We start from the raw sequence: 222,711 nt of genomic DNA on the forward strand, positions 1-222,711 counted from the left end.
CGTATTTTTCGGATAAATTTGGAACAGGGGCGCAACACGACATGGCGCAAGAAGAAGAATTGGTGTTCTTGCCGCTCGGCGGCGTCGGCGAAATCGGCATGAATCTTGGCCTGTACGGCTACGGACGGCCGGGCAGCCGCCAGTGGATCATGGTCGATTGCGGTGTGACGTTCCCGGGGCCAGAGCTCCCTGGGGTCGACCTCGTGCTCCCCGATATCGGCTTTCTCGCCGAAGAGCGCCGCAATCTCAAGGCGATCATCATTACCCATGCGCACGAGGACCACTATGGCGGTCTGAACGACCTGTGGCCCGGTCTCAATGTGCCGGTCTATGCCTCGCCGTTCACGGCAGGCATGCTCGAAGCCAAGCGGGATTTCGAGAAGAGCCGGGGCGAGATCCCCATCACGATCTTCAAGCAGGGCGACCGCATCAATGTCGGCCCCTTCGAGATTGAGGCCGTCGGCGTCAACCACTCGATCCCCGAGCCGATGTCGCTGATCATTCGCACGCCGGTCGGCACCGTGGTTCATACCGGCGACTGGAAGATCGACCTTCACCCGTCGCTCGGACCGTTGACCGACGAGACACGCTTCCGCCAGATCGGCGATGAAGGTGTGCTTGCGCTCGTCTGCGATTCCACCAATGCGATGCGCGACGGCGTTTCGCCGTCGGAGCAGGAGGTTTCCGAAAGCCTGACGAAGATCATCGCCAACGCTGAGGGTCGGGTGGCGATCACGACGTTCTCCTCGAATGTCGGGCGCATCCGCTCGATCGCCGAAGCGGCGGAAGAGGCCGGCAGGGATGTGCTTCTGCTCGGCAGTTCGATGAAGCGGGTCGTCGCCGTCGCTACGGATCTTGGGCTGATGGAAGGCATCAAACCTTTCCTCGCCGAAGACGAGTTCGGCTACGTGCCGCGCGACAAGGTCGTGGTCATCCTGACTGGCAGCCAGGGCGAGCCGCGGGCAGCCCTTGCCAAGATCGCCCGTGACGAGATGCGAAATGTCGCCTTCTCGGCTGGCGACACGGTCGTGTTTTCCTCACGCACGATCCCGGGCAACGAAAAGGCGATCAACGACATCAAGAACGGCCTGGTGGAACAGGGCATCCACATCATCACCGACAGCGAGGCGCTGGTGCACGTATCCGGCCACCCGCGTCGCACCGAGCTGCAGCAGATGTACCAGTGGCTGCGGCCGCAGATCCTCGTACCTGTTCATGGCGAGGCGGCGCATCTGACGGCGCATGGCGAATTGGGCCGGCAGTCCGGCATCGCCAGCGTTCCGCGTCTCAGGAACGGCGAAATGCTGCGTCTTGCGCCAGGTCCCGCCGAAGTGATCGACGAAGCGCCCCATGGCCGCATCTACAAGGACGGCAGCCTCATCGGCGATTTCGAGGAGATGGGCATCGGCGAACGCCGCAAGCTCTCCTTCGCCGGCCATGTCGCCGTCAACGTCGTTCTCGACAGCCGCTACGATTTCCTGGGCGACCCGGATATCGTCGCGATCGGCTTGCCGGAGTTCGACGACGAGGGCGAGGACATGGAGGACACGCTCTATGACGCCATTCTTGGCGCCGTCGAGAGCATTCCGCGGGCAAAGCGCAAGGATCTGGCAATGCTGCAGGAGGCGGTCCGCCGCGCCGTGCGCAGCACCGCCAACCAGATCTGGGGCAAGAAGCCGATCGTCACGGTGTTTGTCACCAAAGTCTGATTGGCCGGTCGCCCGTGACCATGTAAGCGGAACCGGACGTCAAAGCGGGAGATCGCAATGCTTGGAAGAGTGAACCACATCGCCATCGCAGTGCCGGATCTTCACTCCGCCGCCGAAAGCTATCGCTCGACGCTCGGCGCCTCCGTCACCGAGCCACAGGCTTTGCCCGAACACGGCGTCACCGTCGTGTTCGTCACGCTTGCAAACACCAAGGTCGAGCTGCTGGAGCCGCTCGGCGAGGGCTCACCGATTGCCGCTTTCCTGGCGAAGAACCCTTCGGGCGGGATGCATCACATCTGCTACGAGGTAGAGAACATCCTGTCGGCGCGCGACGCGTTGCGCGCCGCCGGAGCGCGAGTGTTGGGCGATGGCGAGCCGAAGATCGGCGCCCATGGCAAGCCGGTGCTCTTCCTGCATCCCAAGGATTTTCAGGGTACGCTGATCGAACTCGAAGAGGTGTGACAGTAGATCGCGCGATGCCGGTTTGTGCGATCGGGCGGTCAGCGCTATAAGGCGGACGGAATGTCGCGGAAGTCGCGGCGAAACGCGGGTTGCTCGCTGTCTTGCCGATCGCCTTCACCGGGAGCTTGAAATGCCGCTTTTTTCGACCTTTGCCATCTACTTCATCATCTGGTGGATCACGCTCTTTGCCGTGCTGCCCCTCGGCGTGCGCACTCAGGCTGAAGAAAACAGCGTCGTTCCGGGGAGTGTCGAGAGCGCCCCGGCGAAGTTCAACGCCAAGCGTGTCGTGCTTTTGACGACGGTGATTGCGGCCGTCATTCAACTTGCCTGGTATATCCTGTCCGTCAGGCTCGGCTACGGCATAGATTCCATTCCGCGTTTCTACCCAAAATTTGATTGATAAGTTCATCGCGGCCGCCGCGTGAGCCGGTCGCTCTCAATGCGACATGTTCTGTGCAATTTGATGGGCACATCTGTGCCTTGACGGAGCCTGCGCGCATGCCCGTGGGCAGAACCCGGGCAATTGCAGGATTGACCGCCGTGAAATTGACATAGTTCAATTTTGTAAGGTGCTTCGCGCGTCTGTCTCTTGCTGAAAAGCAAAAAAAAACAAGGCTAAAAGCCTTGTTTTTCAAGTTTCGCGTGATCTTTAATCCGTTTCCGGCGGCAGCGACGAAGCGCGCCTAAGATCTTATCCTCCCAAGACTTGACCGCGAAAGTCGGCAAGAATTTAGTCTTCATGCCTGTTTTGTGAGCCGAAACTAGCCCAAACATTGGGCTCTGTCATCCTGTTTTTTTGCATTTTTGCTACAGTCGGGTAAAATATTCCCGTTGACAATTACTGTCGTAATCTTGTTACTAGCGTGCTCTTTTGACGCAGGAGCGGCGTCGAGTTCCCCCTGAAAATCCGTGGATGCTTTCTCTGTCCGTGACAACGGAGAGCAGGGTTTTCTTCCGCCGGCGAAGCAGCTATGAACGCAAGGCTCCTAAAGGTTCCTGCCGGCTTTGCCGGTGATGGAAAATGGAGAGCCCGACCCGAGAAGCAGCGGTCGCCTTTACCAATCAAAAGGTGAAGCCGGCATCTCGCTCAACGTCATTTCGCCCGAATCCGCCGATAGTGCGACGTTCATCAAGTTCTGGAACCCGTCATGCGCCTGTCCCGCTTTTTTATGCCCATCCTGAAGGAAAATCCCAAGGAAGCGGAAATCGTTTCCCACCGCCTCATGCTGCGCACGGGCATGGTCCGGCAGCAGTCTTCGGGCATCTATACCTGGCTGCCACTGGGCAAGCGGGTTCTCGACAAGGTCAACGCGGTCATCCGCGAGGAGCAGAACCGCTCCGGCGCGATCGAGCTTCTGATGCCGACCCTCCAGTCTGCCGAGTTGTGGCAGGAAAGCGGCCGCTACGACGCCTACGGCAAGGAAATGCTGCGCATCAAGGACCGGCAGGACCGGCCGATGCTCTACGGTCCGACGAACGAGGAAATGATCACGGACGTCTTCCGTTCCTACGTGAAGTCCTACCGCGACCTGCCGCTCAATCTCTACCACATCCAGCTGAAGTTCCGTGACGAGATCCGTCCGCGCTTCGGCACCATGCGCTCGCGCGAATTCCTGATGAAGGACGCCTATTCCTTCGATCTCGACCGGGAAGGGGCCGAACACGCCTATAACCGGATGTTTGCCGCTTACCTGCGTACCTTCGCACGCATGGGCCTTCGCGCCATTCCGATGCGCGCCGATACCGGCCCGATCGGCGGCAATCTCAGCCACGAATTCATCATTCTTGCCGATACCGGCGAGTCCGAAGTGTTCTGCCATAAGGATTTCCTCGGCTTCGACATTCCGGGCGAAGACACGAATTTCGATGACGTTGCCGGCCTGAAGACGATCTTCGACAAGTGGACCTCGCGTTATGCGGCGACGTCGGAAATGCACGACGAGGCAGCCTTCAACGCGGTTGCCGAGGGCGACCGACTGTCGGCCCGCGGCATCGAAGTCGGCCACATCTTCTATTTCGGCACCAAGTACTCCGAAGCCATGGGCGCCAAGGTTCTCGGCCCCGACGGCAAGGAGCATGCAGTGCACATGGGCTCCTATGGCATCGGTCCGACCCGTCTGGTGCCGGCGATCATCGAAGCCTCGCATGACGACAACGGCATCATCTGGCCAAAGTCGATTGCGCCGTTCGATGGCGTCATCATCAACATGAAAGCGGGCGATGCCGCTTGCGACGGCGCCTGCGAGACGCTCTATTCCGAACTCGGCAAGGCTGGATTCGAGGCGCTGCTCGACGACAGGGACGACCGCGCCGGTGCGAAGTTCGCGACGGCTGATCTGATCGGCGTTCCGGTCCAGATCATCGTCGGACCGCGTTCGATCGCCAATGGCGAAGTCGAGGTCAAGGACCGCAAGACCGGCGAGCGCGAGACGATGACCGTCGAAGCGGCGATCAACAAGCTGATCGCAACGAAGTGACGAGGCGAGGGAAGGCAGGATGACCGCCGTGACTGAAAATCAGGTGCAGGCCGCAGAGCGGCCTGAAAAGTCCTCCAGCCGACCCTTTTCCGCCTTCGAGCGCATGGTGGCGTGGCGCTACCTGCGCTCCAGACGCAAGGAAGCCTTCATCTCTGTCATCGCCGGCTTCTCCTTCATCGGCATCATGCTCGGTGTGGCGACGCTGATCATCGTCATGGCGGTGATGAACGGCTTCCGCACCGAACTCATTTCCCGCATACTCGGCATTAACGGCCACATGATCGTCCAGCCGATCGATGGTCCGCTCAACAACTATCCGGAACTGGCGACTAAATTTTCGGGCGTCAAAGGCGTCACCATGGCGATCCCGATGGTCGAAGGCCAGGTTCTGGCGCAAGGGGTCGGTGACAGTTCGACCGGCGCGCTGGTGCGCGGCATCCGCGCCGACGACTTGAGCAAGATGAAGTCGGTTTCTGACCACATCCAGTCCGGCGATCTCGTCGGCTTTGCCTCCGGCTCTGGCGTGGCTATCGGTTCGCGCATGGCCGAGCAGCTTGGCATAACGGTCGGCGGAACGATTACGCTGACCTCGCCCAACGGCGACGTGACACCGCTCGGCATGAACCCGCGTGTGAAGGCCTATACCGTCTCGGCGATCTATGAGATCGGCATGTCGGAATATGATTCAACAATCATCTTCATGCCGCTTGAAGAGGCACAGCTGTTCTTTAACGCCGAGGGACTGGTCCAGTCGATCGAGATCTTCGTCGAACATCCAGATGTCGTTGAGGAGTTGCGCCAGCCGATCGAGGACGCGGCCGGACGGCAGATCTTCATCACCGACTGGCGCGACCGCAACAAGACCTTCTTCTCCGCGCTCCAGGTGGAGCGCAACGTGATGTTCATGATCCTGACGCTGATCGTGCTGGTCGCGGCACTCAACATCATCTCCGGCCTGATCATGCTGGTGAAGGACAAGGGCAGCGACATCGCGATCCTGCGGACCATGGGCGCGACCTCCGGCTCTGTCATGCGCATCTTCTTCATGACCGGGGCTGCAATCGGCGTTGCCGGAACGGTCGCGGGCGTGGCGCTCGGCGTCGTCGTCTGCCTCAACATCGAATCCATCCGACAGTTCTTCTCCTGGATCTCCGGAACGACGCTGTTTAGCCCAGAGCTTTATTTCCTCAGCCAGCTTCCGGCCGACATGAACGCAGACGAGACTGCACTCGTCATCGTCATGGCGCTGACCCTTTCCTTCCTCGCCACGATCTTTCCGGCCTGGCGCGCCTCGCGCCTCGATCCGGTGCAGGCCCTGCGTTACGAATGACAAGGACATCACCTCAATGAATGCGCGCGTGGCACTGCAGCTTTCCGGCGTCGAACGACACTATGGGGAAGGCGAGACGTTCCTTTCCATCCTCAAGGGTGCTGACTTCACGCTGAGAAGCGGCGAGACCGTGGCGCTGGTCGCGCCGTCAGGGACCGGAAAATCGACGCTGCTGCATGTGGCGGGTCTGCTGGAGCGCCCCGATAGCGGCGAGGTGCTGGTCAACGGGGTGTCCTGCGGCGGGCTCAACGATGATCGGCGCACGGCGATCCGTCGCAACGAGATCGGATTCGTCTACCAGTTCCACCACCTGTTGCCTGAGTTCTCGGCACTCGAGAACATCATGATGCCGCAGTTGATCGCCGGTCTGCCCAAGGCGGAAGCCGCGGAGCGGGCTGGGGCGTTGCTCGACTATATGCGCATCGGCCACCGCGCCGATCACCGCCCGGCGGAACTTTCCGGCGGCGAGCAGCAGCGCGTTGCGATTGCGCGCGCCGTTGCCAACGCGCCGCTCGTTCTCCTTGCCGACGAACCGACAGGCAATCTCGATCCGGAGACCGCCGGTTATGTCTTCGAGGCGCTGGAAGCGCTGGCACGGCAGTCGGGCCTCGCGGCATTGATCGCGACACACAATCACGAGCTCGCCGGACTGATGGATCGGCGGGTGACGATCGAAGACGGCAAGGTCGTCGAGATGAAGTGAGTGTGCCGGAGGGCGGACGCGACAACCACTCGGACGCCGCCACGTCAGCCTGCCTTTCGCTGGCGCACGTACAAGTTTCTCGACGTAAATCTAGACCGCCCTCGATGATCGTCGAAGCGGTGATCGACAAGCTGGTCGCAACGAAGTGATGAGGCGAGGGAAGGCAGGATGACCGCCGTGACCGAAGATCGGGTGCAGGCCGCAGAGCGGCCTGAAAAGTCCTCCAGCCGACCCTTTTCCGCCTTCGAGCGTATGGTGGCGTGGCGCTACCTTCGCTCCAGACGCAAGGAAGCCTTCATCTCTGTCATCGCCGGCTTCTCCTTCATCGGCATCATGCTCGGCGTGGCGACGCTGATCATCGTCATGGCGGTGATGAACGGCTTTCGCACCGAGCTCATCTCCCGCATTCTCGGCATCAACGGCCACATGATCGTCCAGCCGATCGACGGTCCGCTCAACAACTATCCGGAACTGGCGACTAAATTCTCGGGCGTCAAAGGCGTCACCATGGCGATCCCGATGGTCGAAGGCCAGGTTCTGGCGCAAGGGGTCGGTGACAGTTCGACCGGCGCGCTGGTGCGCGGCATCCGCGCCGACGACTTGAGCAAGATGAAGTCGGTTTCTGACCACATCCAGTCCGGCGATCTCGTCGGCTTTGCCTCCGGCTCTGGCGTGGCGATCGGCTCGCGCATGGCCGAACAGCTTGGCATAACGGTCGGCGGTACCATCACGCTGACCTCGCCCAACGGCGACGTGACGCCGCTCGGCATGAACCCGCGTGTGAAAGCCTATACCGTCTCGGCAATCTACGAGATCGGGATGTCGGAGTATGACGCGACGATCATCTTCATGCCGCTTGAAGAAGCGCAGCTCTTCTTTAACGCCGAGGGACTGGTCCAGTCGATCGAGATCTTCGTCGAGCATCCTGATGTCGTTGAGGAATTGCGCCAGCCGATCGAGGATGCGGCCGGACGGCAGATCTTCATCACCGACTGGCGCGACCGCAACAAGACTTTCTTCTCGACGCTCGAGGTCCAGAGCAACGTGATGTTCATGATCCTGTCGCTGATCGTGCTGGTCGCGGCACTCAACATCATCTCCGGCCTGATCATGCTGGTGAAGGACAAGGGCAGCGACATCGCGATCCTGCGGACCATGGGCGCGACCTCCGGCTCTGTCATGCGCATCTTCTTCATGACCGGGGCTGCAATCGGCGTTGCCGGAACGGTCGCGGGCGTGGCGCTCGGCGTCGTCGTCTGCCTCAACATCGAATCCATCCGACAGTTCTTCTCCTGGATCTCCGGAACGACGCTGTTTAGCCCTGAGCTTTATTTCCTCAGCCAGCTTCCGGCCGACATGAACGCAGACGAGACTGCACTCGTCATCGTCATGGCGCTGACCCTTTCCTTCCTCGCCACGATCTTTCCGGCCTGGCGCGCCTCGCGCCTCGATCCGGTGCAAGCCTTGCGTTACGATTGACCCCACGCTGTGACTTGCAACGTCGTTTCTTGAATGAATGCGTGCGTCTGACACAGCGATTACCACCTTCGCCGGCCATCCGCGGCGTTTGGCGTCCAAAGCGCGCCGCGATCCATCAGATTCGCGAACCGCTGCGCCCTCTTGCGTCACTTGCCGCGGGCCTTGCCCTCAACGCCTGATCAGACCGCCGCGATAGTCGAGCTCGTAGGCTTCCTCGCCGTCGACGAAGATGACCTCATGCCCGGAAAAATGTGCGGTGTCGCCGCGGCTGTTGTCGATGTAGTAGCCATGGGTGTGTCGGAACTCCGTGCCGCCGAGGAAATGCCGCTTGTCGCGGTACATCGCCTGAAGCGCCGCCCTGATGACGACGCCTGCCTTTTCGCCGTTTATGAGGTCAGGACGGATGATCCGCCCGAAGTAGTTCATCGCCCAGTGCGGCTCGTCATTCTGCCACACGGTCTCCTGGCCTGCGAAATCGGTCCCGCCGAAATAGCTGTCGAGGTAGCTCCAGCTATCCCGCTCGTAGCCGATGTCGTGAGAACCCGGGCGTGACGACGGTCGCTGCCCGCCGCCGCCGACATAGGTTTTTGATTTGGCTTCAACGATGAATTCTCTGAGTGCTTCGAGCGCGGCCATGATTGTTCCTCATACGTTCGCGCCGGAGGATGTCGCGATCCGCTGAAGTTGTAAAGAACAAATAGAGAACAATCACCCGGTTATTACAGGCCGCACGCCTTCTGCCCGCGATCGTCGCTCCAGTCCTTGAGAAGGATGAGCTCGCCTTTCGCGGTGATTGGCTTGTCGTTCGAATTGCCCTTGCCCGTCAGCACGTTGAGGTCGCATTGCGCGGTGTTGTCCGGATCGAGCGTATCGTAGGACGAGTAGGTGTAGCCCGCCACGACGAAGTCGAAGTTGCGATAGGCGACCGTCAGCTTCTGTTCCCAGCGGTCGCGCCCGATGGCATCGTTCTGACTGGTGATGAGCAACGAGCCGCTCGGCAGCGCCTCGATCGACGGCGCTTGGCCGACGAGTTCGAACTGACCCCAGACCTTGTTCGGAATGGCCGACTTTAATGCCAGCGCGCCGTTGTCGCCGGTGAGGTAGAGATAGATGCCGTTGTCCTCGTCGCTGCCTTCGGCGGGTCGTACGATGAGCGCGAGATCCTGGCTCCCGTCCTTGTTCCAGTCGCCGGTCGCCGCCGAGACGATGCGGGCGGGGTCTATCGTCTCTGCTGCGGAGACGGTGGTCGGAAGCAGGATCAGCAAGGGGAGAATCAGGCGTGCAAGCATGTCGGAGCGCTCCGCGTGGTCGTTCCTCTTGATATGCGGGCGCCGCGCTTTCCTCAAGCGGCTTCGTCGTCAGTTAACCTGCATTCGGGCGCGATGTTAACCATCGTGAACAGAATGCCTGTGCACTGCTTGACGCGTGAACAAAAATGGAACAAAGTAAAAACATAACGGAAAAGGAGCCATGTTATGACTGATTTTGTTCGTGACCTCGCCGCCTTCGCGTCGATGAGCCTGTTCATCGCAAGCATCTCTTTCATTGCGCTCGGCCTCTGAAGGCGGGCGTCAACATCTTCTCTCAAGCACCTCCGCAAAGCGTCTCATCCCCGTTGAATAAGGGGGACGACATGCCAGGGGAATCTGGACATGACGGGCGATAAACGGGATATCCTTCCGACTGGACAGGAATCAGGGTGCGACAATGGCAGACGACAGCAAGGCAGCATCGAGTGAGGCGCTCGGCACGGATCCGCAGTTCGTGCATCTGCGCGTCCACTCTGCCTTCTCCTTGCTCGAAGGCGCTCTGCCGCTGAAGAAGGTCATCGGCAAGGCGGTCGCCGATAACCAGCCGGCGATCGGGATCGCCGACACCAACAATCTCTTCGCAGCCCTCGAATTCTCGCAGAAGGCAGCCGGTGACGGGCTGCAGCCGATCACCGGCTGCCAGCTGTCGATCGACATGGAGGACGAGACCGAGGGGGATCGGCGCGGCCATGGGCATCAGCTCGCCAAGCTGCCATCGATCGTGCTCATCGCCGCCACCGATGACGGCTATACGCGCCTCGTCGATCTCGTCAGCCGTGCCTATCTGAGCGGCGAGGGCAGCCAGGCGACGCGCATTACGCGCTCCTGGCTTGGCGAATGCGGCACCGAGGGCTTGATTGCGCTGACCGGCGCGTCCGGTGGCCCGGTGGATATCGCCATGAAGGCGGGCTCCACGGCGCTCGCCGAAGCGCGTCTCGAAGCCTTGCATGATCTCTTTGGCGATCGGCTCTATATCGAGCTGCAGCGCCACGGTGGCCATGACCGGCGGCACGAGAGCCGGATGATCGAGCTTGCCTACAAGTTCGATATTCCGCTTGTCGCCACCAACGAAGCCTTCTTCCCGTCGCCCTCCGACTATGAGGCGCATGACGCCCTGATGGCGGTAGCGCACAACGCCATGGTGTCGGACGACAGCCGGTTCCGCCTGACACCGGACCACTATCTGAAGAGCCGCAAAGAAATGGCGGCGCTGTTTGCCGATCTGCCCGAGGCACTGGAAAACACGATCGAGATCGCCCGGCGCTGCTCCTTCATGCTGAAGACCCGTGGGCCGATCCTGCCGCGCTTTACCGGCGCGACGGCGGATCCGGAGGAGGCCGAGCGCGCCGAGTCGGACGAACTGCGTCGCCAGGCGGAGGAGGGCCTCGAAGACCGTCTCGCGAGACTCGGTATGGCGCCCGGCTACACCCAAGAGGAATACCGCGAGCGCCTGGCCTTCGAATTGAGCGTCATCGAGCGCATGAAGTTCCCCGGCTACTTCCTGATCGTTGCCGACTTCATCAAATGGGCCAAGCAGCACGACATCCCCGTCGGGCCGGGCCGCGGCTCGGGCGCCGGCTCGCTTGTCGCCTATGCGCTGACGATCACCGACGTCGATCCGATGCGCTTCTCGCTGCTGTTCGAACGCTTCCTCAATCCCGAGCGCGTCTCGATGCCCGACTTCGACATCGACTTCTGCCAGGACCGGCGCGAAGAGGTGATCCGCTACGTGCAGCGCAAGTACGGTCGCGAACAGGTGGCGCAGATCATCACCTTCGGTTCGCTGCAGGCCCGTGCCGCCTTGCGCGACGTCGGTCGCGTGCTCGAAATGCCCTATGGTCAGGTCGACAAGATCTGCAAGCTGGTGCCCAACAACCCCGCCAACCCGACGCCGCTTTCCAAGGCGATCGAGGAGGAGCCGCGCCTGCAGGAAGAGGCCGAGAAGGAGCCGGTGGTCGCCCGCCTTCTCGATATCGCCCAGAAGATCGAAGGCCTTTACCGCCACGCCTCGACCCACGCCGCCGGTATCGTGATCGGCGACCGGCCGTTGTCGCAGCTGGTGCCGATGTATCGCGATCCGCGCTCCGACATGCCGGTCACCCAGTTCAACATGAAGTGGGTCGAGCAGGCCGGTCTCGTCAAGTTCGACTTCCTCGGCCTGAAGACGCTGACGGTGTTGAAGGTCGCGGTCGATTTCGTCAAGCAGCGCGGCATCGAGGTCGATCTCGCGAGCATCCCACTCGATGATCTGAAGACCTACGAGATGCTGTCGCGCGGCGAAACGGTCGGCGTGTTCCAGGTGGAAAGTGCCGGTATGCGCAAGGCGCTGATCGGCATGCGGCCCGACTGCATCGAGGACATCATCGCACTCGTGGCGCTCTATCGCCCAGGCCCGATGGAGAACATCCCGGTCTATAACGCCCGTAAGCATGGCGAGGAAGAGGTCGAGTCGATCCATCCGAAGATCGACCACCTGCTCAAGGAAACGCAGGGCGTTATCGTTTACCAGGAGCAGGTGATGCAGATCGCCCAGGTGCTCTCTGGCTACTCGCTCGGCGAGGCCGATCTTCTGCGCCGCGCCATGGGTAAGAAGATCAAGGAGGAGATGGACAAGCAGCGCGCCCGTTTCGTCGACGGCGCCGTCAAGAACGAGGTGTCGAAGCCGCAGGCCGACCTCATTTTCGACCTGCTCGCCAAGTTCGCCAACTACGGCTTCAACAAGTCGCACGCGGCGGCCTATGCGATCGTGTCCTATCAGACCGCCTACATGAAGGCGCACTATCCGGTGGAGTTCCTGGCGGCGTCGATGACGCTCGACATGTCCAACACCGAAAAGGTCAACGACTTCCGCCAGGATGCCAAGCGTCTGGGCATCGAGGTGATCGCCCCGTCGGTACAGACCTCGTTCCGGCACTTCCAGACGGGCGAAAGCCGCATCTATTACTCGCTTGCAGCGATCAAGGGCGTGGGCGAGTCAGCGGTCGAGCACATCGTCGAGGTTCGAGGCGACAAGGCCTTCGCAAGCCTCGAAGACTTCTGCCTCCGGATCGACCCCAAGCTGCTCAACCGTCGCGTTTTTGAAAGCCTGATTGCCGCCGGCGCCTTCGATTGCTTCGGCTACGACCGGGCGGAGCTGGTCGGCGGGCTCGATCGTATTCTCGGGTTTGCCCAGCGGGCTCAGGAAAACAAGACGAGCGGGCAGAGCGACATGTTCGGCGCAGGGGCGGCCACCGGGCCGGAGCGCATTGCGCTTCCGACCTACACGCCGTGGCTTGCCTCGGAAAAGCTGCACCGCGAGTTCCAGGTTCTGGGCTTCTATCTGTCTGCCCATCCGCTCGACACCTACAATGCGCTGCTCGCCAAGATGCGCGTGCAGACCTTCGGCGATTTCGCCGGCGCTGTGAAGAAGGGGGCGACGGCCGGAAGGCTCGCCGGAACCGTAACCTCGAAGCAGGAGCGCAAGACGCGCACCGGCAACAAGATGGGAATCATCGCCTTCTCGGATTCCTCCGGCCAGTTCGAGGCGGTACTGTTCTCCGAGATGCTGCACCAGTATCGAGACCTGCTAGAGCCCGGCAAGTCGCTGGTCATGACCGTGGCGGCGGAAGAGCGGCCGGAAGGCATCGGCCTGCGCATCCAGACGCTGCGGTCGCTCGAAGAAGAATCGCTGCAACTGCAGAAGGCGCTGCGCGTCTATGTGCGCGATTCCGGGCCGCTGAAGTCGATCGCCTCGCACCTCAACATGAAGGGCGACGGGCTCGTCTCCTTCGTCGTCATTAAGGACAATGGCCAGCGCGAGATCGAGGTTGAACTGAACGAGAAGTTCCGGATTTCGCCGGAGATCGCTGCAGCATTGCGCTCGGCGCCGGGCGTCATCGACGTCGAACTGGTGTAATCCGAGGCGGGGCTCCACTGAATTGCAGTGGAGCGGCGATTGAGCCGGCTTGGAACCTATCGACCCGCGGCGGGACGCTCGCCGGGTGCTTGTCTGCCGGTCTCGCAGATCAGTCGCCGGGACGTGTCCGAGTAATGGTGATGAAGTCGGTGCCCTGACCGGTCTCCAACCCGCTTTCCACATCGGCAATCGAGAGCGATGAGCCCTCGGCGAGCAACGTTTCCACGCGCTTGCGCACATCGTCGGAGATCGTCACGCGCGCCAGCGTGCGCTGGATGCCGTTATAGGCGAAGGGCTCGGCCTCCGTGGAGATGCCGAGCCGCTTCTTCGTCGAGGCGGGCAGGTGATTCTCGAGCGAGACGCCGAACCATTTGCCTTCGGCACCTTCTTCTTCATTGTGCCGGAACTGGAGGAAATGCGTTCCGAGCGCCTCTTCCGGCTTGTCGATCGTAAGCCCGGCTTCAAAGAGCGGCTTGAACCCTTGTCGCACGAGGATCTTGCCGTTTTGCGGCGGCGTACGTCCGGCCTTGCGAAGGAGCCTGTCGGTCAGGTCCGGTGTCAGCTTGCCGTCGCTGTCAATGCCTTCGCTTGCCTGGAAGGCACGCAGGGCCGCAATCGTCGCCGGCCCTGCATGGCCGTCGATCGCGCCCGGCGCGTAGCCGAGGAAATCCAGGGACGTCTGAACCTCGCGCATGGTGTCGCGGGTATCGCTTCGGGTGATCAGGATACGGATCGGCTCCTCGGTGGATCGCGCCGAATTGGCGCCGCCGGGCGGCTCCCGCATCGCCACTTCCACCGGCGCATCGCCGGCCTGGCTGATCGCCGGTCTGAGCGGCACGTCGGAAAGCGGCGGCTGGAGATCGATCGGGGCCGGGCGGAAGAGTAGGGCGCTCTTGACCTCCAAGGGCGTTATCTGCCGGTCGGAGATCAGCACGTGCACGCCGCGCTCGGTCAACTTGTAGAGCGAGGCAGCAAATTCACTCGGCAACCGCACGCAGCCATGGGACGCCGGATAGTCCGGCACATGGTTGGAGCCATGCAGAGCAATGCCCGACCAGGTGAGCCGCTGCATGAACGGCATCGGAGCGTTCGAATAGATGTTCGACTTGTGATGACGCCGCTTTTCCAGGATAGAAAAGATGCCCGATGGCGTCGTGTGGCCCGCCTTGCCGGTCGAGACCGGTGATGTCGCAATGACAGCGTCGCCGTCATAGACGACGAGCGATTGCTGATCTTTCGAGACGATGATCTGCAGCGGCCCGCGACTGCCTGCAAAGCCGGTAGCCGGCGACAAAAGCAGTGCGACGACGCTGGCGGTGAGAGCGAAACGCGATACCATACACTCAACCCAACACGTGACTTGGCGAACAAGCCTAGCCTTCAATCTTTAAGGAATTCATCCTGCTGTGTGGGCTGTCGGTCAAGGTTGCGTGATCGCTTTGCGAAGCGTGCCTGCTCGGGCAAGCACGCTTGCGGTCTCACGGATCGCGTTTTCTGGTGCCGAAAGTGTAGCCGGTTTCGACGCTCGCCTTGCCGAATTTGTCGCGCAGCTTGTTGATCGCGTCCTCGGCCGCAGCGCGCCTGGTGGCCGCGGGATCGACGAGATCGGGCGGATCGGCGAGATCCGGGGCGGAGAGATCGCTGACGCCGATGCCGATCAGCCGATACTTCGTTCCGTCCGCCTCTTTTTCGAGAAGTTGCAGGCCGATGCGGAAAATGCGGTCGGCAAGGCGGGTAGGGCTATCCAGGCGCCGGTTGCGGGTGCGGATCTTGAAGTCGGCGGTTTTGAGCTTGAGAACGACCGTCTGGCCGGCGAGTTCCGACTTTCGCAGCCGGTGGGCCACTTGCTCGCTGAGGCGCCGCAGATGCGTGACCAGGTCGTCATAGCGCGCGATATCGTCGTTGAACGTCGTCTCTGCGGAAACGCTCTTGGCTTCGCCGTCGATTTCGACCGCTCTTTCGTCGAGCCCGCGCGATAGGCGAAAGAGCCGCTGCCCCATGGTGCCATAGCGCCGCATCAGGTCGCCTTCCTCCATGGTCTGCAGTTGCCCGATCGTGCGCACGCCGTCACGCTCCAGCGTGGCGGCAAAGGCCTTGCCGACGCCCCAGATCAGGGTCACCGGCTTCTCGCGCAGGAACTCCAGCGCCTCGGCTTGGCCGATGACGGAAAAGCCGCGCGGTTTTTGCAGGTCGGACGCCACCTTGGCGAGAAACTTGCAGTAGGAGAGGCCGACCGAGACGGTGATGCCGATTTCCTGCTCGATCCGGCGGGCGAGCCGCGCGAGCGTGCGTGCCGGCGGATCGTGATGCAGCCGCTCCGTGCCGCTGAGTTCGAGGAAGGCTTCGTCGATCGACAGCGGCTGCACCAGCGGGGTCAGTTCCTGCATCAGCGTGCGCACCTCGCGGCCGACGCGGGCGTATTTCTCCATATTGGGCTTGATGACGATGGCCTGGGGGCAGGCTTCCAGCGCCTTGAACATCGGCATGGCCGAGCGCACGCCGTGAATGCGGGCGACGTAGCAGGCGGTGGAGACCACGCCGCGCTTGCCGCCGCCGATGATCACCGGCTTGTCCGCAAGCTCCGGGTTGTCGCGCTTCTCGATCGAGGCATAGAAGGCGTCGCAGTCGATGTGCGCCAGCGTCAGGTCATAGAGCTCCGCATGCCGCAGAATGCGCGGGCTGCCGCAGGCGAGGCAGCGCCGCACCGACGCCGCCTGTTCCTTGAGGCAGTCGCGGCAGGAGCCTGGAGAGTGAGCAGCGCTGTCGAGCATATCGGGAACAAATATTGAACATTGCGACCTTAAGCACTACTCTAGCGAGTCTCAAGGAGGCGCGATTGGAAATCACAATGCAATTGTCGCCGTTGAAAAGGATCACCGGGCGCGTCTTGCGCAGCGCCGGCGCGGCTGAATTTGCGCCGACGGGCAGCCGATCCGGGCTAGCCGCGGAAGTGCGCGCGAATGGCTGCGGCTGCCTCCGGCCAGTCTGCGACGGCGCGGATGTCGGCGTCGAGCTTCGGCGCGAGCGCCTTGAACTCCGAGTCGGCCATGAGGTTTATCGGCAGGCAGGTCGGCGCGTGATCCTTCACCGATCGCAGGTTGCGAAGCATGTCGTCGATGAAGACGAGGGGGACGTTACGGCTGCCGTGAAGTTTTTGGACGATCGGCCCCTTCGGCTCTTCGGACGCAAGCAGCGGATAGGGCAGGCCGAGCCGGTCAAGAAGAGCGCGACGAACCGCAGCGTGCTGCGGCGGCATCGCAGTCAGAAAGACGATATCGGCTTCCTCCGACAATGCGGCCAGGGTCTCGACGACCTTGGCGGCGGGCGTTTGCCAACGATCCTGCGAGCCGTAGAAGGTGTCGAGCAGGATCTTGACCTCTGGCTCCGTCACCGGCTGCTCGTCCGCGTGGGTGATGATGTTGCCGGTCAGGCGAAACGATCGGGGCAGGAGGACATGGCCGCAGCTCCCAAGGAACGCTTTGAACGGATTGATGAATTCAAGCACGACATCGTCGATGTCGCTGACGATCAGCGGACGGTTTCCAAGCGTGATGCTGTGAACTGTCGGCGCGTTTGCCACCCTCAATCCTCGAAGCCTGCGTGGCCGGAAAGTACCGTATGGGCGCGCACGACGTCTTCAGGCGCCGTACCGGTCGCGGTGCAGAATGCCATCAGGGTCGGCTCATGGTCCATCAGAAAGGCGACGAGCCCGCCCATGAAGCCGGGTTCGGCAATCGCGTTGCGCAACGCCGTCGGGTCCGTGCCGGTCAGCGCCAGAAAGCGGGACAGAAGCTCAGGCTCGCCGGCAAGCCAGGAGAGAATGTCGATGGCGATTTCGTCGGCGCTCTTCAATGGTTTGTCCCCGTATGGTTTTTACGTGCGGAGTTACCTATTTTTCAACCAAATAGGCCTATCTCTGACGTTGAGGAAATGGGTCGAGTCGTCGGCTCCGCACGTTAATTGTCCTGAGGAGACTTGCAAGGTGACGATGGACAGCAAGGGATCGACATGCCCAAACAGGTGATGATTGTTGAGGACAACGAGCTGAACATGAAGCTCTTCCGCGACCTGATTGAGGCCTCCGGCTATGCGACGATCCAGACTCGCAACGGCATGGAGGCGCTCGAGCTCGCGCGCAAGCATCGGCCCGATCTCATTCTCATGGACATTCAGCTGCCGGAGGTTTCCGGTCTGGAAGTGACGAAGTGGTTGAAGGAAGACGATGAGCTGCACGTCATCCCGGTCATCGCCGTGACCGCCTTTGCGATGAAGGGCGACGAGGAGCGGATCCGCCAAGGCGGGTGCGAAGCCTATGTCTCCAAGCCGATCTCCGTACCGAAGTTCATTGAGACGATCAAAACCTACCTGGGCGATGCCTGAGCGGCGGGAAAATTGATATGACTGCGCGTATTCTTGTTGTCGATGACGTTCCGGCCAATGTGAAGCTGCTCGAAGCCCGGTTGCTTGCCGAGTACTTCGACGTGCTGACGGCCAGTGACGGTTATGCCGCCCTGGCGCTCTGCGAAAAGACGCCCATCGACCTGGTGCTGCTCGATATCATGATGCCCGGTCTCGATGGTTTCGAAGTCTGCGAGCGGCTGAAGGCGAACCCGAAGACGGCACATATCCCGGTTGTCATGGTCACCGCGCTCGACCAGCCTTCGGACCGCGTGCGTGGCCTGAAGGCCGGCGCCGACGATTTCCTGACGAAGCCCGTCAACGATCTGCAGCTGATGTCGCGGGTGAAGAGCTTGGTGCGGCTGAAGAACGTCAGCGATGAGCTGCGCCTGCGGGCCCAGACGGCGCAGACGATCGGGCTTGAAGATGTTGGCCGGGCGGACCGGCCTGACGAGCCCGGCAACGTCCTGCTCGTCGATGGCCGCGGCTCGTCGCAGGAGCGGCTGCCGCGCGCCCTCAAGCCGATTGCCGAGGTCTCGGTCATCTCCGATCCGCAGGCGGCATTGTTCGAGGCGGCGGAGAACAATTTCGACCTCGTCATCGTCAATGCGAATTTCGACGACTACGATCCGTTGCGGCTCTGCTCGCAGTTGCGCTCGCTGGAGCGCACCCGTTTCATCCCTATCCTGCTGATCGCCGAGCAGGGCAGCGACGAGTTGGTCGTCCGCGCGCTCGATCTGGGCGTGACGGACTATCTGATGCGGCCGGTCGATCCCAATGAACTGATTGCCCGGTCGATGACCCAGATCCGGCGCAAGCACTGCAATGACAGGCTGCGGTCGAGCGTGCAGCAAACCATCGAGCTTGCCGTCACCGACGGCCTCACCGGGCTGCATAACCGGCGCTATTTGGACACGCACCTGAAACTGCTGATGGATCGGGCTGCTGCGCGCGGTCGGCCGCTGTCCATCTGCATGACCGATATCGACCGCTTCAAGCAGGTTAACGACACCTACGGCCATGACGTTGGCGACGAAGTCTTGCGGGAATTCGCCAATCGCATCCGCACGACGGTGCGGGGTGCCGACCTTGCCTGCCGGTTCGGCGGTGAAGAGTTCATCGTGGTGATGCCGGATACGTCAGCCGAAATGGCGGCCGGTGTCGCCGAGCGTCTGCGCACGATCATCGAAAGCCTGCCATTTGCGATCCCGCAGGCGGACGGCCCCCTGAAGGTCACCGCGTCCATGGGGATTGCCACGCTCAGGCCCGGCAGCGACACGGCCGAAGCGCTGCTGAAGCGCGCCGATACGGCGCTCTATCAGGCCAAGCACGAAGGCCGAAATCGGGTGGTGGCAGCCGCCGCCTGAGCCGCGCCTCCTGCGTTTCTGGCCTCAAAGCACCCCAGGGAATTTCTTTGCCCGCCTCTTGCGGCCTGCATTCAAAGTTGTATTCTCGCGTCACCTGTTGCTACCGGGGAGTTTGGGTGGCAGCAGAGATCATGCAGTGTGCCTGTCCAGGTCTGATACAGAATTAACCATGCGCCGAGCGGCACCGCTCCGCGCATTAAGAATTCGTTGATTTTTTTTTATTTTCAGGTGATGCTCATGAAAGAGGGGGCATCCAGCCTTCTGCGATATTCGTTACCCCATGATGCTCAGGTCCGCCGCATCTCCTGGGTCGTGGGGTCGGTCGGTTGGCTTTTGGCGTCCGCGGAATCCTCGTGCCGCAGTCAGAGGCCAGCCGACCCCCTTTCCGACACGCCGTCCCGCCTTCGGGGCGGCGTTTTGATTCTGGGGGAAGAGCAGGGGCGGGCGAGCCGTTTCCTCCCCCTGGCGTGGAACCCGTTTCACTCAGCGCCTATGCGAGATGCTCAAGGCATTGGCCTAAAAACGAAAGGGCGCCTGACCTTGCGGTCGGCGCCCTTCAATTCCCGAAAACCGGCGATCTTACTTGATCTTGGTTTCCTTGAATTCGACGTGCTTCTTGACGACCGGGTCGTACTTGGTCTTCGTCATCTTTTCCGTCATCGTACGGCTGTTCTTGGTCGTGACGTAGAAGAAACCCGTGTCGGCTGTCGAAAGCAGCTTGATCTTGATGGTGGTGGCTTTTGCCATGGTCGTCCTGCCTTTGTAACAATGAAAGCCGTGGACAACCGGTTGCGGGCCACGGGCAAGGTTGGCGCGAAACTACAAATCGCGGCCGAAAAGTCAAGACCGTTTTGGTTTCAAAACGATCCTGACCACCGAAAGCGCGACATAGAGACCGAAAAAGCCGGCGATCGCCCAGGCAAAACCGTTGTTGCCGGTGGCGTCCATTGCCGCGCCGATCGCCTGCGGTCCAGCGACGGTACCGACGGCGTAGGAAAACACGAAGGCCGCGTTGGCGGCGGCGAGATCCGCGCCCTGAAGCCGTGAGCCCAGGTGGCTGAGGCCGACCGTGTAGAGGCCGGAGACACAGCCGCCCCAGAACAACAGCACGATTGCCATCAGGAACCAGCTCTCGACCAACAGCGGCAGGAACAGCGCGCCGATAAGACCGATCAGCGTCATCGCAGAGAGCAGTGTGCGCCGGTCTTTGACCCTGTCGGAGAGCATGCCGACCGGGATCTGGAAGATGAAATTGCCGACCCCCATGACCGTTAGCAGAAGCGCTGCCTGCGATTCGCTGAAACCGGACCGCGTCCCGAAGATGAGGAACAGCGAGAGACCGCCTGATTCGACCGCGCCGAAGATGAAGACGGCAGCCGTTGCCGTGGGCACGAGGAAGACGTAGCGCAGGAAATGCCGCTCGGGCTTCTCGTCGATGACGGGGCTTTCGTCGCGCGCGAGGAAAATCGGCACGGATGCCAGGAGGATGACGCCGGCGCCGACGAGGAAGGGCAGGAGGCCTTCGCTGCCGAGGATCGAAAACAGCAGCGGGCCGGTCAGGAACCCAAGCGACAGGAATGTGCCGTAGATCCCCAGCACGAAACCGCGCTTGCTCGGCGGGGCCGTCGCGTTGATCCAGAACTCGGAAAGAATGAAGAGGACGGTGATCGCTCCGTGGAAGACGATTCGGAGCGGGAACCAGAGCCAGAAATTGGTGATGTAATAGAAGCCGAGCGCGCTGGTGGCCGCGATTAGCACGGCCCAGAGCATCGTTGGCGCTACGCCATGCCGGTGGGCGAACTTCGTCGTGAAGGGGGCAGCCACCATCGATGCCAGGCCCGCCATGGCGGAATTCAAGCCGATGAGGGTCGAGGAAATTCCGCGCTTCTCCATGATGATGGAAAGCAGCGGCAGGCCGAGGCCGATGGCGATGCCGACCGCGCTGATGGCAGCAACGGCCGCGATCAGCGACCGCCAGTGAATTTCCTCAACCGGTGCAGCCGTACCGGGCGATGGCTGTGACATCTGACGCGGATCCTTAGAGCAATGTGCGCACGAAGCGCCCATGGCGCGAGGTATAGAGTGGAACCGGTCGTTCGCAGGGCAGCGAAGGATCGGCGTCCAGTCCGTTCCTGAGGTCCGCGAGGATGACCGCGGTGATGTCAGGTATCTGTAGCGACGGAGTAACGTTCACATCGATCCACTGCAAATCCTGAAGCTCCCGACTGTCCAGGAACCGCGTAGGATCGATTTCGGCCTCGTCGGCGAACACGGCGAAGAAGCGCGTATCGAACCGCCTCGTGTTGCCTGGAGGGGTGATGGCCCGAGCCATATAGCGCAACTTTGCAAGATCGGGAAGAAAGGGAACGGGAGCTTCGGCCGAAGGAAGCGGCGCGCCTATGGCGATGCCGGCTTCCTCGTAAAGTTCACGCAGGGCGGCAAGCGCGAGCGCGCGCGCCCGGGCATCCGACAGTCCGCGCGCGCCGGCCACCTTCAGCGTTCGCAGGACGGAGGGATGGAGATCGGAGCCGAAGCCAATTCGATGATCGCCGGTATCGCGGCGTCCGCCGGGGAACACATAGAGATCCGGCATGAAGGCGTGCGCACTGTGGCGCCGCCCCATAAGCACACGCACGCGGCCGCCAACGCGATCGAGCAGCATGATCGAAGCGGCATCCCGGGGCCGCATGGTCGCGGGACGCGGAGGCTTGGGTTCGTTGCCCGTCTCCCGCGCCGGCCTCATGCCCGTTCGTCTCTCGGGGGCAACACGTCCTCAGGCGCATCTTCGTGTCCGCCGAAGCCATGCATCTTCAGCGCCCATTGCAGGCCGATGACGGCGCCTTTTACAGGCTGCAGCAGCGCCAGCGAACTGATGACGGTGATCGGTGCCCAGATGGCGAGATGCTGCCAGCTGTTGAGCGGAAGGATGAGGTCGGTCGCCATGTAGCCGGCAAGCACGAGGTGGCCGACGATCGTGACGACGATATAGGGCGGGAAGTCGTCGGCGCGGTGGTGGTCCATGCGCTCGCCGCAGGCCGCGCACGTCTCAACCGACTTGAGGTAGCTGCGAAACAGCTTGCCGCTGCCGCACGCTGGACAGCGGCCGAGAAAGCCGCGCTTCATCGAAAGACCAACGGAGCGCTCGTCGCTTTTGGACCCGCCCAGATGAAGTGTTTCGCCTGACGCCGCTTTCATGTGCATTCCTCTGTCCTATCGGGACCCTATCGCCGGCCGCGCGGCGGCCGTGTTCCCGGCTTCTTCCGGGCGCCGGTGCGATCCCTGCGACCGGACTTGTGGAAGGAGCGCGTTGCCGTCGGCATCTTGCGTCCTTCGCTGATCATCTCGAAGCGGAGCGCACCGGCAAGCGGCACGGCCTCGACGAGCTTGACGCGTACCGGATCGCCCAGGCGATAGCCGAGCCCGGTCTTCTCGCCGGAAAGCGCCTGATGCGCCTCATCGTAGATGAAGTAGTCGCGTCCAAGTGTTGATATCGGAACGAAGCCGTCGGCGCCATAGGCCGGCAGGGTGACAAAGAGTCCCGCCTTGGTGACACCGGAAACGCGGCCGTCGAATTCCTCCCCGACGCGACCGTTGAGATGATGCGCGATCAGTCGGTCGACCGTGTCGCGCTCGGCGGCCATGGCACGGCGCTCGAAAGTCGAGATCTCGGCGGCGATGTCGTCGAGTACGGCCTCTTCCTGCGGTGTCAGCCCGCCTTCGCCAAGGCCGAGCGAGGCAACCAGCGCCCGGTGCACGATCAGGTCGGCATAGCGCCGGATCGGAGACGTGAAATGCGCGTACTTCAAAAGGTTGAGGCCGAAGTGCCCGATGTTCTCGGGGCTGTAGATCGCCTGGCTCTGCGAGCGCAGCACCATCTCGTTGACCATGGTCTCGAAGGGCTTGCCTTCGGCCTTGGCGAGGATGCCGTTGAAGTGGTTCGAGCGCATGTTCCCGCCCTTGACGAGCGAGATGTCGAGCGTCGCCAGGAATTCACGCAGGCTTTCCTGCTTGGCAAGCGAGGGCTGGTCGTGGATGCGGTAGATCAGCACCTGGCGCTTCTGCTCCAGCGTCTCGGCGGCGGCAACGTTCGCCTGGATCATCATTTCCTCGATCAGCTTGTGCGCGTCGAGGCGTTCGGGAACGAAGACACGGTCGACCGTACCGTCGGGTTTCAGGATGATCTTGCGCTCGGGCATGTTGAGCTCGAGCGGCTGGCGCCGGTCGCGGCCGCGCGTGAGGATGCGATAGCCTTCCCAGAGTGGCTTCAGGATCGTCTCGAGGATCGGCCCGGTCTTGTCGTCCGGATTGCCGTCGATCGCTGCCTGCGCCTGCTGGTAGGAGAGCTTTGCCGCACTCTTCATCATGATGCGATGGAAGGTATGGCCGGCCTTCCGGCCTTCCTTGGAGAAGCGCATGCGCACGGCAAGCGCCGGGCGATCGACGCCTTCCTTGAGCGAGCAGAGGTCGTTGGAGATGCGCTCGGGCAGCATTGGCACGACCCGATCGGGAAAGTAGACCGAGTTGCCGCGCTTCAGCGCTTCAAGGTCCAGAGCGGACTTCGGACGCACGTAGTAGGAGACGTCGGCAATCGCCACCGTGACGATGACGCCGCCGGGATTGGCCTCGGACGGATCCGGCTCCGCATAAACGGCGTCGTCATGGTCCTTGGCGTCGGCCGGATCGATGGTGATCAGCGGCAGCGTGCGCCAGTCCTCGCGGTGCGCCATGGTGGCGGGGCCTGCGGCGTTCGCCTCCTCGATCACCCGTTCCGGGAAAACGTGGGGAATGCCGTGGGCATGGATGGCGATCATCGAGATCGCCTTCTCAGAGGCGACCGAACCTATGACGGTCTGCACCTGCGCGCGCGGCAGACCGTAACGGCCGAGACGTGACAGCTGCACCTCGACCAGATCGCCGTCCTCAGCGTTGCCCGTGAACTCCGGATCAACAAGTATTTCCTCGCCGCGCTTTTCGATCGGCATCAGGCGGCCACCGCCGCCGGGCGTCGAGCGGAAGACGCCGAGCACGGCATCCTTGCGCTTGTCCAGCACCTTGATGATGCGCGCCGTATAGGCCGGGCCGCCCCGTTCCTTGGCCGGGAAGATCTTGGCGAGAACGCGGTCGCCGAGACCGCCCACCGGAGCCTTGCCCTTACCCTTGGCGACGGCGGATTGCTTGATCAGCACCGCCGGTGCGACGCCGTCGTCGTCGAGCCATTCGGCCGGGCGGCCGATCAGCTCGCCATCGACATCGCGGATGGTGATGTCGAGCACGGTCACCGGGGGCAGGGCGCCCGGACGCACCAGCGACTTGCGCTTCTTTTCGACCAGACCGTCGACTTCCAGCGACTTCAGCAGGGCCTTGAGTTCGACACGGGTTTCGCCCTTCAGGCCGAAAGCCTTGGCGATTTCGCGCTTGGAGGCGCGGTCCGGGTTTTCAGCGATGAAGCGCATCAGCACGTCACGCGGCGGGACCGCGCCGTGGATGATCGGTTCGCTTGGCTGGGCCGATCCGGCCTTTGCCGCGCGAGCAGGCTTCTTGCCCTGGCTTCTCTTGCCGGACTGTTCGGTCGGGTCGCGCGGTATTCTGGTCAAGATCAGTCCTTCTTGGCCTTGGCGGCCGTCTTTGTTTTGCTCTTGGCGGGCGCCTTGGCCTTAGCCTTGGTCGCCTTGGCGCCGTCCTCGGACTTCGCCGCTGCCTTGGTCGTCTTGGCCTTGGTCGCCTTCCCCTTGGCCGTTCCGCCCTTGGCAGCACGCTCCGAGATCAGCACAAGTGCCTCCTCGACCGTCACCGACTGCGGATCCTTGCCCTTCGGCAGGGTGGCGTTGACCTTGCCCCAGTTGACATAGGGGCCGTAACGGCCGTCACGAACGGTGATCGGGCCACCGTCGGGATGATCACCGAGTTCCTTGAGCGACGCGGCAGCGGTGCGGCCCCGGCCGGCCCCGGCCTTCGACTGCTTGTCGGCGAGAACCGAGACGGCGCGATTGAGGCCGATCGAGAAGACGTCCTCGATCGATTCGAGGTTGGCATAAGTGCCGTCGTGCAGCACGAACGGTCCGTAGCGGCCAAGCCCGGTTGAGATCATCTTGCCGGATTCCGGATGGGCACCGATATCGCGCGGCAGCGACAGCAGCGCGACCGCCTTCTCATGGTCGATCGTCGACGGCGTCCAGCCCTTCGGCAGGCTCGAGCGCTTGGCTTCCTTGCCGTCGCCACGCTGGACATAGGGGCCGAAGCGGCCGCTCCTGAGCGTGATTTCCTCGCCGGTATGCGGATCCTTGCCGAGCGCCTGCGGTTCGTTCGAGACCGCCGCCTCCTCGCCGTTGCTGTCGGAGGAAAGCTGGCGGGTGAAGTTGCACTCCGGATAGTTCGAGCAGCCGACGAAGGCGCCGTACTTGCCGAGCTTCAGCGACAGCTTGCCGGTGCCGCAGACCTGGCAGATGCGCGGATCGCCGCCGTCCTCGCGCTTGGGGAAGACCAGCGGCGCCAGTTCCTCGTTCAGCGCGTCGAGCACGTTCGTTACGCGCAGTTCCTTGGTTTCCTCGATCTGGGCGAAGAAATCCTTCCAGAAGTCGCGAAGCACGTCTTTCCAGTTGACCTCGCCGGCGGAGACCTGGTCGAGCTTTTCTTCGAGCGACGCGGTGAAGTCGTAGCCGACATAGCGTGTGAAGAAGCTTTCCAGGAACGCCGTCACCAGCCGTCCTTTGGCCTGGGGGATGAGCTTGCGCTTGTCGTTGGTGATGTAGTCGCGATCGAGCAGGGTCGTGACGGTGGCGGCATAAGTGGAGGGACGGCCGATGCCGAGCTCTTCCATCTTCTTGATCAGGCTTGCTTCGGAATAGCGCGGCGGCGGCTCAGTGAAATGCTGCGAGGCGTTGATCTTCTGCTTGGCGAGGTTTTCGCGCGCATTGATCTCCGGCAGGCGGCCATCCTCGTCGCCGTCGTCAGTCTGTTCGCCGTCTTCCTTGGCATCCGTATAGGCAGCGATGAAGCCGTCGAAGCGGATGACCGAGCCGGTGGCGCGCAGACCTGCCTTCTGGCCGCCATTGTCCGCAGTGATTTCCGCGGTCGTACGCTCGATCTCGGCCGATGCCATCTGGCTGGCGATGCCGCGCTTCCAGACGAGGTCGTAGAGCCTGAGCATGTCGCCATCGAGGAAACGGCGAACCTGGTCCGGCGTCCGGTTGAAATCGGTCGGGCGGATGGCCTCGTGCGCTTCCTGGGCATTCTTCGCCTTGGTCGAATAGAAGCGCGGCTTTTCCGGTAGATAGCGGTCGCCGAACTGGCTGGCGATCGCAAGGCGCGAGGCTTCGATCGCTTCCGGCGCCATCTGCACGCCGTCGGTACGCATATAGGTGATCAAACCGACCGTCTCGCCGCCGATGTCGACGCCTTCATAGAGCTTCTGCGCGACCTGCATGGTGCGCGAAGCGGAGAAGCCGAGCTTGGAGGAGGCGGCCTGCTGCAGTGTCGAGGTGGTGAAAGGCGGCGACGGGTTGCGCTTGACCGGCTTTGCTTCGATGCTATCGACCACATAGGCGGCGCCATCGAGCAGGGTCTTGAGACGATTTGCTTCTTCGCCGTTGCCGACAGCCTTCGGCGCAAGACGCTTGCCATCGGCCGAAACGAGACGCGCCTCGAACTCGTCCCCGCGCGGCGTCTTCAAGAGCGCCGAGATGTTCCAGTACTCCTCGGAGATGAAGCGCTCGATCTCGTTTTCACGATCGCAGACGAGGCGCAGCGTCACCGACTGCACGCGGCCAGCCGAGCGGGCGCCCGGCAGCTTGCGCCAGAGCACCGGCGAGAGGTTGAAACCGACGAGATAGTCGAGTGCGCGGCGCGCCAGGTAAGCGTCGACCAGCGAGGTGTCGATGTCGCGCGGATGAGCGATTGCTTCGAGAACGGCCTTTTTGGTGATGGCGTTGAAGGCCACGCGCTTGACCGGCTTGTCGCCGAGCACCTTCTTCTTCTTCAGAAGGTCAAGCACATGCCAGGAAATCGCTTCACCTTCGCGATCCGGGTCGGTTGCGAGAATGAGGCCGTCGGCGGATTTGACCGCGTCGGCGATGTCCTTCATGCGTTTCGCCGAGGCACTGTCGACTTCCCAGGACATCTCGAAGTCTTCGTCGGGACGGACCGAACCGTCCTTCGCCGGCAGGTCGCGCACGTGACCAAACGAAGCCAGTACCTTGTAGCCGGGGCCCAAGTACTTGTTGATCGTCTTTGCCTTGGAAGGCGATTCCACCACTACAACATTCATCGTCATTTTCTGAGACAACCGGTCCTGGTTCGGCGTCAGCGCCGTTTGCGCCGTACTTCGCCTGATATCGACGCCCCGAAATGGACAGGGATTCGAACGGGGTCAAGGGGGTTCGCCCAAAATAACGAAGAGAGGCCAGTGGGCGAACCATGCGGAAACACGCTGAATCTGCGATCTGAAACGCGTGATTGGTCCCGCTGGCGTGCCCGCCTGTGGCTGTGGCTTGTTATCATTCGGGCGTCGCGAGCGACACGAGGCCGCCAGCATGGCGATCAAGCCGACCGGCCAGATCAAGTTCCAGCAGAAGCAGATAGACCTGAGCCGGCGAAAGCCCGGTGTGGCGGACGATATCGTCGATCTCGACCGGCGTCGGGCCGAGCGCGGTGCTGACCGCGGCGCGGTCGCCGTCGCTCGCGCTCGCCGGAACACCAGCCCGCGCCTGACCATCCGGTTCCCGCACGCCCGGCAGCGGCAGCTCCAGCTGGCTGAGTGGCGCCAGCGCCTCGATCACGTCATCCGGGCCGGTCGTGACGATCGCGCCCTGTTTCAGGAGATCGTTGGTGCCATGGCAGCGCGGATCGAGCGGCGAGCCGGGAACCGTAAAAACGAGCCGGCCGAAATCGGCGGCGTAGCGCGCGGTGATGAGCGAGCCGGAGCGGTGCGCGGCCTCGACGATCGCAACGCCGAGGCTGATGCCGGCGATCAGCCGGTTGCGGCGCGGAAAGTCGCGCGCCCGTGGCTCCCAGCCGAAAGGCATTTCGCTGATCGCGAGGCCCCGACCGGCCGTGATTTCTTCGAGCAGGCCCACGTTCTCGGGCGGATAGGGGCGGTCGAGACCGCCGGCAAGGGCAGCGATCGTGCCGGTATCAAGGCTGGCGCGGTGGGCAGCCGTGTCGATACCACGTGCGAGGCCCGAGGTGACGACATAACCGGCGCGGCCGGCGTCGAGCGCAATCATCGCCGCAAACTTTGCGCCGCTGACCGACGCGTTGCGCGAGCCGACAATGCCGAGCGACGGGCGGCCAGCCGCGCTGAGATCGCCTTTCATCGCGAGCAGAGGGGGAGCACCGTCGATCTGCCGCAGCGCCGAGGGATAAGCCGCTTCGCCGATGCCGACGAAAACGGCGCCGTGGCGTCGTGCGGCCTCCAGTTCCCGTTCGGCTTCGGCGACGGACGCCACGCGATAGCTTTGCTTCGTGCCGCCGCGCCTCGACAGCTCAGGCAGTGCATCCAGCGCGTTTTCAGCGGTGCCGAAATGGTTGATCAGGTCGCGGAAGGCGATGGGGCCGACATTGTCGCTGCGAATGAGCCGGAGCCAGGATATCTTCTGTCGTTCGGTCAGCGCCACTCCGTTTCGTCCTGCGCTGGCCTCAGACATTATCCCTTGTCTCCGATCTTGCTTTCCGTGCCGGCGAGCAGCCGCCGAATGTTGGCGCGGTGCTTCACCCAGGTGATGACCGTCATGGCGGTAAAGAGGAGGGCGACCTTCTCGTTGCCTGCCGCGTAAAGTAGAACCGGAATGATAGCCGTTGCAACCAGGGCGGACAATGAGGAGTAGCGGCTGATTTTCGCCATGCCGAGCCAGATGACCGCGAAGGCAAGCACCATGAGGGGAGCAAGGCCGAGCAGGACGCCGATATAGGTGGCGACACCCTTGCCGCCCTTGAAGCCAAGCCAGACCGGGTAGAGATGGCCAATGAAGGCGGCAAAGCCCGCGGCGATTCCCGCCTCGACGCCCCAGTAGGATGCGATGAACGCTGCGGCGGAGCCTTTCAGGGCATCGAGCAACAGCGTTGCGGCAGCAAGCTTCTTGTTGCCGGTTCGCAGCACATTGGTCGCGCCGATATTGCCGGAGCCGATCTTGCGCACGTCGCCGAGCCCGGCCATGCGCGTCAGGATCAGTCCGAACGGGATCGAGCCAAGGAGATAGCCTAAGGCAAGGCTTAAGAGCGTAAAGGGCAGCCCAAGCTGCCAGGACAATAGATCCACCGGTTCCCCTCCCGCGCGACCGCTTTCGGCTTAGGCCGAATGCACCAGCTTGCCGGCAACATAGGTTTGCACGACCCGCCCGGTAAAGCGCGCATTTTCAAACGGCGTATTCTTGGAGCGAGAAACGATCGCCTCTTCGTAAAGCACCCAAGGCTCGTCGAGATCGAGGACGGTGATATCGGCCTTGGCGCCGGGTTTCAGCGTACCGGCGTCGAGACCGAAGATCGCCGCCGGCCGCGTCGACATCGCATCGATCAGGCGCATCAGCGGAACCTGGCCGCTGTGATGCAGGCGAAGCGCGGCCGCGGCCAGCGTTTCCAGGCCGATCGCCCCATCGGCAGCATCGGCAAAGGGCAGCCGCTTGGTGTCGACGTCCTGCGGGTCGTGCGAGGAGACGATGATATCGATCGTGCCGTCGGCCAGTGCCTCGGCCATCCCGACGCGGTCGTCCTCGCTGCGCAGCGGCGGCGAAAGCTTGAAGAATGTCCGGTATTCGCCGATGTCGTTCTCATTGAGCGCGAGATTGTTGATCGACACGCCGCAGGTGACGTTGGCGCCACGCTCGCGTGCGGTACGGATCGCGGCGGCCGATTCGGGAACCGAGATCTGGGCGGCGTGATAGGCGGCACGCGTCAGTCCGGCGATGCGCAGGTCGCGCTCGAGCGGAATGATCTCCGCTTCGCGCGGGATCCCGGAAAGGCCGAGCCAGCTTGCAAGCAGGCCCTCGTGCATGACGCCGTTGGCACCGAGATACTTGTCGCGCGTCTCAAGGGAGATGACGGCGCCGAATTCGCGCGCATAGGTCATGGCGCGGCGCAGGACCAGCGTGTCGTGAATCGAGCGACGACCATTGGTGAAGCAGACAGCACCCGCTTCGCGAAGCAGACCGAACTCGGTCATCTCTTCGCCGGCAAGACCCTTGGTCAGCGCTGCGGCCGGGTGTACGTTGACCAGCGCCTTGTCGCGCGCCGTCTTCTTCACATACTCGACGAGCGCGATGTCGTCGATGACAGGGTCGGTCTCCGGCATGGCGATGAAGGTGGTGACGCCGCCGGCAGCGGCGGCCCGCGATGCGGACTCGAAGGTCTCGCGGTGTTCGCTTCCCGGTTCGCCGACAAAGACGCGGGCATCGACGAGGCCCGGAACGGCGGTGAGGCCGGCGCAGTCCTTGACGAAGGCGCCATCCGGCGCGCCCTGGTTCTGGGCATCGGCACCGGCAGCAAGGATAAGGCCGTCGTCGCCGACGATAACAGTGCCGACTTCATCGAGATTGCGCGAGGGATCGACGATGCGAAGGTTCTTCAGAACGAGTGGTCTGGTCATGTGCGCGGCCCCTGGTTCTGCGAGAGAAGCAGCGTTTCCATAACCGCCATGCGCACGGCAACGCCCATCTCGACCTGCTGTTCGATCACGCTCTGCGGCCCGTCGGCGATTTCCGAGGCGATCTCGACGCCGCGGTTCATCGGCCCGGGATGCATGACAAGCGCATCCGCCTTGGCTGCCTTCAGCTTTTCCGCATCGAGCCCGTAGTAGTGGAAGTATTCGCGTACAGACGGCACGAAGGACCCGGCCATGCGCTCGCGCTGCAGGCGCAGCATCATGACGACATCGGCATCCTTCAGGCCCTCGGCCATCGAGTGGTAGACTTCGACGCCCATTTCGGCGATCCCGGAGGGAAGCAGCGTCGCCGGTGCGACGACCCGAACCCGTGCGCCCATCTGGTTCAGGAGCAGGATGTTGGAGCGCGCAACGCGCGAGTGAAGCACGTCGCCGCAGATCGCCACGATGATGCGCGAGAGCTTGCCCTTGGCGCGGCGGATCGTCAGCGCGTCGAGCAGCGCCTGCGTTGGGTGCTCGTGCTGGCCGTCGCCCGCATTGACGACGGAGCAGGAGACCTTTTGTGCGAGAAGGGCTGCGGCACCGGCCGAGGAGTGACGCACGACCAGCACGTCCGGGTGCATGGCGTTCAGCGTCATCGCCGTGTCGATCAACGTCTCGCCTTTCTTCACCGAGGAATTGCCGACCGACATGTTCATCACGTCGGCGCCAAGGCGTTTGCCGGCAAGCTCGAAGGAAGATTGCGTGCGGGTCGAGGCCTCGAAGAAGAGGTTGATCTGCGTCAGACCCCGAAGCGTGGACGTCTTCTTTTCTCTTTGACGGGAGATTTGGACGGCTTCATCGGCGCGATCGAGCAGATAGGTGATATCCTGCTCCGTGAGCCCCTTGATGCCGAGCAGGTGGCGATGCGGGAAAGTGATCATGGGCCGCCCTTGCGCTCTGGAAATGTGGTCGCTCTATAAGACCTGGTCCCCGGCACGGCAAGGCTTGCGCGGTTCAGTCCGCAGAAAACTTGCAACGGCGATCCTATCTTTTCTTCGCCCCGTTCCGTGGTCGAGAAACTTGCGCTAGAACCGGCCCATGAATCAGATGAACCGGACTGAACAGAAACTCGCCGAGCTCAACCAGCCCAAGCCCTGGTCCGGTGTCAACGCCTATCGCTCCGATCCGCTGGTGGTCGACATCACATCGGGCATGAGCAAGACGCTGCGCGATGAGTTCGACGTGCTCGGCCGCTACGTCACCTCGCCGGAGGCCCAGGAACTGGCGCGCATGGCGAACGAAGGTCCGCCGAAGCTGAAGACCCACGGGCCGCGCGGCGAGCGTCTCGATGTCGTCGAGTTCCACCCGGCCTGGCATGCGCTGATGCGCCGCTCGATGTCCTCGGGCCTGCACGCGTCCGCGTGGGAAAATCTGCCGGACGAGCGCAACCAGTCGCACAAGACGCGGGCGATCCGCTTCTATCTGACGGCGCAGCTCGAATGCGGTCATCTCTGCCCGCTGACGATGACCAGTGCATCGCTTGCAGCGATCACTGCGTCGCCGGCGGTGCAGAAGGAGTGGGCGCCGAAGATCCTGTCGCGAAAGTACGATTCCACCAACCGTCCGTGGATGCAGAAGTCGGCCGTCACCGTCGGCATGGGCATGACCGAGAAGCAGGGCGGCACCGACGTGCGCGCCAACACTTCGACGGCCGAACGGGTGGGCGAGGGCATCTATCGGCTGAATGGCCACAAGTGGTTCATGTCGGCGCCGATGAGCGACGCTTTCGTCATGCTGGCGCAGACCCGCGAAGGGCTTGCCTGCTTCCTGGTACCGAGGCTCCTGGAAGACGGCAGCGCCAACGGCCTGCGGTTCCAGCGGCTGAAGGACAAGCTCGGCAACCGCTCCAATGCGTCTTCCGAGGTCGAGTTCTCAGACACGTTCGGCTTCATTCTCGGCGCGCCGGATGCAGGCCTCCGCACGATCCTCGACATGGTGACGCTGACGCGGCTCGACTGCGCGCTCGCTTCCGCCGGCATGATGCGCGCCTCGCTTGCCGAAGCCGTACATCATACCCGCGGCCGCAAGGTTTTCGGCAAGCCGCTCGTCAGCCAGCCGATGATGACGCGCGTGCTCGCCGACATGGCGCTCGACGTTGCCGCGGCAAGCGCACTTTCGTTCCGCCTGGCCGAAGCCTTCGACAAGGCGCGCAGCAGCGTGGAAGACGCGGCTTACGCGCGGATCATGACGCCGGTTGCGAAATACTGGGCCTGCAAGATCGCGCCGGCTCTGATCTATGAGGCGATGGAGTGCCTCGGCGGCAACGGCTATGTGGAAGAGCGAGCACTGGCGCGCCACTACCGCGAAGCGCCTGTGAATGCCATCTGGGAAGGCTCCGGCAACGTCATGGCGCTGGATGTGCTGCGGGTTCTCGCCAAGGGCAAGGATCTGTTCGAGCAGCTCTTCGTCGTGCTGGCCCGCGATCTCGGCCCGTCCGGTCGCAAGACGATCGACGTGCTGCGCGCGGCCATGTCGCTGTGCGAGCGTGATGAGGGTGCGGCCCGCATGCTGGTCGAGCAACTGGCGCTCGCCGCCGCTGCCGCCGAGCTCTACCGTCTCGGTGCCGGTCGCATTGCCGATGCCTTCCTCGAATCGCGCCTGGCTGCCGGGTGGCGCTCGACCTACGGCATGCTCGATTCGCGCTTCGATTCCGCCTACATCCTGGACCTTCTCTATCCCCCTGCGGCCTGAGCCGCAGGACGTCCGGCGTAAGCCGTCAGCCCCCTGCGGCGTAAGCCGTCAGCCAGAGCACGAGCGGTATCGTGAAGAACGAAACGACCGTCTGGACGGTCGCGACCGCCGCATAGAGTTCGGCGTCGCCATCCATCTGCTTGGCCAGTAGATAGCCGTTCATCGCGGTCGGCACGGCCGCGCCGAGCGCGATGACCAGCAGAGCATCGCCGCGAATGCCGAGCAGGTAGCTCGCGCTCACCATGAAGACCGGCATCACGATCAGCTTGAGGAAGACCGCGAGCAACGCCGTCCTGCTGGGCTTGAGCGCATCGGATGCCCGCAGGCCCGCACCGACCATCACCAGGCCGAGGCTGAGCGAGGCGCTTGCCAGCATATCGATCGTGGCCATCACTGGGCCGTAGATCTTCAATCCGCTCATGTTGACGAGAATACCGAGCACCGAGGCGACGATCAGCGGATTGGAGACGATCTTGGCGAAGAAGCGGCGGAAGTCGCGATTGCCACCACCAAACCAGACGAGAACACCGATATTGTAGAGATTGATCGGGATGATCACGAGCGTCATCACCAGGGCGGTCAGTGTCAGGCCGATCGGGCCATAGAGTTTCTGCGCGATCGCCAGCGCCATGAACCCATTCCAGCGTGTCGCAGTCTGGAAGACCGAGGTGAAGGATGCACCTGATACCTGGCGGTTCCGCAGCATCGGCCACAACAGCAGCACGAAGACCGACATCAAACTGACGCTTCCGATCGTTGCGATCGCCGTCGCATCGGCCTTCAATCCGGCAAAATCGGCCTGGGCGAGCGTCGAAAACAACAGCGACGGGAAAAGGATGAAGTAGCCGAATTGCTCGAGCCCGAGCCAAAGACTCTGATCGATCAAGGTCGAACGCTTGAGCCAGGCGCCGAGCAGGACCAGCAGGAAGACGGGAAGGATGCTTTCAAAGACGACGGTCATGGGGGAGGGCCTGCGTGCGGGACGTCTATCGCTACCTCAAATCATCGCCGACCGGAATGCGCTAGTGGCACGAGGCGGCGATCAAACGGGAGTGTCCCGCCTTCAAGGATCCGCGACCGGACTGCCCTGTGAAAATTAACCTTAACAAATGGTTTACGTTGCGCGGGTCGCCGCAAGGGCGGAGATTGATCCGGCATTTTAATGGATTCCGGAATGGAGCGGTTCGGTGAGAACTGGTCTTATGATCATCATGATGATGTTTTTTGCCGGACTGGCGCTAGATATCGCAGTTCCCGCGATGGTTCTTGTGGCCGCCGTGCTGGCTGACCGCGCGATTTACCCAGTTGTCTTTCGGCAGATCTCGGAAAGGGGGGCCGCATGAAGTGGTTTCTGATCCTTTGGGGCGGGCCGATCCTGCTGCTGGGCTCCTGGTATGGCCTGTCGTACTACGACATGAGCTTCGGCTTCTTCATGCTGACGCGGCAAACCCATGATCTGGTGTTCCAGATCTACGGCAATGTCCTCGGCATCCCGCCGGAAACCATTCCGCCGCTCGTAGCCCGCGCGATCGTCGTCGACAGCCTGATCGTTTTCGCCATCATCGGCTTTCGCAAGCGCCGCCAGATCGCGGCGTGGTATCGTCGCCGCTTCGGTGCCGTGGCCCCTCAGTCAGAGAGGCCGTCTCTTGCCAGCGACGCCAGCCTGTCGAGCGCGCCCTGAAGAATGAACGAGGCCGCGGCCGAATCGATGCGTTCGGCCCGCTTGCGTCGTGACACGTCCATCTCGATCAGCACCCGCTCGGCCGCGACGGTCGAAAGCCGTTCATCCCAGAAGGCGAAGGGCAGGGGCGTTTTCTGTTCCATGTTGCGCACGAAGGCGCGGGTCGCCTGACAGCGCGGCCCCTCGCTGCCGTCCATATTGACGGGCAGGCCGATGACGAAGGCCGCGATCTTTTCTTTCGTCGCTGCCGACAGCAGCGCCTCCGCGTCCACGCCGAACTTGACCCGACGGATCACCTCGCGCGGGGTCGCAAAGCGGCGACCGAGATCGGAGACCGAGAGGCCGATCGTTTTCGTGCCAAGGTCGAGGCCTGCAATGGCCTGGTTCGGCTGTAGCTGGGCTGCGAGTTCTTCGATGGTGAGAATTGCCATGGGATTGTCGATTCGATCTTTGCGCGGAGAGTTGTCTGATCCATATGCTGTTGCGACAGACAAATCATCAGGGAGATCGTCATGAAGATCAAATGGCTCGGCCATGCCGCCTTTCACATCGAAACGGCAAAGTCCAAAATCCTGATCGACCCCTTCTTTACTGGCAATCCGGCGTTCCGCGACGAGGAGCGCCGGGACGCGACCGCCGGGCTCACCCACATTCTCCTGACCCATGGTCACGGCGACCATGTCGGCGATACCATTGCGATCGCCAAGGAGACGGGCGCGACGGTCGTTGCCAATGCCGACCTTGCCGCCTGGCTCGGCCGGCATGGCGTCAAGGCGCTGGAAATGGGGAACACCGGCGGCACGATCAATCTCGGTAGTTTCTCGACGACCTTCGTCAACGCGCTGCATTCGTCGGCGCAGCTGACCGAGGACGGCGTCTCGCACTCGCTCGGCAATGCCAACGGCCTGGTGCTGCATTTCGAGGACGAGCCGACGCTCTATCACATGGGTGATACGGACATCTTCTCCGACATGGCGCTGATCAACGAGCTGCATCAGCCGGAGATCGGCATCGTGCCGATCGGCGATCGTTTCACCATGGGCGGGGCGGTTGCGGCCCTGGCCTGCCAGCGCTTCTTCAAGTTCTCGACAGCCATCCCCTGCCATTACGGCTCGTTCCCGATCATCGACCAGACCCCGGAAACCTTCGTTGCCGGCATGGAAAGCGCGTCGACCAAGGTGGCGACGCCGCACGTCGGCGGCGTCGTCGAGATCTGATGTTACGCCGGGCCTTTTGAGAAGAGGCCCGGTCCTCCGGCAATTCCCCCGTTGCGTGGCTCGCCCTGCGCCATTATAGCGGGGGAAGTTCCAGTTACCGGAGACGATCATGTCCGTAGACCTTGCCACCGTGAAGCGCGTCGCGCGCCTTGCCCGTATCGCCGTTAGCGAAGAAGAAGCCGAACGGATGATGGGTGAGCTCAATGGCATCCTCGGTTTCGTCGAGCAGCTCTCCGAAGTGAATGTCGATGGCGTCGAGCCGATGACCTCGGTCACGCCGATGGATATGAAGAAGCGGACGGACACCGTATCGGACGGCAACAAGGCCGACGACATCGTCGCCAATGCGCCGAATTCCGATCGCAATTTCTTCCTCGTTCCGAAGGTGGTCGAGTAATCTCCCGCCAGCCGCCCCGACGTTTCTGATTGCGAAAGCCAGATTTTACCATGACCGACCTTACCAGCCTGACGATTGCCGAAGCCCGCACCAAGCTCGCCGCCAAGGACATCACCGCCGTCGAACTGACCGACGCCTATCTCGGCGCGATCGATGCCGCCAATGAGGCGATCAACGCCTACATCGCCGTCACGCCCGAAAAGGCACGAGAGATGGCCAAGGCCTCGGATGCGCGTATCGCCGCCGGCAAGGCCGGTGCGCTCGAAGGCATCCCGCTCGGCATCAAGGACCTCTTCGCTACCGAAGGCGTGCACACGCAGGCCTGCAGCCACATCCTCGACGGTTTCGCGCCGCGCTACGAATCGACCGTGACCCAGAACCTCTGGAACGACGGCGCCGTCATGCTCGGCAAGCTGAACATGGACGAGTTTGCCATGGGCTCGTCGAACGAGACCTCCTACTACGGCGCGGTCAAGAACCCGTGGCGCGCCAAGGGCTCCAATCTGGATCTCGTGCCGGGTGGCTCCTCCGGTGGTTCCGCCGCAGCCGTTGCCGCGCATCTCTGCGCCGGCGCGACCGCCACCGATACCGGCGGCTCCATCCGCCAGCCGGCAGCCTTCACCGGCACCGTCGGCATCAAGCCGACCTATGGTCGCTGCTCGCGCTGGGGCACCGTTGCTTTCGCCTCGTCGCTCGACCAGGCAGGCCCGATCGCCCGTGACGTGCGCGATGCCGCGATCCTCCTGAAGTCGATGGCAAGCGTCGACGCCAAGGACACGACCTCGGTCGATCTGCCGGTGCCGGATTACGAAGCCGCGATCGGCAAGTCGATCAAGGGCATGAAGATCGGCATTCCGCGCGAATACCGCGTCGATGGCATGCCGGAAGAGATCGAAACGCTCTGGCAGCAGGGCATTGCCTGGCTGAAGGAAGCCGGTGCCGAGATCGTCGACATCACCCTGCCGCACACGAAATACGCGCTGCCGGCCTACTACATCGTCGCTCCGGCCGAGGCCTCCTCGAACCTTGCCCGCTATGACGGCGTTCGCTACGGCCTGCGCGTAGACGGCAAGGACATCGTCGACATGTACGAAAAGACGCGCGCAGCCGGCTTCGGTCACGAAGTCAAGCGCCGCATCATGATCGGCACCTACGTGCTTTCGGCCGGCTACTACGATGCCTACTATCTGCAGGCACAGAAGGTGCGCACGCTGATCAAGCGCGACTTCGAACTGGCGTTCCACGCCGGCGTTGACGCCATCCTGACGCCGGCGACGCCGTCGTCTGCCTTCGGCATCGCCGACGAGGATCTGGCATCCGATCCGGTCAAGATGTACCTCAACGACATCTTCACGGTGACGGTGAACATGGCCGGCCTTCCCGGTATCGCCGTTCCCGGCGGTCTCGACCACAAGGGCCTGCCGCTTGGCCTGCAGCTGATCGGCAAGCCGTTCGAGGAAGAAACGCTGTTCAAGACCGCGCATGTGATCGAACAGGCGGCCGGCCGCTTCACACCCACCAAGTGGTGGTAAACTCTTGAGGGGCGGTACCGACGAGGTACCGCCCTTTCTTCTTCGGTTGCATCGCGGAAGGAGACCGCGTCATGCCCGTCATCCGCCATGCCCGCGCCGGCGACGTCGACCGGCTGGCCGAAATCGGCCTTAGATCCTGGCAGTCGGCAATTGCGGGCCTCGCCGATGGCGAAAAGATGCGGCGCGTGGCCGAGGCCGCATTTCTCCGTTTTCTGTTCGATCACTGGCTTTCCGTTTTGCTCGTCGAAGGCGAGGGCGCCATCTGCGGTTGGGTGGCGTGCGAGAACTTCGACAATGCGATCTCCGATCTGTGGATCGAGCCGCAGCTCCAGGGCAGGGGCTTCGGCGGGCTGCTGCTTGCTGAGATCGAGCGTCGTATTGCTGCGGACGGATTCGACGCGGCCACCACCAAGACGCACGCGCGCAACGACCGCGCCGTGCGCTTCTTCCGCAATCACGGCTATGGCGTGAGTTGGCTGTCGACCGCCTATGCGCCGCAACTCGACAGCGACGTTGCCTTCATCGGTCTGAGCAAATCTCTGGAGCAAAGCCCGGATCATTGACACCCCGCCACCTCATGCATGGCAGCCACGCGCAAAGCCGGCTGGCCTATTCACACCGCATTCATTAGGCCCATGAAATATTATGGGGTATGACGTGGTGGTGGGGCACCGCAAGGGGGGCGCTTGTTGCAGATGCTGGATAAAACGGTTCCGCGACCGTTGGTTCTGAGACCTTTCCACCATTCGTTTTGGCTTGCCGGCCTGTGCGTGATCGTCTTCACCGCCTGCGTGCTCGGCATCTTGAGTCGCCCGGTCGGCATGCTGGCTTCGATCTGGCCGGCAAATGCGATCCTGCTCGGTCTGCTGATCAGAAAACCGTCGCTCGCCAGCCCGGCTGGATGGCTGACGGCGGCATTGGCCTACGTTCTTGCGGACCTGGTGACCGGCGCGGATCTCTATGAAGCTGCGGCGCTGAATGCGGCCAACATGGTCGGCGTCGTCATCGGCTTCCTGCTCTATCGCCGCTTTTCGCCGGAGCATCGGCACCTGCGCCGGGCGCGCTCGGTCCTTTACATGTTCGCTGCCTCCTCCCTGGCGGCGATGGGCGCCTCGCTCGTCGGAGCGGTCGCGGTTCACCTGTCCTTCGGCAAACCCGTCGCGGACGCATTCGTCGCCTGGCTCACCACCGAGCTGGTCAATTATGTGGTTCTGCTCCCGGTTTTCCTGGCAGCGCCGCTTCCTGAAGACGGTTTGCGATCCCGTGCCACGAGAATGACGGTTTCAACGGCCTCTGCTTCTGCAACCGTCTGGCCGTTCGTCTCCCTGGTCTTGTCCTGCGCTGCGGCGCTCGTCATCGGCGGCCCAGGCGCTTTCGCTTTCCCGGTGCCGGCACTCTTGTGGTGCGCGCTCAGCTATGGCTTGTTCCCGGTGACGATCCTGACGGCGATCGTCTGTGTGTTGACGCAGATTGCCGTTGCCTCCGGCGCCCTGCATCTCGGCGTCAGCGGCGTGGCCGAGGAGACGCTCACCTCCACCCGGCTGGGGACGACCCTTCTTGCGCTCTGCCCGCTGGCGGTCGCCAGCGTCGATGCCGCACGACGGGCGCTGATCGGGCGCCTGTCCCATGCGGTCGATTATGATTTTCTGACCCAGTGCCTGGCGCGCGCGACCTTCATGGCGCGCGCGGCCGCGCTGATCGCAGCGCCGGTCGCCCGAAAAGGCGGGACGGTGGTGATGATGCTCGACATCGACCGCTTCAAGGCGATCAATGACACCTATGGTCACGCCGTGGGCGATCAGGTGCTGGTCTCGGTCGCAGGCGCCGTTCGCGGGACGCTGCGTTTTGAGGATCTCGTCGGTCGGCTTGGCGGAGAAGAGTTTGCCGTTGTGCTGGTTCGGCAATCCCCGACTGATGCGCTCAAGGTCGCCGAGCGACTGCTCGAGGCCGTGCGCGCGCTCCATATCGACCTGGAGCAGGGCGGAAGGATCGACGTCACCATCAGCATCGGCGCTGCCGAAGTCATGACCCGCGACACCGGTCTCGACGGCTTGCTGCTTGCGGCCGACCGCGCGCTCTACCAGGCGAAGGCTGCGGGCCGCGACCGCGTGCAATGCGCTGCCCCGTCGAGCGCTCACGCAACGTAAGTCGCTTTCCGTAAAGTAAAGTACGCATCTGACGATACCGGGCATGCTGGCATGCCCGGTATCGTTCGTATTCGCCGCTAGCGGTTGTTAAGTTCGGAGCGCACGAGCTGCAGCCCGCGTTCCGTGATGCGGTAGGGTTTTCCGCCGGACGATGAGATCGCCTTCTTCCGCTTCAATTTGCGGAAAAGTTCGAGGTCGAAGCCGGGATAGACCCAGCCGTCACGGGTGAAGCACCGGATTTCGGTGATCGCCTTGTCGTCGCGGGTGATTTCGATGCGGCCGCCCTGGGCCAAATGATGAAGAATGCGCTGTTCTGCGCGCGAGATGTCCATTGTCCGAATGTTCCGGAATCGCGTTCGTTTGAACGCAGGAAAACGTTCCGCAAATTACTGAAGATGCGGGGTGACGTTTCCGGCCCGTGCGCGCAATCAAAGCGGATTACGCGGACGGGCTTTACCGGGACTCAGGCGAAGAACGGAACATAAAAACTCCAATAGAACGGTGCCTTCCTAAAAGGCCGTCGTTCGCGCGTCAAGGTGTCATTGCAACGCCAGGGTGCCAATGGCCGCCAGCGCCACTTGCAAGACGATGATCAACGCGAGGCGCGTGCGAAAGGGTTCCTTACGCGTCTTGTGTCGGAAGATATGGCGCGCCGTCATCGCTCCCGGGCTGCCGCCGAAAAAGGCGAGAGTGAGCAGGGTCCGCTCGCTGATCCGCCGTCGGCCGGAGCGCGCCGCTCGCTTGTCGTACCAGAACAGCCCGAAGGCCGCCAAGTTGACGAGAATTGCGAACGAGAGCAGGGCAGGGCCGATGGACATGAGCGAAGTCTTGCCGATAGGCGCTAAACGGTGGTTAAGAGAGGCTCGCCGTCCGCATGAGATTGCATATGGCGCTTCTGATCCAGCCGAACAACTTGCACCGGCGGACCAATTGTTCTACCGAGAAACCAAGAATTCAGGCTTCAAAGAAGAGCATGATATGAGCATTGTCGACGTCCGCACCCCCGATCCGAAACGCTTCATCCCCGGCGCCACTGGCGACTGGGAAGTCATCATCGGCATGGAAGTCCATGCCCAGGTGCTTTCCAATTCGAAGCTGTTCTCGGGCGCATCGACGGAGTTCGGCAATGCGCCGAATGCGAACGTCTCGCTGGTCGATGCCGCTATGCCCGGCATGCTGCCCGTGATCAACGAGGAATGCGTGAAGCAGGCGGTGCGCACCGGTCTCGGCCTCAAGGCCGCGATCAACAATCGCTCGATCTTCGACCGCAAGAACTATTTCTATCCGGACCTGCCGCAGGGCTATCAGATCTCGCAGTTCAAGGATCCGATCGTCGGCGAGGGCAAGATCATCATTTCGGTCGGCCCGGATCGTCAGGGCCAGTTCGAGGATGTCGAGATCGGCATCGAGCGCCTGCATCTGGAACAGGATGCCGGCAAGTCGATGCACGACCAGCATCCGTCGATGTCCTATGTCGACCTCAACCGCTCGGGCGTGGCGCTGATGGAGATCGTCTCCAAGCCGGACATGCGCTCGTCGGATGAGGCCAAGGCCTACATGACGAAGCTGCGCTCGATCGTGCGCTATCTCGGCACGTGCGACGGCAACATGGACGAAGGCTCGATGCGCGCCGACGTCAACGTTTCCGTGCGTCGTCCGGGCGAGGGTTTCGGCACGCGCTGCGAAATCAAGAACGTCAACTCGATCCGCTTCATCGGCCAGGCGATCGAATACGAAGCACGCCGCCAGATCGGCATTCTTGAGGACGGTGGCAGCATCGACCAGGAGACCCGCCTGTTCGACCCGAACAAGGGCGAGACCCGCTCGATGCGCTCCAAGGAAGACGCGCACGACTACCGCTACTTCCCGGATCCGGACCTGCTGCCGCTGGAGTTCGACGATGCTTTCGTCGAGGCGCTGAAGGCCGACCTGCCGGAACTGCCCGACGACAAGAAGGAGCGCTTCGTGCGCGACCTCGGCCTCTCGGTCTATGACGCCTCGGTGCTCGTCTCCGAAAAGTCGATCGCCGATTATTTCGAGGCGGTTGCCGAAGGGCGCGACGGCAAGATTGCCGCCAACTGGGTCATCAACGACCTGCTCGGTGCCTTGAACAAAGCCGGCAAAGCCATTGAAGAGACTCCGGTTTCCCCGGCACAGCTCGGCGGCATCATCGATCTCATCAAGGCCGAGACCATCTCCGGCAAGATCGCCAAGGACCTCTTCGAGATCGTCTGGAACGAGGGCGGCGACCCGGCCGAGATCGTTGAAGCGCGCGGCATGAAGCAGGTGACCGACACCGGCGCCATCGAGAAGGCCGTCGACGAGATCATCGCCGCCAACCCGGATCAGGTCGCCAAGGTGCAGGCCAAGCCTTCGCTCGCCGGCTGGTTCGTCGGCCAAGTGATGAAGGCGACCGGCGGCAAGGCCAACCCGCAGGCCGTACAGGCGCTCGTCAAGGCCAAGCTCGGCATCGAGGAATAACGATGTTCTTCGTGCGCACGGCAAGCGAGCGCGACCTGGAGAAGGTTCGCGCTCTGCTGATCGAAACGTGGCACGCGACCTATGACACTTTCTACGGTGTCGAGAAGGTCAACGAACTCACGGAGCGCTGGCATTCGCTGCCGGCGCTCAAAGCCCGACTCGCGCGCAAGAACGCCGAGTTTCTTGTTGCCGACGATGGAGGGCAGCTGGGCGGCATGGGCTATGCGGCGATGTCCGACACGCAAGCCAAGACGGTGGTGCTGCACCAGCTCTATGTCCTTCCGAAGTTCCAGCGCCAGGGCGTCGGCCGCGATATCTTCGCCGAACTCGAAACCTGCTTCCCGGACGCCGAGCGCATGCGCGTCGAGGTCGAGCCGCAGAACCTGCACGCGCTCACCTTCTATCGCGCGCACGGCTTTGCCGAAGTGGGCGAGACCCCGGTTGACGACCCGTCCGGTCTGCCGGCCATCGCTCTGGAAAAGCCGCTTCTCGGCTAGGCGATCCGTCCGATTGCCTGAAGTTTCGCATGCCTGTGGATAAGCTTGAGAGGCGCGGCTCTGTCATCGCGCCGTTACCTCCGGGTGTTTGATCCGCGGGCGATGAACGATGTGAGCGGGGAAACCATGGACGCGACCGAACTCTTGATCCGCAAGGCCGAGCGTAAGGACCTCGAAGCAATCGTCGCGCTCTTCGCCAATGATCCGCTCGGCGGCCACGGCGACACGACCGACCCCGAGGCCTTCGCGGACTACGCCGCTGCCTTCGACCGGATTGAAGCTTCGACGCTGCAGACACTCTTTGTTGCGGTTCTTGAAGGGCAGGTCGTCGGCACTTTTCAAACCGCGCTGCACACGTCTCTGTCTGGGCGTGGAAGCTCCAGCCTGATCGTCGAAGCGGTCCAGACGCGTGCGGACATGCGCGGCCGTGGGATCGGCGAGCGCATGTTGCGCCATGCGATTGGCGAGGCGCGGGAGAAGCGCGCAAAGAAGGTAAGGCTCACGTCCAACGCCGTGCGCACCGATGCGCATCGCTTCTACGAGCGTCTAGGCTTTGTGCGCAGCCACTTCGGCTTTCACCTGCCGTTGAAATGACCGCCTCCGCCTCGGAATCACTGGACAAGCCCTGAGCGGCGGGGCATAAGCGGGAACATTGTTTTGGTATCTGGCCGCCTTCCCAACGGCCGGTCAAGGACGGCATCCATGAAGCTCCTGCTGCAGATTTTCACCTGGTGGAACGAACAGACGATCGGAACGCGCTTTCACACCTGGCGCCACGGTGAACGGGTCGGTCAAGACGAACTCGGTAATGTCTACTACCAGGGCGGCAAGGATTCTGAAGGCCGCACCCGCCGCTGGGTGATCTACAACGGCTACGCCGAAGCCTCCGCCATTCCGGCCGGCTGGCACGGCTGGATGCATCACCGGACCGACGTTTCTCCGGCTGATGAAAAGTACACGCCGCGCGAATGGCAGAAGGCGCACCGCGCCAATCCGACCGGAACGGCCAACGCCTACCGCCCGCAGGGCTCGATTGCCGCCACCGGCAAGCGTCCCCGCGTGACCGGCGACTACGACGCCTGGACGCCCGGCTCCTGAATAATCTGTTCTCAGTGACGACGACGGACCGCGGAATGGGTTCCTCGATCATGGCGCGGCCACAATTGATGGTTAGCGCCTGAAATCCATCGATGACGAACAGGATACGCGGGAGACAGGCGACTATGGCAGGTTCTGATCTGCGCAAGGCAATCGGCCAAGGAACACGGCGTTTGGGCTTGTCCCTGCTTGCCGCCTTGCCGCTGGTCGCATCTGCGGAAGCGGTTGACGCAGCCCGCCTTTCCAACGCCGTCGCCGTGTTCTCCGGTATCGACAAGATCACCGGCCGCATCACCACTTTCGACGTCTACATCGGCGAGACCGTGCAGTTCGGCGCCCTTCAGGTCACGCCGCGCGTCTGCTACAGCCGTGACGACACGGAAGCGCAGAAGATCACGACCTTCGTCGAGGTCGAGGAAATCACACTCGACCGCAAGATCCGCCGCATCTTCACCGGCTGGATGTTTGCCGATAGCCCCGGTCTGAACGCCGTCGAGCATCCGGTCTATGACGTCTGGCTGCAGTCCTGCAAGGCGACCTCGGACCTGCCGCCGCCGGACACCGCGCAGAAGCGCTGAGCGGCGGCGTATTCCCATTCTTTGAGATTTGGCTTGGTTAGAAGGCGAGGTCGGGCGACGACATCGCGTTCGCCAGAAGCACTTCGTATTCCGCCTTTGGCACGTCGATGGCACCGAACGACTTCAGGTGCTCGGTGGTGAACTGTGTATCGAGCAGTTCGAAGCCACGCGCCTTCAGTCGCTCGACCAGATGGACGAGGCAGATCTTCGAGGCGTCGGTGCGTCTGGAAAACATGCTTTCGCCGAAGAAGGCCGAGCCGAGCGAAACGCCGTAAAGTCCGCCAACCAGTTGGTCGCCTTCCCACGCCTCGACGCTGTGGGCATAGCCCATCGTATGCAGCGTCGCGTAGAGCGTGCGGATCTTGTTGTTGATCCAGGTGGTTGGCCGGTCGGGAGCAGGGGCAGCGCAGCCGTCCATGACCGCTTCGAAGGCGGTGTTGAAGCGGATGTCGAAGGGCTTTCGGCGGATGGTTTTGGCGAGGCTGCGAGAGGTGTGGAAGCCTGCGAGCGGGATCACCCCGCGAATTTCCGGCTCGACCCAGAAGATTTCCGGGTCGTCAGCCGAATCGGCCATCGGGAAGAGGCCGATCGAATAGGCGCGCAGCAGCATGTCCGGCGTAATATCGGGCTGCTTGCTGCGCGTCCCCTTCAATGTCTGGTCCTTACTCGGACGTGGCGGCCAGATGCTTCTCCAGCCAGTGGATATCGTAGTCGCCGTTGGCAATGTCCTGATTATTGATCAGGTCCTGGAACAGCGGAAGCGTCGTCTTGATGCCGTCGATGACAAATTCGTCAAGCACGCGGCGCAGACGCATCATGCATTCGACGCGGGTACGGCCGTGCACGATCAGCTTGCCGATCAGGCTGTCGTAGTAAGGCGGGATCCGGTAGCCCTGATAGGCACCCGAGTCGACGCGCACGCCAAGACCGCCCGGCGCATGGAAATGCGTGATCGTGCCCGGGGATGGGACGAAGGTGCGCGGGTCTTCGGCATTGATGCGGCACTCGATCGCGTGGCCGGAGAACACGATGTCTTCCTGCCGGACCGAGAGGCCACCGCCGGAGGCGACGCGGATCTGCTCGTGCACCAGGTCGATGCCGGTGATCGCCTCGGTGATCGGATGCTCGACCTGAAGACGGGTGTTCATTTCGATGAAATAGAACTCGCCGTTTTCGTAGAGGAATTCGATCGTGCCGGCGCCGCGATACTTCAGCTTCTTCATGGCGTCGGCGCAGACCTGACCGATCTTCATGCGCTGGTCGACGTTGAGCGCCGGGGAGTTTGCCTCTTCCCAGACCTTCTGGTGACGACGCTGCAGCGAGCAATCGCGTTCACCGAGATGCACCGCATTGCCGGCGCCGTCGCCGACGATCTGGATTTCGATGTGGCGCGGCTTGGAGAGGTACTTCTCCATGTAGACGGCGTCGTTGCCGAAAGCGGCAAGCGCTTCGGTGCGGGCCGTCGCAACGGCTTCCTCGAGGTCAGCCTCGCTGCGGGCGACCTTCATGCCGCGGCCGCCGCCGCCGGCGGTCGCCTTGATCAGGACCGGGAAACCGATCTTGCGGGCGACTTCGAGGGCGTTTTCCGGCTTTACTTCGCCGTCGGAACCCGGAACGACCGGGATGCCAAGTTCCTGCGCCGTTTGCTTGGCGGTGATCTTGTCACCCATGATGCGGATGTGTTCCGCCGTCGGGCCGATGAAGGTGATGTCGTGCGCTTCAAGGATTTCGGCGAACTTGGCGTTTTCCGACAGGAAGCCGTAGCCTGGATGCACAGCGTCGGCACCGGTGATTTCGCAGGCGGCGACGATCTGGTGAATGTTCAGATAGCTATCGCGCGAGGGCGGCGGGCCGATGCAAACGCTCTCGTCGGCGAGGCGCACATGCATGGCGTCGGCGTCGGCCGTGGAATGAACGGCGACCGTGGCGATGCCGAGTTCCTTGCAGGCACGAAGCACGCGAAGGGCGATTTCGCCGCGATTGGCAATGAGAATTTTCGAGATCATCGCCGCGCCGCCTTATTCGATTACGATCAGCGGTTCGCCATATTCGACGGGGGCTGCGTCCTGGACGAAGATTTCGGTGACCTTGCCCGAGCGCGGAGCCGGGATCTGGTTCATTGTCTTCATCGCTTCGATGATGAGGATCGTCTGGCCTTCCTTGACCGTGGCGCCGACCTCAACGAAGGGGCGGGCTCCGGGTGCGGGAGACAGATAGGCAGTGCCGACCATCGGCGCGGTCACGGCATTCTTCGATGCACGGGCGCTCTCGGCGGCAGGAGCAGCAACGGCGTTTGCAGGAGCGGCCACTGCGGCGGGCATCTGGTAAGCCGGCATCTGCGGCATGGCCATCGGCATGGCAACCGGCGTGCCGTTGCGCGAAACGCGAATGCGCAGGTCGTCCTGCTCGACTTCGATCTCGGTCAGATCGGTGTCCTTGAGAATGTTGGCGAGATCGCGGATCAGCGCCTGGTCGATACCTGGTTTCTTGTCAGCCATGGAATATGAGCCTCTTGTGTTCTTTTTATTTCGACGGATTTGTCAGGTTCTTTAGCGCATGCAGCGCAAGAATGTAACTCTGGGCGCCGAAGCCGCAGATGACGCCCTTGACGGCGGGTGCGATCATCGACTTGTGGCGGAACTCCTCACGCGCATGGATGTTCGAGAGGTGCAGTTCGACGACCGGAATGCCGATGGCGCGGATGGCATCGTGAAGCGCGATCGACGTGTGGCCATAGGCGGCCGGGTTGATTGCCACGCCCGCGGCGACGTTGCCGGCCTCGTGCAGCCAATCGACCAGCATTCCCTCATGGTTCGACTGGCGGAAATCGACGTCGAATCCGAGCGCCTTGCCTTCTGCCTTGCACATGGCCTCGATGTCGGCCAGGGTCTGGCCGCCATAAATACCCGGCTCGCGCTTGCCCAGCGCATTCAGGTTGGGGCCGTTCAGCACGAAAATGGTCGATGGCATAAGGGATTCCGGTCCGGTCATGGAGGGTTACCTATAGACTGATGGTCCCGCGAGGAAAAGCCCTTTGGGCCCCCGCGGGATTTGTCCACAGTCATGGGAAGGTTCGTCAGCAGGCGGTCTTGCCGCATTCGCGCATATTGGCGACCTTGCCCTCGATCTCCTCGGCGCCGACTGCCCCGAAGACCGCTTCGTTGCCGATGACGTAGGAGGGCGTTCCGGTGATGCCGAGGTCGTTGGCAAGGCTGTAGGCCTCGCGCACGGCCGCATCATGCGGCTCCTTTTCCATTTTCGCGCGCAGGTCCTTTTCGGAGACGCCGAGCTTGGCGGCAACCGCAAGCGCTGTCTCCTCCGTGGCGCGGTCTTCCCCGCCGAGCAGCGCCCGGTGGAAGTCGCCGTATTTCTCCGGAGCGACCAGGCGGAAGGCGGCGCTCACCTTGTGGGCGGCCAGCGAATCCGGTCCGAGGATCGGCAGTTCCTTCAGCACGAAGCGCACGTTCTTGTCCTTGGCGAGGATGTCGTCCATGTCGGAAAGCGCGCGTTTGCAGTAGCCGCAGTTGTAGTCGTAGAATTCGACAACGGTGACGTCGCCTTTGGGATTGCCGAGCACCATGTCGTAGTCGGAATTGAAGATCGCCTTGTTGTTCTCGGTGATCGCGCTTTCCGCCGCTTCCTGCTGCTTGGCGCGCTGTTTCGTCGTCAGCGCCTCCTGGACCTCGAGCATGATCTCCGGATTGGCGATCAGGTATTCCTTGATGAAGGCGCCGATCTCTTCCTTCTGCTTCGCGTCGAGCGCGAATGCGTTCTGGGGCAGGCTGACCCCGGCCACGAGCGCTGCGAGCGTCCCGGCGGCAATCATCTTGGTGCTGAAGTTCATTTCTACCTCGTTGTCCTTGCGTATCCCGTGTGTCGTCCATCGCGTGTCGCCGGGTCAACCGGCTGTTCTGAATGACAACAGGATTCCTCGTATCCGCAATATGCCGGCAGCATAGGGTGGGTGCCGCGGAAACGAAACGGCAAAATCGGCGGAAATACGGCACTCGCGGACTTGTGAAGGTCATTTTCATCGGGCAAAGGGCTGGAGAACAGCCGCATATCGAGGATTTTCCGTTGGTAGATTTGTCAAAACGCAGTGCCGTCGAACCTTTCCATGCGATGGACGTACTGGCGGAGGCGACCCGTCGCCGGGATGCCGGCCACCCGGTGATCTCGATGGCCGTCGGGCAGCCCGCCCACCCGGCGCCGAAGGCAGCTCTTGAAGCGGCGCGCAAAGCGCTTGAACATGGCCGGCTCGGCTATACCGACGCGCTCGGCACCTTGTCGCTGCGCACAGCAATCGCCCGGCACTATGAAAAGCGCCACGGCATCGCGCTCGATCCGCAGCGGGTCGCGGTCACCACCGGCTCATCCGCAGGCTTCAATCTCGCTTTCCTGGCCCTCTTCGATCCTGGCGATTGCGTCGCGATCGCGAGGCCCGGCTATCCGGCCTATCGCAACATCCTCGCAGCGCTTGGCCTGACGGTCGTCGAGGTCGAGGCCAATGCCGAGACCGGCTTCACTCTGACGCCTGAAAGTCTTTCGCGTGCCGCTGCGAAAATAGGCCGTCCATTGAAGGGCGTGCTCTTGGCGAGCCCAGCCAACCCGACCGGAACGGTGACGGGCAGGGCGGGCCTCAAGGCGCTGGCTGACTATTGCCGGGCCGAATCGATCGCCTTCATCTCCGACGAGATCTATCACGGACTGACCTTTGCCGGCGAAGAGGCAAGCGCGCTGGAGGTGACCGACGAGGTAATCGTCATCAACTCCTTCTCGAAATACTATTGCATGACCGGCTGGCGGATCGGCTGGATGGTGCTGCCGGCTGACAAGGTGCGCGGCTTCGAGCGCATCGCCCAGAGCCTCTACATCTCGCCGCCCGAGCTCTCGCAGATCGCGGCAGAAGCAGCACTCAACGCGCATGAGGAGCTCGACCGTTACAAGGCCGCCTATGCCGCCAACCGGGACATGCTCATGAAGCGGTTGCCGGAGATCGGCTTCTCGATCGCCTCGCCGATGGACGGTGCCTTCTACGCCTATGCGGATGTCACCCGCTTTACCAATGACAGCATGGCCTTTGCCAAGCGGATGCTCGCCGAGATCAACGTCGCGGCAACCCCGGGATTCGACTTCGATCCGCTGGAAGGGCACCGCACAATGCGCTTCTCCTATGCCGGCGCCGAGGCCGACATGGTCGAGGCCATGGACAGGATCGCGCGGTGGCTGGCGTGACGCTCTGAACAGGTAGGCAGGGGCAAGTCCCTTCTGCCATCCGCCCAAAGGAAAAGGCCCGGATCGCTCCGGGCCTTTCGTGTTTTCAGAGTTTGGCGCTGGCCGCGCGGCTTCTTAGAAGAAGCCGCGGCGCTGCCACCAGCCGCCCTTCTTGGGCTTGCCCGGCTCTTCCTCTTCGGGCTTCGTCGCGCTCGACGTCACCACCGGTTCGGAAGCGATTTTCGAGAGGTCGCGGTTCGCACGCACAGGCTTGGTTTCGGCAAGGTCGGCCGCAGCCTCTTCCACCGCTTCGACGGCCGGGTCGGCAACCGCAGACTGGTCTTCGATCACTGCCTGAGCAACTTCGTCGACGCTTACTGCCGGTTCTTCAGCCTTGACGGCCTTCTTGCGGGTGCGCTTCGGCTTGGCAGGCTTTACGTCCGCTACCTCGGCTTCTTCGGCAACCACAGCCGTTTCCTCAACAGCGACAGCCACTTCGACCTCGGCCGCAGCGGCAGGTGCCTCTACGGTTTCGGCTTCTTCTGCGCCGTCGTCGCCGGCTTCCGCATCGGCACCGGCTTCAAGCTGGCCTTCGCCTTCACCTTCGCCTTCCGGACGGTTGCGGCGGCCGCCACGCTTGCCGCGGCGGCGGCGCTTGCGCTTCTGATCGCCATCGGCGGTCGCGGCGTCTGCATCGACGCCCTCGTCATCGCCTTCGTCCTCATCAGAACCGTCGTCGGCATCGCCTGCCGATTCGGAGACCTGGAGAGCGCTGCCTTCGGCCTGCTGGCCGCCCTTGCCGCGCCGGCGGCGACGGCGCTTGCGCTTGCGTCCGTTCTGATCGTCGGACTGGGCAGCAGCCTTCGGCTGTTCCTGCCGCTGTTCGCCGGCAATTTCTTCTGCTTCTTCCTCGTCGAGATCCTCTTCGATCACGACGTCGTCTTCTTCCTCTTCCGGCTCGAAGTGCAGCAGCTGTTCGATCTTGACCGGGTTTTCGACCGGCTCGCCACGATCGATCGCGAAGTGCTGTGCGCCGACATGGGCATCAGCCTCGATGATGATCGAAACGCCGAAGCGGCCTTCGTAGTCCATGATCGTGCCGCGCTTCTGATTGAGCAGGTAGAGCGCGATATCCGGGATGGTGCGCACGGTGATGTCGTGCGTCGTGTTCTTCAGCAGGTGTTCCTCGATGCCGCGCAAGACGTGCAGTGCAACCGAAGACTGCGAGCGGACGTGACCCGTGCCGTTGCAGTGCGGGCAGGTCTGCATCGTCGATTCGAGCACCGAGGCGCGAATGCGCTGGCGCGACATTTCGAGCAGGCCGAAATGCGAGATACGGCCGACCTGGATGCGGGCGCGATCGTTCTTCAGGCAATCCTTCAGACGCTTCTCGACCGAGCGGTTGTTCCGCTTTTCTTCCATGTCGATGAAGTCGATGACGACGAGGCCGGCAAGGTCGCGCAGGCGGAGCTGGCGTGCCACTTCTTCCGCCGCTTCCAGGTTCGTCTGGAGAGCGGTGTCTTCGATCGAGTGCTCGCGCGTCGAACGGCCGGAGTTGACGTCGATCGAAACCAGGGCTTCGGTCTGGTTGATGATGATGTAGCCACCGGACTTCAGCGTTACCTGCGGCTGCAGCATGCGGTCGAGCTGCGCTTCGATGCCGGAGCGCGAGAAGATCGGATGCACGTCGCGGTAAGGCTGAACCACCTTGGCGTGGCTGGGCATCAGCATCTTCATGAAGCCCTTGGCTTCCTTGTAGCCTTCCTCACCGGAAACGATGATCTCGCTGATGTCCTTGTTGTAGAGGTCGCGGATCGAGCGCTTGATCAGGCTGCCTTCTTCATAGACGAGGCAGGGGGCCGTGGAATTCAGCGTCAGCGTGCGGACGTTTTCCCACAGGCGCATCAGATATTCGAAGTCGCGTTTGATCTCGACCTTGGTGCGGTTGGCACCGGCGGTGCGCAGGATCACGCCCATGCCCTGCGGCACTTCGAGGCCGCGGGCGATTTCCTTCAGGCGCTTGCGGTCCTGCAGATTGGTGATCTTGCGGGAGATGCCGCCGCCACGTGCGGTGTTCGGCATCAGCACCGAGTAGCGACCGGCGAGCGACAGGTAGGTCGTCAGTGCCGCGCCCTTGTTGCCGCGCTCTTCCTTGGCGACCTGAACCAGCAGGATCTGGCGGCGCTTGATGACTTCCTGGATGCGGTAATGCTTGCGCGGCTTGCGAACCTGGCGATCCGGAACTTCTTCCATGGCGTCTTCGGCGCCGACGGATTCGATGATTTCCTTTTCGCCGTCGTGACTGTCGTCGTCATCATCGTCGTCGTCATGGCGACGGCGGCTGTCGACATCTTCGGAAATGGCGTCGGTATCGACCATGGCAGCCATTTCGCCGCCATTGCTCTCGTCGCCATCGGTCGATGCAGCAGCCGCTTCTTCAGCGGCCTTGGCTTTGGTCTTGCGGGTGCGCTTCGGCTTCGCCTTCGGCTTTTCGGCCGGCGCTTCCTCTTCGACGACCGGTGCGGCGTCAGCGACGGCTGCGACCGGCTCGGCTTCAGTTTCCGCGACGACTTCGAGGTCTACGGGAACGGAAAGTTCGCTTGCCGGGGCAGGGGCGGTCTCGACATGCTCGATGTCGTCGTCACGCCGCGCTTCTTCGGCTTCGGCCTTCAAGAGCGCCTGACGATCGGCGAGCGGGATCTGGTAGTAGTCGGGATGGATTTCGGCGAAAGCCAGGAACCCGTGGCGGTTGCCGCCGTAGTCGACGAAGGCGGCCTGGAGCGAGGGCTCCACCCGGGTGACCTTCGCCAGATAGATATTGCCGCGGATCTGCTTCTTATGTTCCGACTCGAAGTCGAACTCTTCTATGCGGTTCCCGCGAACGACAACGACGCGCGTCTCTTCTGAATGAGACGCATCGATAAGCATTTTCTCTGCCATCTAAGCTGTGCTCCTCGGCGCGCCAGCGGAACGGGAGACAGACCTGCTTCCTTAGGAAGACTGCCAAACACGTCGGAAGGTGCGCCGGATATGAAAGTTCCTGTTTGGCGCAGGCGATGGTGCAGCAGCCAGACGACAGCCGGAACATGTGTGTCCCGGGGCCGCGCTACTTCTGACCGATACTGCTGAGTCAACATCAATGACCAAACAAGAATGCCAATGTCCAAGGTCTCATGAAGACCCGATGAATGCGCCCGCTTGCGGGCGTCGGTGAAAAATCACCATCAAGAACTCCGGCCACCGCCGGAAATTTGCGATCCAGTGTACGGGGAGGAAATGCAGCGACGGCGGATGAACACTTGCGACCGCGGAATTGCGATAAGTTAACCGGTCAATCCGGTTCGACCGCACCCTGGCGCCAAGCTTTGGAGAAGCTCCGGCTGCCCGGTCGACTGTTCTATCCCGTCAACACTTTCTCCTTGTGACGCTTTTATGTTTTCTATGTCACATTGGCAAGGGAAAAGCCCGTGCCGCCACAATAATGATCGATTCGCTTGTCCACGTGGAGTAGGTCGATAAACGGTAAATCGATTGTCCCGGCGGGCCGGGGAAGATGATCATTGTCAAGCATTGGTTAACCATAAGGGTTCATTGATCAACCTGTGCGTCCAGCAGCCGTGCGTCGGCTGCTGTTTGGTTTTCTGAGAAAGTGGTGGAGAGCCCGAGGTGAGGCCTTTGGCGGTTTGTATGCGTGGTTCGCTGTTGTCGTTGATGTCGCGCACGGGCAGGCTTCTGCTCGGAGCATCGCTGCTTGCCGGCGGTCTTCTTTTGAACGTGCCGGCGGCTGTTGCCGCCGAGCCGGGGCCCTTGCTCGCCTTTGCTGCGCGGATCGCCGGTGACGATGCACGCACGCGCGTCGTCGTCGAGTTCGATCGCAAACCGGAATTCTCCCTGCACTACGTAGCCGATCCCGTTCGCGTCGTGGTCGACCTGCCGGAAACGGCCTTCGGCCTCAAGGCGGACAGCCTTGAACCGCGCGGCCTCTTCGATGCGATCCGCTACGGCGGCATGGGGGCGGGCAACTCCCGCATCGTCCTTTCGGCGAAAGGCCCCGTGGCGGTAACCCATGCGGAAGTCGTCGCGGAAGAGGGGGGCAAGGGCTACCGGCTCGTGCTCGATGCCGAGCGCGTCGATCAGGCGCGCTTCGATGCGCTTCTCGGCGAACAGCAGTGGACCGGATCGGTCGCCGCCGCCAAGACCGACAGGCCGGTTGCCGTCGCTCCCACGAGGGAAGGCGGGCCGTTCATCATCGCGATCGATGCGGGCCATGGCGGCATCGATACCGGTGCGCTCGCCGGCGAAACGAAGACGGAGGAGAAGCATGTAACGCTCGCCTTCGCGAAAGATCTCGTCGAGGCCCTGAACAAGGGCGCCGGGATCGAGGCTTTCCTCACCCGCGACAAGGACGTCTTCCTCTCGCTTCCCCAGCGCGTACAGATCGCCCGCAACAAGGGCGCCCATCTCTTCATTTCGCTTCATGCGGACGCGCTGCGCCAGAAGGACATCCGCGGCGCGACGGTCTATACCATCTCCGACAAGGCCTCCGACCATCTGGCCGCAAGTCTTGCCGCCCGCGAAAATTTGTCCGACGAAATCGCCGGCGTGCCGCTTCAGAGCGAGCCGGCGGAAGTGGCCGACATCCTGATCGATCTGACGCGCCGCGAGACGCAGGCCTTCTCGGTCAACATGGCGCGCGCCGTCGTTACGTCCTTCGAGGGCCAGATCAATCTCATCAACAATCCGCACCGTTTTGCCGGCTTCCGCGTGCTGCAGGCGCCGGACGTGCCCTCGATCCTGCTTGAACTGGGCTTCCTGTCGAACAAGGAGGACGAAAAACTGCTGCTGGATCCGGAGTGGCGCAAGAAGGTTTCAGAGCGTCTTGCGGTCGCTGTTCAGCGATACCGCGAGCAGGCCATCGCCAGCGGCGGCTGACGCTTGAAGGCAGGCCCGGGAACGAAGTGATTTGTGTCGCCCCGGTAACAGCGCTATGCTTTTCAACGGGATGCGCACGGGATTATCGCATAACAGCCCTATTTTACGCACAATCCGGGACCTAACCGGAATTGCGCCCGGATTTGTTGAGAAACGAGTTGAAGCCCGGAGTTCCCCGCCATATGAGGAGCCGGGCTAGGTGGGGCGTTGCGACGCCAGACGATTTCTCGTGAGAGAGTTTGGTCGGCCCGCTGTATAGAAGCCGGCAGGACAGAGCATGGACTGTCAGTCGGGCGGTTCGGCAATTGGACGATAATTAAGGTACCGGTATCTGACTGATGATCAGGCTGATTGGATATTTCTTCGGGATTGGCGCGTTTCTGCTGCTGGGCGTGGCCGGGGCCGTGGCGCTCTATCTTGGTGTCGTCACCAAGGACCTGCCGGATTACGAGGTTCTGGCGAAGTATTCGCCGCCGGTGACCACGCGCTTCCACGCCGGCAACGGCGCGCTGATGGCGGAATATGCCCGCGAGCGGCGTCTCTATCTGCCGATCCAGGCCATCCCGGATCGCGTCAAGGCGGCCTTCATCTCGGCTGAAGACAAGAACTTCTATCAGCACCCGGGCGTTGACATCACCGGTCTTGCGCGCGCCATCGCGGTGAACCTGCAGAACTTCGGCTCCGGCCGTCGCCCGGTCGGCGCCTCGACGATCACGCAGCAGGTGGCCAAGAACTTCCTGCTCTCGTCAGACCAGACGATCGACCGCAAGGTCAAGGAAGCAATTCTCTCCTTCCGCATCGAGCAGGCCTACACCAAGGACCGCATTCTCGAACTCTATCTCAACGAAATCTTCTTCGGCCTGAATTCCTACGGCATAGCCGGTGCGGCGCTGACCTATTTCGATAAGTCTGTGACTGAGCTTACCATTGCCGAGACCGCCTATCTCGCAGCCCTTCCGAAGGGCCCGGCCAACTATCATCCGTTCCGCAAGACCGAAGCGGCGCTTGAGCGCCGCAACTGGGTAATCGACCGCATGGTCGAGAACGGCTACGTCACCAAGGCCGATGGCGAAGAAGCCAAGAAGCAGCCGCTCGGTGTCAACCCGCGTCGCGGCGGGGCGCATCTCTTCGCCTCCGACTTCTTCGCCGAGGAAGTCCGCCGGCAGATCATCCAGAAATACGGCGATAACGCCCTCTATGAAGGCGGCCTGTCGGTTCGCACCTCGCTCGATCCGCGGCTGCAGATCGCCGCGCGCAAGGCGCTGCAGGCGGGTCTGCTCAGCTACGACGAGCGTCGCGGCTTCCACGGCCCGGTCAAGTCGATCGAAATCGGCGGCGATTGGGGCGAGCCGCTGGGCGCTGTCGTTGCCTTCAACGACGTGCCGGAGTGGAAGCTTGCCGTCGTTCTCTCCGTCGATGGACAGGGCGCCGAGATCGGCATTCAGCCGGAGAAGGAAGCCTCGGGCAAGATTGTCGCCGAGCGTGTCACCGGGCATATCTCCGCCAAGAACATGCAGTGGGCCTACCGTTCCGCCAGCGGCGACCGCAAGTCGGCGAAATCGCCTGAAGGCGTCTTCGGCGCCGGCGACGTCATCTATGTCGAGCCGCTGCCGGAGAAGGGCGAGTATCGCCTGCGCCAGCCGCCGAAGGTGCAGGGTGGCCTCGTCGCGATGGACCCGCAGACCGGCCGCGTTCTGGCGATGGTCGGCGGCTTCTCCTATGGCCAGTCGGAATTCAACCGCGCGACGCAAGCGATGCGCCAGCCGGGTTCGTCGTTCAAGCCCTTCGTCTACGCGGCCGCCCTCGACAACGGTTATACGCCTGCATCGGTCATTCTCGACGCGCCGATCGAGATCGTCGCTGGTGGCCAAGTCTGGCGCCCGGAAAACTACGGCGGCGGCTCGGCCGGTCCGTCGACGCTGCGTCTCGGCATCGAGAAGTCGCGTAACCTGATGACTGTTCGCCTCGCCAACGACATGGGCATGAACCTCGTTGCCGAATATGCCGAGCGCTTCGGCATCTACGACAAGATGCCGCCGCTGCTCGCGATGTCGCTAGGCTCGGGCGAAACCACCGTCCTGCGCATGGTTTCGGCCTATTCCGTGCTCGCCAACGGCGGCAAGCAGATCAAGCCGTCGCTGATCGACCGCATTCAGGACCGCTACGGCAAGACGATCTTCCGTCACGAGGACCGCACCTGCGACAACTGCAACGCCGGCGATTGGCAGAGCCAGGAAGAACCGGTTCTCACCGACAACCGCGAGCAGGTTCTCGATCCGATGACCTCCTACCAGATCACGTCGATGATGGAGGGCGTGGTGCTGCGCGGCACGGCTGCCGGCAAGATCAAGCTCGATCGTCCGGTTGCCGGCAAGACCGGTACCACCAATGACGAAAAGGACGCCTGGTTCGTCGGCTACACGCCGGACATGGTTGCAGGCCTCTATCTCGGCTTCGACAACCCGGCCCCGCTTGGCCGCGGCGCGACGGGCGGCAGCCTCGCCGTGCCGATTTTCAATGACTTCATGACAGAAGCAGTGAAGGGCACGCGCCCGAGCAAGTTCGTCGTGCCCGAGGGCATGAGCATGGTCGCCGTCAACCGCAAGACCGGCATGGCCGCCCAAGAGGGCGAGCCTGACACGATCATCGAGGCCTTCAAGCCCGGCACCGGCCCGGCCGACACCTTCTCGGTCATCGGCGGTCTTGACCAGTACGTGCCGCCAGAAGAGATCCTCAAGAACTCGCCGCAGGCGAACCAGGCAGTGACCTCCGGTTCCAACGGCCTGTTCTAATCCTTATCCCCTTCACGCGATGCCCGCCGCCTTTACATCAGCGGTGGGCATCGCTATTTGACGCTCACTTTCCTATCGGTTCACAAGAAGCAGGATCATGCGCAGCGAAATCGAGAACATTGTCGACGAAATCAAGCAGGCCATAAGCCTGCTGAGGAGGCATCTTTGACTGGGATCAGGCGGTAAGACGACTGGACTGGTTGAACAACAAAGCGGAAGATCCGGCGCTTTGGAACGACGCTTCGGAAGCGCAGAAGCTGATGCGCGAGCGCCAGCAACTCGATGACGGCATCAATGGCCTGCGCCGTTTCGAGCAGCAGCTCAATGACAACATCGAACTCATCGAACTCGGCGAGGAAGAGGGCGACGCCGCCATCATCGCCGACGCCGAACAGGCGTTGCGGGATCTCAGAAACGAAGCGGCGAAGAAGCAGGTCGAAGCCATGCTCTCGGGCGAGGCGGACCAGAACGATACCTATCTCGAAGTGCATTCGGGTGCCGGCGGTACCGAAAGCCAGGACTGGGCCAACATGCTTTTGCGCATGTACACCCGCTGGTCCGAGCGCCAGGGGTACAAGGTCGAGCTTCTGGAAATCCAGGACGGCGAAGAGGCCGGCATCAAGTCCGCGACGCTGCTCGTCAAGGGCCACAATGCCTATGGCTGGCTGAAGACCGAATCGGGCGTGCACCGCCTGGTTCGTATCTCGCCCTACGACAGCAACGCGCGCCGCCACACCTCGTTCTCCTCGATCTGGGTCTACCCGGTCGTCGATGATTCGATCCAGATCGACATCAACGAGAGCGATTGCCGTATCGACACCTACCGCTCGTCGGGCGCCGGCGGTCAGCACGTCAACACGACCGATTCGGCCGTGCGCATCACGCACATCCCGTCGGGCATCGTCGTGCAGTGCCAGCAGGAACGTTCGCAGCACAAGAACCGGGCGAAGGCCTGGGACATGTTGCGTGCGCGCCTCTACGAGGCCGAACTGAAGAAGCGGGAAGAGGCCGCCAACGCCGAAGCCGCGTCGAAGACCGACATCGGCTGGGGCCACCAGATCCGCTCCTACGTCCTACAGCCCTATCAGCTGGTCAAGGACATGCGCACCGGCGTTGAAAGCACGGCACCGGGCGACGTTCTCGACGGTGAACTCAACGAGTTCATGGAGGCCGCCCTTGCGCACCGCGTCAGCGGCGGCGCGGATGCCGTCGTGGATGATCTGAACTAAGGCAGACAGGTCTGCAGCAGTGCAATTGAAGAGGGCCGGGTGTTCGCATCCGGCCCTTGCTTTTGCTCAGTTGGAGGCACGCTCGATCTTGATGTCGCCGAGATCGTCGATGAGCACGGTCCAGCTCTCGGGCTCTCTCACCGACGGGTCCGTCTTCAGATAGACGGTCGCAAACATGCCGGGCTGCGCGGTGACACCGGTCGAGGTCTCCGGGCGGACGTCGGTGACGTAGGCCTTGAGCGCGGAGAATTCTTCGAGTTCCGCCGACGAAATCACCACAGGGCCGGCCGAGGTCGCTTCCACCTGCTGCAGATGGATCTGGGCGGTTCCATCCGCCTGGCGAAGCGCGATCAGCTTGTAGTAACCGCGCCGGGCGTCGCCCGGCTTCTCGGCGGCCGCGTTCGGATCGAGGGATGAAAGCGGCTCTCCGCTTTCCTCCCAGTAGCCGGTGCTGGTCACGAAGGTCGCCTCAGGCGGAACGATGTTGGCATCCTGAGCCTTGGGGCCGGCACTGCTGAGAAACAGGAACAGCGCGAGGAGGGCGGATCTGTGCATTGGGTCGTCGTCCTTAAGGCGGCGGCTCGGTTGCCGTTTGCTGCGGGCCGGCGGAAACCTGGCCGACATGATGATACCATAGGTCGCGCGGAGAACGTGCGCTCAGTTCGAAAATTGCTCGGCCAGGATGCGGTCCGACCAGGAATGATCGGGATCCGAGAGGATGCGCGCCGTCATGTTTTCCGATTCGGCGATCTTCACCTTGACCACGGACTTCACTTCCTGATGGTCGGCCACCGCGTTTACCGGCCGCTTGTCGGCCTCAAGGATTTCGATCTCGACTGTGACATGGTTCGGCAGAAGCGCGCCACGCCAGCGGCGCGGGCGGAAGGCACTGACCGGGGTCATCGCCAGAAGCGGGGCCTCGAGCGGCAGGATCGGCCCGTGGGCGGAGAGATTGTAGGCGGTGGAGCCGGCAGGGGTGGCGACCAGCAGGCCGTCGCAGGTCAACTCCTCCAGCCTTGTCTTGCCATCGATCAGGACGCGGAGCTTCGCCGCCTGGTAGGACTGGCGGAAAAGGTAGACCTCGTTGATCGCAAGTGCCGTGAAGCTCTCGCCATAGACGTCGGTCGTCTGCATCTCCAGCGGATGAAACGCGTTCTCGACTGCCTGGCAGATTCGGTCCGTTAGGTTCTCCGTGCTGTAGCGGTTCATCAGGAACCCGACCGAGCCACGGTTCATGCCGTAGACCAGCTTGCCGCTGTTCATGGTCTGATGCAGCGTCTGCAGCATGAAGCCGTCGCCGCCAAGCGCGACGATCACATCGGCCTTCGACGGATCATGGTCGCCATAGATCGCCTTGAGATCAGCCGCAGCCTTTTGTGCCTCTTCCGCGGACGAGGCGAGAAAGGCTAGGGAAGTGAACGTTCGGGCCATGAAACTCTAGTCCGCTCGATATGTTATGCGCCGCCAGCGGCAATCTCTCTCTATCGTTTCTGGCATGGCCCGGAACCGAACGCATCTGAAAAATTGGGAGAATTCGCAATTTTGCTTTACACCACATGAGATTATGGTAACTCCCACCAAAGCAAGTGCCCTTATAGCTCAGTTGGTAGAGCGGCTGATTTGTAATCAGTAGGTCGGGAGTTCGAGTCTCTCTGGGGGCACCACTTCATTTCTTCCCCATTGTTTTTTCCGAATTTTTGGCGGCTATTCGAGCCGGAATTTCAGGTTCGGCGTGTTGCCGCGGGTACACCGTCGGCGCAAAGCGAGCAGTTAGTCACGCATCGCAAAGATGGCCATGAACACTGGTGTGCCGATCAGAACGCCGGCAATCGAAAATAGCGGCCCATAGATCAGCGCGCTCAGCGGTATGCCGGCGATGCATACCGCAATGCCATCCTTCAGGCAGTTGTACGGCCCGCCCTCGAATATGCCGTAGACGGGCAGGAACACCCCGCGACGATAAGGCTGACAAGGAACGCCAGGACGGCGGAGATGATCAGTCTTCCAAGAGTTCTCATCCTCCTGAAATAGGGAATCAGTGGTTTCGGCCACCGCCGATTGTTTCTCCAGCGCCGATGAACGGAGGACGAGCATTCGTCAGCTGGCTCTCTTGGAAAGGTCTTGGTCATCGAACACGTTCTTTCGGCTGCCGCCAAAAGCAGCCTTACCAACCCCGCGGCACTGGCGCCGGTCAGATGGGCGGTCGTTCTGCTTTGTGGGTTTGTCGTCTGGAGCCCTGCCAACGCGCAGGAGGGATCCGATTGGGCGGAGATGAGTTCGGGCGCGACCCAAGTTTCCGGTTTGGGGGCGGTCCGCTATTCCGTGGGATACAGCAACATCGGTTATGACCACTTTCGTTCGGAGATCGTGGTTGAGTGGCGTGACGGCGGCAAGCGGACGCAGACGATCTACGAAGGCATCTATGACAATCCCCCTGCGAAGGTCTGGGGTGCTAACGACCATCTCTGCGTTTCGATGGAGGCTTGCGCGCGATCGACGGACGCCTGCACAGTGGAGGTCATTGCCTATCGATATGACGTCGGCGCCAAGTCTTTTGCCGAGCTTGCGGACGGCGGCGAGTTTTGCCGCCGATGAGATGCGGAGCCTTGGTCGGAGTAAGCGGTCAACGCTCGATCGATCACCGGCTCCCGCATCGCTTGGTCCGGCGCTCTCCGTGCGTCTCGAGATCGTGACGCCGGTGCAGTCCGGGCAATGGTTCACGATCCGCGATCCCGGCGGCAACGTGCTGATGATCTGCCGCTGCTGATCGGAAAAGCCGCAGCGCGGCGGCATCAGATGTCGAAGGACGGTCCCATGCGCACCGGAACCTCGCGGCATTTCTGCAGGGCGTTGAGCAGGTTCTCGGCGAGATAGTCGATCAGCGCCCGGGTCGCCGGCAACATGCCCTGGCGGGACGGGAAGACGAGGTGCACGACGACGTCGTTCGACGTCCATTCCGGCAGCACCGGCGCAAGGACGCCGGCGCGGAAAGCGCGCTCGCAGATATGGTCAGGCAAGAGGGCGACCCCCATCCCTTCGATCGCGGCGCGTTCGAGAATCAGGAAATCGCTGCAGCCGACGATCGGACGATGGGTGATTTCCGTCGTGTTGCCATCGATCGAAACCAGCCGCCATACATCGGTCGGGTGCTGTTCGTTCATCGACAGCGTCGCCTGCTGGCTGAGGTTCTCGATCGTGATCTCGCCGGCGCGGGCGAGGAAGGTGGGGCTGGCTGCAAGCCGCTCGCGAACCTCGCCGAACTTGCGGATGATGAGTTGGTTGTCCGTATCGAGCTGCCCGCGGGCGCGCAGCGCCACGTCGACCCGCTCTTCTATCAGATCGATGCGACGGTTGGTGGCGGTGATCAGCAGCCGGACGCCGGGGTAGCGGCGGTGAAACGCCGGCAGGATGTCGGCAAGCATAGGGGTGAAACCGAGCGGGCAGGCGAGCCGCACCGTGCCCGAGGGCTCCGCGCGCACGGCGGCGATCTCGGCTTCGGCGGCAGCCACCCCGTCGAGAAGGCTCTGGCAATGCTCATAGAAGACCCGGCCGATATCGGTGACACGCAGCTTGCGGGTCGAGCGCTCCAGCAACCGCACACCGAGCTGCTCCTCGAGGCGGGCCACATGTTTGCTGAGCTTGGATTTGGGTATATTGAGGTCCCGTGCCGCAGCACTGAAGCCGTTGTTTCGCACGACGGCGGCAAAAAGCCCGAGGTCGTTCAGATCCTGCATTGTCCTGTCTCCGAGGTGCGGATGATGGGTATGATTGTTTCCGTCTGGAAACAGTATGTCAAATATCCGCTGGCTTATCGGGCCATTGTTTTCCCCTCATATGTGGATCACCGCAACGTAAACACAAAGGTGTTCCCATGAACGTTCTTCATATCGACTCCGGTATCCTTGGCGACCACTCGGTTTCCCGCCGTCTGACGGCTGCCCTTGCCGCGCAGGTCAAGGCTGACCGCCCGGATGAGCAGGTGACCTATCGCGACCTCGCTGCCAGCTCGCTGCCCCATCTGACCGGCGCCCAGATCATGGCCCCGGCCGACCTCGAAGGCGTCGACGCGGGTCTCGCTGCCGACGTCAAGCTTGGCCGCGACATGCTGGAAGAATTCCTCGCCGCCGACACCGTCATCATCGGCGCTCCGATGTACAACTTCGGCATTCCGAGCCAGCTGAAGGCCTGGATCGATCGCATCGCCGTCTCCGGCAAGACTTTCCGCTACACCGAGAATGGTCCGGAAGGCCTCGCCAAGGGCAAGAAGATCATCGTCGCCTCGACCCGCGGCGGCCACTACTCCGCCGGCCCGGCAGCCGTCATGGATCACCAGGAATCTTACCTGAAGACGGTCTTCGGTTTCCTTGGCATCACCGATGTCGAATTCGTGCGCGCCGAAGGCCTGAACCTCAGCGCCGACAGCAAGCAGTTTGCGATCGCCGAGGCCGAAAAGACCATCTCCGAAGGCAGCGTGCTTCGCCTGGCGAGCTAAGACCAAATTCAGCGGATCACCGAGGTGATCCGGTGGGAGGGGCGTATGCCCCACGTGCGGACGGTGCCGGTTGCGCAAGCAGCCGGCATTGTCCGTTTTCGAACATCGATATCTGCTTTATAATGCCCTCATGATGGACGGGCGGACGATCCTTTGGGGCATGACCGCTGCGGTGGCCTTTTTGCTCGCCGCCGAAGCGCCCCTTGCTGCGCCGCCGGATCATGGCTGCACCTGCCGCAATCGAGACGGTTCCAAATACGAACTTGGGCAGGTCGCTTGTCTGCGTGTCGACGGCAACGCCTACCTCGCGCGCTGCGAGATGAACCTCAACGTCACGACCTGGAAGAAACTGCGTGAAGGCTGCCCTACGGCCGGCATGAGCACACCGGGTAGCCTTGCGGGGCAATCGATCCGTTTCTGACGCGGAAGAGCGGCTTGCCGTCCTCATTCCGATCTTTTTCGAAACTGCACGGCGCAGCGCTCCGCGATCCCACCGGAGCGGAAATTTTCACAGGCGCTGTTTCGCGTTACCGCCTCGGCTTTGGCGCCGTTGTCTGTGAGCTGCGGAGGATGCGGCCGCCGTGTTTTTGCGGTGAGGCCGCCCGGAACACCTGGTGATGTCAGCGCTTCAGATGCTGGCGCGCCGCATACATCGCGATCGCCGCTGCGTTCGATACGTTCAGCGACTTTATTGCGCCGGGCATGTCGAGCCGGGCAAGATCGTTGACGATCGAGCGGGTCTTCTGCCTAAGCCCCTTGCCCTCTGAGCCGAGAACGAGGGCGATCTTTTCGCCGCTGAATGTCCCTTCCAGCGGCTGCGGCCCTTCCGAATCAAGTCCGATCGTCTGGAAGCCCAGCCGATGCAGTTCCTCGATGGCATCGCCAAGGTTGGTGATCTGGATATAGGGGATCATCTCAAGCGCGCCGGAGGCCGATTTGGCGAGCACGCCCGATTCGGTCGGGCTGTGGCGCATGGTGGTGATCAGCGCGCCGGCATCGAAGGCGACGGCCGAGCGCATGATGGCGCCGACATTGTGCGGATCGGTCACCTGGTCGAGCACGAGAATCAGCGGGCAGTCGCGCAGAGCCTCGAGCCGGCGATGCGGCAGCGGGCGGGTCTCGAGCATCACGCCCTGGTGGATCGCGTCGGGACCGAGAATCTTGTCGAGATCCTGCGGCGTCACCGTTTCGACCGGGAAGGGCAGCGCCGAAAGCTCGCCGAGTTCCAGGCGGGCGGCCGCGTTCGGCGTAACGCTGAGGCGGATGACCGCGCGCGCCGGATTGTCCAGCGCCGCGCGAACCGTGTGCAGGCCATAGAGCAGAACCTGCTCGGGCGAGAGCGGCTGCGGCTTCCAGTCGGCCGGCGCCTTGCGGCGCTTGTCCTCTCTTGGCGTGGGGATTTCGCCACGTTCCCGCTTGGCGTCGCGATGCGCGCGCCGAAGGTTGGCGTAATGGGTGTCCTTGGCGCTCTTGTCGCCGGTGCGATCTTTGCTCATTGGCGTCTTATAGAGAGGTTGCGCGTGGGGCGAAACGGTTTTCAGCGCCGGGTCCATTTTTACGGCTGTGGAGAAAATCGGAAATTTTCCACTGACCCGTGTTGACAGGACGAAACGGGGCAGTCATATACCCGGCCACAGATCGAGAGCGGCACGGCCAAGTCGCTGGTTGTCTCACGATCTCAAATGCTTGGTCGAAAGATCCCGACAGAATAATGGAGGGATGCCCGAGTGGTTAAAGGGGACGGACTGTAAATCCGTTGGCTCAGCCTACGTTGGTTCAAATCCAACTCCCTCCACCATTCTGCTTCTGGATCGAAGGCCCGCGGGTATAGCTCAATGGTAGAGCAGCAGCCTTCCAAGCTGAATACGCGGGTTCGATTCCCGCTACCCGCTCCAATAGCGGCTTCCTCCTTCTTTTCGAATTAATGTAGCAAGTCAACGTTCATCGCTAAGCGTTTGAATGTTTTGCTGCGGCTACGATTCGTAGCTCGATAGCACCGAATCTTGTAGCGGCGTCGCGCGCTTCTTATATATCGGCAGGAAAAGGCCAGCGGCGGCCGGTCCGGGCGCGCGCAATTAAGTCTTGCGCAAATCCCCTGAAACCCTTAAACGGCTCCACAAACCGGCCCTGCCGGCTGATCATTATTCATACTTGACCACAGGAAACGTACCCATGGCAAAGAGCAAATTTGAGCGCAACAAGCCGCACGTTAACATTGGCACGATTGGCCACGTTGACCATGGCAAGACGTCGCTGACCGCAGCGATCACGAAGTACTTCGGCGAGTTCAAGGCGTACGACCAGATCGACGCTGCTCCGGAAGAAAAGGCCCGTGGTATCACGATTTCGACGGCGCACGTTGAGTATGAGACGCCGAACCGTCACTACGCTCACGTTGACTGCCCCGGCCACGCCGACTACGTCAAGAACATGATCACCGGTGCAGCGCAGATGGACGGCGCGATCCTGGTTTGCTCGGCTGCTGACGGCCCGATGCCGCAGACCCGCGAGCACATCCTGCTCGCTCGCCAGGTTGGCGTTCCGGCAATCGTCGTGTTCCTCAACAAGGTCGACCAGGTTGACGACGCCGAGCTTCTCGAGCTCGTCGAACTGGAAGTTCGCGAACTTCTGTCGTCCTACGAATTCCCGGGCGACGACATTCCGATCATCAAGGGCTCGGCTCTTGCTGCTCTGGAAGATTCGGACAAGAAGATCGGCGAAGACGCGATCCGCGAGCTGATGGCAGCTGTTGACGCTTACATCCCGACGCCTGAGCGTCCGATCGACCAGCCGTTCCTGATGCCGATCGAAGACGTGTTCTCGATCTCGGGCCGTGGTACGGTTGTGACCGGTCGCGTTGAGCGCGGCATCGTCAAGGTTGGCGAAGAAGTCGAAATCGTCGGCATCCGCGACACGTCGAAGACGACGGTTACGGGCGTTGAAATGTTCCGCAAGCTGCTCGACCAGGGCCAGGCCGGCGACAACATCGGCGCGCTGATCCGTGGTGTTAACCGTGACGGCGTCGAGCGTGGCCAGATCCTGTGCAAGCCGGGTTCGGTCAAGCCGCACAAGAAGTTCATGGCTGAAGCCTACATCCTGACGAAGGAAGAAGGCGGCCGTCATACGCCGTTCTTCACCAACTACCGTCCGCAGTTCTACTTCCGCACGACGGACGTGACGGGCATCGTGACGCTGCCGGAAGGCACGGAAATGGTTATGCCGGGCGACAACGTCACCGTTGCCGTTGAGCTGATCGTTCCGATCGCGATGGAAGAAAAGCTGCGCTTCGCAATCCGCGAAGGCGGCCGTACCGTCGGCGCAGGCATCGTTGCCTCGATCGTCGAGTAATCGACTGATTTCAGATCAGTAGAGAGGCCCCGCCGGCAACGGCGGGGCCTTTTTCGTTTCGGTTGTCGCCAGGACTTCGTCGATGAAGGCGCGCTTGCCGTGGGTGTAGATATCCCAATCGCCATTGGCCTGCTCTGCGAGTTGCCGCTTCAGGGCTTCGTAGCGGCTGGCGAGTTCGGGAGCGTCACGTAGCCGATCCCTGAGCACTAGACGTGCCGCATGGGCGGCGTTGTCGTCTCCACAGAGATAGAGCCGCGTGCCATAGGCAAGCGTTGCCATAGTAAACGTCCACAGGCCGCTTGCGTGCGGGTCGCCGTGAAAGGTGTAGCCTGCGTTGCAGAGGCGAGCGCTGAGCTCCGGCAGCTCCGCTACGTCCGCTACCACCGCATCGATATCGATCTTCGGCTTCGCGGCCAGTCCGGGTATCGCTGTGCTTCCGATGTGGTGGATCTCGCGGACGAAAGGCGAGAGCAGGGCGGTGATGGAAAGCGCCCGCGCCTCAAAGAGCGACGGCCAGAGAGGATCATATTCGACCAGCGTGATGCGCGACATGCGAATCGATTCCGGTGAGGAGAGCTTCTGGCAGGATAGCGAATGCCCGCAGCGCCGCGACCATTTCTGAGTGACGAGGCAATGACTTGCCTTTTTTTTGGGGGCACTCCGGCCGGCAGGGCAGGGGATAGATGCGATTGAATGCGGATTTTTTCGGATCGGCGTTGAAAGGTGCTTGTCATCCTCCGGCAAACTGAATATGAAGCCGCTGACTTGAGGCGGCGAGACGTTGTTGAACGGGCACGCAGCCGAATAGGGGTATAGCTCAGTTGGTAGAGCGGCGGTCTCCAAAACCGCAGGTCGGGGGTTCGAGCCCCTCTGCCCCTGCCATTCCCTCCAGGCTTGCATAAGAGCTGAGGGTTCGGCAGAGTAAGTTTAAGGATCGGTTAGCCGGTCGACGAAATTCACAGAAAAGACTGATTGGCTCTTGTGGTTTTTAGAATCGGTCTTTATGTAGGGTCCAAACAGACACGCGGTGCGTGGGGCTGAATCATCGGCTTTACGCGCCGTAATGGCGTGAGCATTACATGGCATCCAAAACGAATCCGGTAACGTTTCTGCAGCAGGTTCGCTCTGAAACGTCGAAAGTGACCTGGCCCTCTCGGCGCGAGACGATGATCTCGACGCTGATGGTTTTTGTCATGGTCTTTTTTGCCGCTGCCTTCTTCTTTGCTGCGGACCAGTTGATGGGTTGGGCGATCGGCCTCATCCTCAACGTTGGCGCTTGATTGGGTGGAGGCTAGTATGGCTGCGCGCTGGTACATTGTTCACGCCTATTCGAACTTCGAAAAGAAGGTCGCTGAATCGATCGAGGAAAAGGCCAAACAGAAGGGTCTCGAGCACCTGTTCGAGAAGATTCTCGTGCCGACCGAGAAGGTTGTCGAAGTGCGTCGCGGCCGCAAGGTCGACGCCGAGCGCAAGTTCTTCCCGGGCTACGTTCTGGTTCGCGCCAACCTGACGGATGAGGCTTTCCATCTCATCAAGAACACGCCGAAGGTGACCGGTTTCCTCGGTACCGACAGCAAGCCGGTTCCGATTCCGGACCATGAAGCCGAGCGCATTCTCGGTCAGGTCCAGGATGGCGTCGAGCGTCCGAAGCCTTCGGTCTCGTTCGAGATCGGCGAGCAGGTTCGCGTCTCCGACGGTCCGTTCGCGTCGTTCAACGGCGTCGTTCAGGATGTCGACGAAGAGCGTTCGCGCCTCAAGGTCGAAGTTTCGATCTTCGGCCGCGCGACCCCGGTCGAGCTGGAATACGGTCAGGTCGAGAAGGTCTGATAAGGCCTTAAAAGGATAGGGTGGGTTTAGGCCCATTCTGGCGGAGAAATCCGCATGCGCGTGGAAGGATGCCGGCCTTAGCCGGGTCGGATGTTCCGTACCACGCAACCGCAGCCGCCGGCCATTGAGGTCGGCAAGAGCCGGGTAACTGGCATAACAGGTCCCTGGAGCGATCCGTCGCGAGGGGATTTCAGAAAGGCAGAGAGAAATGGCTAAGAAAGTTGCAGGCCAGCTCAAGCTGCAGGTGAAGGCTGGGGCGGCCAATCCGTCTCCGCCGATCGGTCCTGCGCTCGGTCAGCGTGGCATTAACATCATGGAATTCTGCAAGGCGTTCAATGCCGCCACGCAGGAAATGGAAAAGGGTATGCCGATCCCGGTCGTCATCACCTATTACCAGGACAAGTCCTTCACCTTCGTCATGAAGCAGCCGCCGGTCAGCTACTTCCTGAAGAAGGAAGCAAAGATCCAGTCCGGCTCGAAGACCCCCGGCAAGGGCGGTTCGGCTGGCAAGCTCACCAAGGCTCAGATCAAGTCGATCGCCGAAGCCAAGATGAAGGATCTCAATGCCGCCGATATCGAAGGCGCAATGGCCATGATCGAGGGCTCTGCCCGCGCTATGGGCCTGGAAGTGGTAGGCTAAGACCATGGCGAAGATTGCAAAGCGAGTACAGAAGTCCCGCGAGGGCGTTGACCCGACGAAGATCTACGGTCTCACCGAAGCCGTCTCGATGGTCAAGGAACGCGCAACTGCCAAGTTCGACGAAACCGTCGAAGTTGCGATGAACCTCGGCGTTGACCCGCGCCACGCTGACCAGATGGTCCGCGGCGTTGTCAACCTGCCGAACGGCACCGGCCGCTCGGTTCGCGTCGCCGTTTTCGCACGTGGCGCCAAGGCTGACGAAGCCAAGGCTGCTGGTGCTGACGTCGTTGGCGCAGAAGAGCTCGTCGAAATCGTCCAGGGCGGCAAGATCGATTTCGATCGCTGCATCGCCACCCCGGACATGATGCCGCTCGTCGGTCGCCTCGGTAAGGTTCTCGGCCCGCGTGGCATGATGCCGAACCCGAAGGTTGGCACGGTTACGATGGATGTCGCTGGTGCCGTCAAGGCTTCCAAGGGCGGCGCCGTTGAGTTCCGCGTCGAGAAGGCCGGTATCGTTCACGCTGGCATCGGCAAGGCGTCCTTCGACGCCAAGGCACTGGAAGAAAACATCCGTGCTTTCGCTGACGCCGTGATCAAGGCAAAGCCGACCGGCGCCAAGGGCAACTACGTCAAGCGCGTCGCGATTTCGTCGACCATGGGCCCGGGTCTCAAGATCGACCCGGCCACGCTCAGCGTCGCCTAAAGAATTTTCGGGCTTCGGCCCGGAAAAGAGTTTCCGGCCCTTCGGGGCCGGAAATCCGGATTTCGATCCGGAACTCCTGTCCGAGATTGCGGGTGGTTATACCTTAATCACTTCGGCCTGCATGAGACGGGTAAGATCTGAATTTCGCCATGACGCCGGAGGCGTCGAAATTCGGTTCGAACCTCGCTTGCCTTGTGTCAGACCCGGCTCTTCCGGGAACGCCAAGGGACAGGATCCTTAAGCGTTATCAGGGATCGAGCTCGATCTCGGGTGACAAAGGCAAACCCGATGGGGCTGCATTATTGCAACCCTGTCTACTGGAGACAGACAGTGGAAAGAGCGGAAAAACGCGAATTCGTCACGGAGCTGAACGAAGTCTTCAAGGCTTCCGGTTCGGTTGTCGTGGCCCACTATGCTGGTGTCACAGTTGCGCAGATGAACGACTTCCGTTCGAAGATGCGCGCTGCTGGCGGCACCGTCAAAGTCGCGAAAAACCGCCTGGCCAAGATCGCTCTTCAGGGCACCGAGTCGGAAGGGATGACCAATCTCTTCAAGGGTCAGACGCTGATCGCATACAGCGAAGACCCGATCACGGCTCCTAAGGTTGTCATGGATTTCGCCAAGACCAACGACAAGCTCGTTGTTCTCGGTGGCGCCATGGGCACGACCACGCTCAACGCCGAAGCAGTCAAGTCGCTTGCGACCCTGCCTTCGCTCGACGAGCTGCGCGCAAAGCTGCTGGGCCTTCTCAATGCCCCGGCAACCCGCGTCGCAACGGTTGTTCAGGCACCGGCAAGCCAGCTTGCTCGCGTGTTCTCGGCCTATGCCAAGAAGGACGAAGCCGCCTAAGGCGGATTTTCGCTGTTGTATTTAAAACCAGTTCGAACCGAACAAAAGGAAAAGTAAAATGGCTGATCTCGCAAAGATCGTTGAAGACCTCTCCTCGCTGACCGTTCTGGAAGCTGCTGAGCTTTCCAAGCTGCTCGAAGAGAAGTGGGGCGTTTCGGCTGCTGCTCCGGTAGCTGTCGCTGCTGCTGGCGGCGCTGCTGCTCCGGCTGCTGCTGAAGAAGAAAAGACCGAGTTTGACGTTATCCTCGTTGACGCTGGCGCCAACAAGATCAACGTCATCAAGGAAGTTCGCGGCATCACCGGCCTCGGCCTCAAGGAAGCCAAGGACCTGGTCGAAGGCGCTCCGAAGCCGGTTAAGGAAGCAGTTTCCAAGGCTGAAGCTGCTGACCTCAAGAAGAAGCTCGAAGACGCTGGCGCCAAGGTTGACGTCAAGTAATTCGGCTACATGCAAGGGGAGGTGGCCTTTTCAGGCCGCCTCTCTTTGACCGTTTTTAGAACATATTACCCAAAAGCCTGTCGAAAAACGGCTTTTGGGTAATGGGTTCTTCAAGAGGATGGTCTCGAACGGAAGGCAGCACAGCAATCCGCGCTGAGCGTTTTTCGTTGGTTGGACGAGATTGAACTACTCATTGATTGACGGGGTCGACTGGCCATCGGTTCCCGTCCGTTGCAGGCCCGGATGCAAGATTGACAAGGAGCGACGATGGCTCAGACCCTTTCGTTTAACGGTCGCAGGCGCGTACGCAAGTTTTTTGGTAAAATTCCAGAAGTCGCAGAAATGCCGAACCTCATCGAGGTTCAAAAGGCATCCTACGACCAGTTTCTGATGGTTGAAGAGCCCAAGGGCGGTCGCCCTGATGAAGGGCTCCAAGCTGTTTTCAAGTCCGTTTTCCCGATCAAGGACTTCTCGGGCGCATCGATGCTTGAATTCGTTTCGTACGAATTCGAGCCGCCGAAGTTCGACGTCGAAGAATGCCGTCAGCGCGATCTGACCTACGCAGCGCCGCTCAAGGTGACGCTGCGCCTCATCGTGTTCGATATCGACGAGGATACCGGCGCGAAGTCGATCAAGGACATCAAGGAACAGAACGTCTACATGGGCGACATGCCGCTCATGACCGACAACGGTACCTTCATCGTCAACGGCACCGAGCGCGTCATCGTTTCGCAGATGCACCGTTCGCCGGGCGTGTTCTTCGACCACGACAAGGGCAAGAGCCACTCGTCGGGCAAGCTGCTGTTTGCGGCCCGTGTCATTCCTTACCGCGGTTCCTGGCTCGACATCGAGTTCGATGCCAAGGATATCGTTCATGCCCGTATCGACCGTCGCCGCAAGATTCCGGTGACGTCGCTGCTGATGGCGCTCGGAATGGACGGCGAGGAAATCCTCGACACCTTCTACACGAAGTCGCTCTACCAGCGCGACGGCGAAGGCTGGCGCGTGCCGTTCCAGCCGGACGCCCTTAAGGGCCAGAAGGCCATCACCGAGATGGTCGACGCCGACACCGGCGAAGTCGTTGTCGAAGCCGGCAAGAAGCTGACCCCGCGTCTGCTGCGCCAGCTGCAGGAAAAGGGCCTGAAAGCGCTCAAGGCAACCAATGATGACCTCTACGGCAACTACCTTGCCGAAGACGTCGTCAACTACAGCACCGGCGAGATCTATCTCGAAGCCGGCGACGAAATCGACGAGAAGACCCTTCCGGTCATCCTCTCGGCTGGTTTCGACGAGATCCCGGTTCTCGACATCGACCACATCAATGTCGGCGCCTACATCCGCAACACGCTGACCGTAGACAAGAACGAGAACCGTCAGGACGCCCTGTTCGACATCTACCGCGTCATGCGTCCGGGTGAACCGCCGACCATGGATTCCGCGGAAGCCATGTTCAACACGCTGTTCTTCGATGCCGAGCGCTACGACCTTTCGGCCGTCGGTCGCGTCAAGATGAACATGCGTCTCGACCTCGAAGTTGCCGACACCGTGCGCATCCTGCGCAAGGAAGACATCCTGGCTGTCGTCAAGATGCTCGTCGAGCTGCGTGACGGCAAGGGCGAGATCGACGACATCGACAACCTCGGCAACCGCCGTGTTCGTTCGGTCGGCGAGCTCATGGAGAACCAGTACCGTCTCGGCCTGCTCCGCATGGAGCGCGCGATCAAGGAACGTATGTCCTCGATCGAAATCGACACGGTCATGCCGCAGGACCTGATCAACGCGAAGCCGGCTGCGGCCGCCGTTCGCGAGTTCTTCGGCTCCTCGCAGCTGTCGCAGTTCATGGACCAGGTGAACCCGCTTTCGGAAATCACCCACAAGCGCCGTCTTTCGGCTCTTGGCCCGGGTGGTCTGACCCGCGAGCGCGCCGGCTTCGAAGTCCGCGACGTTCACCCGACCCACTACGGCCGCATTTGCCCGATCGAAACGCCGGAAGGCCCGAACATCGGTCTGATCAACTCGCTTGCAACCTTTGCCCGCGTCAACAAGTACGGCTTCATCGAAAGCCCGTACCGCAAGATCGTTGACGGCAAGGTGACGAACGACGTCGTCTATCTCTCCGCAATGGAAGAGGCGAAGTACCACGTTGCCCAGGCAAACTCGGTTCTCGAGAACGATGGCTCGTTCGCTGAAGAGTTCGTTGTTTGCCGTCACGCCGGCGAAGTTATGCTGGCGCCGCGCGACAACATCAACCTGATGGACGTTTCGCCGAAGCAGCTCGTTTCGGTCGCAGCGGCGCTCATCCCGTTCCTCGAGAACGACGACGCCAACCGCGCACTGATGGGCTCGAACATGCAGCGTCAGGCCGTGCCGCTGCTGCGCGCCGAAGCACCGTTCGTCGGTACCGGCATGGAGCCGGTCGTTGCCCGTGACTCCGGCGCTGCTATTGCAGCCCGTCGTGGCGGTGTCGTCGACCAGGTTGACGCGACCCGTATCGTTATCCGCGCCACCGAAGACCTCGATCCGTCGAAGTCGGGCGTCGATATCTACCGTCTGCAGAAGTTCCAGCGCTCGAACCAGAACACCTGCGTCAACCAGCGCCCGCTGGTCACCGTCGGTGACATCCTGAACAAGGGCGACATCATCGCTGACGGTCCGTCGACCGACCTCGGTGACCTGGCTCTCGGCCGCAACGCGCTCGTCGCGTTCATGCCGTGGAACGGCTACAACTACGAAGACTCGATCCTGCTCTCCGAGCGGATCGTGCGCGACGACGTGTTCACCTCCATCCACATCGAAGAATTCGAAGTGATGGCGCGTGACACCAAGCTGGGTCCGGAAGAAATCACCCGCGACATTCCGAACGTTTCGGAAGAAGCGCTGCGCAACCTTGACGAAGCCGGTATCGTTTATATCGGTGCAGAGGTTCAGCCGGGTGACATCCTCGTCGGCAAGATCACGCCGAAGGGCGAAAGCCCGATGACGCCGGAAGAAAAGCTTCTGCGCGCCATCTTCGGTGAAAAGGCCTCCGACGTTCGCGACACCTCGATGCGCATGCCCCCGGGCACCTTCGGTACCGTCGTCGAAGTTCGCGTCTTCAACCGCCACGGCGTTGAGAAGGACGAGCGCGCGATGGCGATCGAGCGCGAGGAAATCGAACGCCTCGCCAAGGACCGCGACGACGAACAGGCGATCCTGGACCGCAACGTCTACGCCCGTCTCGTCGACATGCTGCGTGGCCACACGGCCGTTGCCGGCCCGAAGGGCTTCAAGAAGGGCACCGAGCTTTCGAACCTCGTCGTCAGCGAATACCCCCGCTCGCAGTGGTGGATGTTCGCCGTCGAAGACGAAAAGGCTCAGGGCGAGATCGAAGCTCTGCGCGCCCAGTACGACGAATCCAAGTCGCGCCTCGAACAGCGCTTCATGGACAAGGTCGAGAAGGTCCAGCGCGGCGACGAAATGCCTCCGGGCGTCATGAAGATGGTCAAGGTCTTCGTCGCTGTGAAGCGCAAGATCCAGCCGGGTGACAAGATGGCCGGCCGTCACGGCAACAAGGGCGTCGTGTCGCGTATCGTACCGATCGAAGACATGCCGTTCCTGGAAGACGGCACACATGTCGACGTCGTTCTGAACCCGCTCGGCGTGCCTTCGCGCATGAACGTCGGCCAGATCCTCGAAACCCACCTTGGCTGGGCTTGCGCCGGCATGGGTCAGAAGATCGGCGCGATGCTCGACGCCTACAAGGCAGGTGCCGATATCCAGCCGTTGCGCGATACCATCGACAGCGTCATCGGGTCGGGCCCGAAGGGTGAGCCGATCAAGCAGTACGACGACGAGTCGATCGTGCGCCTGGCCGAGCAGACCCGTCGCGGCGTTTCGATCGCAACGCCGGTCTTCGACGGTGCTGTCGAAGCCGACGTCAACGAGATGCTGGAGCAGGCAGGTCTGAAGGTGACCGGTCAGTCGACGCTCTATGACGGCCGTACCGGCGATCAGTTCGACCGCCAGGTGACCGTGGGCTACATCTACATGTTGAAGCTCAACCACTTGGTCGACGACAAGATCCACGCCCGTTCGATCGGTCCGTACTCGCTCGTCACCCAGCAGCCGCTCGGTGGTAAGGCGCAGTTCGGCGGTCAGCGCTTCGGGGAAATGGAGGTCTGGGCGCTCGAAGCGTACGGCGCCGCCTACACCCTGCAGGAAATGCTGACGGTCAAGTCGGACGACGTTGCCGGTCGTACCAAGGTCTACGAAGCGATCGTCCGTGGCGACGATACCTTCGAAGCGGGCATTCCGGAGAGCTTCAACGTTCTCGTCAAGGAAATGCGCTCGCTGGGCCTTTCGGTCGAGCTCGAAAACTCGAAGGTCGACGAGGCTGGCGCGGCGCAGTTGCCCGACGCAGCCGAGTAAAGAGACCCAAGGTGCGTGCCGCTCATGCGGCGCGCACCGTTTCCGCCGGGAGACGCTGACGTCTCCGGCAGGAACGAAGCCGCAGCCAATGCGGTTTTAGCTGTTTATGGGGCAGGGGCCGGCGCCCGGGATTTGTCGGCACCCTCGCCAAGCTCAGGGCGTAAAGCCCGTAAAGGAGACAGGCATGAACCAAGAGGTCATGAATCTTTTCAATCCGCAGGTGCCTGCACAGACCTTCGATTCCATTCGGATTTCGATCGCCTCGCCGGAGAAGATTCTTTCCTGGTCTTACGGTGAGATCAAGAAGCCGGAGACGATCAACTACCGCACGTTCAAGCCGGAACGCGACGGTCTGTTCTGCGCGCGCATCTTTGGACCGATCAAGGACTACGAGTGCCTGTGCGGCAAGTACAAGCGCATGAAGTACAAGGGCATCATCTGCGAAAAGTGCGGCGTCGAAGTGACGTTGTCGCGCGTTCGCCGTGAGCGCATGGGCCACATCGAGCTCGCCGCTCCCGTTGCCCACATCTGGTTCCTGAAGTCGCTGCCGAGCCGCATTTCGACGCTGCTCGACATGACGCTGAAGGATGTCGAGCGCGTTCTGTACTTCGAAAACTACATCGTCACCGAGCCGGGTCTGACGTCGCTGAAGGAAAACCAGCTTCTCAGCGAAGAAGACTACATGCTCGCCGTCGACGAGTTCGGCGAAGACCAGTTCACCGCCATGATCGGCGCCGAAGCGATCTACGAGATGCTCGCTTCGATGAACCTGGAAAAGATCGCCGGCGACCTGCGCGCCGAGCTCGCTGAGACGACCTCGGATCTGAAGCAGAAGAAGCTGATGAAGCGGCTGAAGATCGTCGAGAACTTCATGGATTCCGGCAACCGTCCGGAATGGATGATCATGAAGGTCGTTCCGGTGATCCCCCCGGACCTGCGTCCGCTCGTGCCGCTCGACGGCGGCCGTTTCGCGACCTCGGATCTGAACGATCTCTATCGCCGCGTCATCAACCGTAACAACCGTCTGAAGCGCCTGATCGAACTGCGCGCCCCGGGCATCATCATCCGCAACGAAAAGCGCATGCTGCAGGAATCCGTCGATGCGCTGTTCGACAACGGCCGTCGTGGCCGCGTCATCACCGGCGCCAACAAGCGTCCGCTGAAGTCGCTGTCCGACATGCTCAAGGGCAAGCAGGGCCGCTTCCGTCAGAACCTGCTTGGCAAGCGCGTCGACTATTCCGGCCGTTCGGTCATCGTGACCGGTCCGGAACTGAAGCTGCACCAGTGCGGCCTGCCGAAGAAGATGGCGCTCGAGCTGTTCAAGCCGTTCATCTACGCGCGTCTTGACGCCAAGGGCTTCTCGTCCACCGTCAAGCAGGCAAAGAAGCTCGTCGAAAAGGAAAAGCCGGAAGTCTGGGATATCCTCGACGAGGTCATCCGCGAGCACCCGGTTCTCCTGAACCGTGCGCCGACGTTGCACCGCCTGGGCATCCAGGCCTTCGAACCGACCCTGGTCGAAGGCAAGGCGATCCAGCTGCACCCGCTCGTCTGCACGGCCTTCAACGCCGACTTCGACGGTGACCAGATGGCCGTTCACGTGCCGCTGTCGCTCGAAGCTCAGCTCGAAGCCCGCGTGCTGATGATGTCGACCAACAACATTCTGCACCCGGCAAACGGCGCGCCGATCATCGTTCCGTCGCAGGACATGGTTCTCGGTCTCTATTACTTGTCGATCCTGAACCAGAACGAGCCGGGCGAAGGCATGGCGTTCTCGGACATGGGCGAGTTGCACCACGCGCTCGAAACCAAGGCCGTGACGCTGCACGCCAAGATCCGTGGCCGCTTCAAGACCGTCGACGCCGAGGGCAACCCGGTTTCGAAGATCTATGAAACCACGCCTGGCCGCATGATCATCGGCGAGCTGCTGCCGCGCAACGTCAACGTGCCGTTCGACACCTGCAACCAGGAAATGACCAAGAAGAACATCTCCAAGATGATCGACACGGTCTACCGTCATTGCGGCCAGAAGGACACGGTCATCTTCTGCGACCGCATCATGCAGCTCGGCTTCGCCCATGCCTGCCGCGCCGGCATTTCGTTCGGCAAGGACGACATGGTCATTCCGGACACCAAGGTGAAGATCGTCGGCGACACTGAAGCGCTCGTGAAGGAATACGAGCAGCAGTACAACGACGGCCTCATCACCCAGGGCGAAAAGTACAACAAGGTTGTCGACGCCTGGGGCAAGGCTACGGAAAAGGTCGCCGAAGAAATGATGGCCCGCATCAAGGCGGTCGAGTTCGACGACAATGGTCGCCAGAAGCCGATGAACTCGATCTACATGATGTCGCACTCGGGTGCTCGTGGTTCTCCGAACCAGATGCGCCAGCTGGGCGGCATGCGTGGCCTCATGGCCAAGCCGTCGGGCGAAATCATCGAGACGCCGATCATCTCGAACTTCAAGGAAGGCCTGACCGTTAACGAGTACTTCAACTCGACCCACGGTGCCCGTAAGGGTCTGGCAGACACCGCCTTGAAGACAGCGAACTCCGGTTACCTGACCCGCCGTCTCGTCGACGTCGCGCAGGATTGCATCGTCAACTCCGTCGATTGCGGCACCGACAAGGGCCTCACCATGACGGCGATCGTCGATGCCGGTCAGGTCGTGGCTTCGCTTGGCGCTCGTATTCTCGGTCGTACGGCTTTGGACGACATCGATCACCCGGTCACGGGCGCTCGCATCGTCGACGCCGGCCGGATGATCCTTGAACCGGATGTCATCGAGATCGAGAAGGCTGGTATTCAGTCGATCCGCATCCGCTCGGCGCTGACCTGCGAAATCCAGACGGGCGTTTGCGGCGTCTGCTACGGCCGCGACCTGGCTCGTGGTACGCCGGTCAACATGGGCGAAGCGGTTGGCGTTATCGCCGCACAGTCGATCGGTGAACCGGGCACCCAGCTCACCATGCGTACCTTCCACTTGGGTGGTACGGCGACCGTGGTTGACCAGTCGTTCCTGGAAGCGTCCTACGAAGGTACGGTTCAGATCAAGAACCGCAACATGCTGCGCAACTCTGACGGCGTTCTCGTCGCTATGGGTCGTAACATGGCCGTCCAGATCCTGGATGAACGTGGCGTCGAGCGGTCCTCGCAGCGCGTTGCCTACGGTTCGAAGATCCTCGTCGACGACGGCGACAAGGTGAAGCGCGGTCAGCGTCTCGCCGAATGGGACCCCTACACCCGTCCGATGATGACGGAAGTGGAAGGTACCGTTCACTTCGAAGACGTCGTCGACGGCATCTCGGTTCTGGAAGCGACCGACGAGTCCACCGGCATCACCAAGCGTCAGGTTATCGATTGGCGTTCGACGCCGCGCGGTACGGACCTGAAGCCGGCGATCGTCATCAAGGACAAGAACGGCGCAGTCATGAAGCTGTCGCGTGGTGGCGACGCCCGCTTCATGCTTTCGGTTGACGCCATTCTGTCGGTCGAACCGGGCACGAAGGTTTCGCAGGGTGACGTGCTTGCACGTTCGCCGCTCGAAAGCGCCAAGACCAAGGACATCACCGGTGGTCTGCCTCGCGTTGCCGAACTGTTCGAAGCACGTCGTCCGAAGGATCACGCCATCATCGCTGAGATCGATGGTACGATCCGCTTCGGCCGCGACTACAAGAACAAGCGTCGCGTTCTGATCGAGCCGGCGGAAGACGGTGTCGAGCCGGTCGAATACCTGATCCCGAAGGGCAAGCCCTTCCATCTTCAGGATGGCGACTACATCGAAAAGGGCGACTACATCCTCGACGGCAACCCGGCGCCACACGACATCCTGGCGATCAAGGGCGTGGAAGCACTTGCTTCCTACCTGGTCAACGAAATCCAGGAAGTCTACCGACTGCAGGGCGTTGTCATCAACGACAAGCACATCGAGGTGATCGTCCGTCAGATGCTGCAGAAGGTTGAAATCACCGACGCCGGTGACTCGACCTACATCGTCGGCGACAACGTCGACCGCATCGAGCTCGAAGACGTCAACGACGGCCTGATCGAACAGGGCAAGAAGCCGGCTTACGGCGATCCGGTCCTGCTCGGCATCACCAAGGCCTCGCTGCAGACGCCGTCGTTCATCTCGGCAGCGTCGTTCCAGGAGACCACGAAGGTCCTGACGGAAGCCGCAATCGCCGGCAAGACCGACGGCCTGCAGGGTCTGAAGGAAAACGTCATCGTCGGCCGTCTGATCCCGGCCGGTACCGGCGGCACGATGACCCAGATCCGTCGCATCGCAACCGCGCGCGACGAAATGATCCTGGAAGAGCGTCGTCGCGGCACCGGTGCAGACGTGGCAACGCCGATGCTCGCCGATCTCGCAAGCGAGAACGCGGCAGCCGAATAATGGGGGAGGGCGTGTTCGCCCTCCAACCTCACAAAAGAAGAAGCCGCCGAGAGCGATCTCGGCGGCTTCTTCTTTTGCAAATACGGTCTTGGGAGCTGGTGCGATGGGCTGTCTTGCAGCGTCTCAGCTGAAGCGGATGATCGCGACTTCGCCTTCGAGCGCACCCTGATAGGCGGACGCGTGCGGCTCTTCGCTCGGAACGTCGGTCAATGTGCCGATCTGGTCCAGGTCGGCCTCGAGAAAACCTTCTTCTGCAAGCGCGTTGAGCGCTTCGCGTACCGCGGTATCGTCGTCGGGCGCCTTCAGCATTACGTGAATGTCCACGCCGTCCTCGTCGCCGTCGGTCTCGTAGGCCTTGCCGATGATGATGAACACCATCGGCTCGTCCGGGGCATTGTCGTTGTCTGGGGTGACGGCCATTTTGTTTCCTTTCGAATGGGTTTGGTGCGACCTTAGCTTCCTTTTTGAATCAGCGCGATGGAAATGCAATGCCGCGCGGACGCTTCCGTTGAGAGCGAGTCGATCATCGTGGAAAACCCCCACAAAGTGGTTGCCGATTCCTTAATCCCGTCAGACACTCCGGGCACAGAAGGGCAGATGAGGCGGGCGCCAGGCGCCAAACCATGTGCAAAAGCCTTGTTTTTCAGGCATGCCGGGCGCACGCGTCCGGGAATATTTCTTAATTGCCCTTGACTGTTCGCCTTGAAATCAGTACACCCCGCCGCATCGGAGCCCATGTGAGGCTGGCTGGTTCGGAACGTCGCGTTCTGAAGTTCGCCTCAAACAAGGTTCGAAACGCACGCTGACGACTACAATGCTGCACGCACGACGCACGAAATAGTGCGTCCTCTGCTTTATTTGGGGCCATCTGCGGAAAAGGCGGATCGGCCCTTGTTTTGCGCATTTCATGAGGCGTTCGAAACTGCCGGCGACGGCAACGATCCGCCCGCAAGGGTAATGTGACAAGATTTTGCAAGGGATGGGTATATGCCTACCGTAAACCAGCTGATCCGTAAGCCTCGTCAGGCACAGGTAAAGCGCAACAAGGTTCCTGCTCTGCAGGAAAACCCGCAGAAGCGTGGCGTTTGCACCCGCGTTTACACGACGACCCCGAAGAAGCCGAACTCGGCTCTGCGTAAGGTTGCCAAGATTCGCCTGACGAACGGCTTCGAAGTCATCGGCTACATTCCGGGTGAAGGCCACAACCTTCAGGAACACTCGGTCGTGATGATCCGTGGCGGCCGCGTTAAGGACCTTCCGGGTGTTCGTTATCACATCATCCGCGGTGTTCTCGATACCCAGGGCGTCAAGAACCGCAAGCAGCGCCGTTCGAAGTACGGTGCGAAGCGTCCGAAGTAATTCGGTTTTGAAAATCCCGGCGCTGCGCGAGGTCCTCCGCGTGGTAGAGCGCTAAATAGTTTGAAGAGACGAGAAGTATGTCCAGACGTCATAGAGCAGAAAAGCGTGAGATCAACCCGGATCCGAAGTTCGGTGATCTGGTTGTTACGAAGTTCATGAATGCGATCATGCTGCACGGCAAGAAGTCGGTCGCTGAAACCATCGTTTACGGTGCGTTCGATGCGGTTCAGGCCAAGCTGAAGCAGGAGCCGATCGCTGTATTCCATTCCGCGCTCGACAACATCGCGCCGCACGTTGAAGTGCGTTCGCGTCGCGTTGGTGGTGCAACCTACCAGGTTCCGGTCGACGTTCGTCCGGAGCGTCGCCAGGCTCTCGCCATCCGTTGGCTGATCACGGCTGCACGCAAGCGCAACGAAACGACCATGGTTGATCGCCTCTGCGGCGAACTCATGGACGCAGCGAACAACCGTGGTAGCGCCGTGAAGAAGCGCGAAGACACGCACAAGATGGCTGATGCCAACCGTGCGTTCTCGCACTATCGCTGGTAATTCTGGCGCGAACGTCTCAAGAGGCAGTCCACTATGGCACGCGAATACAAAATCGAAGACTACCGTAACTTCGGTATCATGGCGCACATCGACGCCGGCAAGACCACGACGACCGAGCGCATTCTCTACTACACCGGCAAGTCCCACAAGATCGGCGAAGTCCACGACGGCGCCGCTACCATGGACTGGATGGAGCAGGAACAGGAACGCGGCATCACGATCACGTCTGCTGCGACGACCACCTTCTGGAAGGGTCGTGACGGCAAGGCTCGCCGCTTCAACATCATCGACACCCCCGGCCACGTTGACTTCACCATCGAAGTCGAGCGTTCGCTGCGCGTTCTCGACGGCGCCATCGCGCTGCTCGACGCCAACGCCGGTGTTGAGCCGCAGACGGAAACCGTCTGGCGTCAGGCGGAAAAGTACAACGTTCCGCGCATGATCTTCTGCAACAAGATGGACAAGACCGGCGCGGACTTCTACCGCTCGGTCGAGATGATCAAGACCCGTCTGGGCGCGATCGCCGTCGTCATGCAGCTGCCGATCGGCGCTGAAACCGAGTTCAAGGGTGTTATCGACCTGGTCGAGATGAACGCTCTCGTCTGGCGCGACGAATCGCTCGGCGCCCAGTGGGACGTCGTCGAGATTCCGGACGACATGAAGGACAAGGCCGAAGAATATCGCGAGAAGCTGATCGAGACCGTTGTCGAGATCGACGAAGCCGCGATGGAAGCCTACCTCGAAGGCAACATGCCCTCGAACGACAAGATCCGCGAACTCGTTCGCCGCGGCACCATCGACGTGAAGTTCCACCCGATGTTCTGCGGTACCGCGTTCAAGAACAAGGGCGTTCAGCCGCTTCTCGACGCGGTTGTCGACTACCTGCCGTCGCCGCTCGACATTCCGGCGATCAAGGGCATCGACGCCAAGACCGAAGCCGAGATCGAGCGTCACGCTGACGACGCCGAGCCGCTTTCGATGCTCGCGTTCAAGATCATGAACGACCCCTTCGTCGGTTCGCTGACCTTCGCACGCATCTATTCGGGCAAGCTCGAAAAGGGCTCGTCTGTCATGAACACGGTCAAGGACAAGCGCGAGCGCGTCGGCCGTATGCTGCAGATGCACTCGAACTCGCGTGAAGACATCGAAGAAGCCTTCGCAGGCGACATCGTTGCTCTTGCCGGTCTCAAGGAAACCACCACGGGTGACACGCTTTGCGATCCGCTGAAGCCGGTTATCCTCGAGCGCATGGAATTCCCGGAGCCGGTCATCCAGATCGCGATCGAGCCGAAGTCCAAGGGCGACCAGGAAAAGATGGGCCTCGCGCTCAACCGCCTGGCAGCTGAAGACCCGTCGTTCCGCGTCAAGACCGACCAGGAATCCGGCCAGACGATCATCGCTGGCATGGGCGAACTTCACCTCGACATCATCGTCGACCGTATGCGTCGCGAGTTCAAGGTTGAAGCCAACGTCGGTGCTCCGCAGGTTGCCTACCGCGAAACCATCACGCGTCAGCACGAAGAAGACTACACGCACAAGAAGCAGTCCGGTGGTACCGGTCAGTTCGCGCGCGTCAAGATCGTGTTCGAACCGAACCCGGATGGCGAAGATTTCGTCTTCGAATCCAAGATCGTCGGTGGTGCTGTTCCGAAGGAATACATCCCGGGCGTTCAGAAGGGTATCGAAAGCGTTCTGTCTTCGGGTCCGCTCGCTGGCTTCCCGATGCTCGGCGTCAAGGCGACGCTCATCGACGGTGCATTCCACGACGTCGACTCGTCGGTTCTCGCCTTCGAAATCGCATCGCGTGCTTGCTTCCGTGAAGCGGCCAAGAAGGCTGGTGCACAGCTTCTCGAGCCGATGATGAAGGTCGAAGTCGTAACGCCGGAAGACTACGTCGGCGACGTTATCGGCGACCTGAACTCCCGCCGTGGCCAGATCCAGGGCCAGGAATCGCGTGGCGTTGCCGTTGTGATCAACGCAAACGTTCCGCTGGCGAACATGTTCAAGTACGTCGACAACCTGCGCTCCATGTCTCAGGGCCGCGCGCAGTACACGATGACCTTCGATCACTACGCGCCGGTTCCGTCGAACGTCGCGCAGGAAATCCAGGCGAAGTATTCCGGTCAGAAGTGACCGGAATACCAAGACGCTGACAGAAGTTAAAAGTTTTCCCCGGTAGGGGATAGAAAACGGAGAGCCGGAAATGGCAAAGAGCAAATTTGAGCGCAACAAGCCGCACGTTAACATTGGCACGATTGGCCACGTTGACCATGGCAAGACGTCGCTGACCGCAGCGATCACGAAGTACTTCGGCGAGTTCAAGGCGTACGACCAGATCGACGCTGCTCCGGAAGAAAAGGCCCGTGGTATCACGATTTCGACGGCGCACGTTGAGTATGAGACGCCGAACCGTCACTACGCTCACGTTGACTGCCCCGGCCACGCCGACTACGTCAAGAACATGATCACCGGTGCAGCGCAGATGGACGGCGCGATCCTGGTTTGCTCGGCTGCTGACGGCCCGATGCCGCAGACCCGCGAGCACATCCTGCTCGCTCGCCAGGTTGGCGTTCCGGCAATCGTCGTGTTCCTCAACAAGGTCGACCAGGTTGACGACGCCGAGCTTCTCGAGCTCGTCGAACTGGAAGTTCGCGAACTTCTGTCGTCCTACGAATTCCCGGGCGACGACATTCCGATCATCAAGGGCTCGGCTCTTGCTGCTCTGGAAGATTCGGACAAGAAGATCGGCGAAGACGCGATCCGCGAGCTGATGGCAGCTGTTGACGCTTACATCCCGACGCCTGAGCGTCCGATCGACCAGCCGTTCCTGATGCCGATCGAAGACGTGTTCTCGATCTCGGGCCGTGGTACGGTTGTGACCGGTCGCGTTGAGCGCGGCATCGTCAAGGTTGGCGAAGAAGTCGAAATCGTCGGCATCCGCGACACGTCGAAGACGACGGTTACGGGCGTTGAAATGTTCCGCAAGCTGCTCGACCAGGGCCAGGCCGGCGACAACATCGGCGCGCTGATCCGTGGTGTTAACCGTGACGGCGTCGAGCGTGGCCAGATCCTGTGCAAGCCGGGTTCGGTCAAGCCGCACAAGAAGTTCATGGCTGAAGCCTACATCCTGACGAAGGAAGAAGGCGGCCGTCATACGCCGTTCTTCACCAACTACCGTCCGCAGTTCTACTTCCGCACGACGGACGTGACGGGCATCGTGACGCTGCCGGAAGGCACGGAAATGGTTATGCCGGGCGACAACGTCACCGTTGCCGTTGAGCTGATCGTTCCGATCGCGATGGAAGAAAAGCTGCGCTTCGCAATCCGCGAAGGCGGCCGTACCGTCGGCGCAGGCATCGTTGCCTCGATCGTCGAGTAATCGACGAGACTGAGGGCGGGAAGACACAAGGCGCATGTGCTATGCGCCTTGGACATACCCGCCCCGAAAGATTTAGTTGGTCGCACGGCTTGCCGAAGACGACGAAATAGTGCAAATGGCGCCCACGCGTGATTTGCACGGTGCTTCGACGTTGTGCGCTCACAGAAAGACAGGCCGGCCACGGCCGCTCAAATAGGAAGGGGCAGGGGAAACCCTGTCCCTCCGATCTTTGAAAAGTTAGCGGACTGGCCGAAATTAAACGAAGTTCACTGCGTGTTTTTCCACGGAAACCGCAAGTAACCTGAACAAGGATAAGTCGTATGAACGGCCAGAACATCCGCATCCGCCTCAAGGCGTTTGATCACCGGATCCTCGACGCCTCGACGCGCGAAATCGTGTCGACTGCAAAGCGTACCGGTGCAAGCGTGCGCGGTCCCGTACCGCTGCCGACGCGCATTGAAAAGTTTACGGTCAACCGCTCGCCGCACGTCGACAAGAAGAGCCGTGAACAGTTCGAAATGCGCACCCACAAGCGCCTTCTCGATATCGTAGACCCGACCCCGCAGACCGTTGACGCGCTGATGAAGCTCGACCTGGCTGCCGGCGTCGACGTGGAAATCAAGCTTTAATAAACAAGGAAGGTACGTGGGCCTCGGTCCAACGGCTTCCAAAAACGGGCGACCTCAAGATCGGATGATCTCAAGGAAACCTTAAACCAGAGATGTGAGGGGGCTCGCTCCGTCACTAACTCTCAAGAGGAATGAACCAATGCGTTCAGGTGTGATTGCACAGAAAGTGGGAATGACCCGCGTCTATAACGACGCCGGTGAGCATATCCCGGTTACAGTTTTGAAGCTGGAAAGCTGCCAGGTGGTAGCCCAGCGTACGGAAGAAAAGAATGGCTACGTTGCTGTCCAGCTCGGTGCTGGCCGCTCCAAGGTCAAGAACACGCCGAAGGCGATGCGCGGCCACTTTGCTGCTGCCAACGTCGAGCCGAAGGCGAAGCTCGTCGAGTTCCGCGTTTCCGCGGACAACCTGATCGACATCGGTGCAGAACTGACGGCGAACCATTTCGTCACCGGTCAGCTCGTCGACGTCACCGGTACCACGATCGGTAAGGGCTTTGCCGGCGCCATCAAGCGCCACAACTTCGGCGGTCTGCGTGCAACGCACGGCGTTTCCGTATCGCACCGTTCGCATGGTTCTACCGGTTCCAACCAGGACCCGGGCCGCGTTTGGAAGGGCAAGCGCATGGCTGGTCACATGGGCCAGACGCGCGTCACCACTCAGAACCTCGAAGTCGTATCGACCGATGAAGACCGCGGTCTGATCCTGGTCAAGGGCGCTGTCCCCGGCTCCAAGGGTGCCTGGATCGTCGTTCGTGACGCCATCAAGTCGGGCACCCCGGAAGGCGCTCCGCGTCCGGCCGCTGTGCGCGCCGAAGCATCGAAGTAAGGGAGCCGAATAATGGATCTCAACGTCAAAACCCTCGAGGGCAAGGACGCAGGAAAGGTTTCTCTTTCTGACGCCATTTTCGGCCTCGAACCCCGTGAAGACATCATTGCCCGCGTCGTTCGCTGGCAGCTCGCCAAGAAGCAGCAGGGCACGCACAAGGCCAAGGGCCGCGCTGAAGTGTCCCGCACCGGCGCCAAGATGTACAAGCAGAAGGGTACGGGCCGCGCCCGCCACCACTCCGCTCGTGCTCCGCAGTTCCGCGGCGGTGGCAAGGCTCATGGCCCGGTTGTTCGCAGCCACGCCCATGACCTGCCGAAGAAGGTTCGCGCTCTCGGCCTGCGCCATGCACTCTCGGCCAAGCTGAAGGCTGAAGAGATCATCGTCATCGACGATCTCGTTGCCAAGGAAGCCAAGACGAAGGCTCTCGCCGGCGTATTCGCGTCGCTCGGCCTCACCAACGCTCTCATCATCGGCGGCGCCGAGATCGAGAACAACTTCAAGCTCGCAGCCCAGAACATCCCGAACGTGGACGTTCTGCCGGTTCAGGGCATCAACGTTTACGACATTCTGCGCCGTGGCAAGCTCGTGCTTTCCAAGGCTGCCGTGGAAGCTCTGGAGGAGCGGTTCAAATGACGGATCTTCGCCACTACGACGTGATCGTGTCCCCCTCGATCACTGAAAAGTCGACGCTGGTTTCCGAACAGAACCAGGTCGTCTTCAACGTCGCCAAGGACGCTTCGAAGCCTGAAATCAAGGCTGCAGTCGAAGCTCTGTTCGGCGTCAAGGTTACGGCCGTGAACACGCTGGTCCGCAAGGGCAAGACGAAGCGTTTCCGCGGCTTTGCCGGAAAGCAGAAGGACGTGAAGAAGGCGGTCATTACGCTCGCCGACGGTCAGTCCATCGACGTCTCCACCGGTCTCTAACGGATAGGCCCATTAGGGTAAAAACCCAAAAGGGAACAAGAAAATGGCATTGAAAAGTTTCAATCCGACGACCCCGAGCCAGCGCCAGCTGGTCATCGTTGACCGGTCCGGCCTCTACAAGGGCAAGCCGGTAAAGGCGCTGACCGAGGGCCTGTCCTCCAAGGGCGGTCGCAACAACCTCGGTCGCATCACCGTTCGCTTCCAGGGCGGCGGTCACAAGCGCACCTATCGTCTGGTGGACTTCAAGCGTCGCAAGTTCGACGTTGAAGGCACGGTCGAGCGTCTGGAATACGACCCGAACCGCACCGCGTTCATCGCGCTCGTCAACTACGCCGACGGCGAAAAGGCCTACATCCTCGCTCCGCAGCGCCTTGCTGCTGGCGACAAGGTCATCGCTTCGGAAAAGGCCGTTGACGTGAAGCCCGGCAACACGATGCCGCTGCAGTACATCCCGGTCGGCTCCATCATCCACAACGTGGAAATGAAGCCGGGCAAGGGCGGCCAGATGGCCCGCTCCGCCGGTACCTACGCACAGCTCGTTGGCCGCGACCAGGGCATGGCGATCCTTCGCCTGAACTCTGGTGAACAGCGCCTGGTGCATGGTTCCTGCCTCGCCTCGATCGGCGCCGTGTCGAACCCCGACCACGGCAACATCAATGACGGTAAGGCTGGTCGTTCGCGTTGGCGTGGCAAGAAGCCGCACGTTCGCGGTGTCGTCATGAACCCGGTTGACCACCCGCACGGCGGTGGTGAAGGCCGTACCTCGGGTGGTCGTCACCCGGTTACCCCGTGGGGCAAGCCCACGAAGGGTAAGCGTACGCGCTCGAACAAGTCGACCGACAAGTTCATCATGCGCTCGCGCCACCAGAAGAAGAAGTAAGAGAGGAAGTCTCGAATGACTCGTTCAGTATGGAAAGGTCCGTTCGTTGACGGTTATCTTCTCAAGAAGGCTGAGAAGGTCCGCGAAGGCGGTCGCAACGAAGTGATCAAGATCTGGAGCCGTCGCTCCACGATCCTTCCGCAGTTTGTCGGTCTCACCTTCGGCGTCTACAACGGCAGCAAGCACGTTCCGGTCAGCGTCAACGAAGACATGGTCGGCCACAAGTTTGGTGAATTCTCTCCGACCCGGACCTACTACGGTCACGGTGCGGACAAGAAGGCAAAGAGGAAGTAACAATGGGCAAGGCAAAAGCCGAACGCCGGCTGAAGGATAATGAGGCGCAGGCAGTTGCGCGCACGATCCGCGTCAGCCCCCAGAAGCTCAACCTGGTTGCCGCGATGATCCGCGGCAAGAAGGTCGATCGCGCTCTGGCCGAACTGGAATTCTCCCGCAAGCGCATTGCAGAGACGGTCAAGAAGACCCTTGAATCTGCCATCGCAAACGCGGAGAACAACCACGATCTCGACGTCGATTCGCTCGTCGTTGCAGAAGCTTACGTTGGCAAGTCGATTGTCATGAAGCGCTTCCACGCTCGTGGTCGCGGCCGTGCATCGCGTGTCGAAAAGCCGTTCTCGCACTTGACGATCGTCGTCCGTGAAGTGGAAGCCAAAGGGGAGGCCGCATAATGGGTCAGAAGATTAATCCGATCGGCTTCCGTCTCGGTATCAACCGGACCTGGGACAGCCGCTGGTTCGCGGACAACGCCGAATACGGCCAGCTTCTTCACGAAGACCTGAAGATCCGCGCTTACCTGATGGAAGAACTGAAGGCTGCCGGCATCGCCAAGGTGGTAATCGAGCGTCCGCACAAGAAGTGCCGCGTCACGATCCACTCCGCTCGTCCGGGCCTGATCATCGGCAAGAAGGGCGCTGACATCGAGAAGCTCCGCAAGAAGCTTTCCGAGATGACCAGCTCCGAAACGCACCTCAACATCGTTGAAGTGCGCAAGCCGGAAGTCGACGCGACCCTCGTCGCTCAGTCGATTGCCCAGCAGCTCGAGCGCCGCGTGGCTTTCCGCCGTGCGATGAAGCGCGCTGTTCAGTCGGCCATGCGTCTTGGCGCCGAAGGCATCAAGATCACCTGCGCCGGCCGCCTCGGTGGCGCCGAAATCGCTCGTACCGAATGGTACCGCGAAGGTCGCGTTCCGCTGCACACGCTGCGTGCGGACATCGACTACGGCACGGCTGAAGCGGAAACCGCTTTCGGTATCTGCGGCATCAAGGTCTGGATCTTCAAGGGCGAAATCCTTGAGCACGATCCGATGGCTTCGGAGCGTCGCGCGATCGAAAGTGACAACCAGGGCCCGGCAGGCCGTGATCGCGACCGTGGCGATCGTGACCGCCGTCGTGAAAACGCGTAACATTCGCGTTTGGCAGCCAATATCGGAGAAGTAAAAAAATGTTGCAGCCAAAGCGTACGAAGTATCGCAAGCAGTTCAAGGGCCGCATCAAGGGCGTAGCCAAGGGCGGATCTGATCTCGCTTTCGGCGAATTCGGCCTTAAGGCTCAGGAACCCAACCGCGTGAATGCACGCGAGATCGAAGCGGCCCGCCGCGCGATCACGCGTCACATGAAGCGCGCCGGCCGCGTCTGGATCCGTGTGTTCCCTGACGTTCCGGTCACCGCCAAGCCGACGGAAGTCCGCATGGGTAAGGGTAAGGGTTCGGTCGAATACTGGGCATGCAAGGTCAAGCCCGGCCGAATGATGTTTGAGATCGATGGTGTCAGCGAAGAACTTGCCCGTGAGGCACTTCGTCTTGGCGCTGCCAAGCTCTCTGTCAAGACGCGCTTCGTGCAGCGTATCGCAGAGTAAGGAGTGAACTCATGAAAGCCGTAGATGTTCGCGCCCTGAGCGCCGATCAACTCAACGAAGAGCTCGCCAAGCTGAAGAAGGAGCAGTTCAACCTGCGCTTCCAGAAGGCAACCGGCCAGCTCGAGAAGTCTTCGCGTATCAACGAAGTCCGCAAGGACATCGCACGCGTCAAAACCATTGCCCGCCAGAAGGCGGCAGAAGCCAAGGCCTAAGGACCAGAAAATATGCCGAAACGCATTCTGCAGGGCACTGTTGTCAGCGACAAGAACGACAAGACCGTCGTCGTACGGGTCGAGCGCCGCTTTGCGCATCCGATCCTCCAGAAGACCGTCCGTCGCTCCAAGAAGTACAAGGCGCATGACGAAAACAACCAGTACAAGGTTGGTGACGTCGTTTCCATCGAGGAATGTGCGCCGATCTCGAAGGATAAGCGCTGGACGGTAGTCGCCGCCCACGCTTGATTTCAGCAGGTTTTGACGCCAAGACCCTTGCGTCTTGGGAAAATACCTGTATGAAGCACGCAATTGAAGCAGGGGAACGCTCGATTCCGGGCGTTCTTTTGCTTTGAGATGAGCACTATAAGCCGGGCGAGGGGGTTTCGACCCAACCGGCCTGGTAACAACAAGAAGGCGACCTGACATGATTCAGATGCAAACAAACCTCGACGTGGCGGATAATTCCGGCGCACGTCGTGTCATGTGCATCAAGGTGCTGGGCGGCTCCAAGCGCAAGTATGCGTCGGTCGGCGACATCATTGTCGTTTCGATCAAGGAAGCCATTCCGCGCGGCCGCGTAAAGAAGGGTGATGTCATGAAGGCTGTTGTCGTTCGCACTGCGAAGGACATCCGCCGTCCGGATGGCTCTGTCATCCGCTTTGACACCAACGCAGCCGTTCTTATCGATAACAAGAAAGAGCCGATCGGCACCCGTATCTTCGGACCGGTTCCGCGCGAACTTCGCGCCAAGAACCACATGAAGATCATCTCGCTGGCTCCAGAAGTACTCTAAGGGAGCGTTGAGAGATGCAAAAGATTCGCAAAGGCGACAAAGTCGTCGTTCTCACCGGTAAGGACAAGGGTCGTACCGGCGAAGTCGTACAGGTAATGCCGAAGGAAGACCGGGCTGTCGTGCGTGGCGTAAACATGGTGAAGCGTCACCAGCGCCAGACCCAGAGCCAGGAAGCCGGCATCATCAACAAGGAAGCCTCGATCCATCTTTCGAACATCGCGATTGCCGATCCGAAGGACGGCAAGCCGACCCGCGTCGGTTTCAAGATCGATGGCGACAAGAAGGTCCGCGTGGCCAAGCGTTCGGGAGTAGTGATCGATGGCTAAGTCCGCTTACGAGCCGCGGCTCAAGAAGGAATATGTCGAGCGTATTCGTGCGGCTATGCAGGAGAAGTTCTCCTACGCCAACGAAATGCAGATCCCGCGCCTCGACAAGATCGTCATCAATATGGGCGTTGGCGAATCGACGGGCGACTCCAAGAAGCCGACCGTTGCTGCAGCCGACCTCGCAGCGATTGCTGGTCAGAAGCCGGTAATCACCCGCGCTCGCAACTCCATCGCAGGCTTCAAGCTTCGCGAAGGTATGCCGATCGGTGCCAAGGTTACCCTGCGCGGCGTTCGGATGTTTGAGTTCCTGGATCGCCTCGTGAACATCGCGCTTCCGCGCGTTCGCGACTTCCGTGGCCTCAATCCGAAGTCCTTTGACGGACGTGGCAACTTCGCCATGGGCGTCAAGGAACACATTGTGTTCCCTGAGATCAACTACGACAAGGTTGATCAGATGTGGGGCATGGACATCATCGTTTGCACGACGGCTACTAACGACGACGAAGCTCGCGCTCTGCTCACAGAGTTCAACTTCCCGTTCCGTCAGTAATCCGTAACGACAAGCGTAAAGAAGGATAACTGTAATGGCGAAAACGAGCGCAGTTGAAAAGAACAAGCGCCGCCGCAAACTGGTTGCCTCGCAGGCTGCAAAGCGTGCCGCTCTGAAGGCGACCATCATGAACCAGTCTCTGCCGATTGAAGAGCGGTTCAAGGCAACCATCAAGCTGGCAGGCCTGCCGCGCGATGGATCCAAGACCCGCATCCGCAACCGTTGCGAAGTTACCGGCCGTCCGCGCGCCTTCTATCGTAAACTTCGTATGTCGCGTATTGCGCTTCGCGAACTGGGCAACCTCGGCAAGGTGCCGGGTATTGTCAAGTCGAGCTGGTAAGGAGACGGGCACATGGCAATGACTGATCCGCTGGGCGATATGCTCACCCGTATCCGTAACGGCGCGGCTCGCCGCAAGTCGAGCGTTTCCACGCCGGCTTCGAAGCTCCGTGCACGTGTTCTGGATGTTCTTCAGGCTGAAGGCTACATCCGTGGTTACTCCGAAGTCGTATTCGGCAACGGTAAGGCCGAGCTGAACATCGAACTGAAGTACTACGAAGGCGCTTCCGTGATCCGTGAGATCGGACGCGTCTCCAAGCCGGGCCGCCGAGTTTATGTCTCGGTTAAGTCCATTCCGCAGGTCGCGAACGGCCTCGGCATCACCATCCTTTCGACCCCGAAGGGCGTGATGGCCGATCATCAGGCACGCGAACAGAATGTTGGTGGCGAGATCCTTTGCTCCGTCTTCTAATCGAAGACGGTAGCAAGTTCTCCATAGCGAACAGACAGGTATAAAAATGTCTCGTATCGGTAAGAAGCCCGTTCAGGTTCCGGCAGGCGTCACGGCAAGCGTTGATGGCCAGAAGGTAACGGCGAAGGGCCCGAAGGGCGAACTGTTCTTTGTTGCAAACGACGAAGTATCGGTAAAGCTCGAAGAAAATGCGGTTGTTGTACAGCCGCTCAGCCAGAGCAAGGATGCTCGTTCGAAGTGGGGCATGTCCCGCACGATGATCGAGAACATCTTCAAGGGCGTCAAGGACGGTTACGAGCGCAAGCTCGAAATCAACGGCGTTGGTTATCGTGCGTCGCTGCAGGGCAAGAACCTGCAGCTGGCGCTCGGCTTCAGCCACGACGTCGTCTACCAGACCCCGGAAGGCATCACGATTGCTGTTCCGAAGCCGACCGAAATCATCGTGTCCGGCATCAACAAGCAGCAGGTCGGCCAGGTTGCCGCGGAAATCCGCGAATACCGCGGCCCCGAGCCCTACAAGGGCAAGGGCGTCAAGTATGCCGAAGAGCGGATTGTCCGCAAAGAAGGCAAGAAGAAGTAAGGATCACGCGAAATGGCTAGCAGGAAAGATACTCTTGTGCGTCGCGCCAACCGCGTGCGCCGTCAAATCAAGGCGGTCGCCAATGGCCGTCCGCGCCTGTCGGTTCATCGCTCGTCGAAGAACATCTACGTACAGGTTATCGACGACGTGGCCGGCAAGACGCTTGCGTCTGCCTCCACGCTCGATACCGATCTGCGTTCGTCGTTGAAGACGGGCGCTGACACGGCAGCTGCTGCTGCCGTCGGCAAGCTCATCGCTGAGCGTGCCGCTAAGGCTGGCGTCAAGGACGTTGTCTTTGATCGTGGCGCCTTCATCTATCACGGCCGCATCAAGGCTTTGGCCGATGCTGCCCGTGAAGGTGGTCTGAACTTCTGATCGGTCGCCAGGCGGGCGTTGCGCCTGCCTGGCACTCTCATAGGTTTCCGGTCGCATCCGATCCATCGGACGGGGGCGACTTTTGTCAATCTGCCGATTGCACCCGGAAAAGAAAAAGGAAAAGGACAATGGCACAGGAAAGAAAGGGTTCTCGCGAAGATCGCCAGAACCGCGAAGAGCGCGACAGCGAATTTGTCGATAAGCTCGTAGCAATTAACCGCGTCGCCAAGGTGGTGAAGGGCGGTCGTCGTTTCGGTTTCGCCGCTCTCGTCGTCGTTGGCGACCAGAAGGGCCGCGTTGGCTTCGGTCATGGCAAGGCACGCGAAGTGCCGGAAGCCATCCGCAAGGCAACCGAAGCCGCAAAGCGCGACCTGATTTTCGTCCCGCTGCGTGGTGGTCGTACCCTGCATCACGACGTTCACGGTCGTCATGGCGCCGGCAAGGTGCTGCTGCGTTCGGCCAAGGCCGGTACCGGTATCATCGCTGGTGGCCCGATGCGCGCCGTCTTCGAAACGCTCGGCGTTCATGACGTCGTTGCCAAGTCGACCGGTTCGTCGAACCCCTACAACATGGTTCGCGCAACGTTCGACGCCCTCAAGAACCAGATGCACCCGAAGGACATCGCAGCTCAGCGCGGCATGAAGTACGCCACGCTCCAGGCTCGTCGTGTTTCCTCCGGCGCTGCTTCCGAAGAATAAGGGAGCTGACAGATGGCTAAGAAAGAAGTCGCAGCGAAGACCGTTACCGTCGAGCAGATCGGTAGCCCCATTCGCCGTCCGGCCGTACAGCGTCAGACGCTGATCGGCCTGGGCCTCAACAAGATGCACCGGGTTCGCACGCTGGAAGACACTCCGTCTGTCCGTGGCATGATCCGGACCGTCCAGCACCTCGTTCGCGTCGTCGACGAGAAGTGAGGGGGATAAGCTCATGAAACTGAATGAAATCAAGGACAACGAAGGCTCGACCCACAGCCGTAAGCGTCTTGGCCGTGGTATCGGCTCGGGCTCCGGCAAGACCGCCGGTCGCGGTGTGAAGGGTCAGAAGGCTCGTTCGGGCGTCGCCATCAACGGCTTCGAAGGCGGCCAGATGCCGATCTACCGTCGTCTGCCGAAGCGCGGCTTCAACAACATCTTCGCTTCGGAGTTTGTTGTCGTGTCGCTCGGCCGTATCCAGACGGCAATCGACGCCAAGAAGCTCGATGCTTCCAAGACCGTTGACGCAGCTGCCCTCAAGGCTGCCGGCGTCATCCGTCGCGAAAAGGACGGCGTCCGCGTTCTGGCCGACGGCGAACTGAAGGCGAAGGTTTCGCTCGAAGTTGCCGGTGCTTCCAAGTCGGCGATCGAGAAGATCGAAAAGGCTGGCGGCTCGATCAAGCTGCTCGCTGCGGCTGCTGAATAATATTATTGATGAACCGCCCGGGGTGCTTCACTCCGGGCGGTTTTGCTCCCATATGTGAGCCTCACGTCCGCAAGCGCGAATCGCTCGCCGCGGCGGACATAGCGGAAACCACGGTGAGGCATCCGATTGCAGACACAATCGCCTCGCGTCCGGTTTTCAAGACGAAAAGTTAGTCCTTCCGGAACGGACCGGGTGTTCCCGCTGATTCCGAGATTTGGTACGCGGAGAATTGCATGGCTTCTGCAGCGGAACAGCTCGCCTCGAACCTGAATTTCTCGACTTTCGCCAAGGCGGAAGATCTGAAGAAACGGCTCTGGTTCACGCTTGGTGCGCTTCTGGTTTACCGTCTTGGCACCTATATCCCGCTGCCCGGTCTTAACCCGGAAGCGTTTGCCCAGGCATTCCGCGGCCAGAGCGGCGGTATCCTCGGCCTCTTCAACATGTTTTCGGGCGGTGCAGTTGAGCGCATGGCGATCTTCGCGCTCGGCATCATGCCCTATATCTCTGCTTCGATTATCGTTCAGCTGATGACCTCTGTCGTTCCGGCACTGGAACAGCTGAAAAAGGAAGGCGAGCAGGGCCGCAAGATCATCAACCAGTACACCCGTTACGGCACGGTGCTTCTCGGCACGGCGCAGGCTTACGCCATCGCCGTCGGTCTCGAGAGCGGCAACGGCCTCGTCAACGATCCGGGTTGGTTCTTCCGTGTTTCGACCGTCATTTCTCTGCTTGGCGGCACCATGTTCCTGATGTGGCTCGGTGAACAGATCACCTCGCGCGGCATCGGCAACGGCATCTCGCTGATCATTTTCGCCGGTATCGTCGCACATCTGCCGACGGCTCTCGCTGGCACGCTCGAACTCGGCCGCACCGGCGCTCTGTCCACCCCGCTGATCCTCGCGATCATCGTCATGGTCGTCGGCGTCATCGCGCTCATCGTGTTCGTCGAACGTGCGCAGCGGCGGCTTCTGATCCAGTATCCGAAGCGCCAGGTCGGCAACCGCATGTTCCAGGGCGACACCTCGCACCTGCCGCTGAAGCTCAACACCGCGGGCGTCATCCCGGCGATCTTCGCCTCGTCGCTGCTGCTTCTGCCGGCAACGCTCGCAGGCTTTGCCAATACGGCGACGCTGCCGGGTTGGGCGACCACCGTGGTTGGCGCACTTGCGCACGGCAAGCCGCTCTACATGGTGCTTTACGGTGCGATGATCGCGTTCTTCGCCTTCTTCTACACCGCGATCGTGTTCAATCCGAAGGATACGGCTGACAATCTGAAGAAGCACGGCGGCTTCATTCCGGGCATTCGTCCGGGCGAGCGTACCGCGGAATATATCGATTATGTCCTGACGCGCATCACCGTGATCGGTGCGGCCTATCTGATCTTCGTCTGCATTCTGCCGGAAGTTCTGATCGCTCAGACCGGCGTGCCGTTCTACCTTGGTGGTACGTCGCTTTTGATTGTTGTCAGCGTCACCCTTGATACGGTAGCACAGATCCAGGGCCACCTCATCGCACAGCAATATGAGGGGCTGATCAAGAAGTCGAAGCTGCGCGGAGGAAAGAGGGGACGATGAGACTGATTTTTTTGGGACCGCCGGGCGCTGGCAAGGGGACACAGGCCAAGCTTCTGACGGAGAGATACGGCATTCCGCAGCTTTCCACAGGAGATATGCTGCGGGCGGCCGTCGCCCAGGCGACCGAGGTCGGCAAGCGTGCGAAGGCGGTCATGGATGCCGGTCAGCTGGTATCCGATGAGATCGTCAACGAAATCGTGTCGGATCGCATCGACCAGCCGGACTGCGCGAAGGGGTTCATCCTTGACGGTTACCCGCGCACGGTTCCGCAGGCGATTGCGCTCGGCAAGATGCTCGAGGGCAAGGGTCTGAAGCTCGATGCCGTAATCGAGCTCAAGGTCGACGAGGCAGCCCTTGTAAAGCGGATGGAGAATCGCGTAGCGGAAACCATCGCAGCCGGCGGAACCGTCCGTTCGGACGACAATCCGGAAGCCTTCAAGCGCCGGCTGACCGAGTACCGTGAAAAGACGGCGCCGCTCTCGGAGCACTACGCCGGAACGGGGCAGCTCAGAACGGTTGATGGCATGGCGGAAGTGAACACCGTCACCGCCGAGATCGAGAAGATTCTGGCTTAGACACTGGTCTTTGCCGAAAAGGAACTGCCGGGGAGTTGACTTTTCCGGCCGATTCCGCCAAAGACAGCGCCAACTCGCGACATGAGAGCGGTCGGCGCGGTCTTCAAAGAAAATGAAGTCCGGGTACGGTCGTTTTTGACGTGTCTCGAACCTCAATCAACGTGCGGCTCTTCGAGGTCGCGTAACGAAGCACCTATTGCCGGATGGCAACTGGAACGCAAGGAGAATAGACGTGGCACGTATCGCTGGCGTCAACATCCCGACGGCAAAGCGCGTAGTTATTGCGCTGACCTACATTCACGGGATCGGCCCGAAATTCGCACAGGAAATCATCGAGAAGGTCGGTATTCCGGCTGATCGTCGCGTGCATCAGCTGACGGACGCTGAAGTCCTGCAGATCCGCGAAACGATCGACCGCGACTACCAGGTCGAAGGTGACCTGCGTCGCGAGACCTCGATGAACATCAAGCGCCTGATGGACCTCGGCTGCTACCGCGGCCTGCGTCACCGTCGTGGCCTGCCGGTTCGCGGTCAACGCACCCACACCAACGCCCGCACCCGCAAGGGTCCGGCGAAGGCGATTGCCGGTAAGAAGAAGTAATTTCCCGAAAAGGGAGATTGGGAGGCTGGTGTCAAGCGCCGGCCTCCTTTTGCAGTTTGGAAGGGCGTTTGCCTGACCTTTGTTCGGCCGATCCGGCCGGGCGATATGTTCGCCGGACGATATCTCGTCCTGCGGGAAATGAAGATGCAGGGCAGGGGACGTCAAATCCTTTTCCCGGTGGAGCCGCTGGAATTACGGCGGTGCAGAGATCTAAGAAAGGGATCCTATGGCCAAGGAAGCCACCCGCGTTCGCCGTCGCGAACGCAAGAACATCACGTCTGGCGTCGCGCACGTCAATTCGTCGTTCAACAACACCATGATCACCATCACCGACGCACAGGGCAACGCGATTGCCTGGTCGTCTGCCGGTGCCAAGGGTTTCAAGGGTTCGCGTAAGTCGACCCCGTTTGCCGCACAGATCGCCGCTGAAGACTGCGCCAAGAAGGCTCAGGAACACGGCATGAAGTCGCTGGAAGTCGAAGTTTGCGGTCCGGGTTCCGGCCGTGAATCCGCACTTCGCGCGCTGCAGGCTGCGGGCTTCATGATCACCTCGATCCGCGATGTGACCCCGATCCCGCACAACGGCTGCCGCCCGCGCAAGAAGCGCCGCGTCTGATCATATGCATTCAACATGCCGGTGAGGGCGCAGACGCGCGCTCCCGGTCTTCGGGGCTCGGTTGCCACGATTGGATGGTGGCAACGAACGGAAGGCAGAAAACATGATCCAGAAGAATTGGCAGGAACTGATCAAGCCGAACAAGGTGGAGTTCGTCTCCTCCGGCCGCACCAAGGCAACGTTGGTTGCGGAACCGCTTGAACGCGGCTTCGGTCTGACGCTCGGCAACGCGCTTCGCCGCGTGCTGCTGTCGTCGCTGCGCGGTGCTGCTGTCACCGCAGTGCAGATCGACGGCGTCCTGCACGAGTTCTCCTCTATCCCGGGCGTCCGGGAAGATGTGACGGACATCGTGCTCAACATCAAGGAAATCGCCATCAAGATGGATGGCGACGACGCAAAGCGCATGGTCGTGCGCAAGCAGGGTCCGGGCGTTGTAACCGCCGGTGACATCCAGACGGTTGGCGATATCGAAATCCTCAACCCGAACCATGTGATCTGCACCCTCGACGAGGGCGCTGAGATCCGCATGGAGTTCACCGTCAACAACGGCAAGGGTTACGTGCCGGCTGATCGCAACCGTTCGGAAGATGCTCCGATCGGCCTGATCCCGGTCGACAGCCTGTACTCGCCGGTCAAGAAAGTGTCCTACAAGGTGGAAAACACCCGCGAAGGCCAGGTTCTTGACTATGACAAGCTGACGATGTCGATCGAGACGGACGGTTCCGTCACCGGTGAAGATGCGATCGCATTTGCGGCCCGCATCCTTCAGGACCAGCTGTCGGTGTTCGTCAACTTCGACGAGCCGCAGAAGGAAGCAGAGGAAGAGGCAGTTACCGAACTCGCCTTCAACCCGGCGCTTCTCAAGAAGGTCGACGAACTGGAACTTTCGGTCCGTTCGGCCAACTGCCTGAAGAACGACAACATCGTCTACATCGGCGACCTCATTCAGAAGACCGAAGCAGAAATGCTCCGCACGCCGAATTTTGGTCGCAAGTCGCTGAACGAAATCAAGGAAGTTCTCGCTTCCATGGGCCTGCACCTCGGCATGGAAGTGCCGTCCTGGCCGCCCGAGAACATCGAAGATCTCGCCAAGCGTTACGAAGACCAATACTAACCATTAGACTGCGGGCGAATGCCTGCAAGTGAAGGAGAATAGCCATGCGCCACGGTAAAGCCGGCCGCAAGCTGAATAGAACCGCCAGCCACCGCAAGGCGATGTTTGCCAACATGGCAGCTTCGCTGATCGAACACGAGCAGATCGTTACGACCCTGCCGAAGGCCAAGGAAATCCGCCCGATCGTCGAGAAGCTCGTCACGCTCGGCAAGCGCGGTGACCTGCACGCTCGCCGCCAGGCGATCTCGCAGATCCGCGACGCCGCTGTCGTTGCCAAGCTGTTCGACACGATCGCATCGCGCTACGCCACCCGCAACGGCGGCTACCTGCGCATCATGAAGGCTGGCTTCCGTCACGGCGACAACGCCGCGCTCGCCGTCATCGAATTCGTTGACCGCGACGTCTCGGCAAAGGGCGCGAAGGATCTCGCCCGCGTTGCTGCAGAAGCCGAAGCTGCTGAAGCAGCCTAAGCCGATCGAAGGCAGAAAATTGAAGCGGCCGGGTGTTCGTCACCCGGCCGCTTTTTCTTTTGGGGCTGTTGCTTAGCGTGCGTTTGACGGTGTGCTCGTTCTGTCACCGTTTCGTCGAAATGCGATCGAGGGTCGATGTCCTGGCGAGGCGAAGATGGCCTCAGGCGCTTCCGGCGGCGGTTCTGACCGGCGCATTGGCCGCCTGTCGCTTGCGCCGCAGATACGGCTTGCGCACCAGCCGCCAGACAAGCAGTACGGCGACGAGCCCGAGATAAAGCAGCTGTTCGGCGCCGATGACCTTCACCGACATCGAAAAATGCACGGCGCCGGCGGCGGCGATCACATAGGCCAGGCGGTGAAGCGTGTTCCACCGCGTACCAAGCCTGCGGATCGACCAGTTGTTGGAGGTGAGCGCCAGCGGGATCAGCATGACGAGTGCGGCCATGCCGATGGTGATGAAGGGGCGGCGGGCGATGTCGGCCAGTATGCTCGGAAAGTTTAGCCGCTGATCGAGCAGCATGTAGGCGAGGAAGTGCATCAGCACATAGTAGAACGCCAGCAAACCCAGGGCCCGCCGATAGCGCAGCCAGTTGATGCCGAATAGGTCGCGAATCGGCGAGATCGCCAATGTCGCGACGAGGAAACGCAGCGCCCAGAGGCCGAGCAGGTGTTCGAATTCCTTGACCGGGTTTCCGGGCAGTTGGCCCGTAGCGCCGAGATAGAATGCATAGGCGGCGGGCAGTAGGCCAAAGCCGTAGAGCCCCCAGAGCGAGGCCGAATGGTAGCGTTTCGGGAGCGAGGGCAGGCGGGCCATGATCAATAGTTCGCTCTGAGATCCATGCCGGCATAAAGTCCGGCCACCTCGTCGGCATAGCCATTGAAGGGCAGGGTATCGCGCCGGTTGGAGCCGAAGAAGCCGCCACCGCCGATGCGGTTTTCCGTTGCCTGGCTCCAGCGTGGATGATCGACCGCCGGATTGACGTTGGCAAAGAAGCCGTACTCGTTCGGCGCCGAGAGGTTCCAGGTGGACGGTGGCTGGGTTTCCGTGAGCGAAATGCGCACAATCGACTTGATCCCCTTGAAACCGTATTTCCAGGGGGTAACCAGCCGGATCGGCGCGCCGTTCTGGTTGGGAAGCGTCTTGCCGTAGACGCCGACGGACAGCAGCGTCAGCGGGTGACGGGCCTCGTCGAGCCTCAGCCCTTCGCGATAGGGCCAGGCAAGCGGCTGGAAGAAACCGGATTGTCCCGGCATTTCCGACGGGCGCACCACGGTTTCGAACGAGACATATTTCGCGCTGCCAAGCGGCTCTACCTTGTCGAGCAGGGCCGAGAGCTGAAACCCGGTCCAGGGGATCACCATCGACCAGGCCTCGACACAGCGCATGCGGTAGACGCGTTCCTCGATCGGGAGCGCGAGCAGTTCCTCGAGCCCGAATTCCTTCGGCTTGCCGACGAGGCCATCGACTTTCACCGTCCAGGGCGTTGCCTTGAAGCTGTTCGAATTGGCAGCCGGGTCGCCCTTGCCGGTCCCGAACTCATAGAAATTGTTGTAGCTGGTGACGTCGGCCTCCGGCGTCAGGTCTTCGTCGACAGTATATTTGCTCTTGGGCGCGCCGAGTGCGGCCGCCAGCCCCGTGCCGCTGCCCGCAAGCAGCATGCCGCCGCCAGCAGCAGCCCCGAGGAAGGTGCGGCGGTTGAAAAAGAGGGCCTCCGGGGTGATCTCGGAGGAAACGATTTGCGGCGGGCGGTAAGATGGCATGGTCTTTTCCGAAGTGATTTATGAGCCTTGTCTTCTATGAACTCACCAGACTTTCGATCACCGTGAAAGGGGTTGCGAACCACGTTTTCGTGCGTAGCGCGTGAAGCTGGCAACTTTGCATATCCTGCGCCAACATTTGCCTTTTTTCCCGCGAAATCCTATCTGAACGTAGCCGCGACGAATAGGAGAATGCTTTACATGATCGTAGGTCGAAGAGCGCTTGTTTCGCTCGTCATCGCTGTTTCTCTCGCCTGTCCGGCATTGGCCCAGGAGGCCAAGAGCGTTCCGCAGTCGCGGACCGAAATGCAGCTTTCCTTTGCGCCTCTCGTCAAGCAGACGGCAAATGCCGTCGTCAACGTCTATGCCGAGCGGGTGGTCGAGCGTCGGTCGATTTTCTCCGGCGATCCCTTCTTCGAGGAGTTCTTCGGCCAGCGCATGCCGAACCGCTCGGAGAAGCAGTCTTCGCTCGGTTCCGGGGTGATCGTCGGCAAGAACGGCATCGTCGTGACCAATAACCACGTCATCGAGGGCGCCGACGATATCAAGGTGGCGCTGGCCGATGGCCGCGAGTTTCCCTGCAAGATCGTGCTCAAGGACGACCGGCTCGACCTCGCTGTTTTGAAGATCCAGTCGGACGGTCCCTTCGACATCGTGCCGCTTGGTGATTCCGATGCGGTCGAGGTCGGCGACCTCGTGCTTGCGATCGGCAACCCCTTCGGCGTCGGCCAGACGGTGACGAGCGGCATCGTCTCGGCGCTCGCGCGCAATCAGGTCTCCTCGGGCGATTTCGGCTTCTTCATCCAGACGGATGCGGCGATCAACCCGGGTAATTCCGGCGGTGGCCTTATCGACATGAACGGCCAGCTCATTGGCATCAACACGGCCATCTTCTCCAAGGGCGGCGGTTCTAACGGCGTTGGCTTTGCCATCCCCGCCAATCTGGTGAAGGTTTTCGTTGCGTCGGCCGAAGGCGGCAACGGCGCTTTCGTGCGTCCTTTCATCGGCGCCAGCTTCGAGCCGGTCACTTCGGAAGTGGCCGAAGCCCTTGGCCTCAGCCGCGCCCGTGGTGCGCTGGTGACCGCCGTCGTGGCCGGTGGCCCGGCCGAACAGGCCGGTATCAAGCCCGGCCAGGTGATCACCGCCGTCAACGGCATCGAGGTCGAACATCCCGACGCACTCGGTTATCGCCTGACGACGGTCGGCATCGGTCATGAGGCGCGCGTCTCCGTATCGGAAAACGGCAAGCCGCGGGAAGTGACGATCAAGCTCGACCGGGCTCCAGAAACGTCGCCACGGGATGAGCGGCTGATTGAAGGTCGTAACCCCTTCGCCGGTGCAGTCGTCGCCAACCTGTCGCCGCGCCTTGCCGACGAGCTGCGCATGTCGACCTCGCTGCAGGGCGTCGTCGTCATGCAGGTCAATCGCGGTTCGCCCGCCGCCCGCATCGGCCTCGAGCCGAAGGACATCGTGCGGTCGGTCAACGGCACGGCGATCGACACGTCGAAGACGCTGGAACAGGTAATGGCCGACGATGCCTCCTTCTGGCGCGTCGAGATCGAGCGCGACGGCCAGCTCATCCGTCAGTTCTTCCGATGAGCGACCTGTTCACCGCCCACGAGCCACCGGAAATGGCGTCGGCAAGACCGCTTGCCGACCGGCTTCGCCCGCGAACGCTTGCCGAAGTCACCGGTCAGGATCACCTGACCGGTGAGGACGGCGTGCTGTCGCGCATGATTGCTTCCGGTTCGCTCGGGTCGATGATCTTCTGGGGGCCGCCCGGAACCGGCAAGACGACCGTGGCGCGGCTGCTTTCGGGGGAGGCGGGTCTCGCCTTCGAGCAGATCTCGGCGATCTTCTCCGGCGTCGCTGATCTCAAGAAGGTGTTCGAGGCGGCGCGGGCAAGGCGCATGTCCGGCCGTCAGACGCTGCTCTTCGTCGACGAGATTCATCGCTTCAACCGGGCACAGCAGGACAGCTTCCTGCCGGTGATGGAAGACGGCACCGTGATCCTTGTCGGCGCGACGACGGAAAACCCATCCTTCGAACTCAACGCCGCTCTCTTGTCCCGAGCTCGGGTGCTGACCTTCAAGCCGCACGGCGAAGACAGTATCGAGGAACTGCTGTCGCGCGCCGAAGAGTCCGAGGCCAAGAAACTGCCGCTCGATGCGGATGCGCGCGCCAGCCTCATCCGCATGGCCGACGGCGACGGTCGCGCTGCGCTGACACTGGCGGAAGAAGTCTGGCGCGCCGCGCGCCGCGACGAGATCTTCGATGCGGCAGCACTCCAGAACATCGTACAGCGCCGGGCGCCCGTCTATGACAAGGGCCAGGACGGCCACTACAATCTGATCTCGGCCCTGCACAAGTCGGTGCGTGGCTCTGATCCGGATGCCGCACTCTACTATCTCTGCCGCATGTTCGATGCCGGCGAGGATCCGCTTTATCTCGGGCGGCGCCTGGTGCGCATGGCGGTCGAGGACATCGGCCTTGCCGACCCGCAGGCCCTGGTGATCTGCAACGCCGCCAAGGACGCCTATGACTATCTCGGCTCGCCCGAGGGCGAACTGGCGCTTGCCGAAGCCTGCGTCTATCTCGCGACCGCGCCGAAATCGAACGGCGTCTATACCGCCTACAAGGCAGCGATGCGGGCGGCGAAGGAAAACGGCTCGCTGCTGCCGCCGAAACATATCCTCAACGCCCCGACGAAACTGATGAAGGGTGAGGGCTACGGCGACGGCTACCGCTACGACCATGACGAGCCGGATGCTTTTTCCGGTCAGGACTATTTCCCCGAGAAGATGGGGCGCAGAACCTTCTATGATCCGCCGGAGCGCGGTTTCGAGCGCGAGATCCGCAAGCGGCTGGAATGGTGGGCGAAACTCCGTCGGGAGCGCAACGCACCGTAGGGGCAGACTTACAGACCCTCAGCGCCTCGCACGTTTCCATGGTTTCAACGACAGCGTGAAATGGTTTAGCTTTGCCGCGGACGCAGGGCTGATTTGCCCTTGACCGCCTTGCCGGCGAAACTGGAGTGTGAGATAGAACCCGCGTTGCAGACGGCTGCACGGTTCGCAAAGGCGATACCGAACATCCGCGGGGACGGCCTCGCTCCAAACTTTGGGAGTTTGACATGGCCTGGTTCCTTCTTCTGCTTGCCGGTATTCTTGAAATCGGCTGGGCAATTGGTCTCAAATACACGGATGGTTTTACGCGGGTGACACCGACGATCCTGACCGTCGGTTCGATGATCCTCAGCATCGCGTTGCTCGGTCTCGCCGTGCGGACCCTGCCGCTCGGTACGGCTTACGCTGTTTGGACCGGCATCGGCACCGTCGGCACCGTGATCCTCGGCATTTTCCTCTTCGCAGAGCCGGCAACCTTCGTTCGCCTTGGCTGCATCGCGCTCATCGTCAGCGGTATCGCCGGCCTGAAGCTGGCCGCTTAACGCTGCGGCTATTGGCTTCCGTTACGTTAGCGCGAACAGAGCCGCTCTGACGCCGACATATTGAACAAAAAAGAAAGCGGGCTGCGCGTCGGAAGACACGCAGCCCGCTTCGCATTCCGTGGTATCCGGTGTCGTCAGCGCAGGGCGTCAAGAACCGTGGCGACCGCCTGCATTTCCTGCCAGCGGTTCTCGCGGCGGCGGAAGGCCTCCTCGTCGGTTCCCCAATGTTCGATCTGCCAGTCCTCGTCGACATGGGCGGCCGTCCAGGCTTCTTCGGCGGATATCCGGCCGGAAGCGAAGGCGAGCGCCAGCAACGCAGAGCCGGTCAGGCTCGTCACCGTGTGGACGCAGGTGAGGCCGAGCGGGGTTGCGAAGGCGCGCAGGCCTTCGGCATAGGCGGAAAGTCCTTCCTCCGGCTGCTCCTGGTGGATCACGCCTTCGGCGAGGATGAAACGGGCGCCGAGTGCCTGCTGGGCCCACTCGATCACCGGGTTCCAGATTTCGTTCTGGCGGGCGACGAGGCCTTCCGGGCTATCGGCGCGATAGCAGAGCATGTCCGTTCCGGCGAAACGCAGGATATCGTCGAAGACCGAGCGCTGGTCCTTGGCGACGCCGTCAAGTGCGGTATTGACGATACGCGTGATCGGCATCTTGCCGGGATCGATGACCTCTGCCTGCGCATCCCATTCGGCGGCGAGCATGTCGGCGAGCTTGCGCGTCGGCACGGCAAGCGGCTGCTTGGCCGGCGTGCGCACGGTGCGGCCGTCGAGCAGCACCGCGTGCGTATCGCCATCGGCCGCGGCCACGCTGACGTCCTTGTAGAAGCGCTTCGGCAGCGGCTTCAGCATCTGGATTTGCGCGCGGCGGACCGGATCCTCGTGGCTCATCGCACCGCTGAGTTCGTCGCGAATATCAGACATGATTGTGTTCCATCCATTCAATGATGTCGGCCGGCGTCCGGGCAACGAAATCCGCGCCCGCCTCGATGAGGTCGGGAACGGAAGCATAGCCCCAGGCAACGCCAATGGCGGATGCTCCAGCGGCTTTGGCCATCTGCATGTCGTAGATCGCGTCGCCGATGACGACCGTATCCTTCGCATCTATGCCGGCTTCAAAGCAGCATTCCGTCACCATGGCCGGATGCGGCTTGGAGGGACAGTCGTCGGCGGTGCGGGACACGAAGAAGATCCGGTCGAAGCCGTGAGTCTCGGAAATATGCGTCAGGCCGCGACGCGACTTGCCGGTTACGGCGCCGATCAACAGTGCGTCGCGTGACGACAGCGTCTGCATCATGTCGGCGATACCCGGAAACAGAAGCTCCTGGAAGCCTGCCTCTGCGCGAACGCCGGCGAAGATCGACTTGTAGTGCGCCGTCATCGCCAGCGCCTGATCGTCGACATGTTCGCGGCCGAGCAGGCGCGCGATGGCAATGTCGAGGGTCAAGCCGATAATGCTCTTGGTTGCCGAGAGGGGCGGGCGCTCGAGATCGAAGGCATCGAAGGTGCGCGCCATCACTTCATGGATCAGGCCTCCGCTATCGACCAGCGTACCGTCACAATCAAAAAGCGCCAGTTTCATCAGTCGTCCTCGCCAGGCTCGTTCTCTTCGAAGCCCAGCAGATTCCAGCTCTGGACCATGTGCGGTGGCAGCGGCGCGGTCACGCGCAGGCGACCACCGTCCGGGTGAGGAATATCGATATGGCGCGCGTGCAGATGCAGACGGTTCTGCATGCCGCCGGGCAGGCTCCAGTTGATATCGGCGTCGAAATATTTGGGGTCGCCGAGGATCGGGTGTCCAATGTGCAGTGCATGGACGCGAAGCTGATGGGTGCGGCCGGTATAGGGCTCCATCTCCAGCCAGGCGAGGTTCTGTGCGGCCTGTTCGCGAATACGGTAGTAGGAGATGGCGTGGTCGGCACCGTCTTCGCCGTGTTTGGCGATGCGCATACGGTCGCCATCCGGCGTCTGCTCCTTGACGAGCCAGGTGGAGATGCGGTCTTCGCGCTTGCGCGGCACGCCCTTGACCAGCGCCCAGTAGGTCTTTTTGGTGTCGCGCTCGCGGAAGGCGGCGGTCAGCTTCTGCGCTGCACCCCGGGTGCGGGCGATCACCAACACGCCTGACGTGTCGCGGTCGAGCCGGTGGACGAGACGCGGCTTTTCGCCCTTCTGGTTGGTCCAGGCTTCAAGCATCTTGTCGATATGTCGGTTGACGCCCGAGCCGCCCTGAACGGCAAGGCCGGCAGGCTTGTTGAGCACGATAACCTTGGCGTCCTCGTGCAGCACCATGCGCGACAGCAGTTCGCCGTCAGGTGAGTTCCTGAGGTCGCGTCCGGCGATCGGCCCGGTCTTGGTTTCCTTGGGATCCACTCCGAGCGGCGGAATGCGGATCGTCTGGCCGGGCTGGATCCGCGTGTCGGATTTGGCGCGGGCACCGTCGACGCGGATCTGGCCGGAGCGCAAAAGCTTCTGCAGCGGGCCGAAGCCCAGTCCCGGAAAGTGCACCTTGAACCAGCGATCCAGGCGCATGCCCGCCTCGTCACCGTCCACTTGCCTGTGTTCTATGCCTGCCATTTGAGCGAACCTGCCTTCTGTTTGGTCGCAGCGTCGCGCGTCGGTCCGAAGCCCCTGCGTTGGGATGACGCAAAGAGGAAGCTTCAGGCGCGCAAAGGCTGCCGCAATATTTTCGTTGCTGCATGACAATGCCCTCGAAGCGACAACGGTTGAAGGACAATGCAGCAATGCGCCGCGTGTCCCCTGGATACGCAGCGCCTGTAAGACGAGCCTTTAGACTATTGCGCGCATCAGAGCCAGCCCGCTGAAGACCGCGAGGATCGAAAGCGCGACACTGGCGATGACATAGACGGCCGATAGCATGACATCGCCGCGCTCGAAGAGCGTGATTGCGTCCAGCGAGAAGGCGGAAAAGGTGGTGTAACCGCCGAGAATGCCGGTGATGAGGAAGACACGCATGTCCGGCGAGGCGCCGAACTTGCGCATGATCACTTCGGCGAGCACGCCGATCAGGAACGACCCCGTTATGTTGACGCCAAACGTGCCCCAGGGAAAGCCGGACCCGAAGCGGTGAACGGCCCAGAGACCGACGAGATAACGCAGCATCGAGCCGATCGCACCGCCGGTGCCAACAAGGAGAAGGTGGGTCATCAGTCGCTCCGGGTAGGTTGACGGCGCAATTCCGCGAAAGCGGCTTTCATACGGAATTGCGCCATTCGGTGGCTAGATCAGCCGCTCGGCATGCCAGCGCAGATGATCGTCCATGAAAGTCGAGATGAAGTAGTAGGAATGGTCGTAGCGTTCATGCATGCGCAGCGTCAAATCGATGCCGGTGCCCTTGACCGCTTCCTCGAACAGCCAGGGACGCAGGCCGTTTTCAAGGAAGCTGTCGGCCTTGCCCTGATCGATCAGGAACTCGGGGAAGCGCGCACCATCCTTGACGAGCGCGCAGGCATCATATTGGCGCCATGCGGCGCGGTCCGCGCCCAGATATTTCTCGAAGGCGCCGATCGACCAGTCGGCGGTCGAAGGCTCGACGATCGGGGCGAAGGCCGAGCAGCTCTTGAAGCGGCCCGGGTTCTTGAGCGCGATGGTCATGGCGCCGTGACCGCCCATCGAATGGCCGAAGATGCCCTGGCGGCTCATGTCCATGCGGAAGTGCTGGCTGACGAAGGCGGGCAGCTCCTCGGTGATGTAGCTATACATCTGGTAGTGCTCGGCCCAGGGCGTTTCGGTGGCATCGAGATAGAAGCTTGCGCCCTTGCCCATCTGCCAGTTCGTCAGTTCGTCGGGAACATCAGTGCCGCGCGGACTCGTATCCGGGCAGACGACGATCAAGCCGAGCTCGGCGGCCATGCGCCGGTACTCGCCTTTCTCCATGACGTTCGCATGTGTGCAGGTGAGGCCGGAGAGATACCAGAGCACCGGCCGCGGCTCGTTGATTGCCTGTGGCGGTACGAAGACGGCGAAGGTCATCTCGCCCTTGCAGGCCCTGGAATCGTGCGAAAAGACGCCCTGCATGCCGCCGAAGGCGGTGTTTTGCGAAAGGACTTTCATGGGATGCTCCTTGGATAAAGATGCTCAGCCGGCAAGCTGCACGGCCGCATTGACGGCGGCGGCGACGAGCACGGTGTTGAAGAAAAACGATACGATGGCGTGTATCAGGTTGATGCGCCGCATGGCCGTCTTGGTGATGGCGACATCGGAGGTTTGCGCCGTCATGCCGATGACGAAGGAAAAATAGAGGAAGTCAAAGCCGCCGGGCTCGGGCGTTTCGGGAAAATCGAGTCCGCGTGCCGGTTCGGTGGTCGGACCATCGGGCGCTGGGACCCAATAGACATGGGCATAGTGCATGGCCGCCATCATGTGGATCGTTGCCCAGCCGAGCACGACGGAGGCAAAGGCGAGGCCGAGCGCCAGCGCCGAGCCGGACTTCTCGCCGTTGAGCGCGAAAAACAAGGATACGAGCGAACTTGCGGCTGCCCCGAACGTCACGAGCAGGATCACGACCTCGGGCTCGTCGGTGTTCCTGGCATGGGTCTTCAGATGCCGGCCAGTCATCATCCGCAAGCGCCGCCAGCATAGGACGAGATAGACGCAGAAGAAGGTGATCGCTGCCCCTTCAAGGGCGAAACGCTGCGCCACGAACCAGAGGACAGGCACGCTTGCGAGCGCGCACAGAATGGCAGTGTAAAACGGCCAGTGCCTGAGCTTAGTCGTCGCTGCCATGCTAGTGCCCCTGCGATTGCGGGCCCCATGGTCCCGCCCGTTGTGCGATCATTTTCTCGACTGACGCGCGAGTCGGTCAAGGGTTTCGAGGAAGGCGGATCGATCGCGCGGTGTGAAGGCGGCGTTGTAGCCCTTGCTCTCGCCGGTCTCGCGCAGGTGCTGTCCGAGATCGCGCATCGCAGACGCCATGCCGATATTGCCCTTGTCGAAGATCCGGCCGGAGGGGCCGGTGACAAGTGCGCCGGCGGCAACGCAGCGAACGGCAAGCGGCACGTCGGCGGTAACGACGATATCGCCCTCGTGCGCCCGTTCGGCGATCCAGTTGTCGGCCGCGTCGAAGCCTGCCGAGACGATGACATTGTGCACCATCGGGTCGCGCGAAGGGCGCAGGCCCGAATTGGCGACCAAGGTCACCTCGATCCCGTGGCGCTCGGCCACTCTCAGGATTTCGGCTTTCACCGGGCAGGCGTCTGCGTCGACATAGATCATTTTGAATCAACTTCTCAACGGGACTGAAAAAGGCGCCGGAAATCAATCGTCTCCGGCGCCTCCTTGAATCAAAATAGCAGCTTAGTAGAGAACGACCGAGCGGATGCTCTCGCCAGAATGCATCAGTTCGAAGCCCTTGTTGATGTCTTCGAGCGGCATCGTGTGGGTGATCATCGGGTCGATCTCGATCTTGCCCTCCATGTACCAGTCGACGATCTTCGGCACGTCGGTGCGGCCGCGCGCACCGCCAAAGGCGGTACCCATCCAGGTGCGACCGGTGACGAGCTGGAACGGCCGCGTGGAGATCTCCTGGCCGGCGCCGGCAACGCCGATGACGACCGACTTGCCCCAGCCGCGATGCGAAGCCTCGAGCGCCTGGCGCATCACCTTGGTGTTGCCGGTGCAGTCGAAGGTGTAGTCGGCGCCGCCGATCTGGTCGGCTCCGCGCTTGGTCATGTTGACGAGGTAAGGCACGATGTCGTCGCCGACCTCCTTCGGGTTGACGAAGTGGGTCATGCCGAAGCGTTCGCCCCAGGCCTTCTTGTCGTTGTTGAGGTCGACACCGATGATCATGTCGGCGCCGGCAAGGCGCAGGCCCTGAATGACGTTGAGGCCGATGCCGCCGAGACCGAAGACGATCGCAGTCGCACCCATTTCCACCTGTGCCGTGTTGATGACGGCGCCGATGCCGGTCGTCACGCCGCAGCCGATGTAGCAGATCTTGTCGAAGGGGGCGTCCGGGTTGACCTTGGCAACCGCGATCTCCGGCAGCACCGTGTAGTTGGCGAAGGTCGAGCAGCCCATGTAGTGGTGGATCTTGTCCTTGCCGATCGAGAAGCGCGAGGTGCCGTCGGGCATCAGGCCTTGGCCTTGTGTCGAGCGGATCGCGGTGCACAGATTGGTCTTGCGCGACAGACACGATGGGCAGGAGCGGCACTCGGGCGTGTAGAGCGGGATGACGTGGTCGCCCTTCTTCACCGAGGTCACGCCCGGGCCGACGTCGACGACGATGCCGGCGCCTTCATGGCCGAGGATCGCAGGGAACAGGCCTTCCGGATCGGCGCCGGACAGGGTGAAATCGTCGGTGTGGCAGATGCCTGTGGCCTTGACCTCGATCAGCACTTCGCCGGCCCGCGGGCCTTCGAGCTGAACCGTCATGACCTCGAGCGGCTTGCCTGCCTGAACGGCAACGGCGGCGCGTACATCCATCTATTTTCTCCTTGGACTGAAATGACGTCGGGCCGCCAGAACGGCGGCCCTAAGTGGAATCGCAATAGGTTATCGAATGTTCTGTTGAACGCGATTGAGTTCCATCTCAAGAGCGGCAATCGCCTTGCCGGTCTGTTCGTGCAGCTTCTTGACGAGGGCGAGCTGCTCGCGCAGGCCGTCCTTCTCGTCGATTGCGTCGGCATCCGGCGCGCGGCCGAGCCCGGCGATCAGCCAGGCCGGGGTGACGCCGAGTACGCCTGCAAGCATGAACAGCCGGTTTGTGCGGGGTTCGGCCCGATCCCGTTCCCAGGCCGCGATGGTCTCCGTGCGCACGCCGAGTTGATCGGCCAGTTCCTTGGCGCTGAGATTTGCGGCGTCGCGCGCCCTCCAGATGCGTCCTCCCAGCGTATCACCGTCGCTGGTGTCGCGCAGGCGGGCAATCATCGTTTCGGTGGACAAGCGCATGGACATCTCCTTTGCCACGGTCACGTTCAAAGGTCCCGAACCATGGGGGCCGACGGCCGACCTTTAGATCCGGGGCGGAAGATTGTCCTGAGCTTATAGGCATTTGGGCGGCGAGGGACCACCCCGAAGCGCCAAAAACACCGTCAATTGCGGCTAGGGCGCGGATAGTTCCTTGCCCGTCGCATCTTCGGCCGTTGAAAACCAACGCGTAGGCTCTAATGTGCGGCGGCCACAGGAGCTTGCCCCATGACAGACGCCCGAACTGCGACCACCGACCACACCGACACGGTGATGCAGGGCGTCGCCATCATGCTCTTTGCCATGGTCATCCTGCCGGGCATGGACGTGATTGCGAAATACATGGCCGTCTATGAGGGCATGTCGCCGGGGCAGGTGACCTTTTACCGCTTCTTCTTCCAACTGGTGGCGACGCTACCGATGCTGCTTGGCGCCGGTGGCCTGCGGGCGCTGAGGCCAAAGCGGCCCTGGGCCAATCTGCTGCGCGGTGTACTGCTGGCGACCGCGGCCTTGTTCTTCTTCATATCGGTGAAGTACATGCCGCTTGCCGACACCTTCGCCATCTATTTCGTCGAGCCCTTCATCCTGACCTGTCTTTCGGCGGTGTTCCTCAAGGAAAGAGTGGGCTGGCGGCGCTGGCTCGCCATTGTCGTCGGTTTCGGTGGAGCGATGATCGTCATCCAGCCGAGCTTTGCCGCTTTCGGCCTAACCGCGCTGTTGCCGGTTGCCTGCGCCTTCGTCTTTGCCTGCTACCTGCTCCTCAACCGTGCTGTCGGTACCGGCGACTCGCCGCTAACGATGCAGACAATTGCCGGCATCGGCGGCACATTGACGATGGCGCTGGTGATCCTGATCGGCAACGGCATGGGCAGCGCCGATTTCGTGCCGTCGCTGCCGAAGTCGCCGCTTGGCTGGATGCTCGTGATCGTGCTTGGCGCGCTGTCCGGCTACGGCCATCTGCTGGTGGTCAAGGCGTTCCGGGCGGCACCCGTCTCGCTGCTCGCACCGTTTCATTATTTCGAGATCGTCACGGCGACGGCGCTCGGTTATCTCATCTTCGGAGACTTTCCGTCGCTCTCCAAATGGCTTGGTATCGCCATCATCGTTGGCTCGGGCCTCTTCATCATCTGGCGTGAGCGGCAGGCTGGACGTCGAACGGCAAGTTGAACGGGCTTACGGCGCGTCGTTCCGCGTCGGACCGAACACGGTCTCGAAGGCCTCGCGCAAGCGGATGTCCACGTCCGGCATCATTACGGGCAGGCCGAGATCGACGAGGCTGGTGACGCCATAACCGCGAATGCCGCAGGGCACGATGCCGCCGAAATGGTCGAGATCCGGGTCGACGTTGAGCGCAAAGCCATGGAAACTCACCCATTTGCGCAGGCGGATGCCGATCGCGGCGATCTTGTCTTCCGACATGGAGCCGTCGGGCAGGGCAGGCTTTTCCGGGCGCCGCACCCAGACACCGACCCGGTCTTCACGCCGCTCGCCCCGAACGTTCATCGAATCGAGCGTGGAGATGACGACGCTTTCGAGTGCCGCGACGAAAGCGCGTACGTCCTGCTTCCTGCGCTTGAGGTCGAGCATGACGTAAACGACGCGCTGGCCCGGGCCGTGATAGGTGTATTCGCCGCCGCGGCCGGTGGCAAAGACCGGAAAACGGTCGGGCATGACGAGATCGGCGGCGTCGGCACTGGTGCCGGCCGTATAGAGCGGCGGATGCTCAACGAGCCAGACCAGTTCATCTGCGGTGCCGGCGGCAATCGCCGCGGCTTCCTGCTCCATCAGCTCGACGGCCTGCGGATAATCGACCAGTTCGGAGGCAATCCGCCAGCGAACCGGGGGTGATTCCGGAGGGGAAAACATGTCCTGGCTCAGATTTTCACGCTGCATTCGCTCGGCATTCCTGTTTTTTGGAGCCTGTACATGGGATGGCGCGAGGCAAGAGTCCAGCGTTTCCGGGGCTCCTTGGGCGGGCTGTTGAAATAGTTTCATTTCCCGTCAAAATTCTGTCGTGATCCCCTTGTGCCCCCCAGGGGCTTTTGCTACATGCAGCCCCGTCGACGCAAGTCGGCCCTACCACGATGCGGTCGTGGCGGAATTGGTAGACGCGCAGCGTTGAGGTCGCTGTGGGGCAACCCGTGGAAGTTCGAGTCTTCTCGACCGCACCAAAAAAACCCGGCTTCGGCCGGGTTTTTTGTTTTTAATCCTGGTGTTAGCCAATTAGGCCTTCTGCCCGGGCGCAACCGGCGCATCCCTTTGTCTTCCAGTCCATATCATGCGTTCGAATAGGGGTGGCGGCCGTCGCTGATCTTGCGCGCGAATGCCGAACGAATTGCCGACGATCCCGTCGTGGCGAGAGCGAGCCTCGAAAGGCGTCGGGGGAGGTTCGTTCGCTGGTCTGAAATGCGCGCGCTGAACGCCGTCTTTTCGTGCCGCTCTGTGAATGCCCTCCCGTCCGTCGCCATCGTTTAATTTGTCCACAGCCATCCCTTGTGCACTCAAGGGGCTTTTGCTACATGCAGCCGCGCCGACGCAAGTCGGCCCTACCACGATGCGGTCGTGGCGGAATTGGTAGACGCGCAGCGTTGAGGTCGCTGTGGGGCAACCCGTGGAAGTTCGAGTCTTCTCGACCGCACCAAATACCCGGCTTCGGCCGGGTTTTTTGTTTCAAATCCATGTTTAGCTTCCCCGTTCTGGCGCACCCTGATCGGCGGCATCGTGATGCCTTCTGGCAATCCGAGTCTCGCTCGTTTCGCGCTGGGTTGGCCGACGGCACTCTTTTTCCACAGCCGTTAGAAAATGGCTTGGGCCGCCCTTTGATGTTAAGATTTGCGCGGCGGTTCAACGTGAAGGGTGGCACGACCGCCACGCGTGTCGAAGCCTTGGCTGTGCGGGAGGTTCCTTTGTCCGGCGATCTCAAGACTGCTGCCGATGCAATCCTCAATGCCGCGGTCGCTTCCGCCGATGGCGTGCCAGGCGTTGTCGCAATCGCCACGGATCGCCATGGCAATTTTTACGCGGGCGCCACCGGAAAGCGCTCTTTGGCTGGCGCGACGGATATGACCATCGACAGCGTCTTTGCGATCTTCTCGATGACGAAGGCGATCACGGCGACGGCCTGCCTGCAATTGGTCGAGGAGGGCAAGCTCGATCTCGACGCTCCCGCCAGGCAATACGCGCCCGAAATCGGCACGCTGCAGGTGATCGAGGGGTTTGACCTCGCGGGGAATCCGAAACTCCGCCCGCCCAAACGGGACATCACCACGCGCATGCTGCTCCTGCACACGGCCGGTTTTGGCTACGATTTTTTCAACGAGACCTATGCCCGGTTGGCGCGGCAACATGGACAGCCGAGCGTGATCACCGCGTCCCATGCATCCATCCGGACGCCTTTGCTCTTCGATCCCGGCGACGACTGGGAATATGGGAGCAGCCTGGACTGGGCCGGGCAGGTCGTGGAGGGCATCACCGGCAAGCGGCTTGGCGCTGTGATGGCGGAACGCATCCTCCAGCCGCTTGGCATGGAGGACACCGGTTTTGCAATGACCGCATCCATGACATCCCGCGTGGTTACCTTGCACCAAAGGGACGACGCCGGACGTTTGTCGCCGTTGCCTGATTTCAGGCTCCCGCAGGACCCGGAGGTCCAGATGGGCGGGCACGGTCTCTATTCGACGGCCGTCGACTACGCCAAATTTATCCGCATGTGGCTCAACGATGGGATGTCGCCCGGCGGTCGGGTGCTAAAGACGGAAACGGTCGAAATGGCGGCAAGGAACGGCCTCGGAGAAAGGAAGATCAAGAGGCTCCCGGGGGTAATAAGAAGCCTGTCGCACGACGCCGAATTTTTCCCCGGCATACCGAAGTCCTGGGGGATAAGCTTCATGATCAACGATGAAGCAGCACCGACGGGGCGGCCAGCCGGTGCGTTAGCCTGGGCGGGGCTTGCGAACCTCTACTACTGGATAGATCGCCAAAACGGTCTCGGTGGCCTGTGGGCGACACAGATACTGCCCTTTGCCGATCCCGTTTCGTTCGGGAGCTATCTCGATTTCGAAACGGCGGTGTACGCGGCTCGAAATACATAGCGGCGACGGGCGACAGAGGTCGCTGCGCCCGTACGCCCTGATCCGTGTCAGTTGTTGCCGGCAGGTCCGCTCTGGTCCATGCGGCGGCGGACGAGCTTGTAGGTGCGGTCGGGCTGAACTTCGTAGGTCTCGTAGACCATCTGGCCTTCATACATGAAGCGGTTCTGGATCATGGCGCCCGGTGCGGCCTGTGTCTTCCTGTTGGCCGCGTTCTCGCCATAGGTCAGGCTCTGGGGCAGGGGCTCGAGATCTTGCTGGGCGCTGTTGCAGCCGGCGAGCGCGAGGAGGCCGATGAGGGCGAGATAGGTCGGTTTCATGGTTCGGTCCTTGGTGACTATGACGTGATGTTGCGAGCAGGGAATCGGTGCGCTAGCCGCGCGCCTGCTCCCTGGTCAGCTTTTCGAACTTCTTGATGGCGCGGTCGCGCTTCAGGCGCGAGAGCCGTTGTGTCCAGAAGATGCCGTCGAGCTGGTCGATTTCGTGCTGCAGGCAGGTGGCCATGAAGCCGTCGGCTTCCTCGTCGATCGTCTCGCCGCCAAGCGTCTGGTAGCGGACGCGAACGGCGCGGGGGCGCTCGACCTCTTCAAGGATGCCCGGCATCGAGACGCTGCCTTCCGTATGGGTCGCCTTCTCGTCGCTACACCAGATGACCTCCGGATTGACGAAGGTCCTGGCGCCGCTTTCGCGATCGAGCTCGATCACCGTCAAGCGCTCCAGGATGCCGATATGCGGCGCGGTGATACCGACGCCGGGGGCGTCCCGCATCGTGTCGAGAAGGTCCGCGGCCAGCGCCTCTAATGCCGCGTCGAAGCGGGTGATCGTCTCCGCCTTCCGCGTCAGCAGCGGGTTGGGAAAGCGGACAATGGGGCGAATGGCCATCAGATCTTCCTTGGCGGCGCCAAATGGGTGTTGCGCCTCCGATATCTCGACTGAAGTGCTAGCCGATCGCGCAGTCGATGTCGACTGTGTCGAGAAGCAGCCGGTTTTTCATGTATTTGCAACAGCTTGAATAAATCTGTTGTTGCGGCGCGCCCGGTGGTATCTGTGCTGTGGACCTCGGCAGGGCTTTGCGCTAGCAGGCTGTAAGGCCAGAATTCCCGCCCATGGCGGCGGATGAGGGTGAGGCAAACGTCAGTGGACGCATTCTTTCCGGCTCGCGAGGCGGACGGCCGGGAAGCAGCAAATCGTTTCGAGGGCGCGCATGAGCAATACTGGCGACGAAGACCGCGGCTCAGAAGACGTCAAGGCCTTTGACGGCTCGGACATTTATGCCGACGACGGTTCTATCCGCTCTGATTTTCTCATGCATGTCGGCGCGGCAATCGCCGACCGCGATACGATCTATCTGCGCCAGCACGTTGCCGGCCTGCACTCGTCGGAAATGGGTGACCTGCTCGAGGCGATCCAGCCCGATCAGCGCCTGGCGCTGGTTTCGCTGCTCGGCAAGGAATTCGACCTTTCGGCACTGACGGAGGTCGACGAAGCGATCCGTCTCGATATCGTCGAGCACATGCCGAACGAACAGATCGCCGAGGCCATCGGCGAGATGGATTCGGACGATGCGGTCTACATTCTGGAAGACCTGGACCAGGAAGACCAGGACGAGATCCTGGCGAAGCTGCCGTTTACCGAACGGGTTCGCCTGCGCCGCTCGCTGGATTACCCCGAAAGCACGGCCGGCCGGCGCATGCAGACCGAGTTCGTGGCGGTGCCGCCATTCTGGACCGTCGGCCAGACGATCGACTATATGCGCGAAGACGAGGACCTGCCGGAGAGTTTCACGCAGATCTTCGTGATCGACCCGACCTTCAAGCTGCTCGGCGCCATGGACCTCGACCGCATCCTCCGAACCAAGCGTTCGGTCAAGGTCGATGCGATCATGCACGATACGAGCCATGCCATTCCGGCCGAGATGGACCAGGAAGAGGCGGCCCAGCTATTCGAGCAATACGACCTTCTTTCTGCGGCCGTCGTCGATGACAATGGCAGGCTTGTGGGCGTGCTCACCATCGATGACGTCGTCGACGTCATTCAGGAAGAAGCCGAGGAAGACTTGCTGCGCCTGAGCGGCGTCGGCGACGAAGAACTCTCGGACTCCGTCGGGGAGGCATCGCGCTCGCGCGTGCCCTGGCTGTTCATCAATTCGATGACCGCCTGCATCTCCGCTTCGGTCATCGGCCTCTTCGACGCGACGATCCAGCAGATCGTGGCTCTCGCCATCCTGATGCCGATCGTTGCGGGCATGGGCGGCAATGCCGGTTCGCAGACGATGACCGTTACCGTGCGCGCGCTCGCAACACGGGGTCTCGACATTCACAACGCGCCGCGCATCATCCGGCGTGAAGCCGGCGTTGGACTGCTCAACGGCATGATCTTCGGCACGCTGATCGGGCTTCTTGCCGGTCTCTGGTTTCAGGACCCGAACATCGGCGGCATCATCGCAACTGCGATGCTGATCAACATGATGGCTGCGGCCCTTGGCGGCATCCTCGTGCCGCTCTGCCTCGATCGCTTCGGCGCCGACCCGGCGGTCTCTTCCGCCGTCTTCGTGACGGCCATTACCGATATCACCGGCTTCTTCAGCTTTCTCGGCATCGCCACTTGGTGGTTCCATGTCACGTAACGTGGCGCGTTGTTTGACTTTTACGTCAAGGTCAACGATAGTGCATGCCCAGGAACACATGGAATGGCAGCGTGGATAAATACTATAGCATCACCGAATTGACGCGGGAATTCGGCATTTCCACGCGAACGCTGCGTTTCTATGAGGACGAGGGCCTCATCCATCCGGAGCGCCGTGGTCGCACGCGCCTGTTCCGGCCGGCCGACCGGCGGCTCATTCAGGAGATTCTGCGAGGGCGCCGCATCGGCTTCACCATCGCCGAGATCCGTGAAATCATTCAGGTCTACAAGGACCCTCCCGGCGAGCTCGGCCAGCTTCAGCTGCTGATGTCGCGCGTCGAGGAAAAGCGCGAAGAGCTGCGCCAGAAGCGCAAGGACATCGACGATACGCTGACGGAACTCGACAATGTCGAGGAAGCGTGCCTGACGCGTTTGGCCGAAATCGGCGTCGGCACCTGAAGGGTCGCTGGTTTATGTCTGGAATTTTCGAAGGGTAGCGTTCGCGCTGCCCTTTTTGCTGCGTGTATCCCTGCCGGCGCTCAGATCCAACGGCTGGTATGCCGGCAGTAGCGCTCGAATTCGAAACCGAAGCGCGACAGCAGGTGCCGCTCTTCATTGCGGATGGCAAAGAGTGTGGTCAGCATCACGGCTGCAATCGCCATGATGAAGAACCACGGATTGAGCGTCGCCAGCCCAAAGCCGATCATCATCAAGGTGTAGCCGAGATAGATCGGATTGCGCGTGAAGCGGAACGGACCGTAGGTGACCAGGCATGTGGCTGATCGGTAGGGCATGACCGCCGTATGCCGATCGAGCAGCGTTTTGACGGCCCAGAGGGCCAGCCAGATCGCAACGATAATCAGGGCGCCGCCGCTGATCCAGGGAAACCAGCCGTGGCCATGTGCCACCGGAATGGGAAAATGTCGCGCCAGTAGAAGCGCCGCAAGAGTGGCGACCCCGTAGAGAAGGGCCGGCCATGGGAAGTTCAGCGGCTTGGCACGATAGGCATTCATGTCCTAGTCCCCTGATTGCACGTTCATTGTGCATTGCTGCGCGATTCGCGCAATGCGTTCATCGCTGCTGACGTTGATCTCTCCCCTGTTCAGGCTGTCGAACAGGTTCTGTTCCACCAGACGGTCGAGGGTACAGCCGCAGAAGCTGTCGCACGGCACGGCAGGATTTCCCTGGTTGCAGGCCGCAACGCAATTGCTGCGGTAGGCTTCCTTGGGATCCGGCAGTGTCGGCGGAGAGATCAGCGAGAAGAGATAGACCAGTCCGATGAGCACGGGCTGGTGAATGAGGTATATGGCCAGACTGTGACGGCTGCCGAAGACGAGGGGCGTCATCCACAGCCGCCCCTTGCCATCTGTGGAGGGCCGGCTTGCAAGCGCGGATACCAGCCGCGCGTGGAAGAGCTTGGCGGCACCAAGGCCGAGCAGAAACGGCCCGAGCCACGGCAACAGCGGCACGTAGTCGTTGGACCGTGGCAGCGTCTCGGACAGACCGACCCACCAAAGCCAGGGCGCATCGAAGATCGGCGAGCGCAGATAGAAGGGTGCCGCGATGGCCGCGGCGGCTGCGGCGAAGGAAACGACGGCAGGAAGCCTGAGGAATATCAGGCCGATCAGGCTTGCCGCGGCGATCGCATGCAGGATGCCGAAGAAGATGAAGGTGTCCGGGAAGGCAAAATAGGTGGCAATCGTGATCAACGCTGCGGCGCCGGCGATCTTGGCGAAACGGCGCAGGAACGCGTTGATGCGGATCGTCGGCCATTGTCCGAGCACGAGGCTGTAGCCGGCAAGAAACAGGAAGCTGCTGGCAATCAGCCGCGCAAAAATCTTCCAGCCGCCGGTGCCGGCCGTGCCTGCTGCGACATAGCCGAAGAACTCGAGGTCCCAGACGAAGTGATAGGTCGCCATGGCAAGCAGCGCCACGCCGCGCGCGACATCGATGAAGGCGAGGCGCCTGCCTGTCGGTTTCGCTGGGGTCTCTGCTGCCGGTGCGGTCACATGGATATCGGACATGGGCATTCGCCATCCTGTTGGCGTGAAGAAGAGTGGCAGGCCTGGCTTGCGCCAGGCACGCGTCCTTGATTGCTGACGGAACGCCGCGGCTGCGATCCGCAGCCGTCCGGCGCGCCGGTTGCGCGGATTGTCAGGGTGTTGCGTCCTTGAGGAGCGCGGAACGCGCCTCCGAGAAGAACTGTCTGCGGGTCAAGACGAAGATGACGAAGACGGTGAGCGCCACGAACACATAGGGGCTGATGAACCAGCCGAGATAGCCGATCGAAAGAAAGATCGCCCGGAGACCGGCGTTGAAGTGCTTGGCGGCAAGCACGTTCATGCGGATCGCCCGTTCGGCCGCCTTCTCCGCCGCATGTCGATCCCGCTGCATGTCGGCGGTCATCGGGATGCCACCCATCAGGATCGAGCAATAGTTGAACAGCCGGTAGGACCAGCCGAACTTGAAGAAGGAGTAGCCGAAGAGGCAGGTGAGGCCGCCGACCTTCAGCTCGAACGCCGTGCGCCCGCCATGGAAGACATAGGGCATGTCGGCAAAGATCATCTGCGCCTGTTCGGTAGCGCCGAGCAGTGCGAAGCAGCCGCCGAGCGCGAAGATGGTCGTTGAAGCGAAGAAAGCGGTGCCGGCCTGGAGCCCCGCGATGATCTGCGTATCGATCATCTTCAGGTCGCGGTTGAGCGAATTGCGGATCCAGCGGCCGCGATGCTCGTTCATGAGGCGCGTAAGACTCACGCGTTTGAAGCCGCGCGTGCCATCGGTCGCCCAGCTGAAACCCGCCCAAAGCAGGATAAACACGACAAGCGCTATGTAATCTTCGAAGGTCATACACGTGTTTTTGGCATGGCTTTTGGAAATTGCAAGGTGGCCGGGGCGGTGTCGGAATCCGCGACGCGTCAACTACTGTGATGAAATTGCGGCGGAATTTCTTCCCGGCCGTACCGACCATTTGTGCGGTTTTCACCAGGATCCTGTGTTCGGTCGCACGGGCTTGACACCTTTCCGCCACATTCCCCCATTGCGCATTTACGCTTTCTTCAATATGCATGGCCCCAGACGCGGGCGCCCACTGTGCTGCCCGCGGCCGTTGAGAGTGTTTTCGGAGACATCATGGACAATACAATTCAGAAGTCTTGCTGGGGCGTAACTGCACGCGCCGTGGCTGGTTTCGCTGGCGTTCTTGTTCTTGCTTATCTTTTCGGCGGCCTTTGATATCTAGTATCTAGAAAAGTCCACTGATTGACGGCGCGGCTTCCCAAAAGCCGCGCCGTTTTTGATTCCAGGCAACCAGTGGCGCTACCCGGAGCCCTTGCGGGAGGTCAATGTCGCACGGACGGGATCGAATGTCGGTTGACCGCCTGACGGCCTGCTATGGGATCGCTTAGGCTTCGTTCCTATATCTGCTTGCGGATCTCCTTAAATCGGCACCGATCAAGGCGTAAAATCCACCAGCAAATAAGAGGGTATCACGCCGGTTCGCATAGACTTCGAAGCGTGGTATCGAGGCAATCGTGAATGCGGTGCCGGGCGATCATGCCCGTGCGTCGCGGGTCAGTCTCCGGGGCAGGCAGCTTATGTTTCTTTCCGTCTTCGACGTGTTCAAGATTGGTATCGGGCCTTCGAGCTCGCATACGATGGGGCCGATGTCGGCCGCCAATCGCTTTCTCGATCTCATCCTTTCCGACGACTGGCCACGTCCGTCCCATGCCTCCGTTGCGGCGATCAAGGTGAGCCTGCACGGTTCGCTCGCCCACACCGGCATCGGCCACGGAACGGGCAGGGCGGTGATCCTCGGACTCGTTGGCGAACGCCCGGATCTCGTCGATCCGGATCGCATGGATGCCCTCATCGATGAGGTCGAACGCACGGGCCGCATTACACCGCCGGGCCATCCGTCCTACGAATTCCAGCCGAAGACCGATCTGGTTTTCGACAAGAAGGTGCCGTTGCCCGGCCATGCCAACGGCATGTCGTTTTCTGCCTTCGACCGCGACGGCCGCCTGCTGTTGAAGCGGATCTACTATTCGATCGGCGGCGGCTTCGTCGTGACCGACACGGAACTTGAGGCCATGCGCGCCTCGAAGAACAAGGCGACGGGCGTCAAGGTGCCGTTCCCGTTCTCCTCGGCCCAGGAAATGCTGGACATGTCTGCGCGCTCAGGCTTGACGATTGCGCAGATGAAGCGGGCGAACGAAGAGGCGGCGATGTCGCCGGACGAGCTGAACGCCGGGCTCGACCGCATCTGGGGCGCCATGAGCAATTGCATCGACCGGGGCTTGAGCCAGGACGGCATCATGCCCGGCGGCTTGAAGGTTCGCCGCCGCGCCCGCTCGATCCACGACAAGCTGCAGGAGGAGTGGCGTTCCAACAAGGCCAATCCTCTGCTCGCCAACGATTGGCTGAGCGTCTACGCAATGGCGGTCAACGAGGAAAATGCCGCCGGCGGCCGCGTCGTCACTTCGCCCACCAACGGTGCCGCAGGCGTGGTGCCGGCGACGATCCGCTATTACATGCATTTCCATGACGACGCCGACCAGGAAGGCATTCGCGACTATCTGCTGACGGCTGCCGCGATCGGCGGCATCATCAAGCACAACGCCTCGATTTCCGGCGCTGAGGTCGGCTGTCAGGGCGAGGTCGGCTCGGCGTCCGCGATGGCGGCGGCGGGCCTTGCTGCCGTTATGGGCGGTACCCCCGAGCAGATCGAAAATGCGGCCGAGATTGCACTCGAACATCACCTCGGTATGACCTGCGATCCTGTGGCCGGCCTCGTGCAGGTGCCCTGCATCGAGCGCAATGCGCTTGGAGCGGTCAAGGCGGTGACGGCCGCTTCTCTGGCGCTCAAAGGTGACGGCAAGCATTTCGTGCCGCTCGACGCCTGCATCGAGACGATGCGGCAGACGGGCGTCGACATGAACGAGAAGTACAAGGAAACATCGACCGGCGGTCTTGCGGTCAACGTTGTCGAATGTTGAGGCTTGCAAGCCTCTCGAAGCCCAGACGCCGGTGTATCGACCGGACGTATTGCGGTGATTGTGGATGAACGACGTCTGGCCGCTTGACCGCAACGGCCGGACGGGTGTTCAAAAAAAGCCATGTCTCTACATCTCATAAAGCTCTGCGTCGGAGCGGAATCGATCGAGGACCTGCGCGAATGGGTTTCGCGCAAGGCGATGGCGGCCATGGCCGCCGGCCTCGAGCCGCACTCGTTCCACACGACGCGCATGGTGCCCAAGCGCGTGGAGGAACTGCTGGAAGGCGGCTCGCTCTACTGGGTGATCAAGGGCAGCGTGCAGGCGCGCCAGCCGCTCATCGGCATCGAGACCTTTACCGACGGCGAAGGTATCGGCCGTTGTAATCTGCTGCTGGGTCCGGAAGTGATCGAAACCGAACTGCAGCCGCGTCGCGCGTTTCAGGGATGGCGTTACCTGACCGACAAGGACGCCCCGCGCGACCTGGCGTCGCTATCGGGCGGCGGCTCCGAGATGCCGCTCGAACTGCGGCGCGAACTGGCCGAACTCGGGCTTCTCTAGAAGTCATATGCCGCGGGCATTTTGCTGAGCTCTTGGCAATCGAGCGGCAACCAACGCGTCCTTGAAGGTGTCGCCTGCTTTCGCACTCTTCTGCGCGCGCGAAACGGCCCTACCGAGGCCGCACCATCATCCAGCCAGAAAGCAAAAAGGCGGCCGTGGCCGCCTTTCGAACTGTGAATGTTCAGGTGATCCGCATCTTCAGCGGATGGCGCCGGTTTGGCGCCGTCACGTGAAGGTGGATGCCGGCGCGCGGCTGGGTCGAGCGCCAGGCTCGAGCTCCGTGCGTCAAAAGCATGCCGACGAGATCGCGTGTCTTGGCCTTCGATCGATTGAGGCCGAGATCGGCGATGCGCATGGCCGCCTCGTGCAGGGGGTGCAGATTGATGCGCGACGGTTTAGCCCGTCGCCCCGGCAGCGGGGTGACACCCGGAACGTTCTCGTTCATTGCCATGTTTAACCTCGTTACGCTGTACAAATCCGAGGAAGGCGGCCGGAAAACAAACACATCCGGCCGCCAAATTTCGTCGCTACTGCTGGCTGGCCCAGCAGGAGATGCCTTTCTTCTTCAAGGCCTTGCAGGCGTTGACTGCCGAATTCTGGTCATCGAAGCCGCCGAAGCGGGCGCGGTAGACCTGGCCGAAGGCGACGGTGAACGGCTGCGCGTTGCGCAGTGCCTTGCCACCCTTGTCCTTGGCGTTGCCGAGCAGCGTCATGGCCTGATCCTTGTCCGGAGTGGCACCGATCTGGATCACCCAGCCCTGCGGCTGCGCCGGCATCGGCTCGGCCTTTGCGACTTCAGCAGGCTCTGCCTTGGCAACAGGTTCTGCCTTCTTCGGCACGGAATTGGTGATCTGGGTGTCGACCATCGCTGCGGTCGCAGGCTGGCGAAGCTTCAGGCTCTGCGCGTCGAGCGTGTTAGGAACGATTTTCGGAGAAAGGACAGGGTTGTCCGATGCACGCTTGTTGCCGGCATAGGCCATCTGCACGCTGCTGGCGCTTTCGCCGTTGTAGCGGAAATCCGGAACGGGACCGGTGTTGGGCAAGTCATGGCCAGTGGCGACGGCTGCGACGACCGGCGTCTCGGCAACGGGCGCTGCGGCTGCAACCTGGGTCTCTTCGGCCGGAACGGGGGTCGGCTTCGTCTCGGCAATCAGGTTGCCGTTGCCGCGACGCGATGCGTCCGGCATGTACTTCGCAACCAGGCGGCGCATCTGTGCATCGCGGCTGGCGCCCGAGGTGCCGCCCATGACGACGGCGACGATGCTGCGGCCGTCGAGTTGGGCCGAGGTCACGAGGTTGAAGCCGGAAGCACGCGTGTAGCCGGTCTTGATGCCGTCGACGCCGCGCACATTGCCGAGTAGGCGGTTGTGGTTGCCGATGGTCTGCTTGCCGAAGCGGAAGCTGCGCGTGGAGAAGTAGTCGTAATATTGCGGGAAATGCTGACGAAGCGCGAGGCCGAGGCGGGCCTGGTCGCGTGCGGTCGTGCGCTGTTCCGGATTGGGCAGGCCGTTGGCGTTGCGGTACGTCGTGCGCGTCATGCCGAGCGCGCGCGCCTTGTTCGTCATCATGCGGGCGAAGCGTTGCTCGGAACCGCCGAGATACTCGCCAAGTGCCGTGGAGGCATCGTTGGCCGACCGTGTAACGAGCGAAAGGATCGCCTGTTCGACGGTGATCGACTGGCCGGCGCGCACGCCGAGCTTCGACGGAGGTTCCGCGGACGCATTTTTCGAGAAGGGAATCTGCGTGGACTTGCTGATCCGACCGGCTTCGAGCGCCTCGAAGGTGAGGTAGAGCGTCATCATCTTGGTGAGAGACGCCGGATAGCGCAGTTCGTCGGCATCCTCGCCATAGAGGATCTTGCCGGTCTTGGCATCGACGACGATGCCCGAATATTTGGGATTGGCGTAGGTCGACGCCGCAAAGCCGGGCAACACAAAGGCGACCGAGGCAATGGTGCCTGCCAGGACGACCCGCTTTACCATCTTTGAAAGAGCGCCGAACGGGCGCTTCGCGAGATCAAAAAAACCGGTTTGGGACACTACGCTGCTCTTTATTCTCATGTCATGGGGTTGTCCGGACGCCGCCTCCGGGAACGACCGTTCTCGAGACAGTATCGGCATAGCGTTACCAATCGGTTTATGATGAATGATTGGTTTCCGGAATCGGACGCATTCGTACAAAGACAATTCCGGTGTAGCGCAATGATGCGGTGCCTGCCTGCACCACATCAGTTGGACGAAATCAGGGCACGATTCGGCTTTTGATGAAAGCTGTAATCGCGTTGTCGATTTCCTTCCATTGCGGCAACAGTTTATTGGCGAAGCGGTAGAGCACGACGAGGTCCTTGCCGGCATGAATGTCGCGCTGGCAGTCGGCGCTGGTCGATATGGTTTGCGCATCGGATTTCAGACAGCGCACCACGTAGGGCGCCTGGCCTGTCCGCTCCGCAGTATAAAAGACTTCGCCTGCGTAGCTGGAGGCAGCTTTGGTCGCATGTAAAAGCAGTCCGTTCGGCCCGGGGGATGGAGTGCCGTCGAAGACCTGCTTGTAGATCGGCTCCACCCGACCCGACATGTCGCGGGACATCGTGCTTTGCGAAATCTGCAGGAAGATCAGATTTTCAGGCGCGTCGACGTCGTTGAAGAGGTCGCGATTTTCGTCGCTGTAACCTTCAAGGCCGGGCCATGTCAGGTAGACATCGACACGCCCGACGATCGAGGTGGCACGTTGGGCCTCGAAGCGGATCATGTTCGCCGGCAGCCGCAGATGATCCTGTCCGATGAAGATATCGTAGGGCTCCCTGCTGGCGGTGTGACCGGCCAGCGCCAGGTTTTCGCCGAACCATCTTCCCGCGAACGCGATTGCCGCCGTCAGGGCTGCGAGCACAACAACGACCGCCGTCACCCGGTAGATGAAGCGGGCCGACAGCAGCGGCCGGAGTTCCGGTTCGTCTATCCCGTTTGGAGCGTTGCTCATGGTGGCCGTCCCGTCGCGTTGGCCGCGCCCAAGTCGAGTGTCGAGCCCTTGGTTGGCGGCGGACCGAAGTGTGGCGGACGCCGCTTGCCCGACGCTGGTCGAAGACGGTTAACTTTCGATGAATGCCCTATGCCTGCGTGCGTCCGGGGAGACAAGGCCGCATAAAAAACGGCCGGTTCCGAGGGACACGGAACCGGCCGAGGCTCGGTCTGGACGGGGAAAATGGACTGACCGAGGCCCGTTGGGAGAGACGTCCGCCGGGTGGCGGCTCGCCTGTGTTTCAGATCTTACTGTGTGCGAACGCTACCGACGGCAACGGTGCGGCCGTCCTGAAGCTTGACCCAGCGGCCGGAATGCTCGGTCGATTGGCGCTTGAGGTAGGTGTATTCGGTATCCGACCACAGCAGCACCTTGTTGCGCATGTTGTCGAGGATGAAGTCGCCGCGGTCGGTGCGAACGGTGAGGACGGCATGGCCGTCGCCATTCGGCTGCAGCACGACGGTGATCAGCAGGTCGGATGCGGAGAAGCCGTTTTCGATCAGCTTGCGGCGCTTCAGGAGGACGTAGTCTTCACAATCGCCGACGGTTTCCGGATAGGACCACTTCTCTTCGACGCCATGGATTTCCATGTCGGTCATCGGAGTGATCGCCTGGTTGACGTCGTAGTTGATCTCGAGAATTTTCTGCCAGCCTTCGCGGGTCAGCACCATCGGGCCGCCATCCTTGCCGTTGGAGGTGCACTCCGACGCATAGATCTTGCAGAACTCGTAGTGGCCGATCGGCGGGTTGGTGGAGCCGGTCACGACCATGTTGGCCGGAAGCGCCTGAGCCGTGCCGAAAAGGCCGCCGGTGAAAAGGACCGCAACCGCGATCAGCTTGGTGATTGTCTTGAGCATGATTGTCTCCCCGTTATGGTTCGACAATGGCACAGACGTTTTTATCGCTCGCGAACTTGCGAGCTAAAAACAAGTACAAATGAAAGTCGTATAAGAATAAAACAAGAATAGAATTTTATTTGTATTTGAATCGAATTTGAATCAAATTTTATCGATTTTAGCTCCGCCCGCTGGTGGAGACGTAATTTGTTAAGCATTTAACCCGCTGTATTTGCTTGGTTATGCGGGAAACGAGCGACTGGGCGGTGCAAAAACTGCGGCGCGGCCACGGCAGGAGATGCGTCTTTGCAGCGTCTCTACTTGACACTTCAGGAGAGTTTTGACTTGAAATATGCGTTTTCGCTTGAATTCCACCGGAAAAATATTTGCGGACGACGAGAGCATTTTGATCGCGGCGCCGGACTTGTCTCGAAATGATCCAGGCGCGGATGCGGCGCGCTTCTGCTCGCGAAAACCGCTCCGGTTGCCACCGATCATCGTGTGTCTTCGGGCTCGGGGACGTAGGGCCTAAGCGAGCACGCCTTTAGCGCGTTCTCTCGGGCGTAGCCGAGCGGAGCGATGTGGGAGCGGGGGTTCTTTGCCGCACAAAAGAAGCACGAAGACGGTTTTATGTCTGAAGGACAGTTCGGGAGATGGTCGGGCTAGGAGCGTTGCTCAATGCAAGGCGGGTAGCCGAAGGACGGCGCAGGCGCGCCGTTAGAGGAATTCGGTCAGCGCCTCACGGGACTGGATGCCCAAGAACTCGATGGCGCAGCCTTCCTGGAAGTGACGGACGATCCGGCCCTTCATATTTCCCAGGAGGATGGCGGTTCCGATCGGTGGGCGGTTCTCGATGTCGACGGCAGCACCGGACAGCGAAAGGTCGATGATGCGGCACGGGAACTTCTCGCCCGTGTCGAGCGTCAATTCGGTTACCGTTTTGCGCGGCGCAAGGCGATCGTGGCGGCGGTCTTCGGGCAGGCCGAGCTCATGCTTGTTGGCGATCCAGGTGAGTTGGGCCGCGAGCTTCTCGCGCTTGCGCTCGGTCGCGTTGAGCTGGATGACGAAAGCGCCATCGGCGATGCGAGACACCGTGCCTTCGAGACGACCGACGTGATCGACATAGGCGATGATGCGTTCGCCCGCGCGCGGCTGGGCCGGCGAGGAAAGCAGGACGTCGCCGGGCGACATGTCGATGGCGGTGCACTCGAACTCGTCATGATTGGCAAGCATCAGCCGCCCCGCCAGATTCACGGAAACGCGCTGGAACGCACCTTCGTGGTGCGGTTTCGGAGCGGTATTCTGTGCGTGCTGAAACGAGAACATGATGACTCTGTGGCGACATAGCTTGGCTGGCGGAGCTTAGCCTTTTCAAGTTAATAGAAGGTTCGTCCTCCGGTTGGTCCCTGACATCATCTCGGGACAGTCGGCGCGATCAATCGCGGCGCCCGCCCTCGAGGATGCGGAGATGCCCGAACTGGCGGAATTCGCGCGAAAATGCGCCGGCGGCAGGCGATTTCGCAAAGGCATCGCTCTGTCGCTCGGTTTCCTCGTCGCGAAACACAGCAGTCCGATCAGGGTCGAGAACCTTCATGCCCGTCGCATCGAGACATTCGATTGAGGTTGCATGCAACCAATACGGGCGGGAAAGAGGTGAGAGGGCGCCAAGGACCCGGTCACTTTCTCCTTTGCTGGAGGCAAGCGGCAAAAGCAGGGTTTCGATATCGACTTCCCGCGCGTCGGCGGTACGGCCCTTGGCCGAAAGCACGAGCGGCACACGGTGCGTCATGACCTGGCCGGTGATGCGCTGCGTTTTCGCCGCCTGGCTGCCGAGCCAGAGCATGCCGAATTGCCGCCCGCGCAGCTCCTGCCCAAAGAGGGCGCACACCTGGGTTCCCGCCAGGCGAAACGAGATGCCGGCATTGCGGTCGCGCTCGAGAATGAACAGGTTCGGCAGCAGCGTTTTGATGTCGGAAGGTTCAAGCTCGTCGCGGCGCGGAAGCTCGCGTTTCCCGCGAATGGTGTTCCAGTATCGGAAAAGCTCCGTCGTCGTATTGCTGCGCATCGCTTCTTTCATTCCATTCCTGCGGCCCGTTGTGTCCCGGTTCGAGACATCTTCGGCCATGCATTTCGGTTCTGAGGATTAAGGAGCGAAAATCGTGCCAGCCGGAAATTAAGGTTAACAAACGGTTTCCGTTGCAGTGCGCCGCCGCAACTGGCAGGGGAGGACATCACTTTACGAAGCGTTGTCTTCGGCACTTGAACTGGAGCTCGGATCTGAGCTTGGCGACCGTTCAGTTTTTGCTGGACGGTCTTTTTTTGTTTGCTTATGGCTGGTCGCCCCAACTCCAGTCCTAATTCCGGTGATGCCATGCCATCGCCGCGATCGCACAGGAATGTGTGGGCCGCATTGAGAGGAGAACACAGCAACCATGGAACGAGATCAGACGGCGACGCCACCGGAAGCAGAGCGCGACAGCGCCGCGAGCCCGGCGCGCGAGCCGGCCTTCAATCTGCCGGCGGGGCTGACCATCATCCTGCTGTTTCTGATCGCAATCCATGTTCTGCGAACCTACGTGCTGCCGCCGGCGATCGATCAGGAGATCATCTTCAACTTCGCCTTTCTCCCGGCCCGCTACGATCACCCATTGGCCGAGCAGGGGCTTGCCTGGCTGTGGAGCCCCGTCACCTATTCCTTCCTGCATGGAAGCTGGGAGCATCTGATCTTCAACATCTTCTGGATGGTGGCCTTCGGTGCGCCGGTCGTGCGACGGATCGGCATGGGGCGTCTCGCCGTGTTCTGGTGCCTGTCGGCGGCGGCCGCAGTCGCGCTGCATACGGCGTTTCACTGGGGGGAAATGATCGTCGTCGTCGGCGCTTCCGGCGTGGTGTCCGGATTCATGGGGGCTGCCGCGCGCTTCGTCTTCTCGCCGAGCGGGCGCATCAGCCGGCAGTTTGCCCATCTCAATCGTCGGCTCGACGTCGGTGAGGCTCTGGCCAACCGCTCGGTCGTGGTCTTTGCCGGTATCTGGTTCCTGACCAATTTCCTGATCGGCCTTGGCATGTTTACCCCCGGCGGAGCGGGCAGCGTCGCCTGGGAAGCGCATATCGGCGGCTTCCTCTTCGGCTTTCTGCTCTTCAGCCTTTTCGATCCGCGTGACTGACGGAGCGAAAGATCGGCGGACGGCGCTTGTGAGCGCTTGATTTCCCCAGGGCGCTGGCGCACCATTTGTTACGGTCGCCCGTGATCGAAAGACTGGGCGACCCGTGTAGGCCGGGTATCGAATGCCATCCGCGTCTGAGGAGCACGCGAGACGGCTTTCGCAAGCGGCCAGGGTACAGGTTCCATCGCCCGACCGTACCGCACGTGAGATGGCTGGACCTATCCCTGCCGACCCGGTGTTGTCGCAACGGGAGATGTGCGCATGTCAGTAAAAGCCATACTCGATGAAAAGGGCCGGAATGTCGTAACGGTCGGCCCTCAAATGACAGTCCAACAGGCTGCCATCCTCTTGCGTGACAATCATATCGGTGCGGTCGTCATCCTCGACGCGGACGATCAGATCGCAGGCATCCTCACTGAGCGCGACATCGTCGCAGCGATTGCCAAGCAGGGTTCGACCTGTCTCGAAAGGCCGGTGGCAGCGGTCATGTGGCAGAATGTCTATTGCTGCACCGAGGACATGTCGGTTCAGACCCTGATGGAAATGATGAGCAAGCTCCGGGCCCGTCACCTGCCGGTCGAAAGGAACGGCCAGCTTGCCGGCATCGTCTCGATCGGTGACGTGATCAAGCATCACATCCGCGCCATCGAGCACGAGACCGAACAGATCAAGGCCTATATCGCCGGCTGAGAGAAAAGGGCGGCATTGCGCCGCCCTCTTAATCCCCCTGGGAGCCGCGAAGCACCCGTGTGTTCAGGGTACACCTTGGGCGACCGGTAACGTGCGCCGCTGCGTATCGCGGCTTTCATGCCGCGCACGCTCCGTCAGCGAACGAGCACTTCCTGCATGCGGCGAATTTCAACCAGCCTCGCCTTTGCCTCGTGGTAGCCGCGATCGATGGCCTCGCCCGCGCGGTGGAATTCCGAAAGACCTATGTCGTTGAGTTTCGGGTGCAGCGCCAGGTCCGGCGGGTCGCCGGCAAGCCGGGCGCGGGAAATCCGGTCCTGGATGATGTTGAAAGCCTGGACCATGACGCTGGTCATGCCGAGGCGCGACTGGTGCGGCGCTTCCTTGGCGGGCGCATCCAAGGATTCAGCACCGGCGCTGTGTTTGACGACGGCCGAGCGGCCATAGAGATCGTAGTTGAGGTTCACCGCGACGACGAGTTGCTGCTCATGGGCGCGACACACCGAAACCGGAACCGGATTGACGAGCGCGCCATCGATCAGCAAGCGTCCATTCGCCTTGATCGGCTCGAAGATGCCGGGCAGGGCGTAGGAAGCCCGGATCGCGGTGATCAGCGATCCCTTTTCAAGCCACACCTCGTGGCCGCTGTGAACTTCCGTTGCAACGGCAATGAACGGCCTGTCGAGGCCTTCGATGCTGAGGCCTTCCAGATGCTCCTGCATGCGCTTGGTGAGCCGCAGGCCGCCGAAAAGGCCGCCGCCGCCGATGGCGAAATCGAGCAGGCCGGCGATCCGGCGTACGGTGAGGGAGCGGGCGAAGGCTTCGAGTTCGTCGAGCTTGCCGGCAAGATAGCAGCCACCGACGAGCGCGCCGATCGAGGTGCCGGCGATCATGCCGACTTCGATGCCTTCTTCGTCGAGCGCGCGCAGCACGCCGATATGGGCCCAGCCGCGCGCGGCACCGCCGCCAAGCGCGATTGCGATCTTCGGTTTTTGCGGAGGTGGCGCCGGTTCAGGTGGCGTTGTCGAAATCGATGTTCCGTCCGGTCCGGACAGATCCGTAATCTGATTGTTACGCGTAAACGTCCAATTCAACATCCGGCACCTCCAACACCGCCGAATACTCCGCAGCGCGACACGTCGATGAGAATGCGCGAAGGTCGCTGTGGCAATTCATCGCTGACTAAACTTCCAGGGGTCGGGATTGATCCTGGAGAGAGGCAATTTCATGCGCGCGTCCTGGGGAGGCTCCGCCAAGCCGGCGCCGGTGCTGGCCTTGTCCGCTTCATTGCTGAAAGACTGGCACCTTTGTCTAAGGTATATCACCGATCCCACCGACGATTGCGGCACGACCGATAAACATTGGATACAGTTTGCAATACAGTTTGGAACGAGATCGTTCCGATTGCGCCGCATCCCTGCTTAAGGATTAGGCGCCCGGTTGGTTTCCAAAATATAAATATAGCATGCACCCGCGCCAAAAAGATGCGCGATGCTTAATTTTTATCATAGATCTCGGCGGGGTCGAAATGCCTGTGGTCGTCGGTGATTTTGACCGAGGCCTTGCCGTCTTCGGTGCCGACGGTGCGGTAGAAACAGGAGCGGCGGCCGGTATGGCAGGTCGCGTCGTGGCCGGCGACGGAAACCTTCAGCCAGATCGCATCCTGGTCGCAATCGGTGCGGATTTCCTTGACCGCCTGCAGGTTCCCGGAGCTTTCGCCCTTCTTCCAGAGGCTCTTGCGCGAGCGGCTGTAGTAGTGGGCCACGCCGGTCTCGATCGTCAGGGCCAGGGCCTCCGCGTTCATGTGGGCGACCATCAGCAACTCGCCGTCCCTGACGTCGGTGACGACGGCGGTGATCAGCCCCTTTTCATCAAAACGGGGAGTGAAGGCCGGACCGGTTTCCAGTTCGGCCTTGTCTGAGGAGGGAGCGTCGAAGGTGAGCGTCATGGAAAGGCTCCGTCTGTCGGAGCCTTACTTGAAGCCCCTGATCATCGTCATGAACCGCGCCTGCTCGGCCGGTTCCGTCTGGAAGGTACCCGTAAATGTGGTCGTCAGCGTTGTCGAGCCTTGCTTCTGCACGCCGCGCATCGCCATGCACATATGCTCGGCTTCGATCATCACGGCAACGCCGCGCGGGGCGAGCGATTCGTCGATCGCCCTGGCGATCTGCGCCGTCATCGATTCCTGCGTCTGCAGGCGGCGGCCGTAAATATCGACCACGCGGGCGATCTTCGACAGGCCGAGCACGCGCCCGTTCGGCAGGTAGGCGACATGCGCCTTGCCGATGATAGGCACCATGTGGTGCTCGCAATGCGAATAGAACGGGATGTCCTTGACGAGCACCATATCGTCGTAGCCGGCAACCTCCTCGAAGGTGCGGCCAAGCACGTCTTCGGCAGCCAGATCATAACCGCTGAAAAGCTCGCGGTAGGACTTGGCCACGCGCGCGGGCGTATCCAAAAGTCCCTCGCGCTGCGGGTCTTCGCCAGCCCAGCGCAAAAGAACGCGCACCGCTTCCTCGGCCTCCTTCTGGGTGGGGCGGCCGCTCGCATCGTCGAGCACAGGAAAATTCTTCACTATGGCATCCATAATGGCCTCTTTTAGCAATACGGGATTGCTTGACGTTTTATCTTTCGGACAACTCGCCACTGGCCATTCGCCTAACCCTGCAGGCTTGGGTTCCGTTGGCGGGCTCCGGGGCTTTCCGGTCCTGGCTTAGCAGTGCACTGGACCTTCCGGCACGGTTTCCCAAACAACAGGCGACATTGTTCCTCTTGCGGAACTGTCGCCCCAACACGACATAGCATATAGTATGGTGCCACAGAGATGAAAGAGGCGGAGCGTGTCGCGTCGTGCTTTTTTCCCGTCTACCGGAGAAAATCATGCGTCGATCACTCAAAACCGCGAAAAATCAGTCGGATCGCGTCAAATGATGGATGACATCTACAACAGCCGAATTCTCGAATTCGCCGGCAACATTCCCCGTATCGGGACGCTCGGCGATGCCGATGCGGACGCGACGGCGCATTCCAAGCTGTGCGGCTCCAAGGTGCATATCTGGTTGAAGATGGATGGCGACGTCGTCACCGATTTTGCCCATGACGTCAAAGCCTGCGCGCTCGGCCAGGCGTCGTCCTCGATCATGGCGCGCCATGTCGTCGGCGCCGGGGCTGAGGAGATCCGCCAGGCGCGCGAAGACATGCTGGCTATGTTGAAGGCGGACGGTGAGGGGCCTTCGGGCCGTTTCGAGGACATGCGCTTCCTGCGTCCGGTGAAGGACTACAAGGCGCGCCACGCATCGACCATGCTAACCTTCGATGCGGTCGTCGATGCCATCGAGCAGATCGAGGCCAGGCGACTGCTCGCGGCCGTCTGAGATGTGCGGCGAACCGAATTGCCGGCACGCTGCACATGAAAAGGCAGCGCCAGCGGTCCGTGGCCGAAACTGGTCGGGCCCCTTTCGCAAGACCCCCGGGCGGCTCTTAGGCATGGCGCTGATCCGCGCCTATCAGCTCACGCTTTCGAGCTTTATCGGCAATTCGTGCCGACACCTGCCGACCTGTTCGGAATATGGCTACGAGGCGATTGCCCGCCATGGCTTCTGGGCCGGAGGCTGGATGACGCTGTTTCGCGTGGCGCGCTGCGGGCCGGGCGGAACGCATGGTTTCGATCCTGTGCCGGAGCGGCTTGAACCGCGCCTCGTATGGTACGCGCCGTGGCGCTTTTGGCGGCCGCGGCCGAAGATTGGATGACCGCCATGCCCATGCCGATGGAGTATCGTCAGGCTTCCTTAGACTTCGAGCGCTTCCTTCTCGATGCCCGCGACTTGGCCGGGCTGCAGACGACGAACCAGGCCTATACGATGGTCCAGGCGGTACTGCAGACGTTTCGGCGCCGGCTCGATATCGAGGATGCCATTCTGTTTGCCGACATCCTGCCGCCTGTCATCCGGGCGATCTTCGTTGCCGAGTGGGACCTTGAAGAGCCGCGGCTCCCGTTTTCGGGTCGCATCGCCATGACCCGCGAGGTACAGGCGCTGCGCCCGGATCACAATATTTCCCCGGACAGCGCCATTGCAGACGTCGCTGGCGCCTTGCGTCGCAACATCGACGAGGCGAAACTCGACCGGGTGCTCGCCCGGCTGCCGGCGGGCGCTGCGGATTTCTGGCGCGCCTGACAAGGGGAATGATGAACAGCTACGTCGCCTTGCTTTACAGCATCGTTCTCGGGCCCGGCCGCCGGGTCGTCATGGCTGACCTCAAGAAGATGGCCGAAGGGCTCGGCTATCAAGCGCCGCGGACGTTGGTCGCAACGGGCAATCTGGTGTTTCAGACCGGACAAACGTCCACTCGGGACCTCGAAATGCCGCTTGAGAAGGCCTTTGCCGAGACGTTTGGCCGGCACGTCGACATTCTTGTCCGGTCGGGCGCCGATTGGCAGACGCTTGCCGCAGCCAATCCCTTCCATGAGGAGGGCGAGGCGGACGCGGCGCAGGTTCATGTCCGGGTGATGCGCGAACCTTTGACGGAAGCGGCGCTCGAAGGGCTTCGGCGCTACTGCACCGCCGGCGAGCGACTGGCGATCGTCGATGGCGATCTCTGGGTGCATTTCCCGGGCAAGGCGAGCGAATCGAAGCTGCTCGGCGCCATGACTACCAAGCGGCTGGGCATCGGGACGTTCCGCAACTGGAACACCGTGAAGGGGCTTTGCGAGATGCTGCGCAGCTAGCCTCCGCCGCAGCCTTTGCCTTTACTCACTTTCGAAAACCCTTTATCAGGCTACGGCGTGTTTCCGCGGGTCGTCCTCCGGCTCGGGGAAAAACACGCAGCAATCCAAAGCACTACAGCGATCTCTGCGCGTCTGACGGATGCGACGCTGTATTGTCAATTCACCGGCCCTGCCGGTCAACCATACCACCCGCATTCGTTGGCGGGACTGGATAGGAGATCAATATGTCGAATCCTGTTTCCCTTACATTTCCTGATGGCTCGGTGCGCGAATATCCCTTCGGCACGACCGGCCGCGACGTGGCAGAATCGATTTCGAAGTCGCTCGCCAAGAAGGCGGTTGCGATCGCGCTCGACGACGAGCTGCGCGATCTGTCCGATCCGGTGACCAATGGTCGCCTCGAAATCGTCGTTCGTGACGACAAGCGCTCGCTCGAACTGATCCGCCACGATGCCGCGCACGTGATGGCGGAGGCCGTTCAGGAACTGTGGCCGGGAACGCAGGTGACCATCGGCCCGGTCATCGACAACGGCTTCTATTACGACTTTGCCCGCAACGAGCCCTTCACGCCCGACGACCTGCCGCTCATTGAAAAGCGGATGAAGGAGATCATCGCCCGCAACAAGCCTTTCACCAAGGAAGTCTGGTCGCGCGATAAGGCCCGCCAGGTTTTTGCCGACAAGGGCGAGGCCTACAAGGTCGAACTCGTCGACGCGATCCCCGAAGGGCAGGATCTCAAGATCTACTATCAGGGCGACTGGTTCGATCTTTGCCGCGGCCCGCACATGGCCTCGACCGGCCAGATCGGCACCGCCTTCAAGCTGATGAAGGTGGCCGGCGCCTATTGGCGCGGCGACAGCAACAACGCGATGCTGACCCGCATTTACGGCACCGCCTGGCACACCCAGGAAGAGCTCGACCAGTACCTGCACGTGCTCGCTGAAGCCGAAAAGCGCGACCACCGTCGCCTCGGCCGCGAAATGGACCTGTTCCATTTCCAGGAAGAAGGCCCGGGCGTCGTCTTCTGGCATGGCAAGGGCTGGCGCATGTTCCAGACGCTGGTTGCCTATATGCGTCGCCGGCTCGCCAACACCTATCAGGAAGTCAACGCGCCGCAGGTGCTCGACAAGTCGCTCTGGGAAACCTCGGGTCACTGGGGCTGGTACCGGGACAACATGTTCAAGGTGACCGTTGCCGGTGACGAGACCGACGACGAGCGCATCTTTGCGCTGAAGCCGATGAACTGCCCGGGCCATATCCAGATCTTTAAGCATGGCCTGAAGTCCTATCGCGAACTGCCGGTGCGCCTCGCCGAGTTCGGCAACGTTCATCGCTACGAGCCGTCGGGCGCCCTGCACGGGCTGATGCGCGTGCGCGGCTTCACCCAGGACGACGCGCATGTCTTCTGCACTGACGAGCAGATGGCGGAAGAATGCCTGCGCATCAACGACCTCATCCTCTCGGTCTACGAGGACTTCGGCTTCAAGGAAGTCGTGGTCAAGCTCTCCACCCGTCCGGACAAGCGCGTCGGTTCCGACGAGCTCTGGGATCGCGCCGAAAGCGTGATGACGGACGTCTTGAAGACGATCGAGGCGCAGTCGGAAGGCCGAATCAAGACCGGCATTCTGCCGGGCGAGGGCGCCTTCTACGGTCCGAAGTTCGAGTACACCCTGAAGGACGCGATCGGTCGCGAATGGCAGTGCGGCACGACCCAGGTCGACTTCAACCTGCCGGAGCGTTTCGGTGCCTTCTACATCGACAAGGAATCCGAAAAGCGCCAGCCGGTGATGATCCACCGCGCGATCTGCGGCTCGATGGAACGCTTCCTCGGCATCCTGATCGAGAACTTCGCCGGCCACATGCCGCTCTGGGTTTCGCCGCTGCAGGTCGTCGTCGCGACGATCACTTCGGAAGCCGACGACTACGGTCGCGAGGTTGCCGAACTCCTGCGTGATGCAGGGCTGACTGTAGAGACCGACTTCCGCAACGAGAAGATCAACTACAAGGTCCGCGAACATTCGGTCACGAAGGTTCCGGTCATAGTGGTCTGCGGCAAGCGCGAAGCCGAAGAGCGCTCGGTCAACATCCGCCGTCTGGGCTCGCAGGCCCAGACCGCCATGTCGCTCGACGAGGCGATTGCATCGCTTGCGCTCGAAGCCATGGCGCCGGATCTCAAGCGCAAGGCAGAAAAGAAAGCTCGGGGTTGAGACCCCGAGCACTTGCTTTGTCAGCAAACTGTCATATTAGCGGAATATCCGGATAAGATCGTATCCATCGGAGATTTCCGTGCAGTTCAAAGAGCTGTCCTACGCCAATGAGAACGACCGGCGCCTGAAGCGCTGGTTCATTCGCTCCATGGAAGGCCTGTCGGGCCGCAACCGCTATGCCAAGCTTTATACGCGCTGGCGGTCCGACATCGTCGGCAAGAGCGAGCGCGTCTTCGGGGAGATGTTGCAGCTCATCGATGTGACGCTGCAGACAAAAGGCGAGTGGCCGCCGCGGAACCTGCCCGATACGCCGATCGTCATCATCGCCAATCATCCTTTCGGCATCGGCGACGGCATCGCCGTGCTGGCGCTTGCCGAACAGCTCGGCCGTCCCTTCCGCGTCCTCATCAACAACGAACTGCTGAAGGTGCCGGAAATGGCGCCTTACTCGCTGCCGGTATCGTTCGAAGAGACGAAGGAGGCGCTAGCGGTCAACATGGCGACGCGCCATGAGGCGCTGCGACTGCTCAAGGAAGGCGTGACCATCGTCATCTTCCCGGCCGGCGGCGTGGCGACCGCGCCGAAGGGTTTCGGCCGGGCCGAGGACCTGCCGTGGAAGATCTTTCCGGCAAAGCTCATTCAGGCGGCGCGGGCGAGCGTGATCCCGATCTACTTCGAAGGACAGAACGGGCCGTTCTTCCATCTGGCGAGCAAGATTTCACTGACGCTGAGACTGTCGCTCTTGATCCGCGAATTCCGGCGTCTGTCGGGAACGACGATCGCGGCGCGCATCGGCGGCGTTCTCACGCCCGAGGATCTCGGTGCCTGTGGTGATCGCAAGGACCTTTTGGCGCGCATCTATGAAGCGGTCTTTTCCATGGCGCCGCCGCGTCGGCGGTTCATGCGACGGGCAGGCTGACGTCAGGTCAACTGCGTTCCGTCACGTCGAAGCTCAGTCCTGTGCTTCCGACACGACGCTCGCATTGGTGTTCGCATTGTTGCCGCCGCTGCTGAGCAGTACTTCCACGTCCATGTTGACGCCGGCCTTCACGGTGAAGTCGCGCTCGTAGATCTTGTCCTTGTAGCGCGCCACGGCGGAATAGCTGCCTTCGAGCAGAACCTGCGTCGGGAAGGCGCCGTTGGCTTCGCTCACCGTATCGCCGGCGGAGGTGAGGATCGTCCAGGCGGTGTTGGCGATCGCTTCGCCGCCCGGTTCCGAAACCAGCTTGAGCGTGAGCTTGGCGGCGCGGTGCTGCATGGTTGCTTCGGTCAGCTTGCCGGCTTCGACCTGGATGTCTGCCGCGGTCGAGGCGTTGGTCGTGCCGCCATAGCTGGAGGTCACGTGATAGGTCCCGGCGCCCAGCCGGACCACCGTGTTCGGCTTGACGTCCTCGACGATGAGCGCCCGTTCGCCGTCGCTCTTGGTGTCGGCGGAATAGACGTCGAAGCTGAGTTCGGCCGGTGGGATGCGCACGTCGCTGCCGGAGACGGCATTGAGCTTCATGCCGCCGGCATCGAGCACCAGCACCTGCTTGTCGAGCGCGCCTTGCTCCGGCACGCGGACCTTGCGCGTGGCCGAGGCGCGTCCAAAGGAGACATTGACGAAATACTCGCCCGGTACCAGATTGAACGCTGTCGAGCCGCCTTCCGACGTTGCGAGAAGCGGCAGCTTGCCGTCGCTTCCGGGGATCGGGCTGAACACACGCCAAGTGAGCCCGGCCTCGACCGGTCCGCCTTTTTCGGTCAGCAGCGCCTCGAGCTTGATATCCTTCAGGGTGCCGTCCGCCAGCGGATCCGATGTCATCGGGCTGAAGCCCGTCAGCTTCGGCATCTTGCGCGGGCCGGCGATCGAGGGGAAACTTTCAAACGCCTGGGTCGCATCCTCTGCGAACACATTTCCCGTAGCGGTGCCGGCGACAAGGATCGCAAGACCGGTCTGAAGGAAAATACGAGAGAGTGCACGCATGAGAACAGTTGACTTCCTGACTGAGTGACTCCACTTGGGACGCCGGTATGGCATTTTCGTGGCTGCCTGTGGGGCGGCAAATTAGTGGAATTCATCTGACATGAAAACCGAAATTAAGCTCGTCGACTACCTGACGTCCCGTCGCTCCATCCCCGCTTTCCAGATGGGAGGTCCCGGTCCCGGCAAGGCCGAGGTCGAGGAAATGCTGAAGCTTGCTTCGCGCGTGCCGGACCACGGCAAACTCGCGCCCTGGCGCTTCATCGTCTATCGCGGCGAGGAGAGGGTTCGCATCAGCGCCAAGCTGAAGGCAATGGCGCTTGAGCTGAAGCCGGATCTGTCGGAAGAGATGATCAAGGTGGAGGAAACCCGCCTGTCGCGTGCGCCTGTGGTCGTCGCCGTCGTCAGCACCGCCGCGCCGCATTTCAAGATCCCGGAATGGGAACAGGTCATGTCCGCTGGTGCCGTCTGCCTCAACCTGCTGATGGCCGCCAACGCCCTCGGTTACGCATCCAACTGGCTGACTGAGTGGTATGCTTTCGACGAGCGCGCCTATCCGCTGCTGGGCGTGAAGCCGGGCGAGAAAATTGCCGGCTTCATCCATATCGGTACCGCCATGGTGCCACCGACGGAGCGGCCGCGGCCGGAGCTGGCCGAGATCGTCACCTGGGTTGGCGAGGAAGCCTGATGTTTTACGATACGACCTCGAACAGTCACGGCCTGCCGCATGATCCTTTCAAGGCGATTGTTTCGCCGCGGCCGATCGGTTGGATTGGCACGCGGTCGGCCGAGGGCGCGCTGAACCTCGCGCCCTATTCCTTCTTCAATGCCATCAGCGACCGGCCGAAGCTCGTGATGTTCTCATCGAGCGGCTATAAGGATTCGGTTCGCAACATCGAGGCAACCGGCGAGTTCACGGCGAGCTTCGCCAGCCGTGACCTGGCGGCCGCCATCAACAAGACGTCGATCCCGGCGCCGCATGGCGAGAGCGAATTCGAGATCGCCGGATTGACGCCGGTCGACGGCGCGCTGGTTGGGGCGCCGTTCGTCGGTGAAGCCTATGCCGCGCTCGAATGCCGGATGACCGAGATGTTCCAGCCCAAGGATCTGGATGGTGCATTGTCCGACAACTACGTCGTCATCGGCCAGGTCGTCGGCATCCACATTCGCGAAGACGCGATCCGCGATGGCCGTTTCGACATGGCGACGGTCAAGCCGCTCGCCCGCCTCGGCTACATGGACTATTGCGACGGCGGCGACGTCTTCCAGATGACCCGCCCGACGCGCTGACGGTTACCGCGCCGGCTCGGCGTCATAGGCTGCCGGCGATGACTGCTTGCTCGGGCGAGCGGCAGACGACCGAAGCGAATCCGTCGTTCCTGCTTTGTGAAAGCGCCCAGCGTGTGGCTGCCGCATCGGCGGTGGGCGGCAGCACCTCATAGGCGCGGATGCCGGCCTCATGGGCCCTTAGCACCACATTGGCGCGACCCGCGAGCACGGGCGCGGCCACGCCCTGATGCGCGGCACTCGCCGGCTCCTTGCAGCCGACTGCCTTTGCCAGCGCCGAGCCGTTGAAGATCAATCCTTCTAGTCGCTGCGAGCACCCCGCCAGTGTGTGCGGCGACAGCAGGCCTTCGGGTGCTGCGCCGTATTCGGCGTAAATCCGGGTGCGATTGGCTGGAAGGCCAATCCTTGCTTCGGCAACCCGCAGCATCACGTCGAGCTTCTGTATGTCCGCGCGGCCGCGGCATCCGGTAAGCACGACGCCATCGATGCCGCTATCAAGCAGCCAGTGTACGTCGTCTTCATGGAGCAGCCCGACCGGTTCCACACAGGCGAGCAGCGCGAGATCGCGTCCTTCCATCCGGGCGAGGCCAAGACGCGTTTCGTGGCCGAGGCCGGCAGTCAGGATCAGCCCAGCCAATGTGTTGAGAACGCTCACGTCCAGGCTAAGCGCGTCGTCGTCCGCAAACAGCAGCGGCCTTATGGTTTGGAGGCGGTTAACAGACATGGTGAACCAATCTTAAACCTTTGCTCGCTAGGCTTAGAACATCGGTGGCATTGGCGTGGTCTAGTGGGGCGTAGGTGATCATACAAGCATTTCTTCGCTGGGTGGAAACGGCGAGAACAGGCGAACGCATTCGCGCCGCCAGCGCGCTCGGCCGCGCCTATGTCGAGGCGCAACTGAATGGCCTCGATCGTCGCGCCGCCGAGATGGCGATGACCTTCCTGCTGGACGATCCGTCGCCCAAAGTTCGCCTTGCCTTGGCCGAAGTCCTTTGCGGTTGCTCTTCCGTGCCGCGCGCCATCATTCTTGGTCTTGCCGGGGACCAGCCTGAAATTGCCTATCTCGTCGTTTCGCATTCTCCCGTCCTGACCGACGACGACCTGGTCGACCTCGCGGCTCGGGGAACGCTGGAGACCCGCGCGCTGATCGCGGCGCGCAGTTTCGTTTCGCGCGGGGTCGCCGCTGCGATCGCCGAAATCGGCGACGAAGACGAAATGCTGATCCTGCTCGAAAACCCCGGCGCTCGTCTGTCGCGCCGTTCGCTGAAGCGCATTGCCGAGCGTCTTGGCCATTCGGCTTCGGTTCGTGACCTGCTTCTTGCGCGCAACGACCTGCCGAGTGCCGCCCGCCACGCGCTTGTCGAAGAAGTCGGTGCAGCACTTGCCGCCTTCGGCCTCGTACAGGTGACGATTGGAGAAGGTCGCGTGCAGCGGGTCACCCGCGAAGCCTGCGATATCGCCGCCGTCGGCATGGTTGGAACGACGGCCGTCGAGGAGCTGCCGGACCTCGTCACGCATCTGCGCGAGACCGGCCGCCTGACGCCCGCCTTCCTGCTGCATGCGCTCGTGACCGGCCGTGCAGAGTTTTTCTCGGCCGCAATCGTCGACCTCTCCGGCGTCAGCGAAAAACGCGTGCGTTCCATCCTGTCCGGTGGGCGCGTCCACTCGATCCGTGCCCTGTTCGAAAGCGCCGGGCTCGGCCGCGACGTCAGCGAGACGTTTGCGACAGCGGTCCTCCTGTGGCGTCAGGACGGGCCGGGTTCAATCGGCGGCCACGCGACGGTCTCGGCAGAACTGCTCGTGCGCCTGCGACGTGGACGGGCAACATCGCCGACCGACGCAGCGATGATCGATCTGCTCGAGCGCCTGGCATTCGCCGAGGAACGCCAGTCGGCCCGTGACTACGCGGAACTTGCCGCACGCCAGGCCGCCTGATCGCGACCCGCTTTAGCGAGGAATGGACCCATGAACGCGAGGACCGCGACCGTTGCCGTGACCGGAATCGGCGGTTTTGTCGGACGGCACGTCGCGCTCGCCTTGCTGCGCGAAGGTTATCCTGTGCACGGCACGGTTCGCGCGCTCGGGCGCGCCGAGGAGATCGAGCGATCCATTCGCGCGGCCGGTGGTACGGATGCCGCGCGCCTGACGTTTGGAGAGGCGGATCTCCTGAAGGAGCGGGGCTGGGCTGAGGCCTTTGCCGAGGTTTCCTACGTCGTCCACACCGCCTCGCCATTTCCGGCTCGCTTGCCTGCCAATGAAGATGACCTGATCGGGCCGGCCCGTGACGGCACGCTGCGTGTGCTCAGGGCAGCCCATGCGGCCGGTGCCAAACGCGTCGTGCTCACGTCGTCGGTCGCCGCGGTCATCTACGGGGCAGGGCGCGCGCCGTTTACGGAGGACGATTGGACCGATCCGCAGTCATCGCTTGCGACACCCTACTACCGCTCCAAGACCTTCGCCGAACGCGCGGCCTGGGACTATGCGGCTGACAGCGGCCTGGAGCTTGTGGTCATCAATCCCGGAATGGTCCTCGGGCCGGTTCTTGGCCATGAGATCGGCACATCCGTCGCCGTGGTGCGCAGCCTGCTCAAGGGGAACTATCCCGCCTTGCCGAAGTTCGCCGTGCCGGTTGTCGACGTCCGCGACGTGGCGGATGCGCATGTGCAGGCCTTAAGCGTCGCCGCAGCGGCAGGCGAGCGTTTCCTGATTGCGGGAGAGGCGCTTTCCCTTGCGGATATCACGGCCATCCTCCGGCGCAGGTTCCCTGAACATGCGGGCAGGCTTCCGAGGTTCGTGCTGCCCAATTGGCTGGCAGGGCTTGCCGCCCCCTTCGATGCGGGCCTGCGCCTCATCGTGCGCGAACTCGGGCATGACCCCCGCATTTCCAACGAAAAGGCGCGCCGTGTTCTCGGGTGGCAGCCGCGCTCTGCCGAAGAGGCCGTCGTGGCCTCGGCGAACAGCCTGATTTCGGCCGGCCTCGTCTGAGGCGTGCTTGGCGCGTCAGTCGGTAAAGCGGCGCGCGACCCAGGAATAGCCATCTTCGACATAGCGCACCGGCTTCGTGACGATGGTCTTCAGCTTCTCCCGATCGGGGATGGCGCCCGACAGGAAAGCCAGCGTGCGTTTCGGCAATCCTTGCTCGGGTTCCGGCTCCGCTGCCGGAACGGGCAGCGCCTGGTTCTGCTGGGCGCCCGGTGGCGGCGCGGGGATTTCGGCGACGCTGGGCGCCGAGCTCTCGCATACCGCAACGACGACCGGATAGTTCGCATTGGAAAACTTCGGCAGTTGCGCGTTCGAAGCCGTGTCGCACTGCGCGATCGATGGCCAACTGCCGTTGACCGTCGAGATGTACTGGCATTGGCTGACGTCGTGGTCGCAGCCGAGAATGGTCATGACTATCAGCGCCGCTTGCATCGCATTCCCATCGTCTTTGCAGGTTGTGGTGGATCAACCTATGCCTGCATGATTCTCCTCGAAATAGGGCGATGCTGCCGGCAGCGCGGAACAAATTGTTTCAGCCTGTTAGGCGGATTGATGGGGAGGCATACGAGCCTGCGCCATTTGACGTATTGGTCCGGGCGTAGGCCGGCGGTAGTTTGGCGCAAAACCATGCCTGAATGAAAAGGACGACCGATTGCCTGCCGTAATCATAGCCCAGGAGACGCCGCGCCAAGCTGAAGTTCTGCGTCTCCTGGAACTCTCTGACGCCTACGCCGCCTCGCTCTACCCCGCCGAGAGCAATCACATGGTCGATCTGTCGAACCTGGAAAAGCCGGAGGTATCGTTCTTCGTCGCACGGCGTGGCGGCGATACCATCGGCTGCTGCGCCCTGGTTGATGCCGGTGACGGGACTGCGGAAATCAAGCGCATGTTCGTCGATCCCGAGGCGAGGGGGCTGAGGGTCGGTAAGTTGTTGCTGCAGGCGCTGGAGGTGCGCGCGGCGCAACTCGGACTGGTGGCAATCCGCCTCGAAACAGGCATCTATCAGCCCGAAGCGATAGGCCTTTACAAGGCGGCCGGCTACGTCGAGCGCCCGCCGTTCGGGGGGTATCAGCCGGATCCGCTGAGCCTCTTCATGGAGAAGCCCGTTCACGTTGCGTAAGCTCGAGCGGCCTTCAAACCCTGAATACAGAAACGGCGGCCTGTGAGCCGCCGTTTCTGTATGGATTATTGTGATCCTGCTTGCCGGCAGAAAGCCGGCTCAGATGTCCAGGTTGTCCGCAAAGACAGCGCGCTCCTGGATGAAGCGGAAGCGGGCATCCGCCTTCGTGCCCATCAGGTTGTCGACCGCTTCGCGCGTGCCCTCGAAATCGACATCGTCGATCTCGACCTTGAGCAGCGTGCGGAACTTCGGATCCATTGTCGTTTCCTTGAGCTGCGCCGGCAGCATCTCACCGAGACCTTTGAAGCGGCCGATCTCGACCTTGCCGCGACCGGCAAACTCGGTGCGCATCAGCTCCTCGCGGTGCGCGTCGTCGCGGGCATAGAGCGTCCTTGCGCCCTGGCTGATGCGATAGAGCGGCGGCACGGCGAGATAGAGGTGACCGCCGCGGATCAGTTCGGGCATCTCCTGGTAGAAGAAGGTGATCAGCAGCGAGGCGATATGCGCGCCGTCGACGTCGGCGTCGGTCATGACGACGATGCGCTCGTAGCGCAGATCCTCTTCCCGGTACTTGCTGCGGGTGCCGCAGCCAAGCGCCTGGATGAGGTCGGCAATCTGCTGGTTGGCGCCGAGCTTTTCTCGACCAGCGCTCGCCACGTTGAGGATCTTGCCGCGCAAGGGCAGGATCGCCTGGTTGGCGCGGTTGCGCGCCTGCTTCGCCGAGCCGCCCGCCGAGTCCCCTTCGACGATGAAGAGTTCGGCGCCTTCAGCGGTGTTCTGCGAGCAGTCGGCAAGCTTGCCGGGCAGGCGCAGCTTGCGCACGGCCGTCTTGCGGTTGACTTCCTTTTCCTTGCGCCGGCGCACGCGCTCCTCGGCGCGCTCGACCACCCAGTCGAGCAGCTTGTCGGCCTCGGCCGGATTGTCGGTAAGGTAGTGGTCGAAGGGGTCACGCAGCGCATTTTCGACGATGCGTTGTGCTTCGACTGTCGCTAGCTTGTCCTTGGTCTGGCCGACGAATTCCGGTTCGCGGATGAACACGGACAGCATGCCGGCGGCCGAGATCATCACGTCATCCGTGGTGATGAGCGCTGCACGCTTGTTCTGCTTCAGCTCGGCATAGTTCTTCAGTCCCTTGGTCAGCGCGATGCGGAAGCCCGCCTCGTGCGTACCGCCCTCAGGCGTCGGAATGGTGTTGCAGTAGGAATGAACCTGCTGGTCGCCGCCATACCAGGTGACCGCCCATTCGAGCGAACCGTGACCGTTGGCCTTCTCCGATTTGCCGGCAAAGATCTCGCGGGTAACGGTGAATTCCTTGCCGAGCGTCGCCGCCAGATAGTCCTTCAGGCCGCCAGGGAAGTGAAAGACGGCCTTGTCCGGGATCTCCGAACCTTCCTGCAGCAATGACGGATCGCAGGACCAGCGGATCTCGACGCCACCGAAGAGATAGGCTTTCGAGCGCGCCATGCGGAAAAGCCGGCCGGGCTCGAAATGCGCGTGCGGTCCGAAAATATCCGGGTCCGGATGGAAGCGGACGCGCGTGCCGCGGCGATTGTGCACGTCGCCGAGTTCCTCGAGCCCGCCCTGCGGAATGCCTCGGGAGAAGCGCTGGCGATAGAGCTTGCGATTGCGGGCGACCTCGACTTCGAGCGCGTCGGAGAGTGCGTTGACGACGGAAACGCCGACGCCGTGCAAACCGCCCGAGGTCTCGTAGGCCTTGCCATCGAACTTGCCGCCGGCATGGAGCACCGTCATGACGACTTCGAGCGTCGACTTGCCGGGGAATTTCGGATGGTTTTCGACCGGGATGCCGCGGCCGTTGTCGGTGACTGTCAGGAACCCGTCCGCGTCGAGATGGACCTCGATGAAGTTCGCATGGCCGGCGACCGCTTCGTCCATCGAGTTGTCGATGACTTCGGCAAAGAGATGGTGCAGCGCCTTCTCGTCGGTGCCGCCGATATACATGCCCGGACGACGACGGACCGGCTCAAGGCCCTCGAGCACCTCGATCGCCGACGCATCGTAATCGCTGCCATCGCTGCCTTTCGGGGCAGGGCGCGGCTCTTCGCGCGCGATGGGGGCTGCAGCCACGGCCGGCTTGGCGCTCGGCTGTACGGCCTTCGGTTGCTCGGGCATTGAGAAGAGGTCGCTGTTGTCGTCCATGGGGCCGTTCGGATCGTTCCTGTCGTTCGGGAATGCCAGAGGCCATAGCAAGCCCCAGGCTCTGCCGCCATCCCCCGGCGGTCGAATCACCTGAATTCTGCCAGACTCTCACAGGATACGCGAACAAAAGGAGAATTTCTGGCGCCGGCCGCCGATGATTTTTCGCACGAACGGCCGTGTTTCGGGCCAAGTGTTGCTTTGCGGTGCGGCCAATGGCAAGGCTTGCGGCGAAAGAGGGAGCCCGTCATTTGGCCGTGTCCACAGTTGTTTTTCCGTTTCGTGCCTGCCTGTTCGCCCTAGCCTTGGCAATTGCCGCCTCGCCGGCAGAGGCGCAGACGCTCAAGCCCTACAAGGACGATCTGTTCTCCTATGCCAAGGTGCTCGACCAGGAGGATGGTGGTGACGACCTGACGGTCGACTACCAGGAACTGCGGGATATCAACGAACGCGACGAAATCCCGGAACGCCGGGTGAAGCGCGCCTATGTGTCGCTTGGCGTGAAGAACGAGCAGGTCAATGAAACGCTCGATATCGGTGGCCGCGCGCTCGACGTGACCCGTGTCGGCCCCGATCGCGGCGCCAGCTTCTCGGTCATCTTCATCCATGGCCGCGGCGGCGACCGTCGGCTCGGTGCCAACGACTTTTCCTTCGGTGGAAACTTCAACCGGCTGAAGAACCTCGCCGTCGCCAATGGCGGCGTCTATTACGCCCCGAGCGTCCGCTCCTTCGATACGGCAGGTGCCGCCGATATCGCCGGCCTGGTTCGATACGCGTCCGAACGTTCCGGAGGCCGTCCGGTCGTGCTCGCCTGCGCCTCGATGGGAAGCTTCATCTGCTGGGGTGTCTCGCGCGACGCCTCCGCCGTCGCAGCACTCTCCGGCATGATGGTCATGGGCGGCGTCAGTGATCCCGATTTTTCGAAGAGCGCTGCCTTCAAAGCGAAACTGCCGATCTTTTTCAGCCATGGCAGCCGCGACAGCGTTTACCCGGCCGAAAGCCAGAAGGCGCTTTACACCGCGCTCAAGTCGAAAGGCTATCCGACGCGCTTCGTGCTGTTTGAGACCGGATCGCATGGAACGCCTGTTCGCATGACCGATTGGAGCGATGCCCTGAACTGGATCGGCAGCCGCTAAGGCCACTCCTTCCTACTCGGCATTTGTTAACCAGCACGGCAATTTCCAGGCAGCGCTTCTTCCCGCGTTTCCACTCTGGAAAGTTGAAGGCGCCATGATGCCGGCAACTATGGCTGGGATGGACTTCATGGACGCGCGCACCGAGACACGGCACATACCGCTGTGTGTGGATCTGGACGGCACTTTGCTGGCCGCCGACACGCTGTGGGAAGGTGCTGCGATCATTCTGTTGCGCAATCCGCTCATGCTGTTTCCGATGCTGGTCTGGCTGGCAAAAGGTAAGGCACGGCTGAAGCACGAAGTGGCCCTTAGATCCGGCCGCCGTGCGGAAGACTGGCCTTATCGGCAGGCCGTCATCGACCGGCTCATGGAGGAAAAGAAGAGCGGGCGCGAACTCGTGCTCGTGACCGGCGCAGCACCGTCCGTTGCAAACGACATTGCCGCCCATGTCGGCATGTTCTCCTCGGTCATGCATTCGACCGACGCGCTCAACCTGACGAGCAGCAACAAGCGCCGGGCGCTGGTAGAGCGGTACGGCGACGGCGCCTTCGACTACATGGGCAACAGCCGTGACGATATCGCCGTCTTTGAGGTGGCACGCCGCGCGATCGTGGTCTCGCCCGATGCGGCCGCGGAAAAATGGCGTCGCAACCATGATGCCGAACGGCTCGATACCGGCAAGGTCAGCGCGCTTGCGCCGCTGAAGTCGATCCGCGTGCATCAATGGGCGAAAAACGTGCTCATCGGCGTGCCGATGATCCTCAACCACGAGGTGCTGCATTTCGATGCGATCGTCAGCGTCATCATCGCCTTCTTTGCCTTCAGCTTCCTCGCATCCGCCGTCTACGTCATCAACGATCTCTCGGACCTTGCCAACGATCGCCGCCATGCGAAGAAACGTTACCGGCCGCTCGCGAGCGGCCAGATGTCCGTGCCGACAGCGCTGGTGCTTGCAGGCTGCCTCATCATCGCGTCCGTGGCGCTGACCCTTCTGTTGCCCTGGAAGTTTGCCGGGGTGCTCGCCTTCTACGCCTGCGCGACGACGGCCTATACCTTCGTGCTGAAGCGCAAGCTGCTCGTCGACGTGTTCACGCTCGCCGGCCTCTACACCACACGCATCGTCGCTGGTGCGGCCGCGACCGGCACGGAACTGTCCTTCTGGCTGGTGTCCTTTGCGATCTTCTTCTTCCTGAGCCTCGCGCTGGTGAAGCGTTACGTCGAGCTGCACGAATTCGAGGACAAGGACGGTGGCAACGTGCCGGGGCGTGGCTATCTCGCTGTCGACTTCGAGATGGTCGGCCAGGCCGGCGTTGCCTCCGCCTTCACCTCGGCCCTGGTTCTGGCGCTCTACGTGCACAGCAAGGAACTGCAGGAGATGTACACCACGCCCTGGGCGTTGTGGCCACTCTGCCCGCTGGTGCTCTATATGTTGCTGCGCATCTGGATGCTTGCACGCCGCGGCATGCTGCATGAGGATCCGGTCGTCTTCATCATGCGCGACTGGCGCAGCCAACTGACCATGCTGATCGGCGCGCTGCTGATCCTATTTGGAGCCATCGGGCCGCAATGACCCTGCAAGACCATGAAAGCTGGGGCCGCATCGACAATCGCGTGCGGCCTGGAATTTCGCCTGACGACTATGAAGACCGGCTCGGCAGCCTTGAGTCCGAAGGCTATCTGCCTTTCGGCAACGGACGCAGCTACGGCGACAGCTGCCACAACGATCGCGGTATGCTGATCGAAAGCAACCTTCACGGCCGGATACTCGCCTTCGATCCCGGCACCGGGATGATGACCTGCGAAGCGGGGGTGACGCTGCGCCAGGTGCTGGAACGGGCGATCGAGCATCGCTTCTTCCTGCCGGTGACGCCTGGCACGGCCTTTGTCACCGTCGGCGGCGCGGTCGCCAACGACGTGCACGGCAAGAACCATCACGCGCGCGGCACCTTCGGCAATCACGTGACGCGTTTCACGCTGCTGCGCTCGACCGGCGAACGGCTGACCTGCTCGCCGGTCGAAAACCCGGAACTCTACGCCGCGACCATCGGCGGCATGGGGCTGACCGGACTGATCCTCACCGTCGATATCCAGTTGATGAAGGTGCCGTCGCCGCATGTGCAGCAGCACTCGATCCGTTTCGAGAACTTGGACCAATACTTTGCCCTCGTCGACGGCGTCGATGCCGAGCATGAATACTCCGTCGCCTGGATCGACCAGCTCGCAAAGGGATCTCGAATGGGCAGGGGGGTGCTGCTCGCCGGTGATCATGCCGATGGTTCCTGCGAACTGCCCGACATCCCCAAGGGATTGAAGCTGTCCGTGCCGTTTTCGCCGCCGTTCAACCTGCTCAACCGGGCAACGCTCAAAGGCTTCAACGAGTATTACTTCCGCAAGGTGAAGCCGGGCGAGACGGTGACGACCGTTCCCTGGACGTCTTATTTCTATCCGCTGGATGCGATCGGCGCCTGGAACCGGCTCTATGGCCCGCGCGGGCTCTACCAGCATCAGAGCGTCTATCCCGCTGAAAACGCACCGGAGATCACGGCCAAGCTCATGGAAACCGCCCGCCAGGCCGGCCATGCGTCGTTTCTGACGATCCTGAAGCGTTTCGCCGACATCGGCTCCCGGGGCATCCTGTCCTTCCCGCGTCCCGGTTTTACTTTGACGCTGGACTTCGCCAATCAAGGTGAACGGACAGTAAAGCTGCTCGATGCGCTCGATCGCATCGTAATCGAGGCCGGCGGTGCGATCAATCCGTACAAGGATGCCCGCATGAGCCCACAAGTCTTTGAAAAATCTTTTCCTTTCTGGAGAAAGATCGAAACGTTGCGCGACCCTGCGATGGTTTCGAACTTCTGGAAACGCACGGCTCTGGCTTTGCCAGAATGAGAATGCAGACAATTTTATTCAATTAAATGCGCAAACTTCACGGAATATCCGTCTCTTGCCCGTAAGTAGATTTTCGGGACTGGGAGTAAAACTATGAAATATATTCCATTCATTCTCTTTACCGTGCTCACCAACGCCGCCGCTCAGCTGATGCTGAAGCAGGGCATGATGACGCTTGGACCGATTTCGATGACTGCCGAAACCGCGATCGTCCGGCTGTTTCAGATCGTCTTCAACCCATGGGTCTTTGCCGGTCTTGCGACCTTCGTCATCTCGATGGCGTCGCATCTTTATGTGCTGTCGAAGGTCGAGCTTTCCTTTGCCTATCCGTTCCTGAGCCTCGCTTACGTTCTCGTTGCGGTCTTCGCCTATTTCGTCTTTCGCGAAGACCTCAATGCCTGGCGTATCGCCGGCATCGCGCTGATCTGCGCCGGAACCATTCTTATCGCCCAGTCGGGCATCTCATACAGCGCCGACGAGAAATCGGCTGATGCCGCCGGGGTGAGCACCGCAGAATTCGGGAGCAAGTCATGAAACACATCATCTTTGGTGGCGACGGCTTCGTTGGCCGTCATTTGGCGGAACGCCTCGTCAAGGAAGGCGAGGACGTCGTTGTCGCCGATATCGTCAAGTCCGACCTGCCGCACTACGGCCGCGTCCGCTTCGTCCATTGCGACGTCACCGATCTGGAAGCCGTCCAAAAGGTCGGCATCGGCGCCGACGACATGATCTACAACATGGCGGCGAAGATGCTGTCACCGTTGCAGGTCCGCGCCAAGCGCTGGGAGTTCTTCTGGCCCGTCAATTATTACGGTGCCGAAAACATCATGAAGGCGATGGATGCCGCTGGCGCATCACGCCTGGTGCAGTTCACCACCGACATGATCTATGGCCACACCGTCCAGTCGCCGCAAACCGAGACCCATCCAGCAAAGCCGCTCGGCGAATATGGCAAGTCGAAATGGGCAACCGAGCAGCTGGCCATGCAGTGGCGCAAGCAGGGCATGAACATTTCGATCTTCCGCCCGCGCCTGATCATCGGTCCCGGCCGTCTCGGCATCCTCGAGAAATTGTTCAAGCTGATCGACCTGAACCTGCCGGTGCCGATGATCGGCTCGGGCAAGGTGCCCTACCAGTTCATCTCGGTCTTCGATTGCGCCGAAGCTGCGCGCCTTGCCTGGAAGGGCGGCGTGCCGAACGAAGCCTACAACCTCGGCTCCGACAATCCGCCGTCCGTGCGCGACCTGCTCGGCAACCTGATCAAGCATGCCGGCTCGAAGTCGTTCCTGCTGCCGACGCCGGCCTTTGCGGTCAAGCAGACGCTGGCTTTCTTCGACCTGATCAACAAGCCGATCATGGACCCGGAACAGTACCTGATCGCCGACGAAATGTGCGTGCGCGAAACCGGCAAGCTGAAGCGCGAGCTCGGCTGGCGCGCGGAGTTCAACGATGGCGACATGTTGATCGCCGCCTATGACGAATATCGGGCCAAGAAGATGGGCGCCGCAGTTCCTGCAGCTGTCGCCGTGCCGGCCGAATGAGGGGAAAGATCATGCTGGACAGACCGAATCGTATCGCCGTTGCCGCGCCGTCGCTCGACGGCGGCGTTGCCAGGCCCGATCTCATCACCGTCGAACAGGCCAAGGCCATGTCGATCGGCGACATCACCTCCGCGTTCAAGGAACACCTGAACCCGGGCCAGCTCCACTTCATGAAGCTGCTCGGCTTCCACAAGGTGAAGATCGAGAGCGCCGAGGGCATGTTCTACACCGACCAGAACGGCCGCCAGATCCTCGATTTCTTCGGCGGATTCGGCTCGCTCGCCTTCGGCCACAACCATCCGCGCATTCTGGAAGCCCGACAGAAATTCCAGGACGAAAAGCGCCACGAGATCGCGATCGCCTTCATGTCGCAATATGCAGCGGCGCTGGCGAAGAACATCGTGGCCTGCTCGCCGGGTGATCTCGACATGGTGTTCCTCGGCTCTTCCGGTTCGGAGGCCATGGAGGCTGCCGTCAAGCTTGCCGAACGTGCCGCCGGCCCGAAGCGGCCGAAGGTCGTCTATGCGGAGAATTCCTTCCACGGCAAGACCAAGGGCGTGCTCGCCATCACCGATGGCCAGCTTTACCGCGCCGACTTCAAGATCACGGACAACACAGTGCGCGTGCCCTTTGCCGATATCGACGCGGTGGAGAATGCCTTCAAGTCCGACCCGGAAATCGGCGTCATCGTGCTCGAAACCATCCAGGGCGGCGGCGGCATCATCCAGGCACCGGCGGAGTACTGGCAGAAGCTGCGTGCGCTCTGCGACAAATACGGCGTGCTCTGGGTCGCCGACGAAGTGCAGTGCGGCTATGGCCGCTCCGGCCGCTTCTATGCCTTCGAGAATTACGGCGTCGTGCCTGACGTGACGGCGCTCGCCAAGTCGCTGGGCGCCGGCAAGGCCGCCGTCGGCGCGATGATTGCCCGCCGTGAGGTCTACATGAAGGCTTACGGCACGCCGAAGACCGCCATGATCCATGCGATGGCCACGTTCGGCGGCATGGGCGAGGCCTGCGTCACGGCGATTGAAGGCATCAATGTGCTTTACGACGAGCACCTGATCGACCGCGCCGCCGACAGCGGCGACTATCTGCTCGAGCGTCTGCAGGCGCTGAAAGAGAAGTATCCGAAGATCATCAAGGACGTCCGCGGCAAGGGCTTGATGGTCGGCCTGGAATTCCAGGACTTCAGCCAGACGCTGCCGATGGTGATGCGTCCTGTTGTCTCGATGCTCGACGACAAGCTCAAAGGCTCGCTCTCCGGCTTCATCGGCGCGCTGCTCTTGCGTGACTACGACGTGCTGGTGGCCTTCACCGAATACAATCGCAACGTCATCCGGCTCGAACCGCCGCTGATCTGCGAGCGCGCCCATGTCGACCAGTTCATCGCCGCCCTCGACGACCTGCTCGGCCGCGGCATCGTGCGGATCGTCAAGGATTTCGTCGGCAGCCAGATCGGTTGATCGAGAAGCCTATCGACTTGCAAAGGGCAGGGGCGTTCAGCGCCTCTGCCCTTTGATGTTCATGTCGAACTCGACGACGTTGGAATAGATCGGCGTGCCGACATCCATGCCGTAGGGTGATCGGTGGATATTGCCGCGGATGTTGAAGGCGATCGAGCCGCGGTTCCAGTCAAGCAGCGTTACCGAGAAGCGCTCCTTTCGCGACGTGCCGCGCGCCGTCAGCGTTCCCTCGACCGCGGCCGTGTCCGGTCCGGTCTGTTTCACGGTCGTCGAATGGAATGTGACGGTGCTGAAGTTTGCGGTATCGAAGACGGCGCTCGACTTCAGGAAGTCCTCGATCCGCTTTTCGCCGGTTTTCACGCTCTCCGGGTAAAGCGTGAATTCGACCGTCGAATGGCCGACATCATTTCGGTCGATGCGGAAGTTGCCGGAAAACTTGGCGAAATCGCCGACAATTCCGCCGCCGCCCGCTTGCGCAACGGTGAAATGGATACGTGAAGCCGGCGTGATCCCGTAGTTGCCGGCAGCATCGGCAAGGTCCGGCGCGGCTGCCGTGGCGGGCGACGGGATGCTCCCGAGCGCCAGCAGCAACGTGAAGGCAATGGCCTTTGTTGGTGATTGCGAGTGCAGTGTCATGGTTTCTTCCTTCCGGCGATAACCGGATCCGAACCAGCCGCTTGGGAGGAAGCGCGTTGGCGTGATCCGGTCTGAAGCATGCGGACGAGGACGTCGTCGCGGCGTGCGAAGTGATGGTAGAGGGCGGCCAGGACGTGAAGCGCGACGAAGCAGAGCAGGAGGTAGGCGAGCGTCATATGGACGAGCGTCCAGAGGTCTTCGGCCGCTTCCGATTTCGCCATCGGCAGGTGGGGGATGACGATCCAGTTGAAATAGAAGCTCGGTATGTTCAGCGTCGATGTCGAGGCCACCGCCCAGCCGGCAAGCGGAACGGCGAGCGCGAGGAGGATGAGCACCACATGGGTGGCGCTGGCTGCACGGCGCTCAAGCGCGTTGAGGCCGGCGGGCGGACGCGGACGAACCTCGACCAGGTGCCAGAGCGCGCGGATTGTCGCCAGACCGAGTGCGGTGAAACCGAGCGACTTGTGCCATTGGTAAAGCGAAAACTGCAGCGCCGGATCGACGGGCGTTCGCCGCATGATGAAGCCGAGGCCGAGTAGGGTGAGGATCAATGCCGCAATCGCCCAGTGAAGGACGATGGTGATCCACCCAAAACCGGCTTTGTCGTTGCGCAGCATGTTCGACCCCATGGTCGCTCGCCCGGCCGCTATTGGCTCGGCGACTGCGGTAAGACTCATGAGTTCGTGCTTTTATTCGCCTAGAATACCATAAAATTGCACTGAGATCTTGTTGATCTCGACAAGCTATGGTCCATTTGCTGGTGGAGGGGACACGGAGGGGTTGTTCCTGGGAGCATGTGGACTGGCGTACATGACAAAGAAGAAAACGACACCAATGAACCCGCACGAGCGGGAAGCCTACGAACACGGCCGCGCGGGCATCCGGCTTGGAACCGAAGGCAACTATGGCGAAGCGGTCGACGCCTGGCGTCTGGCATCCAACATAGCCGATGTCCACCTCGCTTTCACGGACATGTACTATTGGGTCAAGAGCGGCTACGGCGCCGCCCTTTGCGATGCCGGGCACCATCGGGAGAGCATTGCCGTCTCCCTGCTTGCCCGTGAGTGGACGCTCGCGCGGCGCCAGCCACTCTCGTCGCTTTCGATCGCGCGCGCTTATCTGGCGCTCGGCGAAGGCGAGGCGGCAGCACCCTATCTCCGCGAGGTTCACGCCCTGATCGGCGACGCGATCTTCGAGCAGTTCGACGAGGATGCCGAAGCCGACGTTCACGCGGCGATCGCCGGCTTGGAGAACGGGGGCAATCAACCGACGGCCGGCCGCCCGAAGTGAAGGCAGGCGTATAGCCTAGTAACAGCGGTGCCGGAATCTGGCGAGATACCGGCAGTTCTGACTTTGGCGTTTTCTCGCCATGATTTCATTTTATCGCCGATTGCCCCTTTAACGGGTGATTCGAGGTCCGCCGTTCTGGTTCGGGCCCTTTTTTAACATTTTGATTTTTCTAAGGAGTTTCCCATGAGTGAAACCGTATTGCCGTCCGATGCCGAAATCACCCTTCGGCGCATATCAGCCTTGACCGTCTGCGACGTCTGCGAACTCAGCGAGACGCTGAGCGACGAACAGCGCAACATGGTGGCGGACAACGGCACCTCGATCGCCGAGGCGCATTTTTCCGAGAATGCCTGGTTCCGTGCAGTCTACGCCGATGAGACGCTCATTGGCTTCATCATGTTACACGAAGGATCCGACTGGGATGACGGCATCGATTGCCCGGGTGTCTATCTCTGGCGCTTCATGATCGCCCGGCCTTTCCAGGGCAAAGGGTATGGCAAGCAGGCGATTGCCCTTGTCGTGCGCGATCTGAAGGCGCGGGGCCTGCATGAGCTCTACACGAGTTACGGGCAGGGCCCTGGCAGCCCTGAGGGCTTTTACCAAGGCCTCGGCTTCAAGCCGACGGGCGAGTACTATGATGACGAGCTTGAGGCTGTGCTGAAATTCTAAGGGCGCCGGGATACGGGGAAAAAACCTCCCGTGTCTCTCCCAGATGTTCAAGAGTTGGAACATGAGTATTGATCTTCACGAGGCCAATCGCCTCTCGTGGAATGCCGCGACCGTCGCGCACAACAGTCACAAGGGCGACCAGGCCGCTTTCTTCCGCGCCGGCGGCTCCACGCTCTATCCGGAAGAGATCGAGTTGCTGGGCGATATCGCTGGTCTCGACGTCCTCCATCTGCAATGCAATTCCGGCCAGGATAGCCTGAGCCTGGCGCGGCGCGGCGCGAACGTGACCGGCGTCGATATCTCGGACGAGGCGATCGCCTTTGCCACAGGGCTTTCGGCGGAAAGCGGCATCGCAGCCGCCTTCGAGCGGTCCGACCTGTTCGGCTGGTTCGACGACGCCCGCAAGGCCGGCCGCCGGTTCGATCGCGTCTTTGCTTCCTATGGTACCATTTGCTGGCTATCGGACCTCGGTGTCTGGGCGCGTGGCATTGCCGATGTGCTGAAGCCCGGCGGGCGTTTCGCCTTCGTTGAATTCCATCCCTTTGCGATGGTTTTCGATCAGGGCTGGAAGCCACACTACGACTACGCGCCCAAAGACCCGGTCGCGGAAGCGGGCGTCGGTGACTATGTCGCCGACTCGGGCGCAGGCCTTGCCCATGGAGGCTATCAGGAGGGCGTGGTGGGATTCACCAATCCGCACCCGTCCTTCGAGTTCAACTGGGGTATCGCCGATGTTGTGCAGGCACTGATCGACGCCGGGCTCCGGATGGAAGTCCTGAAGGAATACCCCTATGCCAACGGCTGGGTGGCGTTTGAAGGCATGCGCGACCTTGGCGGCGGGCGCATGGCGCCGCCGGCGGCCATGCCGAGCCTGCCGCTGATGTATGCGATTGTGGCCGCCAAGGTCGGGTCGGCGGCGGAAGATCGCGAGAAGGCAGGGCGTCCTTCGTCATGATGCTGGCGACGCGCAACGCCTGACGGCGGGGCAGGGCAACCGGCCCCGCGGCCCATGAATAATCGCCGGCGGTGCTTTTATTTGCCGGCTGCATTTGCTAGGCCGCTTCCGGAGAAAAGTACCCGGAGGAAATAGCATGACGCCCGATATCCGCCCGCTCGTCGCCGGCAACTGGAAGATGAACGGAACCCGCGCTTCGCTCGATCAGATCAAGGCGATGGCCGAAGGGGTCAAGGGCGAACTTTCCGCCAAGGTCGAAACGTTGATCTGCCCGCCGGCGACGTTGCTCTACGTGGCGACGGCGCTTTGCGACGACAGCCCGCTGCTGATCGGCGCGCAGGACTGCCACCAGAAGCAGTCGGGCGCCCACACCGGCGACCTTTCCGCCGAGATGATCGCCGATTGCTTCGGCACCCACGTCATTGTCGGCCATTCCGAGCGCCGCACCGATCATGCCGAAAGCGATGCGCTGGTACGCGCAAAGACGGAAGCGGCCCATTCGGCCGAACTCGTCGCGATCGTCTGCATCGGCGAGACCGGTGATGAGCGCAAGGCCGGCAAGACGCTCGATGTTTTGAAGCGTCAGCTGGCCGAAAGCCTGCCGGATGCAGCAACCGCGGAAAACACCGTGATTGCCTATGAGCCCGTCTGGGCGATTGGCACCGGCCTGACGCCGACGGCTACGGACGTCGAGGAAGCCCACGCCTTCATGCGCAAGGAGCTGGTCGCACGCTTTGCCGACGCCGGCGCCAAGATGCGCATCCTCTATGGCGGCTCGGTCAAGCCGTCCAATGCGAAGGAATTGATGGGCGTTGCCAATGTCGACGGCGCACTGATCGGTGGTGCAAGCTTGAAAGCCGAAGACTTCCTCGCCATCTACCGGGCTTATGAAGAATTGACGGCCTGATCGCCCGGGTTACCGGGCAGGGGCTTTTAATGGCGCACGGCATGGTATAAAGAGGCGCGAAAATTGCGCCCGGCCATGCCGAGTTTGCGCAGGGTTTGATTCGTGTGCCCCAAGGGCAGGACTGGAAGCTGATGCAGACCGTACTACTCGTCATCTATCTCATGGTCGTCGTCGCCCTGATCGGCGTCGTACTCATTCAGCGTTCCGAAGGCGGTGGCCTGGGCATCGGCGGCGGCTCGGGCTTCATGTCCGCGCGCGGCACGGCCAATGCGCTGACCCGCACGACGGCGATCCTTGCCGCGCTCTTCTTCGTCCTGGCGCTCGGCATGGGCATTCTCGCGCGTTACCAGCCGCAGGCGACCGACATCCTCGACCGTATCCCGGGCACCAGCTCGAACGGCGGTGGCGTTCTCAATTCGCTCGGTGGCGGCGCCCCGGCTCCGGCTGGCGGTGCGACTGGACAGCAGCCGGCCACCGGCAACGCCGCTCCGGCCGACAATGGCGTTCCCTCGACGACCGCACCGGCAACGACGGGCGAAGCCCCGGCCGGCGGCGCAACGACCCCGGCGCCCGCCGCTGGCGCCAACAGCAATACGGGATCGCAAGTTCCCAGCGGCCAATAAGGTCGCAATTCTGAAGAACCCGCCGGCGGATGTTTCATCCGCCGGTTTTGTTTTGTGTGAAATCTGCCTCCATCCCAAGACGAAAAGTTCTGGAACATGAATTTTTCGGTGGCGGAATCATTTGTTAAAAGGTATCCGGTGACTCCCATGGCGCGATATGTATTCATCACAGGCGGCGTGGTTTCCTCCCTCGGAAAAGGCATCGCTGCAGCGGCTCTCGGAGCACTGCTGCAGGCGCGTGGCTACCGGGTGAGACTGCGCAAGCTCGACCCCTATCTCAACGTTGACCCGGGCACCATGAGCCCGACCCAGCACGGTGAGGTTTTCGTAACCGACGATGGCGCGGAGACCGATCTCGATCTCGGCCACTATGAACGCTTCACAGGGCGTTCGGCGACGAAGACCGACAACATCACCACGGGCCGAATCTATAAGAACATCATCGACAAGGAACGTCGCGGTGACTATCTCGGCGCAACCGTTCAGGTGATCCCGCACGTTACCAACGAAATCAAGAACTTCGTTACCGAAGGCAACGACGACTACGACTTCGTGCTGTGCGAAATCGGCGGCACCGTCGGCGACATCGAAGCGATGCCGTTCATGGAGGCGATCCGCCAGCTCGGCAACGACCTGCCGCGTGGCACCGCCGTCTACGTCCATCTCACTCTGATGCCCTATATCCCGGCTGCCGGCGAACTGAAGACCAAGCCGACGCAGCATTCCGTCAAGGAACTGCAGGCCCTCGGCATCCACCCTGATATCCTGCTCGTTCGTGCGGACCGCGAAATTCCGGAGGCCGAGCGTCGCAAGCTCTCGCTCTTCTGTAACGTCCGCCAGTCGGCAGTCATCCAGGCGCTCGACGTTGCCTCGATCTACGACGTTCCGATCGCCTACCACAAGGAAGGCCTCGACAACGAAGTGCTGGCAGCCTTCGGCATCGAACCGGCGCCGAAGCCGCGCATGGACGCCTGGGAACGGGTTGCCGATCGCATCCGCACGCCGGAAGGCGAAGTCACGATCGCGATCGTCGGCAAGTACACCGGCCTCAAGGATGCCTACAAGTCGCTGATCGAAGCGCTTTACCATGGTGGCATCGCCAACCGGGTGAAGGTCAAGCTCGAGTGGATCGAATCGGAAGTCTTCGAGAAGGAAGACGCAGCGCCCTACCTTGAAAAGGTACACGGCATCCTCGTTCCCGGCGGTTTCGGCGAACGCGGTTCGGAGGGCAAGATCAACGCGGCGCGCTTTGCCCGCGAGCGCAAGGTGCCGTATTTTGGCATCTGCTTCGGCATGCAGATGGCTGTCGTTGAAGCTGCCCGCAACCTCGCCGGCATCGAGAAGGCGTCCTCCACCGAGTTCGGTCCGACCAAGGAACCGGTCGTTGGTCTGATGACCGAGTGGGTGAAGGGCAACGAACTCGAGAAGCGTTCCGCATCGGGTGATCTCGGTGGCACGATGCGGCTTGGCGCCTATCGCGCATCGTTGAAGGCCGACACCAAGATTGCCGAGATCTACGGTTCGACCGAGATCTTTGAGCGTCACCGCCACCGCTACGAAGTCAACGTTGACTACAAGGATCGGCTTGAGTCCTGCGGTCTGGTGTTTTCGGGCATGTCGCCGGACGGCATCCTGCCGGAGACGGTCGAGTATCCGGATCATCCGTGGTTCATCGGCGTTCAGTACCACCCGGAACTGAAGTCGCGTCCGCTCGATCCGCATCCGCTGTTTGCAAGCTTCATCGAAGCTGCACTGGAACAGTCGCGTCTCGTTTGAGGCGCACAGGAAAGACAAGCAAAAGGCCGGTCGCAAGACCGGCCTTTTTCATTTCTGCCGTTGCGCTGCGGCCGAGCTGCGACGCCCGGAGCCTCTAACTGCGACGGGCGATGTGGTAGCTATAGAGCGTTGCAATTGCGACCGGCAGCAGCAGCGCGGCGATCGTCGCTGCGGCAAGCGTTGGACCGGTGCTCATGACGACGGCCAGCAGTGCCAGGGTGATACCGGCGCAGACCATCAGCAGGCCCGCAAGCCGGTGCGTTGCCCGCCAGTTGGCGTTATCGGCGAGCGTCCACGGCAGCCGAATGCCGGCAAGGCCGTTCGGCTGCGATTTCGGCAGGACGTTGCCGACGACGATCGACAGAAGTCCGAGGCCGAAGGCGATCACGCGCGTCATCGAGAGGTCGACGCCAAGCCCGATCAGCACGATCACAGTTTGAATGGCGGCAAAGAGCGCGAGGATCGCGGGGAGGGTGACTTCGGCGATATGCCGGCCCGCCTGAAGCTCGGCCTGTGGTGCGAACCGACCGACGGCGAACGAGAATGCGGCAAGCACGGCGACCGCCACAGGCGCCAGCGCCAGCGCCCGGTCGCGCGGCCAGAAGGCATCGGCCGTGCCGTCAACACCCCAATGGATGGGAAGCAGCGCCTCGGCGGGGATTGCGAGATAGCCGACGAGCGTCGCGGAAAAAAGTATGCCGCCAGCGACCAGCGCGATCGGGGAACGCAAAAGCAAGGTCATGGTGCTTGATCCCTTGTGCTGAGGAGATCGCCGAGCGCCTCTTCGAGAATGGACATGTTGAGGTGGTAGATGAGGCTCGTGCCGCGCCGCTCGACCGCGACGAGTTCTGCCTCGCGCAGCTTGTTGAAATGCGCGGAAAGCGTCGGCTTGGTCAGGTCGAAATGCTCGGCGAGTTCGCCGGCGCTCATCGGCCCGGCCTTCAACAGTGCCAGGATCTGCCGCCGCACGGGATGAGAAAGCGCTTCGAAAACCCTGTTGATCCGCATCGTCTCCGCTCGCTTGTTGTCTCTATATTTAGACGAATATCTAATTAGAGTCAAAGCGAAATAGTGCCGAACTGCGTCTCAAGCCAGGAAGCGAAAATGCCCAGCGCCGAAGGCGCCGGGCAGCATTGGTTGCGGGAATTGGCTGGTGTCCGTCAGCGCGCCTCCGCCGGGCGGCGCCACTGCGGCACGCGGCCGATGGTGATGAAGCGCAGGATCCATTCGAGCGGGCCATAGGCGAAACGGGCCATCCACCAGTGGCTGACGAAGAGCTGGGCGGCAAAGATCGCAAGCGCGATCAGCACGCTTGCCAAAGGCGCGACCTGGCCGATGAGACCAAGGCCGTAACCATGGAAGATCAGGGCCGCGATCAGCGACTGCAGCAGATAGTTGGACAACGCCATGCGGCCGGCAGGCGCCAGCAGGTTGCGCAGGCTGTGGCCGGTTTCGGATCCGAAGAGCAGCATCATGGCGCCGACATAGGCGCCGGTGAGAAGCGGGCCGGTGGCGAGCCCGATCGAAAGCGCGATGACCGCGATTGGCGATTCGGGCATCTCGACGCTGACATAGGCATAGATGACGGCGCCAGGCAGGCCGATCCAGAGACCGGTACGAACGAGGCGCTGGAACAACGCCGTGTTCTCCTCCGGCCGCGCCAAGGTCTTGCGACGCCCGGCGATCAGGCCGAGCAGGAACATCGCCAGCGCGCACGGCGCTTGCAGCAGGACGAGGATGATCCAGACCGAGTTGAGCTCCGTAAGGTGCTGACCGATGACGGCTTGCCAGTCGCCTTGGAAGGCAAGCTCGGCCGCCTCCGCGGCGGAAAGAATGGCAGACCGATCGAGCGGTACCGGATCCAGCGTGATGAGGATGCCGAGTGTGCCCCAGACCACTGCAAGGATAAGGACCAGCCATTTCGCCAGGCGGAAGAGGGCCCCATCGCTGCGGTTTCTGAGCATCAGGAGGACGATGCCAAGCACCGCGTAGGTGGTGAGAATATCGCCATGGAAAAGCAGGACCGCATGGGCAAGCCCGATCAGCCAGAGGCCCATCTGTCGGCGCAGGAGCCTGGGAACGAAGGCCTCGCCGGATTTTTCCGCCGAACGCATCTGCAGGGTGAAGCTGTAGCCGAACAGGAACGAGAAGAGCAGGTAGAATTTCATTTCGAAGAACAGGGCGATCACGAAATGCACGCTGCGATCGAGGATGCCGCCGAAGGCGGGGTCGGAAATTTCCAGCCCGTAGAAGGCGGAGGCGAAGGCCATGATGTTGACAAGGAGGATGCCGAGCAACGCAAAGCCACGCAATGCATCGACGTCGTCGATGCGGTCTGGGGTACTCATTCGTGTTCTCCGTTACGGGAGGCGCTATAAATTTGCGCCGTAACCGATTGAAAAAGTTTGCTTTCATGAGGCAGCGACCATGACCTGATCGCCGCCGATCTTGGTGCGCGCGAGCATTCGTTCATCGTCGACACGCGTGGCATTTAATAAATAGACTAATCAATCTAATAATTGGCATGGACATACGTCAAGAGGGCCGCGCGATGTTGCGGCGGCCTCGTTCATGGTGCGTGAAGCGGGTGTTTAGCCTTTGTAGGGAGCGTTTTGCCGAAGCCAGGCAATCTGGCGACGGGCGCGCAGAAGGGCCGTAAGCACAGCCCCAGTCGAGATCGCAAGGAGCGCGATCCACAGCAGTTCGCCATCGCCGAGCCAGAGGCCTTCGAAGGCGGACACCACGGCGGCCAGCGTCATCGTCGCCATGCGGTGTTGTTTGGCCATCGGGCCGGAGAAGTCGCCCGGCGCGCCATTGGCACGGCCGAGCTCGCGCACGTAGGCGGTCAGCACGCCGAAGGTGGCCGCGGCAAAACCGAGAGCCGGCACGCCGATGGCAAATCCGGCGCCGACGAAGATGAAGATGTCGGCGATGCGATCGGGAAACTCGTTCCAGAAGGGACCATCGGCCTCGCCCTTGCCACCCTCGACGGCGACCATGCCATCGAAAAGGTTGCAGAGCAGGCGCAACTGGCAGAAGAGCGCGGCGGCGATGAACAGGCTCGCCCTTACGCCGTCCTCGCTTTCGCCCGTGAGCCAGAAGGAAAGGCCGGCAAGGGCGGCCGCCAGCATGCTTGCCTGCGAGATCCGGTTTGGCGTGAGGTTCATCGATGCCAGGCGGCGCGCGGTGGCCTGCGCCCAGCGGGTGTTGCGGCTTGCGAGCGGCCTGCGGTCACCGGTCTCGGTCATGTTCGCCTCGGCTGATGGAATAGTTGTAGATGGCGGCGTAGGTGGTCGAAACCGTGAGCGGCAGCGCAATCGTTTTCAGGATCTCGGGCGTGCCGCTGGCGGCATGGATCGCGACCAGAATTGCAGATGAGCCAAGGCACGCGAAGAGCGGTGGCAGAACCAGGCGCCTTGCGCCGCGGAACCGCCTGGAAAGCGCATCGATCGCCGTTTTGAGGTAGAGGGTAAGCAGCGCCGAAAGCGTTCCCTGGACGAGGCCGGCAACAAGCGGCTTGGGCATGGGGTGATGGCCGTTGGCGAAAAGCGCCCAGCCGCCCATGGCGAAAAAGGCGAAGGCCACATGTACGAAGCCGCTTGATGCCAGCCCCTTCAGTTTCGCGCTCATGTCAGCGACCACCAGTAGCGCGTCAGGTGGAAGAAGATCGGCGCGGAGAAGACAACGGAATCGAGCCGGTCGATCAGCCCGCCATGGCCTTCGATCAGATGGCCCCAGTCCTTGACGCCGCGGTCCCGCTTGATCGCCGACATGACGAGCCCGCCGAAGAATCCCATCAGGGTTATGATGAGCGACATCAACGCGGCTTGTGCCGGGGTGAACGGGGTAATCCACCAGAGCGAGGCGCCGATCAGCGTTGCGCTCGCAACGCCGCCGACGAAACCCTCGACCGTTTTCGACGGCGAAAGGGTTGGCGCGATCTTGGTTTTGCCGAAGAGCTTGCCCCAGACATATTGCAGCACGTCGCTCGACTGAACGACGATGACGAGGAAGGCGATGAGAAGCACGTTGCGTCCCTCATAGCCCGGGATCTGCAGCGTTAGCAGCGCCGGCACATGCGAGGCGCAGAAGACGCAGATCATCAGCGCCCATTGCACCTCGGAGATCCGGACCAGGAAGTCGCGCGTGTCGCCGCGAAGAACCGCGACGATCGGCATCAGCAAGAAGGCGTAGACCGGCACGAAGATCGAATAGATGCCGTATTGCTCGGCCCACAGCAGGAAGTAGTTGATCGGCAGGACGACGAAGAAGGCGCCCGCGATCGCCCAGTGGTCGCCGCGCCGCGTGTTGATGAGCGTGATGAACTCGCGCAGCGCCGCAAACGAGCAGAAGGCAAAGAGCAGGAGCACGCCGACCCGTCCGGCAACGAAGGCGATGGCGATCAGCACTACCATTGCCCACCACGCCTTGATGCGGGCGTTGAGGTTCTCGATCGAGCCGTTCGACCCGTCAGGCGACAGCTTCTGCTTGAGCATGTAGCCGACGCTTGACGCCAGCACGAGAACGCCGCCGACGCCGAAGAGCAGCTTGAGCATGTCCAGGCTGGCCGCGCTCATGCGCCGTCATCCGTCGATGAAGGCGCGAGCGAAAGCAGGGCGGTCTCGGCGCGAGCGATGAACTCTTCCTTCGTCTCCTGCGCCTTGAGGCGCATCGGTTCGCCGAAATTGACGGTGCAGATGAGCGGGATCGGCACGAACTCCCCCTTGGGCATGACGCGGTTGAGATTGTTGATCCAGACGGGAACCAGCGCCACGTCCGGGCGCTTGCAGGCGAGGTGATAGAGCCCGCTCTTGAACGGCAGCAGTCGCGCTTCGGTCTGGTTGCGCGTTCCCTCGGGAAAGAGAATGAGCGACGATCCGTCGTTGAGCACGGCCGTCATCTGCTCGACCGGGTCCTGCGTGCGCGCATCCGGGTCGCGCTCGATCAGCACCGCGTCGAAGACGTCGCGGCCGATGAAGGTCGAAAGCTTCGATTTCAGCCAGTATTCGGCACCTGCGACCGGCCGCGCGCGTTCCCTGAGCCAGGGCGGCAAGACCGCCCAGATCAGCACGAAATCGCCGTGGCTGGAGTGGTTGGCGAAATAGATGCTCTGCTTCGGCGGCAGGCCGGTCTCATGCCAGATGGCGCGCGCCGCCGTCAGCGCCCGCGCAAACATCATGATGGCGATGGAAGCCAGCTTGGCCATCATCTCGCGCATCATGTGGTTTTGTGCCCGGTTGGGAGCCGAGTCAGTGTGCCGAAGCGCCCCTTGGCGTGACTCGGCCGTGCCCGGATGCGTTTCTTGTCTTGCGACTCAATAATCAAATGCTGCCCCTCAGCCTGCTGCCCGGCATAACTCCAGGCTGCAATGACGAATTTTACGCAATTGTGACGGCTTCTCAAGCGGTTGAAATCATGCGCAACATGATAACGCGCAGACCATGCCGGATATTCGTTCGCCGACACCATGACGGAGAAACCATTGCGGCGGCACGTCGCAGCCGTTGGCCTCCGTTCGCGTTGACCATCCGCAACTTAGCCGCTAGCTTGCGGCTTCCAGTAAGGGGAGCGTCGTCCAATGCGCCAGTAATGCCCGGTGAAAACCGAATCGCCTCAACTTCGCTTGCGAAGAAGATGGACGATGGCATTGCTGCGATCCGCATCGACGGACGAACGCTAGGGCATTTCTGCCTGCGATCTCCATTCGCCTTCGTGAGCGGTCACATCAGGACAAGTTCCAGGGACCGAACATGCAAGACATTTCCTCCTCCAATCTCGATATCATCGATCACAATCGCCAGGCGTGGGACAGGCAGGCAAGCCAGGACTGCGAATGGTCCCGCCCGGTCACACGCGAGATGATCGCCGACGCCCGCAAAGGGCAGTGGCAGGCGCGGCTGACGCCCGGCGATCTGCCTGAGGGCTGGTTGCCCGACGTCAAGGGCAAGAAGATCCTCTGCCTGGCGTCCGCCGGCGGGCAGCAGGCGCCGACCCTGGCCGCCGCCGGTGCGGACGTTACGGTCTTCGACCTCTCCGAGGGACAGCTCGAACAGGATCGGCGCGTCGCCGAACGCGAAGGGCTGTCGCTTTTGACCGTGCAGGGCGACATGCGGGACCTCGCGACCTTTGCGGACGAAACCTTCGACATCGTCTTTCATCCGATCTCGAACCTCTATGTTCCCGACCTCCAGCCGGTCTGGCGGGAGTGCCACCGGGTGCTGAAGACCGGCGGTCGGCTGCTTTCGAGCTTCTACAATCCGATCGTTTTCGTCGGCGACCGCGATCCGGCCCATGCGGAAAAGGGCCTTATCCGCCCGGCTTACCGGCTCCCCTTTGCCGAGGTGGAGCATCTCGCGCCCGATGTCGTGCAGGCCAAGGTCGATCGGGGCGAGGCCCTGGTCTTCGGACACAGCCTTTCTGCGCAGATCGAGGGGCAGCTGAAGGTCGGTTTCCTGTTGGCCGGCTTTCACGAGGATTGGCAGCCGTCGGCTCGTTTCCTGATCGACAGGTTCGTGCCGACCTTCATCGCCACCTTTGCCATCAAGAGCGATCTTCATCCCTGATGCGGCAGGCCCGGCGCTCTGTTCGGGCCCGCAAGCTCGCACGCAACGAGGGCAGTCGCAGCGGCCGGAAGGCGCTGCGGTTGCCGATCCCGGCTTCCGCACCGCCTTTTTACCTCGCGTTACTGTTACGTACTCGCCAACGCATCGGTTTCGTACTTTCCTGTCGTCAGCGAAACTGGAAAGGGGTCAATCCATATGCGCTTCATCGCTTTGTTATTCGTGCCTTTGGCGGTTGCCGTGCTGGGGCTTTCGGGTTGTGCCTCGACGTCCTCGACCAATACATCCTACACGCAGCCCCAGACGTTCGCCCCCGGTCTCGGTGCGGGGAACACGGCGAACGCCACGACGGCGCCGGGCTACTACTGACCTTCCGGCGGTTCGTCTCCCGCTGACAGGCATAATCCGCGGCGGGCGCAGCCGGCCGCGGACGGCTCACTTTGCGGCAACGGCCCGAACCCGGATGGCCGATCCGGCCCCTGGCGGTGACCCGGCTTGCATTCGCCGGCCAAAAGTTGCAAACAGCGGCGAACCATCAGGGAACACGCCATGAGCCTCTCCAAGCGCACCACCCGCCCGCTCGATCACCTCGTGCTGCCGGTGGATACGCTTACCCAGGCGCGGCGTCGGCTTTCCAATCTCGGCTTCACCGTCGCCGACGATGCCCGCCATCCCTTCGGCACCGAAAATGCCTGCGTCTTCTTTGCCGACGGCACCTATCTCGAACCGCTAGCCATAGCGTCCCGCGAGGAGTGCGAAGCGGCGGCACTCGACGGCAACGCCTTTGTGGCGCGTGATCAGGCGTTTCGTTTCCGCCAGGGACCGGAAGGCCTCTCGGCGCTGGTCTTCGGCACCGAGGATGCGGCGAGCGACCATATCCGCTTTCGGGCGCGGGGCATCTCCGGCGGTGACATGCTGGAGTTTTCCCGGCCGATGAAGCTGCCCGATGGCCGCGAAGGACTGGGCTCGTTCCGTCTTGCCTTTGCGGCCGACCTGCGCGCGCCGGATCTCTTTCTTTTCAGCTGTCAGCGCGTTCGCGCACTCCCCACCGATCGGGCGGCGCTGGAGCGACACGACAACGGCGTGATCGGCATAAGCGAAGTGGTGCTGTCGGAAGCCAATCCGACTGATTTCCAGTATCTGCTGCAGGAAGCGGTCGATGAGCGCGAGGTTTCGGCGCATTCCTTCGGCATGGATGTCGCGACCACCAACGCCAAGATCTCGGTGCTGAACGCCGCCGGCATGGAAGCCTTCTTCGGTCGCTCGGTGCGCGGTGCCGAACGGGGCCTTCGCGGACGGGCGGTCGTCTTCCGTGTTGCCGATCTCGAGGCAACGCGGGCGCTCTTTGCCGAGAACGATATCGAATTTGCAGAAATGGGCGGGCGCCTCATTGTCCCCGAAATGCCGGGGCAAGGGGTGATCTTCGCGTTTGGAGCTTGATGATGAAAACCAATGCCAGAGTCGTTGTCGGTGAGGGCGCCCGTCAGGTCGCCTTCGCACAGACCGAGAAGTTGTCGCTGATCGCAGGCCCCTGCCAGATGGAGAGCCGTGAACACGCCTTCATGATGGCGGGTGCGCTCTCCGAACTCTGCAACAAGCTCGGCCTCGGCCTCGTCTACAAGTCCTCCTTCGACAAGGCCAACCGCACCTCGCTTTCGGGCAAGCGTGGCATCGGTCTCGACAAGGCGATGGAAATCTTCGCCGACCTGAAAAAGGAATTCGGCTTTCCGGTTCTGACCGACGTGCACACCGAAGAGCAGTGCGCGCTTGTCGCCCCGACGGTCGATATCCTGCAGATCCCGGCCTTCCTGTCGCGCCAGACCGATCTTCTGGTCGCCGCCGCCAAGACCGGGCGGGCGATCAACGTCAAGAAGGGCCAGTTCCTGGCGCCCTGGGACATGAAGAACGTGTTGGCGAAGTTCACCGAAAGCGGCAACCCCAATGTCATGCTCTGCGAGCGTGGCGCTTCCTTCGGCTACAACACGCTGGTCTCCGACATGCGCTCGCTGCCGATCATGGCTTCGCTCGGCGCGCCGGTCGTCTTTGATGCGACCCATTCGGTTCAGCAGCCGGGCGGGCAGGGCGGCTCTTCGGGCGGTCAACGAGAATTCGTCGAGACCCTGGCGCGCGCTGCCGTTGCCGTCGGTGTTGCCGGTGTCTTTGTTGAAACCCATGAAGACCCGGACAATGCGCCCTCCGATGGCCCGAACATGGTGCATCTGAAGGACATGCCGAGGCTGCTCGAAAAGCTGCTGGCTTTCGACGCGATCGCCAAGGGCTGAGACCCGCGCGACGCTTCGTGAAATTTTCATGAACCGCAATGGCGCGGTTGTTTTTGCATATTGCGCGCCATTGTAATTTCGAGGCCTTGGCGTATGACAGGCCCCGACCACCCACCGTCCTCAACAGGGAAGAGATCATGACTGCAATCATCGACATCATCGGCCGAGAAATTCTGGACAGCCGCGGCAACCCGACCGTCGAGGTCGACGTGTACCTGGAAGACGGAAGCTTCGGCCGCGCGGCAGTCCCGTCGGGCGCCTCGACCGGTGCCCATGAGGCTGTTGAGCTGCGCGATGGTGGTACGCGTTACCTCGGCAAGGGCGTTGAACGTGCCGTCGAAGCCGTCAACGGCGAGATCTTCGAAGCGATCGGCGGTCTCGATGCCGAGAACCAGATCCAGATCGACAAGACCATGATCGAGCTCGACGGCACGGCGAACAAGTCGCGCCTCGGCGCCAACGCCATTCTCGGCGTTTCGCTTGCCGTTTCCAAGGCTGCCGCCGAAGCTGCCGGCCTGCCGCTCTACCGTTACGTCGGTGGTCCGAACGCCCACGTGCTCCCGGTTCCGATGATGAACATCATCAACGGTGGCGCGCACGCCGACAACCCGATCGACTTCCAGGAGTTCATGATCGTTCCGGTTGGCGCCGACACGATGCGTGATGCGGTTCGCATGGGCTCGGAAGTGTTCCACACGCTGAAGAAGCAGCTTGCAGCCGACGGCCACAACACCAATGTCGGCGACGAAGGCGGCTTCGCGCCGGGTCTCGCCTCTGCTCCGGCAGCGCTCGACTTCATCATGAAGTCGATCGAGAAGGCTGGCTACAAGCCGGGCGAAGACATGTTCATCGCGCTCGATTGCGCCGCAACCGAATTCTTCAAGGACGGCAAGTACGTGCTCGAAGGCGAAGGCCGCACGCTGGAGCCGGGTGCCATGGCTGAATACCTGGCGGAACTCGCCGCCAAGTACCCGATCTTCTCGATCGAAGACGGCATGGCCGAAGACGACTGGGACGGCTGGAAGGCTGTGACCGACCTCATCGGCAACAAGTGCCAGCTCGTCGGCGACGACCTGTTCGTCACCAACTCGGCCCGCCTGCGGGACGGCATCAAGATGGGCGTTGCCAACTCGATCCTCGTCAAGGTCAACCAGATCGGCTCGCTGTCGGAAACGCTCGACGCCGTCGAGACCGCCCACAAGGCGCGCTACACCGCCGTCATGTCGCACCGCTCGGGCGAAACCGAGGACGCGACGATCGCCGATCTCGCGGTTGCCACCAACTGCGGCCAGATCAAGACCGGCTCGCTTGCCCGTTCGGACCGGCTCGCCAAGTACAATCAGCTGATCCGCATCGAAGAGCAGCTCGGCGTGCAGGCCAAGTACGCCGGCCGCTCGATCCTGCGTGGCTGATCGCCGCCTGATTTTTGTCTGAAAACTGAGCCCGCCCACACGGCCCCGTGTGGGCGGGTTTCTATTTTCCTGCCGTTCATGGTCAACGGTCGGTTAATCAATCGACGCTAATCTGATTGCCGTACTGCGTATCAGGGCGGGAATGCATGTGGACACGGCATCATAAGAAACGGAAACTGGGTCGGCTGGTGATGCCGCTGATCGCGGTCGCCTTTCTCTCCTACTTCGGCTATCATTCCATTCACGGCGGCTATGGCCTGAAGGCGACCGAGCAATTCGATCGTCAGATCGTCGAGCGGCAGGCGCGGCTGGATAAGCTCACGAAGCAGCGAATGATCCTCGAAAAGGAGGTTCAGCTGATGAGTGATGGGTCGCTGGAACGGGACATGCTGGATGAAAAGGCTCGCCTCGCGCTGAACATGTCGCGAAGTGACGAGATCGTTATTTTCCACCGTGCCGCAAATTAACCTGAATTCAGTTAATTGGAATTTGTGAAGTAAAATCAATTATTTGTGCGGAATGCGAGCCATGCAAATATGGCATTGCTGTGTCTGCTTTCTTTCCCTATGGTAACCGCAAAAGGCTAACCATTGGGAGGAACGAATGGCTCCGCGAAAATCCGCGTCCGTTTCCAGCCGCAAGAGTGCCGCAAAGCCGGCGAAGAAAGACTTCAACGGCGGCACGTTCGCCGACTTCTCCAAACAGGAAGATCTGAGTGCCTACCGCGAGATGCTGCTGATCCGGCGTTTCGAGGAAAAGGCCGGCCAGCTCTATGGCATGGGCTTCATCGGCGGCTTCTGTCACCTCTACATCGGCCAGGAAGCCGTTGTCGTCGGCATGCAGATGGCGCTGAAGGAAGGCGACCAGGTCATCACCGCCTACCGTGATCATGGCCACATGCTGGCCTGCGGCATGAGCGCCCGCGGCGTCATGGCCGAACTCACCGGTCGTCGCAGCGGCCTTTCCAAGGGGAAGGGCGGCTCGATGCACATGTTCTCCAAGGAAAAGCACTTCTATGGCGGCCACGGCATCGTCGGCGCCCAGGTGTCGCTCGGCACCGGTCTTGCCTTTGCCAACCGCTATCGCGGAAACGACAATGTGTCCGTTGCCTATTTCGGTGACGGCGCTGCCAACCAGGGCCAGGTCTACGAAAGCTTCAACATGGCGCAGCTCTGGAAGCTGCCGGTGATCTACGTGATCGAGAACAACCGCTACGCCATGGGGACTTCCGTTTCGCGGGCTTCGGCACAGACCGACTTCTCGCAGCGCGGCGTCTCCTTCAACATTCCGGGCTTCCAGGTCGACGGCATGGACGTGCGCGCGGTCAAGGCCGCCGGCGACGAGGCTGTTGAGCATTGCCGCTCGGGCAAGGGTCCGATCATCCTTGAGATGCAGACCTATCGCTACCGCGGTCACTCGATGTCCGACCCGGCGAAGTACCGCTCGAAGGACGAAGTGCAGAAGATGCGCTCGGAGCATGACCCGATCGAGCAGGTGAAGGCGCGTCTGACCGAAAAGGGTTGGGCGAACGAGGATGAGCTGAAGCAGATCGACAAGGAAGTCCGTGACATCGTTGCTGACAGCGCCGATTTTGCCCAGGCCGATCCGGAGCCGGATGCATCCGAGCTCTACACCGACATCCTGCTTTGATCCGGGGAGGGACAAACATGCCAGTAGAAATTCTTATGCCCGCCCTTTCCCCGACCATGGAGGAAGGCACGCTCTCGAAATGGCTGAAGAACGAGGGGGACAAGGTGTCCTCCGGCGACGTCATTGCTGAAATCGAGACCGATAAGGCAACGATGGAAGTCGAAGCCGTCGATGAAGGCACGATCGGCAAGCTCTTGATTGCCGCCGGCACCGAAGGCGTCAAGGTCAACACCCCGATCGCCGTGCTGCTGCAAGACGGCGAAGGCGCTGGCGACATCGCCGCTCCGAAGGCCGAAGCGCCGAAGGCAGCCGCTGCCGAAGCGCCGGCCGCTTCCGCGCCGGCTCCGGTTGCAGCCCAGCCGAAGGTCGAAGTCGCTGCTGATCCGGCGATCCCTGCCGGCACCGAAATGGTGACGATGACCGTTCGCGAAGCACTTCGCGACGCCATGGCCGAAGAAATGCGCGCAAGCGACGACGTCTTCGTCATGGGTGAAGAAGTCGCCGAATATCAGGGCGCCTACAAGATTACCCAGGGCCTGCTGCAGGAATTCGGCGCCCGCCGTGTCATCGATACCCCGATCACTGAGCACGGCTTTGCCGGCGTCGGCGTCGGCGCTGCCATGACCGGCCTTCGTCCGATCGTCGAGTTCATGACCTTCAACTTCGCCATGCAGGCGATCGACCAGATCATCAACTCCGCTGCCAAGACACTCTATATGTCCGGCGGCCAGATGGGCGCGCCGATCGTCTTCCGTGGCCCGAGCGGTGCGGCTGCCCGCGTGGCCGCGCAGCACTCGCAGTGCTACGCCGCCTGGTACAGCCATATCCCGGGCCTCAAGGTCGTCATGCCCTACACGGCTGCCGACGCCAAGGGCCTGCTCAAGGCTGCGATCCGCGACCCGAACCCGGTCATCTTCCTCGAAAACGAAATCCTTTACGGTCACTCCTTCGAAGTGCCGAAGCTTGACGATTTCGTGCTGCCGATCGGCAAGGCCCGTATCCACAAGGTCGGCAAGGACGCAACGATCGTTTCCTTCGGTATCGGCATGACCTACGCCGTCAAGGCGGTTGCCGAACTCGAAGCCCAGGGCATCGATGTCGAACTGATCGACCTGCGCACCATCCGTCCGATGGACCTGCCGACGGTCATCGAATCCGTCAAGAAGACCGGCCGCCTCGTCACCGTCGAAGAAGGTTACCCGCAGTCTTCCGTCGGCACCGAGATCGCAACCCGCGTCATGCAGCAGGCCTTCGACTACCTTGACGCCCCGATCCTGACGATCGCCGGCAAGGATGTGCCGATGCCTTACGCCGCGAACCTCGAGAAGCTCGCGCTTCCGAACGTCGCAGAGGTTGTCGATGCGGTGAAAGCCGTTTGCTACAAATAAGGGGAGGGCCCTTCGATGCCTATCAACATCACAATGCCTGCCCTCTCCCCGACGATGGAAGAAGGCAATCTGGCCAAGTGGCTCGTCAAGGAAGGCGACAAGGTCAAGTCCGGTGACGTGATTGCCGAGATCGAGACCGACAAGGCGACGATGGAAGTCGAAGCCGTCGACGAAGGCACCGTTGCCAAGATCGTCGTTCCCGCCGGCACCGATGGCGTCAAGGTCAATGCGCTGATCGCCGTTCTCGCCGCCGATGGCGAGGATGTCGCCGCCGCCGCCAAGGGCGGCAACGGCGCGGCAGCACCGGCACCCGCCGCCAAGGCCGAAGCGCCTGCACCGGCAGCGCCGAGCGCTCCGGCTGCGGCTCCTGCCGCTGCACCGGCTGCAGCCCAGCCGGCCAAGGCCGAGGGCGGCGCACGCGTCTTCTCCTCGCCGCTCGCACGCCGTCTGGCAAAGGACGCGGGCATTGACCTGTCGGCAGTTGCCGGCACCGGTCCTCATGGCCGCGTCGTCAAGAAGGACGTCGAAGCCGCCGTCTCCGGTGGTGCTGCCAAGCCCGCCGCCGCACCGGCCGCCGGTGCTGCTGCTCCTGCAGCCGCACCGCTTGCCAAGGGCATGTCGGAAGACGCCGTTCTCAAGCTGTTCGAGCCGGGCTCCTACGAACTCGTGCCGCATGACGGCATGCGCAAGACGATCGCCAAGCGTCTCGTCGAATCCAAGCAGACGATCCCGCACTTCTACGTGTCGGTGGACTGCGAACTCGACGCGCTGCTGGCACTGCGTGCGCAGCTCAACGCAGCGGCTCCCGAGCAGGGTGGCAAGCCGGTCTACAAGCTCTCCGTCAACGACATGGTCATCAAGGCCCTGGCGCTGGCACTGCGCGATGTTCCGAACGCGAACGTCTCGTGGACCGAGAGTAATATGGTCAAGCACAAGCACGCCGATGTCGGCGTTGCCGTGTCGATCCCGGGCGGCCTGATCACCCCGATCATCCGCCAGGCGGAACTGAAGAGCCTGTCGGCCATCTCCAACGAGATGAAGGACCTCGGCCAGCGTGCCAAGGACCGCAAGCTGAAGCCCGAAGAATACCAGGGCGGCACGACTGCCGTCTCCAACATGGGCATGATGGGCGTCAAGAACTTCGCCGCCGTCGTCAACCCGCCGCATGCCACGATCCTCGCGGTCGGTGCCGGCGAGGAGCGCGTCGTCGTCAAGAACAAGCAGATGGTCATCGCCAACGTCATGACCGTCACGCTTTCGACCGACCATCGCTGCGTCGATGGCGCGCTCGGTGCCGAACTGCTCGGTGCCTTCAAGCGCTACATCGAAAACCCGATGGGCATGCTGGTCTGAGTTGGATGGGGACCGGCCTTCGGGCCGGTCCGTTCCTTTTCGCGCAGTCGAAGGCGGGCCCGGACGATGAAAACAGTTCTCTGCTATGGCGACAGTCTGACCTGGGGCTACGATGCCACCGATGGCGGTCGACATGCGCTTGCCGATCGCTGGCCGAGTGTCTTGCAGAAGGCGCTGGGGCCGGACGTCCAGGTCATCGCCGAGGGGCTGAACGGCCGCACGACCGCCTACGACGATCACCTCGCCGATTGCGACCGCAATGGTGCGAAGGTGCTGCCGACGCTGCTGCACAGCCACGCGCCGCTCGATCTCATCATTCTTCTTCTCGGCGCAAATGACATGAAGCCGGTGATCCACGGAACCGCCTTCGGCGCCGTGAAGGGCGTCGAACGGCTGGTCAATCTGGTGCGCCGTCACGATTGGCCGGTTGAGAGTGAGGACGGCCCGGAGATCCTGATCGTGTCGCCGCCGGTGCTTTGCGAAACGGCCGACGCCGGCTTTGCCGCAATGTTCGCAGGCGGCATCGAGCAGTCTTCGATGCTGGCGCCCCTTTATCGCGATCTCGCCGACGAACTCGATTGCGGCTTCTTCGATGCCGGATCAGTGGCGGTGACGACGCCGCTCGATGGCGTGCATCTCGATGCGGAAAACACGCGTGCGATTGGCCGGGGTCTGGAACCGGTCGTGCGGATGATGCTCGGGGTCTGAGAATGGTCGGGGGCGTCACCATACGTCCGGCCGAAAGACGTGAGGCGGCGGAACTCGCCATCCTCGTCGATATCGCCGCGCATGGCTTTGCCTCCTGGCTCTGGTACGGCGCCGTCCAGCATGGGGTGACGGATACGGCTTTTGAGCGCGGGCGCAACAAGCTGCGCGAAGAGCCGGGTCCGGGGAACTGGCGTGATGCGCTGGTTGCCGAGGTCGATGACGAGGTTGCCGGAGTGTCGCTCGGCTACGGGGTCGGGCCGGAAGCGGCTGAGATTGTTGCCGGGCACCCGGTTCTCGAGCCCCTGCTGGCGCTGCAGCGGCAGATCGTCGGCCACTGGTTCATAGAGAGCCTGGGCGTCTATCGCCATCAGCGCGGCCGGGGGATCGGCAAGGCGCTTCTGGCCAAGGAATTCGAACGCGCCGGATCGGCGCCGGTGAGCCTGATCACCGAGAGCCACAACGGCAGGGCTCAGGCACTATACAGGGCAAACGGTTTCGGCGAGGCAGCGCGCGCCGAGGCGGTTCCGCTCTTTGAGGAAAGCAAGAAACACGACTGGGTGCTCTTCACCCGCAAGGTCGCTTGAGACAAAGGCAGGAAACACATGGCTGAGAATTACGACGTCATCGTCATCGGTTCGGGTCCGGGGGGCTATATCGCCGCCATTCGTGCGGCACAGTTGGGTCTCAAGACCGCGGTCGTCGAGCGCGAGCACCTGGCCGGCATCTGCTCCAACTGGGGCTGCATCCCGACCAAGGCGCTGCTGCGCTCCGCCGAAGTTCTGCACTACGCCCAGCACCCGGCCAGCTATGGCATCAAGATCGAAGGCACCGTGACGCCGGACCTGAAGGCGATCGTTGCACGCTCGCGCGGCATTGCCGAGCGCATGAATGGCGGCGTCGGCTTCCTGATGAAGAAGAACAAGGTCGATGTGATCTGGGGTGAAGCCAAGCTCACGAAGCCCGGCGAGATCGTCGTCGGCAAGTCGACGAAGCCGGTTGTCCAGCCGCAGGCGCCGCTGCCGAAGAACACTAAGGGCGAGGGCACCTACACCGCCAAGCATATCATCATCGCGACCGGCGCCCGCCCACGCGCGCTGCCGGGCATCGAGCCCGATGGCAAGCTGATCTGGACCTACTTCGAGGCGATGAAGCCTGAGGAAATGCCGAAGTCGCTGCTGGTCATGGGCTCGGGCGCGATCGGCATCGAATTCGCCTCCTTCTACCGCACCATGGGTGTGGACGTGACGGTCGTCGAAGTGATGCCGAACGTGATGCCGGTCGAAGATGCCGAGATTTCGAACATCGCCAAGAAGCAGTTCGAAAAGCAAGGCATGAAGATCCATCTCCAGGCCAAGGTGACGAAGGTCGAGAAGGCTGCCAACTCGATCACCGCCCATGTCGAGATGAAGGACGGCAAGGTCGAGAAGATCACCGCTGACCGCATGATCTCGGCCGTCGGCGTTCAGGGCAACATCGAGAACCTCGGCCTCGAAACGCTCGGGGTCAAAACCGACCGCGGCTGCATCGTCATCGACGGCTACGGCAAGACCAACGTTCCCGGCGTCTACGCGATCGGCGACGTCGCCGGACCGCCGATGCTCGCCCACAAGGCCGAGCATGAGGCCGTCATCTGCGTCGAAAAGATCGCTGGCCTGCCGAACGTTCATCCGATGGACAAGCTGAAGATCCCGGGCTGCACCTATTGCCACCCGCAGGTCGCCTCCGTCGGCCTTACGGAAGCCAAGGCCAAGGAACTCGGACGCGACATCCGCGTCGGCCGTTTCCCCTTCGTTGCCAACGGCAAGGCGATTGCGCTGGGCGAAGACCAGGGTCTGGTCAAGACGATCTTCGACAAGAAGACCGGCGAACTCTTGGGCGCCCACATGGTCGGTGCGGAAGTCACCGAACTGATCCAGGGCTTCGTCGTCGCGATGAACCTCGAGACGACCGAAGAAGATCTGATGCACACGATCTTCCCGCATCCGACGATCTCCGAGACGATGAAGGAAAGCGTGCTCGACGCCTACGGCCGCGCGCTCAACGCCTGATGGTTTCGGCGCCGGCGTTTTTGGTGTAGCTTTGGCATTGATAATGGGCGCATTTTCAATGCACGGAGACCAAAATGAGCGTGAACGGCGTCGGTATTTTGGCTGCGATCATCGTTGGCGGTTTGGCTGGGTGGCTCGCGGAGAAGTTCATGGGCAGCAGCATGGGGCTGATCATGAACATAGTGCTCGGCATCATCGGCGCGGTGGTGCTGAATTTCATCCTGGCGGCATTCAACATGGCGTATGCCGGATGGGTCGCTTACCTGATCATCGGCTTCATCGGCGCATGCCTGTTGATCGCCGCTGGTCGGGTCGTGAAACGATAGTCTGCCGGGCCTTCTGTGCTTCCGTCGGGCTTCGAAAATAGACGGCCTGACATTTCCGGTCGGGCCGTCTATATAGAGCGAAAATGGGTCATCCGGCCTGATGCCGGACCCGCCGCGACGAGGAAGACAGTATGGTAACGGTGTTCGATGCCGTCTCTGACCGGGCGCAACGCGTCCGCCACCCGGAAAAGGCCCACAAGCCCGACACGGAAGTGATGCGCAAGCCGGAGTGGATCCGCGTCAAGGCGCCGATGTCCAAGGGCTACCAGGAGACGCGCGAGTTGGTGCGTTCGCACAAGCTCGTGACCGTGTGCGAGGAAGCCGGTTGCCCGAACATCGGCGAATGCTGGGACAAGAAGCACGCCACCTTCATGATCATGGGCGAGATCTGTACCCGCGCCTGCGCCTTCTGCAATGTCGCGACCGGGAAGCCGAATGCGCTCGACATGGAAGAGCCGGCCAACATCGCCAAGGCCGTCAAGCAGATGGGCCTCAGCCACGTCGTCATCACTTCGGTCGACCGTGACGATCTGGAAGATGGCGGCGCCGAACATTTCGAGAAGGTCATCTGGGCGATCCGCGAGGCCTCGCCGACGACCACGATCGAAATCCTGACGCCGGACTTCCTGAAGAAGCCGGGTGCGCTGGAACGCGTCGTTGCCGCCAAGCCTGACGTCTTCAACCACAATATGGAAACGGTTCCCGGCAACTATCTGACGGTCCGCCCGGGTGCGCGCTACTTCCACTCGGTCCGCCTGCTGCAGCGCGTGAAGGAACTGGACCCGACCATGTTCACCAAGTCCGGCATCATGGTCGGCCTCGGCGAAGAGCGCAACGAAGTGCTGCAGTTGATGGACGACCTGAGGACCGCCGATGTCGACTTCCTGACGATCGGCCAATACCTGCAGCCGACGCGCAAGCACCACAAGGTCGAAGCGTTCGTCACGCCCGAGGAGTTCAAGTCCTACGAGACTGTCGCCTACACCAAGGGCTTCCTGATGGTGTCGTCGAGCCCGCTGACGCGCTCGTCGCACCACGCCGGCGACGACTTTGCGCGGCTGCGTGCAGCCCGCGAAAAGAAGCTGGCGGCCGTGGCAGGCTGACGGCTCGGCCGCTCAAAAAATACCGAAACTCCGGCCCCGCGCCGGAGTTTCGCATTGGGTTTCCTTGTTCCCGAGTTCCGCGGGAGTTTCCATGGACCTGCCGTCAAAACCGGCAATCGTCAGCTATGTCGACGATGCCGTTGCCGCCGACCATATTCGCAGTGCCAGGCGTATCCTCGTTGTCGGGTGCTCCGGCGGCGGCAAGTCGACGCTTTCGCAGAAGCTCGCCCGTCAGTTCCAGTTGACCTACATCTCGATCGATCGCGATATCCGGTGGTTGCCGGGTTGGGCAGAGCGTGACCGGGCGGAGCAGCGCCAGCGCATTGTCGAGAGGATCGCCGCCGATCGCTGGGTCATGGATGGCACCGGTCCGTCCACATTCGATATCCGGGTGCCGAGAAGCGACATCGTGATCTGGGTGCGCATGCCGCGGCTTGTCTGCATATGGGGCGTCGTCACCCGCTGGCTGAAACATTTCGGCCGCACCCGCCCGGAGATGGCGCCGGGCTGCATCGAAAAGGTCGATTGGGATTTCCTTCAGTTCATCTGGACGTTTGAGCAGAAGTTTACGCCGCACATCGTCGCAGGTCTGGCGAAGCACGGCCCTGACGTGCCAGTTCTGCAGTTGAAATCGCGGCGCCAGATGCGCAGGCTCCTTGATCTTCTCGGTTCTCCCGCTTAACTCCCCTTTATGCCGCATTTCGAAACCAACCACGTCGTCAAGCACACCGCAGACCAGATGTTCGACCTCGTTGCCGACGTCGAACAGTATCCGCAGTTCCTGCCGCTCTGTGAGGCACTGACGGTACGCTCGCGCAAGGAGCGCGATGGAAAAGTGCTTCTGCTTGCCGATATGACCGTCGGTTACAAGGCGATCCGCGAGACCTTCACGACGCAGGTGCTGCTGAACAAGGCAGAGCGGACGATCGACGTCAAATACATCGACGGGCCGTTCAAATATCTCGACAACCGCTGGCGCTTCGAGCCTTCGGGCGAGGGGCAGTCGATCGTGCACTTCGACATCGACTACGAGTTCAAGAGCCGCATCCTCGGGGCCTTGATGGGCTCGATGTTCGACCGTGCCTTCCGCATGTTCTCCGACGCCTTCGAAAAGCGCGCCGACAGCATCTATTCGGCCTGAGCGATCTGCGTGAGCAGATCGAGTGCGGTGCGGATGGTCGCAAGCCTTATGTTGCTGCGGCCGATATCGCCGTAGCGCATCTCGCGATGCAGCAGCGCGCCGTTTCGCCCTGCCGCAGCGAGATGCACAAGGCCGACAGGCTTTTCAGCCGAACCACCGCTCGGCCCAGCAATGCCGGTGACGGCAACGGCGAAGTCAGCCGCCGAATGCGCGATTGCGCCCTGTGCCATCTCGATCGCCGTCTGCCGCGAGACGGCACCATGGGCGACGAGCGTCGCCGTCTCGACGCCGAGCATTGCGACCTTTGCCTCATTGGAATAGGTGACGAAGCCGCGGTCGAGGACTGCGGACGAGCCGGAGATCTCGGTCAGCGCCCCGGAGATCAGGCCACCAGTGCAGGATTCGGCGGTTGCCACCTTGAGGCCATGTGCCGTGAACTGCGCGATGATCTCACTGGCTTTGACTTCGATGTCGGCGGACCACATCACGAAAGGTTCCCATAGACGACCGTCGCCGTGGCGATCGCGGCGATGCCTTCGTCGCGGCCGACGAAACCAAGGCGTTCGTTGGTCGTTGCCTTGACCGAGCACCGGTCGAGTGAAATCCCCAGCATGTCCGAGAGATTTTCGCGCATCGTCAGGCGGTGCGGCCCGACCTTCGGCGCTTCGGCGATCAGCGAAACGTCTGCATTGGTGATGATGCCGCCGCGCTCGCGCACGATTTTGGCCGCGTGCTCCAGGAAGATGCGCGACGGCGCGCCCTTCCATTGCGGGTCGGACGGCGGGAAATGGTCGCCGATGTCACCGGCGCCGCAGGTGGCAAGCAATGCGTCGGTCAGCGCATGCAGCGCTACGTCGGCATCGGAATGGCCGGAAAGTTTCTTGGTGTGCGCAATGAAGACGCCACAGAGCGTGACGCCGTCGCCCTCGACGAGCTGGTGCACGTCGTAGCCGTTGCCAGTGCGCACATCGGGCAGGGGGGTGCGCTTGAGTTTTTCGTCGGCCATGGCGATATCCCTTTTCAGCGTAAGCTTGACGTTGTCGACGGCGCCTTCGACGAGCACGACCTTGAGGCCGGCCCATTCGGCGATCGACGCGTCGTCGGTAAAATCCGTGCGGCCGCTTCTCGCCGCCTCCCGGTGAGCGGCAAGAATTGCCTGGAGATCGAATGTCTGAGGCGTCTGCGCGCCGTAGAGGCCGTCGCGCGGCACGGTTTCCGTGACCGTGCCATCTTTGCCGGCACGCTTCAGCGTGTCTGCGACGGCGACCGCCGGCAGTACGGCCCTGACGTCCTCACTCAATGCCGCAACGCACCGCGACAGCAGCGCGTGATCGGCAAAGGGGCGCACCGCATCGTGGATCATCACGCGGCGCGCGCCGATGTCGGCCAGGGCTTCGAGGCCGGCGAGCACCGATATCTGCCGGGTCGCGCCGCCGTGGACGATGATCACATCCTCGGCCACCGAGCGTTTGCGTGCGGCGTTAAACAGCGCCTCGTCGTCCGGATGGATGACGACGACGATCGGACCGGCGCCCGGCCATGTCGCGAAAGTGTCAAGCGTATGGGCGATAACGGGGCGGTCGCCGATGGTTCGGTACTGCTTCGGGCCCTCGGCGGATTGCCCGGCGCGTTCGCCGCGTCCTGCCGCAACGATAACCACGCCGCACTTGAACTGTTCTTGAGGCTGCATTTTCTGTATGAGGTCCCGCATTCGCCGATCTTCGCCGTGATGTACCGCGAAGGGTCGTGCTTTGCCAGCTGAGCTTAGAATTTTGCGCGCCGCGCCGAAATCGCTTGGCAAGTCCGAGAACAATGTCTAAAAATAGTGCAGGAACAACATGTGCCTGAAAGATATGCATTTGCCAATTCCGGCTCTTTCGTCTCCGCTTCGCATCGGATCCATCGAAATCCGCAACCGAGTTGCGCTCGCGCCGATGTCCGGCGTCACCGATCTCCCATTCCGGCGGCTTGCCTGGCGCTTCGGTGCGGGTTTCGTCGTGACTGAAATGGTGGCGAGCCGTGAACTGGTCGGCAATGCCCAGGAATCCTGGGCGCGGCTGAAGAACTCCGGGATCGAGCCGCACATCGTCCAGCTTGCGGGCCGTGAGGCCCATTGGATGGCGGAGGCCGCGAAGATCGCTGCCGACAATGGCGCCGACATCATCGACATCAATATGGGCTGCCCGGCAAAGAAGGTGACGGGCGGTTACTCCGGTTCGGCCCTGATGCGCGACCCCGATCACGCTTTGTCGCTGGTTGAGGCGACCGTCAACGCCGTCGATGTGCCCGTGACGCTGAAGATGCGGCTCGGCTGGGATGAAAACTCGATCAATGCGCCGCTGATTGCCAAGCGCGCCGAAGAGGCGGGCGTGAAGGCAATTACCGTGCACGGCCGCACGCGCATGCAGTTCTACAACGGCAAGGCGGATTGGGATGCGATCCGATTGGTCCGCGACGTCGTTACCGTGCCGCTGGTCGCCAATGGTGACGTGGAGACGGTCGCCGATGCGGAAAAGATTCTCCGCCGATCGGGCGCGGACGCCGTCATGGCCGGCCGGTCCTCGCAGGGGCGCCCGTGGCACGTCGGGCTTCTCGCCGGGGCGGTCACGCATCCGTCAGCGGCGGAGGTCGCCGATATCTTTGCGGAGCACTACGAGATGATGCTCGAATTCTATGGCGTTGAGGTCGGCCTCCGGCATGCCCGCAAGCATGTCGCCTGGTATCTCGATCGCGCCGCCCCTGACCTTGCGGGTCCGGAAAAGGCCGCAATCCTGACATCGACCGATGCCCGTTTCGTCCGCGACAGAGCCCGTGCGGCGATGCTCGACGCCGCCTCGAGTAAGCCGGAAGGCGAGGCGGTCGCAGAAGGAATTGCCGCATGACCGAGAAACCGAGCATGCCGGATGCCGTCGCCAACGGTCTGTCGATGGCGGTTCTGAACGCCATCCAGAACCCGGTGATCATGGTGGACGCCAAGGGTCTCGTCGCCTTTGCCAACTGGGAGGCCGAATCGTTTTTCGGCGCCAGCGCCAACCACCTGGCGCGCCATGACATCAGCGCCTTCATTCCCTTTGGTAGTCCGCTGCTGACGCTGATCGAGCAGGTGCGCGAGCGCAAGGCGCCGGTCAACGAGTATCGCGTCGACCTGAGTTCGCCGCGCCTTGGGGCCGACAAGCTCGTCGATCTCTATGTCGCCCCTGTACTGTCCGAGCCGGGTGCGGTCGTCGTGGTCTTCCAGGAGCGTTCGATGGCCGACAAGATCGACCGGCAGCTGACGCATCGCGGCGCTGCCCGTTCGGTGACCGGTCTCGCCTCGATGCTGGCGCATGAAATCAAGAACCCACTCTCAGGCATCCGCGGTGCTGCGCAACTGCTGGAGACCTCCGCCAACGACGAGGACCGCGCGCTGACGCGGCTGATCTGCGACGAGACCGACCGCATCGTTTCGCTGGTCGATCGCATGGAGGTGTTTTCCGACGAGCGCCCCGTCGATCGCGTGCCGCTGAACATCCATTCGGTGCTCGACCACGTGAAGGCGATCGCCAAGGCCGGCTTCGCCCGCCACATCAAGTTCGCGGAGCACTACGATCCGTCGCTGCCGCCCGTCTATGCCAACCGCGATCAGCTGGTTCAGGTGTTCCTGAACCTGATCAAGAATGCGGCCGAAGCGATCGGCGAACGCCACGACGGCGAAATCCTGCTGACGACCGCCTACCGGCCGGGCATTCGCCTGTCGGTTGCCGGGACGCGCGAGAAGATCTCGCTGCCGCTGGAATTCTGCGTGCACGACAATGGCCCAGGCGTCCCTCAGGACCTGCTGCCGCTCTTGTTTGACCCCTTCATCACCACCAAGACCAATGGTTCAGGCCTGGGTCTCGCTCTGGTTGCCAAGATCATCGGCGGCCATGGCGGGATCGTCGAATGCGACAGCCAGCAGAACCGCACCACCTTCCGCGTGCTGATGCCTGCCTCCAAGGGCCAGGCCGCGGATGACGACGACATGCCGATGACAAAAGGAAACCTTGCATGACCGGTGCCACGATCCTCGTCGCGGATGACGATGCCGCCATTCGCACCGTGCTGAACCAGGCGCTCAGCCGCGCCGGCTACGATGTCCGCATCACCTCCAACGCGGCGACGCTGTGGCGCTGGATTGCGGCGGGCGATGGCGATCTGGTCGTGACCGACGTGGTGATGCCGGACGAAAACGCCTTCGATCTTCTCCCGCGCATCAAGAAGGCGCGCCCCGACCTGCCAGTGCTGGTCATGAGCGCCCAGAACACATTCATGACGGCGATCAAGGCCTCGGAGAAGGGCGCCTACGACTATCTGCCGAAGCCTTTCGACCTGACCGAGTTGATCGGCATCATCGGCCGGGCGCTGTCGGAGCCGAAGCGCCGGCCGGCAAAGCTCGACGACGACACCCAGGACGGCATGCCGCTGGTCGGCCGCTCGGCTGCGATGCAGGAAATCTACCGGGTGCTGGCGCGCCTGATGCAGACCGACCTGACCCTGATGATTACCGGAGAGTCCGGCACCGGCAAGGAGCTTGTTGCACGCGCGCTGCACGACTATGGCAAGCGCCGCAACGGCCCTTTCGTGGCGATCAACATGGCGGCGATCCCGCGCGACCTGATCGAATCGGAACTGTTCGGCCACGAGAAGGGCGCCTTTACCGGTGCGCAGATGCGCTCGACCGGGCGTTTCGAGCAGGCCGAAGGCGGAACGCTCTTCCTCGACGAAATCGGCGACATGCCGATGGACGCGCAGACGCGTCTTCTACGGGTCTTGCAGCAGGGGGAATATACGACCGTCGGCGGCCGCACGCCGATCCGCTCCGACGTGCGTATTGTCGCGGCAACCAACAAGGACCTGAAGCAGTCGATCAATCAGGGCCTGTTCCGCGAAGACCTCTACTATCGTCTGAACGTCGTGCCGCTGCGGTTGCCGCCGCTGCGCGACCGTGCCGAGGACATTCCGGACCTCGTGCGCCACTTCGTCCAGCAAGCGGAAAAGGAAGGCTTGGACGTCAAGCGCTTCGACCATGAGGCGCTGGAGCTGATGAAGGCGCACCCCTGGCCGGGCAACGTTCGCGAGCTGGAGAACCTGGTGCGGCGCCTGACGGCACTTTATCCACAGGATGTCATCAGCCGCGAGATCATCGAAAACGAGCTTCGCTCCGAGATCCCGGATAGCCCGATCGAGAAGGCGGCGGCGCGTCCGGGCTCGCTGACGATTTCGCAGGCGGTCGAAGAAAATATGCGCCAGTATTTCGCAAGCTTTGGCGAGGCCTTGCCTCCGGCCGGCCTTTACGACCGGGTACTTGCGGAAATGGAGTATCCGCTGATCCTCGCAGCGCTCACCGCCACCCGCGGCAACCAGATCAAGGCGGCCGATCTGCTCGGCCTCAACCGCAACACGCTGCGCAAGAAGATCCGCGAGCTCGGTGTTTCGGTCTATCGCAGCTCACGCAGCGCTTGACTTGGTCGCACCCACCGTTGCATTTTCGCCACAATGCGTTGCTTGAACGGATAACGGCCGCCGAATCGCGCGTCGTTGCCGTCCTGTTCAATCGATTTGACCCAATCGATTGACGGGGGTGCAGCGCGGCAGCCCATCTGGGTGGTGAGGTCAACCTTTGACCCGAGAATGCAAGCAAGAGATGCCGTCGCCGGCCGGCGACGGTTGGGGGAACGCTTTTCATGGTGGACGCAATGGCCTTGCCGCTGGGCACAGATGAGGGACTGGCGGCGCAGGATCGCCGTGGCTCCTTTGCCCTGCCGGGCCTGATGTTGGCAACCGGCGCGCTGATCTGTGCGACCGTTTCCCTGCTCGTGCTTCTCGGCCTGACGCCAATCAAGCTCGAACGAAATATCGTCATCGCCTGTGCGGCGATCAACAGCCTCTTCGTCGTCGGCCTCATCTATCTGATCGCCCGTGAAATCCTGCGTCTCCTGCGCGCCCGCCACAAAGGCCGTGCCGCAGCGCGACTGCACGTGCGCATCGTCGCGCTGTTTTCAATCGTGGCGATCACGCCGGCGGTTCTCGTCGCGATCTTTGCCAGCATCACGCTCGATGTCGGCCTTGACCGCTGGTTTTCGCTCCGAACCCAGGCGATCGTCCGCTCCTCGATCAACGTGGCGCAGGCCTATGTGCTCGAGAATGCCAGCTATCTCCAGGGCCAGACCGTGTCGATGGCGAACGACCTCGAGCGCAACCGTCAGCTCTACAGCCTCGACCGCACGGGCTTTGCCGAGCTGATGACCCGCCAGGCGCGCGGACGCGGTATGCTGGGCGCCTTTCTTGTGCGTGCCGACGGCAGCCCCATCGTGCAGGCCAACATCTCGACCGATCGGCCGCTGCCGGCGATCCCGCCGGATGCGTTGAAGAGTTCCGTCTCTGGCCAGCCGACTCTGATCCCGCCGGGGATTACCAACCTTGTCGGCGCGGTCATCCCGCTCGACGACATCCCGGGCACCTTCCTCTACACGGTTCGAAACGTCGATCCGGAGGTGATGCGCTCGCTCCGGCTGATGGAGGAGAACACCGCCGAGTACAAGATGCTCGAGGCCGGGCGAACCTTCACCCAGATCGCCTTCGGCGTCCTCTATCTCGGCTTTGCCCTCATCGTACTGCTTGCCGCGATCTGGACCGCGATCGCAGTCGCTGACCGGATTGTCCGGCCCATCCGCCAGCTGATCGGTGCCGCCGACAGCGTCGCTTCCGGCAATCTCGATGTCGTCGTGCCGGTGCGCGCCGTCGATGGCGACGTCGGTAATCTGTCACGAACCTTCAACAAGATGGTTTCTGAGATCCGCAGCCAGCAGGAGCAGATCCTGGAGGCCAAGGACGAAGTAGACCACCGCCGCCGCTTCATCGAGGCGGTTCTGTCGGGCGTGACCGCGGCTGTCATCGGTGTCGGTCGTGACCGCCAGATCACCATTGCCAATCCGTCGTCCGAAGATTTCCTGAAGAAGGCCGCGCCGGATCTTCTCGGTGCCGATCTCAGGCAGATCGCGCCCGAGATCGAGGAGGTCCTGGTCGAGGCCGAAGGGCGCCATCGCAACGATTACCGCAAGCAGATCAACGTCATGCGCGGCGGAACCGAGCGCACGCTGAACGTTCAGGTGACGCGCGAAGAGGGCGGCGAGGCGAACGAATCCTACGTCATCACCATCGACGACATCACCGATCTCGTCATCGCCCAGCGCTCGACCGCCTGGGCGGACGTGGCGCGCCGCATCGCCCACGAGATCAAGAACCCGCTGACGCCGATCCAGCTTTCCGCCGAGCGCCTGAAGCGGCGCTACGGCAAACAGATCAATCAGGACGACAAAGCCGTTTTCGACCAGTGCACGGACACCATCGTGCGCCAGGTGGAAGACATCGGACGCATGGTGGACGAGTTCTCGGCCTTCGCGCGCATGCCGAAGCCGACAAAGGAACGGGCGGATCTTCGCGCGATCCTGAAGGATGCAGTGTTCCTGCGCGAAATGGGCAACAACCACATCAACTTCGTGCGCGACTTCGGCGAGGAGCCGCTTGAGGGCTTGTTCGACGGGCGCATGCTTGGCCAGGCCTTCGGCAACATCGTCAAGAATGCCGTGGAATCGATCGAGGCGGTGCCGGCGGATGCGGTCCGCGGCCAGCCTGTCGTCGTGGCGCGTGCGCGAACCGATGCGGCGACCGGCCAGTTCGTCGTCGACATCATCGACAACGGCAAGGGTCTGCCCACGGAAAATCGGCACCGTATTCTGGAGCCATACATGACGATGCGCGAGAAGGGCACGGGCCTGGGTCTCGCCATCGTCAAGAAGATCATTGAGGACCATGGCGGACAATTGGAATTGCACGACGCGCCTGCCGAATACGACGGTGGTGTCGGGGCGATGATCCGCGTGATCCTGCCGCCTGCCGGAGAAACCGGGGGCGAAGAGAGTTTGAAGGATAAGGGTGCGAGCGATGGCCGCTGATATTCTGGTTGTGGACGATGAGGAAGATATCCGCGAGATCGTGTCGGGTATCCTGTCCGACGAGGGGCACGAAACGCGCACCGCCTTCGACAGCGACAGCGCGCTGGCGGCGATCAGCGATCGCGTGCCGCGGCTGGTCTTCCTCGACATCTGGATGCAGGGAAGCCGCCTCGACGGCCTGGCGCTGCTCGACGAGATCAAGGGGCGGCACCCGGATCTTCCGGTTGTCATGATTTCCGGTCACGGCAACATCGAGACCGCGGTCAACGCCATCAAGCGCGGCGCCTATGATTTCATCGAGAAGCCCTTCAAGGCCGACCGTCTGATCCTGATCGCCGAACGGGCGCTGGAAAATTCCAAGCTCAAGCGCGAAGTCTCGGAGCTGAAGAAGAAGTCCGGCGATCCGGTCGAGCTGATCGGCACGTCCGTTGCCGTCTCGCAGCTTCGCCAGACGGTCGAAAAGGTCGCGCCGACCAACAGCCGCATCATGATCCAGGGGCCCTCGGGTTCCGGTAAGGAACTGGTCGCGCGCATGATCCACCGCAAGTCGACGCGATCGACGGGCCCCTTCGTGGCGCTGAACGCAGCGGCGATCACGCCGGACCGAATGGAAATCGCCCTCTTCGGGACCGAGGGCACGCCGGGCCAGCCGCGCCGCACGGGCGCGCTCGAGGAAGCCCATGGCGGCATCCTTTATCTCGACGAGATCGGCGAAATGCCGCGCGAGACGCAGAACAAGATCCTGCGCGTGCTCGTCGACCAGCAGTTCGAGCGTGTCGGCGGCACCAAACGCGTGAAGGTCGACGTCCGGATCATCTCGTCGACGGCCTACAATCTCGAAAACATGATCTCCGAGGGCCTGTTCCGCGAAGACCTGTTCCACCGGCTGGCGGTCATTCCGGTTCGTGTTCCGGCACTCGCCGAGCGGCGCGAAGACATTCCGTTCCTCGTCGACATGTTCATGCGCCAGGTCAGCGAGCAGGCGGGCATCCGTCCGCGCAAGATCGGCGACGACGCGCTGGCGGTGCTGCAGGCGCATGACTGGCCGGGCAACATCCGCCAGCTTCGCAACAACATCGAGCGGCTGATGATCCTTGCCCGCAGCGACGGTCCGGATACGCCGATCTCGGCCGACATGCTGCCGACCGAAGTGGGTGACACCCTGCCGAAGATTTCGGCCCAGGGCGACCAGCACATCATGACCTTGCCGTTGCGCGAGGCTCGCGAAATGTTCGAACGTGATTATCTGATCGCGCAGATCAACCGATTCGGCGGCAATATTTCGCGCACGGCGGAGTTTGTCGGTATGGAGCGGTCGGCGCTGCATCGGAAGCTGAAGTCGCTGGGCGTCTGAACCGGAATTTCCGGCCAACCCGCCCGCGCTCGCATGTGAAAGAACGACATGAAGGTAGTCATTTGTGGCGCGGGGCAGGTCGGTTACGGCATTGCCGAGCGACTGGCGCAGGAAGACAACGACGTTTCGGTGATCGATACGTCGGCGGCGCTGATCGCCAACATCACCGAGAGCCTCGACGTGCGCGGTTACGTCGGCCATGGCGCGCATCCGGATGTGCTCGCCAAGGCGGGTGCTGACCAGGCCGACATGCTGATTGCGGTCACGCTGTCCGACGAAGTCAACATCGTCGCCTGTGAAGTGGCGCACGCGATCTTCAACGTGCCGACGAAGGTTGCGCGCATTCGGGCGCAGAGCTATCTCGCGCCTGAGTATGCGAACCTGTTTTCGCGCGAGAACGTGCCGATCGACGTCACCATCTCGCCCGAAGTTGAGGTCGGGCGGCTCGTGCTGCGGCGCATTTCCTTTCCCGGCGCGATCGACGTTGTGCGTTTCGCCGATGACCGCATCGCCATGGTCGCCTTCGAGTGCCTGGAAGACTGTCCCGTCGTCGGCACGCCGCTGCAACAGTTGAGCGAACTGTTTCCTGACCTGCTTGCGACCGTCACCGGCATTTTCCGCAACGGCAAGGTGATCGTGCCCCATTCCGACGACCAGTTGCAGGCGGGCGATATCGCCTATGTCGTTTGCGATCGGGATCATGCGCGGCGCACGCTTACGCTCTTCGGCCACGAAGAGCAGGAGGCGCGGCGCATCATCATTTTCGGCGGCGGCAATGTCGGCTATTTCGTCGCCAAGACGATCGAGGAACACCAGCCGCGCACGCGGGTGAAGCTGATCGAGAGCGATCGCGACCGCGCGGTGATGATGGCCGACAAGTTGAGCAGCACGGTCGTCCTCAACGGGTCGGCCATGGACCAGCGGATCCTCGCGCAGGCCGATGTCCAGGACGCCGATCTCGTCGTGGCGCTCACGAACAACGACCAGATCAACATCCTCGGCAGTATGATGGCGAAACACCTGGGTGCAAAGTCCACACTCGTCCTCATCAACGAACCGTCCTACCAGGATTTTGCCGCGACTGCCGGCGTCGACGCCTATGTGAACCCGCGCGCGGTGACCATTTCGCGCGTGCTGCAGCATGTCCGCAAGGGCCGCATCCGCTCGGTCTATGCGGTGCAGAAGGGCATGGCCGAGGTGATCGAGGCCGAGGCTCTGGAAACGTCGCCGCTCGTCGGCAAGGCCCTGCGCGACCTCGAACTTCCCGACGGAATCCGCATCGGCGCGCTCTATCGCGACAAGACGTTCATCCGCCCTGATGGCGCCACCCGGATCAAGGCGAAGGACCGCGTCGTGCTCTTTGCCACGGCCGATGCGGTGCGCCATGTCGAGCAATTGTTCCGCGTCAGCATCCAGTATTTCTAAGGTCGAGACGATGTCCCGAATTGCCTATGTCAACGGCGCCTACGTGCCGCACGCGGACGCCGGCGTCCATATCGAGGACCGCGGCTATCAGTTTGCGGACGGCGTCTATGAGGTCTGCGAGGTGCGTCACGGCTATATCGTCGATCTCACCCGTCATCTCGATCGCCTCGGCCGCTCGCTCAGCGAACTGCGCATCGACTGGCCGATGACAAGGGCCGCGCTCGTCCACGTGATCCGCGAAGTTATCCGGCGCAACCGGGTGAGAAACGGCCTGTTCTACATGCAGGTCACGCGCGGCGTGGCGCGCCGCGATCACGTCTTTCCCGTAGCGGAAACACGCCCGTCGATCGTGGTGACGGCGAAGCGCACCGACGCTGCAGCCATTGCCAGGAAGGCGACCCATGGCATTGCGGCGATCACGGTGCCGGAAAACCGTTGGGATCGTGTCGACATCAAGTCGGTCGGGCTTCTGCCCAACGTGCTGGCGCGCCAGAAGGCCAAGGAGGAAGGCGCACAGGAGGCGATCTTCGTCGATGCCGACGGCACGGTGAAGGAAGGCGCAGCGACCAATGTCTGGATTGTCGATCGCGACGGAAACCTGCGCACACGACCGGCAGAACACGGCATCCTCAAGGGAATCACCCGCACCACCTTGATGGATGTAGCGGTGCCGCTTGGGCTTAAAATCGAGGAGAGGGCGTTCTCGGGCGATGAGATGCTCGCGGCGCGCGAAGTGTTTATTACGGCCGCCACCAGCATCTGTTTTCCGGTCGTTTCGATCGACGGCAAGCCGATCGGCAACGGCCATCCAGGAAGCATAGCACAGAATATTCGCGAAGCCTTTTTCGGCGTTGCGGAAAAGACATTGATTTGATACCAACTCTGAAGAGGTGTCGGGGAAGGTACTTGTGGCGCCTCTGATTGCTGAATTTGACAAAAATGCACCGGCGCAAAACGCCGGCAAATAAGAAAGAAGCGGCGCGATGGCGGAACGTTCTCAAAACTTGCAGGATCTCTTTCTCAATACGGTCCGCAAGCAAAAGATTTCCTTGACAATTTTTCTCATCAACGGCGTCAAGCTTACCGGCGTTGTAACCTCGTTCGACAACTTCTGCGTCCTGCTGCGTCGCGACGGCCACTCGCAACTGGTCTACAAGCACGCGATCTCGACCATCATGCCCGGCCAGCCGCTGCAGATGTTCGAGAACGAAGAAGCCGCATCCTGACGGGACGTTAGGCACATTACCAAACGTGATTCAAAATTGTCGTCGATCATTCCGGAGCTCGAGAAGCTCCGCGACGACATGCGCGCGGTCGTCATCGTTCCAGTCTTGAAAAAGACCGGACGGCAGTCCGCAGATATGCTCTCGACCACCACGACGCGCTCGGACGAAAGTCGCCTCGAAGAGGCGACCGGTCTCGCCATGGCGATCGATCTTGAGGTCGTGCATGGCGCCATCGTTCCGGTGGCGCAGCCGAAGCCGGGCACCTTGCTTGGTACCGGCAAGATCGAAGAGATTGGCCACATCCTCGTCGAGCTCGATGCCGGTCTTGTCATCGTCGACCATCCGCTGACGCCGGTGCAACAGCGCAATCTCGAGAAGGAATGGAACGCCAAGGTCATCGACCGTACGGGCCTCATTCTCGAAATCTTCGGCCGCCGCGCCTCCACCAAGGAAGGCACGCTGCAGGTCGATCTCGCGCATCTCAACTATCAGAAGGGCCGCCTGGTCCGAAGCTGGACCCACCTTGAGCGCCAGCGCGGCGGTGGCGGCTTCATGGGCGGTCCGGGTGAAACCCAGATCGAAGCGGACCGGCGCTTGCTGCAGGATCGCATCGTCAAGCTCGAGCGCGAGTTGGAGCAGGTGCGCCGCACGCGGCAGTTGCATCGCTCTAAGCGCAAGAAGGTACCGCACCCGATCGTCGCCCTCGTCGGCTACACCAATGCCGGCAAGTCGACGCTGTTCAACCGCATGACCGGGGCAGGCGTTCTGGCCGAGGATATGCTGTTTGCGACGCTCGACCCGACGCTTCGGCGGCTGAAGCTGCCGCATGGCCGGATGGTCATCCTCTCCGACACTGTCGGCTTCATTTCCGACCTGCCGACCCATCTGGTCGCCGCGTTTCGCGCGACGCTGGAAGAGGTGCTGGAGGCGGATCTGATCCTGCATGTCCGCGACCTCTCGGACCCGGACAACCAGGCACAAGCAAGCGACGTTCTCAGAATCCTGTCCGATCTCGGCATCGACGAGAAGGAGGCCTCCGAGCGCCTGATCGAGGTCTGGAACAAGATCGACCGGTTGGATGACGAATCACGCGAGGCATTGCGCGGCAAAGCGGCGACGTCCAACAACACGGTTGCCGTTTCCGCGATCACCGGTGACGGCGTCGACGAACTGCTCGCCGAAATCGGCCGTCGTCTTTCCGGCGTCCTGACGGAATGCACTGTCGTTCTCGGCATCGATCAGCTGCAGCTTCTGCCCTGGGTCTACCAGCACGCGATCGTCGACGGTCGCGAGGACCTGGAAGATGGGCGGGTGAGCCTTGATCTCAGGTTGACCGAGAACGAGGCCTCCGAGCTGGAGCGTCGCCTCGGAAACGGGCCGAAGCCCGTCGAGGAAGACTGGTAAGCTGTAGCTTTCCCGGGGTTGGCGGCTAGCCGCTGTCGGCCTCAGCTTTGGGAAAGGGGACGCATGGCGGGCACGCGGCCCGCTCGTTCTAGCCCAGCTGTCGCTCGATCGCCTTGGCTGCCTGCCAGAGCTCTTCCATCCGCTCCAGCGTTGCCTCATCCAGCGTCTCGCCGGCCGCGCCGAGTTCCCGCTCGATATGGGCGAAGCGGCGGCGGAATTTGGTGTTGGTGCCGCGAAGCGCCATCTCCGGATCGGTGCCGACATGGCGCCCGATGTTCACCACGGCAAAGATCAGGTCGCCCAGTTCGTCGCTGACTTTGGCGCGGTCCTTTTCTCGCAGAGCCTGGCGCAACTCGCCGATTTCCTCCTCGATCTTGTCGAGGATCGGTTCCGGCTCCGACCAGTCGAAGCCGACTTTTGCGGCGCGCTCCTGCAGCTTCAGGGCTTCTACGAGCGCCGGAAATGAGCGCTGCACCGAGCCCAAATGGTTTGCGGCTGCATCAGGCGCGAGGCCGCGCTTGGCGCGCTTTTCTTGCCGCTCGGCCTTTTCGGCCTGCTTGATCTCATCCCATTGCAGCTTCACCGCCTCGGGCGTATCGGCGTCGGATCGGGCAAAGACATGCGGGTGCCGGCGGATCATCTTGCGGGTCACCGCCTCAACGACGTCGCCGAAAGCAAAGTCGCCGGCCTCTTCGGCCATACGGGCGTGGAAGACCACCTGCAGCAGCAGGTCGCCGAGCTCGTCGCAGAGGTCGTGCATGTCGCCGCGCTCAATGGCGTCGGCAACCTCATAGGCCTCTTCGATCGTATAGGGCTTGATGGTCTCGAAGGTCTGGACGATGTCCCAGGGGCAGCCGGTCTCGGGCTGGCGGAGCGCCGCCATGATGTCGAGCAGGCGCGTTACGTCGCGTGAAGGTTCCATGGATCTCAGTTCAGCGGAATGGCGTTGTCGTCCTTGCCCGACTGGTAGCTGTCGGAAAGGCTCTGGTAGCGGGCGCGGATGCGGGCATCCTGGGCGGAAAGCCGATCGCGGGTTTCGGCATCGGCGTCTTTCGAGAGTGCAGCAATCGAGGCCGAGTGCCAGAAGGCGTTGTCTTGCGCGTAGCCACCCGGTTCCAGCCGGAAGACCTCTTTCAGGATCTTCAGGTCGTGCGGGATCGCAAAGGCGTCGCGCGAATCCTCGTGGCTGAAGAAGTAATAGAAATTGTCGAAGCCGGCCCAGGTGATGGCCGAAAGGCACATGGAGCAGGGCTCGTGCGTCGAGAGAAAGATGAGGTCGCGGGTATCAGGCTTGTCCACCATCTCGTAGAAACGCTTCAGCGTGTGCACTTCGCCGTGCCAGAGCGGATTTTCCGTCTCGTTGTTGGTTTCGGCAAGCACCAGCGACAGATCGGACTTGCGCAGGATCGCGGCGCCGAAGACCTTGTTGCCGGCGGCAACACCCTTTTCGGTAAGCGGCAGGATATTCTGCTCGATGACGGTCAAAAGCCGTTCGGCGAGTTCGGGTTTTGTCATGTCTTGGGCCTCCGGCAGGTCGTTGACGGCATTTAACGGAGGTTACCCATGCGGCGCAATGGCCGCGCCAAGGTCGGCGATTGAACAGGCTCGGAGATATTTGCTCAAAATGGTGCACCGCCGAGCAAAACAATACGTGCCTGGAAAGGCATTGAAATTTCTGTTCCTTCAATTGTCGTGCGCCATAAGGGATATTCGCCGCAGCCTGTAGAAGGAATGACCGCAAGACCATGTCGCAGCAGCTCGCCGTTTTCCCCGCATTCTTTCGCGTCGCGCAAAAGCGCGTGGCGGTTTTCGGCAATGGCGACGAAGCCTTTGCCAAGGTGCGGCTGCTGCTGAACACCGAAGCGTCGATCGTCGTCTTCGCCGACGCGCCGGAAGCGGAGTTCGCACAATACCTTCGTGACCGTGGGATCGAACATGTCGCGGCCGCCTTCGCACCCGAGCAGCTCGACGGCGCTATTCTCGTTTTTGCCGCCACCGGCAATGCCGTCGAGGATCAGCGCATCGTCCGTGCAGCGCGTGAACGCAAGATCCCGGCAAATGCCGTCGACCAGCCCGACTTCTGCGACTTCTTCACGCCGGCGCTCGTGAACCGTGCCCCCGTTGCAGTCGCCATCGGGACCGAAGGGGCAGGACCCGTTCTGGCGCAGATGATCCGTGCGCAGATAGATCAGCTGCTGTCCCCCTCGCTCGGCGTCGTTGCTTCGCTTGCCGCGAGCTATCGCGAGGCCGTCGATCGCCTGGTGCCGCGCGGCGTTGCCCGCCGCATGTTCTGGCGCCGGTTTTTCCAGGGGCCGGTGGCAGACAAGGTCGCCGGCGGCGATCTGGCTGCTGCCCGCCGTGAGGCTTCGCGTCTGCTCGATGCGCCCGAGAAGGCGAGGGGCCATGTCTGGCTCGTCGGTGCCGGTCCAGGCGCTGAAGACCTGCTGACGCTCCGCGCCCAGCGCGTGATGATGGAAGCCGATGCGATCGTTTATGATGCGCTGGTGCCGCAGACGATCGTTGATATGGGTCGTCGTGACGCCGAGCGCCTGTCGGTCGGCAAGCGCAAGGGCTGCCACACCAAGTCCCAAGACGAGATCAACCAGCTGCTGGTGACGCTGGCTGCCGAAGGCAAGCGCGTCGTCCGTCTGAAGTCCGGAGATCCTTTGGTTTATGGCCGCGCCGGCGAAGAGATGGCGGCGATGCGCGAAGCCGGTATCAGCTACGAGATCGTCCCGGGTATCACTTCGGCCTTCGCCGCGGCGGCCGATTTTGAACTGCCGCTGACGCTTCGCGGTGTTGCCTCCTCGCTGGTCTTTACGACCGGCCACGATCTGACCGGCGAAGTCCTGCCCGATTGGGCGCGGCTTGCCGTCTCGGGTGCAACGATCGCCGTCTACATGGGGCGGACAGTTGCGGCGTCGGTCGCCGGTCGTCTGATGCAGGCAGGCTTTCCGCCGGAAACGACGGTTGCCGTCATCGAGAATGCCAGCCGCGCCGATCGTCGTCTGCTGCACGGCACGCTGAAGGACCTTCCGGATCTTGAAAACCGCAGCGAGCTTGCAGGTCCGGTGATGGTCATCATCGGCGAAGCCGTCGCCGGCGCCAATTTCGAGCGGTCCGAACCGCTCGTCGCAGGCAAGGCGCGTGGCGAGAAGAAAAACATTGAAGCCGCTTTCGGGCGCGACGAACAGATTTTGAACTGAGGAAGAGGTCATGGTGAGTAAGGTTTTGACGGCAAATCGACTTTCGGACGGCATTTCCGTCTGGCTGGATGCCGCGGGCAACTGGGTCGAGCAGCTTCAGGATGCCTTCATCGCTCGCCATGCCGAGGCCGTGACGGCGCTCGAAGCCACCGGTAAGCAGGCGTTCGATGACAACAAGGTCGTCGATGCCAACGTCGTCGACGTCGAAGAGATCAACGGCACACTTCGCCCGCTGCGCATGCGCGAGCGCATCCGCGCTGAAGGCCCCTCGATCCCCTACGCTGCCGGCTACAATGGCCTTTCCGGCCCGAAACACGCTGCCTGAGGAACCGATACCCGATGTACCGTTACGATGAATTCGACCACGCCTTCGTTTCCTCCCGCGTCGAACAGTTCCGCGATCAGGTCGAGCGGCGACTGAGTGGCGAGCTTGCCGAAGACGCCTTCAAGCCGCTGCGCCTGATGAACGGCGTCTACCTGCAGCTTCACGCCTATATGCTGCGCGTCGCCATTCCCTATGGCACGCTGTCGAGCCGCCAGATGCGCATGCTCGCCCATATCGCGCGCAAATATGACCGCGGCTACGGCCACTTCACCACGCGCCAGAACATCCAGTACAACTGGCCGCGTCTGTCCGACACGCCGGATATCTTGCAAGAGCTCGCAAGCGTCGAGATGCATGCGCTCCAGACCTCGGGCAACTGCATTCGCAATGTGACCGCCGATCACTTTGCCGGCGCGGCCGCCGATGAGGTCGCAGACCCAAGGCCTTACGCCGAGATCTTGAGACAGTGGTCGAGCGTACATCCGGAATTCTCGTTCCTGCCGCGCAAGTTCAAGATCGCCGTCACTGGCGCTGAGCGCGACCGCGCCGCAATCCAGGTCCATGATATCGGTCTGCACCTGAAGAAGGACGAAAACGGCCGCATCGGCTTTGCAGTCTATGTCGGCGGTGGTCAGGGCCGCACGCCGATGATCGCCAAGAAGATCCGCGACTTCCTGCCGGAGGAGGACCTGCTGTCCTACACGACGGCGATCATGCGCGTGTACAACCTGCACGGCCGCCGCGACAACAAGTACAAGGCCCGCATCAAGATCCTCGTACACGAGACCGGCGCCGAAGAATTGTCGCGTCAGGTCGAAGTCGAGTTCGCGGCCCTCAAGGACACCGAGCTGAAGCTGCCGGAGACCGACATCCAGGCGATCTCCACCTATTTTGCGCCACCGGCCCTCGAAAACCGTGCTGAAGGCTGGGAGAGCCTCGCGCGCTGGAAGAAGACCGATCCCGAGTTTGCCCGTTGGGTGCAGCAGAATGTGCAGCCGCACAAGCACCCGGACTACGGCATGGTGACGATCTCGCTGAAGCCGATCGGCGGCATTCCGGGCGACGCCAGCGACGCGCAGATGGATGCCGTTGCCGATATTGCCGAGGAATACGCCTTCGACGAAATCCGAGTCAGCCACGAACAGAACCTGATCCTGCCGCATGTGGCGCTGGCCGATCTCGAGCCGGTCTACCGCGCGCTGGTCGCCTCAGGTCTTGCCACTGCCAATGCCGGCCTGATCACGGATATCATCGCCTGTCCTGGGCTGGACTACTGCGCACTTGCCAATGCGCGCTCCATCCCCGTGGCGCAGGAAATTTCGACCCGCTTCGGTTCGCCCGAGCGTCAGGCCGAGATCGGTGAGTTGAAGATCAAGATCTCCGGCTGCATCAATGCCTGCGGTCATCACCATGTCGGCCATATCGGGCTGCTTGGCGTTGAAAAGAAGGGTGCGGAACTCTATCAGATTACGCTTGGTGGCTCCGGCGACGAGAACACCTCGATCGGCGAGATCATCGGCCGCGGCTTCGAACCCGAGAAGGTGACCGACGCCGTCGAGACCATCGTCGACACCTACTTGGGACTGCGCCGCGACGGTCAAGAGACCTTCCTCGAGGCCTATCGCCGCGTCGGCCCCCAACCCTTCAAGGATGCGCTCTACGGCAGCGCGCAGGAAGCTGCCTGAGGCGCTGAGGAACGGAAATGACGAAAATCTGGAAGGAAACCGGTTTCGTGGGCGATGATCCCTGGGTCATCGAGACGGAGGAAACCAAGGCAGGCTCGAACGAGAAGGCGATCGTCGGTCTCGACGCGTTCCTGGCCAAGGTTGCAGACAGCGACGAAACCGGTCTTGGCGTGGTCATCGCGCCGGCAGACGACGTGACGAAGCTCGCACCACACCTTGATCGCCTTGCGCTGGTAGCCGTCGCGTTCCCGGCGTTCAATGACGGCCGCGCCTTCAGCCATGCGTCGCTGCTGCGCGCGCGGCTTGGTTTTACCGGCGAGGTGAGGGCGGTCGGCGACGTGCTGATCGACCAGATCCCGCTGATGCTGCGCTGTGGCGTCGAAAGCTTCGCTGTCAGCAATGCGACAGCGCTGAAGCGTTTGTCCGAAGGACGCCTGCCGGGCATTGCTGTGCACTACCAGCCGACCGCCAAGCCCTCGACCGATGCTAAATCCTATAGCTGGCGCCGGGTGTCATAGGGTAGGGTTGGCCGCGACAGTGTGAAGCACGCCGAAATCCCCAAAAGCGACTATATTTGGAAGAGATTTCCTTTCAACAAGGCGCAGCTTGGAATATCGGCTTATTGTTGATAGACAGGGTCATCATTTACAGGACTTGTAGCTAAGATGAATGCTCCGGCAAAAACGGAAGATTTCGCGATCCAGGCACCGGCAGGCGTCTACGTCGAGACGGTGACCAGCGTTGAACACTATACGGATCGGCTCTTCCGCTTCCGCATGACCCGCCCTGCCGAATTCCGCTTCCGCTCGGGCGAATTCGCGATGATCGGCCTGATGGTCGGCGACAAGCCGGTCTATCGCGCCTATTCGATCGCTAGCCCCGCCTGGGACGAAGAACTCGAGTTCTTCTCGATTAAGGTGCCGGATGGCCCGCTGACCTCGCACCTGCAGGGGATCAAGCCGGGCGACAAGGTGCTGATGCGCAAGAAGCCGACCGGTACGCTGGTGCTCGACGCGCTCGTTCCCGGGCGCCGTCTCTACATGTTCTCGACCGGCACCGGCATTGCGCCCTTCGCAAGCCTGATCCGCGATCCCGAGACCTATGAAAAGTTCGAGGAAGTGATCCTCACCCATACCTGCCGCGATGTTGCCGAACTGAAATACGGCTTCGATCTGGTCGAGGAAATCCGGAACCATGAGTTCCTGAACGAGATTGTCGGCGACAAGCTGCGCCACTACGCGACGGTGACCCGCGAAGACTTCCCGTTCAAGGGCCGCATTACCGACCTGATGGTAAACGGCAAGTTCTTCTCCGATCTCGGCCTGCCGCCGCTCGATCCAGCTGTCGATCGCGGCATGATCTGCGGCTCGACCGCGATGCTGAAGGACACCAAGGAAATCCTCGAGGCCGCTGGTCTCACCGAAGGTGCGAACAACAAGCCGGCCGAATTCGTGATCGAACGCGCCTTCGTCGGCTGACCCATTTTTGTGCAGTTTATCGTTAGAGGGGCGCGCCAAGGGTGCGCCCCTCGTCGTTTAAGGCGAAATGCCATCGAGCTATGCGTCGGCGGTAGTTCCGCCCTGCCCATTCTGCGTACCGCCCTGCGGTCCGAGCGGCTATCGTGCTCCTGCAAATCTTCATAGCGTGCGCACGCAGACATGCGAAAATAAGCGCACGACGAACCAAGCCCGCGCCGTCCTGTTATGAGCCTCGTGGGCCATTTCTGGGAGTGCCCGATGAGTCATGTTCCGCCAACCGACCTGGAAGCCAGGATCCGCTGCAAATCGCTCCGTGATCGCATCGCTACGCCGGAAGAGGCGGCCGCGCTGATCAAGGACGGCATGACCATTGGCATGAGCGGCTTCACCAAGGCCGGTGACGCGAAGGCCGTGCCGCTTGCCATGGCCGAACGGGCCGCACGGGAGAAGTTTCGCATCACGCTGATGACGGGCGCCTCGCTCGGTCATGACATCGACAAGACGCTGACAGAGGCGGGTGTTCTTGCCCGGCGCCTGCCGTTCCAGTCGGACCCGGTTCTGCGAGCGGCGATCAACCGCGGCGAGGTGATGTTCATCGATCAGCATCTCTCGGAAACCGTCGAGCAGTTGCGGTCCGGCCAGATCAGCCCCATCGACTATGCGGTGGTCGAGGCGGTGGCGATCACCGAAGACGGCGGCATCGTTCCGTCGACATCGGTCGGCAATTCGGCAAGCTTCGCGATCCTGGCGAAGAAGGTGATCGTCGAGCTCAATCTCAGCCACAGTCCCGAACTCGAAGGCCTGCACGATATCTTCATTCCGGCGAAGCGACCGAGCCGCACGCCGATCCCGGTCGTTGCTTGCGATAGCCGTGCGGGCTCGCCCTACATTCCTGTCGATCCGGAAAAGATCGTCGCAATCGTCGTCACCGAGAAAGAGGACAGCGCCGCACGGATCTCTCCGCCGGATGCGGAGACGACGGCGATCGCCGGCCATCTGATCGCCTTCTTGCAGGAGGAGGTGCGCAAGGGCCGCCTCGACATGACGCTCAACCCGCTGCAGGCGGGCATCGGCGTCATCGCCAATTCGGTGCTGGGCGGCCTGGTCGACAGTCCGTTCCATGATCTGCGTATGTATAGCGAGGTGCTGCAAGACAGCACGTTCGAGCTTTTCGAGGCCGGCAAGCTGAGCTTCGCCTCGGCCTCGTCGATGACGCTTTCCAGCGCCTGGGCTGATCGCGTGTTCCGCAACATCCGCGCCTACAAGGACAAGCTGGTGCTGCGGCCGCAGGAGGTGAGCAATCATCCGGAGATCATTCGGCGCCTCGGTGTCATCGGCATCAACACGGCGCTCGAATTCGATATCTACGGCAACGTCAACTCGACCCATGTTGGCGGTACCGACATGATGAACGGTATCGGCGGCTCCGGCGATTTCGCCCGCAACGCCTTCCTGTCGATCTTCGTCGCCAAGTCGGTTGCCAAGGGCGGGGCGATATCGTCTGTCGTGCCGATGGTGTCCCATGTCGACCACACGGAGCACGACGTCGATATTCTGGTGACCGAGCATGGTCTTGCAGATCTGCGCGGCCTGGCGCCGCGGGAGCGCGCACCCGTCATCATCGAAAACTGCTGCCACCCGGCCTATCGGGAGCTTTTGTCGGATTACTTCAATCGTGCGGTCGCCACCCGTGGCGGACAGACCCCGCATATTCTGGAAGAGGCTTTCGACTGGCATGTGCGCCGGCTGAAGACCGGCAGCATGATGCCGACGGCCTGAAGTGTGTTGAAGAAACAACCGTGAAAGCAATCGCTTGCCGTTGTTTCTTCTCGTGCAGGCAAGGTTTCTTCAGGCGTCTGATAGATAGCTCATCAGGTCCGCCATCGCGGCCGACGCGCCTTCAGCGTCAGCCCGCTCGATCGCATCGATCACCGTTACATGGCGGCGGACCGATCCGGCCATCTTTTCATGCGAGGACGAAGCAAACCAGATGCGGCGCGCATGTGTCTGCAGCGGGGCAAGTGCTGCGGTCAGGAACCGGTTGGGGCAGGCTTCTTCCATCAGTTCGTCGAACATCTTGTCGGCGACGAGAAAGCCCTCCATTTCGCCCGCATCAAGACAGGTGGCCATCTCCGCACCGCAAGCTTTCATCGCGCTTCGCTCCTCGGCGCTTGCGTGCGTTGCGACGAGGGCGGCGGCAAGCGGCTCCAGTTTCTGGCGCGTCTGCATGACATGCACCTGGTCGTCCGGCCGGATCGTGGTGATTCGCAAGCCGACACGGGGACGGATATCCATGAGACCCTGCCAGGCCAGCTTCTGGATCGCCTCGCGAACCGGTGTTCGCCCAAGCCCGGCAAGTTCGATCAACTGCCTCTCGGTGACCAGGGCGCCGGGCTCGAGCTTCAATGTGACGATCAGGCGTTCGAGCGCGAGATAGGCGAGGTGAGCCTGGGATTGCGGTGACATGCCGTTCCTTTGGTTCTGATATATCAGTAGCTTGCACGATTTCCTGCAACCAGGCAAGCGCGCCGGTTGCCTGGATTTGTGCAGGTCAAAGGGGGTGGTTTGCCTATGTGGTCAATAAAATAAGCGAATGCTTAAAAAATACGAATTTCAAAGGCATGAATAAACCAACCTCATAGGACGTTTCCAATAGGAATCGTGTTGACGAACCGGGAGGTGCTTGCCACTCTCCCAATAAAGGCCCCGCGTGAAAGAGGCGCGTGGGCCGTTGCGGCAAGAACCTGGTTGCATGTTTCCTTGGTCGCTAGGGGGCGAAGGCAACAGGCACAAGGCAAGGCAACAACCGTCAGCCATCGGCGTTGAGGGGCGCAAGATGCAAGTGGGCGCGTTTCTGGTCTGGTCCTTGATGGCATTTGCGGCGCTGCTGGCCGTAGCCGCAGTCAGTCACACCAATGCATTGACGACATTTTCGCTGATGGCGTCGTCGGCGGCCTTTGTCGGCATGGCGGTCGCACAGTTCATGGCCGCGCGCCCGCCGTTCGTCGAGGCTCTCTTCGGGGGGCTCGACCGTGTCTATCATTTTCATCGCAGGATAGGCATCTCGGTGCTGTGCCTCATCCTCGTGCACTATTTCCTGAAACCAGACTTCAAGGGCCTGGCGCTGACGAGCGGTCTGAACCAGCTTGCTGCTTCCGCCGGCAAATATGCCTTCTACGGTTTCGTCGTGCTGCTCGTTCTCAGTATCGTCAAGATCATACCGCGGACGAAGATCGAGATCCCCTACCATCTGTGGCGCTACACGCACCGCTTCATCGGCCTGCTGTTCGTGATGGTCGCCTTCCACCAGATGTTCATCAAGCGCCCCTATGACGGTACCGCGCTTCTGGCGGTCTACCTCAACGCCTTCGCAGCACTTGGCATCCTGAGCTACGCCTATACCCAGCTGCTGCCCTGGGTCAGAACCCGCGGCTACGAAGTCTTCGATGTCGCCCGGGAGGACGGGGCGACGGTGATTGCGGCGCGGCCGCTGCGCCGTGCCTTGCGCGCCAAGCCCGGGCAATTCGGTTTTCTGCGGGTGCTGAAGCCTGGGCTGCGCGAGCCGCATCCGTTTACGATCGCTGGTATCGAGCCCGACGGGGTCGTGCGCTTCGCGATCAAGCCGCTTGGCGACTACACCCAGGCCCTGCGCGACGGAATCGCTGTCGGCGACCGGTTGAAGCTCGAGGGTGGCTATGGCCGCTTCAACCACCGCCGTGGCGGCAAGAAGCAGATCTGGCTCGCCGGCGGCATCGGCGTTACACCGTTCCTGGCGATGGCGCGGCATCTCAATGGCGACGAGGGGCAGGACATCCACATGGTCTATTGCGTGCGCGACCGGCGCGAGGCGATCGGGCTGGAGACCTTCGAGGGGCAGGCCGGAAAGCTCGGCAACTTCACTTTTGTCCTGCACGATTCCTCCGTGGACGGGCGCCTGGATGCGGCCAAACTCGCGAACGGCAGCGCGATCGATCCGGCGGAAGCCGATCTCTGGTTTTGCGGCCCGCCACCTCTCAGGGAGGCGATCGTCAAGGGCCTGAAAGATCTCGGCAAGCGGCCGAAGCGGGTTGAATTCGAGCGATTTCAGTTTCGATAGTGCAGCGGATTTCAGTAGCGATTCTATTGTTTTAGGGAGTGGGTTTCATGCGCGGTCTGCAGAGAAAGCGAGAAGGCGCCTCGTCATTGTCCAGTCTTGGCCACGGATATTGGGCCGTTTCATTTGCGGCGCTGGTCGCAGTCTCGCTCTGTCCCGCTGGTGCCTCGGCGCGCGATGCCTTCTCTGAGGATGCCTTCTCCACCTACAAGGCCAATGTCGACAACGGCAAATACATGTTCTACGCCGCAGGCTGCGGCGCCTGCCACGGCTCCGGCGACAACACCGAACTGCTCTCCGGCGGCATGGAGATGAAGACGGCGATCGGCACCTTCTATGCGCCGAACATTTCGCCGCACGCCAATGGCATCGGCGGCTGGACCAATGCGCAGTTTCTGAATGCGGTTCTGGTCGGTCTCGATCGCGAGGGCAACAACCTCTATCCGGTTATGCCCTACACCTCCTATGGCGGCATGAAGCCGGAGGATGCGCTCGACATCAAAGCCTATATCGAGACGTTACCCCAGGCGGATGCGGTGTCGAAAGAGGATGAGATTGCTTTTCCGTTCAGTCGCCAGACGACGATCACGCTCTGGAAGCGCAGCCACTTCACGGTGCCGGCCTATCAGCCGCGCGAGGAGACGCAAGCCGAGCGCGGCCGCTATCTGGTCGAGAATGTCGGCGGCTGTGGCGATTGCCACACACCGCGCACCACGACCTATGGGCTCGACCTGGAGCGCGCCTATGAGGGCGAAAAGGATTTGAGCGGCGCGGTCGCGCCCGACATCAGCAAGACGAAGATGGCCGGTCTTGCCTCGCCCGACGTTTTCACCAGGGGCCTGATTGAGGAAGGCAAGAAGCTCTCGGGCGCGCCGATCAGCGATCCGGTGATGCGGCGTATAGCCAAGGGACTGAGCGTTCTTTCTGACGACGATCGCCGCGCGATCTATGCCTTCCTTGCCGATCGTGAAGTGAAGGCCCCCGCGCCGGTGGCGCAGTCGGTCACGGCCGTCTGCAAGGAGAATACGGCGACTGAAGCGCTGGGCGGCGGCAATGCGGCGCTGGCGCAGCAGGCAGATGCCTTCATCGGCAGATACTGCCGCAACTGTCACGGGCCGGGCGAGAGTTCGCAGGGGAGCTACCCGGCGGGCGAACTCGCCTCGATTGCCGCCGACGCAAACTTCGTGACCCCCGGAGATGCCTCGAAGTCACGGCTCTACGCGACTGTCGTCAGCGGCCGCATGCCGCTTGGCAAGCGCCCCTCTGCCGAAGAGATCAAGGTGCTGGAGGACTGGATCAACGCACTGAACGAAAAGAGCCTGCCGCAGACGGTGGCCGCAAAACCGGCGCGCGCCCGCCCGATGTTGGGTTATGGCCAGTTCGTCGATGCGGCGCTGAAGGACATCGAGACGGTCAGTGCCCTCGACCGCCCCTACATGCGCTACTTTTCCTATCGCGACCAGTACAACGGCATGATGGGCTGCGAGGACGACCAGACCTTCATGAAGCGCATGGACCTGCTTGCCGGCGGCTTCAAGAAGCTGCTGAATTCGCTGTCCTACGGGCCAAAGCTGGTACTTCCGACAGAGGTCGACGGCACCAATGGCTTGCTGGTGCGCGTCGATCTGCGCGAACTGCAATGGGACGCGGCGGACTATGACTTCCTGATCAAGCGCTATTTCTATGGGATTGATCCCGAGAGCGACGCGTCGCTTTCGGCCCTTTCGAATGAAACGGCGACGCAACTGCCGATCATGCGGGTCGACTGGTTCATGAGCAACGGCGCGCGGCCGGAGATCTACAACCGGCTGATGAAGTTGCCGACCGAGATCGCCGAACTCGAAAAGCGCTTCAAGATCGACGTGGCCGGCAACATTCGCAGGCGCGATGTGTTGCGGGCCGGATTCGCCGACGGCTCGTCCGGGGTTTCCGACCACAACCGCATGCTCGAACGGCACGATATGCCGTTCGGCGGCTACTACTGGAAGTCCTATGATTTCGGCGGCGACGTCGGCAAGCAGGTGCTGAAGCGCTTCCCGCACGGGCCTCGGGAATTGGCACCGCTCGACGCGGGCCTCGTGCCCTTCGAGCACGACGGCGGCGAAATGATCTTCTCGTTGCCGAACGGGCTGCAGGGCTACTACCTCTCGACGTCAGCAGGAAAGCAGCTTGATGTCGGGCCGACCACCATCGTGTCCTTCCGCAAGCGCCCGATCGGCAAGGGCGTCGAGATCATCAACGCGCGATCCTGTGTCGATTGCCACGCCGATGGCATCCTTTCGAAACGCGATCAGCTGCGCGAGCAGATCGAGACGTCGACGCTGTTCAGCAAGGACCAACAGGACGTGCTGCTTGCCATGTATGTGAAGCAGGAGGAACTGGACGAAACCTATCGCAAGGACCGCGAGCGCTTCGTCAACGCGTTGAAGGTGCTCGGCATCACCGAGCCGACGCCTGATGGGGGCCTCCAGAGCAAGCATGCGCCGGGCGAGGCGGAGCTCATCACCTACTTTGCCGACAAGTACGAAGACGAGCTCGACTTCGATGCCCTGGCGGCCGAGTTTGACATGACGCCCAAGCAATTCTCAGAAGCGATCAAGCGGGTGACGAACACCGATGTCCTGCGCCTCGGGCTCGACTGGGTGACGACGCTGGAAGCGGGCGGAACCATTCCGCGCAACGAGGTCGAGCAGCAATATGCATTGCTGATGGCGCCGCTAACCCAGCGCCGTCCGCTCGACACGACGGCGATCGTCATTGCCGGTTCCGAGCCGATGGTGGACGACAGGCCGCAGTCGATCGCAGCCGCCGTGCCGGACTATCGCAAGGAGGATGCGGGGACTGGCCACAAGCTCGAGCTGGCCCTGAACGTGAAGTCGACGACGGCGAAGGTTGGCGACGAGCTTTCCTTCGAACTCAGCGCCAACCAGGCCTGCGAGCTGCAAATCCTCTATGTCGAGGAGAACGGCAACGTCGAGGTCATCCCGGACGTGATGATCGGCGACACCACGCTTAAGCCGGGCGAGCGGCGCCTGATCCCGCAGCCGGGCACGGGCACGCTCACCTTCGACACACCTGCGCCCGCCGAAACGATGCTGGCCTTCTGCCGTGCCGGCGGGCTCGGTGACCAGAAGCTGACGGTGGAGAAGGCACGCCAATATGTCGCGACGTCGCGGTTGCCGCCGACACGGGGACTCGCGATCAACCTGGCCAAGCGGGCGCAGGGTGACGCGGGTGCCAGCAGTGTTCAGATGGTGACGTTCGAGATCAAGGATTGATGGTCGAGTCATGGTTCAGCTACGAGCATTTCTCCTCGCTTCGGCGGTTCTGGCGGTCTTCACCGCGCCGGTCATGGCCTGCGACGGTCTTCGCCTGGCCTCCGAGGCGCTGAACCGCGCCGACGAGGCCGGCACTAAGGTGGCGGCCGATCCCGTAAACATGAAGGGTTGCTCGGCGACCGAGATCGCGCTCACCCGGCGCATCGCGGCGCTCGCAACCTTCAACCGGGTTGCAGCGGCAGTGGGGCAAGGCGCGAAGCTTGAAACCTTCGAAGCGGAACTGACGGCCGCAAGCCGCGACGCCGGCGGCCCCTGGCAGATCCTCGATGCGCTCGGCGACATCAAGCGCGAGCGCAAGGATTACGACGCCGCGGCGACCTCCTATCAGCAAGCGCTGGAAGATGCGGCAAACGAGGAACTGACGCCCGATTGGATGGCGCCGGACAAGGCCTATATCGAACGGCTGGACCGCCTGGCTTCGGAAATGCGGCTCGCTGCAACCAAGCCGGTCAAGCTCGCTGCGCGCGGCGCCTGCAAGTTCTCCTATCGTGGTGTCTCGATCCGGAAGAAGGCGACGCCGGTGCGCTACGTCTTCGGAACGGCCGAGTTTACGCCCGAAGGTCTCGAGTCGGCCAGGGATCTGTTCGAGTGCCTGAAGTCCGCAAAGCCGGCCGCGATTACGCTGATCGGTCACACCGATCCGGTCGGTACGCCCGAGGCGAACAAGGCATTGTCGATCGCTCGCGCCGAGGCACTGGCGCATTACCTCGTCGATGCCGGCTATCCCGGCATGTGGACCGTGATCGGCAAGGGCGAGGAGGAGCCGTTCAAGCCGGATGATCCGACCGCTTATAGCGAGGAGATGTTGCACCAGCTCGACCGGCGCGTGGATGTGGATGTGGGGAAATGACAGTGCTGTGCAGAACCCTGCTTGCGATGAGCTTGCTCGCATTGCCGGCGGCCCCGGCGATGGCCTCGACCTCGGCGCTGGTCGTCGGGGTGGACAAGTATCCGCACGAAGTAAGCCTCGATGGTGCCGTCCGCGATGCGCAAGACGTCACGCAGGCGCTGAAGGCGGCGGATGTCGCCCCGATCCGCCAACTCATCAACGAACAGGCGACCAAGGATGCAATCCGTGCGGCCTGGGGCGAGCTTGTGGCGGCCGCTGAGCGCGGCGATACGATCGTCTTCACCTATGCCGGGCACGGTGCGCAGATGCCGGAGCTGGTCGCCGGCAGTGAGGAGGACGGGCTCGACGAATTCCTGGAGTTGCCGGGCTTCGACCGGGCGCGTGCTGAGAAGACGGCGAGCGAAATCATCGTCGACAACGAGCTCAGCGCCTGGTTCGCGGAGGCGGAAGCCAAGGGCATTCATGTCCTGTTCGTCTCCGACAGCTGTTATTCAGGCGGCATGAACCGCTCGATCTCCGGCAAGACGCGGCTGGCGCCGATGGTGCGCGCCAAGCTGCCGCCGCCATCCAAGGAGGCGCTGTCCGGCGCCAAGGTGAGGGACGTGGAGCTGTCGCAGGTGACGATCCTCGCCGCATCGCTCGAAAGCCAGCCGACGCCGGAAGTCGTGATCGGCGGCGAGCCCCGCGGCGCCCTGAGCTGGAGTTTTGCCCGTGCATTGGAAGGCGCCGCCGATCGCGATGGCGACGGGCGGATTTCGCGGGTCGAACTCGAAGACTACGTGTTTTCCAACGTCAAGCTGCAGTCGGAAGCCCTGCAGGTGCCGAACTTCACGCCGCAACTGGCGCGCTCCGACAAGGAAATCGTGCTGTCCCTGCCGCGCAGCGCCAAGGTCGGCGTGGCGCCAACAGTGAGCGGCACGAAGCATGCACTGAAGTCGCCGCGCGAAACCGGATGGACGGGCAAGTTGCCATTGAGCGTCGTCGGTGACATGCCTGATCTTGCCAATATCGGTGGCGATGGCGTGCCCTACCGGTGGGAGGCGGCATCCGGTGTCTTCTATACGCCGAACGGGGACGTCGCCGCGGAACATGTCGCGCCCGAAAGGCTCCAGGGCGCGGTCGACAAATTCATCCTGGTGGATTTTCTGAAAGCGCTTGCGGCGCAGAGCCCGGGAGCCGTTTCGCTGAAGCCCGTCAAGGACATTTATTTTGCCGGCGACCGCCTGAACGTCGAGGCGCCGCAGGGCGGCTATGCCAACATGCTGGTCTTTAACCTCGCCAATACCGGCGAAGCGCAACTGCTCGACGTGCAGATTGCCGGCAGCGAAAGCCATGCCTTCAAGCTGCGTGACCTGGAGGTGGTCAAGCCCTTCGGTGCGGACCATCTGGTCGTCATCGCGACCAATGCGCCTGTCGACGCGATCGCGGCCGCCTTTGCCAATTCGAACCTCGACGCGGCGGCCCTGCTACGCTTGCTCGAAACGCGCCTGGAGGGGAGTGAGAGTACGATCGCAGTTCAACCGCTTTACACGAGAGGCCAGGGCCAATGAGCATGGGCGCCAGATCGGGGCTGTCGTTCCTTCACGCCCTTGCGTGTTTCATGCTGCTGGCTGCGCCTGCGGTCGCCGGAGATCGGGCTTTGCTGATCGGGGTCGGCAACTATCAGAACCTGCCGACGGAGTTTTCCCTGCCCGGACCGGCGAACGATCTGGTGGCGATGCAAAGGCTCCTCACGGAACGGCTCGGCTTCGACAGTGCCTCGATCCGCGTGCTGAAGGACGGGCAGGCGACCAGAGCTGAAATCCTGTCATCCATGAACGGCTGGCTTGTCGATGCGACGAAGCCCGGCGATCGCGTCTATCTCTATTTTTCAGGCCACGGCCTGCAGGTGAAGGATGCGGATGGCGACGAAGCGGATGGGCTGGATGAAGCGATTGCGCCTGCCGACATTGCCGCCGGTGAAACGGACTGGCAAGGCGCTGTCCTCGACGACGAGATCGATGCGGTGCTGGAGCGCCTGAAGGGGCGCGCTGTGACGGTCGTGATCGACGCCTGTCACTCCGGCACGATCTCCCGATCGCTGTCCGAGGACATCACAAAGCCTATCGACGGCGCCCGCTTTCTCCCGCGTCCCGATGCCAAGCCGGTCGAGCAAGCGCTGACCCGCGGCCTTAGGATCGATCTTGCCCTCGTCGACAAGCCGAAGCTCGTGGATGCCGGGGTGACCGCCTGGAGTGCGGCGGCGCCCTATCAGGTCGCCTGGGACGATGTCCGGCTACCGACAGCGGATCGGCACGGAGTTTTCACCGCAGCCTTCGTCGCCGGCCAGACCGGCGACGCTGCCGATGGCAATGGCAACGGATTGACGAGCAACGCCGAGCTTCTTGGATATGTAAAGGCGCAATCTGCCTCCTACTGCGCCTTGCAGGAGCAATGCGGCAATCTCGACCCGCAATTGGAAGGCAAACCCGAGGCGCTCGGCGACAGCGCGATGGTGCCGGAAAAGCGCGATGCGGATGGCAGCGGGCAGGGTGCGTATACCATTACTCCGAACGTAGCGGTGCCGAGCTATCAGGCGGTCAACCACATCGATGCCGTCGGTGATATCATCGGCAAGAGCGAAGCCGGCGATGTCATGCTCTCTATCGACAAGCCGACCACCATGAAGGCCGGCGAAGTCTTCAAACTGACGGTCAACAGCCACACGGCCGGCAATCTCTTGCTTTTCGACGTCAACAGCCAGGGCAAGGCAACACAGATTTTCCCGAACGAGTTCGCGCAAAAGATCACGACATTGGCGCCGGACGTGCCGCTGACCTTGCCGGATGAATATTACGGCTTCGATTTCGAGGCATCGGGCGAGGGCGACGGCATTTTCGTGGCGCTTGTCGTCAGCGATGCTGTCGACTTGAGCGATCTTGCGCCGATATCGCGGGGCCTCAAGGTGGAGGTCGATGCGCGCGAGACCTTGAGCGAGATCATCGCGCGGCTGCAGAAGAACTGGACCGAAGATCTCGACACGCGCGGAATCCATTGGTCAGTCGGCACCCTGCGCTATCGCGTCGAGTAGGATCGATAACGGACAGAACGAAAAAAAACCCGCCTCGATGAGGCGGGCTTCTTTTTGTGTCGTCTCGTCCGGTCCTAGTGCAGGATCTGGCTGAGGAAGAGCTTGGTGCGTTCGTGCTGCGGATTGTCGAAGAACTCGGCCGGCGAGTTCTGCTCGACGATCTGGCCCTGGTCCATGAAGATCACGCGGTTGGCGACCTGGCGGGCGAAGCCCATTTCGTGGGTCACGCACAGCATGGTCATGCCTTCTTCGGCGAGCGACACCATGGTGTCGAGCACTTCCTTGACCATTTCCGGGTCGAGCGCCGAGGTCGGCTCATCGAACAGCAGGATCTTCGGCTTCATGCACAGCGAGCGGGCGATCGCTACGCGCTGCTGCTGACCGCCCGAAAGCTGGCCCGGATACTTGTTCGCCTGCTCGGGGATCTTGACGCGCTTCAGGAAGTGCATGGCGATTTCTTCTGCCTGCTTCTTCGGCATCTTGCGCACCCAGATCGGTGCAAGCGTGCAGTTTTCGAGGATCGTCAGGTGCGGGAAGAGGTTGAAGTGCTGAAACACCATGCCGACTTCGCGGCGCACTTCGTCGATCTTCTTCAGATCGTTGGTGAGCTCGATGCCGTCGACGACGATCTTGCCCTTCTGGTGCTCTTCGAGGCGATTGATGCAGCGGATCATCGTCGACTTGCCGGAGCCCGACGGGCCGGCAATGACGATGCGCTCGCCCTTCATAACCTTCAGGTTGATGTCACGAAGGACGTGGAAGTCCCCGTACCACTTGTTCATTCCAGTGATTTCGACTGCGACATCCGTTGCGGATACGGTCATTTTGGAAGCAGTGGCTGCGTTTGCCATGCGATCCTCCCCTCATTTTATCGTTTATGGGCCGTGTCGAGCACGCGTTCCATGAAACCTGAATAGCGCGACATACCAAAGCAGAAAAGCCAGAATATGAAGCCAGCGAAAATTAGCCCTGAGATCGGCGTTACCGAAGAGGCCCAGTTGGCGTCGGTAAAGTTGAAGCGGACGATGCCGAGCAGATCGAACATGCCGATGATCGACACCAGTGACGTGTCCTTGAAGAGGCCGATGAAGGTGTTGACGATGCCCGGAATCACGAGCTTCAGCGCCTGTGGCAGCACGATGAGGTTCATCTTCTGCCAGAAGCTGAGGCCGAGGGAATCCGCGCCCTCATACTGCCCCTTCGGGATAGCCTGGAGGCCGCCGCGCACCACTTCGGCCATGTAGGCCGAGGCAAAGAACGACACGCCGATCAGTGCACGCAGGAACTTGTCGAAGGTGACGCCCTGCGGCAGGAACAGTGGCAGCATGACGCTCGCCATGAAGAGCACGGTAATCAGAGGGATGCCGCGCACCAGTTCGATGAAGGCGGTGCAGAGCATCTTGATCACAGGCATATGCGATCGCCGCCCCAGTGCCAGAAGAATGCCGAGTGGCAACGACACGGCAATGCCGACGAACGAAAGGATGAGCGTCACCATCAGACCGCCCCAGAGCGGCGTCTCGACGTAGGTCAGTCCGAACCAGCCGCCGGGAAGTAGGATCAAGGAAATGATCGGCAGCACGGCGAAGAGCAGGATGGCGTTGATGCCCTTGAAGGGAGCCTTCGGGATCAACATCGGAATGAGGAAAAGCACGAAGAGGATGCCGACCAGCGTCGGTCTCCAACGCTCATCGAGCGGGTAGCGGCCGTAGGCGAATTGGTCGAGTTTTGCGTTGACGAAGGCCCAGCACGCACCGCTCCAGCCATCCGGCTGCGAGCCTCCTTGAGCAACCGTGGCGCAAACGCCACGGCCGCCACCGGTCCAGGCGGCGTCGATGAAGAGCCACTGGATGGCCGGAGGCACGAGCCACGCAAGCGCAAGCAGGCTGACGATGGTGAGCACCGCATCCTTTGGCGTCGCGAACAGGTTTTCGCGCAGCCAATGGACGATGCCACCTTCGGCGACCGGCGGGGCGGACCCTTCGATCATTGAGGTACGGACAAAAGTTGCCTGGTGTGTGTTCATGATCTTATCTCTCCACCAGGGCCATGCGGGCATTGAACCAGTTCATGAACAGCGACGTCGCAAGGCTCAGCGACAGGTAGACGACGATCCAGATCGTGACGATCTCGATCGATTGTCCTGTCTGGTTGAGGATGGTGCCACCCACTGCGACAAGATCCGCGTAACCGATCGCAACGGCGAGCGACGAGTTCTTGGTAAGGTTCAAATACTGGCTGGTGAGCGGCGGAATGATGATCCGGAGCGCTTGCGGAACCACCACCAGTCGTGTCGTCAGGCCGGGGCGTACGCCGAGCGCGTGCGCGGCTTCCGTCTGCCCCTTGGATACGCCGCGGATGCCGGCACGCACGATCTCGGCTATGAAGGCGGCCGTGTAGAACGAGAGCGCCAGGAACAGCGACAGGAATTCTGGTCCGATGACCGAGCCGCCGGTGAGGTTGAATTTGCCGGCGACGGGGACGTCGAAGGTGATCGGCGATCCCGTGGCAAGGAAGACCAACAACGGCAGACCGATGATCAGGCCGAGAGACGCCCAAAGAACCGGGAAACGCTGTCCGGTGGCCTCCTGCTTCTTGCGCGCATAGCGTGCCAGGAGGAAGCTGGCGACGATCGCGAGGACAAAGGCTAGAACCGTGTACAGCGAGCCGTCGCCAAAGATCGGCTTGGGAAAGGCAAGGCCGCGGTTGTTGAGGAACATGTTGAGCGGCAGTGCTGCCGATTCACGCGGCTGCGGCAGGATCGCCAGGACGCCGCTGTACCAGAAGAAGATGACCAGCAGCGGCGGGATGTTGCGGAAGATCTCGACATAGGCGAGCGACAGCTTGGCGATCAGCCAGTTGTGCGACAGGCGGCCGATCCCGACTGCAAAGCCGATGATGGTGGCGGTGAAAATACCGCAGACGGCGACCAGCAATGTGTTGAGCAGGCCGACGACAAGTGCGCGCTGATAGGTGGAATCGCTGGTATAGGCGATCAGCGACTGCCCGACGTCAAAACCGGCGCGTCCATTGAGGAAGCCGTAACCGGAAGCGATGTTCGCCCGTTTGAGATTCTCGATCGTGTTGTCGGCCACCCAATAGACGAAGGCCCCGAGTAGGACGACGGTAATAACCTGATAAAAGATGCCGCGGACCTGCGGGTCGTTGATGATCGACCCCGACGGTTTCGATTTCTCAGGCGTAGTTGTGACGCCAATCGCCATGCAATGCCTCTTTCCCCTTTTCACCCTTTTGGGTGTTTTTATCGTTGGGACGGGGAAGCGGTTGTCCGCTTCCCCGGTATTTTCGGTTCGCTTTAGCGGACCGGCGGAGCGTACTGGATGCCGCCCTTGTTCCACAGCGCGTTGAGGCCGCGCTCGATCTTGAGCGGGCTGCCGGCGCCGATGTTGCGGTCGAAGACTTCGCCGTAGTTTCCGACGGCCTTGATCACGTTCACGGCCCATTCGTTGGTGAGGCCGAGGTCGGTGCCGATCTTCGAGTCAGCTTCGACGCCGAGGAAGCGCTGAACGTCAGGGTTGGTGGACTTCTTCATTTCTTCGACGTTGGCCTGGGTGACGCCGAACTCTTCAGCCTGGATCAGCGCGTAGTGAACCCAGCTGACGATATCGAACCACTGGTCGTCACCCTGGCGCACGGCCGGGCCGAGCGGCTCCTTCGAGATGATTTCCGGCAGGATCATGTGATCGTCTGGCTTCGACAGCGTCAGACGCAGCGAATAAAGGCCGGACTGGTCGGTCGTGTAGACGTCGCAACGGCCGGCGTCATAGGCGGCGTTGACTTCTTCAAGCTTTTCGAAAACGACCGGATTGTACTGCAGGTTGTTCGACTTGAAGTAGTCGGCGAGGTTGAGCTCGGTGGTGGTGCCCGTCTGCACGCAGACAGCGGCGCCCGAAAGCTCCAACGCAGATTTGACGTTCAGGCCCTTGCGAACCATGAAGCCTTGGCCGTCATAGTAGTTGACCGGGCGGAAGTTGAAGCCGAGCGCGGTGTCGCGGTTGATCGTCCAGGTGGTGTTACGCGCAAGCACGTCGACTTCGCCCGACTGCAGCGCCGGGAAGCGTTCCTTGGCGGAAGTCGGGGTGTACTTCACCTTGCTGCCATCCGCGAAGATCGCGGCGGCGATTGCCTTGCAGTAGTCTACGTCGAATCCGCTCCAGTTGCCCGAAGCATCCGGCGCAGCGAAGCCGGCGAGACCGGTGTTCACGCCGCACTGGACAAAGCCCTTGGCCTTGACGTCATCAAGAGTAGCGCCCGAAGCCGCCTGTGTGCCAATCCCCATGACAGCAGCGCCAACGAGAGCTGTCAGAATTCTTTTTGCCATTTTTAGAACCTTTTTCTGTTGTCGTTAGTTCCAGTCTGCACCGTCGCGTCTCCTAGCGCGGTGAGCCTCCGCCACCCTCCTGGCGCGAGTGTCGGCTATCTCATGCTCAATTTCCATGAGGGTCAAGAGAGGCCGCCGATTTTCTGGTTTTGCATGTGAAAAACTCGAAACAAGCCAGAAAGTTAGGCAGATCTTGGGGGTGTGAAGCACGCTCTGGCGGAAAATTCGCCAGAAGTGGCCTCGCGACGGTCAAAACGACGCTTCATGATTTTTGCCACTTGACCGCGATTGTGGCTCGTTCGAAGAGTTTTGCATTCGAAATCTAGAAGCGGAATGAGCAATGGCAGACAGTGGCAATGTGAACGGCAAGGCAGGCATCAACACGCGTCTCGCCCATAGCGGCAACAACCCCTCCGATTACTTCGGCTTCGTCAATCCGCCGGTCGTGCACGCCTCCACGGTGCTGTTCCCGAACGCCAAGACCATGGAGACGCGGGCGCAGAAGTACACCTACGGCACGCGCGGAACGCCGACCACGGACGCGCTCTGCGACGCGATCAACGAACTCGAAGGGTCCGCCGGAACGATCCTCGTGCCGTCGGGGCTGGCGGCGGTCACGGTGCCGTTCCTCGCCTATCTCTCGGCCGGCGACCACGCCTTGATCGTCGATTCGGTCTACTTCCCGACGCGCCATTTCTGCGACACGATGCTGAAGCGACTTGGCGTCACGGTCGAATACTACGATCCGATGATCGGCGCTGCGATCGAGAGCCTGATCCGCCCGAACACGCGCCTGGTACACACCGAAGCACCGGGATCGAACACCTTCGAAATGCAGGACATCCGCGCGATTGCCGATGCCGCCCATCGCCATGGCTGCATCGTCACCATGGACAATACCTGGGCGACGCCCGTCTACTTCAAGCCGCTCGACCATGGCGTCGATGTGTCGATCCATGCGGCCACCAAGTATCCGTCCGGCCATTCGGACGTGCTCTTCGGTACCGTTTCGGCCAATGCCGAGCACTGGCCGGCCCTGACAGAGGCCATGGTGACGCTCGGCGTCTGCGTTTCGCCCGATGACAGCTACCAGATCCTGCGTGGCCTTCGCACCATGGGCATCCGCCTCGAACGGCACCAGGAGAGCGCACTGACACTGGCGAAGTGGCTGGAAACACGCGACGAAGTGGCCCGCGTGCTGCATCCGGCGCTGCCGAGCTTCCCCGGCCACGAGCTCTGGAAGCGCGATTTCACCGGCGCGAGCGGCATCTTCTCCTTCGTGCTGAAGGCGGAGAGCCCTGACCGCTTCAAGGCCAAGGCGCACGCCTTCCTCGATGCGCTGAGATTGTTCGGGCTCGGCTATTCCTGGGGCGGTTTCGAAAGCCTCGCGCTCCATGTCGGTCTCGGAGATCGCAAGGTGGCGCTGGCGCCGACCGAAGGTCCGGTTCTGCGCCTGCAGATCGGCCTTGAGGACGTGCCGGATATCCGGCGCGACATCGAAGCGGGCCTGGCTGCGGCAAACGCCGTTTGACGAAGGCAATGACGGACGCCGCGGTCATCCGCGGCGTTCTGCTTTTCTGGACTAGATCTTTCGCGCGCCGGCAGTTTATCGAACGGATCGCGGTGAATGGCCGTCGCTTCTCAGTGCTCCGGCGCGCCGTAGCCGTAGAGCCAGTCGAGGTCGGCTGCAAGCGCGTCGGGCCCCTTGAGCTTCAATACCATGTCGCGGCCGATACGCACCGGGCCGCGGGCGTGATAGGCGAAATGGTTGAAGGCCGCACGGCGGCGGACGCGCGCGATGCGTGGCCTGCGAAGCGCCTCGAATTTCCGCAAGGAATTCGCGACGCTGAGGTTTTCAGACAGGCAAGCCGCAAGCGCGGATGCGTCCTCGACGGCCATGGCCGCACCTTGCGCCGCAAAGGGCGTCATCGCATGGGCCGCGTCGCCGATCAGCACTGTATTTTGACCATCATGCCAGGCGCCGTCGTCGACGGTGCAGAGCGGCCAGTAGGTGGGCGCCACGGCCTTATCGAGAAGCGAGCGGATGCCTGGGCTCCAATCGGAAAAGGCGTTGAGGCAATCCTGGCGCCGCGCGTCCGAATCCTTGCCGACCCAGATCGCGTCGGTCTCCTTGCCCTCGATGATGGCGACGAGATTGAAACCGCCGACCTCCCGCAGAGGATAGGCAACGAGGTGGGCGCGCGGGCCGAGGAAGGCGGTGACCTCACCGCGGTTGAGCACGCCCGCGGCAACGTCGCCTGCAAGCGTCATGCGCCAGGCGATATTGCCCGAGAACCGGACACGGCCGGCGGCGGGCACAGTCTCGCGCAGCCGCGACCAGATGCCGTCGGCGCCGATGACGACGTCCGGCATGCGCCCTGTCACTGCCGCGATCGCCTGGTCCCCGGGCTTGTCGATCTGGCATCCGAGGTGGAGACGGCAGCGCGGTTCGGATTGAACAGCCTGAAACAGGATTCTCTGAAGGCTGGCGCGGTGGAGAACGGCATAGGGCGCATGCCAGCGGCGGCGCGCGAAGGTCCCGGCCGGTACGCTGGCAAGCGCGCGCAGAGAGCGGCCGTCAACGAGCCCGATGCGCTCGGGCTCCGTCCATACGCTCTCAAGCTGCGTCAGTAGGCCGAGCTCGATGAGGATGCGGGAGGCGTTCGGTGAGAGCTGCAGGCCGGCTCCGACCTCGGTCAGTGCCGTCGCCCGCTCGATGATATCGACGTCGAAGCCGCGCCGGGCAAGGCATAGGGCAGCCGTGAGGCCGCCGATGCCGGCGCCGATGATCGCGACGGGGCGCGACATCGTCGCTTATCAGGCGGCTTTATGGGCGAAGAGGCAGCCGGGGGGATTGGTTTCGGTCGCCTTCAGCTTCGGATTGTAGCGATAGAGCGTAGAGCAGTAGGAGCAGACCTTCTCGTTGTCGTCACCCATGTCGATGAAGATGTGCGGGTGATCGTAGGGAATGGATGCGCCGGTGCACATGAATTCCTTGACGCCGATTTCGATTGCCTGATGTCCGCCGTCGTTCTGGAAATGCGGGATGCTGTGGCCGGCCATGTCATGCTCCGATGAATGCAAGTCTGAAGGTCAAATTTGGCGGCACCATAGTCAGCTTTGCCGGAAATGTGTAGCGGCAAAGCTGCCGCAGTTGTGGTTTTTGCCGGTGCGGGGTTTCGCCCGCCAAGGCGACGAACTAGGTTGCGCGGGATCGATATGCCCAAGGATGAATAGATGGATCTCACCCCGCCGCCGTTTTCCCGTTTCAATCATGACGGTCTGGAGATCGCCTTCTTCGACGAGGGCGACCCGTCCGGCGCGCCCGTTCTGCTCATTCACGGCTTTGCCTCCAGCGCCAACGTCAACTGGGTTTTCCCGGGCTGGCTGAAGACGCTGGGTGACGCCGGCTACCGCGTCATCGCGCTCGACAATCGCGGCCATGGCAAGAGCAGCAAGCCCTACGACCCGGAACTCTACCACCCTCAGCAGATGGCGGGTGACGCCGCCGCATTGCTTGGGCATCTCGGGATCGCCGAGGCCCATGTCATGGGCTATTCGATGGGCGCTCGCATCTCGGCCTTCCTGGCGCTCGCGCATCCCGACCGCGTGCGCTCGCTGGTCTTCGGCGGCCTCGGCATCGGCATGGTGTCGGGGGTAGGAGATTGGGATCCGATTGCCGACGCTCTGGTGGCGCCGTCGCTTGACGACGTGACCCATGCGCGCGGGCGCATGTTCCGCGCCTTTGCCGACCAGACCAAGAGCGACCGGCAGGCGCTTGCCGCCTGTATCTCGACCTCGCGGGATCTGCTGACGGCACAGGATATGGCGCGCATCGAGCAGCCGACGCTGAT

225 protein-coding genes and 6 tRNA genes (2 of these 231 only partly in view) are annotated in these 222,711 nt (G+C 61.9%); 148 read left to right on the forward strand and 83 right to left on the reverse strand.

From position 1 onward, the window contains the following. The 8 genes from IB277_RS04470 to IB277_RS04505 form a co-directional block, all read left to right on the forward strand. Positions 1-16 carry the end of a biotin--[acetyl-CoA-carboxylase] ligase gene (locus IB277_RS04470; RefSeq protein WP_162727209.1) on the forward strand. 749 nt of this gene lie to the left of the window's left edge, so 16 of the gene's 765 nt are visible here — the last part of the coding sequence; its start codon lies off the left edge, out of view; its stop codon occupies positions 14-16. 25 nt (positions 17-41) lie between these two features. Next, entirely contained in the window at positions 42-1,709 is a 1,668-nt protein-coding gene (locus IB277_RS04475; protein ID WP_060580866.1) for a ribonuclease J, read from the forward strand. A gap of 57 nt (positions 1,710-1,766) precedes the next feature. Continuing rightward, the gene (mce, locus tag IB277_RS04480) at positions 1,767-2,171 is read left to right on the forward strand and encodes a methylmalonyl-CoA epimerase (protein WP_034803559.1); all 405 of its coding nucleotides are present in this window, start codon (positions 1,767-1,769) and stop codon (positions 2,169-2,171) included. Between the two features lie 130 nt (positions 2,172-2,301). After that, positions 2,302-2,571, forward strand: coding sequence for a DUF1467 family protein (locus IB277_RS04485; RefSeq protein ID WP_034803557.1), 270 nt, complete (start codon positions 2,302-2,304; stop codon positions 2,569-2,571). 748 nt (positions 2,572-3,319) lie between these two features. After that, the gene (gene proS / locus IB277_RS04490; RefSeq protein ID WP_034803555.1) at positions 3,320-4,648 is read left to right on the forward strand and encodes a proline--tRNA ligase; all 1,329 of its coding nucleotides are present in this window, start codon (positions 3,320-3,322) and stop codon (positions 4,646-4,648) included. A gap of 19 nt (positions 4,649-4,667) precedes the next feature. After that, positions 4,668-5,978, forward strand: coding sequence for a lipoprotein-releasing ABC transporter permease subunit (locus IB277_RS04495; protein ID WP_064816985.1), 1,311 nt, complete (start codon positions 4,668-4,670; stop codon positions 5,976-5,978). Between the two features lie 16 nt (positions 5,979-5,994). Further along, complete coding sequence (locus tag IB277_RS04500; protein ID WP_034786709.1) at positions 5,995-6,681, forward strand: ABC transporter ATP-binding protein; 687 nt, start codon at positions 5,995-5,997, stop codon at positions 6,679-6,681. A gap of 168 nt (positions 6,682-6,849) precedes the next feature. After that, on the forward strand, positions 6,850-8,160 hold the full coding sequence (locus IB277_RS04505) for a lipoprotein-releasing ABC transporter permease subunit (protein WP_192370786.1): 1,311 nt from the start codon (positions 6,850-6,852) through the stop codon (positions 8,158-8,160). A gap of 168 nt (positions 8,161-8,328) precedes the next feature. Here the strand turns inward: IB277_RS04505 and IB277_RS04510 are convergent, their stop codons facing one another. Both IB277_RS04510 and IB277_RS04515 read right to left on the reverse strand, forming a co-directional pair. After that, positions 8,329-8,796, reverse strand: a complete 468-nt coding sequence (locus tag IB277_RS04510; RefSeq protein ID WP_192370787.1) for a DUF5680 domain-containing protein — start codon at positions 8,794-8,796, stop codon at positions 8,329-8,331. A gap of 83 nt (positions 8,797-8,879) precedes the next feature. Then, a complete protein-coding gene (locus tag IB277_RS04515; RefSeq protein WP_192370788.1) occupies positions 8,880-9,449 on the reverse strand; it encodes a hypothetical protein in 570 nt (189 codons plus the stop codon). A 418-nt stretch (positions 9,450-9,867) separates the two neighbouring features. Between IB277_RS04515 and dnaE the strand changes: the two genes are divergently transcribed. Further along, positions 9,868-13,365, forward strand: a complete 3,498-nt coding sequence (gene dnaE, locus IB277_RS04520) for a DNA polymerase III subunit alpha (RefSeq protein ID WP_192370789.1) — start codon at positions 9,868-9,870, stop codon at positions 13,363-13,365. Between the two features lie 109 nt (positions 13,366-13,474). Here the strand turns inward: dnaE and IB277_RS04525 are convergent, their stop codons facing one another. The 4 genes from IB277_RS04525 to IB277_RS04540 form a co-directional block, all read right to left on the reverse strand. Continuing rightward, positions 13,475-14,704: a L,D-transpeptidase family protein gene (locus IB277_RS04525; RefSeq protein WP_110818449.1), complete on the reverse strand. Its 1,230-nt coding sequence runs from the start codon at positions 14,702-14,704 to the stop codon at positions 13,475-13,477. Positions 14,705-14,843: 139 nt separating this feature from the next. Continuing rightward, entirely contained in the window at positions 14,844-16,136 is a 1,293-nt protein-coding gene (locus IB277_RS04530; protein WP_192370790.1) for a DNA polymerase IV, read from the reverse strand. Between the two features lie 167 nt (positions 16,137-16,303). After that, positions 16,304-16,945: a hypothetical protein gene (locus IB277_RS04535; protein ID WP_090294512.1), complete on the reverse strand. Its 642-nt coding sequence runs from the start codon at positions 16,943-16,945 to the stop codon at positions 16,304-16,306. A 2-nt stretch (positions 16,946-16,947) separates the two neighbouring features. After that, a complete protein-coding gene (locus IB277_RS04540; protein WP_060522206.1) occupies positions 16,948-17,217 on the reverse strand; it encodes a DUF3572 domain-containing protein in 270 nt (89 codons plus the stop codon). 156 nt (positions 17,218-17,373) lie between these two features. Between IB277_RS04540 and IB277_RS04545 the strand changes: the two genes are divergently transcribed. Together IB277_RS04545 and IB277_RS04550 are read left to right on the forward strand one after the other, a co-directional pair. After that, positions 17,374-17,745, forward strand: a complete 372-nt coding sequence (locus IB277_RS04545) for a response regulator (protein ID WP_003537642.1) — start codon at positions 17,374-17,376, stop codon at positions 17,743-17,745. Between the two features lie 17 nt (positions 17,746-17,762). Then, a complete protein-coding gene (locus IB277_RS04550; protein WP_110818448.1) occupies positions 17,763-19,130 on the forward strand; it encodes a PleD family two-component system response regulator in 1,368 nt (455 codons plus the stop codon). Between the two features lie 579 nt (positions 19,131-19,709). Here the strand turns inward: IB277_RS04550 and rpmG are convergent. The 10 genes from rpmG to IB277_RS04600 all read right to left on the reverse strand — a co-directional run bounded on the left by rpmG (position 19,710) and on the right by IB277_RS04600 (position 31,643). Next, positions 19,710-19,877 carry a 50S ribosomal protein L33 gene (gene rpmG, locus IB277_RS04555; protein ID WP_034795357.1) on the reverse strand — a complete coding sequence of 56 codons (168 nt, stop codon included), beginning with the start codon at positions 19,875-19,877 and terminating at the stop codon, positions 19,710-19,712. 93 nt (positions 19,878-19,970) lie between these two features. After that, entirely contained in the window at positions 19,971-21,155 is a 1,185-nt protein-coding gene (locus IB277_RS04560) for an MFS transporter (protein WP_034795359.1), read from the reverse strand. Between the two features lie 13 nt (positions 21,156-21,168). After that, positions 21,169-21,873 (reverse strand): NUDIX hydrolase, encoded by a 705-nt coding sequence (locus tag IB277_RS04565; protein ID WP_192370791.1) that lies wholly within the window; start codon positions 21,871-21,873, stop codon positions 21,169-21,171. Further along, entirely contained in the window at positions 21,870-22,325 is a 456-nt protein-coding gene (locus IB277_RS04570; protein ID WP_034795645.1) for a DUF983 domain-containing protein, read from the reverse strand. The genes IB277_RS04565 and IB277_RS04570 overlap by 4 nt, the downstream gene beginning before the upstream one ends. Positions 22,326-22,351: 26 nt before the next feature. Further along, the gene (rnr, locus tag IB277_RS04575) at positions 22,352-24,724 is read right to left on the reverse strand and encodes a ribonuclease R (protein WP_192370792.1); all 2,373 of its coding nucleotides are present in this window, start codon (positions 24,722-24,724) and stop codon (positions 22,352-22,354) included. Between the two features lie 2 nt (positions 24,725-24,726). Further along, positions 24,727-27,393, reverse strand: coding sequence for a type I DNA topoisomerase (gene topA, locus IB277_RS04580; RefSeq protein ID WP_060522211.1), 2,667 nt, complete (start codon positions 27,391-27,393; stop codon positions 24,727-24,729). A 229-nt stretch (positions 27,394-27,622) separates the two neighbouring features. Beyond that, the gene (dprA, locus tag IB277_RS04585) at positions 27,623-28,771 is read right to left on the reverse strand and encodes a DNA-processing protein DprA (protein WP_090294507.1); all 1,149 of its coding nucleotides are present in this window, start codon (positions 28,769-28,771) and stop codon (positions 27,623-27,625) included. Then, positions 28,771-29,382 carry a glycerol-3-phosphate 1-O-acyltransferase PlsY gene (plsY, locus tag IB277_RS04590; protein WP_077961540.1) on the reverse strand — a complete coding sequence of 204 codons (612 nt, stop codon included), beginning with the start codon at positions 29,380-29,382 and terminating at the stop codon, positions 28,771-28,773. The genes dprA and plsY overlap by 1 nt, the downstream gene beginning before the upstream one ends. Before the next feature lie 30 nt (positions 29,383-29,412). Beyond that, a complete protein-coding gene (locus IB277_RS04595) occupies positions 29,413-30,705 on the reverse strand; it encodes a dihydroorotase (protein ID WP_090294505.1) in 1,293 nt (430 codons plus the stop codon). Then, positions 30,702-31,643, reverse strand: a complete 942-nt coding sequence (locus IB277_RS04600; RefSeq protein ID WP_110818447.1) for an aspartate carbamoyltransferase catalytic subunit — start codon at positions 31,641-31,643, stop codon at positions 30,702-30,704. Before IB277_RS04600 ends, IB277_RS04595 begins: the two co-directional genes overlap by 4 nt. A gap of 157 nt (positions 31,644-31,800) precedes the next feature. Here IB277_RS04600 and IB277_RS04605 point away from each other — a divergent pair, with 157 nt between their 5' ends. Then, the gene (locus tag IB277_RS04605; RefSeq protein ID WP_060583555.1) at positions 31,801-33,453 is read left to right on the forward strand and encodes an acyl-CoA dehydrogenase family protein; all 1,653 of its coding nucleotides are present in this window, start codon (positions 31,801-31,803) and stop codon (positions 33,451-33,453) included. A 25-nt stretch (positions 33,454-33,478) separates the two neighbouring features. Here the strand turns inward: IB277_RS04605 and IB277_RS04610 are convergent, their stop codons facing one another. Then, the gene (locus IB277_RS04610; protein WP_110818446.1) at positions 33,479-34,414 is read right to left on the reverse strand and encodes an AEC family transporter; all 936 of its coding nucleotides are present in this window, start codon (positions 34,412-34,414) and stop codon (positions 33,479-33,481) included. A 241-nt stretch (positions 34,415-34,655) separates the two neighbouring features. On the opposite strand from IB277_RS04610, the gene IB277_RS04615 reads away from it, so the two are divergent. Then, positions 34,656-34,796 carry a hypothetical protein gene (locus IB277_RS04615; RefSeq protein ID WP_181432565.1) on the forward strand — a complete coding sequence of 47 codons (141 nt, stop codon included), beginning with the start codon at positions 34,656-34,658 and terminating at the stop codon, positions 34,794-34,796. Continuing rightward, positions 34,793-35,134, forward strand: coding sequence for a DUF6105 family protein (locus IB277_RS04620; RefSeq protein ID WP_077961535.1), 342 nt, complete (start codon positions 34,793-34,795; stop codon positions 35,132-35,134). The genes IB277_RS04615 and IB277_RS04620 overlap by 4 nt, the downstream gene beginning before the upstream one ends. Here IB277_RS04620 and ruvX read toward each other — a convergent pair. After that, entirely contained in the window at positions 35,080-35,565 is a 486-nt protein-coding gene (gene ruvX / locus IB277_RS04625) for a Holliday junction resolvase RuvX (RefSeq protein WP_034795390.1), read from the reverse strand. The two genes, IB277_RS04620 and ruvX, sit on opposite strands and share 55 nt — an antisense overlap. Before the next feature lie 81 nt (positions 35,566-35,646). Between ruvX and IB277_RS04630 the strand changes: the two genes are divergently transcribed. The 5 genes from IB277_RS04630 (at position 35,647) to IB277_RS04650 (ending at position 40,427) form a co-directional block, all read left to right on the forward strand. Further along, positions 35,647-36,351 (forward strand): metal-dependent hydrolase, encoded by a 705-nt coding sequence (locus IB277_RS04630; protein ID WP_034795392.1) that lies wholly within the window; start codon positions 35,647-35,649, stop codon positions 36,349-36,351. Between the two features lie 109 nt (positions 36,352-36,460). Continuing rightward, positions 36,461-36,748 (forward strand): Asp-tRNA(Asn)/Glu-tRNA(Gln) amidotransferase subunit GatC, encoded by a 288-nt coding sequence (gatC, locus tag IB277_RS04635; protein ID WP_034795408.1) that lies wholly within the window; start codon positions 36,461-36,463, stop codon positions 36,746-36,748. A 50-nt stretch (positions 36,749-36,798) separates the two neighbouring features. Beyond that, positions 36,799-38,280, forward strand: coding sequence for an Asp-tRNA(Asn)/Glu-tRNA(Gln) amidotransferase subunit GatA (gene gatA, locus IB277_RS04640; RefSeq protein WP_110818445.1), 1,482 nt, complete (start codon positions 36,799-36,801; stop codon positions 38,278-38,280). A 71-nt stretch (positions 38,281-38,351) separates the two neighbouring features. Continuing rightward, the gene (locus IB277_RS04645; RefSeq protein ID WP_060522219.1) at positions 38,352-38,843 is read left to right on the forward strand and encodes a GNAT family N-acetyltransferase; all 492 of its coding nucleotides are present in this window, start codon (positions 38,352-38,354) and stop codon (positions 38,841-38,843) included. A 132-nt stretch (positions 38,844-38,975) separates the two neighbouring features. Then, positions 38,976-40,427, forward strand: a complete 1,452-nt coding sequence (locus IB277_RS04650) for a diguanylate cyclase (protein WP_090294499.1) — start codon at positions 38,976-38,978, stop codon at positions 40,425-40,427. 77 nt (positions 40,428-40,504) lie between these two features. Here the strand turns inward: IB277_RS04650 and IB277_RS04655 are convergent, their stop codons facing one another. Beyond that, on the reverse strand, positions 40,505-40,759 hold the full coding sequence (locus tag IB277_RS04655) for a YjhX family toxin (RefSeq protein WP_034795416.1): 255 nt from the start codon (positions 40,757-40,759) through the stop codon (positions 40,505-40,507). Between the two features lie 207 nt (positions 40,760-40,966). Continuing rightward, positions 40,967-41,245 (reverse strand): DUF1294 domain-containing protein, encoded by a 279-nt coding sequence (locus tag IB277_RS04660; protein WP_090294497.1) that lies wholly within the window; start codon positions 41,243-41,245, stop codon positions 40,967-40,969. A 160-nt stretch (positions 41,246-41,405) separates the two neighbouring features. Between IB277_RS04660 and gatB the strand changes: the two genes are divergently transcribed. The 5 genes from gatB (at position 41,406) to IB277_RS04685 (ending at position 45,081) form a co-directional block, all read left to right on the forward strand. Beyond that, positions 41,406-42,908 carry an Asp-tRNA(Asn)/Glu-tRNA(Gln) amidotransferase subunit GatB gene (gene gatB, locus IB277_RS04665; protein ID WP_034795650.1) on the forward strand — a complete coding sequence of 501 codons (1,503 nt, stop codon included), beginning with the start codon at positions 41,406-41,408 and terminating at the stop codon, positions 42,906-42,908. Positions 42,909-42,910: 2 nt separating this feature from the next. Then, positions 42,911-43,405 carry a GNAT family N-acetyltransferase gene (locus IB277_RS04670; RefSeq protein ID WP_090294496.1) on the forward strand — a complete coding sequence of 165 codons (495 nt, stop codon included), beginning with the start codon at positions 42,911-42,913 and terminating at the stop codon, positions 43,403-43,405. 102 nt (positions 43,406-43,507) lie between these two features. Continuing rightward, the gene (locus IB277_RS04675) at positions 43,508-43,999 is read left to right on the forward strand and encodes a GNAT family N-acetyltransferase (RefSeq protein ID WP_246812698.1); all 492 of its coding nucleotides are present in this window, start codon (positions 43,508-43,510) and stop codon (positions 43,997-43,999) included. Positions 44,000-44,107: 108 nt separating this feature from the next. Further along, entirely contained in the window at positions 44,108-44,503 is a 396-nt protein-coding gene (locus tag IB277_RS04680) for an NADH:ubiquinone oxidoreductase subunit NDUFA12 (RefSeq protein WP_089045737.1), read from the forward strand. 125 nt (positions 44,504-44,628) lie between these two features. Continuing rightward, positions 44,629-45,081, forward strand: coding sequence for a DUF2155 domain-containing protein (locus tag IB277_RS04685; protein ID WP_034795441.1), 453 nt, complete (start codon positions 44,629-44,631; stop codon positions 45,079-45,081). A gap of 37 nt (positions 45,082-45,118) precedes the next feature. Here IB277_RS04685 and aat read toward each other — a convergent pair whose 3' ends face one another. The 5 genes from aat to IB277_RS04710 form a co-directional block, all read right to left on the reverse strand. Further along, a complete protein-coding gene (gene aat, locus IB277_RS04690; RefSeq protein ID WP_034795444.1) occupies positions 45,119-45,733 on the reverse strand; it encodes a leucyl/phenylalanyl-tRNA--protein transferase in 615 nt (204 codons plus the stop codon). Positions 45,734-45,743: 10 nt separating this feature from the next. Then, positions 45,744-47,087, reverse strand: coding sequence for an acetyl-CoA carboxylase biotin carboxylase subunit (gene accC / locus IB277_RS04695; protein ID WP_034795446.1), 1,344 nt, complete (start codon positions 47,085-47,087; stop codon positions 45,744-45,746). Positions 47,088-47,099: 12 nt separating this feature from the next. Beyond that, on the reverse strand, positions 47,100-47,579 hold the full coding sequence (accB, locus tag IB277_RS04700) for an acetyl-CoA carboxylase biotin carboxyl carrier protein (protein ID WP_034795447.1): 480 nt from the start codon (positions 47,577-47,579) through the stop codon (positions 47,100-47,102). A 25-nt stretch (positions 47,580-47,604) separates the two neighbouring features. Continuing rightward, positions 47,605-48,051 carry a type II 3-dehydroquinate dehydratase gene (gene aroQ / locus IB277_RS04705; protein ID WP_034795448.1) on the reverse strand — a complete coding sequence of 149 codons (447 nt, stop codon included), beginning with the start codon at positions 48,049-48,051 and terminating at the stop codon, positions 47,605-47,607. Positions 48,052-48,157: 106 nt separating this feature from the next. After that, positions 48,158-48,925, reverse strand: a complete 768-nt coding sequence (locus tag IB277_RS04710; protein ID WP_034795449.1) for a DsbA family protein — start codon at positions 48,923-48,925, stop codon at positions 48,158-48,160. Between the two features lie 233 nt (positions 48,926-49,158). Here IB277_RS04710 and IB277_RS04715 point away from each other — a divergent pair, with 233 nt between their 5' ends. Continuing rightward, positions 49,159-50,316: a pyridoxal phosphate-dependent aminotransferase gene (locus IB277_RS04715; RefSeq protein WP_089045752.1), complete on the forward strand. Its 1,158-nt coding sequence runs from the start codon at positions 49,159-49,161 to the stop codon at positions 50,314-50,316. 114 nt (positions 50,317-50,430) lie between these two features. On the opposite strand, the gene IB277_RS04720 is transcribed toward IB277_RS04715, so the two are convergent. Beyond that, complete coding sequence (locus IB277_RS04720) at positions 50,431-53,235, reverse strand: ribonuclease E/G (protein ID WP_192370793.1); 2,805 nt, start codon at positions 53,233-53,235, stop codon at positions 50,431-50,433. Positions 53,236-54,006: 771 nt separating this feature from the next. On the opposite strand from IB277_RS04720, the gene IB277_RS04725 reads away from it, so the two are divergent. From IB277_RS04725 to prfB, 3 genes are all read left to right on the forward strand, one after another. Continuing rightward, positions 54,007-55,227, forward strand: a complete 1,221-nt coding sequence (locus IB277_RS04725; protein ID WP_051659335.1) for an N-acetylmuramoyl-L-alanine amidase — start codon at positions 54,007-54,009, stop codon at positions 55,225-55,227. A gap of 338 nt (positions 55,228-55,565) precedes the next feature. Continuing rightward, positions 55,566-58,019, forward strand: coding sequence for a penicillin-binding protein 1A (locus IB277_RS04730; protein WP_034795452.1), 2,454 nt, complete (start codon positions 55,566-55,568; stop codon positions 58,017-58,019). A 97-nt stretch (positions 58,020-58,116) separates the two neighbouring features. Next, positions 58,117-59,248 (forward strand): peptide chain release factor 2 gene (gene prfB / locus IB277_RS04735; protein WP_110818441.1). Its coding sequence is split into 2 segments (ribosomal slippage): positions 58,117-58,185 and positions 58,187-59,248, totalling 1,131 coding nucleotides; the frame shifts between segments, so codons are not numbered across the junction. A gap of 66 nt (positions 59,249-59,314) precedes the next feature. Here prfB and IB277_RS04740 read toward each other — a convergent pair. Together IB277_RS04740 and IB277_RS04745 are read right to left on the reverse strand one after the other, a co-directional pair. Beyond that, positions 59,315-59,803, reverse strand: coding sequence for a hypothetical protein (locus IB277_RS04740; protein ID WP_192370794.1), 489 nt, complete (start codon positions 59,801-59,803; stop codon positions 59,315-59,317). A 102-nt stretch (positions 59,804-59,905) separates the two neighbouring features. Next, on the reverse strand, positions 59,906-60,679 hold the full coding sequence (locus IB277_RS04745) for an NAD kinase (RefSeq protein WP_034795458.1): 774 nt from the start codon (positions 60,677-60,679) through the stop codon (positions 59,906-59,908). 157 nt (positions 60,680-60,836) lie between these two features. Between IB277_RS04745 and IB277_RS04750 the strand changes: the two genes are divergently transcribed. Then, positions 60,837-60,912, forward strand: a tRNA-Thr gene (locus tag IB277_RS04750). Between the two features lie 106 nt (positions 60,913-61,018). Here IB277_RS04750 and IB277_RS04755 read toward each other — a convergent pair. Next, complete coding sequence (locus IB277_RS04755) at positions 61,019-61,342, reverse strand: hypothetical protein (RefSeq protein ID WP_210187432.1); 324 nt, start codon at positions 61,340-61,342, stop codon at positions 61,019-61,021. Positions 61,343-61,369: 27 nt separating this feature from the next. Between IB277_RS04755 and IB277_RS04760 the strand changes: the two genes are divergently transcribed. Further along, positions 61,370-61,843 carry a hypothetical protein gene (locus tag IB277_RS04760; protein WP_210187431.1) on the forward strand — a complete coding sequence of 158 codons (474 nt, stop codon included), beginning with the start codon at positions 61,370-61,372 and terminating at the stop codon, positions 61,841-61,843. A 197-nt stretch (positions 61,844-62,040) separates the two neighbouring features. Here the strand turns inward: IB277_RS04760 and IB277_RS04765 are convergent, their stop codons facing one another. Next, positions 62,041-62,982 carry a LysR family transcriptional regulator gene (locus IB277_RS04765; protein WP_034795460.1) on the reverse strand — a complete coding sequence of 314 codons (942 nt, stop codon included), beginning with the start codon at positions 62,980-62,982 and terminating at the stop codon, positions 62,041-62,043. A 137-nt stretch (positions 62,983-63,119) separates the two neighbouring features. Here IB277_RS04765 and IB277_RS04770 point away from each other — a divergent pair, with 137 nt between their 5' ends. Beyond that, entirely contained in the window at positions 63,120-63,740 is a 621-nt protein-coding gene (locus IB277_RS04770) for an FMN-dependent NADH-azoreductase (RefSeq protein ID WP_110818440.1), read from the forward strand. Between the two features lie 160 nt (positions 63,741-63,900). After that, positions 63,901-64,161, forward strand: coding sequence for a hypothetical protein (locus IB277_RS04775; protein ID WP_226020708.1), 261 nt, complete (start codon positions 63,901-63,903; stop codon positions 64,159-64,161). Between the two features lie 199 nt (positions 64,162-64,360). On the opposite strand, the gene IB277_RS04780 is transcribed toward IB277_RS04775, so the two are convergent. Continuing rightward, the gene (locus tag IB277_RS04780) at positions 64,361-65,236 is read right to left on the reverse strand and encodes an RNA methyltransferase (RefSeq protein WP_090294791.1); all 876 of its coding nucleotides are present in this window, start codon (positions 65,234-65,236) and stop codon (positions 64,361-64,363) included. 217 nt (positions 65,237-65,453) lie between these two features. Between IB277_RS04780 and IB277_RS04785 the strand changes: the two genes are divergently transcribed. From IB277_RS04785 to tuf (IB277_RS04795), 3 genes are all read left to right on the forward strand, one after another. Further along, positions 65,454-65,538 (forward strand) — tRNA-Tyr (locus IB277_RS04785). 23 nt (positions 65,539-65,561) lie between these two features. Beyond that, positions 65,562-65,635 (forward strand) — tRNA-Gly (locus IB277_RS04790). Between the two features lie 277 nt (positions 65,636-65,912). Continuing rightward, on the forward strand, positions 65,913-67,088 hold the full coding sequence (gene tuf, locus IB277_RS04795; RefSeq protein ID WP_034795467.1) for an elongation factor Tu: 1,176 nt from the start codon (positions 65,913-65,915) through the stop codon (positions 67,086-67,088). A gap of 15 nt (positions 67,089-67,103) precedes the next feature. On the opposite strand, the gene IB277_RS04800 is transcribed toward tuf (IB277_RS04795), so the two are convergent. Beyond that, positions 67,104-67,640, reverse strand: coding sequence for a GrpB family protein (locus IB277_RS04800; protein WP_110819909.1), 537 nt, complete (start codon positions 67,638-67,640; stop codon positions 67,104-67,106). A gap of 254 nt (positions 67,641-67,894) precedes the next feature. Here IB277_RS04800 and IB277_RS04805 point away from each other — a divergent pair. The 9 genes from IB277_RS04805 (at position 67,895) to rpoC (ending at position 80,340) form a co-directional block, all read left to right on the forward strand. Next, positions 67,895-67,970, forward strand: a tRNA-Trp gene (locus IB277_RS04805). A gap of 197 nt (positions 67,971-68,167) precedes the next feature. Further along, the gene (secE, locus tag IB277_RS04810; RefSeq protein ID WP_034795473.1) at positions 68,168-68,368 is read left to right on the forward strand and encodes a preprotein translocase subunit SecE; all 201 of its coding nucleotides are present in this window, start codon (positions 68,168-68,170) and stop codon (positions 68,366-68,368) included. A gap of 16 nt (positions 68,369-68,384) precedes the next feature. Beyond that, complete coding sequence (nusG, locus tag IB277_RS04815) at positions 68,385-68,915, forward strand: transcription termination/antitermination protein NusG (protein WP_034795476.1); 531 nt, start codon at positions 68,385-68,387, stop codon at positions 68,913-68,915. 208 nt (positions 68,916-69,123) lie between these two features. Then, positions 69,124-69,555 (forward strand): 50S ribosomal protein L11, encoded by a 432-nt coding sequence (gene rplK, locus IB277_RS04820; protein ID WP_034795479.1) that lies wholly within the window; start codon positions 69,124-69,126, stop codon positions 69,553-69,555. Between the two features lie 4 nt (positions 69,556-69,559). Further along, positions 69,560-70,258, forward strand: coding sequence for a 50S ribosomal protein L1 (gene rplA, locus IB277_RS04825; protein ID WP_034795482.1), 699 nt, complete (start codon positions 69,560-69,562; stop codon positions 70,256-70,258). Positions 70,259-70,588: 330 nt separating this feature from the next. Beyond that, entirely contained in the window at positions 70,589-71,107 is a 519-nt protein-coding gene (gene rplJ / locus IB277_RS04830; RefSeq protein WP_034795485.1) for a 50S ribosomal protein L10, read from the forward strand. Positions 71,108-71,165: 58 nt separating this feature from the next. Continuing rightward, positions 71,166-71,543, forward strand: a complete 378-nt coding sequence (rplL, locus tag IB277_RS04835; RefSeq protein WP_034795489.1) for a 50S ribosomal protein L7/L12 — start codon at positions 71,166-71,168, stop codon at positions 71,541-71,543. A gap of 267 nt (positions 71,544-71,810) precedes the next feature. Next, positions 71,811-75,950, forward strand: coding sequence for a DNA-directed RNA polymerase subunit beta (gene rpoB, locus IB277_RS04840; protein WP_034795492.1), 4,140 nt, complete (start codon positions 71,811-71,813; stop codon positions 75,948-75,950). 184 nt (positions 75,951-76,134) lie between these two features. Next, positions 76,135-80,340, forward strand: coding sequence for a DNA-directed RNA polymerase subunit beta' (gene rpoC, locus IB277_RS04845; protein ID WP_034795495.1), 4,206 nt, complete (start codon positions 76,135-76,137; stop codon positions 80,338-80,340). 123 nt (positions 80,341-80,463) lie between these two features. Here the strand turns inward: rpoC and IB277_RS04850 are convergent, their stop codons facing one another. Then, entirely contained in the window at positions 80,464-80,760 is a 297-nt protein-coding gene (locus tag IB277_RS04850) for a hypothetical protein (protein ID WP_034795498.1), read from the reverse strand. A 567-nt stretch (positions 80,761-81,327) separates the two neighbouring features. Here IB277_RS04850 and rpsL point away from each other — a divergent pair. From rpsL to rplQ, 31 genes are all read left to right on the forward strand, one after another. Next, complete coding sequence (gene rpsL, locus IB277_RS04855; RefSeq protein WP_003507760.1) at positions 81,328-81,699, forward strand: 30S ribosomal protein S12; 372 nt, start codon at positions 81,328-81,330, stop codon at positions 81,697-81,699. Between the two features lie 77 nt (positions 81,700-81,776). Beyond that, positions 81,777-82,247: a 30S ribosomal protein S7 gene (rpsG, locus tag IB277_RS04860; RefSeq protein WP_034795512.1), complete on the forward strand. Its 471-nt coding sequence runs from the start codon at positions 81,777-81,779 to the stop codon at positions 82,245-82,247. A gap of 33 nt (positions 82,248-82,280) precedes the next feature. Continuing rightward, positions 82,281-84,380 (forward strand): elongation factor G, encoded by a 2,100-nt coding sequence (gene fusA, locus IB277_RS04865; protein ID WP_034795515.1) that lies wholly within the window; start codon positions 82,281-82,283, stop codon positions 84,378-84,380. Between the two features lie 70 nt (positions 84,381-84,450). Beyond that, positions 84,451-85,626: an elongation factor Tu gene (gene tuf, locus IB277_RS04870; RefSeq protein ID WP_034795467.1), complete on the forward strand. Its 1,176-nt coding sequence runs from the start codon at positions 84,451-84,453 to the stop codon at positions 85,624-85,626. 320 nt (positions 85,627-85,946) lie between these two features. Then, positions 85,947-86,255: a 30S ribosomal protein S10 gene (gene rpsJ, locus IB277_RS04875; protein ID WP_003507767.1), complete on the forward strand. Its 309-nt coding sequence runs from the start codon at positions 85,947-85,949 to the stop codon at positions 86,253-86,255. A gap of 139 nt (positions 86,256-86,394) precedes the next feature. After that, entirely contained in the window at positions 86,395-87,081 is a 687-nt protein-coding gene (rplC, locus tag IB277_RS04880; RefSeq protein WP_090302246.1) for a 50S ribosomal protein L3, read from the forward strand. A gap of 12 nt (positions 87,082-87,093) precedes the next feature. Further along, positions 87,094-87,714 carry a 50S ribosomal protein L4 gene (gene rplD, locus IB277_RS04885; protein WP_034795521.1) on the forward strand — a complete coding sequence of 207 codons (621 nt, stop codon included), beginning with the start codon at positions 87,094-87,096 and terminating at the stop codon, positions 87,712-87,714. Further along, the gene (locus IB277_RS04890; RefSeq protein ID WP_034795524.1) at positions 87,711-88,004 is read left to right on the forward strand and encodes a 50S ribosomal protein L23; all 294 of its coding nucleotides are present in this window, start codon (positions 87,711-87,713) and stop codon (positions 88,002-88,004) included. The genes rplD and IB277_RS04890 overlap by 4 nt, the downstream gene beginning before the upstream one ends. 43 nt (positions 88,005-88,047) lie before the next feature. After that, on the forward strand, positions 88,048-88,884 hold the full coding sequence (gene rplB / locus IB277_RS04895) for a 50S ribosomal protein L2 (RefSeq protein ID WP_034795526.1): 837 nt from the start codon (positions 88,048-88,050) through the stop codon (positions 88,882-88,884). Positions 88,885-88,899: 15 nt separating this feature from the next. Further along, a complete protein-coding gene (gene rpsS, locus IB277_RS04900; protein ID WP_018239488.1) occupies positions 88,900-89,178 on the forward strand; it encodes a 30S ribosomal protein S19 in 279 nt (92 codons plus the stop codon). A 2-nt stretch (positions 89,179-89,180) separates the two neighbouring features. Continuing rightward, positions 89,181-89,570, forward strand: a complete 390-nt coding sequence (rplV, locus tag IB277_RS04905; RefSeq protein ID WP_034795534.1) for a 50S ribosomal protein L22 — start codon at positions 89,181-89,183, stop codon at positions 89,568-89,570. Continuing rightward, on the forward strand, positions 89,570-90,304 hold the full coding sequence (gene rpsC, locus IB277_RS04910) for a 30S ribosomal protein S3 (RefSeq protein WP_034795537.1): 735 nt from the start codon (positions 89,570-89,572) through the stop codon (positions 90,302-90,304). Before rplV ends, rpsC begins: the two co-directional genes overlap by 1 nt. A gap of 38 nt (positions 90,305-90,342) precedes the next feature. Then, the gene (rplP, locus tag IB277_RS04915) at positions 90,343-90,756 is read left to right on the forward strand and encodes a 50S ribosomal protein L16 (RefSeq protein WP_011975175.1); all 414 of its coding nucleotides are present in this window, start codon (positions 90,343-90,345) and stop codon (positions 90,754-90,756) included. A gap of 11 nt (positions 90,757-90,767) precedes the next feature. Next, positions 90,768-90,968 (forward strand): 50S ribosomal protein L29, encoded by a 201-nt coding sequence (gene rpmC, locus IB277_RS04920; RefSeq protein WP_034795543.1) that lies wholly within the window; start codon positions 90,768-90,770, stop codon positions 90,966-90,968. 12 nt (positions 90,969-90,980) lie between these two features. Next, positions 90,981-91,217, forward strand: a complete 237-nt coding sequence (rpsQ, locus tag IB277_RS04925; RefSeq protein WP_034795546.1) for a 30S ribosomal protein S17 — start codon at positions 90,981-90,983, stop codon at positions 91,215-91,217. 178 nt (positions 91,218-91,395) lie between these two features. After that, a complete protein-coding gene (gene rplN, locus IB277_RS04930) occupies positions 91,396-91,764 on the forward strand; it encodes a 50S ribosomal protein L14 (protein ID WP_034795548.1) in 369 nt (122 codons plus the stop codon). A 14-nt stretch (positions 91,765-91,778) separates the two neighbouring features. Continuing rightward, positions 91,779-92,090 carry a 50S ribosomal protein L24 gene (gene rplX / locus IB277_RS04935; RefSeq protein WP_025426674.1) on the forward strand — a complete coding sequence of 104 codons (312 nt, stop codon included), beginning with the start codon at positions 91,779-91,781 and terminating at the stop codon, positions 92,088-92,090. Next, positions 92,083-92,640, forward strand: coding sequence for a 50S ribosomal protein L5 (gene rplE / locus IB277_RS04940; RefSeq protein ID WP_034795552.1), 558 nt, complete (start codon positions 92,083-92,085; stop codon positions 92,638-92,640). The genes rplX and rplE overlap by 8 nt, the downstream gene beginning before the upstream one ends. Before the next feature lie 34 nt (positions 92,641-92,674). Beyond that, positions 92,675-92,980, forward strand: a complete 306-nt coding sequence (rpsN, locus tag IB277_RS04945; protein ID WP_034795562.1) for a 30S ribosomal protein S14 — start codon at positions 92,675-92,677, stop codon at positions 92,978-92,980. A 12-nt stretch (positions 92,981-92,992) separates the two neighbouring features. Next, positions 92,993-93,391 (forward strand): 30S ribosomal protein S8, encoded by a 399-nt coding sequence (gene rpsH / locus IB277_RS04950; protein WP_025426677.1) that lies wholly within the window; start codon positions 92,993-92,995, stop codon positions 93,389-93,391. A 46-nt stretch (positions 93,392-93,437) separates the two neighbouring features. Further along, positions 93,438-93,971, forward strand: coding sequence for a 50S ribosomal protein L6 (rplF, locus tag IB277_RS04955; RefSeq protein WP_034795564.1), 534 nt, complete (start codon positions 93,438-93,440; stop codon positions 93,969-93,971). 12 nt (positions 93,972-93,983) lie between these two features. Continuing rightward, the gene (gene rplR, locus IB277_RS04960) at positions 93,984-94,346 is read left to right on the forward strand and encodes a 50S ribosomal protein L18 (protein WP_034795567.1); all 363 of its coding nucleotides are present in this window, start codon (positions 93,984-93,986) and stop codon (positions 94,344-94,346) included. A 128-nt stretch (positions 94,347-94,474) separates the two neighbouring features. Further along, the gene (rpsE, locus tag IB277_RS04965) at positions 94,475-95,044 is read left to right on the forward strand and encodes a 30S ribosomal protein S5 (RefSeq protein ID WP_034795569.1); all 570 of its coding nucleotides are present in this window, start codon (positions 94,475-94,477) and stop codon (positions 95,042-95,044) included. Positions 95,045-95,056: 12 nt separating this feature from the next. Further along, positions 95,057-95,260 (forward strand): 50S ribosomal protein L30, encoded by a 204-nt coding sequence (gene rpmD, locus IB277_RS04970; protein WP_043623384.1) that lies wholly within the window; start codon positions 95,057-95,059, stop codon positions 95,258-95,260. A 13-nt stretch (positions 95,261-95,273) separates the two neighbouring features. Further along, on the forward strand, positions 95,274-95,744 hold the full coding sequence (rplO, locus tag IB277_RS04975; RefSeq protein ID WP_034795576.1) for a 50S ribosomal protein L15: 471 nt from the start codon (positions 95,274-95,276) through the stop codon (positions 95,742-95,744). 233 nt (positions 95,745-95,977) lie between these two features. Then, positions 95,978-97,318, forward strand: coding sequence for a preprotein translocase subunit SecY (gene secY / locus IB277_RS04980; protein WP_034795578.1), 1,341 nt, complete (start codon positions 95,978-95,980; stop codon positions 97,316-97,318). Beyond that, complete coding sequence (locus tag IB277_RS04985) at positions 97,315-97,893, forward strand: adenylate kinase (RefSeq protein WP_034795582.1); 579 nt, start codon at positions 97,315-97,317, stop codon at positions 97,891-97,893. Before secY ends, IB277_RS04985 begins: the two co-directional genes overlap by 4 nt. A gap of 232 nt (positions 97,894-98,125) precedes the next feature. After that, complete coding sequence (rpsM, locus tag IB277_RS04990) at positions 98,126-98,494, forward strand: 30S ribosomal protein S13 (RefSeq protein ID WP_034795586.1); 369 nt, start codon at positions 98,126-98,128, stop codon at positions 98,492-98,494. 226 nt (positions 98,495-98,720) lie between these two features. Further along, positions 98,721-99,110 (forward strand): 30S ribosomal protein S11, encoded by a 390-nt coding sequence (gene rpsK, locus IB277_RS04995; RefSeq protein ID WP_003536496.1) that lies wholly within the window; start codon positions 98,721-98,723, stop codon positions 99,108-99,110. A 103-nt stretch (positions 99,111-99,213) separates the two neighbouring features. Next, positions 99,214-100,224, forward strand: a complete 1,011-nt coding sequence (locus IB277_RS05000; RefSeq protein ID WP_034795592.1) for a DNA-directed RNA polymerase subunit alpha — start codon at positions 99,214-99,216, stop codon at positions 100,222-100,224. Positions 100,225-100,268: 44 nt separating this feature from the next. Then, positions 100,269-100,694: a 50S ribosomal protein L17 gene (gene rplQ / locus IB277_RS05005; protein ID WP_034795595.1), complete on the forward strand. Its 426-nt coding sequence runs from the start codon at positions 100,269-100,271 to the stop codon at positions 100,692-100,694. A gap of 160 nt (positions 100,695-100,854) precedes the next feature. On the opposite strand, the gene msrQ is transcribed toward rplQ, so the two are convergent. Further along, positions 100,855-101,508, reverse strand: coding sequence for a protein-methionine-sulfoxide reductase heme-binding subunit MsrQ (msrQ, locus tag IB277_RS05010; protein WP_110819888.1), 654 nt, complete (start codon positions 101,506-101,508; stop codon positions 100,855-100,857). Positions 101,509-101,510: 2 nt separating this feature from the next. Continuing rightward, entirely contained in the window at positions 101,511-102,455 is a 945-nt protein-coding gene (gene msrP, locus IB277_RS05015) for a protein-methionine-sulfoxide reductase catalytic subunit MsrP (protein ID WP_090302250.1), read from the reverse strand. Between the two features lie 198 nt (positions 102,456-102,653). Here msrP and IB277_RS05020 point away from each other — a divergent pair, with 198 nt between their 5' ends. The 3 genes from IB277_RS05020 (at position 102,654) to sugE (ending at position 105,900) form a co-directional block, all read left to right on the forward strand. Next, positions 102,654-104,051: a DegQ family serine endoprotease gene (locus IB277_RS05020; RefSeq protein WP_060610178.1), complete on the forward strand. Its 1,398-nt coding sequence runs from the start codon at positions 102,654-102,656 to the stop codon at positions 104,049-104,051. After that, positions 104,048-105,361: a replication-associated recombination protein A gene (locus IB277_RS05025; protein WP_060610175.1), complete on the forward strand. Its 1,314-nt coding sequence runs from the start codon at positions 104,048-104,050 to the stop codon at positions 105,359-105,361. Before IB277_RS05020 ends, IB277_RS05025 begins: the two co-directional genes overlap by 4 nt. A 224-nt stretch (positions 105,362-105,585) precedes the next feature. Then, complete coding sequence (gene sugE / locus IB277_RS05030) at positions 105,586-105,900, forward strand: quaternary ammonium compound efflux SMR transporter SugE (RefSeq protein ID WP_034795623.1); 315 nt, start codon at positions 105,586-105,588, stop codon at positions 105,898-105,900. A 134-nt stretch (positions 105,901-106,034) separates the two neighbouring features. On the opposite strand, the gene IB277_RS05035 is transcribed toward sugE, so the two are convergent. From IB277_RS05035 to IB277_RS05075, 9 genes are all read right to left on the reverse strand, one after another. Further along, complete coding sequence (locus IB277_RS05035; RefSeq protein ID WP_192370795.1) at positions 106,035-106,820, reverse strand: ATP12 family chaperone protein; 786 nt, start codon at positions 106,818-106,820, stop codon at positions 106,035-106,037. Next, the gene (locus IB277_RS05040) at positions 106,813-107,478 is read right to left on the reverse strand and encodes an HAD-IA family hydrolase (RefSeq protein ID WP_090302252.1); all 666 of its coding nucleotides are present in this window, start codon (positions 107,476-107,478) and stop codon (positions 106,813-106,815) included. Before IB277_RS05040 ends, IB277_RS05035 begins: the two co-directional genes overlap by 8 nt. After that, positions 107,478-108,470 carry an RluA family pseudouridine synthase gene (locus tag IB277_RS05045; protein ID WP_034795631.1) on the reverse strand — a complete coding sequence of 331 codons (993 nt, stop codon included), beginning with the start codon at positions 108,468-108,470 and terminating at the stop codon, positions 107,478-107,480. Before IB277_RS05045 ends, IB277_RS05040 begins: the two co-directional genes overlap by 1 nt. Positions 108,471-108,683: 213 nt before the next feature. Further along, a complete protein-coding gene (crcB, locus tag IB277_RS05050; protein WP_060585477.1) occupies positions 108,684-109,061 on the reverse strand; it encodes a fluoride efflux transporter CrcB in 378 nt (125 codons plus the stop codon). Between the two features lie 72 nt (positions 109,062-109,133). Continuing rightward, the gene (gene fghA / locus IB277_RS05055; protein ID WP_090302254.1) at positions 109,134-109,967 is read right to left on the reverse strand and encodes an S-formylglutathione hydrolase; all 834 of its coding nucleotides are present in this window, start codon (positions 109,965-109,967) and stop codon (positions 109,134-109,136) included. A 24-nt stretch (positions 109,968-109,991) separates the two neighbouring features. Beyond that, positions 109,992-110,639 (reverse strand): DUF1345 domain-containing protein, encoded by a 648-nt coding sequence (locus IB277_RS05060; RefSeq protein WP_034795640.1) that lies wholly within the window; start codon positions 110,637-110,639, stop codon positions 109,992-109,994. 48 nt (positions 110,640-110,687) lie between these two features. After that, entirely contained in the window at positions 110,688-111,128 is a 441-nt protein-coding gene (locus IB277_RS05065; RefSeq protein WP_090302256.1) for a YaiI/YqxD family protein, read from the reverse strand. An 81-nt stretch (positions 111,129-111,209) separates the two neighbouring features. Beyond that, the gene (locus tag IB277_RS05070; RefSeq protein WP_077967684.1) at positions 111,210-112,337 is read right to left on the reverse strand and encodes an S-(hydroxymethyl)glutathione dehydrogenase/class III alcohol dehydrogenase; all 1,128 of its coding nucleotides are present in this window, start codon (positions 112,335-112,337) and stop codon (positions 111,210-111,212) included. Between the two features lie 69 nt (positions 112,338-112,406). Further along, the gene (locus IB277_RS05075) at positions 112,407-112,802 is read right to left on the reverse strand and encodes a helix-turn-helix domain-containing protein (protein ID WP_034804375.1); all 396 of its coding nucleotides are present in this window, start codon (positions 112,800-112,802) and stop codon (positions 112,407-112,409) included. Between the two features lie 246 nt (positions 112,803-113,048). Here IB277_RS05075 and IB277_RS05080 point away from each other — a divergent pair, with 246 nt between their 5' ends. After that, a complete protein-coding gene (locus tag IB277_RS05080; RefSeq protein WP_060516826.1) occupies positions 113,049-113,987 on the forward strand; it encodes a DMT family transporter in 939 nt (312 codons plus the stop codon). 6 nt (positions 113,988-113,993) lie between these two features. Here IB277_RS05080 and lipB read toward each other — a convergent pair whose 3' ends face one another. Then, positions 113,994-114,713: a lipoyl(octanoyl) transferase LipB gene (gene lipB, locus IB277_RS05085; protein ID WP_090295775.1), complete on the reverse strand. Its 720-nt coding sequence runs from the start codon at positions 114,711-114,713 to the stop codon at positions 113,994-113,996. Between the two features lie 193 nt (positions 114,714-114,906). Between lipB and IB277_RS05090 the strand changes: the two genes are divergently transcribed. The 3 genes from IB277_RS05090 to IB277_RS05100 all read left to right on the forward strand — a co-directional run bounded on the left by IB277_RS05090 (position 114,907) and on the right by IB277_RS05100 (position 116,911). Continuing rightward, positions 114,907-114,991, forward strand: a tRNA-Leu gene (locus IB277_RS05090). A 385-nt stretch (positions 114,992-115,376) separates the two neighbouring features. Further along, positions 115,377-115,461, forward strand: a tRNA-Leu gene (locus tag IB277_RS05095). 265 nt (positions 115,462-115,726) lie between these two features. After that, positions 115,727-116,911 carry a serine hydrolase gene (locus tag IB277_RS05100; RefSeq protein ID WP_110818983.1) on the forward strand — a complete coding sequence of 395 codons (1,185 nt, stop codon included), beginning with the start codon at positions 115,727-115,729 and terminating at the stop codon, positions 116,909-116,911. Positions 116,912-116,958: 47 nt separating this feature from the next. Here IB277_RS05100 and IB277_RS05105 read toward each other — a convergent pair whose 3' ends face one another. Both IB277_RS05105 and IB277_RS05110 read right to left on the reverse strand, forming a co-directional pair. Next, the gene (locus IB277_RS05105) at positions 116,959-117,228 is read right to left on the reverse strand and encodes a hypothetical protein (RefSeq protein WP_060607338.1); all 270 of its coding nucleotides are present in this window, start codon (positions 117,226-117,228) and stop codon (positions 116,959-116,961) included. Positions 117,229-117,280: 52 nt separating this feature from the next. Next, positions 117,281-117,790: a peptide deformylase gene (locus IB277_RS05110; protein ID WP_110818982.1), complete on the reverse strand. Its 510-nt coding sequence runs from the start codon at positions 117,788-117,790 to the stop codon at positions 117,281-117,283. Positions 117,791-118,112: 322 nt separating this feature from the next. Between IB277_RS05110 and mgtE the strand changes: the two genes are divergently transcribed. Continuing rightward, the gene (gene mgtE, locus IB277_RS05115; RefSeq protein WP_043624851.1) at positions 118,113-119,534 is read left to right on the forward strand and encodes a magnesium transporter; all 1,422 of its coding nucleotides are present in this window, start codon (positions 118,113-118,115) and stop codon (positions 119,532-119,534) included. A gap of 71 nt (positions 119,535-119,605) precedes the next feature. Then, a complete protein-coding gene (locus tag IB277_RS05120) occupies positions 119,606-119,992 on the forward strand; it encodes a MerR family DNA-binding transcriptional regulator (protein ID WP_089044566.1) in 387 nt (128 codons plus the stop codon). An 80-nt stretch (positions 119,993-120,072) separates the two neighbouring features. On the opposite strand, the gene IB277_RS05125 is transcribed toward IB277_RS05120, so the two are convergent. The 3 genes from IB277_RS05125 to IB277_RS05135 all read right to left on the reverse strand — a co-directional run bounded on the left by IB277_RS05125 (position 120,073) and on the right by IB277_RS05135 (position 122,380). Then, complete coding sequence (locus tag IB277_RS05125; protein WP_034796004.1) at positions 120,073-120,546, reverse strand: isoprenylcysteine carboxylmethyltransferase family protein; 474 nt, start codon at positions 120,544-120,546, stop codon at positions 120,073-120,075. Between the two features lie 3 nt (positions 120,547-120,549). Further along, complete coding sequence (locus IB277_RS05130) at positions 120,550-121,557, reverse strand: heparan-alpha-glucosaminide N-acetyltransferase (RefSeq protein WP_060517381.1); 1,008 nt, start codon at positions 121,555-121,557, stop codon at positions 120,550-120,552. Positions 121,558-121,687: 130 nt separating this feature from the next. Further along, complete coding sequence (locus tag IB277_RS05135; protein ID WP_034795992.1) at positions 121,688-122,380, reverse strand: DUF599 domain-containing protein; 693 nt, start codon at positions 122,378-122,380, stop codon at positions 121,688-121,690. Positions 122,381-123,126: 746 nt separating this feature from the next. On the opposite strand from IB277_RS05135, the gene IB277_RS05140 reads away from it, so the two are divergent. Continuing rightward, a complete protein-coding gene (locus tag IB277_RS05140) occupies positions 123,127-124,527 on the forward strand; it encodes an L-serine ammonia-lyase (protein ID WP_090295770.1) in 1,401 nt (466 codons plus the stop codon). A gap of 120 nt (positions 124,528-124,647) precedes the next feature. After that, on the forward strand, positions 124,648-125,085 hold the full coding sequence (locus IB277_RS05145; protein ID WP_034795986.1) for a DUF1489 family protein: 438 nt from the start codon (positions 124,648-124,650) through the stop codon (positions 125,083-125,085). Between the two features lie 181 nt (positions 125,086-125,266). Here the strand turns inward: IB277_RS05145 and IB277_RS05150 are convergent, their stop codons facing one another. The 6 genes from IB277_RS05150 to IB277_RS05180 all read right to left on the reverse strand — a co-directional run bounded on the left by IB277_RS05150 (position 125,267) and on the right by IB277_RS05180 (position 131,013). Beyond that, positions 125,267-125,536, reverse strand: coding sequence for a hypothetical protein (locus IB277_RS05150; protein ID WP_034795983.1), 270 nt, complete (start codon positions 125,534-125,536; stop codon positions 125,267-125,269). A gap of 76 nt (positions 125,537-125,612) precedes the next feature. Continuing rightward, the gene (locus IB277_RS05155; RefSeq protein WP_110818981.1) at positions 125,613-127,145 is read right to left on the reverse strand and encodes an SPOR domain-containing protein; all 1,533 of its coding nucleotides are present in this window, start codon (positions 127,143-127,145) and stop codon (positions 125,613-125,615) included. Between the two features lie 181 nt (positions 127,146-127,326). Then, on the reverse strand, positions 127,327-128,061 hold the full coding sequence (locus IB277_RS05160; RefSeq protein ID WP_089044569.1) for a hypothetical protein: 735 nt from the start codon (positions 128,059-128,061) through the stop codon (positions 127,327-127,329). Positions 128,062-128,348: 287 nt separating this feature from the next. Continuing rightward, positions 128,349-128,957: a transglutaminase-like cysteine peptidase gene (locus tag IB277_RS05165; protein ID WP_034795974.1), complete on the reverse strand. Its 609-nt coding sequence runs from the start codon at positions 128,955-128,957 to the stop codon at positions 128,349-128,351. Between the two features lie 696 nt (positions 128,958-129,653). After that, complete coding sequence (locus tag IB277_RS05175) at positions 129,654-130,262, reverse strand: PilZ domain-containing protein (protein ID WP_060607360.1); 609 nt, start codon at positions 130,260-130,262, stop codon at positions 129,654-129,656. Positions 130,263-130,371: 109 nt separating this feature from the next. Beyond that, positions 130,372-131,013 (reverse strand): PAS domain-containing protein, encoded by a 642-nt coding sequence (locus IB277_RS05180; RefSeq protein WP_244546740.1) that lies wholly within the window; start codon positions 131,011-131,013, stop codon positions 130,372-130,374. 355 nt (positions 131,014-131,368) lie between these two features. On the opposite strand from IB277_RS05180, the gene IB277_RS05185 reads away from it, so the two are divergent. Both IB277_RS05185 and IB277_RS05190 read left to right on the forward strand, forming a co-directional pair. After that, on the forward strand, positions 131,369-132,100 hold the full coding sequence (locus IB277_RS05185) for a rhomboid family intramembrane serine protease (protein WP_089044571.1): 732 nt from the start codon (positions 131,369-131,371) through the stop codon (positions 132,098-132,100). A gap of 261 nt (positions 132,101-132,361) precedes the next feature. Next, on the forward strand, positions 132,362-132,790 hold the full coding sequence (locus IB277_RS05190; protein WP_034795965.1) for a CBS domain-containing protein: 429 nt from the start codon (positions 132,362-132,364) through the stop codon (positions 132,788-132,790). A gap of 134 nt (positions 132,791-132,924) precedes the next feature. On the opposite strand, the gene IB277_RS05195 is transcribed toward IB277_RS05190, so the two are convergent. From IB277_RS05195 to folE, 3 genes are all read right to left on the reverse strand, one after another. Next, positions 132,925-133,884, reverse strand: coding sequence for a patatin-like phospholipase family protein (locus tag IB277_RS05195; RefSeq protein ID WP_034795962.1), 960 nt, complete (start codon positions 133,882-133,884; stop codon positions 132,925-132,927). Between the two features lie 398 nt (positions 133,885-134,282). After that, positions 134,283-134,735, reverse strand: a complete 453-nt coding sequence (gene hisI / locus IB277_RS05200) for a phosphoribosyl-AMP cyclohydrolase (RefSeq protein ID WP_034795960.1) — start codon at positions 134,733-134,735, stop codon at positions 134,283-134,285. A 24-nt stretch (positions 134,736-134,759) separates the two neighbouring features. Further along, positions 134,760-135,377: a GTP cyclohydrolase I FolE gene (folE, locus tag IB277_RS05205; protein ID WP_034795957.1), complete on the reverse strand. Its 618-nt coding sequence runs from the start codon at positions 135,375-135,377 to the stop codon at positions 134,760-134,762. A gap of 340 nt (positions 135,378-135,717) precedes the next feature. On the opposite strand from folE, the gene IB277_RS05210 reads away from it, so the two are divergent. The 6 genes from IB277_RS05210 to IB277_RS05235 all read left to right on the forward strand — a co-directional run bounded on the left by IB277_RS05210 (position 135,718) and on the right by IB277_RS05235 (position 140,642). After that, a complete protein-coding gene (locus IB277_RS05210; RefSeq protein ID WP_034795955.1) occupies positions 135,718-136,164 on the forward strand; it encodes an iron-sulfur cluster assembly scaffold protein in 447 nt (148 codons plus the stop codon). A 1-nt stretch (position 136,165) separates the two neighbouring features. Further along, complete coding sequence (gene yidD / locus IB277_RS05215) at positions 136,166-136,540, forward strand: membrane protein insertion efficiency factor YidD (RefSeq protein WP_089044573.1); 375 nt, start codon at positions 136,166-136,168, stop codon at positions 136,538-136,540. Then, on the forward strand, positions 136,537-136,965 hold the full coding sequence (locus IB277_RS05220; RefSeq protein WP_060516848.1) for a DUF2267 domain-containing protein: 429 nt from the start codon (positions 136,537-136,539) through the stop codon (positions 136,963-136,965). Before yidD ends, IB277_RS05220 begins: the two co-directional genes overlap by 4 nt. An 11-nt stretch (positions 136,966-136,976) precedes the next feature. Beyond that, positions 136,977-137,516, forward strand: coding sequence for a DUF1697 domain-containing protein (locus tag IB277_RS05225; RefSeq protein WP_090295809.1), 540 nt, complete (start codon positions 136,977-136,979; stop codon positions 137,514-137,516). A 224-nt stretch (positions 137,517-137,740) separates the two neighbouring features. After that, a complete protein-coding gene (gene thrS / locus IB277_RS05230) occupies positions 137,741-139,723 on the forward strand; it encodes a threonine--tRNA ligase (RefSeq protein WP_060582497.1) in 1,983 nt (660 codons plus the stop codon). Positions 139,724-139,802: 79 nt separating this feature from the next. After that, on the forward strand, positions 139,803-140,642 hold the full coding sequence (locus IB277_RS05235; RefSeq protein ID WP_060516850.1) for a lysophospholipid acyltransferase family protein: 840 nt from the start codon (positions 139,803-139,805) through the stop codon (positions 140,640-140,642). Between the two features lie 33 nt (positions 140,643-140,675). On the opposite strand, the gene IB277_RS05240 is transcribed toward IB277_RS05235, so the two are convergent. Further along, on the reverse strand, positions 140,676-141,689 hold the full coding sequence (locus IB277_RS05240) for a hypothetical protein (RefSeq protein WP_060516851.1): 1,014 nt from the start codon (positions 141,687-141,689) through the stop codon (positions 140,676-140,678). 100 nt (positions 141,690-141,789) lie between these two features. Here IB277_RS05240 and IB277_RS05245 point away from each other — a divergent pair, with 100 nt between their 5' ends. Both IB277_RS05245 and IB277_RS05250 read left to right on the forward strand, forming a co-directional pair. Then, positions 141,790-142,374 (forward strand): nitroreductase, encoded by a 585-nt coding sequence (locus tag IB277_RS05245; protein ID WP_034795936.1) that lies wholly within the window; start codon positions 141,790-141,792, stop codon positions 142,372-142,374. Next, on the forward strand, positions 142,374-142,976 hold the full coding sequence (locus IB277_RS05250) for a flavin reductase family protein (protein ID WP_034795932.1): 603 nt from the start codon (positions 142,374-142,376) through the stop codon (positions 142,974-142,976). The genes IB277_RS05245 and IB277_RS05250 overlap by 1 nt, the downstream gene beginning before the upstream one ends. Positions 142,977-142,998: 22 nt before the next feature. On the opposite strand, the gene IB277_RS05255 is transcribed toward IB277_RS05250, so the two are convergent. Continuing rightward, positions 142,999-143,697, reverse strand: coding sequence for a hypothetical protein (locus IB277_RS05255; RefSeq protein WP_090295761.1), 699 nt, complete (start codon positions 143,695-143,697; stop codon positions 142,999-143,001). 74 nt (positions 143,698-143,771) lie between these two features. On the opposite strand from IB277_RS05255, the gene IB277_RS05260 reads away from it, so the two are divergent. Together IB277_RS05260 and IB277_RS05265 are read left to right on the forward strand one after the other, a co-directional pair. Further along, on the forward strand, positions 143,772-144,908 hold the full coding sequence (locus IB277_RS05260) for a DUF2336 domain-containing protein (protein WP_090295758.1): 1,137 nt from the start codon (positions 143,772-143,774) through the stop codon (positions 144,906-144,908). A gap of 30 nt (positions 144,909-144,938) precedes the next feature. Then, positions 144,939-145,958 carry an aldehyde reductase gene (locus IB277_RS05265; protein ID WP_090295755.1) on the forward strand — a complete coding sequence of 340 codons (1,020 nt, stop codon included), beginning with the start codon at positions 144,939-144,941 and terminating at the stop codon, positions 145,956-145,958. A gap of 15 nt (positions 145,959-145,973) precedes the next feature. Here IB277_RS05265 and IB277_RS05270 read toward each other — a convergent pair whose 3' ends face one another. After that, on the reverse strand, positions 145,974-146,387 hold the full coding sequence (locus IB277_RS05270) for a hypothetical protein (RefSeq protein WP_034795922.1): 414 nt from the start codon (positions 146,385-146,387) through the stop codon (positions 145,974-145,976). A 220-nt stretch (positions 146,388-146,607) separates the two neighbouring features. Here IB277_RS05270 and IB277_RS05275 point away from each other — a divergent pair, with 220 nt between their 5' ends. Continuing rightward, a complete protein-coding gene (locus IB277_RS05275) occupies positions 146,608-147,075 on the forward strand; it encodes a GNAT family N-acetyltransferase (RefSeq protein WP_090295753.1) in 468 nt (155 codons plus the stop codon). Positions 147,076-147,174: 99 nt separating this feature from the next. Here the strand turns inward: IB277_RS05275 and parE are convergent, their stop codons facing one another. Continuing rightward, positions 147,175-149,235, reverse strand: a complete 2,061-nt coding sequence (parE, locus tag IB277_RS05280) for a DNA topoisomerase IV subunit B (RefSeq protein WP_034795915.1) — start codon at positions 149,233-149,235, stop codon at positions 147,175-147,177. A 212-nt stretch (positions 149,236-149,447) separates the two neighbouring features. Here parE and IB277_RS05285 point away from each other — a divergent pair, with 212 nt between their 5' ends. The 6 genes from IB277_RS05285 (at position 149,448) to IB277_RS05310 (ending at position 156,261) form a co-directional block, all read left to right on the forward strand. Continuing rightward, positions 149,448-150,368, forward strand: a complete 921-nt coding sequence (locus tag IB277_RS05285) for an alpha/beta hydrolase (RefSeq protein ID WP_090295750.1) — start codon at positions 149,448-149,450, stop codon at positions 150,366-150,368. A 127-nt stretch (positions 150,369-150,495) separates the two neighbouring features. Then, positions 150,496-151,938 carry a UbiA family prenyltransferase gene (locus tag IB277_RS05290; RefSeq protein ID WP_090295807.1) on the forward strand — a complete coding sequence of 481 codons (1,443 nt, stop codon included), beginning with the start codon at positions 150,496-150,498 and terminating at the stop codon, positions 151,936-151,938. Further along, on the forward strand, positions 151,935-153,257 hold the full coding sequence (locus tag IB277_RS05295) for an FAD-binding oxidoreductase (protein ID WP_090295747.1): 1,323 nt from the start codon (positions 151,935-151,937) through the stop codon (positions 153,255-153,257). Before IB277_RS05290 ends, IB277_RS05295 begins: the two co-directional genes overlap by 4 nt. Positions 153,258-153,350: 93 nt before the next feature. Next, positions 153,351-153,791 (forward strand): EamA family transporter, encoded by a 441-nt coding sequence (locus IB277_RS05300; RefSeq protein WP_090295744.1) that lies wholly within the window; start codon positions 153,351-153,353, stop codon positions 153,789-153,791. Continuing rightward, complete coding sequence (locus IB277_RS05305; RefSeq protein ID WP_090295740.1) at positions 153,788-154,798, forward strand: NAD(P)-dependent oxidoreductase; 1,011 nt, start codon at positions 153,788-153,790, stop codon at positions 154,796-154,798. Before IB277_RS05300 ends, IB277_RS05305 begins: the two co-directional genes overlap by 4 nt. 11 nt (positions 154,799-154,809) lie before the next feature. Continuing rightward, positions 154,810-156,261 carry an aspartate aminotransferase family protein gene (locus IB277_RS05310; RefSeq protein ID WP_176960285.1) on the forward strand — a complete coding sequence of 484 codons (1,452 nt, stop codon included), beginning with the start codon at positions 154,810-154,812 and terminating at the stop codon, positions 156,259-156,261. Between the two features lie 36 nt (positions 156,262-156,297). Here IB277_RS05310 and IB277_RS05315 read toward each other — a convergent pair whose 3' ends face one another. Beyond that, positions 156,298-156,897: a YceI family protein gene (locus tag IB277_RS05315; RefSeq protein WP_060516885.1), complete on the reverse strand. Its 600-nt coding sequence runs from the start codon at positions 156,895-156,897 to the stop codon at positions 156,298-156,300. Then, the gene (locus IB277_RS05320; protein WP_060517388.1) at positions 156,894-157,514 is read right to left on the reverse strand and encodes a cytochrome b; all 621 of its coding nucleotides are present in this window, start codon (positions 157,512-157,514) and stop codon (positions 156,894-156,896) included. Before IB277_RS05320 ends, IB277_RS05315 begins: the two co-directional genes overlap by 4 nt. Positions 157,515-157,707: 193 nt before the next feature. Between IB277_RS05320 and IB277_RS05325 the strand changes: the two genes are divergently transcribed. The 6 genes from IB277_RS05325 (at position 157,708) to IB277_RS05350 (ending at position 163,117) form a co-directional block, all read left to right on the forward strand. Beyond that, positions 157,708-158,187, forward strand: a complete 480-nt coding sequence (locus tag IB277_RS05325; protein ID WP_060539243.1) for a hypothetical protein — start codon at positions 157,708-157,710, stop codon at positions 158,185-158,187. A gap of 183 nt (positions 158,188-158,370) precedes the next feature. Next, positions 158,371-158,856: an N-acetyltransferase gene (locus IB277_RS05330; RefSeq protein WP_060582485.1), complete on the forward strand. Its 486-nt coding sequence runs from the start codon at positions 158,371-158,373 to the stop codon at positions 158,854-158,856. A gap of 61 nt (positions 158,857-158,917) precedes the next feature. Next, the gene (locus IB277_RS05335) at positions 158,918-159,811 is read left to right on the forward strand and encodes a bifunctional 2-polyprenyl-6-hydroxyphenol methylase/3-demethylubiquinol 3-O-methyltransferase UbiG (RefSeq protein WP_090295804.1); all 894 of its coding nucleotides are present in this window, start codon (positions 158,918-158,920) and stop codon (positions 159,809-159,811) included. Positions 159,812-159,947: 136 nt separating this feature from the next. Beyond that, positions 159,948-160,718 carry a triose-phosphate isomerase gene (gene tpiA, locus IB277_RS05340; protein ID WP_043617974.1) on the forward strand — a complete coding sequence of 257 codons (771 nt, stop codon included), beginning with the start codon at positions 159,948-159,950 and terminating at the stop codon, positions 160,716-160,718. 131 nt (positions 160,719-160,849) lie between these two features. Beyond that, positions 160,850-161,341 carry a preprotein translocase subunit SecG gene (gene secG / locus IB277_RS05345; protein ID WP_034795875.1) on the forward strand — a complete coding sequence of 164 codons (492 nt, stop codon included), beginning with the start codon at positions 160,850-160,852 and terminating at the stop codon, positions 161,339-161,341. Positions 161,342-161,479: 138 nt separating this feature from the next. Continuing rightward, a complete protein-coding gene (locus IB277_RS05350; protein ID WP_082566349.1) occupies positions 161,480-163,117 on the forward strand; it encodes a CTP synthase in 1,638 nt (545 codons plus the stop codon). Positions 163,118-163,211: 94 nt separating this feature from the next. On the opposite strand, the gene IB277_RS05355 is transcribed toward IB277_RS05350, so the two are convergent. The 7 genes from IB277_RS05355 to IB277_RS05385 all read right to left on the reverse strand — a co-directional run bounded on the left by IB277_RS05355 (position 163,212) and on the right by IB277_RS05385 (position 168,335). After that, complete coding sequence (locus IB277_RS05355; protein ID WP_090295734.1) at positions 163,212-163,859, reverse strand: SdpI family protein; 648 nt, start codon at positions 163,857-163,859, stop codon at positions 163,212-163,214. Further along, on the reverse strand, positions 163,856-164,125 hold the full coding sequence (locus IB277_RS05360) for an autorepressor SdpR family transcription factor (RefSeq protein WP_210187440.1): 270 nt from the start codon (positions 164,123-164,125) through the stop codon (positions 163,856-163,858). Before IB277_RS05360 ends, IB277_RS05355 begins: the two co-directional genes overlap by 4 nt. A 152-nt stretch (positions 164,126-164,277) precedes the next feature. Then, positions 164,278-165,465, reverse strand: a complete 1,188-nt coding sequence (locus tag IB277_RS05365) for a DUF418 domain-containing protein (RefSeq protein ID WP_110818978.1) — start codon at positions 165,463-165,465, stop codon at positions 164,278-164,280. Positions 165,466-165,708: 243 nt separating this feature from the next. After that, a complete protein-coding gene (locus IB277_RS05370) occupies positions 165,709-166,365 on the reverse strand; it encodes a CDP-alcohol phosphatidyltransferase family protein (protein ID WP_090295728.1) in 657 nt (218 codons plus the stop codon). Continuing rightward, a complete protein-coding gene (locus IB277_RS05375) occupies positions 166,349-166,747 on the reverse strand; it encodes a hypothetical protein (protein WP_090295726.1) in 399 nt (132 codons plus the stop codon). The genes IB277_RS05370 and IB277_RS05375 overlap by 17 nt, the downstream gene beginning before the upstream one ends. Further along, positions 166,744-167,694 carry a phosphatidate cytidylyltransferase gene (locus tag IB277_RS05380; RefSeq protein ID WP_034795857.1) on the reverse strand — a complete coding sequence of 317 codons (951 nt, stop codon included), beginning with the start codon at positions 167,692-167,694 and terminating at the stop codon, positions 166,744-166,746. The genes IB277_RS05375 and IB277_RS05380 overlap by 4 nt, the downstream gene beginning before the upstream one ends. After that, the gene (locus tag IB277_RS05385; protein ID WP_060582507.1) at positions 167,691-168,335 is read right to left on the reverse strand and encodes a lysophospholipid acyltransferase family protein; all 645 of its coding nucleotides are present in this window, start codon (positions 168,333-168,335) and stop codon (positions 167,691-167,693) included. Before IB277_RS05385 ends, IB277_RS05380 begins: the two co-directional genes overlap by 4 nt. Before the next feature lie 532 nt (positions 168,336-168,867). Here IB277_RS05385 and IB277_RS05390 point away from each other — a divergent pair. The 15 genes from IB277_RS05390 (at position 168,868) to IB277_RS05460 (ending at position 183,088) form a co-directional block, all read left to right on the forward strand. Then, positions 168,868-169,680, forward strand: coding sequence for a class I SAM-dependent methyltransferase (locus IB277_RS05390; RefSeq protein ID WP_090295724.1), 813 nt, complete (start codon positions 168,868-168,870; stop codon positions 169,678-169,680). 546 nt (positions 169,681-170,226) lie between these two features. Beyond that, on the forward strand, positions 170,227-171,117 hold the full coding sequence (locus IB277_RS05395; RefSeq protein ID WP_034795850.1) for a VOC family protein: 891 nt from the start codon (positions 170,227-170,229) through the stop codon (positions 171,115-171,117). After that, positions 171,117-171,959, forward strand: coding sequence for a 3-deoxy-8-phosphooctulonate synthase (gene kdsA, locus IB277_RS05400; RefSeq protein ID WP_162731872.1), 843 nt, complete (start codon positions 171,117-171,119; stop codon positions 171,957-171,959). Before IB277_RS05395 ends, kdsA begins: the two co-directional genes overlap by 1 nt. Before the next feature lie 137 nt (positions 171,960-172,096). Then, a complete protein-coding gene (eno, locus tag IB277_RS05405) occupies positions 172,097-173,371 on the forward strand; it encodes a phosphopyruvate hydratase (RefSeq protein ID WP_060516907.1) in 1,275 nt (424 codons plus the stop codon). Positions 173,372-173,517: 146 nt separating this feature from the next. Continuing rightward, positions 173,518-173,838, forward strand: a complete 321-nt coding sequence (locus IB277_RS05410; protein WP_034795840.1) for a septum formation initiator family protein — start codon at positions 173,518-173,520, stop codon at positions 173,836-173,838. Positions 173,839-173,974: 136 nt separating this feature from the next. Next, a complete protein-coding gene (gene pdhA, locus IB277_RS05415; protein WP_034795824.1) occupies positions 173,975-175,021 on the forward strand; it encodes a pyruvate dehydrogenase (acetyl-transferring) E1 component subunit alpha in 1,047 nt (348 codons plus the stop codon). A 17-nt stretch (positions 175,022-175,038) separates the two neighbouring features. Next, positions 175,039-176,409: a pyruvate dehydrogenase complex E1 component subunit beta gene (locus tag IB277_RS05420; protein ID WP_060516909.1), complete on the forward strand. Its 1,371-nt coding sequence runs from the start codon at positions 175,039-175,041 to the stop codon at positions 176,407-176,409. Positions 176,410-176,424: 15 nt separating this feature from the next. After that, positions 176,425-177,762, forward strand: coding sequence for a pyruvate dehydrogenase complex dihydrolipoamide acetyltransferase (locus IB277_RS05425; RefSeq protein WP_089044597.1), 1,338 nt, complete (start codon positions 176,425-176,427; stop codon positions 177,760-177,762). A gap of 66 nt (positions 177,763-177,828) precedes the next feature. Continuing rightward, complete coding sequence (locus tag IB277_RS05430) at positions 177,829-178,470, forward strand: SGNH/GDSL hydrolase family protein (RefSeq protein ID WP_034795815.1); 642 nt, start codon at positions 177,829-177,831, stop codon at positions 178,468-178,470. Positions 178,471-178,472: 2 nt separating this feature from the next. Continuing rightward, on the forward strand, positions 178,473-179,054 hold the full coding sequence (locus IB277_RS05435) for a GNAT family N-acetyltransferase (protein ID WP_089044598.1): 582 nt from the start codon (positions 178,473-178,475) through the stop codon (positions 179,052-179,054). An 18-nt stretch (positions 179,055-179,072) separates the two neighbouring features. Beyond that, positions 179,073-180,518 (forward strand): dihydrolipoyl dehydrogenase, encoded by a 1,446-nt coding sequence (gene lpdA / locus IB277_RS05440; RefSeq protein ID WP_110818975.1) that lies wholly within the window; start codon positions 179,073-179,075, stop codon positions 180,516-180,518. Between the two features lie 74 nt (positions 180,519-180,592). Next, positions 180,593-180,844: a GlsB/YeaQ/YmgE family stress response membrane protein gene (locus IB277_RS05445; RefSeq protein WP_090295713.1), complete on the forward strand. Its 252-nt coding sequence runs from the start codon at positions 180,593-180,595 to the stop codon at positions 180,842-180,844. Positions 180,845-180,975: 131 nt separating this feature from the next. Continuing rightward, on the forward strand, positions 180,976-181,947 hold the full coding sequence (lipA, locus tag IB277_RS05450) for a lipoyl synthase (RefSeq protein WP_034795803.1): 972 nt from the start codon (positions 180,976-180,978) through the stop codon (positions 181,945-181,947). A gap of 91 nt (positions 181,948-182,038) precedes the next feature. Then, a complete protein-coding gene (locus tag IB277_RS05455; RefSeq protein WP_089044599.1) occupies positions 182,039-182,629 on the forward strand; it encodes an AAA family ATPase in 591 nt (196 codons plus the stop codon). 9 nt (positions 182,630-182,638) lie between these two features. Then, on the forward strand, positions 182,639-183,088 hold the full coding sequence (locus IB277_RS05460) for a type II toxin-antitoxin system RatA family toxin (RefSeq protein ID WP_060516918.1): 450 nt from the start codon (positions 182,639-182,641) through the stop codon (positions 183,086-183,088). Here the strand turns inward: IB277_RS05460 and IB277_RS05465 are convergent. Together IB277_RS05465 and IB277_RS05470 are read right to left on the reverse strand one after the other, a co-directional pair. Further along, complete coding sequence (locus IB277_RS05465) at positions 183,076-183,573, reverse strand: CinA family protein (protein WP_090295710.1); 498 nt, start codon at positions 183,571-183,573, stop codon at positions 183,076-183,078. The genes IB277_RS05460 and IB277_RS05465 overlap by 13 nt on opposite strands. Continuing rightward, positions 183,573-184,778 carry a bifunctional 2-C-methyl-D-erythritol 4-phosphate cytidylyltransferase/2-C-methyl-D-erythritol 2,4-cyclodiphosphate synthase gene (locus IB277_RS05470; RefSeq protein WP_176960287.1) on the reverse strand — a complete coding sequence of 402 codons (1,206 nt, stop codon included), beginning with the start codon at positions 184,776-184,778 and terminating at the stop codon, positions 183,573-183,575. The genes IB277_RS05465 and IB277_RS05470 overlap by 1 nt, the downstream gene beginning before the upstream one ends. A gap of 148 nt (positions 184,779-184,926) precedes the next feature. Between IB277_RS05470 and dusB the strand changes: the two genes are divergently transcribed. The 9 genes from dusB to hflX all read left to right on the forward strand — a co-directional run bounded on the left by dusB (position 184,927) and on the right by hflX (position 196,470). Continuing rightward, entirely contained in the window at positions 184,927-185,970 is a 1,044-nt protein-coding gene (dusB, locus tag IB277_RS05475; RefSeq protein WP_090295706.1) for a tRNA dihydrouridine synthase DusB, read from the forward strand. Beyond that, positions 185,967-187,118, forward strand: a complete 1,152-nt coding sequence (locus IB277_RS05480; protein ID WP_034795779.1) for a nitrogen regulation protein NR(II) — start codon at positions 185,967-185,969, stop codon at positions 187,116-187,118. Before dusB ends, IB277_RS05480 begins: the two co-directional genes overlap by 4 nt. Continuing rightward, positions 187,115-188,569 (forward strand): nitrogen regulation protein NR(I), encoded by a 1,455-nt coding sequence (gene ntrC / locus IB277_RS05485; RefSeq protein WP_034795776.1) that lies wholly within the window; start codon positions 187,115-187,117, stop codon positions 188,567-188,569. The genes IB277_RS05480 and ntrC overlap by 4 nt, the downstream gene beginning before the upstream one ends. 221 nt (positions 188,570-188,790) lie before the next feature. Then, positions 188,791-191,061, forward strand: a complete 2,271-nt coding sequence (locus IB277_RS05490) for a PAS domain-containing sensor histidine kinase (RefSeq protein WP_090295703.1) — start codon at positions 188,791-188,793, stop codon at positions 191,059-191,061. Beyond that, entirely contained in the window at positions 191,051-192,415 is a 1,365-nt protein-coding gene (gene ntrX / locus IB277_RS05495) for a two-component system response regulator NtrX (protein WP_060582471.1), read from the forward strand. Before IB277_RS05490 ends, ntrX begins: the two co-directional genes overlap by 11 nt. Before the next feature lie 48 nt (positions 192,416-192,463). Next, entirely contained in the window at positions 192,464-193,840 is a 1,377-nt protein-coding gene (trkA, locus tag IB277_RS05500; RefSeq protein WP_034795767.1) for a Trk system potassium transporter TrkA, read from the forward strand. A 10-nt stretch (positions 193,841-193,850) separates the two neighbouring features. Continuing rightward, positions 193,851-194,714: a D-amino-acid transaminase gene (locus IB277_RS05505; RefSeq protein ID WP_090295701.1), complete on the forward strand. Its 864-nt coding sequence runs from the start codon at positions 193,851-193,853 to the stop codon at positions 194,712-194,714. A gap of 109 nt (positions 194,715-194,823) precedes the next feature. Further along, positions 194,824-195,066, forward strand: a complete 243-nt coding sequence (gene hfq / locus IB277_RS05510; RefSeq protein WP_003535434.1) for an RNA chaperone Hfq — start codon at positions 194,824-194,826, stop codon at positions 195,064-195,066. 78 nt (positions 195,067-195,144) lie between these two features. Further along, positions 195,145-196,470 carry a GTPase HflX gene (gene hflX, locus IB277_RS05515; RefSeq protein ID WP_060517394.1) on the forward strand — a complete coding sequence of 442 codons (1,326 nt, stop codon included), beginning with the start codon at positions 195,145-195,147 and terminating at the stop codon, positions 196,468-196,470. Positions 196,471-196,558: 88 nt separating this feature from the next. Here the strand turns inward: hflX and mazG are convergent, their stop codons facing one another. Both mazG and IB277_RS05525 read right to left on the reverse strand, forming a co-directional pair. Next, complete coding sequence (gene mazG, locus IB277_RS05520; protein WP_090295698.1) at positions 196,559-197,392, reverse strand: nucleoside triphosphate pyrophosphohydrolase; 834 nt, start codon at positions 197,390-197,392, stop codon at positions 196,559-196,561. Between the two features lie 5 nt (positions 197,393-197,397). Then, entirely contained in the window at positions 197,398-197,985 is a 588-nt protein-coding gene (locus IB277_RS05525) for a nucleoside deaminase (protein ID WP_090295696.1), read from the reverse strand. A gap of 230 nt (positions 197,986-198,215) precedes the next feature. Here IB277_RS05525 and cysG point away from each other — a divergent pair, with 230 nt between their 5' ends. From cysG to IB277_RS05555, 6 genes are all read left to right on the forward strand, one after another. Beyond that, on the forward strand, positions 198,216-199,676 hold the full coding sequence (cysG, locus tag IB277_RS05530) for a siroheme synthase CysG (RefSeq protein WP_090295693.1): 1,461 nt from the start codon (positions 198,216-198,218) through the stop codon (positions 199,674-199,676). Between the two features lie 10 nt (positions 199,677-199,686). Further along, a complete protein-coding gene (locus IB277_RS05535) occupies positions 199,687-200,001 on the forward strand; it encodes a DUF2849 domain-containing protein (protein WP_034795732.1) in 315 nt (104 codons plus the stop codon). Between the two features lie 14 nt (positions 200,002-200,015). Then, entirely contained in the window at positions 200,016-201,686 is a 1,671-nt protein-coding gene (locus IB277_RS05540; protein ID WP_034795728.1) for a nitrite/sulfite reductase, read from the forward strand. Positions 201,687-201,703: 17 nt separating this feature from the next. Then, positions 201,704-202,204 carry a DUF934 domain-containing protein gene (locus tag IB277_RS05545; protein WP_034795725.1) on the forward strand — a complete coding sequence of 167 codons (501 nt, stop codon included), beginning with the start codon at positions 201,704-201,706 and terminating at the stop codon, positions 202,202-202,204. A gap of 147 nt (positions 202,205-202,351) precedes the next feature. Further along, positions 202,352-203,164, forward strand: a complete 813-nt coding sequence (locus IB277_RS05550) for a ferredoxin--NADP reductase (protein ID WP_034795721.1) — start codon at positions 202,352-202,354, stop codon at positions 203,162-203,164. 258 nt (positions 203,165-203,422) lie between these two features. Continuing rightward, positions 203,423-204,943, forward strand: a complete 1,521-nt coding sequence (locus tag IB277_RS05555; protein ID WP_090295691.1) for an acetyl-CoA hydrolase/transferase family protein — start codon at positions 203,423-203,425, stop codon at positions 204,941-204,943. 69 nt (positions 204,944-205,012) lie between these two features. On the opposite strand, the gene IB277_RS05560 is transcribed toward IB277_RS05555, so the two are convergent. Continuing rightward, positions 205,013-205,630: a GntR family transcriptional regulator gene (locus IB277_RS05560; protein ID WP_192370797.1), complete on the reverse strand. Its 618-nt coding sequence runs from the start codon at positions 205,628-205,630 to the stop codon at positions 205,013-205,015. A 370-nt stretch (positions 205,631-206,000) separates the two neighbouring features. Between IB277_RS05560 and IB277_RS05565 the strand changes: the two genes are divergently transcribed. The 5 genes from IB277_RS05565 to IB277_RS05585 are packed head-to-tail and all read left to right on the forward strand — an operon-like array spanning position 206,001 to position 214,515. Beyond that, entirely contained in the window at positions 206,001-207,260 is a 1,260-nt protein-coding gene (locus IB277_RS05565) for a ferric reductase-like transmembrane domain-containing protein (RefSeq protein ID WP_090295686.1), read from the forward strand. 47 nt (positions 207,261-207,307) lie between these two features. Further along, positions 207,308-210,535: a c-type cytochrome gene (locus IB277_RS05570; RefSeq protein ID WP_110818973.1), complete on the forward strand. Its 3,228-nt coding sequence runs from the start codon at positions 207,308-207,310 to the stop codon at positions 210,533-210,535. 10 nt (positions 210,536-210,545) lie between these two features. Next, complete coding sequence (locus IB277_RS05575) at positions 210,546-211,445, forward strand: OmpA family protein (RefSeq protein WP_110818972.1); 900 nt, start codon at positions 210,546-210,548, stop codon at positions 211,443-211,445. 2 nt (positions 211,446-211,447) lie between these two features. Next, positions 211,448-212,995, forward strand: coding sequence for a caspase family protein (locus IB277_RS05580; RefSeq protein WP_181432595.1), 1,548 nt, complete (start codon positions 211,448-211,450; stop codon positions 212,993-212,995). Between the two features lie 2 nt (positions 212,996-212,997). Further along, positions 212,998-214,515, forward strand: coding sequence for a caspase family protein (locus IB277_RS05585; protein ID WP_162731874.1), 1,518 nt, complete (start codon positions 212,998-213,000; stop codon positions 214,513-214,515). A gap of 74 nt (positions 214,516-214,589) precedes the next feature. Here IB277_RS05585 and IB277_RS05590 read toward each other — a convergent pair whose 3' ends face one another. From IB277_RS05590 to IB277_RS05605, 4 genes are all read right to left on the reverse strand, one after another. Beyond that, a complete protein-coding gene (locus IB277_RS05590) occupies positions 214,590-215,366 on the reverse strand; it encodes an amino acid ABC transporter ATP-binding protein (RefSeq protein WP_064816988.1) in 777 nt (258 codons plus the stop codon). 17 nt (positions 215,367-215,383) lie between these two features. Further along, positions 215,384-216,541, reverse strand: a complete 1,158-nt coding sequence (locus tag IB277_RS05595; RefSeq protein WP_034796753.1) for an amino acid ABC transporter permease — start codon at positions 216,539-216,541, stop codon at positions 215,384-215,386. Positions 216,542-216,545: 4 nt separating this feature from the next. Beyond that, positions 216,546-217,739, reverse strand: coding sequence for an amino acid ABC transporter permease (locus IB277_RS05600; RefSeq protein WP_060585310.1), 1,194 nt, complete (start codon positions 217,737-217,739; stop codon positions 216,546-216,548). 92 nt (positions 217,740-217,831) lie between these two features. Next, the gene (locus tag IB277_RS05605; protein ID WP_034796750.1) at positions 217,832-218,857 is read right to left on the reverse strand and encodes an amino acid ABC transporter substrate-binding protein; all 1,026 of its coding nucleotides are present in this window, start codon (positions 218,855-218,857) and stop codon (positions 217,832-217,834) included. A 340-nt stretch (positions 218,858-219,197) separates the two neighbouring features. Here IB277_RS05605 and IB277_RS05610 point away from each other — a divergent pair, with 340 nt between their 5' ends. Continuing rightward, positions 219,198-220,388 (forward strand): cystathionine beta-lyase, encoded by a 1,191-nt coding sequence (locus IB277_RS05610; RefSeq protein ID WP_060585308.1) that lies wholly within the window; start codon positions 219,198-219,200, stop codon positions 220,386-220,388. A gap of 110 nt (positions 220,389-220,498) precedes the next feature. Here the strand turns inward: IB277_RS05610 and IB277_RS05615 are convergent, their stop codons facing one another. Both IB277_RS05615 and IB277_RS05620 read right to left on the reverse strand, forming a co-directional pair. Next, entirely contained in the window at positions 220,499-221,665 is a 1,167-nt protein-coding gene (locus IB277_RS05615; protein ID WP_090295674.1) for an FAD-dependent monooxygenase, read from the reverse strand. A gap of 9 nt (positions 221,666-221,674) precedes the next feature. Then, a complete protein-coding gene (locus IB277_RS05620) occupies positions 221,675-221,920 on the reverse strand; it encodes a zinc-finger domain-containing protein (protein WP_057255736.1) in 246 nt (81 codons plus the stop codon). Between the two features lie 174 nt (positions 221,921-222,094). Here IB277_RS05620 and IB277_RS05625 point away from each other — a divergent pair, with 174 nt between their 5' ends. Continuing rightward, a protein-coding gene (locus IB277_RS05625) for an alpha/beta fold hydrolase (protein WP_034796743.1) crosses the window boundary here: on the forward strand, positions 222,095-222,711 show its 5' portion. It continues 169 nt past the right edge of the window; the window shows 617 of its 786 coding nt (coding positions 1-617); it begins with the start codon at positions 222,095-222,097; its stop codon lies off the right edge, out of view.

It is taken from the genome of Ensifer sp. ENS07 (assembly GCF_014852185.1).
In the GTDB taxonomy this organism is placed as follows: Bacteria; Pseudomonadota; Alphaproteobacteria; order Rhizobiales; family Rhizobiaceae; genus Ensifer; species Ensifer adhaerens.

Excerpts from the sequence above, each read along its gene's own strand:
- IB277_RS05565 (WP_090295686.1), top strand. The coding sequence starts at position 206,001 with ATGCAAGTGGGCGCGTTTCTGGTCTGGTCCTTGATGGCATTTGCGGCG.
- accB (WP_034795447.1), bottom strand. The coding sequence starts at position 47,579 with ATGGCTGACAAGAAACCAGGTATCGACCAGGCGCTGATCCGCGATCTC.
- hfq (WP_003535434.1), top strand. The coding sequence starts at position 194,824 with ATGGCGGAACGTTCTCAAAACTTGCAGGATCTCTTTCTCAATACGGTC.
- pdhA (WP_034795824.1), top strand. The coding sequence starts at position 173,975 with ATGGCTCCGCGAAAATCCGCGTCCGTTTCCAGCCGCAAGAGTGCCGCA.
- IB277_RS04620 (WP_077961535.1), top strand. The coding sequence starts at position 34,793 with ATGAAGTGGTTTCTGATCCTTTGGGGCGGGCCGATCCTGCTGCTGGGC.
- IB277_RS05435 (WP_089044598.1), top strand. The coding sequence starts at position 178,473 with ATGGTCGGGGGCGTCACCATACGTCCGGCCGAAAGACGTGAGGCGGCG.
- IB277_RS05075 (WP_034804375.1), bottom strand. The coding sequence starts at position 112,802 with ATGCGCTTGTCCACCGAAACGATGATTGCCCGCCTGCGCGACACCAGC.
- IB277_RS05210 (WP_034795955.1), top strand. The coding sequence starts at position 135,718 with ATGATGGATGACATCTACAACAGCCGAATTCTCGAATTCGCCGGCAAC.
- IB277_RS05165 (WP_034795974.1), bottom strand. The coding sequence starts at position 128,957 with ATGCTCAAGACAATCACCAAGCTGATCGCGGTTGCGGTCCTTTTCACC.
- IB277_RS05465 (WP_090295710.1), bottom strand. The coding sequence starts at position 183,573 with ATGTGGTCCGCCGACATCGAAGTCAAAGCCAGTGAGATCATCGCGCAG.
- nusG (WP_034795476.1), top strand. The coding sequence starts at position 68,385 with ATGGCTGCGCGCTGGTACATTGTTCACGCCTATTCGAACTTCGAAAAG.
- rpsQ (WP_034795546.1), top strand. The coding sequence starts at position 90,981 with ATGCCGAAACGCATTCTGCAGGGCACTGTTGTCAGCGACAAGAACGAC.
- IB277_RS05225 (WP_090295809.1), top strand. The coding sequence starts at position 136,977 with ATGAACAGCTACGTCGCCTTGCTTTACAGCATCGTTCTCGGGCCCGGC.
- rpsS (WP_018239488.1), top strand. The coding sequence starts at position 88,900 with ATGACTCGTTCAGTATGGAAAGGTCCGTTCGTTGACGGTTATCTTCTC.
- IB277_RS05425 (WP_089044597.1), top strand. The coding sequence starts at position 176,425 with ATGCCTATCAACATCACAATGCCTGCCCTCTCCCCGACGATGGAAGAA.
- IB277_RS05525 (WP_090295696.1), bottom strand. The coding sequence starts at position 197,985 with ATGACAAAACCCGAACTCGCCGAACGGCTTTTGACCGTCATCGAGCAG.
- thrS (WP_060582497.1), top strand. The coding sequence starts at position 137,741 with ATGTCGAATCCTGTTTCCCTTACATTTCCTGATGGCTCGGTGCGCGAA.
- mgtE (WP_043624851.1), top strand. The coding sequence starts at position 118,113 with ATGAGCAATACTGGCGACGAAGACCGCGGCTCAGAAGACGTCAAGGCC.
- IB277_RS05080 (WP_060516826.1), top strand. The coding sequence starts at position 113,049 with ATGACAGACGCCCGAACTGCGACCACCGACCACACCGACACGGTGATG.
- IB277_RS04510 (WP_192370787.1), bottom strand. The coding sequence starts at position 8,796 with ATGGCCGCGCTCGAAGCACTCAGAGAATTCATCGTTGAAGCCAAATCA.
- IB277_RS05470 (WP_176960287.1), bottom strand. The coding sequence starts at position 184,778 with ATGCAGCCTCAAGAACAGTTCAAGTGCGGCGTGGTTATCGTTGCGGCA.
- kdsA (WP_162731872.1), top strand. The coding sequence starts at position 171,117 with ATGATGAAAACCAATGCCAGAGTCGTTGTCGGTGAGGGCGCCCGTCAG.
- IB277_RS05245 (WP_034795936.1), top strand. The coding sequence starts at position 141,790 with ATGAAAACCGAAATTAAGCTCGTCGACTACCTGACGTCCCGTCGCTCC.
- IB277_RS04740 (WP_192370794.1), bottom strand. The coding sequence starts at position 59,803 with ATGCACAGATCCGCCCTCCTCGCGCTGTTCCTGTTTCTCAGCAGTGCC.
- IB277_RS04670 (WP_090294496.1), top strand. The coding sequence starts at position 42,911 with ATGTTCTTCGTGCGCACGGCAAGCGAGCGCGACCTGGAGAAGGTTCGC.
- rplF (WP_034795564.1), top strand. The coding sequence starts at position 93,438 with ATGTCTCGTATCGGTAAGAAGCCCGTTCAGGTTCCGGCAGGCGTCACG.
- hisI (WP_034795960.1), bottom strand. The coding sequence starts at position 134,735 with ATGACGCTCACCTTCGACGCTCCCTCCTCAGACAAGGCCGAACTGGAA.
- rplB (WP_034795526.1), top strand. The coding sequence starts at position 88,048 with ATGGCATTGAAAAGTTTCAATCCGACGACCCCGAGCCAGCGCCAGCTG.
- gatB (WP_034795650.1), top strand. The coding sequence starts at position 41,406 with ATGAGCATTGTCGACGTCCGCACCCCCGATCCGAAACGCTTCATCCCC.
- rplQ (WP_034795595.1), top strand. The coding sequence starts at position 100,269 with ATGCGCCACGGTAAAGCCGGCCGCAAGCTGAATAGAACCGCCAGCCAC.
- IB277_RS05555 (WP_090295691.1), top strand. The coding sequence starts at position 203,423 with ATGAGTCATGTTCCGCCAACCGACCTGGAAGCCAGGATCCGCTGCAAA.
- topA (WP_060522211.1), bottom strand. The coding sequence starts at position 27,393 with ATGAATGTTGTAGTGGTGGAATCGCCTTCCAAGGCAAAGACGATCAAC.
- IB277_RS04530 (WP_192370790.1), bottom strand. The coding sequence starts at position 16,136 with ATGCTCGACAGCGCTGCTCACTCTCCAGGCTCCTGCCGCGACTGCCTC.
- IB277_RS04650 (WP_090294499.1), top strand. The coding sequence starts at position 38,976 with ATGCTGGATAAAACGGTTCCGCGACCGTTGGTTCTGAGACCTTTCCAC.
- IB277_RS05150 (WP_034795983.1), bottom strand. The coding sequence starts at position 125,536 with ATGGCAATGAACGAGAACGTTCCGGGTGTCACCCCGCTGCCGGGGCGA.
- IB277_RS04755 (WP_210187432.1), bottom strand. The coding sequence starts at position 61,342 with ATGCTCGTCCTCCGTTCATCGGCGCTGGAGAAACAATCGGCGGTGGCC.
- rplL (WP_034795489.1), top strand. The coding sequence starts at position 71,166 with ATGGCTGATCTCGCAAAGATCGTTGAAGACCTCTCCTCGCTGACCGTT.
- IB277_RS05270 (WP_034795922.1), bottom strand. The coding sequence starts at position 146,387 with ATGCAAGCGGCGCTGATAGTCATGACCATTCTCGGCTGCGACCACGAC.
- IB277_RS05045 (WP_034795631.1), bottom strand. The coding sequence starts at position 108,470 with ATGGCAGGCATAGAACACAGGCAAGTGGACGGTGACGAGGCGGGCATG.
- IB277_RS04685 (WP_034795441.1), top strand. The coding sequence starts at position 44,629 with ATGGCAGGTTCTGATCTGCGCAAGGCAATCGGCCAAGGAACACGGCGT.
- IB277_RS05380 (WP_034795857.1), bottom strand. The coding sequence starts at position 167,694 with ATGAGCGCGGCCAGCCTGGACATGCTCAAGCTGCTCTTCGGCGTCGGC.
- IB277_RS05305 (WP_090295740.1), top strand. The coding sequence starts at position 153,788 with ATGAAACACATCATCTTTGGTGGCGACGGCTTCGTTGGCCGTCATTTG.
- folE (WP_034795957.1), bottom strand. The coding sequence starts at position 135,377 with ATGGATGCCATAGTGAAGAATTTTCCTGTGCTCGACGATGCGAGCGGC.
- IB277_RS04600 (WP_110818447.1), bottom strand. The coding sequence starts at position 31,643 with ATGATCACTTTCCCGCATCGCCACCTGCTCGGCATCAAGGGGCTCACG.
- secE (WP_034795473.1), top strand. The coding sequence starts at position 68,168 with ATGGCATCCAAAACGAATCCGGTAACGTTTCTGCAGCAGGTTCGCTCT.
- IB277_RS05395 (WP_034795850.1), top strand. The coding sequence starts at position 170,227 with ATGAGCCTCTCCAAGCGCACCACCCGCCCGCTCGATCACCTCGTGCTG.
- IB277_RS05355 (WP_090295734.1), bottom strand. The coding sequence starts at position 163,859 with ATGACCTTGCTTTTGCGTTCCCCGATCGCGCTGGTCGCTGGCGGCATA.
- IB277_RS05430 (WP_034795815.1), top strand. The coding sequence starts at position 177,829 with ATGAAAACAGTTCTCTGCTATGGCGACAGTCTGACCTGGGGCTACGAT.
- rplA (WP_034795482.1), top strand. The coding sequence starts at position 69,560 with ATGGCGAAGATTGCAAAGCGAGTACAGAAGTCCCGCGAGGGCGTTGAC.
- IB277_RS05535 (WP_034795732.1), top strand. The coding sequence starts at position 199,687 with ATGGTGAGTAAGGTTTTGACGGCAAATCGACTTTCGGACGGCATTTCC.
- IB277_RS05135 (WP_034795992.1), bottom strand. The coding sequence starts at position 122,380 with ATGACCTTCGAAGATTACATAGCGCTTGTCGTGTTTATCCTGCTTTGG.
- rplE (WP_034795552.1), top strand. The coding sequence starts at position 92,083 with ATGGCTAAGTCCGCTTACGAGCCGCGGCTCAAGAAGGAATATGTCGAG.
- IB277_RS05220 (WP_060516848.1), top strand. The coding sequence starts at position 136,537 with ATGACCGCCATGCCCATGCCGATGGAGTATCGTCAGGCTTCCTTAGAC.
- IB277_RS05360 (WP_210187440.1), bottom strand. The coding sequence starts at position 164,125 with ATGCGGATCAACAGGGTTTTCGAAGCGCTTTCTCATCCCGTGCGGCGG.
- IB277_RS05035 (WP_192370795.1), bottom strand. The coding sequence starts at position 106,820 with ATGTCTGATATTCGCGACGAACTCAGCGGTGCGATGAGCCACGAGGAT.
- dprA (WP_090294507.1), bottom strand. The coding sequence starts at position 28,771 with ATGTCTGAGGCCAGCGCAGGACGAAACGGAGTGGCGCTGACCGAACGA.
- rpsH (WP_025426677.1), top strand. The coding sequence starts at position 92,993 with ATGGCAATGACTGATCCGCTGGGCGATATGCTCACCCGTATCCGTAAC.
- rpmG (WP_034795357.1), bottom strand. The coding sequence starts at position 19,877 with ATGGCAAAAGCCACCACCATCAAGATCAAGCTGCTTTCGACAGCCGAC.
- IB277_RS05620 (WP_057255736.1), bottom strand. The coding sequence starts at position 221,920 with ATGGCCGGCCACAGCATCCCGCATTTCCAGAACGACGGCGGACATCAG.
- IB277_RS04495 (WP_064816985.1), top strand. The coding sequence starts at position 4,668 with ATGACCGCCGTGACTGAAAATCAGGTGCAGGCCGCAGAGCGGCCTGAA.
- IB277_RS04610 (WP_110818446.1), bottom strand. The coding sequence starts at position 34,414 with ATGACCGTCGTCTTTGAAAGCATCCTTCCCGTCTTCCTGCTGGTCCTG.
- IB277_RS05185 (WP_089044571.1), top strand. The coding sequence starts at position 131,369 with ATGGAACGAGATCAGACGGCGACGCCACCGGAAGCAGAGCGCGACAGC.
- IB277_RS05145 (WP_034795986.1), top strand. The coding sequence starts at position 124,648 with ATGTCTCTACATCTCATAAAGCTCTGCGTCGGAGCGGAATCGATCGAG.
- rplV (WP_034795534.1), top strand. The coding sequence starts at position 89,181 with ATGGGCAAGGCAAAAGCCGAACGCCGGCTGAAGGATAATGAGGCGCAG.
- secY (WP_034795578.1), top strand. The coding sequence starts at position 95,978 with ATGGCTTCTGCAGCGGAACAGCTCGCCTCGAACCTGAATTTCTCGACT.
- lpdA (WP_110818975.1), top strand. The coding sequence starts at position 179,073 with ATGGCTGAGAATTACGACGTCATCGTCATCGGTTCGGGTCCGGGGGGC.
- IB277_RS05560 (WP_192370797.1), bottom strand. The coding sequence starts at position 205,630 with ATGTCACCGCAATCCCAGGCTCACCTCGCCTATCTCGCGCTCGAACGC.
- IB277_RS05295 (WP_090295747.1), top strand. The coding sequence starts at position 151,935 with ATGACCCTGCAAGACCATGAAAGCTGGGGCCGCATCGACAATCGCGTG.
- rplK (WP_034795479.1), top strand. The coding sequence starts at position 69,124 with ATGGCTAAGAAAGTTGCAGGCCAGCTCAAGCTGCAGGTGAAGGCTGGG.
- IB277_RS05385 (WP_060582507.1), bottom strand. The coding sequence starts at position 168,335 with ATGCGCGAGATGATGGCCAAGCTGGCTTCCATCGCCATCATGATGTTT.
- rplN (WP_034795548.1), top strand. The coding sequence starts at position 91,396 with ATGATTCAGATGCAAACAAACCTCGACGTGGCGGATAATTCCGGCGCA.
- IB277_RS04500 (WP_034786709.1), top strand. The coding sequence starts at position 5,995 with ATGAATGCGCGCGTGGCACTGCAGCTTTCCGGCGTCGAACGACACTAT.
- IB277_RS05550 (WP_034795721.1), top strand. The coding sequence starts at position 202,352 with ATGAATGCTCCGGCAAAAACGGAAGATTTCGCGATCCAGGCACCGGCA.
- IB277_RS04485 (WP_034803557.1), top strand. The coding sequence starts at position 2,302 with ATGCCGCTTTTTTCGACCTTTGCCATCTACTTCATCATCTGGTGGATC.
- IB277_RS05040 (WP_090302252.1), bottom strand. The coding sequence starts at position 107,478 with ATGAAACTGGCGCTTTTTGATTGTGACGGTACGCTGGTCGATAGCGGA.
- IB277_RS05265 (WP_090295755.1), top strand. The coding sequence starts at position 144,939 with ATGAACGCGAGGACCGCGACCGTTGCCGTGACCGGAATCGGCGGTTTT.
- IB277_RS04605 (WP_060583555.1), top strand. The coding sequence starts at position 31,801 with ATGAATCAGATGAACCGGACTGAACAGAAACTCGCCGAGCTCAACCAG.
- IB277_RS05330 (WP_060582485.1), top strand. The coding sequence starts at position 158,371 with ATGAGTGAAACCGTATTGCCGTCCGATGCCGAAATCACCCTTCGGCGC.
- lipA (WP_034795803.1), top strand. The coding sequence starts at position 180,976 with ATGGTAACGGTGTTCGATGCCGTCTCTGACCGGGCGCAACGCGTCCGC.
- IB277_RS05390 (WP_090295724.1), top strand. The coding sequence starts at position 168,868 with ATGCAAGACATTTCCTCCTCCAATCTCGATATCATCGATCACAATCGC.
- tpiA (WP_043617974.1), top strand. The coding sequence starts at position 159,948 with ATGACGCCCGATATCCGCCCGCTCGTCGCCGGCAACTGGAAGATGAAC.
- IB277_RS04550 (WP_110818448.1), top strand. The coding sequence starts at position 17,763 with ATGACTGCGCGTATTCTTGTTGTCGATGACGTTCCGGCCAATGTGAAG.
- IB277_RS05125 (WP_034796004.1), bottom strand. The coding sequence starts at position 120,546 with ATGAATGCCTATCGTGCCAAGCCGCTGAACTTCCCATGGCCGGCCCTT.
- IB277_RS04765 (WP_034795460.1), bottom strand. The coding sequence starts at position 62,982 with ATGCAGGATCTGAACGACCTCGGGCTTTTTGCCGCCGTCGTGCGAAAC.
- IB277_RS04545 (WP_003537642.1), top strand. The coding sequence starts at position 17,374 with ATGCCCAAACAGGTGATGATTGTTGAGGACAACGAGCTGAACATGAAG.
- IB277_RS05020 (WP_060610178.1), top strand. The coding sequence starts at position 102,654 with ATGATCGTAGGTCGAAGAGCGCTTGTTTCGCTCGTCATCGCTGTTTCT.
- IB277_RS05175 (WP_060607360.1), bottom strand. The coding sequence starts at position 130,262 with ATGTTCTCGTTTCAGCACGCACAGAATACCGCTCCGAAACCGCACCAC.
- IB277_RS05545 (WP_034795725.1), top strand. The coding sequence starts at position 201,704 with ATGACGAAAATCTGGAAGGAAACCGGTTTCGTGGGCGATGATCCCTGG.
- rpsL (WP_003507760.1), top strand. The coding sequence starts at position 81,328 with ATGCCTACCGTAAACCAGCTGATCCGTAAGCCTCGTCAGGCACAGGTA.
- rpsG (WP_034795512.1), top strand. The coding sequence starts at position 81,777 with ATGTCCAGACGTCATAGAGCAGAAAAGCGTGAGATCAACCCGGATCCG.
- IB277_RS04565 (WP_192370791.1), bottom strand. The coding sequence starts at position 21,873 with ATGAGGCCGGCGCGGGAGACGGGCAACGAACCCAAGCCTCCGCGTCCC.
- ruvX (WP_034795390.1), bottom strand. The coding sequence starts at position 35,565 with ATGGCAATTCTCACCATCGAAGAACTCGCAGCCCAGCTACAGCCGAAC.
- IB277_RS04630 (WP_034795392.1), top strand. The coding sequence starts at position 35,647 with ATGAAGATCAAATGGCTCGGCCATGCCGCCTTTCACATCGAAACGGCA.
- hflX (WP_060517394.1), top strand. The coding sequence starts at position 195,145 with ATGCGCGCGGTCGTCATCGTTCCAGTCTTGAAAAAGACCGGACGGCAG.
- IB277_RS05370 (WP_090295728.1), bottom strand. The coding sequence starts at position 166,365 with ATGACCGAGACCGGTGACCGCAGGCCGCTCGCAAGCCGCAACACCCGC.
- ntrC (WP_034795776.1), top strand. The coding sequence starts at position 187,115 with ATGACCGGTGCCACGATCCTCGTCGCGGATGACGATGCCGCCATTCGC.
- rpsE (WP_034795569.1), top strand. The coding sequence starts at position 94,475 with ATGGCACAGGAAAGAAAGGGTTCTCGCGAAGATCGCCAGAACCGCGAA.
- IB277_RS05615 (WP_090295674.1), bottom strand. The coding sequence starts at position 221,665 with ATGTCGCGCCCCGTCGCGATCATCGGCGCCGGCATCGGCGGCCTCACG.
- gatA (WP_110818445.1), top strand. The coding sequence starts at position 36,799 with ATGACCGACCTTACCAGCCTGACGATTGCCGAAGCCCGCACCAAGCTC.
- ntrX (WP_060582471.1), top strand. The coding sequence starts at position 191,051 with ATGGCCGCTGATATTCTGGTTGTGGACGATGAGGAAGATATCCGCGAG.
- IB277_RS04615 (WP_181432565.1), top strand. The coding sequence starts at position 34,656 with ATGATCATCATGATGATGTTTTTTGCCGGACTGGCGCTAGATATCGCA.
- aroQ (WP_034795448.1), bottom strand. The coding sequence starts at position 48,051 with ATGCCATCGACCATTTTCGTGCTGAACGGCCCCAACCTGAATGCGCTG.
- IB277_RS04515 (WP_192370788.1), bottom strand. The coding sequence starts at position 9,449 with ATGCTTGCACGCCTGATTCTCCCCTTGCTGATCCTGCTTCCGACCACC.
- IB277_RS05505 (WP_090295701.1), top strand. The coding sequence starts at position 193,851 with ATGTCCCGAATTGCCTATGTCAACGGCGCCTACGTGCCGCACGCGGAC.
- rpoC (WP_034795495.1), top strand. The coding sequence starts at position 76,135 with ATGAACCAAGAGGTCATGAATCTTTTCAATCCGCAGGTGCCTGCACAG.
- IB277_RS04890 (WP_034795524.1), top strand. The coding sequence starts at position 87,711 with ATGACGGATCTTCGCCACTACGACGTGATCGTGTCCCCCTCGATCACT.
- IB277_RS04745 (WP_034795458.1), bottom strand. The coding sequence starts at position 60,679 with ATGGCCCGAACGTTCACTTCCCTAGCCTTTCTCGCCTCGTCCGCGGAA.
- msrQ (WP_110819888.1), bottom strand. The coding sequence starts at position 101,508 with ATGGCCCGCCTGCCCTCGCTCCCGAAACGCTACCATTCGGCCTCGCTC.
- IB277_RS04850 (WP_034795498.1), bottom strand. The coding sequence starts at position 80,760 with ATGGCCGTCACCCCAGACAACGACAATGCCCCGGACGAGCCGATGGTG.
- IB277_RS05445 (WP_090295713.1), top strand. The coding sequence starts at position 180,593 with ATGAGCGTGAACGGCGTCGGTATTTTGGCTGCGATCATCGTTGGCGGT.
- IB277_RS05375 (WP_090295726.1), bottom strand. The coding sequence starts at position 166,747 with ATGAGCGCGAAACTGAAGGGGCTGGCATCAAGCGGCTTCGTACATGTG.
- IB277_RS04655 (WP_034795416.1), bottom strand. The coding sequence starts at position 40,759 with ATGGACATCTCGCGCGCAGAACAGCGCATTCTTCATCATTTGGCCCAG.
- IB277_RS04710 (WP_034795449.1), bottom strand. The coding sequence starts at position 48,925 with ATGAACTTCAGCACCAAGATGATTGCCGCCGGGACGCTCGCAGCGCTC.
- rplC (WP_090302246.1), top strand. The coding sequence starts at position 86,395 with ATGCGTTCAGGTGTGATTGCACAGAAAGTGGGAATGACCCGCGTCTAT.
- IB277_RS05310 (WP_176960285.1), top strand. The coding sequence starts at position 154,810 with ATGCTGGACAGACCGAATCGTATCGCCGTTGCCGCGCCGTCGCTCGAC.
- IB277_RS05595 (WP_034796753.1), bottom strand. The coding sequence starts at position 216,541 with ATGAACACACACCAGGCAACTTTTGTCCGTACCTCAATGATCGAAGGG.
- IB277_RS05290 (WP_090295807.1), top strand. The coding sequence starts at position 150,496 with ATGGACGCGCGCACCGAGACACGGCACATACCGCTGTGTGTGGATCTG.
- cysG (WP_090295693.1), top strand. The coding sequence starts at position 198,216 with ATGTCGCAGCAGCTCGCCGTTTTCCCCGCATTCTTTCGCGTCGCGCAA.
- IB277_RS05195 (WP_034795962.1), bottom strand. The coding sequence starts at position 133,884 with ATGTTGAATTGGACGTTTACGCGTAACAATCAGATTACGGATCTGTCC.
- IB277_RS05070 (WP_077967684.1), bottom strand. The coding sequence starts at position 112,337 with ATGGATGTACGCGCCGCCGTTGCCGTTCAGGCAGGCAAGCCGCTCGAG.
- IB277_RS04475 (WP_060580866.1), top strand. The coding sequence starts at position 42 with ATGGCGCAAGAAGAAGAATTGGTGTTCTTGCCGCTCGGCGGCGTCGGC.
- IB277_RS05325 (WP_060539243.1), top strand. The coding sequence starts at position 157,708 with ATGACAAAGAAGAAAACGACACCAATGAACCCGCACGAGCGGGAAGCC.
- mce (WP_034803559.1), top strand. The coding sequence starts at position 1,767 with ATGCTTGGAAGAGTGAACCACATCGCCATCGCAGTGCCGGATCTTCAC.
- IB277_RS05140 (WP_090295770.1), top strand. The coding sequence starts at position 123,127 with ATGTTTCTTTCCGTCTTCGACGTGTTCAAGATTGGTATCGGGCCTTCG.
- IB277_RS05605 (WP_034796750.1), bottom strand. The coding sequence starts at position 218,857 with ATGGCAAAAAGAATTCTGACAGCTCTCGTTGGCGCTGCTGTCATGGGG.
- gatC (WP_034795408.1), top strand. The coding sequence starts at position 36,461 with ATGTCCGTAGACCTTGCCACCGTGAAGCGCGTCGCGCGCCTTGCCCGT.
- IB277_RS05570 (WP_110818973.1), top strand. The coding sequence starts at position 207,308 with ATGCGCGGTCTGCAGAGAAAGCGAGAAGGCGCCTCGTCATTGTCCAGT.
- IB277_RS04730 (WP_034795452.1), top strand. The coding sequence starts at position 55,566 with ATGATCAGGCTGATTGGATATTTCTTCGGGATTGGCGCGTTTCTGCTG.
- IB277_RS05365 (WP_110818978.1), bottom strand. The coding sequence starts at position 165,465 with ATGAGTACCCCAGACCGCATCGACGACGTCGATGCATTGCGTGGCTTT.
- IB277_RS05590 (WP_064816988.1), bottom strand. The coding sequence starts at position 215,366 with ATGGCAAACGCAGCCACTGCTTCCAAAATGACCGTATCCGCAACGGAT.
- IB277_RS05410 (WP_034795840.1), top strand. The coding sequence starts at position 173,518 with ATGTGGACACGGCATCATAAGAAACGGAAACTGGGTCGGCTGGTGATG.
- rplR (WP_034795567.1), top strand. The coding sequence starts at position 93,984 with ATGGCTAGCAGGAAAGATACTCTTGTGCGTCGCGCCAACCGCGTGCGC.
- sugE (WP_034795623.1), top strand. The coding sequence starts at position 105,586 with ATGGCCTGGTTCCTTCTTCTGCTTGCCGGTATTCTTGAAATCGGCTGG.
- IB277_RS05320 (WP_060517388.1), bottom strand. The coding sequence starts at position 157,514 with ATGCTGCGCAACGACAAAGCCGGTTTTGGGTGGATCACCATCGTCCTT.
- IB277_RS05575 (WP_110818972.1), top strand. The coding sequence starts at position 210,546 with ATGGTTCAGCTACGAGCATTTCTCCTCGCTTCGGCGGTTCTGGCGGTC.
- rpmD (WP_043623384.1), top strand. The coding sequence starts at position 95,057 with ATGGCTAAGAAAGAAGTCGCAGCGAAGACCGTTACCGTCGAGCAGATC.
- IB277_RS04660 (WP_090294497.1), bottom strand. The coding sequence starts at position 41,245 with ATGTCCATCGGCCCTGCCCTGCTCTCGTTCGCAATTCTCGTCAACTTG.
- rpsC (WP_034795537.1), top strand. The coding sequence starts at position 89,570 with ATGGGTCAGAAGATTAATCCGATCGGCTTCCGTCTCGGTATCAACCGG.
- dnaE (WP_192370789.1), top strand. The coding sequence starts at position 9,868 with ATGGCAGACGACAGCAAGGCAGCATCGAGTGAGGCGCTCGGCACGGAT.
- IB277_RS04780 (WP_090294791.1), bottom strand. The coding sequence starts at position 65,236 with ATGAGCAAAGATCGCACCGGCGACAAGAGCGCCAAGGACACCCATTAC.
- IB277_RS04570 (WP_034795645.1), bottom strand. The coding sequence starts at position 22,325 with ATGAAAGCGGCGTCAGGCGAAACACTTCATCTGGGCGGGTCCAAAAGC.
- IB277_RS05600 (WP_060585310.1), bottom strand. The coding sequence starts at position 217,739 with ATGGCGATTGGCGTCACAACTACGCCTGAGAAATCGAAACCGTCGGGG.
- lipB (WP_090295775.1), bottom strand. The coding sequence starts at position 114,713 with ATGCAGCGTGAAAATCTGAGCCAGGACATGTTTTCCCCTCCGGAATCA.
- IB277_RS05255 (WP_090295761.1), bottom strand. The coding sequence starts at position 143,697 with ATGTCTGTTAACCGCCTCCAAACCATAAGGCCGCTGCTGTTTGCGGAC.
- rpsK (WP_003536496.1), top strand. The coding sequence starts at position 98,721 with ATGGCCAAGGAAGCCACCCGCGTTCGCCGTCGCGAACGCAAGAACATC.
- crcB (WP_060585477.1), bottom strand. The coding sequence starts at position 109,061 with ATGACCCACCTTCTCCTTGTTGGCACCGGCGGTGCGATCGGCTCGATG.
- IB277_RS05000 (WP_034795592.1), top strand. The coding sequence starts at position 99,214 with ATGATCCAGAAGAATTGGCAGGAACTGATCAAGCCGAACAAGGTGGAG.
- IB277_RS05190 (WP_034795965.1), top strand. The coding sequence starts at position 132,362 with ATGTCAGTAAAAGCCATACTCGATGAAAAGGGCCGGAATGTCGTAACG.
- IB277_RS04645 (WP_060522219.1), top strand. The coding sequence starts at position 38,352 with ATGCCCGTCATCCGCCATGCCCGCGCCGGCGACGTCGACCGGCTGGCC.
- IB277_RS05480 (WP_034795779.1), top strand. The coding sequence starts at position 185,967 with ATGACCGAGAAACCGAGCATGCCGGATGCCGTCGCCAACGGTCTGTCG.
- eno (WP_060516907.1), top strand. The coding sequence starts at position 172,097 with ATGACTGCAATCATCGACATCATCGGCCGAGAAATTCTGGACAGCCGC.
- IB277_RS05110 (WP_110818982.1), bottom strand. The coding sequence starts at position 117,790 with ATGGCCATTCGCCCCATTGTCCGCTTTCCCAACCCGCTGCTGACGCGG.
- fghA (WP_090302254.1), bottom strand. The coding sequence starts at position 109,967 with ATGAAAGTCCTTTCGCAAAACACCGCCTTCGGCGGCATGCAGGGCGTC.
- msrP (WP_090302250.1), bottom strand. The coding sequence starts at position 102,455 with ATGCCATCTTACCGCCCGCCGCAAATCGTTTCCTCCGAGATCACCCCG.
- IB277_RS04770 (WP_110818440.1), top strand. The coding sequence starts at position 63,120 with ATGAACGTTCTTCATATCGACTCCGGTATCCTTGGCGACCACTCGGTT.
- rpoB (WP_034795492.1), top strand. The coding sequence starts at position 71,811 with ATGGCTCAGACCCTTTCGTTTAACGGTCGCAGGCGCGTACGCAAGTTT.
- IB277_RS05420 (WP_060516909.1), top strand. The coding sequence starts at position 175,039 with ATGCCAGTAGAAATTCTTATGCCCGCCCTTTCCCCGACCATGGAGGAA.
- rpsJ (WP_003507767.1), top strand. The coding sequence starts at position 85,947 with ATGAACGGCCAGAACATCCGCATCCGCCTCAAGGCGTTTGATCACCGG.
- rpmC (WP_034795543.1), top strand. The coding sequence starts at position 90,768 with ATGAAAGCCGTAGATGTTCGCGCCCTGAGCGCCGATCAACTCAACGAA.
- IB277_RS04720 (WP_192370793.1), bottom strand. The coding sequence starts at position 53,235 with ATGGCAGAGAAAATGCTTATCGATGCGTCTCATTCAGAAGAGACGCGC.
- IB277_RS04800 (WP_110819909.1), bottom strand. The coding sequence starts at position 67,640 with ATGTCGCGCATCACGCTGGTCGAATATGATCCTCTCTGGCCGTCGCTC.
- IB277_RS05025 (WP_060610175.1), top strand. The coding sequence starts at position 104,048 with ATGAGCGACCTGTTCACCGCCCACGAGCCACCGGAAATGGCGTCGGCA.
- IB277_RS05300 (WP_090295744.1), top strand. The coding sequence starts at position 153,351 with ATGAAATATATTCCATTCATTCTCTTTACCGTGCTCACCAACGCCGCC.
- IB277_RS04775 (WP_226020708.1), top strand. The coding sequence starts at position 63,901 with ATGACCGCTGCGGTGGCCTTTTTGCTCGCCGCCGAAGCGCCCCTTGCT.
- rplO (WP_034795576.1), top strand. The coding sequence starts at position 95,274 with ATGAAACTGAATGAAATCAAGGACAACGAAGGCTCGACCCACAGCCGT.
- proS (WP_034803555.1), top strand. The coding sequence starts at position 3,320 with ATGCGCCTGTCCCGCTTTTTTATGCCCATCCTGAAGGAAAATCCCAAG.
- IB277_RS05160 (WP_089044569.1), bottom strand. The coding sequence starts at position 128,061 with ATGAGCAACGCTCCAAACGGGATAGACGAACCGGAACTCCGGCCGCTG.
- IB277_RS04505 (WP_192370786.1), top strand. The coding sequence starts at position 6,850 with ATGACCGCCGTGACCGAAGATCGGGTGCAGGCCGCAGAGCGGCCTGAA.
- IB277_RS04675 (WP_246812698.1), top strand. The coding sequence starts at position 43,508 with ATGAACGATGTGAGCGGGGAAACCATGGACGCGACCGAACTCTTGATC.
- IB277_RS05060 (WP_034795640.1), bottom strand. The coding sequence starts at position 110,639 with ATGGCAGCGACGACTAAGCTCAGGCACTGGCCGTTTTACACTGCCATT.
- IB277_RS05610 (WP_060585308.1), top strand. The coding sequence starts at position 219,198 with ATGGCAGACAGTGGCAATGTGAACGGCAAGGCAGGCATCAACACGCGT.
- accC (WP_034795446.1), bottom strand. The coding sequence starts at position 47,087 with ATGATCTCGAAAATTCTCATTGCCAATCGCGGCGAAATCGCCCTTCGC.
- IB277_RS05540 (WP_034795728.1), top strand. The coding sequence starts at position 200,016 with ATGTACCGTTACGATGAATTCGACCACGCCTTCGTTTCCTCCCGCGTC.
- mazG (WP_090295698.1), bottom strand. The coding sequence starts at position 197,392 with ATGGAACCTTCACGCGACGTAACGCGCCTGCTCGACATCATGGCGGCG.
- IB277_RS04985 (WP_034795582.1), top strand. The coding sequence starts at position 97,315 with ATGAGACTGATTTTTTTGGGACCGCCGGGCGCTGGCAAGGGGACACAG.
- fusA (WP_034795515.1), top strand. The coding sequence starts at position 82,281 with ATGGCACGCGAATACAAAATCGAAGACTACCGTAACTTCGGTATCATG.
- rplP (WP_011975175.1), top strand. The coding sequence starts at position 90,343 with ATGTTGCAGCCAAAGCGTACGAAGTATCGCAAGCAGTTCAAGGGCCGC.
- IB277_RS05285 (WP_090295750.1), top strand. The coding sequence starts at position 149,448 with ATGGCAAGGCTTGCGGCGAAAGAGGGAGCCCGTCATTTGGCCGTGTCC.
- rpsN (WP_034795562.1), top strand. The coding sequence starts at position 92,675 with ATGGCGAAAACGAGCGCAGTTGAAAAGAACAAGCGCCGCCGCAAACTG.
- IB277_RS05240 (WP_060516851.1), bottom strand. The coding sequence starts at position 141,689 with ATGCGTGCACTCTCTCGTATTTTCCTTCAGACCGGTCTTGCGATCCTT.
- secG (WP_034795875.1), top strand. The coding sequence starts at position 160,850 with ATGCAGACCGTACTACTCGTCATCTATCTCATGGTCGTCGTCGCCCTG.
- IB277_RS05585 (WP_162731874.1), top strand. The coding sequence starts at position 212,998 with ATGGGCGCCAGATCGGGGCTGTCGTTCCTTCACGCCCTTGCGTGTTTC.
- IB277_RS04680 (WP_089045737.1), top strand. The coding sequence starts at position 44,108 with ATGAAGCTCCTGCTGCAGATTTTCACCTGGTGGAACGAACAGACGATC.
- IB277_RS05455 (WP_089044599.1), top strand. The coding sequence starts at position 182,039 with ATGGACCTGCCGTCAAAACCGGCAATCGTCAGCTATGTCGACGATGCC.
- tuf (WP_034795467.1), top strand. The coding sequence starts at position 65,913 with ATGGCAAAGAGCAAATTTGAGCGCAACAAGCCGCACGTTAACATTGGC.
- parE (WP_034795915.1), bottom strand. The coding sequence starts at position 149,235 with ATGGACGACAACAGCGACCTCTTCTCAATGCCCGAGCAACCGAAGGCC.
- IB277_RS05460 (WP_060516918.1), top strand. The coding sequence starts at position 182,639 with ATGCCGCATTTCGAAACCAACCACGTCGTCAAGCACACCGCAGACCAG.
- IB277_RS05105 (WP_060607338.1), bottom strand. The coding sequence starts at position 117,228 with ATGAAACCGACCTATCTCGCCCTCATCGGCCTCCTCGCGCTCGCCGGC.
- IB277_RS05490 (WP_090295703.1), top strand. The coding sequence starts at position 188,791 with ATGGTGGACGCAATGGCCTTGCCGCTGGGCACAGATGAGGGACTGGCG.
- dusB (WP_090295706.1), top strand. The coding sequence starts at position 184,927 with ATGTGCCTGAAAGATATGCATTTGCCAATTCCGGCTCTTTCGTCTCCG.
- tuf (WP_034795467.1), top strand. The coding sequence starts at position 84,451 with ATGGCAAAGAGCAAATTTGAGCGCAACAAGCCGCACGTTAACATTGGC.
- IB277_RS05155 (WP_110818981.1), bottom strand. The coding sequence starts at position 127,145 with ATGAGAATAAAGAGCAGCGTAGTGTCCCAAACCGGTTTTTTTGATCTC.
- trkA (WP_034795767.1), top strand. The coding sequence starts at position 192,464 with ATGAAGGTAGTCATTTGTGGCGCGGGGCAGGTCGGTTACGGCATTGCC.
- IB277_RS04560 (WP_034795359.1), bottom strand. The coding sequence starts at position 21,155 with ATGTCACAGCCATCGCCCGGTACGGCTGCACCGGTTGAGGAAATTCAC.
- IB277_RS04595 (WP_090294505.1), bottom strand. The coding sequence starts at position 30,705 with ATGACCAGACCACTCGTTCTGAAGAACCTTCGCATCGTCGATCCCTCG.
- IB277_RS05315 (WP_060516885.1), bottom strand. The coding sequence starts at position 156,897 with ATGACACTGCACTCGCAATCACCAACAAAGGCCATTGCCTTCACGTTG.
- rplX (WP_025426674.1), top strand. The coding sequence starts at position 91,779 with ATGCAAAAGATTCGCAAAGGCGACAAAGTCGTCGTTCTCACCGGTAAG.
- rplD (WP_034795521.1), top strand. The coding sequence starts at position 87,094 with ATGGATCTCAACGTCAAAACCCTCGAGGGCAAGGACGCAGGAAAGGTT.
- IB277_RS05065 (WP_090302256.1), bottom strand. The coding sequence starts at position 111,128 with ATGATCTATGTCGACGCAGACGCCTGCCCGGTGAAAGCCGAAATCCTG.
- IB277_RS05180 (WP_244546740.1), bottom strand. The coding sequence starts at position 131,013 with ATGAAAGAAGCGATGCGCAGCAATACGACGACGGAGCTTTTCCGATAC.
- IB277_RS05335 (WP_090295804.1), top strand. The coding sequence starts at position 158,918 with ATGAGTATTGATCTTCACGAGGCCAATCGCCTCTCGTGGAATGCCGCG.
- IB277_RS05250 (WP_034795932.1), top strand. The coding sequence starts at position 142,374 with ATGTTTTACGATACGACCTCGAACAGTCACGGCCTGCCGCATGATCCT.
- IB277_RS04525 (WP_110818449.1), bottom strand. The coding sequence starts at position 14,704 with ATGGTATCGCGTTTCGCTCTCACCGCCAGCGTCGTCGCACTGCTTTTG.
- yidD (WP_089044573.1), top strand. The coding sequence starts at position 136,166 with ATGTGCGGCGAACCGAATTGCCGGCACGCTGCACATGAAAAGGCAGCG.
- IB277_RS05130 (WP_060517381.1), bottom strand. The coding sequence starts at position 121,557 with ATGTCCGATATCCATGTGACCGCACCGGCAGCAGAGACCCCAGCGAAA.
- IB277_RS04725 (WP_051659335.1), top strand. The coding sequence starts at position 54,007 with ATGTCGCGCACGGGCAGGCTTCTGCTCGGAGCATCGCTGCTTGCCGGC.